The organism is Achromobacter animicus, from assembly GCF_902859585.1.
Lineage (GTDB): Bacteria > Pseudomonadota > Gammaproteobacteria > Burkholderiales > Burkholderiaceae_B > Achromobacter > Achromobacter animicus.
The window spans coordinates 111,304-341,989 of the sequence record NZ_CADIJM010000004.1 but is presented as its reverse complement, the minus strand read 5'-3'; the positions used below and the strand labels follow the sequence as shown (position 1 = coordinate 341,989).

Annotated in this window: 199 protein-coding genes and 4 pseudogenes (2 of these 203 running past the window's edge); 115 read left to right on the top strand and 88 right to left on the bottom strand. The window is 66.1% G+C overall.

What is annotated here, in order from left to right:
* The 10 genes from HV681_RS13940 to HV681_RS13895 form a co-directional block, all read left to right on the top strand.
* Positions 1-347 carry the final stretch of an efflux RND transporter periplasmic adaptor subunit gene (locus tag HV681_RS13940; protein ID WP_175123628.1) on the top strand. 964 nt of this gene lie to the left of the window's left edge, so 347 of the gene's 1,311 nt are visible here — the last part of the coding sequence; its start codon lies off the left edge, out of view; its stop codon occupies positions 345-347.
* A 65-nt stretch (positions 348-412) separates the two neighbouring features.
* Positions 413-3,643: a multidrug efflux RND transporter permease subunit gene (locus HV681_RS13935; RefSeq protein ID WP_175123627.1), complete on the top strand. Its 3,231-nt coding sequence runs from the start codon at positions 413-415 to the stop codon at positions 3,641-3,643.
* A complete protein-coding gene (locus tag HV681_RS13930) occupies positions 3,640-5,133 on the top strand; it encodes an efflux transporter outer membrane subunit (RefSeq protein WP_175123626.1) in 1,494 nt (497 codons plus the stop codon). Before HV681_RS13935 ends, HV681_RS13930 begins: the two co-directional genes overlap by 4 nt.
* Positions 5,130-5,870, top strand: a complete 741-nt coding sequence (gene pdxJ / locus HV681_RS13925) for a pyridoxine 5'-phosphate synthase (protein WP_175123625.1) — start codon at positions 5,130-5,132, stop codon at positions 5,868-5,870. The genes HV681_RS13930 and pdxJ overlap by 4 nt, the downstream gene beginning before the upstream one ends.
* A gap of 38 nt (positions 5,871-5,908) precedes the next feature.
* Positions 5,909-6,343: a holo-ACP synthase gene (gene acpS, locus HV681_RS13920; RefSeq protein WP_370633063.1), complete on the top strand. Its 435-nt coding sequence runs from the start codon at positions 5,909-5,911 to the stop codon at positions 6,341-6,343.
* Positions 6,344-6,402: 59 nt separating this feature from the next.
* A complete protein-coding gene (nagZ, locus tag HV681_RS13915; RefSeq protein WP_175123623.1) occupies positions 6,403-7,461 on the top strand; it encodes a beta-N-acetylhexosaminidase in 1,059 nt (352 codons plus the stop codon).
* Positions 7,424-9,250, top strand: a complete 1,827-nt coding sequence (gene uvrC / locus HV681_RS13910; protein ID WP_175123622.1) for an excinuclease ABC subunit UvrC — start codon at positions 7,424-7,426, stop codon at positions 9,248-9,250. Before nagZ ends, uvrC begins: the two co-directional genes overlap by 38 nt.
* A gap of 282 nt (positions 9,251-9,532) precedes the next feature.
* Entirely contained in the window at positions 9,533-10,105 is a 573-nt protein-coding gene (gene pgsA / locus HV681_RS13905; RefSeq protein WP_175123621.1) for a CDP-diacylglycerol--glycerol-3-phosphate 3-phosphatidyltransferase, read from the top strand.
* A 245-nt stretch (positions 10,106-10,350) separates the two neighbouring features.
* Positions 10,351-11,658, top strand: coding sequence for an MFS transporter (locus tag HV681_RS13900; RefSeq protein WP_175123620.1), 1,308 nt, complete (start codon positions 10,351-10,353; stop codon positions 11,656-11,658).
* 173 nt (positions 11,659-11,831) lie between these two features.
* Positions 11,832-12,833 (top strand): cytochrome-c peroxidase, encoded by a 1,002-nt coding sequence (locus HV681_RS13895; protein WP_175123619.1) that lies wholly within the window; start codon positions 11,832-11,834, stop codon positions 12,831-12,833.
* Positions 12,834-12,974: 141 nt separating this feature from the next.
* On the opposite strand, the gene queF is transcribed toward HV681_RS13895, so the two are convergent.
* Positions 12,975-13,799 (bottom strand): NADPH-dependent 7-cyano-7-deazaguanine reductase QueF, encoded by an 825-nt coding sequence (queF, locus tag HV681_RS13890; protein ID WP_175123618.1) that lies wholly within the window; start codon positions 13,797-13,799, stop codon positions 12,975-12,977.
* A 320-nt stretch (positions 13,800-14,119) separates the two neighbouring features.
* Here queF and aceA point away from each other — a divergent pair, with 320 nt between their 5' ends.
* Positions 14,120-15,439 (top strand): isocitrate lyase, encoded by a 1,320-nt coding sequence (gene aceA, locus HV681_RS13885; RefSeq protein ID WP_175123617.1) that lies wholly within the window; start codon positions 14,120-14,122, stop codon positions 15,437-15,439.
* A 178-nt stretch (positions 15,440-15,617) separates the two neighbouring features.
* Here aceA and HV681_RS13880 read toward each other — a convergent pair whose 3' ends face one another.
* From HV681_RS13880 to HV681_RS13865, 3 genes are all read right to left on the bottom strand, one after another.
* Positions 15,618-20,243 (bottom strand): hypothetical protein, encoded by a 4,626-nt coding sequence (locus HV681_RS13880; protein WP_175123616.1) that lies wholly within the window; start codon positions 20,241-20,243, stop codon positions 15,618-15,620.
* 9 nt (positions 20,244-20,252) lie between these two features.
* Positions 20,253-24,599 carry a YML083C domain-containing protein gene (locus HV681_RS13875; protein ID WP_254594961.1) on the bottom strand — a complete coding sequence of 1,449 codons (4,347 nt, stop codon included), beginning with the start codon at positions 24,597-24,599 and terminating at the stop codon, positions 20,253-20,255.
* 477 nt (positions 24,600-25,076) lie between these two features.
* Positions 25,077-26,141 carry an NAD(P)-dependent alcohol dehydrogenase gene (locus HV681_RS13865; protein WP_175123615.1) on the bottom strand — a complete coding sequence of 355 codons (1,065 nt, stop codon included), beginning with the start codon at positions 26,139-26,141 and terminating at the stop codon, positions 25,077-25,079.
* 106 nt (positions 26,142-26,247) lie between these two features.
* Between HV681_RS13865 and HV681_RS13860 the strand changes: the two genes are divergently transcribed.
* The gene (locus HV681_RS13860; RefSeq protein WP_175123614.1) at positions 26,248-27,132 is read left to right on the top strand and encodes a LysR family transcriptional regulator; all 885 of its coding nucleotides are present in this window, start codon (positions 26,248-26,250) and stop codon (positions 27,130-27,132) included.
* A gap of 28 nt (positions 27,133-27,160) precedes the next feature.
* Here the strand turns inward: HV681_RS13860 and bioD are convergent.
* A pseudogene (bioD, locus tag HV681_RS13855) lies at positions 27,161-27,937 on the bottom strand (dethiobiotin synthase); the annotation flags it as partial.
* 244 nt (positions 27,938-28,181) lie between these two features.
* On the opposite strand from bioD, the gene HV681_RS13850 reads away from it, so the two are divergent.
* The 11 genes from HV681_RS13850 to HV681_RS13800 all read left to right on the top strand — a co-directional run bounded on the left by HV681_RS13850 (position 28,182) and on the right by HV681_RS13800 (position 36,838).
* Positions 28,182-29,159, top strand: coding sequence for a P-type ATPase actuator domain-containing protein (locus HV681_RS13850; RefSeq protein WP_175123612.1), 978 nt, complete (start codon positions 28,182-28,184; stop codon positions 29,157-29,159).
* The gene (ccoS, locus tag HV681_RS13845) at positions 29,156-29,317 is read left to right on the top strand and encodes a cbb3-type cytochrome oxidase assembly protein CcoS (RefSeq protein ID WP_175123611.1); all 162 of its coding nucleotides are present in this window, start codon (positions 29,156-29,158) and stop codon (positions 29,315-29,317) included. Before HV681_RS13850 ends, ccoS begins: the two co-directional genes overlap by 4 nt.
* Before the next feature lie 215 nt (positions 29,318-29,532).
* Positions 29,533-31,020, top strand: coding sequence for a cytochrome-c oxidase, cbb3-type subunit I (gene ccoN, locus HV681_RS13840; RefSeq protein WP_175123610.1), 1,488 nt, complete (start codon positions 29,533-29,535; stop codon positions 31,018-31,020).
* Between the two features lie 10 nt (positions 31,021-31,030).
* The gene (ccoO, locus tag HV681_RS13835; RefSeq protein WP_175123609.1) at positions 31,031-31,768 is read left to right on the top strand and encodes a cytochrome-c oxidase, cbb3-type subunit II; all 738 of its coding nucleotides are present in this window, start codon (positions 31,031-31,033) and stop codon (positions 31,766-31,768) included.
* 2 nt (positions 31,769-31,770) lie between these two features.
* Complete coding sequence (locus HV681_RS13830; protein ID WP_056563017.1) at positions 31,771-31,947, top strand: cbb3-type cytochrome oxidase subunit 3; 177 nt, start codon at positions 31,771-31,773, stop codon at positions 31,945-31,947.
* The gene (gene ccoP / locus HV681_RS13825; RefSeq protein WP_175123608.1) at positions 31,944-32,909 is read left to right on the top strand and encodes a cytochrome-c oxidase, cbb3-type subunit III; all 966 of its coding nucleotides are present in this window, start codon (positions 31,944-31,946) and stop codon (positions 32,907-32,909) included. Before HV681_RS13830 ends, ccoP begins: the two co-directional genes overlap by 4 nt.
* Positions 32,910-32,980: 71 nt before the next feature.
* On the top strand, positions 32,981-34,471 hold the full coding sequence (gene ccoG, locus HV681_RS13820; protein ID WP_175123607.1) for a cytochrome c oxidase accessory protein CcoG: 1,491 nt from the start codon (positions 32,981-32,983) through the stop codon (positions 34,469-34,471).
* A gap of 35 nt (positions 34,472-34,506) precedes the next feature.
* Positions 34,507-34,779 carry a transmembrane 9 family protein gene (locus tag HV681_RS13815; RefSeq protein ID WP_175123606.1) on the top strand — a complete coding sequence of 91 codons (273 nt, stop codon included), beginning with the start codon at positions 34,507-34,509 and terminating at the stop codon, positions 34,777-34,779.
* A 16-nt stretch (positions 34,780-34,795) separates the two neighbouring features.
* Positions 34,796-35,032: a hypothetical protein gene (locus HV681_RS13810; protein ID WP_175123605.1), complete on the top strand. Its 237-nt coding sequence runs from the start codon at positions 34,796-34,798 to the stop codon at positions 35,030-35,032.
* 124 nt (positions 35,033-35,156) lie between these two features.
* Entirely contained in the window at positions 35,157-36,080 is a 924-nt protein-coding gene (locus HV681_RS13805; RefSeq protein ID WP_175123604.1) for an ABC transporter ATP-binding protein, read from the top strand.
* Complete coding sequence (locus HV681_RS13800) at positions 36,077-36,838, top strand: ABC transporter permease (RefSeq protein WP_175123603.1); 762 nt, start codon at positions 36,077-36,079, stop codon at positions 36,836-36,838. Before HV681_RS13805 ends, HV681_RS13800 begins: the two co-directional genes overlap by 4 nt.
* Before the next feature lie 128 nt (positions 36,839-36,966).
* Here the strand turns inward: HV681_RS13800 and HV681_RS13795 are convergent, their stop codons facing one another.
* Together HV681_RS13795 and trhA are read right to left on the bottom strand one after the other, a co-directional pair.
* Positions 36,967-37,365, bottom strand: coding sequence for a DUF4168 domain-containing protein (locus HV681_RS13795; RefSeq protein ID WP_175123602.1), 399 nt, complete (start codon positions 37,363-37,365; stop codon positions 36,967-36,969).
* A gap of 243 nt (positions 37,366-37,608) precedes the next feature.
* Positions 37,609-38,253 carry a PAQR family membrane homeostasis protein TrhA gene (gene trhA / locus HV681_RS13790; RefSeq protein ID WP_175123601.1) on the bottom strand — a complete coding sequence of 215 codons (645 nt, stop codon included), beginning with the start codon at positions 38,251-38,253 and terminating at the stop codon, positions 37,609-37,611.
* Positions 38,254-38,726: 473 nt separating this feature from the next.
* Between trhA and HV681_RS13785 the strand changes: the two genes are divergently transcribed.
* Both HV681_RS13785 and HV681_RS13780 read left to right on the top strand, forming a co-directional pair.
* The gene (locus tag HV681_RS13785; protein ID WP_254594960.1) at positions 38,727-39,788 is read left to right on the top strand and encodes an extracellular catalytic domain type 1 short-chain-length polyhydroxyalkanoate depolymerase; all 1,062 of its coding nucleotides are present in this window, start codon (positions 38,727-38,729) and stop codon (positions 39,786-39,788) included.
* Between the two features lie 215 nt (positions 39,789-40,003).
* Positions 40,004-40,525, top strand: a complete 522-nt coding sequence (locus HV681_RS13780) for a DUF1993 domain-containing protein (protein WP_175123599.1) — start codon at positions 40,004-40,006, stop codon at positions 40,523-40,525.
* 42 nt (positions 40,526-40,567) lie between these two features.
* On the opposite strand, the gene HV681_RS13775 is transcribed toward HV681_RS13780, so the two are convergent.
* Positions 40,568-41,065 (bottom strand): VOC family protein, encoded by a 498-nt coding sequence (locus HV681_RS13775; RefSeq protein ID WP_175123598.1) that lies wholly within the window; start codon positions 41,063-41,065, stop codon positions 40,568-40,570.
* A gap of 67 nt (positions 41,066-41,132) precedes the next feature.
* Positions 41,133-41,489 (bottom strand): DUF1428 domain-containing protein, encoded by a 357-nt coding sequence (locus HV681_RS13770; RefSeq protein ID WP_175123597.1) that lies wholly within the window; start codon positions 41,487-41,489, stop codon positions 41,133-41,135.
* A gap of 171 nt (positions 41,490-41,660) precedes the next feature.
* Between HV681_RS13770 and HV681_RS13765 the strand changes: the two genes are divergently transcribed.
* Together HV681_RS13765 and HV681_RS13760 are read left to right on the top strand one after the other, a co-directional pair.
* A complete protein-coding gene (locus HV681_RS13765) occupies positions 41,661-42,635 on the top strand; it encodes a GlxA family transcriptional regulator (RefSeq protein ID WP_175123596.1) in 975 nt (324 codons plus the stop codon).
* 188 nt (positions 42,636-42,823) lie between these two features.
* Positions 42,824-44,446: a methyl-accepting chemotaxis protein gene (locus HV681_RS13760; RefSeq protein ID WP_175123595.1), complete on the top strand. Its 1,623-nt coding sequence runs from the start codon at positions 42,824-42,826 to the stop codon at positions 44,444-44,446.
* Between the two features lie 5 nt (positions 44,447-44,451).
* On the opposite strand, the gene HV681_RS13755 is transcribed toward HV681_RS13760, so the two are convergent.
* On the bottom strand, positions 44,452-44,886 hold the full coding sequence (locus tag HV681_RS13755; protein WP_175123594.1) for a hypothetical protein: 435 nt from the start codon (positions 44,884-44,886) through the stop codon (positions 44,452-44,454).
* A 204-nt stretch (positions 44,887-45,090) separates the two neighbouring features.
* Here HV681_RS13755 and HV681_RS13750 point away from each other — a divergent pair, with 204 nt between their 5' ends.
* Both HV681_RS13750 and HV681_RS13745 read left to right on the top strand, forming a co-directional pair.
* The gene (locus HV681_RS13750) at positions 45,091-45,678 is read left to right on the top strand and encodes an SUKH-4 family immunity protein (RefSeq protein WP_175123593.1); all 588 of its coding nucleotides are present in this window, start codon (positions 45,091-45,093) and stop codon (positions 45,676-45,678) included.
* A gap of 16 nt (positions 45,679-45,694) precedes the next feature.
* Complete coding sequence (locus HV681_RS13745; RefSeq protein ID WP_175123592.1) at positions 45,695-46,375, top strand: SMI1/KNR4 family protein; 681 nt, start codon at positions 45,695-45,697, stop codon at positions 46,373-46,375.
* On the opposite strand, the gene HV681_RS13740 is transcribed toward HV681_RS13745, so the two are convergent.
* A complete protein-coding gene (locus tag HV681_RS13740; protein WP_175123591.1) occupies positions 46,376-47,230 on the bottom strand; it encodes a helix-turn-helix domain-containing protein in 855 nt (284 codons plus the stop codon).
* A 264-nt stretch (positions 47,231-47,494) separates the two neighbouring features.
* Between HV681_RS13740 and HV681_RS13735 the strand changes: the two genes are divergently transcribed.
* The 5 genes and pseudogenes from HV681_RS13735 to HV681_RS28115 all read left to right on the top strand — a co-directional run.
* Positions 47,495-48,373, top strand: a complete 879-nt coding sequence (locus tag HV681_RS13735; protein ID WP_175123590.1) for a fumarylacetoacetate hydrolase family protein — start codon at positions 47,495-47,497, stop codon at positions 48,371-48,373.
* Positions 48,370-49,155 (top strand): alpha/beta fold hydrolase, encoded by a 786-nt coding sequence (locus HV681_RS13730; protein WP_175123589.1) that lies wholly within the window; start codon positions 48,370-48,372, stop codon positions 49,153-49,155. Before HV681_RS13735 ends, HV681_RS13730 begins: the two co-directional genes overlap by 4 nt.
* Before the next feature lie 135 nt (positions 49,156-49,290).
* A complete protein-coding gene (locus HV681_RS13725; protein WP_175123588.1) occupies positions 49,291-50,607 on the top strand; it encodes a metal-dependent hydrolase family protein in 1,317 nt (438 codons plus the stop codon).
* Between the two features lie 155 nt (positions 50,608-50,762).
* On the top strand, positions 50,763-51,953 hold the full coding sequence (gene blaAMZ / locus HV681_RS13720; RefSeq protein ID WP_175123587.1) for an AMZ family class C beta-lactamase: 1,191 nt from the start codon (positions 50,763-50,765) through the stop codon (positions 51,951-51,953).
* A 302-nt stretch (positions 51,954-52,255) separates the two neighbouring features.
* Positions 52,256-52,762, top strand: a pseudogene (locus HV681_RS28115) (DUF2242 domain-containing protein); the annotation flags it as partial.
* 205 nt (positions 52,763-52,967) lie between these two features.
* Here the strand turns inward: HV681_RS28115 and HV681_RS28110 are convergent.
* Complete coding sequence (locus tag HV681_RS28110; RefSeq protein ID WP_367647238.1) at positions 52,968-53,273, bottom strand: pentapeptide repeat-containing protein; 306 nt, start codon at positions 53,271-53,273, stop codon at positions 52,968-52,970.
* Here HV681_RS28110 and HV681_RS13710 point away from each other — a divergent pair.
* From HV681_RS13710 to HV681_RS13695, 4 genes are all read left to right on the top strand, one after another.
* Positions 53,258-53,692 carry a CopD family protein gene (locus HV681_RS13710; protein ID WP_175123585.1) on the top strand — a complete coding sequence of 145 codons (435 nt, stop codon included), beginning with the start codon at positions 53,258-53,260 and terminating at the stop codon, positions 53,690-53,692. The two genes, HV681_RS28110 and HV681_RS13710, sit on opposite strands and share 16 nt — an antisense overlap.
* Positions 53,693-53,991: 299 nt before the next feature.
* On the top strand, positions 53,992-54,753 hold the full coding sequence (locus HV681_RS13705; RefSeq protein WP_254594966.1) for a MetQ/NlpA family ABC transporter substrate-binding protein: 762 nt from the start codon (positions 53,992-53,994) through the stop codon (positions 54,751-54,753).
* Between the two features lie 6 nt (positions 54,754-54,759).
* Complete coding sequence (locus tag HV681_RS13700; RefSeq protein WP_175123584.1) at positions 54,760-55,863, top strand: methionine ABC transporter ATP-binding protein; 1,104 nt, start codon at positions 54,760-54,762, stop codon at positions 55,861-55,863.
* On the top strand, positions 55,844-56,500 hold the full coding sequence (locus tag HV681_RS13695; RefSeq protein ID WP_175123583.1) for a methionine ABC transporter permease: 657 nt from the start codon (positions 55,844-55,846) through the stop codon (positions 56,498-56,500). Before HV681_RS13700 ends, HV681_RS13695 begins: the two co-directional genes overlap by 20 nt.
* Positions 56,501-56,533: 33 nt before the next feature.
* Here HV681_RS13695 and HV681_RS13690 read toward each other — a convergent pair whose 3' ends face one another.
* On the bottom strand, positions 56,534-57,556 hold the full coding sequence (locus HV681_RS13690; RefSeq protein ID WP_175123582.1) for a hypothetical protein: 1,023 nt from the start codon (positions 57,554-57,556) through the stop codon (positions 56,534-56,536).
* Between the two features lie 140 nt (positions 57,557-57,696).
* On the opposite strand from HV681_RS13690, the gene HV681_RS13685 reads away from it, so the two are divergent.
* Positions 57,697-58,887 (top strand): trans-sulfuration enzyme family protein, encoded by a 1,191-nt coding sequence (locus HV681_RS13685; protein ID WP_175123581.1) that lies wholly within the window; start codon positions 57,697-57,699, stop codon positions 58,885-58,887.
* An 84-nt stretch (positions 58,888-58,971) separates the two neighbouring features.
* Here the strand turns inward: HV681_RS13685 and HV681_RS13680 are convergent, their stop codons facing one another.
* Positions 58,972-59,436 (bottom strand): hypothetical protein, encoded by a 465-nt coding sequence (locus HV681_RS13680; protein WP_175123580.1) that lies wholly within the window; start codon positions 59,434-59,436, stop codon positions 58,972-58,974.
* A 142-nt stretch (positions 59,437-59,578) separates the two neighbouring features.
* Between HV681_RS13680 and ppk2 the strand changes: the two genes are divergently transcribed.
* Complete coding sequence (gene ppk2, locus HV681_RS13675) at positions 59,579-60,775, top strand: polyphosphate kinase 2 (protein WP_175123579.1); 1,197 nt, start codon at positions 59,579-59,581, stop codon at positions 60,773-60,775.
* A gap of 4 nt (positions 60,776-60,779) precedes the next feature.
* Here the strand turns inward: ppk2 and HV681_RS13670 are convergent, their stop codons facing one another.
* The 5 genes from HV681_RS13670 to HV681_RS13650 form a co-directional block, all read right to left on the bottom strand.
* Positions 60,780-61,130, bottom strand: a complete 351-nt coding sequence (locus HV681_RS13670; protein WP_175123578.1) for a DOPA 4,5-dioxygenase family protein — start codon at positions 61,128-61,130, stop codon at positions 60,780-60,782.
* Positions 61,131-61,156: 26 nt separating this feature from the next.
* Positions 61,157-61,519 carry a translation initiation factor Sui1 gene (locus HV681_RS13665; RefSeq protein ID WP_175123577.1) on the bottom strand — a complete coding sequence of 121 codons (363 nt, stop codon included), beginning with the start codon at positions 61,517-61,519 and terminating at the stop codon, positions 61,157-61,159.
* Positions 61,519-61,902 (bottom strand): RNA-binding S4 domain-containing protein, encoded by a 384-nt coding sequence (locus tag HV681_RS13660; protein ID WP_175123576.1) that lies wholly within the window; start codon positions 61,900-61,902, stop codon positions 61,519-61,521. The genes HV681_RS13665 and HV681_RS13660 overlap by 1 nt, the downstream gene beginning before the upstream one ends.
* 203 nt (positions 61,903-62,105) lie before the next feature.
* Positions 62,106-63,095 carry a tripartite tricarboxylate transporter substrate binding protein gene (locus HV681_RS13655; protein ID WP_175123575.1) on the bottom strand — a complete coding sequence of 330 codons (990 nt, stop codon included), beginning with the start codon at positions 63,093-63,095 and terminating at the stop codon, positions 62,106-62,108.
* On the bottom strand, positions 63,092-63,928 hold the full coding sequence (locus tag HV681_RS13650) for an amidohydrolase family protein (RefSeq protein WP_175123574.1): 837 nt from the start codon (positions 63,926-63,928) through the stop codon (positions 63,092-63,094). The genes HV681_RS13655 and HV681_RS13650 overlap by 4 nt, the downstream gene beginning before the upstream one ends.
* A gap of 133 nt (positions 63,929-64,061) precedes the next feature.
* On the opposite strand from HV681_RS13650, the gene HV681_RS13645 reads away from it, so the two are divergent.
* Positions 64,062-64,949, top strand: coding sequence for a LysR family transcriptional regulator (locus HV681_RS13645; protein ID WP_175123573.1), 888 nt, complete (start codon positions 64,062-64,064; stop codon positions 64,947-64,949).
* A 132-nt stretch (positions 64,950-65,081) separates the two neighbouring features.
* Entirely contained in the window at positions 65,082-66,917 is a 1,836-nt protein-coding gene (locus HV681_RS13640; protein ID WP_175123572.1) for an ABC transporter ATP-binding protein/permease, read from the top strand.
* 61 nt (positions 66,918-66,978) lie between these two features.
* Here HV681_RS13640 and HV681_RS13635 read toward each other — a convergent pair whose 3' ends face one another.
* The 8 genes from HV681_RS13635 to HV681_RS13600 all read right to left on the bottom strand — a co-directional run bounded on the left by HV681_RS13635 (position 66,979) and on the right by HV681_RS13600 (position 76,062).
* Positions 66,979-67,782 carry an aspartate dehydrogenase gene (locus tag HV681_RS13635; protein ID WP_175123571.1) on the bottom strand — a complete coding sequence of 268 codons (804 nt, stop codon included), beginning with the start codon at positions 67,780-67,782 and terminating at the stop codon, positions 66,979-66,981.
* A gap of 215 nt (positions 67,783-67,997) precedes the next feature.
* On the bottom strand, positions 67,998-68,969 hold the full coding sequence (locus HV681_RS13630) for a BMP family ABC transporter substrate-binding protein (RefSeq protein WP_175123570.1): 972 nt from the start codon (positions 68,967-68,969) through the stop codon (positions 67,998-68,000).
* Positions 68,966-69,943: a Bug family tripartite tricarboxylate transporter substrate binding protein gene (locus HV681_RS13625; protein WP_175123569.1), complete on the bottom strand. Its 978-nt coding sequence runs from the start codon at positions 69,941-69,943 to the stop codon at positions 68,966-68,968. Before HV681_RS13625 ends, HV681_RS13630 begins: the two co-directional genes overlap by 4 nt.
* Positions 69,944-70,148: 205 nt before the next feature.
* The gene (locus HV681_RS13620; RefSeq protein ID WP_175123568.1) at positions 70,149-71,537 is read right to left on the bottom strand and encodes an amidohydrolase; all 1,389 of its coding nucleotides are present in this window, start codon (positions 71,535-71,537) and stop codon (positions 70,149-70,151) included.
* Positions 71,538-71,652: 115 nt separating this feature from the next.
* Positions 71,653-72,600: a Bug family tripartite tricarboxylate transporter substrate binding protein gene (locus HV681_RS13615; protein ID WP_175123567.1), complete on the bottom strand. Its 948-nt coding sequence runs from the start codon at positions 72,598-72,600 to the stop codon at positions 71,653-71,655.
* 72 nt (positions 72,601-72,672) lie between these two features.
* Positions 72,673-73,941, bottom strand: coding sequence for a carboxylesterase/lipase family protein (locus HV681_RS13610; RefSeq protein WP_175123566.1), 1,269 nt, complete (start codon positions 73,939-73,941; stop codon positions 72,673-72,675).
* Positions 73,942-74,127: 186 nt separating this feature from the next.
* The gene (locus HV681_RS13605; RefSeq protein WP_175123565.1) at positions 74,128-75,078 is read right to left on the bottom strand and encodes an adenosine deaminase; all 951 of its coding nucleotides are present in this window, start codon (positions 75,076-75,078) and stop codon (positions 74,128-74,130) included.
* A gap of 48 nt (positions 75,079-75,126) precedes the next feature.
* Positions 75,127-76,062, bottom strand: a complete 936-nt coding sequence (locus HV681_RS13600) for a LysR family transcriptional regulator (RefSeq protein ID WP_175123564.1) — start codon at positions 76,060-76,062, stop codon at positions 75,127-75,129.
* Between the two features lie 124 nt (positions 76,063-76,186).
* Here HV681_RS13600 and HV681_RS13595 point away from each other — a divergent pair, with 124 nt between their 5' ends.
* The 6 genes from HV681_RS13595 (at position 76,187) to HV681_RS13570 (ending at position 81,452) form a co-directional block, all read left to right on the top strand.
* Complete coding sequence (locus HV681_RS13595) at positions 76,187-76,948, top strand: hypothetical protein (RefSeq protein ID WP_254594958.1); 762 nt, start codon at positions 76,187-76,189, stop codon at positions 76,946-76,948.
* 43 nt (positions 76,949-76,991) lie between these two features.
* On the top strand, positions 76,992-77,357 hold the full coding sequence (locus HV681_RS13590) for an SEL1-like repeat protein (protein WP_175123563.1): 366 nt from the start codon (positions 76,992-76,994) through the stop codon (positions 77,355-77,357).
* A 78-nt stretch (positions 77,358-77,435) separates the two neighbouring features.
* A complete protein-coding gene (locus HV681_RS13585) occupies positions 77,436-78,794 on the top strand; it encodes an MATE family efflux transporter (RefSeq protein WP_175123562.1) in 1,359 nt (452 codons plus the stop codon).
* Positions 78,795-78,867: 73 nt separating this feature from the next.
* Complete coding sequence (locus HV681_RS13580) at positions 78,868-80,424, top strand: lytic murein transglycosylase (protein ID WP_175123561.1); 1,557 nt, start codon at positions 78,868-78,870, stop codon at positions 80,422-80,424.
* A gap of 222 nt (positions 80,425-80,646) precedes the next feature.
* On the top strand, positions 80,647-81,192 hold the full coding sequence (locus HV681_RS13575) for a GNAT family N-acetyltransferase (protein WP_175123560.1): 546 nt from the start codon (positions 80,647-80,649) through the stop codon (positions 81,190-81,192).
* A 47-nt stretch (positions 81,193-81,239) separates the two neighbouring features.
* Positions 81,240-81,452, top strand: a complete 213-nt coding sequence (locus HV681_RS13570) for an oxidoreductase-like domain-containing protein (protein WP_175123559.1) — start codon at positions 81,240-81,242, stop codon at positions 81,450-81,452.
* Positions 81,453-81,462: 10 nt separating this feature from the next.
* Here the strand turns inward: HV681_RS13570 and HV681_RS13565 are convergent, their stop codons facing one another.
* The 7 genes from HV681_RS13565 to HV681_RS13535 form a co-directional block, all read right to left on the bottom strand.
* Positions 81,463-81,900 carry an acetyltransferase gene (locus tag HV681_RS13565; RefSeq protein ID WP_175123558.1) on the bottom strand — a complete coding sequence of 146 codons (438 nt, stop codon included), beginning with the start codon at positions 81,898-81,900 and terminating at the stop codon, positions 81,463-81,465.
* Positions 81,901-81,936: 36 nt separating this feature from the next.
* Complete coding sequence (locus HV681_RS13560; protein ID WP_175123557.1) at positions 81,937-83,676, bottom strand: M14 family metallopeptidase; 1,740 nt, start codon at positions 83,674-83,676, stop codon at positions 81,937-81,939.
* A 39-nt stretch (positions 83,677-83,715) separates the two neighbouring features.
* Positions 83,716-84,582 carry an ABC transporter permease gene (locus HV681_RS13555; RefSeq protein WP_175123556.1) on the bottom strand — a complete coding sequence of 289 codons (867 nt, stop codon included), beginning with the start codon at positions 84,580-84,582 and terminating at the stop codon, positions 83,716-83,718.
* Positions 84,583-84,587: 5 nt separating this feature from the next.
* The gene (locus tag HV681_RS13550; protein WP_175123555.1) at positions 84,588-85,511 is read right to left on the bottom strand and encodes an ABC transporter permease; all 924 of its coding nucleotides are present in this window, start codon (positions 85,509-85,511) and stop codon (positions 84,588-84,590) included.
* A 178-nt stretch (positions 85,512-85,689) separates the two neighbouring features.
* Complete coding sequence (locus HV681_RS13545; RefSeq protein WP_175123554.1) at positions 85,690-87,216, bottom strand: ABC transporter substrate-binding protein; 1,527 nt, start codon at positions 87,214-87,216, stop codon at positions 85,690-85,692.
* A 50-nt stretch (positions 87,217-87,266) separates the two neighbouring features.
* A complete protein-coding gene (locus HV681_RS13540) occupies positions 87,267-89,120 on the bottom strand; it encodes an ABC transporter ATP-binding protein (RefSeq protein ID WP_341767684.1) in 1,854 nt (617 codons plus the stop codon).
* A 9-nt stretch (positions 89,121-89,129) separates the two neighbouring features.
* On the bottom strand, positions 89,130-89,642 hold the full coding sequence (locus tag HV681_RS13535) for a winged helix DNA-binding protein (RefSeq protein ID WP_054415947.1): 513 nt from the start codon (positions 89,640-89,642) through the stop codon (positions 89,130-89,132).
* A gap of 382 nt (positions 89,643-90,024) precedes the next feature.
* Between HV681_RS13535 and HV681_RS13530 the strand changes: the two genes are divergently transcribed.
* The 5 genes from HV681_RS13530 (at position 90,025) to HV681_RS13510 (ending at position 107,150) form a co-directional block, all read left to right on the top strand.
* A complete protein-coding gene (locus tag HV681_RS13530) occupies positions 90,025-91,695 on the top strand; it encodes a ShlB/FhaC/HecB family hemolysin secretion/activation protein (RefSeq protein ID WP_254594957.1) in 1,671 nt (556 codons plus the stop codon).
* Between the two features lie 25 nt (positions 91,696-91,720).
* Entirely contained in the window at positions 91,721-102,091 is a 10,371-nt protein-coding gene (locus HV681_RS13525; protein WP_175123552.1) for a hemagglutinin repeat-containing protein, read from the top strand.
* Positions 102,092-102,539: 448 nt separating this feature from the next.
* Complete coding sequence (locus tag HV681_RS13520; RefSeq protein WP_175123551.1) at positions 102,540-103,259, top strand: hypothetical protein; 720 nt, start codon at positions 102,540-102,542, stop codon at positions 103,257-103,259.
* Positions 103,260-103,284: 25 nt separating this feature from the next.
* Positions 103,285-103,491 (top strand): hypothetical protein, encoded by a 207-nt coding sequence (locus tag HV681_RS13515; RefSeq protein WP_175123550.1) that lies wholly within the window; start codon positions 103,285-103,287, stop codon positions 103,489-103,491.
* Positions 103,488-107,150, top strand: coding sequence for a hemagglutinin repeat-containing protein (locus HV681_RS13510; protein WP_217467849.1), 3,663 nt, complete (start codon positions 103,488-103,490; stop codon positions 107,148-107,150). The genes HV681_RS13515 and HV681_RS13510 overlap by 4 nt, the downstream gene beginning before the upstream one ends.
* 582 nt (positions 107,151-107,732) lie before the next feature.
* On the opposite strand, the pseudogene HV681_RS13505 reads toward HV681_RS13510, so the two are convergent.
* Positions 107,733-107,974, bottom strand: a pseudogene (locus tag HV681_RS13505) (DDE-type integrase/transposase/recombinase); the annotation flags it as partial.
* Positions 107,975-107,994: 20 nt separating this feature from the next.
* Here HV681_RS13505 and HV681_RS13500 point away from each other — a divergent pair.
* Positions 107,995-108,291 (top strand): hypothetical protein, encoded by a 297-nt coding sequence (locus HV681_RS13500; RefSeq protein WP_175123363.1) that lies wholly within the window; start codon positions 107,995-107,997, stop codon positions 108,289-108,291.
* A gap of 82 nt (positions 108,292-108,373) precedes the next feature.
* On the opposite strand, the gene HV681_RS13495 is transcribed toward HV681_RS13500, so the two are convergent.
* Both HV681_RS13495 and HV681_RS13490 read right to left on the bottom strand, forming a co-directional pair.
* Positions 108,374-110,050 carry an ABC-F family ATP-binding cassette domain-containing protein gene (locus HV681_RS13495; RefSeq protein ID WP_175123549.1) on the bottom strand — a complete coding sequence of 559 codons (1,677 nt, stop codon included), beginning with the start codon at positions 110,048-110,050 and terminating at the stop codon, positions 108,374-108,376.
* A 363-nt stretch (positions 110,051-110,413) separates the two neighbouring features.
* The gene (locus HV681_RS13490) at positions 110,414-110,899 is read right to left on the bottom strand and encodes an Lrp/AsnC family transcriptional regulator (RefSeq protein ID WP_175123698.1); all 486 of its coding nucleotides are present in this window, start codon (positions 110,897-110,899) and stop codon (positions 110,414-110,416) included.
* A gap of 144 nt (positions 110,900-111,043) precedes the next feature.
* Between HV681_RS13490 and HV681_RS13485 the strand changes: the two genes are divergently transcribed.
* Positions 111,044-112,486, top strand: a complete 1,443-nt coding sequence (locus HV681_RS13485) for an aminotransferase class V-fold PLP-dependent enzyme (protein ID WP_254594955.1) — start codon at positions 111,044-111,046, stop codon at positions 112,484-112,486.
* 158 nt (positions 112,487-112,644) lie between these two features.
* On the opposite strand, the gene HV681_RS13480 is transcribed toward HV681_RS13485, so the two are convergent.
* Positions 112,645-113,013, bottom strand: a complete 369-nt coding sequence (locus tag HV681_RS13480) for a hypothetical protein (RefSeq protein WP_175123548.1) — start codon at positions 113,011-113,013, stop codon at positions 112,645-112,647.
* Positions 113,014-113,133: 120 nt separating this feature from the next.
* On the opposite strand from HV681_RS13480, the gene HV681_RS13475 reads away from it, so the two are divergent.
* Complete coding sequence (locus HV681_RS13475; protein ID WP_175123547.1) at positions 113,134-113,583, top strand: hypothetical protein; 450 nt, start codon at positions 113,134-113,136, stop codon at positions 113,581-113,583.
* A 405-nt stretch (positions 113,584-113,988) separates the two neighbouring features.
* Here HV681_RS13475 and HV681_RS13470 read toward each other — a convergent pair whose 3' ends face one another.
* From HV681_RS13470 to HV681_RS13460, 3 genes are all read right to left on the bottom strand, one after another.
* Positions 113,989-114,720 (bottom strand): N-acetyltransferase, encoded by a 732-nt coding sequence (locus tag HV681_RS13470; RefSeq protein ID WP_175123546.1) that lies wholly within the window; start codon positions 114,718-114,720, stop codon positions 113,989-113,991.
* 168 nt (positions 114,721-114,888) lie between these two features.
* Positions 114,889-115,644, bottom strand: a complete 756-nt coding sequence (locus HV681_RS13465) for an ABC transporter substrate-binding protein (RefSeq protein ID WP_175123545.1) — start codon at positions 115,642-115,644, stop codon at positions 114,889-114,891.
* Positions 115,645-115,725: 81 nt separating this feature from the next.
* The gene (locus tag HV681_RS13460) at positions 115,726-116,151 is read right to left on the bottom strand and encodes a copper resistance protein NlpE (protein ID WP_175123544.1); all 426 of its coding nucleotides are present in this window, start codon (positions 116,149-116,151) and stop codon (positions 115,726-115,728) included.
* 304 nt (positions 116,152-116,455) lie between these two features.
* Here HV681_RS13460 and HV681_RS13455 point away from each other — a divergent pair, with 304 nt between their 5' ends.
* The 7 genes from HV681_RS13455 to HV681_RS13425 all read left to right on the top strand — a co-directional run bounded on the left by HV681_RS13455 (position 116,456) and on the right by HV681_RS13425 (position 120,251).
* On the top strand, positions 116,456-116,935 hold the full coding sequence (locus HV681_RS13455; protein ID WP_175123543.1) for an OsmC family protein: 480 nt from the start codon (positions 116,456-116,458) through the stop codon (positions 116,933-116,935).
* Positions 116,936-116,945: 10 nt separating this feature from the next.
* Positions 116,946-117,197 carry an isochorismatase family protein gene (locus HV681_RS13450; RefSeq protein ID WP_175123542.1) on the top strand — a complete coding sequence of 84 codons (252 nt, stop codon included), beginning with the start codon at positions 116,946-116,948 and terminating at the stop codon, positions 117,195-117,197.
* Between the two features lie 5 nt (positions 117,198-117,202).
* Complete coding sequence (locus tag HV681_RS13445; protein ID WP_175123696.1) at positions 117,203-117,427, top strand: DUF3820 family protein; 225 nt, start codon at positions 117,203-117,205, stop codon at positions 117,425-117,427.
* 140 nt (positions 117,428-117,567) lie between these two features.
* On the top strand, positions 117,568-117,891 hold the full coding sequence (locus HV681_RS13440) for a hypothetical protein (RefSeq protein WP_175123541.1): 324 nt from the start codon (positions 117,568-117,570) through the stop codon (positions 117,889-117,891).
* Between the two features lie 76 nt (positions 117,892-117,967).
* The gene (locus HV681_RS13435) at positions 117,968-119,221 is read left to right on the top strand and encodes an Hsp70 family protein (RefSeq protein WP_175123540.1); all 1,254 of its coding nucleotides are present in this window, start codon (positions 117,968-117,970) and stop codon (positions 119,219-119,221) included.
* An 85-nt stretch (positions 119,222-119,306) separates the two neighbouring features.
* The gene (locus HV681_RS13430; RefSeq protein WP_175123539.1) at positions 119,307-119,894 is read left to right on the top strand and encodes an NUDIX domain-containing protein; all 588 of its coding nucleotides are present in this window, start codon (positions 119,307-119,309) and stop codon (positions 119,892-119,894) included.
* 24 nt (positions 119,895-119,918) lie between these two features.
* Entirely contained in the window at positions 119,919-120,251 is a 333-nt protein-coding gene (locus tag HV681_RS13425) for a 2Fe-2S iron-sulfur cluster-binding protein (RefSeq protein ID WP_175123538.1), read from the top strand.
* Here HV681_RS13425 and HV681_RS13420 read toward each other — a convergent pair.
* The 7 genes from HV681_RS13420 to HV681_RS13390 form a co-directional block, all read right to left on the bottom strand.
* A complete protein-coding gene (locus HV681_RS13420; protein ID WP_175123537.1) occupies positions 120,232-120,720 on the bottom strand; it encodes a hypothetical protein in 489 nt (162 codons plus the stop codon). The two genes, HV681_RS13425 and HV681_RS13420, sit on opposite strands and share 20 nt — an antisense overlap.
* Before the next feature lie 19 nt (positions 120,721-120,739).
* The gene (locus HV681_RS13415; protein WP_175123536.1) at positions 120,740-121,441 is read right to left on the bottom strand and encodes a DUF899 domain-containing protein; all 702 of its coding nucleotides are present in this window, start codon (positions 121,439-121,441) and stop codon (positions 120,740-120,742) included.
* Between the two features lie 79 nt (positions 121,442-121,520).
* The gene (locus HV681_RS13410; RefSeq protein ID WP_175123535.1) at positions 121,521-121,970 is read right to left on the bottom strand and encodes an SRPBCC family protein; all 450 of its coding nucleotides are present in this window, start codon (positions 121,968-121,970) and stop codon (positions 121,521-121,523) included.
* The gene (locus tag HV681_RS13405) at positions 121,871-122,308 is read right to left on the bottom strand and encodes an ArsR/SmtB family transcription factor (RefSeq protein ID WP_175123534.1); all 438 of its coding nucleotides are present in this window, start codon (positions 122,306-122,308) and stop codon (positions 121,871-121,873) included. The genes HV681_RS13410 and HV681_RS13405 overlap by 100 nt, the downstream gene beginning before the upstream one ends.
* A 75-nt stretch (positions 122,309-122,383) precedes the next feature.
* Positions 122,384-123,553 (bottom strand): hypothetical protein, encoded by a 1,170-nt coding sequence (locus tag HV681_RS13400; protein ID WP_175123533.1) that lies wholly within the window; start codon positions 123,551-123,553, stop codon positions 122,384-122,386.
* Between the two features lie 14 nt (positions 123,554-123,567).
* On the bottom strand, positions 123,568-124,296 hold the full coding sequence (gene fnr, locus HV681_RS13395; RefSeq protein ID WP_175123532.1) for a fumarate/nitrate reduction transcriptional regulator Fnr: 729 nt from the start codon (positions 124,294-124,296) through the stop codon (positions 123,568-123,570).
* A 97-nt stretch (positions 124,297-124,393) separates the two neighbouring features.
* A complete protein-coding gene (locus HV681_RS13390) occupies positions 124,394-124,828 on the bottom strand; it encodes a gamma-glutamylcyclotransferase family protein (protein WP_175123531.1) in 435 nt (144 codons plus the stop codon).
* 138 nt (positions 124,829-124,966) lie between these two features.
* Between HV681_RS13390 and clpB the strand changes: the two genes are divergently transcribed.
* Positions 124,967-127,573 (top strand): ATP-dependent chaperone ClpB, encoded by a 2,607-nt coding sequence (gene clpB, locus HV681_RS13385; protein WP_175123530.1) that lies wholly within the window; start codon positions 124,967-124,969, stop codon positions 127,571-127,573.
* Between the two features lie 112 nt (positions 127,574-127,685).
* Here clpB and HV681_RS13380 read toward each other — a convergent pair whose 3' ends face one another.
* The gene (locus tag HV681_RS13380) at positions 127,686-129,350 is read right to left on the bottom strand and encodes a CehA/McbA family metallohydrolase domain-containing protein (protein ID WP_175123529.1); all 1,665 of its coding nucleotides are present in this window, start codon (positions 129,348-129,350) and stop codon (positions 127,686-127,688) included.
* Between the two features lie 136 nt (positions 129,351-129,486).
* Positions 129,487-130,134, bottom strand: a complete 648-nt coding sequence (locus HV681_RS13375; protein WP_175123695.1) for a TetR/AcrR family transcriptional regulator — start codon at positions 130,132-130,134, stop codon at positions 129,487-129,489.
* A 161-nt stretch (positions 130,135-130,295) separates the two neighbouring features.
* On the opposite strand from HV681_RS13375, the gene HV681_RS13370 reads away from it, so the two are divergent.
* From HV681_RS13370 to HV681_RS13360, 3 genes are read left to right on the top strand one after another with little or no spacing between them, the layout of a single operon-like run.
* Positions 130,296-131,507, top strand: coding sequence for a Tm-1-like ATP-binding domain-containing protein (locus tag HV681_RS13370; RefSeq protein ID WP_175123528.1), 1,212 nt, complete (start codon positions 130,296-130,298; stop codon positions 131,505-131,507).
* Between the two features lie 12 nt (positions 131,508-131,519).
* A complete protein-coding gene (locus HV681_RS13365; protein ID WP_175123527.1) occupies positions 131,520-132,350 on the top strand; it encodes a phosphoenolpyruvate hydrolase family protein in 831 nt (276 codons plus the stop codon).
* A gap of 57 nt (positions 132,351-132,407) precedes the next feature.
* On the top strand, positions 132,408-132,854 hold the full coding sequence (locus HV681_RS13360; protein ID WP_175123526.1) for an SRPBCC family protein: 447 nt from the start codon (positions 132,408-132,410) through the stop codon (positions 132,852-132,854).
* Between the two features lie 52 nt (positions 132,855-132,906).
* Here the strand turns inward: HV681_RS13360 and HV681_RS13355 are convergent, their stop codons facing one another.
* A complete protein-coding gene (locus tag HV681_RS13355; protein WP_175123525.1) occupies positions 132,907-133,872 on the bottom strand; it encodes a LysR family transcriptional regulator in 966 nt (321 codons plus the stop codon).
* A gap of 89 nt (positions 133,873-133,961) precedes the next feature.
* On the opposite strand from HV681_RS13355, the gene HV681_RS13350 reads away from it, so the two are divergent.
* Entirely contained in the window at positions 133,962-135,419 is a 1,458-nt protein-coding gene (locus HV681_RS13350) for an N-acyl-D-amino-acid deacylase family protein (protein WP_175123524.1), read from the top strand.
* A 28-nt stretch (positions 135,420-135,447) separates the two neighbouring features.
* On the top strand, positions 135,448-136,407 hold the full coding sequence (locus HV681_RS13345) for a tripartite tricarboxylate transporter substrate binding protein BugE (protein ID WP_175123523.1): 960 nt from the start codon (positions 135,448-135,450) through the stop codon (positions 136,405-136,407).
* A gap of 30 nt (positions 136,408-136,437) precedes the next feature.
* Here HV681_RS13345 and HV681_RS13340 read toward each other — a convergent pair whose 3' ends face one another.
* The 5 genes from HV681_RS13340 to HV681_RS13320 form a co-directional block, all read right to left on the bottom strand.
* Positions 136,438-137,814, bottom strand: coding sequence for a sulfite reductase subunit alpha (locus HV681_RS13340; protein ID WP_414631945.1), 1,377 nt, complete (start codon positions 137,812-137,814; stop codon positions 136,438-136,440).
* Positions 137,815-137,820: 6 nt separating this feature from the next.
* A complete protein-coding gene (locus tag HV681_RS13335; RefSeq protein ID WP_175123694.1) occupies positions 137,821-138,768 on the bottom strand; it encodes an FAD:protein FMN transferase in 948 nt (315 codons plus the stop codon).
* Between the two features lie 84 nt (positions 138,769-138,852).
* Positions 138,853-139,653, bottom strand: a complete 801-nt coding sequence (locus HV681_RS13330) for a DUF4198 domain-containing protein (protein WP_175123521.1) — start codon at positions 139,651-139,653, stop codon at positions 138,853-138,855.
* Positions 139,654-139,724: 71 nt separating this feature from the next.
* A complete protein-coding gene (locus tag HV681_RS13325; protein ID WP_056562769.1) occupies positions 139,725-140,240 on the bottom strand; it encodes a DUF2271 domain-containing protein in 516 nt (171 codons plus the stop codon).
* A gap of 27 nt (positions 140,241-140,267) precedes the next feature.
* The gene (locus HV681_RS13320) at positions 140,268-140,894 is read right to left on the bottom strand and encodes a PepSY-associated TM helix domain-containing protein (RefSeq protein WP_175123520.1); all 627 of its coding nucleotides are present in this window, start codon (positions 140,892-140,894) and stop codon (positions 140,268-140,270) included.
* Between the two features lie 202 nt (positions 140,895-141,096).
* Between HV681_RS13320 and HV681_RS13315 the strand changes: the two genes are divergently transcribed.
* Together HV681_RS13315 and HV681_RS13310 are read left to right on the top strand one after the other, a co-directional pair.
* Positions 141,097-141,651 carry an HdeD family acid-resistance protein gene (locus HV681_RS13315; RefSeq protein ID WP_175123519.1) on the top strand — a complete coding sequence of 185 codons (555 nt, stop codon included), beginning with the start codon at positions 141,097-141,099 and terminating at the stop codon, positions 141,649-141,651.
* Between the two features lie 5 nt (positions 141,652-141,656).
* The gene (locus tag HV681_RS13310; RefSeq protein WP_175123518.1) at positions 141,657-142,049 is read left to right on the top strand and encodes a fluoride efflux transporter CrcB; all 393 of its coding nucleotides are present in this window, start codon (positions 141,657-141,659) and stop codon (positions 142,047-142,049) included.
* An 81-nt stretch (positions 142,050-142,130) separates the two neighbouring features.
* Here the strand turns inward: HV681_RS13310 and HV681_RS13305 are convergent, their stop codons facing one another.
* The 3 genes from HV681_RS13305 to HV681_RS13295 all read right to left on the bottom strand — a co-directional run bounded on the left by HV681_RS13305 (position 142,131) and on the right by HV681_RS13295 (position 144,889).
* Positions 142,131-142,919 (bottom strand): GntR family transcriptional regulator, encoded by a 789-nt coding sequence (locus HV681_RS13305; RefSeq protein WP_175123517.1) that lies wholly within the window; start codon positions 142,917-142,919, stop codon positions 142,131-142,133.
* A gap of 21 nt (positions 142,920-142,940) precedes the next feature.
* The gene (locus HV681_RS13300; RefSeq protein ID WP_175123516.1) at positions 142,941-143,906 is read right to left on the bottom strand and encodes a Bug family tripartite tricarboxylate transporter substrate binding protein; all 966 of its coding nucleotides are present in this window, start codon (positions 143,904-143,906) and stop codon (positions 142,941-142,943) included.
* 89 nt (positions 143,907-143,995) lie between these two features.
* Positions 143,996-144,889 (bottom strand): LysR family transcriptional regulator, encoded by an 894-nt coding sequence (locus tag HV681_RS13295; protein ID WP_175123515.1) that lies wholly within the window; start codon positions 144,887-144,889, stop codon positions 143,996-143,998.
* An 85-nt stretch (positions 144,890-144,974) separates the two neighbouring features.
* On the opposite strand from HV681_RS13295, the gene HV681_RS13290 reads away from it, so the two are divergent.
* The 5 genes from HV681_RS13290 to HV681_RS13270 all read left to right on the top strand — a co-directional run bounded on the left by HV681_RS13290 (position 144,975) and on the right by HV681_RS13270 (position 149,714).
* Positions 144,975-145,820: an HpcH/HpaI aldolase/citrate lyase family protein gene (locus tag HV681_RS13290; RefSeq protein ID WP_175123514.1), complete on the top strand. Its 846-nt coding sequence runs from the start codon at positions 144,975-144,977 to the stop codon at positions 145,818-145,820.
* A gap of 49 nt (positions 145,821-145,869) precedes the next feature.
* Entirely contained in the window at positions 145,870-147,078 is a 1,209-nt protein-coding gene (locus tag HV681_RS13285; protein ID WP_175123693.1) for a CaiB/BaiF CoA transferase family protein, read from the top strand.
* Positions 147,079-147,132: 54 nt separating this feature from the next.
* Positions 147,133-148,137, top strand: coding sequence for a cyclase family protein (locus HV681_RS13280; RefSeq protein WP_175123513.1), 1,005 nt, complete (start codon positions 147,133-147,135; stop codon positions 148,135-148,137).
* Positions 148,138-148,202: 65 nt separating this feature from the next.
* On the top strand, positions 148,203-149,189 hold the full coding sequence (locus HV681_RS13275) for a Bug family tripartite tricarboxylate transporter substrate binding protein (RefSeq protein WP_175123512.1): 987 nt from the start codon (positions 148,203-148,205) through the stop codon (positions 149,187-149,189).
* Positions 149,190-149,255: 66 nt separating this feature from the next.
* A complete protein-coding gene (locus HV681_RS13270; RefSeq protein WP_175123511.1) occupies positions 149,256-149,714 on the top strand; it encodes a carboxymuconolactone decarboxylase family protein in 459 nt (152 codons plus the stop codon).
* Positions 149,715-149,755: 41 nt separating this feature from the next.
* Here the strand turns inward: HV681_RS13270 and hpnE are convergent, their stop codons facing one another.
* From hpnE to hpnC, 3 genes are read right to left on the bottom strand one after another with little or no spacing between them, the layout of a single operon-like run.
* A complete protein-coding gene (hpnE, locus tag HV681_RS13265; protein WP_175123510.1) occupies positions 149,756-151,078 on the bottom strand; it encodes a hydroxysqualene dehydroxylase HpnE in 1,323 nt (440 codons plus the stop codon).
* Entirely contained in the window at positions 151,075-151,938 is an 864-nt protein-coding gene (gene hpnD, locus HV681_RS13260; RefSeq protein WP_175123509.1) for a presqualene diphosphate synthase HpnD, read from the bottom strand. Before hpnD ends, hpnE begins: the two co-directional genes overlap by 4 nt.
* A gap of 13 nt (positions 151,939-151,951) precedes the next feature.
* Positions 151,952-152,782 (bottom strand): squalene synthase HpnC, encoded by an 831-nt coding sequence (gene hpnC / locus HV681_RS13255; RefSeq protein ID WP_175123508.1) that lies wholly within the window; start codon positions 152,780-152,782, stop codon positions 151,952-151,954.
* Between the two features lie 149 nt (positions 152,783-152,931).
* On the opposite strand from hpnC, the gene alr reads away from it, so the two are divergent.
* Together alr and HV681_RS13245 are read left to right on the top strand one after the other, a co-directional pair.
* Positions 152,932-154,059 carry an alanine racemase gene (gene alr, locus HV681_RS13250; protein ID WP_175123507.1) on the top strand — a complete coding sequence of 376 codons (1,128 nt, stop codon included), beginning with the start codon at positions 152,932-152,934 and terminating at the stop codon, positions 154,057-154,059.
* Positions 154,060-154,202: 143 nt separating this feature from the next.
* Positions 154,203-154,922 carry an SDR family oxidoreductase gene (locus HV681_RS13245; RefSeq protein ID WP_175123506.1) on the top strand — a complete coding sequence of 240 codons (720 nt, stop codon included), beginning with the start codon at positions 154,203-154,205 and terminating at the stop codon, positions 154,920-154,922.
* Positions 154,923-154,992: 70 nt separating this feature from the next.
* Here the strand turns inward: HV681_RS13245 and HV681_RS13240 are convergent, their stop codons facing one another.
* Positions 154,993-155,964, bottom strand: coding sequence for a LysR family transcriptional regulator (locus HV681_RS13240; protein ID WP_175123505.1), 972 nt, complete (start codon positions 155,962-155,964; stop codon positions 154,993-154,995).
* Between the two features lie 120 nt (positions 155,965-156,084).
* On the opposite strand from HV681_RS13240, the gene HV681_RS13235 reads away from it, so the two are divergent.
* The 6 genes and pseudogenes from HV681_RS13235 to HV681_RS27830 form a co-directional block, all read left to right on the top strand.
* Entirely contained in the window at positions 156,085-156,978 is an 894-nt protein-coding gene (locus tag HV681_RS13235) for an MBL fold metallo-hydrolase (protein WP_175123504.1), read from the top strand.
* A gap of 63 nt (positions 156,979-157,041) precedes the next feature.
* Positions 157,042-158,016: a Bug family tripartite tricarboxylate transporter substrate binding protein gene (locus HV681_RS13230; RefSeq protein WP_175123503.1), complete on the top strand. Its 975-nt coding sequence runs from the start codon at positions 157,042-157,044 to the stop codon at positions 158,014-158,016.
* Between the two features lie 112 nt (positions 158,017-158,128).
* A complete protein-coding gene (locus tag HV681_RS13225; protein WP_254594137.1) occupies positions 158,129-158,677 on the top strand; it encodes a sigma-70 family RNA polymerase sigma factor in 549 nt (182 codons plus the stop codon).
* Positions 158,677-159,660, top strand: coding sequence for a FecR domain-containing protein (locus HV681_RS13220; RefSeq protein WP_175123501.1), 984 nt, complete (start codon positions 158,677-158,679; stop codon positions 159,658-159,660). The genes HV681_RS13225 and HV681_RS13220 overlap by 1 nt, the downstream gene beginning before the upstream one ends.
* Before the next feature lie 87 nt (positions 159,661-159,747).
* Entirely contained in the window at positions 159,748-162,174 is a 2,427-nt protein-coding gene (locus tag HV681_RS13215; protein ID WP_254594954.1) for a TonB-dependent siderophore receptor, read from the top strand.
* A pseudogene (locus tag HV681_RS27830) lies at positions 162,120-163,322 on the top strand (PepSY-associated TM helix domain-containing protein); the annotation flags it as partial. The gene HV681_RS13215 and the pseudogene HV681_RS27830, both read left to right, overlap by 55 nt.
* 23 nt (positions 163,323-163,345) lie before the next feature.
* Here the strand turns inward: HV681_RS27830 and hpaI are convergent.
* The 3 genes from hpaI to HV681_RS13200 all read right to left on the bottom strand — a co-directional run bounded on the left by hpaI (position 163,346) and on the right by HV681_RS13200 (position 165,537).
* Positions 163,346-164,146 carry a 4-hydroxy-2-oxoheptanedioate aldolase gene (gene hpaI / locus HV681_RS13210; protein ID WP_175123500.1) on the bottom strand — a complete coding sequence of 267 codons (801 nt, stop codon included), beginning with the start codon at positions 164,144-164,146 and terminating at the stop codon, positions 163,346-163,348.
* Positions 164,147-164,186: 40 nt separating this feature from the next.
* Positions 164,187-164,648 (bottom strand): homoprotocatechuate degradation operon regulator HpaR, encoded by a 462-nt coding sequence (gene hpaR, locus HV681_RS13205; protein WP_105239511.1) that lies wholly within the window; start codon positions 164,646-164,648, stop codon positions 164,187-164,189.
* A 187-nt stretch (positions 164,649-164,835) separates the two neighbouring features.
* Complete coding sequence (locus HV681_RS13200) at positions 164,836-165,537, bottom strand: hypothetical protein (protein WP_175123499.1); 702 nt, start codon at positions 165,535-165,537, stop codon at positions 164,836-164,838.
* A 418-nt stretch (positions 165,538-165,955) separates the two neighbouring features.
* Between HV681_RS13200 and radA the strand changes: the two genes are divergently transcribed.
* From radA to HV681_RS13185, 3 genes are all read left to right on the top strand, one after another.
* A complete protein-coding gene (gene radA, locus HV681_RS13195; RefSeq protein WP_175123498.1) occupies positions 165,956-167,317 on the top strand; it encodes a DNA repair protein RadA in 1,362 nt (453 codons plus the stop codon).
* A gap of 28 nt (positions 167,318-167,345) precedes the next feature.
* Entirely contained in the window at positions 167,346-168,125 is a 780-nt protein-coding gene (locus HV681_RS13190) for a sulfite exporter TauE/SafE family protein (RefSeq protein WP_175123497.1), read from the top strand.
* Between the two features lie 145 nt (positions 168,126-168,270).
* Positions 168,271-168,489 (top strand): hypothetical protein, encoded by a 219-nt coding sequence (locus tag HV681_RS13185; RefSeq protein WP_175123496.1) that lies wholly within the window; start codon positions 168,271-168,273, stop codon positions 168,487-168,489.
* 154 nt (positions 168,490-168,643) lie between these two features.
* Here HV681_RS13185 and HV681_RS13180 read toward each other — a convergent pair whose 3' ends face one another.
* The 3 genes from HV681_RS13180 to HV681_RS13170 all read right to left on the bottom strand — a co-directional run bounded on the left by HV681_RS13180 (position 168,644) and on the right by HV681_RS13170 (position 171,780).
* Positions 168,644-169,600, bottom strand: coding sequence for a 2-hydroxyacid dehydrogenase (locus HV681_RS13180; protein ID WP_175123495.1), 957 nt, complete (start codon positions 169,598-169,600; stop codon positions 168,644-168,646).
* 131 nt (positions 169,601-169,731) lie between these two features.
* Positions 169,732-170,703 (bottom strand): Bug family tripartite tricarboxylate transporter substrate binding protein, encoded by a 972-nt coding sequence (locus HV681_RS13175; RefSeq protein WP_175123494.1) that lies wholly within the window; start codon positions 170,701-170,703, stop codon positions 169,732-169,734.
* 75 nt (positions 170,704-170,778) lie between these two features.
* Positions 170,779-171,780 carry a Bug family tripartite tricarboxylate transporter substrate binding protein gene (locus HV681_RS13170; protein WP_175123493.1) on the bottom strand — a complete coding sequence of 334 codons (1,002 nt, stop codon included), beginning with the start codon at positions 171,778-171,780 and terminating at the stop codon, positions 170,779-170,781.
* A gap of 235 nt (positions 171,781-172,015) precedes the next feature.
* On the opposite strand from HV681_RS13170, the gene HV681_RS13165 reads away from it, so the two are divergent.
* The 4 genes from HV681_RS13165 (at position 172,016) to garL (ending at position 175,854) form a co-directional block, all read left to right on the top strand.
* Positions 172,016-172,945, top strand: coding sequence for a dihydrodipicolinate synthase family protein (locus HV681_RS13165; protein WP_175123492.1), 930 nt, complete (start codon positions 172,016-172,018; stop codon positions 172,943-172,945).
* 114 nt (positions 172,946-173,059) lie between these two features.
* Positions 173,060-173,833 carry a FadR/GntR family transcriptional regulator gene (locus HV681_RS13160; protein WP_437340382.1) on the top strand — a complete coding sequence of 258 codons (774 nt, stop codon included), beginning with the start codon at positions 173,060-173,062 and terminating at the stop codon, positions 173,831-173,833.
* A 48-nt stretch (positions 173,834-173,881) separates the two neighbouring features.
* Complete coding sequence (locus tag HV681_RS13155; RefSeq protein ID WP_175123491.1) at positions 173,882-174,994, top strand: Ldh family oxidoreductase; 1,113 nt, start codon at positions 173,882-173,884, stop codon at positions 174,992-174,994.
* Between the two features lie 92 nt (positions 174,995-175,086).
* The gene (gene garL / locus HV681_RS13150) at positions 175,087-175,854 is read left to right on the top strand and encodes a 2-dehydro-3-deoxyglucarate aldolase (protein WP_056562673.1); all 768 of its coding nucleotides are present in this window, start codon (positions 175,087-175,089) and stop codon (positions 175,852-175,854) included.
* A gap of 108 nt (positions 175,855-175,962) precedes the next feature.
* Here garL and lysA read toward each other — a convergent pair whose 3' ends face one another.
* Positions 175,963-177,195, bottom strand: a complete 1,233-nt coding sequence (gene lysA, locus HV681_RS13145; protein WP_175123490.1) for a diaminopimelate decarboxylase — start codon at positions 177,193-177,195, stop codon at positions 175,963-175,965.
* A gap of 113 nt (positions 177,196-177,308) precedes the next feature.
* On the opposite strand from lysA, the gene HV681_RS13140 reads away from it, so the two are divergent.
* Positions 177,309-178,226, top strand: a complete 918-nt coding sequence (locus HV681_RS13140) for a LysR family transcriptional regulator (protein WP_175123489.1) — start codon at positions 177,309-177,311, stop codon at positions 178,224-178,226.
* A gap of 184 nt (positions 178,227-178,410) precedes the next feature.
* Here the strand turns inward: HV681_RS13140 and rpsT are convergent, their stop codons facing one another.
* The 10 genes from rpsT to HV681_RS13090 all read right to left on the bottom strand — a co-directional run bounded on the left by rpsT (position 178,411) and on the right by HV681_RS13090 (position 186,665).
* Positions 178,411-178,674 carry a 30S ribosomal protein S20 gene (rpsT, locus tag HV681_RS13135; protein WP_043542310.1) on the bottom strand — a complete coding sequence of 88 codons (264 nt, stop codon included), beginning with the start codon at positions 178,672-178,674 and terminating at the stop codon, positions 178,411-178,413.
* A gap of 288 nt (positions 178,675-178,962) precedes the next feature.
* Positions 178,963-179,931, bottom strand: coding sequence for a FecR domain-containing protein (locus tag HV681_RS13130; protein WP_175123488.1), 969 nt, complete (start codon positions 179,929-179,931; stop codon positions 178,963-178,965).
* Between the two features lie 196 nt (positions 179,932-180,127).
* Complete coding sequence (gene murJ, locus HV681_RS13125) at positions 180,128-181,687, bottom strand: murein biosynthesis integral membrane protein MurJ (RefSeq protein ID WP_175123487.1); 1,560 nt, start codon at positions 181,685-181,687, stop codon at positions 180,128-180,130.
* 132 nt (positions 181,688-181,819) lie between these two features.
* Entirely contained in the window at positions 181,820-182,578 is a 759-nt protein-coding gene (locus HV681_RS13120) for a 3-hydroxyacyl-CoA dehydrogenase (RefSeq protein WP_175123486.1), read from the bottom strand.
* A gap of 134 nt (positions 182,579-182,712) precedes the next feature.
* Positions 182,713-183,369 carry an adenylate kinase gene (gene adk, locus HV681_RS13115; protein ID WP_175123485.1) on the bottom strand — a complete coding sequence of 219 codons (657 nt, stop codon included), beginning with the start codon at positions 183,367-183,369 and terminating at the stop codon, positions 182,713-182,715.
* Between the two features lie 91 nt (positions 183,370-183,460).
* Complete coding sequence (kdsB, locus tag HV681_RS13110) at positions 183,461-184,225, bottom strand: 3-deoxy-manno-octulosonate cytidylyltransferase (RefSeq protein ID WP_175123484.1); 765 nt, start codon at positions 184,223-184,225, stop codon at positions 183,461-183,463.
* Between the two features lie 10 nt (positions 184,226-184,235).
* The gene (locus tag HV681_RS13105) at positions 184,236-184,418 is read right to left on the bottom strand and encodes a Trm112 family protein (RefSeq protein ID WP_175123483.1); all 183 of its coding nucleotides are present in this window, start codon (positions 184,416-184,418) and stop codon (positions 184,236-184,238) included.
* A gap of 68 nt (positions 184,419-184,486) precedes the next feature.
* On the bottom strand, positions 184,487-185,635 hold the full coding sequence (lpxK, locus tag HV681_RS13100; RefSeq protein WP_175123482.1) for a tetraacyldisaccharide 4'-kinase: 1,149 nt from the start codon (positions 185,633-185,635) through the stop codon (positions 184,487-184,489).
* Positions 185,632-186,045, bottom strand: a complete 414-nt coding sequence (locus tag HV681_RS13095) for an ExbD/TolR family protein (protein ID WP_175123481.1) — start codon at positions 186,043-186,045, stop codon at positions 185,632-185,634. Before HV681_RS13095 ends, lpxK begins: the two co-directional genes overlap by 4 nt.
* Complete coding sequence (locus HV681_RS13090) at positions 186,042-186,665, bottom strand: MotA/TolQ/ExbB proton channel family protein (RefSeq protein WP_175123480.1); 624 nt, start codon at positions 186,663-186,665, stop codon at positions 186,042-186,044. Before HV681_RS13090 ends, HV681_RS13095 begins: the two co-directional genes overlap by 4 nt.
* A gap of 352 nt (positions 186,666-187,017) precedes the next feature.
* On the opposite strand from HV681_RS13090, the gene xseA reads away from it, so the two are divergent.
* The 6 genes from xseA to pcaF all read left to right on the top strand — a co-directional run bounded on the left by xseA (position 187,018) and on the right by pcaF (position 197,392).
* Entirely contained in the window at positions 187,018-188,385 is a 1,368-nt protein-coding gene (xseA, locus tag HV681_RS13085; RefSeq protein WP_175123479.1) for an exodeoxyribonuclease VII large subunit, read from the top strand.
* Positions 188,386-188,464: 79 nt separating this feature from the next.
* On the top strand, positions 188,465-191,725 hold the full coding sequence (locus tag HV681_RS13080; RefSeq protein ID WP_175123478.1) for an ankyrin repeat domain-containing protein: 3,261 nt from the start codon (positions 188,465-188,467) through the stop codon (positions 191,723-191,725).
* A 192-nt stretch (positions 191,726-191,917) separates the two neighbouring features.
* A complete protein-coding gene (gene sodB, locus HV681_RS13075) occupies positions 191,918-192,496 on the top strand; it encodes a superoxide dismutase [Fe] (protein ID WP_056324270.1) in 579 nt (192 codons plus the stop codon).
* A 279-nt stretch (positions 192,497-192,775) separates the two neighbouring features.
* Positions 192,776-194,482 (top strand): methyl-accepting chemotaxis protein, encoded by a 1,707-nt coding sequence (locus HV681_RS13070; RefSeq protein WP_175123477.1) that lies wholly within the window; start codon positions 192,776-192,778, stop codon positions 194,480-194,482.
* 142 nt (positions 194,483-194,624) lie between these two features.
* Positions 194,625-196,019 carry a chloride channel protein gene (locus tag HV681_RS13065; RefSeq protein ID WP_175123476.1) on the top strand — a complete coding sequence of 465 codons (1,395 nt, stop codon included), beginning with the start codon at positions 194,625-194,627 and terminating at the stop codon, positions 196,017-196,019.
* Positions 196,020-196,186: 167 nt separating this feature from the next.
* The gene (gene pcaF / locus HV681_RS13060; protein WP_175123475.1) at positions 196,187-197,392 is read left to right on the top strand and encodes a 3-oxoadipyl-CoA thiolase; all 1,206 of its coding nucleotides are present in this window, start codon (positions 196,187-196,189) and stop codon (positions 197,390-197,392) included.
* A 105-nt stretch (positions 197,393-197,497) separates the two neighbouring features.
* Here the strand turns inward: pcaF and HV681_RS13055 are convergent, their stop codons facing one another.
* Together HV681_RS13055 and HV681_RS13050 are read right to left on the bottom strand one after the other, a co-directional pair.
* Positions 197,498-198,040, bottom strand: coding sequence for a DUF192 domain-containing protein (locus tag HV681_RS13055; RefSeq protein ID WP_175123474.1), 543 nt, complete (start codon positions 198,038-198,040; stop codon positions 197,498-197,500).
* 94 nt (positions 198,041-198,134) lie between these two features.
* Complete coding sequence (locus tag HV681_RS13050; RefSeq protein ID WP_006220277.1) at positions 198,135-198,380, bottom strand: cold-shock protein; 246 nt, start codon at positions 198,378-198,380, stop codon at positions 198,135-198,137.
* 226 nt (positions 198,381-198,606) lie between these two features.
* Here HV681_RS13050 and clpS point away from each other — a divergent pair, with 226 nt between their 5' ends.
* From clpS to HV681_RS12985, 13 genes are all read left to right on the top strand, one after another.
* Positions 198,607-198,921, top strand: coding sequence for an ATP-dependent Clp protease adapter ClpS (gene clpS, locus HV681_RS13045; protein WP_175123473.1), 315 nt, complete (start codon positions 198,607-198,609; stop codon positions 198,919-198,921).
* Between the two features lie 170 nt (positions 198,922-199,091).
* A complete protein-coding gene (locus HV681_RS13040) occupies positions 199,092-204,314 on the top strand; it encodes an alpha-2-macroglobulin family protein (RefSeq protein ID WP_175123472.1) in 5,223 nt (1,740 codons plus the stop codon).
* Positions 204,311-206,521: a penicillin-binding protein 1C gene (gene pbpC, locus HV681_RS13035; RefSeq protein ID WP_175123471.1), complete on the top strand. Its 2,211-nt coding sequence runs from the start codon at positions 204,311-204,313 to the stop codon at positions 206,519-206,521. Before HV681_RS13040 ends, pbpC begins: the two co-directional genes overlap by 4 nt.
* Before the next feature lie 55 nt (positions 206,522-206,576).
* Positions 206,577-208,889: an ATP-dependent Clp protease ATP-binding subunit ClpA gene (gene clpA, locus HV681_RS13030; protein ID WP_175123470.1), complete on the top strand. Its 2,313-nt coding sequence runs from the start codon at positions 206,577-206,579 to the stop codon at positions 208,887-208,889.
* Complete coding sequence (locus HV681_RS13025) at positions 208,889-210,205, top strand: paraquat-inducible protein A (RefSeq protein ID WP_175123469.1); 1,317 nt, start codon at positions 208,889-208,891, stop codon at positions 210,203-210,205. Before clpA ends, HV681_RS13025 begins: the two co-directional genes overlap by 1 nt.
* 46 nt (positions 210,206-210,251) lie before the next feature.
* Entirely contained in the window at positions 210,252-211,916 is a 1,665-nt protein-coding gene (locus HV681_RS13020) for a PqiB family protein (protein ID WP_175123468.1), read from the top strand.
* Between the two features lie 6 nt (positions 211,917-211,922).
* Positions 211,923-212,606, top strand: a complete 684-nt coding sequence (locus HV681_RS13015) for a PqiC family protein (RefSeq protein ID WP_175123467.1) — start codon at positions 211,923-211,925, stop codon at positions 212,604-212,606.
* 172 nt (positions 212,607-212,778) lie between these two features.
* Positions 212,779-216,600, top strand: a complete 3,822-nt coding sequence (gene putA, locus HV681_RS13010; RefSeq protein ID WP_175123466.1) for a trifunctional transcriptional regulator/proline dehydrogenase/L-glutamate gamma-semialdehyde dehydrogenase — start codon at positions 212,779-212,781, stop codon at positions 216,598-216,600.
* 239 nt (positions 216,601-216,839) lie between these two features.
* Positions 216,840-217,985, top strand: a complete 1,146-nt coding sequence (locus tag HV681_RS13005; protein ID WP_175123465.1) for a branched-chain amino acid ABC transporter substrate-binding protein — start codon at positions 216,840-216,842, stop codon at positions 217,983-217,985.
* A 167-nt stretch (positions 217,986-218,152) separates the two neighbouring features.
* Complete coding sequence (locus HV681_RS13000; RefSeq protein WP_175123464.1) at positions 218,153-219,082, top strand: branched-chain amino acid ABC transporter permease; 930 nt, start codon at positions 218,153-218,155, stop codon at positions 219,080-219,082.
* The gene (locus HV681_RS12995) at positions 219,079-220,167 is read left to right on the top strand and encodes an ABC transporter permease subunit (RefSeq protein WP_175123463.1); all 1,089 of its coding nucleotides are present in this window, start codon (positions 219,079-219,081) and stop codon (positions 220,165-220,167) included. Before HV681_RS13000 ends, HV681_RS12995 begins: the two co-directional genes overlap by 4 nt.
* Entirely contained in the window at positions 220,164-220,967 is an 804-nt protein-coding gene (locus HV681_RS12990) for an ABC transporter ATP-binding protein (RefSeq protein ID WP_056324304.1), read from the top strand. Before HV681_RS12995 ends, HV681_RS12990 begins: the two co-directional genes overlap by 4 nt.
* The gene (locus HV681_RS12985; protein ID WP_175123462.1) at positions 220,964-221,692 is read left to right on the top strand and encodes an ABC transporter ATP-binding protein; all 729 of its coding nucleotides are present in this window, start codon (positions 220,964-220,966) and stop codon (positions 221,690-221,692) included. Before HV681_RS12990 ends, HV681_RS12985 begins: the two co-directional genes overlap by 4 nt.
* Before the next feature lie 45 nt (positions 221,693-221,737).
* Here HV681_RS12985 and HV681_RS12980 read toward each other — a convergent pair whose 3' ends face one another.
* The 3 genes from HV681_RS12980 to HV681_RS12970 all read right to left on the bottom strand — a co-directional run bounded on the left by HV681_RS12980 (position 221,738) and on the right by HV681_RS12970 (position 224,876).
* On the bottom strand, positions 221,738-223,009 hold the full coding sequence (locus tag HV681_RS12980; protein ID WP_175123461.1) for a CaiB/BaiF CoA transferase family protein: 1,272 nt from the start codon (positions 223,007-223,009) through the stop codon (positions 221,738-221,740).
* Between the two features lie 21 nt (positions 223,010-223,030).
* Positions 223,031-223,819, bottom strand: a complete 789-nt coding sequence (locus HV681_RS12975; protein ID WP_175123460.1) for an enoyl-CoA hydratase/isomerase family protein — start codon at positions 223,817-223,819, stop codon at positions 223,031-223,033.
* A 61-nt stretch (positions 223,820-223,880) separates the two neighbouring features.
* Entirely contained in the window at positions 223,881-224,876 is a 996-nt protein-coding gene (locus HV681_RS12970) for a Bug family tripartite tricarboxylate transporter substrate binding protein (RefSeq protein WP_175123459.1), read from the bottom strand.
* Between the two features lie 128 nt (positions 224,877-225,004).
* Between HV681_RS12970 and HV681_RS12965 the strand changes: the two genes are divergently transcribed.
* Complete coding sequence (locus HV681_RS12965; RefSeq protein ID WP_175123458.1) at positions 225,005-225,709, top strand: GntR family transcriptional regulator; 705 nt, start codon at positions 225,005-225,007, stop codon at positions 225,707-225,709.
* 35 nt (positions 225,710-225,744) lie between these two features.
* Here the strand turns inward: HV681_RS12965 and HV681_RS12960 are convergent, their stop codons facing one another.
* Entirely contained in the window at positions 225,745-227,028 is a 1,284-nt protein-coding gene (locus HV681_RS12960) for an MFS transporter (protein ID WP_175123457.1), read from the bottom strand.
* A gap of 127 nt (positions 227,029-227,155) precedes the next feature.
* Here HV681_RS12960 and HV681_RS12955 point away from each other — a divergent pair, with 127 nt between their 5' ends.
* A complete protein-coding gene (locus HV681_RS12955; protein WP_254594134.1) occupies positions 227,156-227,788 on the top strand; it encodes a TetR/AcrR family transcriptional regulator in 633 nt (210 codons plus the stop codon).
* Positions 227,789-227,959: 171 nt separating this feature from the next.
* Positions 227,960-228,181, top strand: a complete 222-nt coding sequence (locus tag HV681_RS12950) for an XRE family transcriptional regulator (RefSeq protein ID WP_105239468.1) — start codon at positions 227,960-227,962, stop codon at positions 228,179-228,181.
* 78 nt (positions 228,182-228,259) lie between these two features.
* Here the strand turns inward: HV681_RS12950 and HV681_RS12945 are convergent, their stop codons facing one another.
* Both HV681_RS12945 and HV681_RS12940 read right to left on the bottom strand, forming a co-directional pair.
* Complete coding sequence (locus HV681_RS12945) at positions 228,260-229,549, bottom strand: Nramp family divalent metal transporter (RefSeq protein WP_175123456.1); 1,290 nt, start codon at positions 229,547-229,549, stop codon at positions 228,260-228,262.
* Between the two features lie 129 nt (positions 229,550-229,678).
* Complete coding sequence (locus tag HV681_RS12940) at positions 229,679-230,104, bottom strand: OsmC family protein (RefSeq protein ID WP_056562575.1); 426 nt, start codon at positions 230,102-230,104, stop codon at positions 229,679-229,681.
* 294 nt (positions 230,105-230,398) lie between these two features.
* Between HV681_RS12940 and HV681_RS12935 the strand changes: the two genes are divergently transcribed.
* Positions 230,399-230,686 carry the 5' end (the start) of an ABC transporter substrate-binding protein gene (locus HV681_RS12935; RefSeq protein ID WP_175123455.1) on the top strand. The gene runs 867 nt beyond the window's last position, so the window shows 288 of its 1,155 coding nt (coding positions 1-288); it begins with the start codon at positions 230,399-230,401; its stop codon lies off the right edge, out of view.

Sequence of the window (230,686 nt, the reverse complement as noted above, 5' to 3'; positions counted from 1 at the left end):
TGATGCTGGTGCGCGACAACAAGATTGCGCAGTCGCCGGTCACCACCGGTGGCGCCTTTCAGAACAACTGGCTGATCACCAGCGGCCTGAAGGCCGGCGACGTGGTGGTGGTCGAGGGCTTCCAGAAGATCCGCCCCGGCGCGCCGGTGCAGGTCAGCCAATGGAAACAGGGCGGGGCGCCCGCACAGGGCGGCGCGCCAGCCGCGCAGCCTGGCGCCAAGCCGGCTGAGGGTGCCGCAGCCCCCGGTGCAGCCCCCGCCGCCAAGCCCGCCGAATCCGCCCCGCAGCCCGGCGCCAAGCCGGCCGAACCTGCCCAGCAGGACAAGGCCGCAGGCCAGAAATCGTAAGCGGCACGCGGCGCAGCAAGCGCCGCGTTCCTCTTTGGTGAGCATCGCTTTCAGAGTCAGCCCACATGCCGCAATTTTTTATCGATCGACCAATCTTCGCCTGGGTAGTCGCCCTTTTCATTCTGCTGGCAGGGGTGTTGGCCATCCCGAACATGCCGGTCGCGCAGTACCCCGATGTGGCGCCGCCCGCCATCACGATCACGGCCACCTACCCGGGCGCGTCGGCCCCGGAAGTGGCCGAGTCGGTCACCAGCATCATCGAAGACCAGCTCAACGGCGCCAAGGGCCTGATCTATTACGAGTCGGTCAGCGATTCCTACGGCACCTCGACCATCACTGCCACGTTTGCGCCCGGCACCAATCCCGACCTGGCGCAGGTGGACGTGCAGAACCGCGTGTCCAACGTGATCGCCCAGTTGCCCGCCGCCGTGCAGCAGCAGGGCCTGCAGTATGAGCAGACCAGCACCGGCTTTCTGATGATCGTGACGCTGTCGTCCACGGACGGCACGCTGGACCAGACGGCCCTGGCCGACTACATCACCCGCAACGTGAAGAACCCGGTGTCCCGGGTGCCGGGCGTGGGCCAGTTCCAGCTCTTTGCCGCGCCGCGCGCGATGCGCATCTGGGTGGACCCGGCAAAGCTCGTGGGTTTCAACCTCAGCATGTCAGAGGTCAACAACGCCATCGCCGGCCAGAACGTGCTGATCTCCGGCGGCAGCATCGGCGCGCCGCCCAATCCGGATTCGCAGCGCATCACGGCCACGGTCACGGCCAACGGCCAGCTCAGCACGGTCGACGGCTTCGGCCGGATCGTCCTGCGCGCCAATACCGACGGCTCCAAGGTGCTGCTGCGCGACGTCGCCCGCATCGAGGTCGGCGCCGACAACTACCAGTTCGGCGCCCGCCTGAACGGCAAGCCGACGGCGGCTTTTGCCATCGTGCTGTCGCCCAACGCCAACGCGCTGGCCACGGCGCAAGGCGTGCGCAACCAGATGCAGGAGCTGTCCAAGTACTTCCCGGACAACATCCAGTACTCGGTGCCGTACGACACCGCGCCCTACGTCAAGGTGTCCATCGAACAGGTGCTGCACACGCTGGCTGAAGCCATGGTGCTGGTGTTCCTGGTCATGTATCTGTTCCTGCAGAACGTGCGCTACACGCTGATCCCGGCGCTGGTCGTTCCGGTGGCCATGCTGGGGGCGTTCGCGGTGATGCTGGCGCTTGGATTTTCGATCAACGTGCTGACCATGTTCGCGATGGTGCTTGCCATCGGGATTCTGGTGGACGATGCCATCGTGGTCGTCGAGAACGTTGAACGGATCATGGCGACCGAGGGTTTGCCGCCCAAAGAGGCCACCAAGAAGGCCATGCCGCAGATCAGCGGCGCCATCATCGGGATCACGCTGGTGCTGGTGACAGTGTTCCTGCCGCTGGCCTTCATGAGCGGGTCGGTAGGCGTGATCTACCGTCAGTTCTCGGTGGCCATGGCCGTGTCCATCTTCTTCTCGGCACTGCTGGCGCTGACCTTCACGCCGGCGCTGTGCGCCACCATCCTCAAGCCGGTGGCCAAGGGCCATCACGAGGACAAGAAGGGTTTCTTCGGCTGGTTCAACCGCAAGTTCGACGCCACGACCCACGGCTACCAGAACTGGGTGTCGCGCATCCTGCACAAGGGCGGCCGGATGATGCTGGTGTTCCTGGTGCTGGTCCTCTTGCTGGGCTGGCTGTACCTGCGTCTGCCGTCGTCGTTCCTGCCCGAGGAAGACCAGGGTTACGTGGTCAGCAACATCGAGCTGCCCACCGGCGCCAGCGCCAATCGCACGGTCGAGGTCATCGAGCAGGTCGAAAAATACTTCCAGGGCATTCCGGCCGTCGAGAACATCATCGCCGTGCAGGGCTACAGCTTCAACGGCAACGGCCTGAACGCCGCCATTGCGTTCACCACCCTCAAGGACTTCAAGGACCGCAAGGAGCGCCAGGATTCCGCCGGCGCCATTGCGTTCACCGCTTTCGAAAAGCAGCTCATGGGCATCCATGACGCGCAGGTGTTCACGCTGGTGCCGCCGGCCATTTCGTCGCTGGGCAACGCCACGGGCTTCGACCTGCGCCTGCAGGACCGCGGCGCGGCCGGCACCGAGGCGCTTGCCGCGGCCACCGCCCAGCTGATGGGCGAGGCCATGAAGAGCCCGATCCTGTCGCAGGTCCGCATCACGGGCCTGTCGGCGGGCACGCAGCTCACGCTGAACATCGACCGCGACAAGGCGGCCGCGTTGGGCGTGGACTTCAATGAAGCCGCCTCGCTCATTTCCACCGCCGTCGGCTCGGCGTATCTCAGCAAGTTCCCCAACATGGGCCGGATGCAGAACATCTGGGTCCAGGCCGATGCGCCGTACCGCATGCAGTTGTCCGACGTGCTCAAGCTGAACGCGCGAAACGGGCAGGGCGGGATGGTGCCGCTGTCGACGTTCGTGTCGGCGGAATGGGTTCAGGGGCCGGTGCAGGTGGTGCGCTACAACAGCTACGAGTCCATGCGTATCGGCGGCGCCTCGGCGCCGGGCTACTCCACCGGCCAGGCCATGGAAGAAATGCAGCGTCTGGTCGCCCAGTTGCCGCAAGGCTTCGGCTACGAGTGGACCGGGCTGTCCTACCAGGAATTGCAGGCCGGCAACCAGGCCCCGATCCTGATGGGCTTGTCGCTGCTGGTCGTGTTCCTGGTGCTGGCCGCGCTGTACGAAAGCTGGGCCATCCCCATTTCCGTCATGCTGGTGGTGCCGCTGGGCATGCTGGGCGCGGTGGCGCTGGTCAGCGCGCTGGGCATGTCCAACGACGTGTACTTCCAGGTCGGGATGGTGACCGTGATCGGCTTGGCGGCCAAGAACGCCATTCTTATCGTGGAGTTCGCCAAGGACCAGTACGCCCGTGGCATGGGTCTTTATGAATCCGCGGTCGAGGCTGCGCGATTGCGTTTCCGTCCGATTCTGATGACGTCGCTGGCGTTCATCCTGGGCGTGATCCCGCTGGCGATGGCCACCGGCGCCGGTGCGGCCAGCCAGCGCGCAGTGGGCCTGGGCGTGCTGGGTGGCATGCTGGCCGCCACGCCGTTCGCCGTGATTTTCGTGCCGACGTTCTTCGTGGTGGTGCTGGGTCTCTTCAAGACCCGCCCGCGCCTGTTGGGCGCCGAAAAGCGTCTCTTCGAGGAAGAACAGGCTGCCAAGAAGGCGGAGGCCGAAAAGGCGTCCTTGCCCGGAACGCCGCAGCCCGCACAACCCACTGGTGGCCAGGAGGGCAAGGAATGAAAGCCCTGATGTTCAGACAGACCGCCTTGTCCGCCTTTGTGGCGGTGGCGTTGGCCGGCTGCTCGCTGGCTCCCGATTACAAGCGTCCCGACGCGCCGGTCAGCCCGGCGTGGCCCGACCAGCCCAAGGTGCAGTACGGCGCGTACACGCGCGCCACCACGCTGGGCTCGCAGCCCGCCGCCGACGTGATGCCGCAAGCCGGCACGCCTGCCGCGGACCTGGGCTGGCGCGAATTTTTCCGCGACCCGCGCCTGCAGGCGTTGATCGAACTGTCGCTGGTCAACAACCGCGACCTGCGCGTTGCGGTCCAGCGTGTCGAAGAGGCCAGGGCGCAGTACGGCATCCAGCGCGGCGCGCAGTGGCCCAGCATCGGCGCCGGCATCCAGGGCCAGCGTCAGCATCTGCCGGCCAACATGCGGGCCGGCGGTCCCGATTCCAGTTCCATCAGCAGTTCGTACCAGGCCGGGATCGGTCTGACGACCTTCGAGATCGACCTGTTCGGCCGCCTGCGCAACCTGTCCGAAGCCGCGTACCAGCAGTACCTGTCGACGGAACAGGCACAAAAAAGCGTGCACATCACGCTGGTCGGATCCGTCGCGCAGTCGTATTTCAATCTGCGCGCGGCCGAGGTCCAGCTGGAACTGACGCAGCGCACGCTGGCCTCGCGCCAGGAATCGTATGACCTGGTCAAGCGCCGTTTCGATGGCGGCGTCGCGTCCGAACTGGACCTGAACCAATCCAAATCGCTGCTGGACACGGCCTCCGCCGACCTGGCGCAACTGGCCCGCGCCCGGTCGCAAGCCATGAACGCGCTGGTGCTGGTGGTGGGCACGCCGCTGCCCGACACGCTGCCCCCGCCGGCCACGTTCGGCCGCGACCAGTTGCTGGCCACGGTGCCGTCCGGCCTGCCGTCCGACCTGCTGGAACGTCGTCCCGACATCGCGGCCGCCGAAAACCAGCTGCTGTCCGCCAATGCCAACATCGGCGCGGCGCGCGCGGCGTTTTTCCCGACCATCTCGCTGACCGGCCTGTTGGGCGTGGCCAGTCCGTCGCTGGGCGACCTCTTCAAGGGCGGGCAGGGCTACTGGAGCTTCTCGCCGTCGATCACGACGCCGCTATTTGCCGGCGGCAGCATCCGCGAGGGACTGAGCCTGGCCAAGGCACGCGACAATATCGCCGTCGCGCAGTACGAACAGACCATCCAGCAGGCGTTCCGCGAAGTGTCGGACGCGCTGGCGGGCGAGGCCACCTACGGGGCGCAGCTCGACGCCCAGCGCGCGCTGCAGGATTCGTCGGCGCGGACGCTGGAATTGTCGAATTTGCGTTATACCAACGGTATCGACAGCTACCTGCAGGTGCAGACCGCGCAGGTGGACTTTTTCAACGCCCAGCTGTCGCTCGTGCAAACCGGCCTGGCCGCGCTGATCAACCGCGTGGAGCTGTACAAGGCGCTGGGCGGCGGCTGGGAAGAAACAACGAAAGTGCAATGATAGAACTCGGTGTAAATATTGATCACGTCGCCACGCTGCGGCAGCAGCGCCATACGGCTTATCCCGACCCGATCGCCGCGGCGCTGCGCGCCGAAGATGCTGGCGCCGACCTGATCACGCTGCATCTGCGCGAAGACCGGCGCCACATCCAGGACGCCGACGTCTACGCGATCCGCCCGCAACTGCGCACCCGCATGAACCTGGAATGCGCGGTCACGCCGGAAATGCTGGAGATCGCCTGCGCGGTCAAGCCCAGCGACGTCTGCCTGGTGCCCGAAAAGCGCACCGAGCTCACGACCGAAGGCGGGCTGGAAGTGGCCGGCGCGTTTGGCCCCGTATCTGACGCCGTGGCGCTGCTGGCCGAAGCCGGCATCCGCGTGTCGCTGTTCATCGATCCGGACCCGGTCCAGATCGCCGCTGCCGCCAAGGCCGGCGCACCCGTCATCGAACTGCACACCGGCGCCTACGCCGAAGCCGAGGGCGAAGCCGCGGAAGCGGAACTGCAACGCATCCGCGTGGCCGTGGCCGAAGGGCTGCGCCACGGACTGCGCGTGAACGCCGGCCATGGCCTGCACTATGGCAACGTCAAGCCGGTGGCCGCGCTGGACGGCATTTCCGAACTCAACATCGGCCACGCCATCGTCGCGCAGGCTATCTTCGACGGCTGGGAAAAGGCCGTGCGCGACATGAAGGCGCTGATGGTGCAGGCGCGCCTGCACGCGCTGCGCGGGCTTTGAACGCGGGCCGATGACGCGTTTTGACCGCTAGCCAGGCGATGCCGATGTCCGACTCTTCTTCCGCCACGCCCGCCGGCGCCATTGCCGGCATCGGCATGGACCTCCTGCGCATCGACCGCATCGAGCGCGCGCTCGCCCGCCACGGCGACCGGTTTGCCGAAAAGATCCTCGGCCCCGAGGAACTCCTGAAATTCCACGCCCGCCGCGCCCGCGACCCGGTGCGCGGGCTGCGCTTTCTGGCCACCCGCTTTGCCGCCAAGGAAGCGTTTTCCAAGGCGATCGGGCTGGGCATGCGCATGCCAATGACGTGGCGGCGCGTGCAGACGCTGAACGCGCCGGGCGGCCGCCCCGTGCTGGTGATCGCTCCCGAACTGCTGAGCTGGTACGCTGACCGGTTTGGCGCGGCCCACGTTTCCATTACCGATGAATCCGACATGGCCGCCGCGTATGTGGTGGTCGAGCGCAAGCCCTAAGCCCTGCACTCGGGGCCATCCCCGCCGGCTTGCCGCACCCAGTTACAAGGACAGCCTCCATGGCCAAGAAAAAATCCAAGGCGGTCCTGCCCCCCGGCCCCGTGATGGTCGATGTGGCGGGATATTCGCTCACCAAGGCGGAAAAGAAGCGCCTGCGCCACCCGCTGGTGGGCGGCGTCATCCTTTTTGCCCGCAATTTCGAGAACCGCGCCCAGCTCACCGCGCTGACGCGCCAGATCCACAAGGCCCGCAAGGAGCCGCTGCTGATCCTGGTGGATCACGAAGGCGGCCGCGTGCAGCGCTTCCGCGAGGACGGCTTCACGCCCTTGCCCCCGATGCGCGCGCTGGGCGAATTGTGGGACACCGATCCCCTGCAGGCCATGCGCCTGGCGACCGAGGCCGGTTACGTCCTGGCCGCCGAGCTGCGCGCCTGCGGCGTGGACATGAGCTTCACCCCGGTGCTGGACCTGGACTACGGCGTTAGCAAGGTGATCGGCAACCGCGCCTTCCACCACGATCCCCGCGTGGTGACGATGCTGTCGCGCGCGCTGGTGCAGGGCCTGGCGCTGGCCGGCATGTCGTCCTGCGGCAAGCACTTCCCCGGCCACGGTTACGTGGGCGCCGACTCGCACCACGAGATCCCGGTCGATCCGCGCACGCTCGATGAAATCCTGAAGGACGACGCCGCGCCCTATGCATGGCTGGGCGACGCCGTGCTGCCGTCCGTCATGCCCGCGCACGTCATCTACCCCAAGGTGGACAAGCATCCCGCCGGTTTTTCCAAGCGCTGGGTGCAGGACATCCTGCGCAAGCGCCTGGGCTACGATGGCGTCGTGTTCTCGGACGACCTGACGATGGAAGGCGCCTCGGTCGCGGGCGACATCCTGGACCGCGCCAACGCCGCGCTGCGCGCCGGCTGCGACATGGTGCTGGTGTGCAACCGCCCGGACCTGGCCGACGACCTGCTGGCGCGCCTGGAATTCGACCATGCGCCCGAGTCCGTGGCGCGCATCCGGCGCCTGATGCCGCGTTTCGATGCGCCCGATTGGGACACCCTGCAAGCCGAAAGCCGTTACCAGAATGCCCGACGACTTCAATCTCAAATCGTTCCTGTCTGACCTGCCGCATCTGCCGGGTGTCTACCGGCACCTGGATGCGGCCGGCGAGGTCATGTATGTCGGCAAGGCGCGCGACCTGAAGAAGCGCGTCTCGTCGTATTTCCAGAAGACGCTGTCCAGCCCGCGCATCGCCCAGATGGTGGCGAAGGTGGCGCGGCTTGAGGTCACGGTGACGCGCTCGGAAGCCGAAGCGCTGATCCTGGAAAATAACCTCATCAAGAGCTTGAAGCCGCGCTACAACATCCTGTTTCGCGACGACAAGTCCTATCCGTACCTGCACATCACCGGGCATGAATGGCCGCGCATCGCGTATTACCGCGGCGCCACCAACAAGCGCGGACAGTTCTTCGGCCCGTTCCCCAACGCCTGGGCGGTGCGCGAAACCATCCAGATCCTGCAGAAGGTGTTTCGCCTGCGCACCTGCGAAGACAGCGTCTTTGCGAACCGCTCGCGCCCCTGTCTGCTGCATCAGATCGGGCGCTGCTCCGCGCCGTGCGTCGGCGCGATCGAAGCGGCCGAATACGAGCGCGACGTGCACCGGGCCGTGCGCTTTCTGAACGGCGAGGCCAAGGACGTCATGGGCGAGATCGAGGCCCGCATGCTGCAGGCCTCCATGGAACTGCGCTTCGAGGAAGCCGCGGCGCTGCGCGACCAGATGGGGTCGCTGGCGCGCGTGCTGCACCAGCAGACCATGGAAAACGTCAGCGGCGAGGACACCGACATCATTGCGGTGGCCATCGCCGGCGGCAAGGTCTGCGTGAACCTGGCCATGGTCCGCGGCGGCCGCCATCTGGGCGACAAACCGTTCTTTCCGTCGCACGCCGAGGGCGAGGCCGCGCCGCAGGTGCTGGAGGCCTTTGTGGCCCAGCATTACACCGACAACGCGATGCCCCCCATCCTGGTCTGTTCGCATACCTTGCCCGATCCCGAGCTGATCGCGCTGCTGGTCGAGCAATCCGGCGGCCGGCCGTCCCGCGTGCTGACGCGCCCGCAGGGCACGCGCCGGTCCTGGCTGGAACAGGCCTCCAAGAACGCCGAGATGGCGCTCGCCCGCGCGCTGACCGAATCCGGCGCCCGCGCCGCCCGAACGCTGGCGCTGGCCGAAGCCCTGGATCTGGACACGGACGAAGCCGCGCTGGACGCCCTGCGCATCGAATGCTTCGACATCAGCCACACTGCCGGCGAAGCCACCCAGGCGTCCTGTGTGGTGTTTGAACACCACGACATGCAGCCCTCGCTGTACCGCCGCTACAACATCGCCGGCATCACGCCCGGCGACGACTACGCCGCGATGCGCCAGGTGCTGACCCGCCGCTTTGCCAAGGTCGCCGACGGCGACGCGCAGATGCCGGGCCTCGTCCTCATCGACGGCGGCAAGGGCCAGGTCGAGGTCGCACGCAAGGTCTTCGCGGAACTGGGCCTGGACATCCAGACCCTGGTCGGCGTGGCAAAGGGAGAAGGGCGCAAGGTCGGCCTGGAAACCCTGGTCTTCGCCGACGGCCGCCCGCCCGTCGCGCTAGGCGGCGAATCCGCCGCCCTGATGCTGATCGCCCAGGTCCGCGACGAAGCCCACCGCTTCGCAATCACCGGCATGCGCGCCCGCCGCGCCAAGACGCGCAACGTCTCGCGCCTGGAAGAAATAGAAGGTGTAGGCGCCCGCCGCCGCCAACGCCTCCTGGCCCGCTTCGGCGGCTTCTCCGGCGTCGCCCGCGCCAGCATCGAGGACCTGGCATCGGTGGACGGCATTTCGCAAGACCTGGCAATCCGCATCTACGAGGCGCTGCGCTGACGCCCAGGGAATCGCCCAGATGTCACGAACCTGTGTCACCCTCGCCGCCGGCCAACAAGACGCCAGAGCGTTCTGCCTCGCCGATAAGCTCGACGACGTTCCAGAGCGAACGCTTCAATTCAAGCCCAACTCATCAACCCGCCCCCAAATTTCAACCACCCGCCCCGACGAGCAATCCGGGCCGCGCGGATCCGGCTCCGCCGGTCCGCAGAGGCGCCCCCTTGAGGGGGAGGCGCCGAAGGCGCGTCGGGGGTGGGCTCTAGCTGTTAGGATACGGACACTATGCCAATTAACGTTCCCATTATTCTGACGTGGCTGCGTATCGCCATGATTCCGCTGGTGGTCGGGCTGTTTTATCTGCCCGAAAGCTGGATGTCTGTTCCCATGCGCGACACGCTGGCGGCATGGGCATTCATCATTGCCGCGCTGACCGACTGGTTTGACGGCTGGCTCGCCCGGCGCTGGAACCAGACATCGGCATTTGGCGCCTTCCTGGATCCCGTCGCCGACAAGCTGATGGTCTGCGCCGCCCTCATCGTGCTGCTCGACCTGAGCCGCGTCGATGCCTTCATCTCCCTCATCATCATCGGCCGCGAAATCACCATTTCCGCACTGCGCGAATGGATGGCCAAGATCGGCGCCAGCGCCAGCGTGGCCGTGCACCGCTTGGGCAAGTTCAAGACCGCCGCGCAGATGATCGCAATTCCGTGCCTGCTGTATAACCAGTCCATCTACGGCATCAACACCAAGCTGCTGGGTGACATCCTGATCATCGTGGCCGCGGTGCTGACGGTCTGGTCGATGCTGTATTACCTGCAGCGCGCCTGGCCCGCGATTCGCGAAAAGGCCATGTGACCGATTTGCCGGGCCGGCTGCGCAACAGCCGGCCCGGTGCAGTTGCAACACCGCACGGCGGCCCGGCTCGCGCAAGACGGCCGCCGTGTCACTTCAAGAGCGATACGCCGGCTCGATCCGGCACGGCACGCGCGCCGCAATCGCCATGAATACGTCGCCCGGACACAAGTCTGCGCGACGCCGGAGACAACCCGCGAGCCGCCCAAGGCGGCCCGCAACCTGCCGCCCATGCGCGGCCTTGTGCAATGAACACCGCTACCGCCGCCACCCCCTTGCTCTCGGACGCCGACGTACGCCGTCGCGACTGGAAAATCATCCTGCTCATCGGCGTGGCGCATGCCTCGTCCCACTTCTTCCAGCTGGTCCTGCCGTCGCTCTATGGCGCGCTCGGCCTGGAATTCGGGCTGGATTTCGCGCGGCTGGGCCTCCTGGTGTCCACCTTCTATGTGGTGTCCGGCATCGGCCAGGCGTCGTCGGGCTTCGTCGTGGACCGCATCGGGGCGCGTCCCGTGCTGTGGTTCGGGCTGGCGTGCTTTGTGCTGTCGGGTGTGCTGATCGGCTCGGCGAACGGCTACGTCATGCTGATGGCTGCGGCGGTCGTGGGGGGCATCGGCAATTCGGTGTTCCATCCGGCGGACTATTCCATCATCAATCACCGCATTACCGCGCCGCGGCTGGGCCACGCCTTCTCGACGCATGGTTTGACCGGTAACCTGGGCTGGGCGCTGACGCCCGTGTTCATCACCACCATCACGCTGCTCGCCAATTGGCGCGTTGCGGCTTACAGCGCCGCCGGTCTGGTGGCGCTGGTGCTGTTGCTGACGGTGCTGGGACGCGATCTGCTGGGCGGCCCGTCACCGGTGGAGGCGGGCGGCGACGCCAAGGACGCCGGCAATGCGCCCAAGCCTGCCGCCAAGCCGCAGGAAGGCGTGCTCGCGACCCTGTCCGCGCTGCTTGCCAAGCCCGCGCTGTGGGGCGCATTCCTGTTCTTTGCCTGCACGTCCATTGCGCTGTCCTCGGTGCAGAACTACACGATTCCGCTGCTGGGTCAGCTGTACGACCTGTCCAAGGTCACGGCCAGCTCGGCGTTGTCCGGTTACATGGTCGCCTCGGCCGTCGGCATGGCGGCGGGCGGCTTCCTGGTGTCGGCCAATCCGCGTACCGAGCGCACCGTCATGGTCGCGCTCATCCTGGCCGGTCTGACGCTGGTCGTGCTGGCGCTGGGCCTTGTGCCCGCCGTGCTGGCCGCGCCGGTCGTGGGGCTGGCGGGCTTCTGCTCGGGCGTGGCCGCGCCGTCGCGCGACATGCTGATCCGCCGCGTGACGCCCAAAGGCTCGACGGGGTCGGTGTACGGCCTGGTGTATTCGGGGATGGACGTCGGCTCGGCCCTGGGGCCGCTGGCCTTCGGTCTGCTGCTGGACGCCGGCTTGCGGCAGGGGCCATGGGTGGGCGCGGGCGTGGCGTTCGCCGTGGCCGCTTTCCTGGCGCAGTGGATCGCGGTGCAGGCGCGCCGCGCCGAACCGCCCGCCGCGGTGGCCGCCGCGCGCCCCTGACCGCTGGACACCCTTGATCCGCCTTGACGGCGCCGACGCCACGTTGCGCGCCGTCAAGCTTCGGTTTCGGTCTCTGGCGCCGGCCGGCGCCGATTGACGCCTCGCAAGGTCACTGCATGGCTTCCTCGCTGTAATAACCACATGGTTGGTCTGGTTATTCACAGGAGAAGCAAATGAGAAAGAAAACAACGTTGCTGGCTGCGGGGCTGGTACTCGGACTGTGGGCAGGGCAGGTCTGGAGCGCATCGCAAGAGCCCATCCAGCCCGTCGAACCGGCGGTTATCAAAGAGCCGGCCAAGGTCGAACTGGGCAAGAAACTCTTCTTCGATCCCCGACTGTCGCGCTCCGGCGCAATCTCCTGTAATTCGTGCCACAACCTGGCCATGGGCGGTTCGGACAACCTGAAGGCCTCCATCGGACACAAGTGGCAGCAGGGCGGCATCAACTCGCCCACCGTGCTCAATTCCAGCCTGAACATTGCCCAATTCTGGGACGGCCGCGCGAAGGACCTGCGCGAGCAAGCCGGCGGCCCGATCGAAAACCCGATGGAAATGGCCTCCACGCACGAGCTGGCGGTACAGGTGCTCAATTCCATCCCCGGTTACCGAGCCGAATTCAAACAAGTCTTCGGCAAGGACAAGATCACCATTGACGAGGTCACCAGCGCGCTGGCCGCGTTTGAAGAAACGCTGGTCACGCCGAATTCGCGCTTCGACCAATGGCTCAAGGGCGACAAGAACGCGCTGACGGTGCGCGAGCTGGCGGGCTATGAGCTCTTCAAGAACAGCGGCTGCGTGGCCTGCCACAACGGCGTGGCGGTGGGCGGCAACTCGTTCCAGAAGATGGGTCTGGTCACGCCCTACGTCACCGAGAACAAGGCCGAAGGCCGCGCCGCGGTCACGGGCAAGGACGCGGACCGCTTCAACTTCAAGGTGCCGACGTTGCGCAATGTGGCGCTGACCTATCCGTACTTCCACGACGGCGAAGCGGCGACGCTGACGCAGGCCGTCGACGTGATGGGCCGCCTCCAACTGGGCCGCACGTTCACGGCCGAGGAAAACGGCCAGATCGTCGCGTTCCTGAAGACGCTGACGGGCGACCAGCCGGTCATTCAGTACCCGTTCCTGCCGCCGTCCGAAGACGATACGCCGCGGCCCGAACCGTTCGTGAAGTGATGCGAAAACGGTGAAGGAAAAGCGGTGAAGCAACAGCGGTAAAACAAAACGGCCTTCCCGGGTCAGTTCCCGGGAAGGCCGTTTGCGGTAAGCGCCGGCTATCGATAACCGATATCGGCGCGTATCTGCTTGCTGGAATGCTTACTGCCGAACCGTGCGCACGTCCGCGGGCGGCGCCGCTTCAAAGTTGCTGCGCCACGGATTGATGTCCAGCCCGCCGCGCCGGGTATACCGCGCATACACCGTCAACTGCTCCGGCCCGCAGGCCTGCATGATGTCGCTGAAGATGCGCTCGACGCAGTGCTCGTGGAATTCCGCGTGCTGGCGGAACGACACCACATAACGCAGCAGGGATTCGCGATCGATCGGCTTGCCCCGGTAGCGGATCTGCACCGTCGCCCAATCGGGCTGGCCTGTCACCGGGCAGTTCGACTTCAACAGGCGCGACGCCAGCGTCTCTTCGACCACATCGCCCGCCCGGGTACGCAGCAGCTCGGGCGCGGGCTCGTAGGTGTCGATCTCGATATCGAGCTTGTCTATATAGATGCCGTCGAGCTCGCCCATCTGCAGCTCGGAAAACCGCTGCGGCAGGAAGAAGTCCAGGCCGACCGGCGCGCCCGCGGCTGCGCTCAGGTCGCGTTCCAGCCGGCCGCGCAGGGCTGCCGAATTGACCAGGCGGGTCTGGTTGAACGAATTCAGGTACAGCTTGAACGACTTGGATTCGATGATGTTGGGGCTGTCGGCCGGCACCGAAAACGTCGCCATCGCCACCCGCGGCTTGCCCTTGGCATCCAGCCACGACAGCTCATAGGCGTTCCACAGGTCCACGCCCGTGAACGGTAGGTTGCCGGCGGTCAGATTGAGCGCTGCGCGGTTGTGCGAACGCGCAATGGGAAACAGCAGCGAGGGATCGTATTGCGAGGCGTAGGCCACGCTCTGCCCAAGCGGGCCGTGAGACAGGGTCATAGCAGAGACAAATAGAACGGGAATGGCGGCATTGTAGGCGCTTAAAAAGCGGCCGATTTTCCGCAATGTGAAACGTAATTCTCGGCATGTGAAAGTCCGTGCTGCGCAGCAGCGGGACGGCATTTCACAAACGACAATGGCGTTTCATTATACAAAATCCCGTCTGTAACCCATTGATTTAACGGGCTAAGATTTTTCCTCTTGTATAAGACCCGGCGTCACATTGCTCCGCAGCACAGGCATAGACTTTCTCCCATCGATTCACGCAAAGCCAGACGCGAATCTTTTGAAGTTTCTTATCACTGACCAGGAGCATCACAATGAGCAATCGCGAAACCGAAATCCGCAACCTCCAGAAAGATTGGGCCGAAAACAGCCGCTGGCAGGGCATCAAGCGCGACTACAGCGCCGAAGACGTCATCCGCCTGCGTGGCTCGATCAGCGTCGAACACACGCTTGCCCGGCGCGGCGCCACGCGTCTTTGGGAGCTCCTGCACAGCGAACCGTTCGTCAATTCGCTGGGCGCCCTGACCGGCAACCAGGCCATGCAGCAGGTCAAGGCCGGCCTGAAGGCCATCTATCTGTCGGGCTGGCAGGTCGCCGGCGACGCCAACCTGGCCGGTGAAATGTATCCCGACCAGTCGCTTTACCCCGCCAACTCCGTGCCGCAAGTGGTTCGCCGCATCAACAATTCGTTGACGCGCTGCGACCAGATTCAGTGGATGGAAGGCAAGAACCCCGGCGACGAGGGCTACATCGACTTCTTCGCGCCCATCGTGGCGGACGCCGAGGCCGGTTTTGGCGGCGTGCTCAACGCGTATGAACTGATGAAGGCCATGATCGAGGCCGGCGCGTCGGGCGTTCACTTCGAAGACCAGCTCGCTTCTGTCAAGAAGTGCGGCCACATGGGCGGCAAGGTGCTGGTGCCGACCCGCGAAGCCGTGGCCAAGCTGGTGTCGGCCCGCCTGGCCGCCGACACGATGGGCACGCCCACGCTGCTGCTGGCGCGCACCGACGCCGACGCCGCCGACCTGGTGACCAGCGACGTCGACGAAAACGACCGTCCCTTCATCACGGGCGATCGCACGGTGGAAGGCTTCTTCCGCACCCGCGCCGGCATCGATCAGGCCATTTCGCGCGGCCTGGCCTACGCGCCGTACGCCGACCTGATCTGGTGCGAAACGTCCACGCCCAATCTCGAATACGCCCGTAAGTTCGCGGACGCCATCCATCGCCAATTCCCGGGCAAGCTGCTGGCCTACAACTGCTCGCCGTCCTTCAACTGGAAGAAGAACCTGGACGACGGCACCATCGCCAAGTTCCAGCGCGAACTGGGCGCCATGGGCTACAAGTTCCAGTTCATCACGCTGGCCGGCTTCCACGCGCTGAACTACGGCATGTTCGAGCTGGCCCACGGCTACGCCCGCCGCCAGATGAGCGCCTTCGTGGAACTGCAGCAGAAGGAATTCGCCGCTGCCGAAATGGGCTTCACCGCCGTGAAGCACCAGCGCGAAGTGGGTACGGGCTACTTCGACGCCGTGACGCAGACGATCGAGGGCGGCAAGTCGTCCACTACCGCGCTGACCGGCTCGACCGAAGAAGCGCAGTTCGAACACGGCAAGACGCAGAAGGCCGCATAACGCGGCGGTGTCGACCGGCGGCGCCCGGTTCCCACATGGGATGCCGGACGCCGCGCGCAGGTGTGTAGTTGCAGGTGCTGTTGTAGGGTGGATTCAAGGGTGCCTGCGGGCACCCTCTTTTTTTGCCCGCACCACCCGTCCGCGCCGCCGCATTACAGATCGAACTCACAGATCGAACTCACAGATCGAACACGGCCGAATACACCAGCCGCTCCTCCACCACGCGCCGCTGCCGGACGGCGCCCGCGCGCTGCTCGGGCACGGTGCTGTCGGTGTAATAGCGCTCGTACTCGCGCACCGCGACGCGTGCCGGCTTGCCGCCAAGATCGGGCAGGGGGACGCCCGCGCTCCAGATGACAGGGTCCAGCAGCTCGCCCAGCACGGGGCCTTCGAACACCGGCGGAAAACGCACCACCGGACCGGCAACGATCTCGCCGAGCCGGGCCGGCGCCTCGTGCAACGACACGTCGCGCGGGGTCAACCGGCGCGCCACGTCGGTGACCGCCGGACTGATCGTCTGCGCGATGCCGCCGCTGGCCGGACTGAGCAGGCTGGAGGCCAGCACGCTGGCATCGGTCCACGCCAGGTCGGTGTCCAACGCCGGGTCGCGGGTCTGCAGCACCAGCTCGACCCGGTTGCGGCCGGTTTCGCCGGTCTGGCCGGGGCCGGGGATGAACGAGATGTCCAGATACTCGGACTCCATCGGGAACTGCATCGGCCCGTGCGCCGGAACCACGCCGCGCAGCGTGAACGCCAGCCGGCCGCGCTGGCGGGTGAAGACGGCACGGCGGCGCGGCAGCACCTGCGAGAACTCGGCCAGCACGACGCGCGAGAGCTTGGCGCTGTCGATCGCGTTGGGTTGATACCGCGCCAGCGCCAGCCGCGCAAACGGCATATAGCTGCGGCCCGGGTCCAGCTCGATGTCGCAGTACCAGCGCGCACGCTCGTCGTCCCATCGCACGCGGTGACCGACCACGCGCACGCGCTGGCCGGGCATTTCCTGCAACGGCACGTCCTCGTCGATGACGCGCGCCGGAAAGTCGGCGGCTCGGGTGCGGTGCTTGGGCAGCGGCGCGTCCCACAGCGGATCCATGCCCCACTGCGTGACCAGCGGCGTCAAGGCGTCGGGCACGTCGGTGAAGTTCTTGTTTTCACCGTAGATCACCACGCCCAATAGTTCGCCGTCGCCCGACGAGAACCACGGGCGCTCCAGCCACACGCGCAGCCCGTTGCCCAGGCGCGTGATGTCCAGCGTGCCGTCGCCCGCGGTCTGCTGCCAGCGGAAGGTGGGGAGCACGTACATGAGGCGCGGCGCATCGGGCGGTGCGCTGGCCGGCACGATGGTGTTGGGCGCTTCGCCGGCCTGCGCCAGCACGGGCGCGCCGGGGTCGTCCGGGGCGCCTTCCTGCACCAGCGGCCCCTGCGCGACGGGCCCCAACACGGTCACCTTATCCGTCTGGTCGTACAGCGCGGGCGGCAGGTACTCGCGGAACCGCGTGGTGGCGCGCAGCCGGTACCGGATCAGCCGGAAGCGCGTATCGCCGAATTCGTGGCGGTTGCCCGGCGCGCGCTGGCGTGTGCCGTTGAACGACTGTTCCGCGATGATGTGGCTCAGGCTGAAGAGGTTGGGATAGTTCTCGGCCAGCGGCATTTCGGCCAGCACGCCGTGACCATCGAGCCGTCTTGGACGCGGCCGCGCCGGATCGTCTTCCCATTCGTGCCAGTCGGCCTCGATCTCGATCTTCCCGGTCGTCGGCCCGTGCAGCCGCACGCGCGCTTCCAGATCGACATGCGCCGCGCCGGACTCGCGCTGCGGTTGGCCGGGCAGCAGCAGGAGCGGGTCGCAGACGGGCTGCTGGGTGGCATGCACCAGCACGAGCGGGCGGTACGGCGTCAGCATCCAGCAGTTGCCCAGGATGGCGGCGGTCTGCAAGGTCTTGCGGCCAGCGTCGGTGCCGGTCCATTCCGGCAGGCCGAACGCGTTGAGCAGTCCGTGGTGCACGAAGCTGGAGTAGCGCAGCCGCGCAATCATGCCCTTGGGCAGGAAGAACGTCAGGATACGGTTGTCCTTGTCCCACTTGGGCATGCCGTCGTCCGGATAGCTTTCGGAGCAGGGCGGATCGGTCAGGGTCGCGGGGCGTTCGGCCAGCGCAATGCGCAAGCCCTGCGTGTCGGGCCATTGGCCCGCATAGGTGACCAGCAGCACCAGTTCACCGGCGGACGGCGTGGCCAGCACGGCGACGCCTTCACCCAGTAATGCCGGTCCCGTGACGCCCGGCAGGCTGTAGCCGGGTTGCGCGCGCAGGCAGATGCCCCAGGCGGCCGCGTCGGGCAGATAGGGCGTGCGGACCTGCGCCTCGCCGTGGATCACGTATTGGCCCGCGGCCAGGCGCTGGCCCGTGGGTTCCTCGGCGCTGGGCTGCTGCGGCGGCACCTGGTCCGTCCGGGCGACCTCGGCAAGCGCTTGCGGGGTGATCAGCTCCACCTGCGAACCGGGCAGCTTGTCGAACAGCGTGCCGATGTCGCGTGCCGAAATCTCGTACGCCTTCTTGATGCCGTCAGCGGTGCCGAACATGCTGTCGAACAGCCCATGCGTTTCGCATTGCAGCTGGGCGGCTTTCGGCGGCACCACATGCCGTTCGTTGACCGGACTGTAGGTGAAATCGGTGGTGGTCACCGACGCCAGGAAATCCGGGCTGGACAGATAGGCCTGCGGATCCTGGCCGCGGTTGCTGCGGATCACCAGGCGTTCCAGCGACTCGCCTTCGCTGGTGCGCGTGCGATGCACCAGCGCGGGCGGGTCCACGGGTTCGAAGCGCCAGTAGGTCACCGGCTGCGTGACATTGTCGTCCTTCTCCAGCGACGGATCATCCGGCGCCAGGCTGTTGCCCGCCAGGTCGACCAGACGCGCGCGCAGCCGGTAAGGCATGCCGTAGCGCAGCCGCGGCAGGCTGCCCTTGATCGCGCTGAACGTCACCGCCAGGCCGTTGCCCTTGTCCGTGACCGTGTCCTGCACGTCCTCGGGCCGTTCGCCCTGCACGCCGCTTGCCGGGGCCGTCTGGTCGCGCAGCGTGCGCCCGGGGCGCGGGGCGACAAGGCTCCAGCCCGTCCATCGGAACAGCGATTCGTGCAGGTAGTGATCGTCGGGCTGCCCGCCGCCCGTGGCGGACGCGCCTTTGACGTAGCCTTCGTCGTCCGGCAGATCCAGGTCCGGGCCGCCGTCGGTGCAGCGGTACACGCCGTGGCGATGACAGAGCGATTGCCACTTTTGCGGGTCATTGGCCGGGTAGGGCTGTACGTCGATACGGTAGCCGCGCAGCAGGTCTTCCGTGTAGAGCAGCATGCTGCCGGGGGCGCCCTCCAGCGCCGCATTCTTGAGCGCCGCCGAGGCCGCATTCTGCGCGACTTCGCGCGCACGGTCGCGGCGCGAAATGCCCAGGCCGCCGGAACGCAGCGCCGCCACGGGCTGCTTGTCTCCGGTGCTGTAGGTCACCTCACCGTCGGCGCCGTGCTTCAGGCTGCGGCCGATCAGGTTCTGTGCCGTCAAAACGAAGTCGACCGTCTTGAGCGCGGCGCCGTCCGGATCCAGCTGGTAGACGTCGAACAGCGGATTGCGCGGCTCAGTAAGATTCCACCGGTCGTCGGCGCTGCGCAGCCGCAGCATGCCGCGCTCGTGGTCGGGGCTGCGCGGCCGCGTCGTGAAGCGCTCCGCATCGCCCCGCCAGGCCGTCGCGGGAAAGGCGCCACCCTCGGGCTGCCCGCCGTCCCAGCGCGGCACCAAAAAGATTCGGCCCTGGGTTTGCTGCCCGGCGGCAATCCGCTTGTCCAGCGGCGAATCGGCAGGCAGCACGCAGTCGATCACCAGCCCCAGCCGCCGCATCAGCGCCGGGTAATCGCCATACGAGGCCACGATGGCGTGGAAATCCATCTCGGGCTGCTTGGGCGGAGGCGGTACGTTCTTGCCGTCGGGCCGCCGGATCGCGCGCTGGGCGGCAGTGGGCGGATCGCGGCGATAGAAGCGGTTGGCCATGAAGAGCGTGTACTCGCCCTGCGAGCGCCAGCTCGCCATCAGGCTCTGGTCCACACCTTGATGCGCCGGGTCCTGCCACCGGCCCGGCATGGCGCGCAGCGCAAACGTGGGGCCGGCCTGCGGCTTGCCATCGGCCTCGCCGCCGGGGGCAGTGGTCTTGCCGGGATACACGCTGTGCTCGCCATAGACCTGTCCGCGCAGCGCGCGGTCGATGCCGCCTTCGCGATCGCCGAAGAACCGGTCCAGGCCCGGCACCAGCTGTTCGACGCGCTCGCGGCCGTCGCCGCGCACGTGTTCGGTCCGGGTGCCGCAGGCTTCCAGCAGGCCGCGCAACCCGGGATGCGCGTTGCGCCATGGCAGCAGCGTCGGGTGCGTGGTGGTGGCGTTGAGCGCCAGGTTTCCATAATGCTCGCGCGTCAGGCTCAGTACGCTGGCGACGGAAAACGAAAACAGGTTCACGCGGCTCATGTCGCGGAACACAAAGCCCGCCACGGGCGTCGCGGGCGGCAGGAGCCGCGTCCAGAGCTGCGAATCGGCCTGCGGCAGCGTTTCCAGCGGGATCTCCTCGCCATCGGCGTCAAGTGCGAAGCGCGCGCGGGCAAGCGTGGCGGGCCAGTCGACCCAGTCCGCGTAGGCATCCAGCAGCTGCTCGTCGGCGGCCTGCGGCGTGAGCCGGGGCGACGCCACGATGGACACGCGCAGACGGCCGGCGAATTCACCGTCCGGCACGCGGCCGTTGGGAATGACGGTCCACAGGATGGTTTGCTTGGGCATGGGCAGTCCTCAGGCAAAGGCTTCGGCGTATTCGCGCCAGGCGTAGCGGCTGTCGTCGTCGATGAGCGCCAGTTCCTCGTCCAGCGGCAGGTCGGGACGCGGGCCCATCAGGTCGCGGAATCCCGGGTCGCCGTTGGCGCCCGCGAACTTGCGCTCGCAACTGATCTCCACGGTCTTGGAAAACATGAAGATCTCGATCTCGATCGTCAGCGTGGCGCGTCCGGCGCACTTGCCGCTTTCGAACTCGTAGCGCATCTCCAGGTACAGCTCGATCGACACGCTGATCAGGCCCAGCACGCTGACGTACCCGCCCATGCGGAAGTACCCGGTCAGCGAGCACGCGGTCTGCTCCATGCGGAAGTAGATGCCGGCCATGACGTGCACACCGCCCGAGGCCACGCCCAGGTTCACGGACACGCTGGCGCCGAACTCGAACGCCGCCTCCATGATCTGCACGCCCTTCGGATCCAGCGTGATGCCGAAAAAGCCCCCGCCGCCGAACATGCAGACGGACAGGTTGAAGGGTTGCTCGCGCGTGCAGAAGTTGAAGCGCACCGACAGCGGCTGGCCGATGAAAGGCACCGTGAAGCCCGCGCCCAGGCTCAGGTTGGACAGGTTGAACACGCCGATGGCGATGGCCGGCAGCGCCACGTTGTAGCCCGCGTCGATGCCTTGCGGCGTGATGTCCAGATGCGGCGGATCGGAGAAGCCGTCCAGCGGAATCAGGTCGCGCAGCGTTTCCACGAACGACAGCGGCCCGACGAACTTGATGCCCGTCAGCAGCACGTCCACGTTCATCTTGGACGCGGTGTTCACGCGAAACTCGATCTTCTCGAAATTCAGTTCCAGAAAGCTGGCCGGCGCGATCAGCACCAGGTCAAAGCTCTTGAGCGAACACGTCACCGACAGCTTGGGCGCGCTCTGGCCGTTCTTGCGCACCTTGGCTTCCACGGCCACGCGAAAGCCCTGCGGGTCATTGACGCGAAAGAGCGGCGGTTCGCCCGCGACCAGCGACCAGCTCTTGATCGCGGGGTTCCAGTCAAAGCGCAGTGTCAATTCGTCGCCGGTCAGCATCTCCAGCAGCTCGGCGCTGGCCAGCACCGCGTCCATGGCGGTTTTCACGGCGCGCAGCGCGGTGGTCAGCAATTGGCGCGGCGCGCCGTCCAGCAGTACGGAAGCGGCAATCGTGTCGGCCAGCGGTTGCACCGCCGCGGAGACGGCCTGCAGCCGGGGCTTGAGCACCGTGGGGTCCGAGAAGATCGCGCCCAGTTGATCGGGCTGCCCGACCAGTGCATCCAGCGCGTCGTACAGCGTCTTGCCTTGCGTCAGCAGCACGGGCACGACGCCCAGGCCGTTGACCAGGATCTCGGCTGTCCGTGCCGCCTCCAGGAGCGACTGGCGCAGACCCGACGGCAGCGAGACGCCGCCGACTTTGGCGTCCGCCGCGCCCCGCAAGTTGGTGATGGCGCCTTGCGCCGTGGTCAACGCTGCTGGCAGGCCGGGCAGGGCGGGCGCCGTGTCGAAGGACATGCCGGCCAGCTGCGCCACCTGCGCGCTGATCGCCGTGGCAGCCGCCGCCAGCGCGTCCACCTGGTCGCGCGCGTTCTGCACCAGGGGTTGCGCGTACGCCTCGGCCTGCGCCTGCAGGTCGTCCAGCGTGTCGTCCAGCGCGGTGAGGGCGCCTTGCGCGATGCGGCCCGGTTCCTGCACCATGCCCGCCACCAGCCCGTACAGCCGGCCCGCGTCGTTCACCAGGCTTTCGAGCTGCGAGCAGGCCTCGGCCACGAAGCGCGGCACCTTGTCCGCCTGCCCGGCCACGTCCTCCACGACCTGGATCACGTCGCCCAGCGGAATGCAGCCAAACAACAGCGGCAACGGCAGCCCGCCGCCCGACGCGGGGAACACGTCGGCGCCGATCATGCGCCCGGCGATGAAGTCGTCGGCCTTGCCGCTGATCGGGCCCGCCAGCCGCGACAGCGCCGTGGGCCGCAGATTCGGCTGCACGAAGCCGCCCGAGCGGTCGCCCTGCGCCGAGAAGTCCAGGGACGCGCCGCCCTGGTAGCCGGGCTCCGCATCGATGTCGCCGAACACCTGTCCGGCATTGCCGTCAAAGCCGTGCGCCAGGTAGTACGGATTCCATGCCAGCGTGCTGTTCTTTGCGCTGCCGGTCAGCTTGGCCAGCGCGGCGATGCGGATGGCGGCGCGCCGGATGTACGGATAGAAGACGGGGCCGGTCAGGTCGTCGCTGTAGGCCCGCAACTGCACATTGCCCTTGTCGACGACCGCGTCGAATTCCAGCGAGTCGGCCTGCGCAGCGGTGTCGCCCGCCTTCTGGCTGGGCGCCAGCGTTACCTGCTGCTGGTTCATGGGTGCGCTGCGCTGCGACAGCGGGGCGTTTCGCCACGCGGTCCGGGCGGTTTCGGCAAAGTCCTCCGCCTTGTCGAACATGGGCGTCAGCCATTGCCCGGATTGCTTGCGCGGGCAGGCCTCGCCGCCGTCCATGAAGATCATGGGCAGGTCGAACTGCATGACGCGCCCGTCGATGTCCGTGGCCGCGCACGCGAAGCGGAAGGGCGCGCCGCCCACGTAGGGCCAGAACAACAGTTGGCCCAAGATGCCGCCGGGCGATGCCAGCGGCGAATCCAGGTTGGGCGTGGACGAGGTCAGGATGCGCACGCTGGTCAACGGCATCTGACGGTGCAGGAACACGGTGTTGCCCGCCGGATCGCGCGTCACGTAGTCGGGATGCGCAAAGACCTTTTCGCGCTCGCGCACGACGATGAAAAGACGTTGGCGCAGGTACGCCGGATTCCCGCTGCGGTCGCGATGGAACTTGCGTTCGCTGACCTTGATGAGCGAGACGCGATGGCCGAACGGAAACAGCAGGCCTTTGTAGACCACGCGCACATAGTGGTCGCGGCCCATCGTGCCGCGATGCGTCCATTCTTCCAGCGACAGCCCGGGCGCATCCCAGTTGCCGCGAGAATCCAGCCATGCGCCCAGCGCGGACAACATCAGCAGGTTTGTGCCGATGGCCTGCGGCGCGTAATTGGCCACCGAGAAATTGGAAGACAGATGCGCGATCTGGAACCGGTCGAAGTCGTCCATCGGCATGCGGAAGGGACTGATGCCGGGGGCGGGCAGATACGTGCTGGCCGGCACGGGAAAGGCCGATTGCATGGGCTTCGTGGTGCCTTCGCCGCCCAATGCCCAGACCGCGCGCACGGTGCGCTGGGCGTCGGCCTGCGGCGGTTCGACGTCGGGATCGGCCGACGCGGGCGCCAGCAGCCGCGAATGCCATAGCTCCGTATGCAGCGTGGCTGCTGACGTGGCGGGGGATTTGGCGTGGCGCCAGCGCTCCTGTGCATATGGGCTGAGGATCAGCCGCCACGGCAGTTCGATCGCCGTCTGCTGCGCCGTTGGCGGCGCGGGGCGCGGCCCCCGCGGCACGGGGATGGCGATGTCGCCGGCGCGCAGCGGCGGTACGTCGGTCCGGACGGCCGGCAGGCGGTAGGCCCGCAGTCCCGGACTGCCGCTTGCCTGCCGCAGCAGCAGATTGGCGCCGGGGGCGTCGGGCTGCATGGCGATGCGCGCGTTGCGCAAGGCAAAGCTCGACAGCGCCGCGCGCTGCGCCGGGGGCAGCTTGGCCACGCGCTTGTCAAAACCGATCTCCAGCAGGTCGTGCCAGCGAAGCGGGGGGCGCGGCGCCTTGGCCGTGGGCGGCCGTGCGTTGGCGGGCACGGCTAACGGCAGCGACTCGACGGCCTGCAGCACCCCTTCCAGCGTGTACGGCACGTCAAAGCCGTCCGGCACGGTAAAGGCCAGCCGGGACTCGTTGGCGATGCGGGCGCGCACCGGCGGGCCGGTCGGCGGTTCGGCGCCGCCGCCGGACGGCTCGGGCTTGGCGGGCGTGCCGGGACGCGGCGGGTCGGGGTTCTTCGTGCCGGCGGCCGCAGTCTCGAAGAACGTTTCCTCGGCGATGGACTGCGGCGGAAAGTGCAGGATCAACGTCGCGGCGCCGCTGGCGGTTTTTTGCAGCCGCGGCGGCTGTCCCGGCGTGATGGTCAGGTTGCGCAGTTCGATGCGCAAGGCCAGCAGATCGTCGGCGCGCAATACCGGATGGCCGGGACGCGAGCCGTCGAAAAAGTTGCGGTTGTGATCGGGCGGAAAGAGGGGAAGGATGGGCGGGATGCGGACAACGCCGCCATCGATCACCACCCTTGGTCCGCCTGCGGCGAGTCCGCCAGCCGCAGGTTCGCCAGCCGCAGGTTCGCCTGCCGCAGGTTCGCCTGCCGCAGGTTCGCGGCGTTTCACGGTGTCGGTCTTCGCAGCCGGACGAGGCTTTTTCGTGGCCATGCCAGTTCTCCAAACAAGGAACCCGGGAAACAAATCCCTGCCCATGCCCGTGTACGGGCGATGGTCCAGCTACCTGCGAATCGAACTGCGCACAGCGAACTGCTTGAATGTCGGACTGCTTGATTTGCCCGATCTGAATCGAACGGTGCAAGTGGCGAAAATCTATCCGCCCGCCGCGTCTGCCGTCAATGTCGTGACGGGAGGCCGCGCGTGCCCCGGCTGCGGCCGCACACGATTCCACGAGCGACCGCAGCAACGTCCGGAAAAGCCGGATGGATGTAAACGAAGGTTGTAGGAAGGATGACGCCAGAGGAACGGTTGAAGTGAAATCTCAACCTTTTGTTCTAAGCGATGCGGCGTAGGTCTGCGGCGCGCAGGTCGGCCGCCATCCCGATTGACGACGTGAATCCGGGTCCGCTTTTTTTTGTTTGCGTCCGTAACGAACCCGGCCCCGCTTTGCCTTGCGTGTGTGTTGACCTACGCGGCGGCGCGTTCTTCCTTCAGCGAAGCCATGTCGATCACGAAGCGATATTTGACGTCGTTCTTCACCAGCCGCTCGTAGGCCTCGTTGACGGCCTGGATCGGCACCATTTCGACATCGCTGACGATGTTGTGTTCGGCGCAGAAGTCCATCATCTCCTGGGTCTCTTCCATGCCGCCGATCGCCGAGCCCGCCAGGGACTTGCGGCCCATGATGAGGTTGGCGCCGGGGATCGGATCCAACGGCGTCAATGCGCCCACCAGCGCCATGGTGCCGTCCAGCGCCAGCAGCGCCATGTAGGGATTGACGTCGTGGCTGACGGGAACGGTGTTCAACAGAAAGTCGAACGTGCCGGCGTGCGCCGCCATGGCGTCGGCATCGCGCGACACCAGCACTTCATCCGCGCCCAGACGCTTGGCGTCGCGCGCCTTGTCGGCAGACGTCGTGATCATCACCACGTGAGCGCCCATCGCGTGTGCAAACTTGACGCCCATGTGGCCCAGGCCGCCCAGACCGATGACGCCCACCTTCTTGCCGGGGCCGACCTTCCAGTGGCGCAGCGGAGAGTAGGTGGTGATGCCGGCGCACAGCAGCGGCGCGACGGCCTTCAGGTCGAGCTTGTCGGACACCTTCACGACAAAATGCTCGCGGACCACGATGCGATCGGAATACCCGCCAAACGTCAGCTGGTCGCTGCCGCGTTCCTTGTCGTTGTAGGTCAGCGTGGCGTTTTCCTCGCAGTACTGTTCGAGGTTCAGTTGGCATGCCTTGCAATGGCGGCACGAGTCCACCATGCAACCCACGCCGGCGTAATCGCCCACCTTGAACTTCGACACGTTCTTGCCCACTTGCGCGACGCGGCCGATGATCTCGTGGCCGGGCACCATGGGGTACATGGAATTGCCCCAGTCGCCGCGCGCCTGGTGCAGGTCGGAGTGGCAGATGCCGCTATACAGGATGTCGATCAGCACATCGTCATCGCCGGGTTCACGGCGCGTGAAGCTGAAGGGGACGAGCGGGGTGTCGGCGCTGTGGGCGGCGTAGCCTTGGGCTTGGATCATGACGGCCTCTTGGGGTATTTGTTGAGCAGGCGTTCACAATATTCCGGGTAAGGACCCCATTCAAGCTAGAATTTCGGCATGATTTATTGAATGAATTTGCATAATCATGCCGCTCGACAACCTGTCCCATCTTGCCGCGTTCTCAGCAGTGGCCCGCCTGGGCAGTTTCCGCAAGGCGGGCGAAGAGCTCAGCCTGTCCACATCGGCGGTCAGCTACGCGATCCGCAAACTGGAAGAGCGGCTGGGCGTGAATCTCTTTAACCGCACGACGCGCAGCGTGGCACTGACCGACGCGGGCCAGCGCCTGGCCGAGCGTTTGCAGCCGGTGCTGCACGGGCTGGACGACGCGCTGGACGAAATGAACCACTTTCGCGGCTCCGCCGCCGGCACGCTGCGCATCAATACGTCGCGCGCGGCGTCGTACCTGCTGCTGATGCCGATGGCGGCTCAGTTCCTGGCCGCCTACCCGGACATCCGCCTGGAGATCGGCGAAGACGACAGCTTTGTCGACATCGTGAAGTCCGGCTTCGACGCAGGTGTGCGTCTGCTCGAAGCGGTGCCCGAGGACATGGTGGCCGTTCCCATCGGCCCGGCGCTGCGCTCCGTGGTGGTGGCCTCGCCGGATTACCTGCGGGAGCGCGAGCCGCCACGGCATCCGGCTGACCTGATGAGGCACGAATGCGTCCGCTATCGTTTCCCCAGTGGCCGGTACTTCAAGTGGGTATTCAAGCGGGACGGCGAGGTGCTGGAGTTCGACGTGCCGGGGCGTCTGGCCCTGAGCGACGTGCACGCCGAGGTGCGGGCGGCCGCCGACGGCATCGGCATCGGCTACGTGCCGGAAAACTACGTTGCCGGACTGTTGGCATCCGGCAAGCTGGTGCGGCTGCTTGAGGACTGGTGCCCGACGATCCCCGGATTCATGTTGTATTACCCCCGCCAGCGCCGTGTGTCATCGGCGCTGCGGGCGTTCATCGACATGGCGCGGCAGTGACGCGCCGCGCACGAAGCCGCTGGCCCGGCTAGTCCGCTTCGGCCTCGGCGCCGTACAGCGACGCCAGACATTCGGTCAGCGGCGCAATGCCCTTGGCTAGTTCGTCGACCGCGGCAGCGTCCACACGCGGCAGCGGCGGTATCTCGGCCAGCACCCGCACGCCGCCAAAGCGTTCGATGGCTTCCTTGTTGCCCGCGGAGGGCGGTCCGCTCATGACCACGCCAAGCACCGGAATGCCGTGCCGCTGCAGCGCCGCGAGGCTGAGCAAGGTGTGGTTGATGGTGCCCAGTCCGCTGCGCGCCGCCAACACCACCGGCATGCCCAGGCGCGCGATCAGGTCGATCATCATGTGCGTATCGTCGATCGGCATATACAGGCCGCCCGCGCCTTCCACGATCAGCGGCGCGCGTGTCGGGGGCGGCACGATGCTGGTGGCATCGACCACGGTCTCTTCCAGCGTGGCTGCCGCCCATGGCGATAGCGGCGCCTGGAGGACGTAGGCAGGTAAATGCAGGCGGTGGGGCGGCAACTGCGCCAGCTGCGCCACGGTGTCGGTATCGCCCGGATCCTCGGCGACACCCGTCTGCACGGGTTTCCAGTAGTCGGCGTTCCAGGCGCGGGCGAGGATGGCCGACACCAGCGTCTTGCCGATACCGGTATCGGTGCCGGTTACAAAAACCCCGACGGGGCGCCGCGTCGATGTCTTCTGCATACCGCAAGCCAGGTGAATGGTCACCACGGCCCCATGTTGGTCGAGCGCGGCCGGACAGCGCCGGAACCTGCGGACGTGCCGCGGGCGTAGGGGAGGCGGCTGCGGCAGCGCAATGGACAACCGCAGCGGCCAGAGCACCGTTTTATCAGTTGCCCCGTCCGCGCGCCACCCGTCACATAGATCAGTGCCGGAGGATGGGCGGGCGGCATGATGGCGAGGCGGGGAGGCGAGGCGGGGAGGCGGCAGGGCGGCGGGGCGGCGGGGCAGTGGCAAATCGTCTTTGGCGTCTTGATTCAGATCAAGGCGGTCGGGGACAGGCCTGACTACCATCGGCAACATGCGTGCCAAATCGATTTTCGCCGTCCCGGCCAGCCTGCCCGATGCCGACCGCCAGCAACGCCGCCATGCGCTGGTGCGTCTGTCGCTCGCCTGGCTGGCAATGATGCAGGTCATGATGTTCGCCTGGCCCGGCTATCTGCGCCATGAATCCATGCCCGCCGACGCGCTGGAAACCCTGGACTGGGCCATCGTCCTCATGAACTGGGCCAGCTTCGCGCTGACCGTGCCTGTCGTCCTGTATTCGGCATGGCCCATCTGGCGCCACGCGGGCGCCAATCTGCGGCAGGGCCGCGCCGGCATGGATGTGCCGGTGGCGCTAGGCATCATTGCCGCCTTCATCCCCAGCGTCCACGCCACGTGTACGGGGCGGGGCGAAGTCTATTTCGACTCGGTCACGATGTTCGTCGCGTTTCTGCTAACCGCACGTTATCTGGAACTGTGCGCCCGACAATCCTTCGGCGGCGCGGGTTCCGCCGGCCGCCGCCATGCCCGCGTCGAAGACCAGCGCCTGTTGCTCGGCACACGCGCCGACCGCGTGGCGTCGCGTTTCGTCATGGTGCAGGTCGCGCTGGCATTGGCCGCCGCGGCGGGCTGGGCCTACATCGATCCCGCCCACAGCATTCCCGTCATGGTGGCGCTGCTGGTCATGAGCTGTCCCTGTGCCATGTCCATGGCCGTCCCCACCGCCATGGCTTCCGCGCACAGCGCGCTCGCGGCGCACCCCGACATGCCCGAGGCCGCGCTTGACGCGCTGCTTGCCGAAGCCCGGCGCAAGGCGCGGCAGAATCTTTACGGCTCGCTCGTCTGGCATCTGCTGATGACGCCGCTGGCCCTGGTGGGCTGGGTCACGCCCTGGCTTGCCGCCATCACCATGCTGGTGTCGTCGCTGGCCGTAGCCTACAACTCCTGGCGCCTGTGCCGCCGCGACTGGTCGGGCCGTCTGGCCGCTGGCGCCGCACTGGGAGCCGCGCCATGACCATCCTCTACCTGCTACTGCCGCTGTCGCTGCTTTTCGTGCTGGCGATCGGCGTATCGCTGTGGTGGGCCGTCTTCAACGGTCAGTACGACGACACCGACAGCGCCGGCACGGCCATCCTGCGCGACGACGACAGCGGCCCCGCCGGCCGCCGCTGATCGCCGGGGCGCAAATTACCGCCGCCGATGCGCCTCTGCGGACCCCGCCGCAGCGCATCGGCCAGGTCTTTTCACGGCCCGATACCCCTAATAGCGTTGCGGTTATGCAGCGATGTCCAAGGCGTCGCAACCCGGTTGATCCAAATCAACGCCTCCTCGAGTGACTAGTCCCATCATCGAAGCCTGGAAGTTCTTGTTACTTTAGGGGATGGGTGATGAACGATTGCCCCGCAATCGCAAGCAAGTCCGATACCTTCAACTACAAGGTCGTGCGGCAGTTCGCCATCATGACCGTGGTCTGGGGCATTGTCGGCATGGCTGTCGGTGTTTTTCTGGCCGCTCAGCTAATTTGGCCTCAATTGAATTTCGACACCGCATGGCTCAGCTACGGCCGCCTGCGCCCGCTGCACACCAACGCCGTGATCTTCGCCTTCGGCGGCAGCGCACTTTTCGCGACGTCCTATTACGTCGTCCAGCGCACCTGTCAGGCGCGCCTCTTCTGCGACAAGCTTGCCGCCTTCACGTTCTGGGGCTGGCAGGTCGTCATCGTCGCAGCCGCCATCACCTTGCCCATGGGTTTTACCAGCAGCAAGGAATACGCCGAACTCGAATGGCCCATCGACATCCTGATCACGCTGGTCTGGGTCGCCTACGCCATCGTGTTCTTCGGCACCATCATCAAGCGCCGGTCCAAGCACATCTACGTGGCCAACTGGTTCTTCGGCTCGTACATCCTCACCATCGCCATCCTGCACATTTTCAACAACATTGAAATGCCGGTGTCGATGTGGAAGTCCTACTCCGCCTATGCGGGCGTGCAGGACGCCATGGTGCAGTGGTGGTACGGCCATAACGCTGTGGGCTTCTTCCTGACCACCAGCTTCCTGGGCATGATGTATTACTTCGTGCCCAAGCAGGCCGGCCGTCCCATCTACTCGTACCGCCTGTCCATCGTCCACTTCTGGGCGCTGGCCTTCACGTACATGTGGGCGGGCCCGCACCATCTGCTGTACACCTCGCTGCCCGACTGGACCCAGTCGCTGGGCATGACCTTCTCGCTGATCCTGCTGGCGCCTTCCTGGGGCGGCATGATCAACGGCATCATGACCCTGCAGGGCGCCTGGTACAAGCTGCGCACCGACCCGATCCTGAAGTTCATGGTCACCGCGCTGTCGTTCTACGGCATGTCCACGTTCGAAGGCTCGATGATGTCGATCCGCACCGTGAACGCGCTGTCGCACTACACGGACTGGACCATCGGCCACGTGCACTCCGGCGCGCTGGGCTGGGTCGCCATGATTTCGTTCGGCTCGCTCTACTACCTGATCCCGCGCCTCTATGGCCGCGAAAAGATGTACAGCGTCAAGGCCATCGAACTGCACTTCTGGATCGCGACCATCGGCGTGGTGCTGTACATCGCCGCCATGTGGATCGCCGGCGTGCAGCAGGGCCTGATGTGGCGTGACACGGCGCCGGACGGCACCCTGGTCTACAGCTTCGTCGAAGAACTGAAGACGCGCGTTCCGTACTACCTGATCCGTTTGCTGGGTGGAACCCTGTTCTTGTGCGGTGTGTTCGTCATGGCCTGGAACGTATGGAAGACGGTGAGCGGCGCGACGGCGGTCAATCCCGCCATTCCGCAAGACGATCCCCATGCCGCCCGTCCGTCGGTCCCCGCGACCGCCGTGCCGGCCACTGTTTGACGAGGACATCATGGCCAACAAGAATCACGGCTTCTTTTCTCATCAGACCCTCGAGAAGAACATCGGCTGGATGATCATCGCCAGCATCCTGGTGGTCTCCTTCGCAGGCCTGGTGCAAATCATCCCGCTGTTCTTCCAGCACAGCACCACCCAGCCCGTGGCGGGCGTCGAGCCCTACAGCCCGCTGCGGCTGATGGGCCGCGACGTCTACATCCGCGAAGGCTGCGTGGGCTGCCACTCGCAGCAGGTGCGCGTGCTCGCCGCTGAAGTCCAGCGCTACGGGTCGTACTCGCTGGCGTCCGAATCGGTGTTCGATCACCCGTTCCTGTGGGGCTCCAAGCGCACGGGTCCGGACCTGGCGCGCGTCGGCGAGCGCTACTCCGACGACTGGCACCGCATCCACTTGCGTGATCCGCGCAAGGTCGTGCCGGAATCCAACATGCCGGCGTATCCGTGGCTGGAAAAGACGGTCATCACCGGCCAGAACGTCGACCAGCGCATGCGTGCCCTGCGTGCCCTGGGCGTGCCTTACACCGACGAGGAAATCGCCGCCGCGCCCAAGGCAATCGAAGGCAAGACGGAAGAAGACGCGCTGGTGGCCTATCTGCAAGGCCTGGGTGTCGGCGTGCGCAAGGCGCAGCTTGCCAAGCAGGCCGAAGAGGCCAAGGCGGAAGCGGCCAAGAAGGCTCAGCAACCTGCCGCCCAATCGGCCGTGCAACCCGCCGCGCAAGCGGCCACAGGAGGCTGATCATGGTCGGCTACCTGAGCGCAATCGTCACCGCCATCTCGATGGCAACCTTTTTCGGCATCGTCTGGTGGGCCTGCTCGCGCGGCCGCCAGGGCGCCAACCGCGAATCGGCCATGCTGCCGTTCGCACTGCCCGATGAATTCGGGCAGGCACAACAAGATGGAGCGAATCGGTCATGAGCGATTTCGTCAATGGCTTCTGGGGGTATTTCATCTCGATCGTCGCCGTGGGCGGGGTGGTGTGGTGCGTGTGGCTGCTGTACACGCAACGCCGCTGGCTCACCGCCAAGCCGGCCAGCGGCCAGGTCGAGGACACCGGGCACGTCTGGGACGGCGACCTGACCGAACTCAACAACCCGGTCCCCACCTGGTGGACGTGGATGTACCTGCTGGCCTGCGCCTTTGCACTGGGATACCTCTTCCTGATGCCGGGCCTGGGCGAATACAAGGGCAAGCTGGGCTACAGCAGCGCAGACGAAGTGGCGCAGCAGCAGGCCAAGATGGCTGAAGCCGTGCGTCCCATCTATGCGCGCTTCGAGACCATGACGGTGCCGCAGATTGCGCAGGATCCGGGCGCCCGTGAAATCGGCCAGCGTCTCTTCCTGAACACCTGCGCGCAGTGCCACGGCTCCGACGCCAAGGGTGCGCCCAGCTTTCCCAACCTGACGGACGGCGACTGGCTGCACGGCGGTTCGCCCGAAGCCATCATGCAGACCATCAAAGAAGGCCGCCACGGCATCATGCCGCCCTGGAAGGCTTCGATCGATCCCAAGATGGCCGGCGACATCGCGCAGTACGTGCGTTCGCTGTCGGGCCTGACCGCCGATCCGGTCCGCGTGTTCCGCGGCAAGCGCGAGTTCGCCAACTTCTGCGTCGCCTGTCACGGTGTCGATGGCAAGGGCAACCAGCTTGTCGGTGCGCCGAACCTGACGGACGACGTGTGGCTCTACGGCAGTTCGGAAGCCAGCATCGTCAAGACCATTCTTGATGGCCGCGACAACCGCATGCCGGCGCACGAACACATCCTGAGTCCCGAGCAGATCAAGATCCTGACTGCGTGGGTCTGGGGACTGTCCAACAAGCCCGACGCGTCTACGCAGACCGCTGCCGCGCCGGCCGAGGCCAGCACTGCCAAGCAGTGAACCGGCAGCACGTAAATGGGAGGCCGCGCGGCCTCCCATATCACTAAGCACTTACAAGCACGGAGCAGCAAATGGAAGATGGGTCAACCGCAAGCGTCAGCAGTTCGCCTGGCGGTGACCCGCCGCCCTGGCGGCCGCATACGCGGCCGCCGCGTCCTGGCCAGGAGACCCTGGAGCAGACGTTGGCGGGGGTGCGCAGCAAGATCTATCCGCGATCCGTCAGTGGCATCTTTGCCCGCTGGCGTATCGCGTTCGTCTTTATCACGCAGATCATCTTCTATGGCTTGCCCTGGCTCGAATGGAACGGCCGCCAGGCGGTGCTGTTCGACCTGGGCGCGCGCAAGTTCTACATCTTCGGCCTGGTGCTGTGGCCGCAGGACGTCGTGTACCTTGCCGTGCTGCTGGTCATTTCGGCATTGGCGCTGTTTCTCTTCACCGCGGTGGCCGGGCGCCTGTTCTGCGGCTACGCCTGTCCCCAGACCGTCTACACCGAAATCTTCATGTGGATCGAGCGCAAGGTCGAAGGCGACCGCATCGCGCGCATCCGGCTGGACGAGTCTCCCTGGAGCTGGCGCAAGTTCCGCCTGAAGTTCACCAAGCACTTCCTGTGGATCGCCTTGGCCTGGTGGACCGGCTCTACGTTCATCGGCTACTTCGCGCCCATCCGCGAACTCGGCCACGAACTCTTCGCGCTGCAGCTCGGACCCTGGCAGTGGTTCTGGATGCTGTTCTACGGTTTCGCCACCTGGGGCAACGCCGGCTTCATGCGCGAATCGGTGTGCAAGTACATGTGCCCGTACGCCCGCTTCCAGAGCGTGATGGTCGACCCGGACACCTTCGTCGTCACCTACGACAAGCGCCGCGGCGATCCGCGTGGCGGCCGCTCGCGCAAGGTGGACCACAAGGCGAAGGGGCTGGGCGACTGCGTCGACTGCAGCCTTTGCGTGCAGGTCTGCCCGACCGGCATCGACATCCGTGACGGCCTGCAGTACATGTGCATCGGGTGCGGCGCCTGCATCGACGCCTGTGACCAGGTGATGGACAAGATGCAGTACGAGCCGGGCCTTATCCGCTACACGTCCGAGCGCGCCATGCTGGATGGCCTGTCCACGAAGAGCGCGCGGTCGCATCTGCTGCGGCCCCGCGTTCTGATCTACGGCACGTTGATCCTGTTGCTGGCGATCGCCTTCGTCGTCTCGCTGGTGGTCCGAAATCCGCTGCGCGTCGATGTGATCCGCGACCGCGGCGTGCTGGGCCGCGAGGTGGCAGGGGGCATGATCGAAAACGTGTATCGCCTGCAGATCATCAACACGTCGGACGCGCCCATGCGGCTGCGCCTGACGGCCGAAGGCATGCCCGACCTGGCGGTGCTGGCGGGCCAACAGGGATCGGACGTGGTCGAGGTCGAACCCGCCGCCAACAAACTGGTGCCGATGGTCATTCGCGCCCCGGCGGGCGCAGCGCCCGGCGCCCATCCCATCACGCTGCGCGCCAAGGGGCAGGATGGCGAGAACCGGCAGGTTGAAACCGACGAGGCTGCCAGTTTCTACGTGCCCGAGTAGGGCAGACACCGCCCTGGTCACCAAAAGGAATCTTCATGAACGCTGCACAAATCACCGTTGACGCCGCCGACGCGGCGCATCCCGCCAAGCCCTGGTACCGCGAGCCCTGGCCGTGGATCCTGATGGCGGGTCCGTTCGCCGCCATGGTCGGCTGCTTCATCACGATCTACTTCGCGATGACCCAATTCGCCAGCCAGCCCATCCAGGAGGGTGTGGTCAAACGCGGTCTGGTCATCGAACAGACCGCGACCGGCGCGACCGCGAGCCCGGCATCGACGCCCGCCGGCTCTGCAGCCGCCAAACCTTGATCGGGGGAGTTCACGCATGGGATTGCGATCTTTGATGTGGATCCTGTGGCCGTCGTTCATGGCGGCGGCTGCGGGTAGCGCACTGATCTTCGCCCTGATCGACCCGCTGGACGTGGCCATTTTCGGCTACGTCCCAACCGGCAGAATGGGCTTCTACACGGTGTCGTTCTTTGTCTTGTGGGTGATGGCCGGCCTGTCCAGCACGCTGACGGCATACCTGATGCCCAAGGTTGAAGAGGACGACGACTTCTAGTTCCAGTGTTCCAAAAACTAGTTCCAGTGTTCCCAAAAAGAAAACACACCGTTCCGCCAGGTTGAACAAGCGCGGGCCGCGCGACGGGTAAAATCCTCCGGCTATGGTCAAGTTGGGGGCTCGCGTGCAGCCAGTCATTTCAGTACAAGGCTTATCCAAGCAATATGCGTCGGGATTCCAGGCGCTCAAGAATGTCAGCCTGGACATCCAGCGCGGCGAAATCTTCGCGTTGCTCGGGCCGAACGGCGCGGGCAAGACGACGCTGATCAGCATCATCTGCGGCATCGTCAATCCCACCCACGGCACGGTGCTGGCTGACGGCCACGACATCGTGTCCGATTTCCGCGCCGCCCGGTCCAAGATCGGTTTGGTGCCGCAGGAAATTTCCACGGACGCCTTCGAAAGCGTCTGGAACACGGTCACCTTCAGCCGCGGCCTGTTCGGCAAGCCGGCGGACCCCGCCTACATCGAAAAGGTCTTGCGCGAATTGTCGCTGTGGGACAAGAAGGACAGCCGCATCATGGCGCTGTCCGGCGGCATGAAGCGACGCGTCATGATCGCCAAGGCGCTGTCGCACGAACCGGCCATCCTGTTCCTGGACGAACCCACCGCGGGTGTCGACGTCGAATTGCGGCGCGGCATGTGGGAAATGGTGCGACGGCTGCGCGAAAGCGGCGTCACCATCATCCTCACCACGCACTACATCGAAGAAGCCCAGGAAATGGCGGACCGCATCGGCGTGATCCGCAAGGGCGAGATCATCCTGGTCGAGGAAAAGAATGCGCTGATGGCCAAGCTGGGCAAACGCCAGCTTGCGCTGACACTGAAGGCGCCGCTGCCGGGCATTCCGACAGCGCTGGACGCCTACCAGCTTGAGCTTTCGCCCGACGGCTACAAGCTCGTCTATACCTACGACAACGAGCGCGGCGGCGATATTTCGCGTCTGCTGCAGGACCTGAGCCGCCTGCAGATCGAATTTGCAGACCTGAACACCTCGGAAAGCTCGCTCGAGGACATCTTTGTCAGCCTGGTGCACGGTCAATCATGAACTTCTACGCCATCCGCGCCATCTACCTTTTCGAAATGGCCCGCGCCTGGCGCACGCTGATGCAAAGCGTGCTGTCGCCGGTGATTTCAACGTCTCTTTACTTCGTCGTGTTCGGCTCCGCCATCGGTTCGCACATGGTCGAGATTGACGGCGTGAGCTACGGCGCGTTCATCGTGCCCGGCATGATCATGCTGTCGCTGCTGACGCAGAGCGTGGCCAACGCCTCGTTCGGCATCTACATGCCGCGCTTTTCAGGCACGATCTACGAAATCCATTCGGCGCCCATTTCGTATGTGGAAATCCTGATGGGCTACGTCGGCGCGGCCGCCAGCAAGTCCATCATCCTGGGTCTCATCATGCTGGCCACCGCGCGCCTGTTCGTGACGTTCGACGTGGCGCATCCGTTCTGGATGCTCTCGTTCCTGGTGCTGACCGCCGTCACGTTCAGCCTGTTCGGTTTCATCATCGGGATCTGGGCCGACGGGTTTGAAAAGCTGCAGATCATTCCGTTGATGATCATCACGCCGCTGACCTTTCTGGGCGGCACGTTCTATTCGATCAACATGCTGCCGCCGTTCTGGCAGACCGTCACGCTGTTCAATCCGGTGGTCTACCTGGTCAGCGGTTTCCGCTGGGCGTTCTTTGGTGTGGCGGACGTCAGCATCGGCGTCAGCGTGGGCATGACGATGGCCTTCCTGGTTGCATGCCTGATCGGCGTGCGGTGGATTTTCAAGACGGGCTACCGCCTGAAGACCTGACACAAGAGCAGCGTCAGGCCTCGCACAATGCGAAAGGCGCCGCATGTCCCGTTCAGGGCATGCGGCGCCTTGTTTTTCCGAGGCGGCCGTCGTGGGCGGCGTGATTGCGTGCCCGTCAACGCCCGGGCTTACCGCGCCGGCTGCATCTTCATCAGGCGATCACGAAGCTGGGGATCCTGCTGCACGGCCTGGCCGATGCCGTTGAATTCCTCGACCGACAGCCCGTCCGCGCGGACCAGCTTGACCATTTTTTCGTCCGCTTCCTTGACGACCTTCTGCTTGGCGTCGTCGGTCTTGGCGGCTTCGACCTTCGGACGGTATTCGTCAACGACGCCAGAGATCTTCTGCGACGCCGAAGCGAACTTCTGCAATTGCTGATCCGTCGGCTTCTGCACGGCGGGCGCCATGCCCGGCTGAGCTTGCGTCTGCGCCGGAGCCTGGGCGGCCTGTTGAGCCAGGGCAGGGGCACCGGACAGCGCCGTCGTCAGAATGGCGGCGGATAGGAATGCATATTTGGAACGCTGCATCAAAACTCCTTGTTCCGGTTGAAAGTCCGACCATGATGACCAGCCGGACCGCCGTGGGACAAGTTTCGCGATGTGTTTTCCTGTGTCGGCAGACCACGAGATCCCCGACGCGCGGTGCGGGGGCAGCCCCGGGGGACGCCGGCCCCGTGCGCTCGAAACGTTTTGCGCGGTTTCGTAGTCGCTGCTGGCCGCGATGTGTCCTTAGGTTTGTCCTTCGGAAGCGGATCGGGCGCCTTTGCGGGCTTACGCCGCGTACCAGAACACCGCGAAGAAATGGCAGACGGTGCCGGCCAACACGAACAGATGCCAGATGAAATGGCTGTAGCGCCAGCGGGTGTCGAACACAAAGAAGACCACACCGCCGGTGTAGGCGAGGCCGCCAGCCACCAGCCACCACAGGCCGCCGGTCGGCACCAGTTCAAGCAAGGGTTTGACCGCGATAACGACGATCCAGCCCATCGCCAGATACAGGCCGGTGGATAGCGAGGGCCGGTTGAGCCGCTTGCTGGCCTTCAGGCCCACGCCCAGCAGCGCCAGGCCCCACACCAGTCCGAAGAGGGTCCACCCCCAAGGGCCACGCAGCGCGCCCAGCGCGAACGGGGTGTAGGTGCCCGCGATGAGCAGGTAGATGGCCGAGTGGTCCAGCACATTGAAGATCTGCTTGGCGCGGCAGCGGGGCAGGGCGTGATAGATGGCGGACGCGAGGTACAGCAGGCACATTGACGCGGCAAACACGGCGGCGCCAGCGATGAAGGCGGCATCGCCCTGGCGCACGGCGGCGGCAATCAGGAGCGGCGTGCCGGCCAGCGCGCCCACGGCGCCCAGGCCGTGGCTGATGCTGTTGGCGATTTCTTCGCCCAGGGTCTGGGGTCGGTCGTTGGGAAACATGGGGAGCCTGTTGATGACAAGTTTTCCACCTTAGGCTTTTTGGCATGCGCGCTCAAGGCGCGCGTCGGGTAGGCTTGACCGATCGCAACGTCGTTACGCTGTGATACATTCGTCCCGCGAACAAACCGCCCAATAGAGGCGTCGCATGTTCTTCACTCCGGGCTTGCACGTCGGCCGCGCCAGGCGCTGCCGTGATTGACACTCTTAGGGGAAGCACTCAATGAATCCGGCACCAGGTCTTTCGGTTGGGGCGACCTCTCCGCCCATCCACGCATGCGCACCAGACGACAGGCATCCGCCTTGCGGAGCGGCGTAGCCGCGGCGACCGCCGTCCGGCGCTGCCAACCCCGGCACCCCGGGCGGCGCGGCAAACAGGAACCTCCGAACAGGCCCTAACAATGGCGCGCAGTTTCAGCAGTCTGTTTTTCAAAGCGGCAAAAAAGATCACCCGCCTCCAGCGCACGGCAATGCGCATGGCGGCCCCCAAACCAGCCCGCAAGCGCGCCACGTCGGCGCGCAAGACGACCGCCAGCTCCGCGGCGGGGCGTGCGGTCAAGACGGCGCGGCCCGCCGGGACAACGGGCGCGGGCAGGGCAGCGGCGCCCGAGGCGGCGTCGCTTGGCGCCGGCCGCTGGGAGGCCTCCCGCCAGTTCACGGACAAGACCGGCCGCCGGCTGGCCTTTGCCCGTTACACCCCCGCTTCCGCAACTGCCACAGCCGCCGGCATGCCGCTGGTCGTGATGCTGCACGGATGCCGGCAGACAGCCGAGGCTTTCGCGCGTGGATCGCGCATGAACCAGTGGGCGGACGCCGGGGATTTCATGGTGCTGTATCCGCAGCAATCGCTGGCGCGTCAGGTGCAGCGCTGCTGGCGCTGGTTTCAGCCGGATGACGATCATGGCGGGGCCGAGGCTGATCTGATCGCGGCCCTGATCCGGTCGGAAGTCGTGCGCCACGGTCTGGACCCTGAACGCGTCTACGTGGCGGGCCTGTCGGCAGGGGCGGGGATGGCGGCGCTGGTCGCGTTGCGCCATCCGAGCCTGATCGCTGCGGTGGCCATGCACTCGGGGCCGGTCGTGGGCGACGCGCATAACGCCGGCAATGGCCTGAGCACGATGCGGCGCGGCAGTATCAAGCCGTTGGCGCCGCTGGTGCAAGCCGTGGCGGACCCCGCCGTTTTCGACCTGGGCATGCCGGCACTGATCCTGCACGGCCAGCTTGATCCGGCCGTGGCGCCGCGCAATGCCAGGCAGTTGTTCGAACAGTTCCGCAACCTGAATGCCGCCGATCCGCACGCGTTGCCGATCGAGCGCGTGCTGGGGTTGGGCACCGAAAAAGCGTACCGCCGGGTGGATGTGCTGCGCGGCCGCAAGACGGTGCTGCGGCTGTGCGAGATCACGCGGCTTGAACATGCCTGGAGTGGCGGGGATCCTGCCATCCGGTATCACGCGCGCAGCGGTCCCGATGCCTCCGCGCTGGTCTGGCGGTTCTTTCAGAGTCAGCGGCGTACGGGCGCGATTGCCGTTGCGCAATGACAGACACCGGCGTCAAAAAGGACTGGCCGGTGGCTGGCGGTGGGCAGCAGGCAGGTGGGCGGCTGCGGTGCGCCATTGTCCGGGCATCCAGAATGATGTTGTCGCCGGCACCGGCGTCCGGGCGACCCCGTGGCGGCGTAACATCGCTGCATCCCAAAGCGCCCGGCGCCCGTTGATACCCTTCGCCAACCCCCATTTTTACGGAAATTGTCGATATGCCCCTGTCCATGTACCAGGCGTCCGTGCCTGTCTTCATCCGCGGCCTGAACGTGCTGGCCGCGCTGCTGGAAAAGGCTGCCGCGCATGCGCAAGCCACCGGCATCGACCCTGCGGAACTCGTTAACGCGCGCCTCGCGCCCGACATGTATCCGCTGTCGGGCCAAGTGCAACGTGCCAGCGATGCGTCCAAGTTCGCGGCACAGCGGCTGTCGCAAGGCGACGCCCCGAAATTCGCCGACACCGAGACCACGCTTGCGCAATTGCAGCAGCGCGTCGCGGACACGATCGCATATCTGGAAAGCGTCAAGCCCGAGCAGGTCGACGGCGCCGAAGGCCGCCGCATCACGCTTAGCTTTGGCAACTTCAAGCCTGAATTCCAGGGCGACGAGTATCTGCTGACGTTCGCGCTGCCCAACTTCTACTTCCACGTGACCACCGCCTACGGCATCCTGCGCCAGGCCGGCGTGCCGATCGGCAAGCTGGATTTTCTGGGACCGTACCCGCAACTGGCCCCCTGATGAAACCAGGCGACGCGGTGTCGCCCGCGTCGCGCCACAGCCTCATTTTTTTGACGGGTCCCCGCAGCCATCCATCGGCCCCATCTTCGCCATGTTCTGCTGGATCTCTTCGGGCGTGAGGTCCTGCATGTGCGTGGCGATGGACCAGCGGTGGCCGAATGGGTCCACCACCTGCCCGTAGCGGTCGCCCCAGAACATGTCGGCAGCGGGCATCGTGACTTGCGCGCCCGCCGCGACCGCCTGCTGGATCGCGGCGTCTGCGTCGGTCACATACAAATGCAGCACCGCGGGCGTGCCCTTGAGCGCCTTCGGTCCCAGGCTGCCCCATTCCGGAAAATCATCCATCAGCATCAGGACCGAATCGCCGATCCGGATGGCCGCGTGCATGATCTTGCCGTTGGGTCCGGGCAGCCGCATCAGCTCCTCGGCATTGAAGGCTTTCTTGTAGAAGGCGAGGGCGTCGGAGGCGCCCTCGCAAATGATATGCGGCGTCAGCGTGTGCATGCCGTCGGGAATGGGCTTGGCTGCTTTGGTGGCCATGATGTGTCTCCAGGTTTATTGAACGGCTGCGGGTTGAATGGTTGCGCTCGGGGCGTGGCCTCGCGCGCTAGTTGCCGACCAGCGTGGCAAAGCCGCCCCAGCACATGCGCTTGACGTCGAACACGCCCTCGCAGCACATTTCCGCCAGGCGCGGATCGGACATCACCTTGGCGTTGATGCTGTTGCGCGCTTCCTTGCTGGGGTACAGGATCCACGCAAAGACCACGACTTCGCCTTCGCGCGCGCCGGCTGCCGCGCTGAACGACGCGAAGCCTTCTCCGTCGATGTCGTCGGCCACGCCTTCGCGGTAGTCCAGCGCGCCGTGCTCGCGCCAGATGCCTTCGGCGTGCGTGGCCATTTTCTTGTACGTCTCCAGGTTGGCCTTGGGTACGCACAGCAGGAAACCGTCTATGTACTTGTCCATCGATCACTCCTCACGTCCGTGTTGTTCTGGTTCGGGCCGGCACGTCCGCAATCCGTTCCGGCCGCCGTCCGGATTCCTGGATCGGCAGGAACCACTTTATCGGGATCCGCGCGGCTTTCAGATAGGCAATTGCGACAATCTTGCGGGTGGATTGCGTCAGCCTGCAGGCGTATGCTTGGCAACATGAAAAACGTCGCGTTCCTGCTGCCCAAGGGGACCAATATTGCGTCCCTGGAATCCGCGCGCCACGGCTTCATGGTGGCCAACGAATACCTGCGCGCGCACGGCCGCGAGCCGCGGTTCCATGTGCGCACGCTTGCGCTGACGCGCGAGGTCAGCCTGGACGACGGACGCATCAAGGTGCAGGCCGACATGGTGCTGGCCGACGCCACCGACATCCATATCTGCATTGCGCCGCCGCTTCTGGGTTCGGTATCGGACGCGGTCCTGTCCAACCGCGAACTCATCGAATGGCTGTCGCGCCATCACCGCGAAGGCGGCGAGGTCGCCAGCCTGTGCATGGGCGCCGCGCTGCTCGCCGCGGGCGGCGTGCTCGACGGGCAGCAGGCGGTGGTGCACTGGGTTGCGCAAAACCTGTACGCCAGCCTTTTTCCGACGGTGCGATGGACCAGCGATCGCGTCGTCATGGCAGAAAACGGCGTTTATACGAGCGGCGGCGCATTTTCGGCCGCGCATCTCGTGCTGCACCTGATCGAAAAGTACACCGACCGCGACACCGCGATCTGGTGCGCCAAGTATTTCCAGCTGGACTGGAGCCGCCAGAGCCAGTTGCCTTTTTCGGTCTTCATGGGGCAGAAGTCGCACGCGGACGAGATCGTGCGGGCGGTGCAGGAATACATTGAAGGCCGCTACCAGGAAAAGATCACCGTCGAGGAACTGGCCGGCCGCCACGCGCTGGGCCGCCGCACGCTGGAGCGGCGCTTCCGCCAGGCCACCGGCAACAGCATCGTCGAATACGTGCAGCGTGTTCGCGTTGAAGCCGCCAAACAGCGGCTGGAAAGCTCGCGCAAGAGCGTCGCCGAAGTCATGTACGAAGTCGGCTACAACGACACCAAGGCCTTCCGCGACATCTTCAACAAATACTGCGGCATGTCGCCCGTGGGATATCGCGAGCGGTATCAATAGCACGGCGATTGCGCGGCAAACACCGCCTGAACGCTGCCGCACGCGGGCCGACGTCAAGCTTGTTTCAGCAGTGTTGCTGCGCCATGCCTTATCTTCGTTGTCTTTGTGGAATCGCAAACAACGCCGCGCGCAAATGTTTGCGAAATGTGTCGGGAAACATAGACTGGGGTTTTCCCTGAGGCCCCCCTATGAAGCTCCGCACCCATTTCGGCAATCTCTCCATCGGCACCAAACTGGGCCTGGGCTTCGGCGTCGTGCTGGCCCTGCTGCTGGCCCTGGCCGGCGTGTCGCATTTCGAACTGACACGCATCGGCAGCATCAACCGCGCCATCACGCAGGAAACCTGGGTGAAGGCCAACGCGATCTCGGTGGTCGACGTCACGACGCGCGCCAACGCCCGCGTCAATCTGGAACTGATCGTCAACGCCGACCCGGCCGCGATGGACAAGCTGTTCCAGCAGATCGAGGCCAACCGTAAACGCATCGACGACGCCTTGGCCACCCTGCGGCCATTGATGGCGACGGCCGATGCCAGCGCCCGGCTGCGCACGCTGGAAGAGGCTCGGGGCCGTTACGTGAAGTCCTTCCAGTCAGTGGGCGCCCTGCTCAGAAGCGCTGATCGCGACGGCGCCCGCCAGCGCATGCTGCAAGAGACGTTGCCCATTCTGGACAGCCTGCAGGATCACATCATCGCGTTGTCCCGGGAACAGTCGGCCGACATGGACGAGGCAGGCATTGCAAGCCAGGCCGTCATCCAGGAAGCCGAGCGCCTGAACGTGGGCCTGGCCGGCCTGGCGCTCGCCTTGGGCGCGTTGCTCGCTTGGCAGGTCAGCCGGTCGATCACCCGTCCGCTGGCGCGTGCGGTCAAGGCCGCCGAAACCGTGGCGGGCGGCGACCTGGGCCAGCGGATCGAAGCGGGCTCCCGCGATGAGACCGGGCGCCTGCTTCACGCTTTGCAGGACATGCAGGAGCGGCTGGCGGGCGCCGTCCGTGCGATCCGGCACGGGTCGGAAACGATTTCCAGCGCCTCGGGCCAGATTGCAGCGGGCAACGCCGATCTCTCCAGCCGCACCGAAGAACAGGCGGCATCGCTTGAGGAAACCGCGGCATCAATGGAGGAGCTGGCCTCGACCGTGAAGCAGAACGCGGACAACGCGCGCCAGGCCAACCACCTTGCAGCCAGCGCATCGGAAATCGCGCTGCGCGGCGGCGCGGCGGTGTCCGCGGTGGTCGGCACCATGCAGGAGATCTCGGCCAGCTCGCACAAGATTTCCGACATCGTGTCGGTGATCGACGGCATCGCGTTCCAGACCAACATCCTTGCGCTCAACGCGGCCGTTGAAGCGGCCCGTGCGGGCGAGGAGGGCAAGGGCTTTGCCGTGGTGGCGGGCGAAGTCCGCTCGCTGGCGCAGCGCAGCGCGCAGGCCGCGCGCGAGATCAAGGCCTTGATCGAGGATTCCGCCGGCAAGGTGGGCGCGGGCGCGCGTCAGGCCGAGGGCGCGGGCGCCACCATGCAAGAGATCGTCACCGCCGTGCAGCAAGTGACGGACATCATGGGCGAGATCGCCGCCGCGTCGCACGAGCAGGCCAGCGGTATCGATCAGGTGAACCTTGCCGTGGCGCAGATGGACGAGGTGACGCAGCAGAACGCGGCGCTGGTCGAGGAAGCCGCCGCGGCCGCCGGCTCGATGCAGGACCAGGCACGCGAGCTGGTGCGGGCGGTGGGCGTGTTCCGCTTGTCCGAAGACGCCACGCGGCGCGGACCGGAGCAAGATCCCACTCGCGCCCCGGGCACGTTGATGCTTGCTTAGCGCCGCTATTTTCCGCAGGCGGCCTGCAACGCCTTCATCTGCGGGCTGCCTGGCGCAAAGCGCACGAACTGTACCTGGCTTTCGTCCAGTGTCTCGTCCTTGATGGTGGTGACCAGGGTGTCGTTCAGGAAGTAGCTGGTGGCCGGCAAGAAGCCGACCTGCGACCGGCGGCAATCGAACAGCACCTCGGTCACCGAACGGTCATAGCGCACGGGCTGTTTGTCCGCGCCCGGAATGGTCTGCGCAGCGGTGTAGCGCAGTTCCATCCTGCCCCGGGCGTTGCCCGACGCTTGCTGTGTGTTGGGCAGGCTCCCGATCCGGATGGAGACGTTGGGGTGATCGGGACGCGGCGGCACGTCGAACCATTGCTGCGCGTGAGCGCCGGAGCCGGCGAGGAGTGCGGCAAAGGTTAAGGCGGAAACTGCAAACGGTAGGCGCATGGATTGTCCGTGGTCGAAAGCGGTTTTCTTCTGCCACCGCCCTGTGGCGCTTCAATCGTGCGTCGCCTCGGAGCAGGGCGTTCAAATGTAGCAAAATGCGGTCTGGCGCCGCGTGCGAAGTTCAGTTGCTACCACCCGCGCTACCGTCCGCGCTGACGGCGCGGCAAGATTTATCGCTAATACGTTGTCCAGATACGCATCAACATGAATTCCTTTGAATCCCTCCGGGCGCAGTTCGCCCGGTTTGGCGAACTGCGCCCGCAGCCGCGCGACGCGTGGCAGGGCGACATTGCGCTGCCACAGGTGCTCGCCGACTTCTACGAACAGGTGGGGCCGTGGGGCGCCACCTATCACCAGAACGTGGGACCGGTCGGCATCACGCTTTCCGAAACCAACATCAGCTTTCCGCCGCTCTACAAACTGTGGGAACGGCAGGCCGGCTATCGCTGGGACGCGTCGAACGGCGAACGCGTTGCCGAATGGCAGGACAACTGGCTGGTGATTGCCGACCAGAACGCGGACCCCTTCATCCTGGACACGGGGAACGGCGAGATTCTCTACGCCATGCACGGCACGGGCGCATGGGACGCCGCCGTGGTGGCGCCCGATCTGCCGACGTTCGCGGCCGCGGTGGCCGCGGTCGGCGTCGTCTGCCTGGAGGCCGACGAAGACCTGCGCAACGATGACTGGGAAATCAGGCCCGAGCATCGGGCGCGTGCGTTGCAGGCGCTGACCATTGTGCTGGGCGACCGCGTCGAGGCCGAGTGCTTTCTGGATGTGCTTGAGTTCTGACGAAGGAAAAAGACGAATGGCAACGTTTGCCGAACTGGCCGAGGATTGCGGCGTGGCATTGCCCGGGATGCTGGCCCGGCTGATCGACGCCGGGCGCACCGGCTATGGCGAGGACAGCGCAGTGTGGCGCGCCGACTGGAAGGGCAACACGCTGGCCGCGCGGCCCGTGCTGTCCTGCATGGATGACCTGGAGTGGATCGATGCGCATCAGGCGCGGGAAACCGCCGAGGAATGGCTCAATCCCGGCTATCAGCACGGCAGGCGCTTTCTGCCGTTTGCAGAGTCCGGCGCGGGCGATGCCTATTGCCTGACGCCAACGGCGGGCGGCGGCGTGGGCGTTGCGTTCGTCTGGCATGACAGCGGCGATGCGCGCGTGGAGTGGGCATCGTTCGAGGCGTTTGTGTTCGACGCGCTGGTGCGTAGCGCGGCGGACGTGGGGCATCTTGTCGAGGATGGCTTCACGCCGGCCGAGGCGGTGGCTTGTGTCGCGGCGAACATCAACGCATTGAAGGAATACCTGCCGCCGGTGATGCAGGCGGAACTGGACCGGTTGATGGCGGATGCCCCGTCTGTCCCGGCGGATGGGGCAACGGCTTGGATCGATGAAGCGTCCGCGAGCGCGGCGTTGGCGCTGTTGCCGGTGGCAGAAGATGCGCCTTTTGAGGTGGTTCCGCGTTGGGAGTGCGGAGAAGCGTAGTCAGGGAATCCCCGTCAGCAGATGCGGCGCAGACCCGGAGGCCGCGCGCCGGAAGCGCGACGGCGACACGCCCATGTGATCGCGAAAGAACCGCGAGAAGTTGCCGGGCGTCGAAAACCCCAGGTCCATCGCCACCGAGGTCAGCGGCTGTTCCTGCTGGACCAGCCTGCGCACGGCTTCCTCCACGCGCACCGCGCTCCAGAACACCTGCGGCGTGGTGTTGAGCTGGTCCCGGAAGAGCGCAAAGAAGTGGCCTCGCGACAGCCCCACCTTGCTGGCGATATCTTCCACGGCAACCGGTTCGTGGACGTTTTCGCGCATGTACAGGATGGCAGTGCGAAGCCGCCGGTCCAGCGTCTGCGGGCGGGAGGCCGCGCCGGGCGGGCGCCTGGCCTGGGAGGACGATTCGATCGCCGCCTGCAGCAGCGCTTCGACCTCGGCGTCGATGTCGGCGCGCGGATGGTCCTGCGGCGCGACGATCTTGTCCAGCAGGCTCCAACAGCCCTGGCGCACGGCCGGATCGATTGGCACGCCGGGCGCGGTGAAATGAAACGGGCGGCCGGTGGCGGCGCGGCGCTCGTCCAGCCAGGGCTTGGCGATGTACAGGACAAGGAAGACGGCCGGACCCGAGCGGTCGAGCAGGCGGGCGTCATGGGATTCGTAGGTGTTGGTGCCCAACGCCAGGTGTTCGCTGTAAGGCACCAGTTTCGAGCCGACGTGCGCCTCGGCTCTTGCGCCGCCCAGCCACAGGGCAAGCTGCACTTCCGCATGCGCATGCGCAATCAAATCCCCGCGCAGCTCCAGCACGACCGCGCGGCCGAACGCGCCTTCGTGCAAGGCGTAAGTCTCTTGCATGATCTGTCTCCCAGTTTCTGATCGGGCGATGAGCGCGCGCTCGCCTCGCCGGGGCCACCTGTCCGCCGGGGCCTTCTGCGGGAATTTTATGGGCGTGGTTTCGGGCATTGCCGGGCTCTAGGTGTATACACCTATCACGCCATCTGACTCTGCGATAAGTTCCCGCACCGAACGATAAGCGCGGCCACGCCGGCGCTCCTAAAGTCGTGCTGACGGCGAGGCATGAACCGCTCGCCGATTTTCCGAAGCACGAAGGAGACTGCGGTGCGCATTGCAAGTTACTTGATGAATGGAGAGCCCGGCGTCGGCCTGGTCTCGGACGACGGCCTGACGGTCGCGCCGCTGGCGCTTGACGACGCGGGCAGGCAGCTCGGCGCGCAGGCCGTGATCGACCTGTTGACGGCGGGCCACCCGCTGCCCGGCACGTTGGCGCCGCTGCGCCTGTCCGACGTCGACCTGCGGGCGCCGCTGCCCCGGCCTCGGCGCAACGTCTGGTGCGTGGGGCGCAACTACCACGCGCATGCAAAGGAGTTGTCTGCGTCCGTCTTCAAGGACAACGACGCCAATCCGGAATCGTGGCCCCTCGTCTTCACCAAGGTGCCGGAATGCGTGGTGGGGCCGCGTGCGCAGGTCCTGCTGCCGGTCGGCGTGTCCGCGCAGATCGACTACGAGGCCGAGCTGGGCGTGGTCATCGGCAAGACGGGCAAGAACATCGCGCGCGGCGCCGCCATGGATCACGTCTTCGGCTACACCGTCATCAACGACGTCACCGCCCGCGACGTGCAGATGCGGCACCAGCAATGGGACATGGGCAAGTCGTTCGATACCTTCTGTCCGATGGGGCCGTGGATCGTCACCGCGGATGCGTTCGATGGGACGAGAACGCGCGTGCGCTGCTGGGTCAACGGCGAACTCCGGCAGGACGGTCCCACGGAAAACATGATCTTCGACATCCCGGCTTTGATCGAAACGATCTCGCGCGGCATCACGCTGTACCCGGGCGACGTGATTGCCACCGGGACGCCGGCGGGTGTCGGCATGGGCACGACGCCGCCCCGGTATCTGGCAACCGGCGACGTGGTGCGCGTGGAGGTGGAAGGGCTGGGCAGCATCGAGAACGAATTCGTGGAGAAGGCGTCATGACGACAACGACGATCAATGGCCTGACGGTGGAAGTCGACGGCGACGGGCCCGCATTGCTGTGCATCCACGGGCTGGGCGGCTCGTCCAACACGTGGACGCCGCTGATGGGCGCGTTGACGGGGTATCGCGTCATCCGCCCGGATCTGCCCGGCAGCGCCAGGTCGCCTTTGCCGGATGGCGAACTGTCCATCGCGGGCTATGTCGATGCGCTGGTCGCGGTGCTGAAAGCGCTGGACTGCGGCGCGGTGCACGTTGCGGCGCATTCGTTGGGGACCATCGTCGCGCAGCATCTGGCGTTGAAGGAACCGGCCCGGGTCCGGTCGCTGGTGCTGTTCGGGCCGCTGGCCGAACCGCCGGAGGCGGGGAGGCCGGGCATCCGGGCACGCGCGGCGCTGGCCCGGCAGGGCGCGCCTGCCATGCAGGAGATCGCCGATGCCATCGTCAAAGGCGCCACCAGCCGCCGCACCAAGGCGGATCTGCCGGCGGTGCTGGCCCTGGTCCGCGAAAGCGTGATGCGGCAGCCGCCGGACGGGTATGCGCAAAGCTGCGAAGCGCTGGCCGACGCGAAGTCTGCCGATCTTGAACGCCTGGACGTGCCGGTGCTGCTGGTGACGGGGGACGAGGACGGCGTGGCGCCGCCAGCGAACGTGCAGGGGATGGCAGGGCGTATCCCGGGCAGCCGCTGCACCATCGTGCCGGACTGCGGGCACTGGACCACGTTTGAGCAGCCGGGTGCCTGCATCGAAGCGTTCCAGGCGTTTCATTCGGGCCTGGGCCGGTGAGGCGCGGCTGACTGCCAGGCTCGCCGTACCTGGTCCGCAGCACCGGCTTCGCAGCATCGATCCGCAGCACCGATTTCGCATCAACACTTTTCATAAAAAAATTCCGGCCCTGCGCGGGCCAGGAGGAGACTACGCATGTCCAAAATCGCAATTACCAATGCCGTCATCTTTGACGGAAGCGGCGACGACGTCTTTGACGGAGAGATACTCATCGACGGCGGCCGCATCGCCGAGGTGGCGCGCCTGCCCGAACGCGTCAACCGGGACGGCGCCCGCGTCATCGATGGCAAAGGCCGGTTCCTGATGCCGGGCATGACCGAGGCGCACACGCATTTCTCGTGGAATGACCAGCCCACGCTGGCGGCGATTCAGTTCATGCCGCCCGAGGAGCACATCCTCTGGTGTGTCCGCGTGGCCAAGCGCTATCTGGAAATGGGGTGGACGTCCGCCATTGGCGCGGCGGCGGCCAAGCCGCGGCTGGACGTGGTGCTGCGCAACGCGATCGAGGCCGGCGAGTGCCCGGGGCCGCGCTACCTGGCTGGCAGCCAGGAGATCACGACCATCGGCGCGCTGGGCGACAACACCTTGCCGCACATGCACTTCGAGGAGCTGAGCTTTGGCAGCGTCTGCAGCGGTCCCGAAGAGATTCGCCGCTCGGTCCGGACGTTCATCAAGTACGGCGTCGACCATCTGAAGATCAATCTGTCGGGCGAATACATCGCCGGCCTGCCGGCCGAAATGTCGCCCTTCGCGGAAGACGAGATCGCCATGCTGGCGTCGGAGGCCAAGCGGTACGGCAAGCGGATCGCGGCCCACGCGCGGTCCAGCGAATCGGTCAAGCAATGCGTGCGCCACGGCATCGAAATGGTCTATCACGCCAGCTTCGCGGACGACGAAGCGCTGGACATGCTGGAGGCCAACAAGGACAAGCATTTCGTCGCGCCGGGCATCGGCTGGCTGGTCCGTACCGCTTATCATGCGTCCGACTACGGCATCACGCCCGCCATAGCCGAAAGCATGGGCTACAAGCGCGAGCTGGAAATCGCCGCGGAGAGCCTGCGCAAGATGCACAAGCGCGGCATACGCATCCTGCCGGGCGGCGACTACGGATTCGCCTGGATGCCGCACGGCACGAATGCCAACGACCTCCAATACTTCGTTGACTACATCGGCATGACGCCGGTCGAGGCGCTGGTCGCGGCCACGCGGCTGGGCGGGCAAATCATGCAGCGGCCTGACGAGCTGGGGATGCTGCGGGCGGGGTATCTGGCCGACGTCGTCATGGTGGACGGCAACCCGCTGCACGATCTGTCGCTGCTGGTAGATCCCGCGCGGATCGTTCTGGTGATGAAGGAGGGGAAAGTCTGCAAAGACATAGTCGGCACGGTGCAGGACGGCACGGGGATCGGGAATGCGGCTCAGCCGCTGCGCGCGGAGCCGGCCTTAGCCTGACGCAGGGCGCAGGGCGAAGGCGCGCCTGCGCCAGGCCCTGAGGCCACGGCAGGGAGGGAAAAATGCGCCTGGATGGACGCGCGTCGCGGTACGATTCAGCATCGCCGCGCCGCCCATCCCGCCGGTTTGTCCGTCCCCCTCCCTGAGAACGTTGCATGACCACCCGTAGGCACCTCTGCGCCGGCCTCTTTTGCGCCGGCCTTCTTAGCGCCGTGTCCGGTCCCGCCTTTGGCCGCTCTGAATTGCCTTACATCGACAGCGTCGTGAACGAAGCGGCCCGCGCGGTCATGCGGCGGCACGACGTCGCGGGCATGGTGATCGCCGTCACGCATCAGGGCCGCCAGCGCTTCTACACCTACGGCGTCGAGTCGCTGGAAACGCGGCGCGCGGTCAATCGGGACACGCTCTTCGAGCTGGGGTCGATCAGCAAGACCTTCACCGCGACGCTTGCCGCCTATGCGCAGGCCAAGGGCCTTTTGACGCTGACCGACAGTCCGGCGCGGTTCGTGCCCGAGCTTGCCGGCACCGAGTTCGCCAAGCTCACGCTGGTGAACCTTGCCACGCACACCACGGGCGGCTTCCCGTTGCAGGTGCCCGACGAGGTGCGCGACAACGCGCAGTTGATGCAATACCTGAAGGCATGGAAGCCCGAGCACGCGCCGGGCACGTATCGCTCGTATGCCAATCCCAGTATCGGCATGCTGGGCGTCGTGGCCGCCGCCAGCATGAAGCAGCCGTTTTCGCAGGCGATGGAAAAGGACCTGTTTCCGAAGCTGGGCCTGTCCAGCACGTATATCAATGTGCCCGCCGCCAAGATGTCGCGCTACGCGCAGGGCTACAACAAGCAGGGCGCTCCGGTGCGCGTGAATCCCGGCGTGCTCGCGGCCGAGGCCTACGGCGTCAAGTCCAGCGCGCGCGACATGCTGCGCTACGTTGAAGCCAGCATGGACATGGATGTGCTGGACAAGGACATCCGCCGCGCGCTCGCCGACACCCACGTCGGCTATTACCAGGTGGGCGGCATGACGCAGGACATGGCGTGGGAACAGTTTCCGTATCCGGTGGCGCTGGACACGCTGCTGACGGCCAACGCCGGCACGCTGAACAGCCAGAGCCATCCGGCCCAGGCGCTGCAACCGCCGTTGGCGCCGCTGGCCGAGAGTTGGATCAACAAGACGGGCTCGACCAACGGCTTTGGCGCCTATGTGGCGTTTGTGCCCGCGCGCAAGTTGGGCATCGTCATTCTGGCCAATCGCAACTATCCGAACGAAGCGCGTGTGCGCTTGGCGGCGGAAATCCTGGGCGAGCTGGACGAGCAGCCGTCCTCGGCCCGCGCCGCGCGTTGATTGCGGGTTTGCGCCGCACGCCGGCAGCAGGCCCGCGGCGCATCGGCATGGTTCAGGAACGTGTGCACTGACGCGTTGCGAAGGGTGTTGCGCGCGGGCCATGGAATGGCGCGCCGATTTCGATACGAATTACGACGTGTGCCGGTACGGGATGCGCCCGCCGGCACGCAGGGGGAACCGCTTTGGCGGTCATGACGGACCGCTCGAACCTGTTTCAACATATCTCCGGCGTATCCTGTCCCCAATAAATAAACGGATTTCTTGTCCGATAATGCAGGTCGTCGCCCCACGCCGGACCTCTCATGCCTCGCGTTTCCCGCCGTATCACTTTTCCGTTGTTTGCCACCCTGACGGCCGTCCTGGCCGGATGCTCTTCCCCCAAGCCCGTCTACGAACGCGAGGACTTCGCGCAAACGGATACGTATTCGCGCAGCGTTCCGGCGGCCAGCAGCGCCGCGTGCGATGCGGGCCGGCGCGCCTTGCTCAGCCAGGGCTATCTCATCGACAAGTACGAGCCGTCTCGCGTCACGGGCCACAAGAACTTCGAGGGCGAGGACGGGCAGCATACGCAGATCAGCTTCAACGTCGAATGTGCATCGGACGGCGGTGCGAGCGACCGCACCACCGTATTTGCGAACGCCGTGCAGGACCGCTATTCAATCAAACGCACCGGCAACTCGGCCAGCGTGGGCGTCAGCGTGTTGGGCCAGGTGTCCATGCCGTTTGGGGGCAGCGACGATTCGCTGGTCAAGACCGCCAGCCAGACGGTGACGCGGCCCAAGTTCTATGACGGGTTCTTCCAGTTGCTGCAGCGGTTCCTGCCGGATGCGCAGGCGGCTGCCGCGCCGCATGAGCCGCCCGTGCGGACGAAGGGCGCCGCGCCCAAGTCCGCCCCGGCGCCCGCGCCCGCAGACCCGGTGGTGGCGCCGAATGCGCCGGCGGATACGTTGAATCCGACGGAGGCTGGCGGTGACAAGCCGGCCCCGGCTGGCGATGCAGCGCCTGCGAAGACGCCTACGGGGGGAGCGCCTGCCGCAGGTTCGCCTGCCGCAGGGTCGCCTGCCGCAGGATCGCCTGCCGCAGGTTCGCCTGTCCAAGGGGCGCCGGCTGCCGGATCGGCCACGGAAAAAGCGCCCGCGGCAGCGACGCCCGATACGGGTTCGCCCGCCGCACCCGCCACGCCGCCCGCGCCGCAGTCCGGCAACTAACGCCCCACACCCTGGCGCATCGACCGCCGCCCGGTTTGCCGTATCGCAAACTGCCTGCGCGCACGCGCCGCACGGGTCTTCCAGCGAGCGGCGATAATGCCGCGCATGACATATCAACTCCTCAAAATGGCCCACGTCGCAGCCGCGGTCGCTTGGCTTTGCGGCTCGCTCTTCGTTGCCCTGTTTCTTCTGACCTCGCAGCCGCAGGAAGGCGAAGATGCGCCGAAGGAACGCAAAATGCTCCACGCGCTACGCCGCTGGACGCTCTACGTCACCACGCCCGCCATGGTCATCACCTGGCTCATCGGCCTGCATCTGGCCATGACGTTCGGGTGGTTCGCGATGAACTGGATCTGGATCAAGGTGGCCTTTGCGCTGAGCCTGTCGGGGTTGCTCGGCATGCAAAGCGCATCGCTGCGGCGCATGGCCGGCGGCAGCGGCAAGCGGCCGCCCCTGATCGATCTGCAGGCGCCTTATGTCGTGCTGGCGGCGACGGCCATCGTGACGCTGGCCGTGGTCAAGCCGTTCTGATGGACCCGGCCTGACTGCACGTTCGGCACCGCGCCGGCGCGCCATATGCCAACGCGCCATATCCAAAAAACCCCGTAATAACGACTCAACCAACTATTCGTTCGCGCGCATAAGCCCCATCCCTAGAATCGTCTCTCTCATAACTGCGTTGACTTAGAGGCGATTCCATCATGACTATCCGTATTCTTGCCGCCGGGGCTTCCGCGGATGCAGGCGTTTCCCAAGGCGCGCAGCAATCGCGCATGGCATGGACGCCGCTGTTCAAGCGCATCTTGGGCGCCGTGCTGGCCTCGGCCGCCATGTTCCACGGCCCGGCGTTCTCGACAGACCCCAAGCCGCTCAAGGTGGGTGTGCGCGGCGGCGTGGACGAGCAGATCTGGGAAGTGGTGACGCAGGTGGCCAAGAAAAACGGACTGGCCGTCGAGCCCGTCGTCATCACCGGCACCGCGAGCCCGAACGAAGCGCTGAACAACGGCGACCTGGAAGCCAACGCCTTCCAGCATATTCCCTTCCTGAACGACCAGATCAAACAGCGCGGCTACAAGCTGGTGCCGGTCGCCAATACGCTGATCTCGCCCATCGCGTTCTATTCGAAGAAATACAAGTCGCTCAAGGACTTGCCGGAGGGCGCGAAGGTCGGCATTCCCAATGACCCCAGCAACCAGACGCGCGCGCTGGTCATCCTGCGCGACCAGGGCCTGATCACGCTGAAAGACGGTTTCGACCCGGCCACCGGCACCGCCACGCTGGCCGACGTGACGTCCAATCCCAAGAAGCTCAACTTCGTGGAAAGCGCATCGGTCGTGCTGGCGCGTTCGCTGCCCGACGTGGACACCGCGGCCATCGTCAACAGCTTTGCGTACCAGGCCGGGCTGATCGCCACGCGCGACGGCATCGCGGTCGAGAAGAAAGAAAACAATCCGTACGTGAACATCATCGTCGTGCGCGAGAAGGACAAGGACGCGCCGTGGGTGCCCGCGCTGGTCAAGGCGTATCACTCGGAAGAGGTTCGCCAGTTCATCCTGACCAAGTTCGAAGGTTCGGTGATTCCGGTCTTCTAAGCCAAGATGCAACGCGAACTTTCCCTGGCCGCGGACGCGGCCGGCGCAGCGCCATCGCCGGGGCGCGACGCGCACATCGTGTTCGAGGGCCTGCAAAAGCAATATCAAGGGCCCGCGGGCCCCGTCGTGGCGCTGTCGGACGTGTCGTTCTCGATCGCGCGCGGCGAGGTCTTCGGCATCATCGGCCGCAGCGGCGCGGGCAAGTCGACGCTGCTGCGCTCGATCAACATGCTGGAACGTCCCAGCGCCGGCCGCGTGCGGGTGGACGGCGTGGACGTGGGCAGCCTGGACGAGGATGCGCTCGTCGGCCTGCGCCGCCGGATCGGCATGATCTTCCAGCACTTCAATCTGTTGTCCGCCAAGACGGTGGCCGAGAACGTCGCGCTGCCGCTACGCGTGGCCGGCGTGGAGCCCGCCGCGGCGCGGGCGCGGGTCGAAGCGCTGCTTGAGATGGTGGGCCTGCGGGACAAGGCCGACGTGTATCCGTCAAAGCTGTCCGGCGGCCAGAAGCAGCGCGTGGGCATTGCGCGGGCGCTGGTCCACGAGCCCGAGATCCTGCTGTGCGACGAGGCGACCTCCGCGCTCGATCCCGAAACCACGCAGTCGATCCTGGGCCTGCTGCTGGACATCAACCGCAAGCTGGGCCTGACTGTCGTGCTGATCACGCACGACATGGCCGTCATCCGCGAGGTCTGCCACAACGTGCTGGTGCTGGACGGCGGCCGCAACGTCGAACTGGGCGAAGTGTGGCGCGTGTTCGGCAACCCCCAGGCCGACGCCACGCGCGCGCTGCTGCGGCCGTTGCAACACGACCTGCCAGCGGACCTGGCGGCCAAGCTGGTGCCCGACCTGCAAGGACGCCCCGGCGTCGCGGTGCTGCGCCTGCGCTTCACTGGACAGGATCGGCCGGAGGGCGTGTCGCTGCAGGCGCTGGCGGCAATGGGGACGGGGGCCACGCTGCTGCACGGCGGACTGGACCGGCTGCGCGGCCATGCGCAGGGCAGTCTGCTGGTGTCCGTGCCCGCGCACGCGCTACAGGAAGAGGCCGCGCGCGCCGCGCTGGTGGCCGATCAGATCAAGGTGCTGGGCTATGTCGCTACCGATGCTTGACAAGTACCTGCAGGCATTCCTGCAGACCCTGACGATGGTAAGCATTTCCGCCGCCATCGCCATCGCGACCGGCCTGGCGCTGGCCGTGGTGCTGACCATCACGGCGCCCGGCAATCTCTACCCGCGTCCGCGGTTCAACAAGGCGCTGTCGATCACGGTGAACACGTTCCGCGCCATCCCGTTCATCATCCTGCTGGTGGCGATGCTGCCGTTCACGCGCTTTCTGGTCGGCACGACGCTGGGCACATGGGCCGCGATCGTGCCGCTGTCGGCCAACCTGATTCCGTTCTTTGCGCGCATTGCGCAGGTCAGCCTGAACGACGTGGACCCCGGTCTGGTCGAGGCGGCGCGCGCCATGGGCTGCCGGCGCTGGCACATCGTGCGGCACGTGCTGCTGCCCGAGGCGCTGCCGGGCATCATCGGCGGCATGACGGTCAGCGTCATCGCCATGATCAACGCGTCGGCGATGGCGGGCGCGGTGGGGGCGGGCGGCCTGGGCGACCTCGCGATCCGCTATGGCTACGAGCGCTACGAGACCCGGGTGATGTTCGAGGTGATCGTCATCCTGATCGCGCTGGTGTCGATCGTGCAGTTCACCGGCGAGTGGCTGTCGCGCCGCGCCGACCACAAGCGGTGAACGATGCGAGCCGCGCGCGTGACATCATCCGGTTCAGCGCAAGGGCGCTTGCGGCATGGCGGCCAGGGACTGCGTCGCCAGGTTCTCCTGCTCGCCGGCCAGCCGGTTGACGGCGTCCTGGTGCTGATGAAAGCGCGCCAGGTCGGCGTCGCGGCCGAACATCAGCTCGTCGCGGTCCGCGTACCAGAACTGCCGGTTGTCATCGAGCAGCGTGATCATCATCCCGAACTCGTGCAGGATCTGCGTTTCCAGGTCCCAGACGCGCGCCAGCTTCTCGGTGCTGGCCGCCCGCGAGTCCTGCAGCGCCTTCAGGATCTTGTCCTTTTCCGGCTCGGCGATGGTCATCGAACGCACCAGCGCCGGCATGCCGTCCAGCACTTCCATGCTTTGTTCGCGGTACCCCGGCACGAGCTTTTCGGCCTGTTCCAGGATCAGGCGGCTTTCGATCAGGCCCGAGTCGCGCGCCAGCCGCCGGGCGTCGAACAGCTTGGGCAGGCCGATTTCCTTAAGTTCCTGCAGGTAGGCGCGATGCTGCGCCAGCCGTTTGCCCGCGATGGTCTTCATGGCCCGTTCCATTTCGCCGTACGGGCCGGTGGCTTTGGGCGAGGGGTCGATGGCGGGTACGTCCTCGGGCGCGCCACTGCCGCCACCGGCCTGCAGGCGCAGCGCGTCGATGGCTTTGCGGATTTCGGTGTTGGCAATGTCGCGCTGGCGGTTGTCGTGGTTGCGTTCGGCAAGCGGCCCGGCCACGGCGGCCAGCAGAAATACCCCCGTGCCCAGCATGATGCGCAGGCGGTTGCGCGGCGTGCGAAAGCGGGTCCAGATCGAAAAGACCCCCAGGACGACAAACAGCACGAGGCCCAGAAGAATGGCGCCGCCGAAAGCCAGCTTGGCGACGTCCAGCATGGTGGCGGGCCGGCTGCTGTAGACCGCCCACGCCAGCACCCCGGAATAGACCAGACAGGTGGCGGCCTTGAGCAGCCAGCCGGGTTGGGGCGGTGTCGCGGGGGGAACCGCCGGGCCGGCGGCCGTGGCGGGCGCTTGCGGGTCGTTCATGTCGCGCACGAAAACGGGGATACGGCGTTTGACTGTAAAGACTCGCTTCGGCCCCGTCAATGCCGCGGGCTGGCGGCAATTTCCGATTTCCAGGCAGGCGCGATGCGCCCCTGCATCCACCCATGACAGGAGTGAACACCATGACCGACCACGCGCAGCAGGGATTTGCGACCCGCGCCATCCACCTGGGCTACGACCCGCTGGACGAACAGGGCGCGCTGTCGCCGCCGCTGTATCTGACGTCCACCTACACGCAGGACAGCATCGAGGCCTTCGACCGGATCCGGCTCGGCGAGGCCCAAGGCTATGTCTACGGCCGGACGCGGAATCCGACGCAGGCGCTGCTGGAAGAGCGGCTGGCATCGCTGGAAGGCGCCGAGGCCGGCCTGGTCACGGCGTCGGGCATGGCGGCCATTTCGGCCACCCTGTTCTCGCTGCTGCAAAGCGGGGACGAGATCGTGGTCGACCAGATCGTCTACGGCACGGCTTTCACGCTGTTCACGCAGGGGCTGTCCCGATTCGGCGTGCGCGCCGTATTCGCGGATTTCACCCAGCCGCAGTCCGTGGCCGCGGCCATCGGCCCCAAGACCCGGGCGGTGTACTTCGAGACCCCCGCCAACCCGAATCTGCGCCTGGTGGACATTGCGGCCATCTCGGCCATGGCGCGTGGCAAGGGGCTGCTGACCATCGTCGACAACACCTTCGCCACGCCGGTGCTGCAGCGGCCGCTTGAGCACGGTGCGGACATCGTGCTGCATTCGGCCACCAAGTACCTGGGCGGGCACGGCGACCTGTTGGCCGGCGCGGTGGTGGGTCGCAAGCAGCACATCGACGCCATCCGGCTGCAAGGCCTGCGGTATTTCACGGGCGCGACGCTGTCGCCGTTCACGGCGTTTCTGGTGCTGCGAGGGATCAAGACGCTGGAGCTGCGGGTGCAGCGCCATAGCGAGTCCGCGCTGAAGGTGGCCAAGCTGCTGCGCGAGCATCCGGCGGTGGCCGACGTGTTCTATCCGGGCCTGTCCGGCACGGCGGGCGCCGACATTGCGCAGCGCCAGCAGGCGGCGGGCGGCGGGTTGGTGGCTTTTGAGCTGAAGGGCGGCCTTGCGGCGGGAAAGACGCTGCTGAACAGCCTGAAGCTGGCGCGCATCGCGGTCAGCCTGGGCGATCCCGAGACGCTGATCCAGCATCCGGCGTCGATGACGCACGCCAGCTACTCGGCCGAGGACCGCGAACGCTATGGGCTGTCGGAAGGCCTGCTGCGGCTGTCGGTCGGGCTGGAAACGCCGGCGGACATTCTGGCGGATCTCAAGCAGGGGCTGGATCGCGTGTAGCCGGGCCGGGCATCGGTTCTGCTGTCGAGGACAGCAATCAACGAGACGCAAAGGGCGGCAATCACGACGTCGTTGGGGCGGCGATCAGGCCGGCGATGACGGCTGTTCCTCGGAAACGTCGCGCCGCCATGCCACCCATTCGCCTTCGCCTTCGTAATGGCGCAGACCGCGCGCGGCGGTCGCCAGCCCCGCCCGCAGCACGTCCATGTCGAGTCCCGGCATGTTGCGAAGCAGGGCGGGCGGCAGGTCGTTGATATCCAGCACGCGCTCGTCGACCTCCATCCGCATCAGCCCGCCGTCTTCGTTGGTCACGCGAACGAACCACAGGCTTTCCATGTAGTCGCCAAACCAGGGATCCGGATAGATCGCCTGGGTGAACGCGAAGCCGAACTCGTGCACGTCGCGCCAGGGCCAGAACTGCTGCAGTCCCATGGCGCGTGCCAGCTCGCCCGACCGCGTGAGGCCGGCGTCATCAAAGCGCACGATTTCCTGCAAGGGATCTTCGGCCGGTGGCGGACCGGCAAACCATCGCTTGATGCGTGACCACATGGCGTCGCGAATGAGGGGATGAGGGACGTGCAGTGTAATGGGGCCGGGTTCGTGAAAAAATGTTACAACCGTTGATCCCCATCAATCCCGCGTGCCGTGGCGCACGTTAGGGTTTGACGTTTGCGCAGCAAGGACAGGACCAATGACCGACAAGACATCGCCAGCCCCCGATCAAGACGCCCCGCCGGCGCCCGCCAAGCGGTCCAGCAGCGGCCAAGGCGCCGCCAAGCGTACGGCAAGCACGCGCCGCGCGCCCGTCACGCCCGCCGCCAAGGGTGTAGCGAAGCCGGCCAGCGTTGCAGGGGCCGCCATCGACCCCGCCGTTGAACCGGTCCTTGAATTGCGCAAGCGCGTGGCCGCGCGGCAGGACGCGGCGCGGCAGGAGACCGCGGCGGTGCTGGCCGATATCGCCAGCCGCTACACCATCGGCAATCCCGGCGAGGCGCACGCGGCGCTGCGCACCGTCATCGACGCGCTGTCGCCCGACGACGCGCAGGCGGTGCATCGTGCGCTGCTGGAGGCCAACCGTCAGACCCCGGGCGCGCGCCGCAATCCCGACGACGAGCTGGCCGGAGATTGGCGCGAGGGCGTCTATCCGTATCGTCACCGCATGCTGCGGCGCAATTACGAAAAGCAGAAGTACAAGCTGCAGGTCGAACTGCTGAAGCTGCAGGCGTGGGTCAAGGCCACCGGCCAGCGCGTCGTGATCCTGTTCGAGGGGCGCGACGCCGCGGGCAAGGGCGGCACGATCAAGCGCATGATGGAACACCTGAATCCGCGCGGCGCGCGCGTGGTCGCACTGGAAAAGCCGTCCGATACCGAAAAGGGCCAGTGGTACTTCCAGCGTTACGTGCAACACCTGCCGACCGCCGGCGAGATCGTCATGTTCGATCGCTCCTGGTACAACCGCGCCGGCGTCGAACGCGTGATGGGCTTTTGCTCGCAGGACGAATACCTGGCGTTCCTGCGCCAGACGCCAGATTTCGAGCGCCATCTGGTCAGCAGCGGCATCACGCTGATCAAGCTGTGGTTTTCGGTCAGCCAGGAAGAACAGCGCAGCCGCTTCCAGCAACGCAAGGTGCATCCGCTCAAGCAATGGAAGCTGAGCCCGGTCGATCTGGCGTCGCTGGACAAGTGGGACGACTACACGCGCGCCAAGGAAGCCATGTTTGCCCACACCGACACCGCCGACGCACCGTGGATCGTGGTCAAGTCCGACTGCAAGAAGCGCGCCCGTCTGAACGCCATGCGTTATGTGCTGAGCCGCCTGCCTTACGAGGGCAAGAGCGACGACCCGCATATGGCGATCGACTCGCTGATCGTGGGCCGGGCGCTGTAAGGCTTCAGCCGCCCAGCGCAGCCAGGTTCAATACGTGGCTGCGTCCGATCCACACCGCGCAGTCGCGGTGGTCGCGCAGCGAATGGCCGGTGTTCGGGTGCATGAAAACATCCAGCGCGCCGTGGTTCAGCGTAAGCCACGTTGCGATCTCGGCCAGGTGCTGCGGGTCAAAGGCAATCTGGTAGCTCCATTGCGGATGCGGGCCCACGGGGCGCTCATGGAAGCGCCCCATGTCCATCTTGCCGTCAAACGTCGCGACAATCCGTTCGCGCAGGGCGAACGCGGTGTCGCGGCTTGCCGCGTCGAAGTACACATGGGCATGCCAGCTCGCGACGTCCGTCACGGAAATTTCCATTGTTCTGTCCTGATACCTGATACGGTTCAGCCGCCCGCGCGCTTGGCGCGGTGGCCCTGCTTCGTCAGCGCCTCGAGGATGCGGTCGCAGTGGTCGCCCTGCACCTCGATCACGCCGTCCTTGACGGTGCCGCCCGAACCGCACGCGGTCCGCAGCTGCTTGCCCAGCGCGTTCAAGGCGTCGGGCGCCAGCGCCAGTCCGCGCACCAGCGTCACGCTCTTGCCGCCGCGCCCCTTGGTTTCACGCGAGACGCGCGCCACGCCGTCACCTGCCGGGACTTTCGCGGCCGCCGCCTTGCATTGACATTGCGCGACGGGCTGACGGCATTGCGGGCACATGCGCCCGGTTTCGGTGGAATAGACCAGCCCGCCGGTTGCGGCGCGCTTCATCAGGATTTGCCCCGTATCTGGTCGATGAGACGGCGGTCACGCTTGGTGGGGCGCCCCGCTTCGATGCCCAGTGCCGGCTCCGGCGCGAGTCGGCGCATTTCGGCGGCGCGTTCGCGGGCGGCCACGCTTTCGGGCGTCTCTTCGTACAGTTGGCGCGCAACCGGGGCAGGCCCGCGCACGCCGCTGACGGCCACGACGCGCACCTGCACGGCGGGGTCTTCCTTGCGTACCGTGATCACGTCGCCCGCGCCGACCTCGCGCGCGGGCTTGGCGGGCTGTCCGTTCACGAACACGCGGCCCTTGCCGATTTCATCCGAAGCCAGGCTGCGCGTCTTGTAGAAGCGCGCCGCCCAAAGCCATTTGTCGAGCCGGATCTTGTCCATCCTGCGGGTTCCTGCGGTGAAGCTGGTCAAGGCGTCATGATAGCGCCGCCCGGAGACCGGAAGCGCCGGCGGGCATGGCATGCACCCGCGCGCGCGTCGCCAACCGTTGCCCAATTGCGACCGCGCAGGGCAAAAAAAAGCGGCGCCCCGAAGAGCGCCGCAAACCGGCTACGCGGTGTCCGGGCCGTGGGGCCCGGCAGTACTCAATCCAGCTTCAATCCAGCTTCCTTCACGACGCGCTGCCACTTCTCGATTTCGGCGCGGCGGAACGTGTCCAGTTCGGCGGGCGTGGAGCCGATGGGCTCGGCGCCGATGCCGGCAAGCTGCTCAGCAATCGTAGGATCCTTCAGCACCTTGGCCAGCGCCTGCGAGACCTGCTCGACGATGGCGGGCGGCGTGCCGGCCGGGGCGAACACGGCGTTCCATTCGTAGGTCTCGTAGCCCGGCACGCCCGACTCGGCGATGGTGGGCAATTCGGGCGCGGTCTTGGAGCGTTCCAGCCCGCCAACGGCCACGGCGCGCAGCTTGCCGTTTTTCACGTGCTGCCAGGCCGAGCCCATGCTTGCGAACATGACGGGGACCTGGCCCGACATCACGTCGATCATGGCCGGGCCGCCGCCCTTGTACGCGACGTGCTGCAACTGCGTCTTGGCCAGCAGGTTGAACAGTTCACCCGCCAGGTGCTGGGCGGAGCCGGGGCCGGCCGACGCGAAGTACACCGGCTCCTTGGCATCGGGCTGGCCGAGCTTGATCAGGTCGCCGACCGACTTCACTTCATACGACGGCGTCACGACCAGCACGTTGGGCACGCGCAGCAGCAGCGACACGGGCGCGAAGGCCGACAGCGTGTCGAACTGCATCTTGCTGTGCAGCGCGGGGTTCTGCGCGTGGTTGGAAGCGTCCAGCATCAGCGTGTAGCCGTCGGGCTGGGCCTTGGCGACGACCGCGCCGCCGATCATGCCGCCGGCGCCGCCGCGGTTTTCAATGACGACGGGCTGGCCGAGTTCAGCCGCGAGCTTCGGGCCGATCAGGCGGGCGACCACGTCCACGGTGCCGCCGGGCGGGTAGGTCACGACCAGCGTGACGGCGCGTTCGGGGTAGGCGGCGTGCGCGGCGCCAGCAGCGCCAGCCAGCAGGCCGGCGGCGGCGAACAGCGCGCTACGGTGCGCCAGGCGTTTGAACAGAGGGGTCATGGAGCGTCTCCTTGGAATTGGAATAGCCGCAACGGCGTGTCGGCGAGTACGGTGCGCCGTTGCGCGGGGTCGTCGATCCAGGCGTCCAGCCACTGCGTCGCGGCGGGATAGGACGCCAGGTGGCGATGTTCGGTATGGGGCCAGTCGCTGCCCCACATCAGGCGTTCAGGGGTGTAGGCGTCCAGCAATTGCTGCGTGGCCAGACGGCCGGCCGCGGCGCAGGCCGGCGCCGCCCAGTTTCGGTACGGCGCGGCCAGCTTGACCCAGATCCGGCCGCTGTCCGCCTGGCGCAGCAGGTATTGGAAGCCTGCGTCCAGGACGCCGAGCGCGGGATCCGGGCGGCCGAAATGGTCGACCACGATGCGGCAGCCGGCCGCCAGCAAGGCCGGCAACACGCCGTCCAGGCGCGCGGCTTGCAAGTGCACTTCAACGTGCCAGTTCAGGGCATTGACGCGGGCCAGCAGCGCCTGCCACGCCGGCGTCTGCAGCGCGGGCGTGTCCAGGCCGAAAAGGTTCAGACGGATGCCGACCACGCCGGCGTCGGCCAGGGCCTGCAGTTCGGATTCGCTGGCATCCTGCGCCACGACGGCCACGCCGCGCAGGCGGGCGGGGGCGGCACGCAGCGCCTCGACCAGATGGCTGTTGTCCGTGCCCAGGAAACTGGGCTGCACCAGGACGCCGTGGGTCAAGCCGTGCGCGTCCAGCAGCCCCAGGTACTCGGCCAGCGTGGCGTCGTAGTCGGGCGTGTGACGGCGCGTGTTGGCCAAGGCGAGGCCTTGGTGAAACACGTGGGCGTGGGTGTCGACGGCGGCGCCTGGAATCGGCGAGGGCAAAGCGGTCTCCTCATGCGGCGCACCGCTCTCTCGGAACGGCGACGCGCTATGTAGTGTTCTGTAAGTCGGGATTCTAGGAAGTCGGGGTATAGTTTTCCATTCTGGAAAGGCGCATTAAATATATTGGAACGATATGGAAACCCGGCATCTGCGGTACTTCCTGGCAGTGGTTGACCACGGCAGCGTGAGCCGCGCCTCGGACTGGCTGGGCATCGCGCAGCCGGCGCTGAGCCAGGCGTTGACGCGCATGGAGAAAGACCTGGGCGTGCGCCTGTTCGAGCGGTCGCGGCAGGGCACGACGCCCACGCCCGCCGCGCAGGCCATCCTGGAGGACGTGCGCGCCAGCGTCGCCCGCATTGATGCGGCGGCCCGGCGCGCCAGGGAGATCGGGCGGGGCAGCGCGGGCCAGTTGACGGTCGGGCTGGTTTCCTCGGCGCTCTTTGACACCTTGCCCCGCGCGCTGCGACAGATGCGCAAGCAGGCGCCCGGCGTGCGCATCATCCTGCGTGAAATGAGCAACGCCCAACAGGCCGAGGCTTTGCAGACCGGCGACATCGACATCGGCCTGATGCATACGCCCGTCGCCGTCGGCGGCCGCATGCGCGAGCGCCAGCTGTTGCGCGACCGGCTGGTGGCCGCCGTGCCCGACGAATTCGAGGTCGATGCCGACGGCCAGGTGTCGATGGCGCAGATCGCGCAGGCCGGCCTGGTGATGTACCCGCAGACGCAACTGCCGGCATTTTATGCGGCCATCCTGGATGCCATGCGCAAGGGCGGTCACGATGCGCACGTGAACCAGGAGGCGAGCCTCACGCTGACGGTGCTGTCGTGCGTGGCGGGCGGCTGCGGTGTTGCGTTGCTGCCCAGCTGGATCCGGTCCATGGGATTTCGGGGCGTGCGCTTTTGCGAAGTGCGCGATGGCGAGCGTCTGCCCAGCTTCGACTTGAGCGCGATCTGGCCGGCGCGCAGCGTGCCGACGCTGGCGGATCTGTTCGCCAATCTGGATCTCAGATCCGAATAAGTGCGTCACGGCTTTCAACGGCCCTTCAACGTCCTTCAATCAGGCTTAAGCGAGGCTTAAAACCGCGTTTTTGCCGGAACTGCGGTCGATCCCGCCGTCTAACCAGGAACGTCTTTGCGAGGTTCCGGGCTCATGGATCTGAATTGGCAGCAGCAACTCGCGGAAAGCGCCCTGTGGCTCGTGCGCGCATTCGGCATCTCCGCCGTCGCGCTGGCGCTGGTCACGCTCGTCCTGACCCGCACCACAGTCTGGGGCCGCAAATTCTGGCGGCTGGCCTGGCCGTATCTCACGCCGCGCCGCAGTTGGCGTCCGATGCTGACGCTGGCTCTGCTGCTGTTCCTGGCGATGTTCGCAGTGCGCATGACGGTGCTGTTCTCGTTTTGGTACAACGGGTTCTATAGCGCCCTGCAGGCGCTGGATCAGGCCGTCTTCTGGCACTTTCTGGGCATTTTCGCCGTGCTGGCCACGGTGCATGTGGTGCGCAGCCTGGCCGACAGCTATGTGGGGCAGGCCTTCGACGTCCATTGGCGCGTCTGGCTGAATGATCGGCTGACGCGCGACTGGCTGGGCGCGGGCGCCTACTACCGCGGACACTTCCTGGCCGAACCCGTCGACAACCCCGACCAGCGGATCGAGCAGGACATCGCGCAGTTCGTGACGGGCTCGCGCACGCTGGCCATCGGCGCGCTGAGCGCGATCGTGTCGCTGGTGGCCTTCACGACGATCCTGTGGGGGTTGTCAGGGCCGTTGACACTCGGCGGCGTTGAAATCCCGCGCGCCATGGTGTTCGTGGTGTACCTGTACGTCATCGTCGCCACGTGGCTGGCCTTCAAGATCGGGCGTCCGCTGATCAAGCTGAACTTCCTGTCCGAGCGTCTGACCGCCAACTTCCGATATGCGCTGGTGCGCCTGCGCGAAAACGCGGAGAACGTCGCGTTCTACCAGGGCGAGGAAGTCGAGCGCGCGACCCTGTGGACCCGCTTCACGTCCTACATCGCCAATCTCTGGCAGCGCGTGTACCGGGGCTTGAAGTTCGACGGCTTCAACCTGTCGGTCAGCCAGATCGCGGTGGTGTTTCCGTTCATCCTGCAGGCGCCGCGTTTCTTCAGCGGGGCAATCAAACTGGGCGATGTCATGCAGACGTCGCAGGCGTTCGGGCAGGTCCAGGAATCGCTGTCGTTCTTTCGCAGTTCGTACGACACCTTCGCGCAGTACCGCGCCACGTTGGATCGTCTGAACGGATTCCTGGATGCCAACGAGGCCGCGCGCGCGCTGCCGCAGGTGCAGACGCAAGCCCTGCCGGATGGGCTGCAGATCGAAGGCCTGAACGTGTCGCGCCCGGATGGCGCGCGTCTTCTGGAAAACCTGAACCTGCGCCTGCATCCCGGTCAGGCCCTGCTGATCAAGGGGCCGTCGGGTAGCGGCAAGACGACCTTGCTGCGCGCGCTGGCGGGCCTGTGGCCGTATGCCAGCGGCGAGGTGCGGCGGCCGCAAGGCGAGTCCGCGTTGTTCCTGTCGCAGCGGCCTTATCTGCCGCTGGGCGACCTGCGCGGCGCGGTGGCGTATCCGGGACTGGCGCAGCCGGCCGACGACGCGCGCCTGGCCGACGCGCTCAGGCAGGTCAACCTGGGGCATCTGGCCAGCCGGCTCGACGAGGTGCACGACTGGTCGCGCGTGTTGTCGCTGGGCGAGCAGCAGCGCATCGCGTTTGCGCGCGTGCTGTACAACCGGCCGGCGCTGGTCTTTCTGGACGAGGCCACCTCGGCCACGGACGAAGGACTGGAACACATGCTGTACAGCCTGCTGCGCGACGCGTTGCCGGACAGCATGCTGGTCAGCGTGGGCCATCGCAGCACGCTGGATGCTTTCCATACGCAGCGGCTGGATCTGGATGGTGCGGGCGGGTGGAAGGCCGGCCCGATGCCGGCGTCGCGCCACGGCGATGCGCTGCGCAGAGCGGCGGCCTGACGGACTGCGCTGCACATGCAAAAGACCGCACGCAGCGGCCTTTTGCACGTCTTGCCGAAAATCAGGTCCCTACGCGCAGCGGTCCGGTCACCTTGCGCAGCGCGGCAATCACGCTTTGCGCGGTGATGCGGCCGGTCTTGGGATTGGCGGAGGGAATGTTCTGGATTTCCACCGAGAACGAGGCGGAATCCGACACGACCTCGACGCGATGCACGTTGCGTTCGAGTGAGGGATCTGCCCAGATTTCCAGCGTGGTGCGGTCCGGGCCGATGCCCGCCAGCGACACGCTGACGGCCACGTTGAGGTTGGCCGGAAAGCCCACGGCGGCCTCGCGCGGCGAGCCGCGGAAGATCAGGCGCGGTTCGGTGATGCCTTCGATGTCGATGTCGTTTTCGGTAAGGTAGGGCGCGCCGAGCAGGCCGCGCACCGGTTTGCGGGTGATCATCGTGACCGAATGGATCACGCCTTCCGCGGCGGCGGTGATGGCGTCCAGCCCGAGAATGGCGCCCGACGGCACGATGACCTGGCCACCATGCTGGCCCGCGATGCCGATCAGGTCTTCGTGACGCAGCAACGCGCCCGAACTGAGCACCACCATCTTCTTGCCGGCACGCAGCACGGGTTCGGCGATGTCGCGGAACACGGCAGCGGGCGCGCATTCCACCACCACATCGCAGTGTTCGGCGAGCCCGCCGATGGTGGTGAACGTGGGCGCGCCGTTCTTCCAGTCGAAGGCGGGCGGGGCGTTGGGATCTCGCACCGCGACGGCGGCGAGCGTCAGGCCGGGCAGGCCCGCATCCAGGGATTGCGCCACGGCCTGGCCGATGGCGCCGAAGCCGGCGATGCCGACGCGGAAGCTGTTCATGGGTATCCGGAGTGTTGGGCCAACGGCGGGACCGCGGGCGGTTCGAAAATGCGGCGCAAAAGCCTTGCCGCAAGACTGCCGGCCACTGTAGCCAGGGCATCGCGACGCGTCAATGCGGGATGCCCGCAAGGCTCGCGAGACGTGTGCGCAGGGCCGTGGGTCACGTCGCCCGCAACGCGCCACATGTTGCCGGCGCGGTGTCGCTGCGAGGGCATCTACGACAGCGCGAATTCCTCGCCGTCGTAGTGGCTGGCAATCTCGATCTCGCCGGACGCCAGGCGCCCAGACCACGCGTCCAGCTCGCGCCGCTCGTAGGCGGTGACGTCTGCGCCCAGCACCAGCCGCAACGAGGCCGCAGCCTCCAGGCCGAAACGCGTGATGCGTCCCACGGCCAGCGCGCCCGCGGCGTGGTCCGCGGCCGCGCGCTCCACGCACAGGCCGGAGTCCGCGAGCGCCGATGCCAGATAGACCTCCGGATCGCGGGCCACCCAATCCAGCACGTTGCCGATCTGCCGGATGCCGGCCTCGCGGCAGGCGCGCGTGACGCCGTCGCGGCCGCCATCCATCATCGCGAACACCACGCGGGCGCGTTGTGCGGCGAGCGCACGTGTCCACGCCTCACCGAGGTCGGGGTCGTGCTGATTGCCGCAAAATCCCGTAAGCGGATCCCGGCCCGTCACGCGGCGCACGCCGTCGGCAAAGGCGGCGCGGCCCTTCAGACCGGGCCGGACGCGCTCGCCGGAGAGGTGCGCGGGGCGGCCACCCGCGGGGCGGCCATCCGCAGGGCGTCCCCCCGCGACCAGGCCGCCCGCGCCATCTCCCTCCGCCCGCAAGCCGGCCAGAATCCCGGCAAGAAACGCGGAATGCTCCTGCAGAATCTCATAGCTCGCGACGTTGGCCGCCGTATGACTGCCTTGTGTGATCGCGAACTGCGTACGCGGAAAATGCGGCGCCACCTCGGCCACGGGCACGTCGCCCTGGCCGCCGTGCACGATCACCAGATCCGGGTTGCCGTTGCACAACTGCGCAAGGCGCTCGGCACGCGCGGCCGGATCAGTGGCCGCGACCCATTCCTCGTGCAGCGCATGGCCCGCACGCGCCGCGCGCTCGGCGCCCTGCAATGCCGCCTCGTTGAAGCCGCCCCGGCCGGGAAAGCCGAACAGCACGAGCAGACGGCGGGCGCTCACAGGCTGGCTCCCGTCGCGCGCACCACCGGCCCCCAGCTATCGGCCTGCCGGCGCACGAAATCGGTGAACTCCGCCGGCGTCTTCTGCGCCAGCACGAAGCCCTGGCCCTCGAGCTTGGCCCGAATGTCCGGATTGCCAAGCACGTATCCGACCTCCGTGTGCAGCCGCACGGCCACCGCGTCTGGCAGGCCCGCGGGGGCGGAGAGCCCGATGAAGTTTTCCGCGACCAGGCCCGGATAGCCCAGTTCGCCCACCGAAGCGATGCTGGGCACCTGCGGCACGCGGTCCTGCGTGGTGACGGCCAACAGACGCAGTTGCCCTGAACGCAGGAAGGGCAGGTTCTGCGGCAGGGCATCCACCGCCACGCGGATCTGTCCGCCCAGCAGATCGTTGCGCATGGCGCCGGAGCCCTTGTACGGGATGTGCTGCAGCGGCGCGCCCGTCTGCCGCGAATACAGCTCGCCCACGATCTGCCCTACGGACGCCAGCCCGCCGCTGCCGTATTGCACCGGCTGGTCCTGCGCCTTGATCCAGGCGGTCAGCTCGGCAAGGCTGGACACCGGCACGGACGGGTGCACGACAAACACCGTGGGCACTGCGCCCAGGTAGGCGACATGGCAGAAGCTTGCCAGCGCGTCGTACCCGCCTTGCGGCATCAGCGCCGGCGAGATCGACAGGGGCGCCGAGTTCGACATCAGCAACGTGTAGCCGTCGGCGGGCGACTGTGCGACAAGGTTTGCGCCGATGGTCGAGCCCGCGCCCGGCTTGTTTTCGATGACGATGGACTGACCCAGCCGTTCGGCCAGCACGGGCGCAATGATGCGCGCGGCGATGTCGCTGGCGCCACCGGGCGGAAACGTGACGACAAGACGGATGGGACGCGCGGGCCAGTCTGACGCGCGCACCGGGCGAGGCCGAGCCAGCGGCAGCGCCAGCGTGCTGGCAAGCAGGAATTTGCGTCGGGAGATCGGCATGGCGAAAGCTTCTGTCGTGCGGCCGCATGGCGGCAAAGGCGCACACTGTAAGAAGCGGGGCGGCGGCTGACAAAGAATTTGTAGCCGTTTGCTTATGCCGTCCTGGTAGCCGAAGCGATAGCAGGCGTGAAGCCTGTCGCCACCGTTGCCGATGCACGTTCCGCGATGGACGCGGCGCGTGCATCGGCGATCCGGGTAAGAACGATCAACTGCCCTTGTGCGCGCTCGCCATGTAGTCGACCGTCAGGTTCGACAGCGCGCGCACGCCGTTGATGAGCCCCGACTCGTCAACGTGAAAGCGCGGCGAATGGTTCGGTGCGGCCTTGTCGACATCCGTTCCCTTGGGCGTTACGCCCAGGTAGAAGAACATGCCGGGCACCTTCTCCTGATAGAACGAAAAGTCCTCGGACGCCGTCGACTTGGGTTGCAAGCCATAGTTGCCTTCGCCCGCCACGCGCCGCAGCGTGGGACCCATCTGCTCGGCCAGCGCCGGCGGATTGACGGTGGCGTTGTAAAGCTCGACGACTCGCACGTCCGCCTTGGCGCCCGCGCTTTGCGCGATCATGTCCGCGGTGCGCGCGATGCGTTGATGGATGTCCTTCTTCATGCCTTCGTCGTATGTCCGGATGGTGCCGGTCATCGCAACGCTGTCGGGCACGATGTTCATGCGGTTGCCGCCGTGGATGGCGCCTACCGTGATCACCGCCGGTTCCAGCATGCTGTTGATCTGTCGGCTGGGAATGGTCTGCAAACCCAGGATGATCTGCGAGCTGACCACGATGGGGTCGATGCCGGACCACGGGCGCGCGCCGTGCGTCTGCTTTCCGGTCACGTCGATCCAGAACTGGTCGGCGGCGGCCATTGCGGGACCTGCGCGCCATGCCAGCCAGCCGGCCGGGTACGCGCTGGAAACGTGCAGACCAAAGATCGCGTCGACCTTGGGATTGTCCAGCACGCCTTCCTGCACCATCATCTTCGCGCCCCAGACCTTCTTGCCGTCGGGCTCGAAGTCCGCGGGGCTTTCCTCGGCGGGCTGGAAGATGAACTTGACCGTGCCGGGCAGCTCGTCCTTCATGCCGGCCAGCACTTCGGCGGCCGCCATCAGGATCGCCGTGTGCGCATCGTGGCCGCACGCGTGCATGACGTCGACTTCCTTGCCGAGGTACGTGCCCTTGGCCTTGGACGCGAACGGCACGTCTACCTGTTCTTTGACGGGCAGGGCGTCCATGTCCGCGCGCAGCGCCACCACGGGCCCCGGCTTGCCGCCCTTGAGGACCGCGACCACGCCGGTGCCCGCAACGCCGGTCTTCACGTCCATGCCCAGCGCGCGCAGATGATCGGCGACCAGTTTGGACGTGCGGTGTTCCTGGTTGCCGAGCTCCGGATGCTGATGGATGTCGCGGCGCCACGCGATAAGCTTGTCTTCGATGGCCTTGGCGCGTTCGTCAATCTGCGCGGCCAGCGCGGGGTTGGCGGCGGGTTGCACCGTGCCTTGCGTGCCGGGCGCGCCTTGCGCGGCCGCCGGGCCGGAAAAGATCAGGTGGGCGGCCAGCGCCAAGGGCGCCAGACGGAACAGGGAATTGCGTTGCGGCATGCTCTCCTCCTCGGGGTAGTTAACTTGTTATTGACAAGGATCTTACCCGAGGGCCCCAGCGCAAGGGGCCCTGTTTCCAGTGCTTATGTTGCGCGGAATTTACCGCGCGCCGGCGCTACTGCAGCTTGATGCCCAGTTCCTTGATCAGCGGTCCCATTTCGGCGCGATCGGCCTCGATGGTGGCTGCCAGTTCCTCGGGCGAACTGCCGATCGGAATCATGCCCAGCGTTTCCATCTGCGCTTTCATCGCAGGGTCTTTCAGGATGTCGGTCACCGCCTTCTGGATCTGCGCGACGCGGTCCTTGGGGATGCCGGCCGGTCCCATCAGGCCGATCCACGGCTGCGGTGCGTAGTCCAGTCCCGACTCCTTCAACGTGGGCGTGTCGGGCAGGCCGCCAAAGCGTTGCGGACTGGTGATTGCCAGCGCCCGCAGCCGTCCGCTGTCGATCAGGCCTTTCGAGCTGGACGGCGCGTCCAGGCCCACGTCGAGCTGCCCGCCGATCAGGTCATTCTGCGTTTTGCCCGACGAGGATGACGGCACGTACAGCGCCTTGATGCCGGCGCGCCGCGCCGTCTGTTCCCAGACCAGGTGAAACGCGGTGCCGATCGAGAACGAGCCCACGCTCAAGTTTCGCGTCTTGCTTTCGCGCACGAAGTCTTCCCAGGTCTTGAGGGGACTGTCCTTGGGCACGATGAAGATGAACGGCGTGCGCGCCACCAGCGAGATGGGCTGCAAGTCCTTTTGCGTGTCGAACGGCAGGCTGTCCACCGCAAACGGCACGATGGTCACCGACGACGCGACGACCATGCCGAGCGTGTAGCCGTCTGGCGCCGACTTGACCAGTGCGCCGGTGCTGATGATGCCCGAGGCGCCCGGCTTGTTTTCCACGACCACGGGCTGGCCCCAGGCCGCGCCGAGTTTGCTGGCGAGGACGCGCAGCATGACGTCGACGGGACCGCCGGGCGGATTGGACACGATGATCTTGACCGGCTTGTCGGGATAGGCGGCGGTGGCGGCAAGCGGCAGGGCGAGCGCCAGCGCGAGGAAGGTTTGCTTGAACATGGAATTCCCCTTGTGTTGTTGGTATGCGGGGCGCGGCGGCAAGGCCGGCGCCTGTCGTGTGGCGTAGCGGGCTCAGGCCAGGATCTGCATGTGTGGCGCTTGCGGCCAATCCGGCGCATCGCCGCGGATGAACGCCAGCCATGCGGTCTGCGTCTGGCGCGCCAATTGCTCGCCCTGCGCGGCAGGTAGTCCTGCCAGCATCGGGGCGTCGGCAAATGCCTGCAGCGTGTCGAACACGAACGGCAATTCAATGCAGTGGCAGGCGCCGAAGCGGTCCGTCGGCGCGACATCAAAGCGCGCCAGCCAGGCGTTGCGGCCTTGGGCCACGGCCTGCCGGGCCCAAAGCCGGGAGGGCGCGCCGAACACGGCGTCGCCCATCTCCTGGCTGGCGGCGTCGGTGCCGTGGTCCGGGAACGCGGCCATTTCGTCGCGCGTGTAGCAGACCAGTACGTCCGCGCGGCCCGCGGCGGTCAAGAGCGCCGGGGCGATCTCTTTCGGCAGCACCTGGCCGTCCAGCACCGGCGAGAACAGGCTGCGGCTGCTGCCTTCGGCCCGCAGGGCCTGCACGACCTCGGGCGCCTGCTGCGCCGCCAGTAACGCGGACACCGGCAGCTCGCGCGCCGCCGAAAGCGAATCGGCGCCGGCCGCGCGCAGATAGACCTGTCCCAGCGCGTCGGCCTGCTGCGCGCTGCGAAAGCCGCGGCCCAGCGCGGCGCTTTGCAGGATGGCGCGGGAGAAGCGCGGCTGGCGCGTCAGCATGGCGCAGATCGACGAGGCGCCCGCCGATTGGCCCATGACCGTGATACGCGCCGGATCGCCGCCCAGATCCTGGATGTGGTCCAGCACCCAGTCGATCGCCAGTTCCTGATCCAGCAAGCCGACGTTGGCCGTTTGCCCGGGCACGTACAGCCAGCCCAGCGCGGCCAGCCGGTAGTTGACGGCCACGACCACTACGTTGCCGCGTTCGGCCAGGCGGGCGCCGTCGTACCAGTCCAGCGCGCCGCCGCCGCTTTGCCAGGCGCCGCCGTGCAGCCACACGACGACGGGGCGGCGCTTGCCGTCCGCCGCCGGCGTCCAGATCGTCAGGTGCAGGCAGTCTTCGGATTGTTCGGCGTCGAAATCGCCCATGGCGCCGCGCAGGCGCGAGGGCAACTGCGGCGGGACGGGGCCGGTACCCGTAGCGTCGAATTCGCCGCGAATGTCCGCCGGTTGCGGCGGTGCAAAGCGAAGTTCGCCCACGGGCGCCTGCGCATACGGAATGGCGCCATAGCGGCACACGCCGCCGTCGCGCACGCCAACCAGCGTGCCAGTGCGCAGCGCCGCCTTCACGCGTTCACTCATATTCCTGCCCCTTGTATCGTTGTTCATCGTCCAGCGGCGGCAATCTGTGCTGCCGCCGGACTAATGGTAGGGAGGAAAGTGCCGCGCCGGGCATTCCGGTTTTGAACATAGCCATGCGCAACACGCATGGCTGGATGGGGGCTGTCCGGACCGTGGCGACCCGGATCCCGCCATCGGAACCTTCCGCTATTTGGCGATGCGTGCGTCCAGGCTGTTGTCCGCCAGCGCCTGCGCCTGCTCGCGCGTCATGCCCAGGTGTTCGTGGAGCGCGTGGAAATTCTCGGTGACATAGCCGCCGAAGTAGGCGGGATCGTCGGAGTTGACCGTGACCTTCACCCCGGCATCCAGCAGCGACAGGATGTTGTGCTCGCGCATGTGATCGAACACGCGCAGCCGGGTGTTGGACAGCGGACAGACGGTCAGCGGAATCTGCTCGTCGATCAGGCGCGCGATCAACTTGGGATCTTCGGCGGCGCGCACGCCGTGGTCGATACGCAGCACCTTCAGCAGATCCAGCGCCTCCCAGATGTATTCGGGCGGACCTTCCTCGCCCGCATGCGCCACGGCCGGCAGGCCTTCGGCGCGCGCACGGTCGAACACCCGCTGGAAGAGGCGCGGCGGAAAGCCTTGTTCGCTGCTGTCCAGGCCCACGGCGATGAAGGCGTCGCGATACGGCAATGCCTGCTCCAACGTACGCATGGCCTGTTCTTCGGGCAGGTGGCGCAGAAAGCTTAGGATCAGCCCGCTGGTCACGCCCAGTTGCTTGCGGCCGTCAGCCAGCGCCTGGCTGATGCCGTTCAGCACGGTTTCGAACGGCACGCCGCGGTCGGTGTGGGTCTGCGGATCGAAGAAGGGTTCGGTGTGCACCACGTTCTGCTCGTGGCATTTGAGCAGGTAGGCCCACGTCAGGTCGTAGAAGTCCTGCTCGGTGCGCAGGACGTCCGCGCCCATGTAGTACAGGTCCAGGAATTCCTGCAGGTTGTTGTAGTTGTAGGCGCCGCGCAGGGCGTCGATATCGGGCCAGGGCAGCGCCACGCCGTTGCGCTGCGCCAGCTTGAAGAGCAGCTCGGGTTCGAGCGTGCCCTCCAGATGCAGGTGCAATTCCGCCTTGGGCAATGCGTTGAGCCAGTCGTACATGGGTGCTCCGGTATGAATGAGGTGCGTGTTCGGGATGCGGCGCGCGGTTCATGCGGCCAGCGCGATGCCATCGGCCTGGATGGTGCGTTCGAGCTGGGCGGCGAAGGCGCGCGCCTGACGGGTGCTGGGGCGGTCGCGGCGCCAGATGGCGGCAAGGGGCGACCTGCGCAGGGCGGGACGGGCCGGCAGCACGGCGAGTTCGCCGCGCGCCTGCCGGACGGCTGCGACGCTGCCGGGCAGCATCCACAGGTAGTGTCCGTCCACGAGTAATTCGCGGCCGAATTCCAGCGACAGGACGCCGATCATATCCGGAATCGCCAGACCGGCCTGGCGCAGGGACAATTCCAGCTCGCCGCGGATGCGGCTGCCGGGCAGGGCGGTGATCCACGGATAGGCCACATAATCGGCCAGCGTGGCCTGCGGCAGACGCGTCAGCGGATGGTGGGTGGCGCAGGCCAGCACCACCGGATCCTCCAGCAGGGTGGTCGACCGGTAGATCTCAGGATTCACGGTGGACGAGAAGCGGCTGATCAATACGTCCAGCGCGCCGGCGTCCAGGTCCTCGATCAGCCGTTCGTGCGTGCCGATCTCGATGGTGAGCGTGATGCGCGGATGCGCCTCGCGGTAGTCGCGCGCGGCCTGCGCCACCGGCCAGCCCGCAAACATGGAAAAGCAGCCCACGGTCAGGCTGCCTTCTTCACCGCGCGAGACGGCGGCCAGGTCGACCTCGGCCTTGCGAAAACCGGTCAGCAACTGCCGCGCGTGGCGGCACATGGCGTCGCCCAGCGGCGTGCAGGTCGTGCCCTTTGCCGTGCGCTCGAACAGCCGCGCACCCACCAGCTCCTCGATCTCGGCGATCGCGCGGGACAGGCCCGATTGCGTGCTGTGCAACTGCGCCGCCGCCTTGGACAGGTTGCCCAATTCGGAGACGGTCAGCACGATCTCCAGGTGCCGGATGCGAAGTTTGCCTCGGAACGGTGTCATGGCGCAGGGGAGCGGAAGCGATTTGCCGATTATTCTCCCGTGCCGGGCGCTTGGCAACGCAGTGCGGGATTCGGGATATAGTTCGACGCCTGCATGGGCTTCGGCTTGCAACGGGAGAGCGGCATTGACTTTGAAGGAGCGGGGCGGCTGGTGTGCCGCGCAATGCGTCACCCAGCGTGAAGGCTGGCCTAACGCTAAACGCGCCGGCGTCCTCGCAACGATCACCTTGCTGGCCGCGGCGCTGGCCGGCTGCACCGCGTCGCGCGTGGACGAGGTCGCCGTGAGGTGGCCGTCCTTCAAAGACAACACGCCAGTCCTGTTGCCGTCGGATCCGGCGCAATGTCCCGACCTGACCGGCACTTATCGCGCCCAGGGCGAACGCCGCGCGGGCGATGCCGACGCTGTCCTGCTCGAAGACCTGCGTGGATTTTTGCTTTACCCCTTGGACCTGCCGGGCATGCGCGATGCGCCGCTTCCGGCGTGGAAGCCGTCATCCCGCTCAACCGTTTCGTTCGTGGCTGATGCGCGCGGTTGGCAGATCGAGACGCGTGATGGGCAAGGTGCGCACGAGGCCGCGCTACTTGCCGTCCACGACGACGGCGCCAGCTCCATGGCCTCGGGCGGCGAGCCCATGCGCCCCGGCAACACGATCTGGCGCGCTGCCGGTTGCACGCAGGGCCGGCTATGGATCAGCGTGCGGCATGATTGGCGCCAGCATGAATCCATGGGTGTGCGGCGTCATGTTGCCGTTCTGCGCAAGGACGCAGGCGGGCTGCTGCTGACGGTGCAACGCGAGTCCGACAGCATCGGAATGCTGCTGCCCTGGTACACCAATCGCGGCGATTTGTTCCAATACTGGTTTGCGCCCGCCACCAATCATCCCTGAATTCCGCGGGCGCGAGCCTGCCTTCACCGAGACCGAGAAAAACATGACCGCCAAACGGCTTTTCACCTGGACCTTCTTTTTTGCGCTATCCGTGGTGCTGGTCGCGATGTTCTGGCGCCAGCTGTTCATACAGACCCCGCCGTCGCTGCGCGAGCTGGGCGGCACCATCGAGGGCGGCAACGCCCACATCTATGGCGAATCGCCGCGCCAGGACGGCATGGCCGAACGGGCGGTGCTGGCCGCGGCGCAGCGCGGCGAGCCGGGCGCCCAATACATGCAGGGCCTCGTCATGGAGCACTTCGACATGAAGGAAGCGCTGCGCTGGTACGAGGCCGCCGCGGCCCAGGGTTATGAACTGGCGGTGCAGCGCCTGGCGCAATTGCGCGACGCGCCGCAGGCTGCGCAATAACGGCACGCAGACAACGCCGCGCAATGGCCCCGCGCCAGTAATGCCGCTCACGCCTCGTCGCGCAATGGCAGACTTGCCTTGAACGCACCCGCATCCCACGCCCGCTTCGTGACCGGCCCGCTCGGCGGGCACGTGCTCGAGATGATTCTGACCGGCTGGGCCAGCATGCTGGCCGTCTTCGCCGTGGAGTTCCTGTCGCTGCTTTACCTGGGCACGCTCGAGGACGAAGCCGTATTGGGCGCGGTGGGCTTCGGGTCCATGACGCAATTCACCATCACGTCCGTCTGCATCGGCGTCACGGTGGGCGGCGCGGCGCTGGTCTCGCGTGCGCTTGGCGCCCAGGACGCCGGCCGGGCGCGCACACTTGCGGGCGCGTCGCTGATCCTGATGGCCGCCGCCGCGGTGGCGGCGGGCGCGGTGTTTCTGGCGGCGATCGGCCCGTTCACCGCCGCCATTGGCCTGGCCGAAGACGTGCGCGACCATTTGCTGTCGTATGTGCTCATCACCACGCCGTTCGCGGTGGTCATGGGCATCGGAATGATGCTGTCGAATCTGCTGCGCGCGGCCGGCCAGGGGCGGCAGTCGATGTGGGTGCTGCTGGCCGGCACCGGCACGGTCGCCGTGCTAGACCCCATCGTCATCTTCGTGCTGGACGGCGGCATGGAGGGCATTGCCTGGGCCGGCGGGGTGGGGCGCGTCGCCACCGTGGTGCTGGGCGCCTGGCTGGTGTTCGGCAAGCACCGGCTGGTGACCTGGCCGCCCGCGCGGGAACTAGGAGAGCACCTGGGCGCCATCGGCAATATCGCCTTGCCTGCGGCGCTGACCACCCTGGCCACGCCGGCGGCGGTCATCTTTACCGTCTCTACCTATTCCAGCTTCGGTCCGAGCGTGCTGGCGGGCGCCACGGTGGTCGACCGGCTGCTGCAACTGGCCTATTCGCTGTTCTTCGTGCTGCCCGGCGCCATCGGCCCGATCCTCGGGCAGAACCTGGGGGCCGGCCACTGGGACCGCGTGAAGGCCACCGTGGCGCTTACGACGCGCTGGGCGTTGCTGTATGGGTTCTCGGCGGCTGTCGCGCTGGCGGTGCTGGCGCCGTGGATGCCGGATGTCTTCCGGGTCACGGGGCCCGGGCGCGACCTGATCGTCTTCTTCTGCCGCGTCGGCAGCTTTGCGTGGGCGCTGAACAGCCTGTTCTTCGTCGCGATCTCGGTGTTCAACAACCTGGGATACGCCACGTATTCCACCGCTATCGGCTGGCTGCGCGCCACGGTGGGCACCATACCCTTCGTGTGGCTGGGCGCGCACCTGGGCGGGCCCGAGGGCGTGATGCTGGGGCAGATGGGCGGCTTTGCGATTTTCAGCCTGATTGCGATGTGGCTGTGCCGGCGCGTGCTGCGCGCGCCACCGGCGGGATTCCAGCACGGCGCGGCGGCCTAGCAGGGGGGGCGCGTTCGATTTCGGCGGCTGGTCGCGGTACGATCCCGGCTGACTTCGATTTTTCAGGAAAGCCATGCGCCAGAGTTTCTCCCGTCCTCGAATCGACAGCCTTTCCCGCGTGCTGCTGGCCGCGGCACTGACCGCCGCTGCCGCCAGCGCCGCGCAGGCGCAGTCGCCCGGATCGGCCACAGGATCGCGTGTCCAGACGCCCGCGCCGGAACAGCAACAGCCCGTGCTCAAACCCAAACGCAGCTTTGACGACACGCCGGCGCCGGCCGCGCATGCCGCGCCCGCTGCGGCACCCGCCGCTTCTGTGGCCCCCGCCGCCGCGCCGGCTCCGTCTGCCGCGCCTGCTGCTGCCGCTGCTCCGGCTGCACCTGCTGCGTCTGCCGCGCCCGCCGCCGCTGCCGCCGCGCCGACCGTCACCGTCCCGACCGAGCTCGACACCAAGGCCTGCATCGACAAGCTGCGCAAGGGCGCCACGGCCAACGGCCTGACCGTCGCCGACTGGGACAAGTACACGGCCAACGCCACGCTGCTGCCCACGACCGTCGCGTCGGCCAAGGGTCAGCCCGAGGGCCGCGAAAGCTGGTGGGACTACATCGCCAAGACGGTCGACGACGAGCGCGTGCAGGACGGCAAGGCCGTGCTCTCCAAATACGGCAAGGAGCTTGGCGCCATCAGCCAGCAATACCAGGTTGACCCCGCGACGCTGGTCGCCATCTTCGGCATCGAAACCAACTACGGCCGCCAGGTCGGCAAGACCGACGTGCTCAATGCCTGGCTGACGCGCGCCTGCACCGAGAACAAGCCGCTCTGGGAAAAGAACGCCTACGCGTCCGTGCGCCTCTTGCGCGACGGCACTGTGCCCGCCGACAAGTTCGTCGGATCCTGGAGCGGCGCGTTCGGCATGACCCAATTCATTCCGACTTCGTTCTACGAACTGGCTGCCGACGGCGATGGCGACGGCCGCATCGACCTCTACAACTCGCTGCCCGACGCGCTAGCCTCCACGGCAAACCATCTGCGCAAGCGCCGCGCCCAATGGACGCATGGGTTGCCCGCCGTCGTGGAAGTGCGCGTGCCGGTCGAGCTGGCCGCCGCGATCCCGCCCGAGCCCGACGCCGAGTACGTGGGATCCAAGGACCGCCGCACGATCGCCCAATGGGCGCAGGCCGGCGTCAAGCAAGGAGACGGCTCGGTGTTGAAGCTGCCTTCGGGCAACGACCAGCAGGCGTACCTGTTTGCGCCGACCGGCGCGCGCGGACCGGTGTTCCTGGCCACGGTCAATTTCGACGCCATCCTGCACTACAACCAGTCGCGCCGCTATGGCCTGGCCGTGTCGCTGTTGCTGAACCGCCTGCAAGGCGGCCCGGCGCTGGTGACCGCATGGCCGACCGACGATCCCGGCCTGTCCCGCGCGCAGATCAAGGAACTGCAGAAGCAGCTTTATGGCCGCGGCCATGACATCGGGGTGGCCGACGGCATCCCGGGCGGCAAGACGCGCGATGCCGTGCGGGCAGAGCAGGCGCGCCTGAACCTGCCGCAGGACGGCCGCGTGGGCAAGCGCATCCTGGACGCGCTGGTGGCGGAACAGCCCGCCGCCATGCGTGCGTATCCCGAGCAATAAGCGAGGCGCCGATGGCGCAGCGGCGGGCCGCGGCGAATCCGCTGCGGCCCTGGCCGCCTCTGCGAGCGCATTGCGATTTTTCTTTGGAGTCTCGTGGGGCTGCAGCGCGGGTGAGGGTTAGGCGCAAGTGTGCAAGACCGTGCCGGCCGGTATGATCGGCGGGTCCGCCATCCGGACGGCCAGCCCGTCCCCGAACTTCGTCCGCCATCGCCTCCGACTCCCATGCCGTCCGCCGAGTTTCCCGACGATTTCCAGACCCTGCGCCTGTCCGCCAGCCGGATGTCCCAGGCGCATTTGCCGTTCATGATCGAAATGCACGCCAATGCCGACCTGATGCAGTCCATGGGAGGCACGCGCGACGCGGCGGCCAGCCGGCGCTATGTGGCGCAGAACATCGTCCACTGGACCGAGCATGGCTATGGCATGTATGTGCTGCAAGACCGCGACACCGGTCGGCCCGCGGGCCGCGCGGGGTTGAAGGTGTCCACTGCGCCGGGGCGGGCCAGTGTTGAACTGGCCTATGCCTTGCATCCCGACTGCTGGGGCAAGGGTTTCGCGCCGGAGATTTCGCGTGCGCTGATCGGGCTGGGGTTTCGCCTGCTGCCCGTCGACGTGCTGGGCGCCGTGGCGCTGCGTTCAAACCTGGCGTCGCAACGCGTCATGGAAAAGACCGGGTTGCGTTATGTCGGCATGACCGGCGACGCGCCGGAGCCCAAGGTCTGCTACGAAATCCGCCGGGCGGACTGGCGCAAGCGGGAAGGCGTGTGAAGGCGCGCGACGTGCCCGAGCTGGGTGCGCGGCGCTAACATGACGCGATGAGCACGAAGAAACCGACTGGCGGCAAGTCGAGCCCCGCCGCAACATCCAACGACGACCCGCCGCCTGTTCCGCCCGAGCGTCCCGCGCCTGACGAATGCTGCAACAGCGGGTGCATTCCCTGCGTCTATGACCTTTACGACGAAGCGATGGACCGCTACCGCGAAGCGCTGAAGGCGTGGCGCGCGCGGCACGAGGCGCACGGCAACTGAAGCGGATGCTTCAGCCGGCAAGCTTCATGTGGATGATGGGAAAGGGACGGCCCGAGTCGTCGTAGGCCGAGCGGCCCACGTCCTGAAATCCGTAGTGCTTGTAGAAGCCATGCGCCTGCGGATTCTGCTCGTTCACGTCCACCAGCAGCGTGCCGTGCAGCGATCGCGCAAAATTCAGCAGGCGGCGGCCAGCGCCTTTGCCTCGCTTGTTGGCATCCACGAACAGCATCTCGACCTTGTTGCCGGTCAGACCCATGAAGCCGGCCACTTCGCCGGCATCGTCCTCACAGACCCAGACCCTGACGGACGGCAGGTACGTGTTCAGCACCTGCGGGTACATGGCCTGGATTTCCTTTTCAGTCAGAAAAGTGTGGGTGGCGCGCACCGAACGGAGCCAGATGTCCACCAGGGCCAGATCGTCGCCGTGGTTGCGTTCTCGGATTTTCATTTTCTTGTTGCTTGGGTGTCAGACACCGGTAAGCCGCTAAAGCCCGGCGCGATACAGGTCCGTGGCTGCCAGGACGGTTTCCATCTGCACAGTATGCGCGAAAACGAATCGGTCTCCGTAGACCGTTTCATCCGGAAACTCCGAAATCAGCGCCATGGGTAGTTCCTCGCGGTCGGTCTCCGTGACCTGCACGGGGATGCCGTTAAGCACGTCAAAACCCTTTTCGAGCGCATGGGCATGAAAGAGTTCCAACTGCCGCGCGTTGAACTCCACCAGTCCCGGCACGTTGCGCGCCAGCCGCGCGGTGACGCCTTCGATCAACCGTTGAGCGCGGTCGGCCCATCCCGGATGATGGCGCAGGACCAGGAAGAATCCCTTGGGAATGGTCCACAGCTCGAAGTGGCGCGGCAGGTAACCCGACAGCGGACGCGTCCATTCGTGCGCGGGATAGCCATGCAGGTTGATATGCAACTGCGCGCCGCTGATCGCATGCGCCTGGTGACGGCCGTCCCGTTCGAAAAACGGCGCGCGTTCGCGGTAGGCGATGTCGTCGCCCAGCGCGCTGTAGCGCGAAGCGTGCAGCATGTGGCGCGGGTGGTGCTCGCGCAGCCGGTTAAAGAGCGCATAGCCGTCCGGGTTCTCGGAGGCGATCAATGCGAAATGCGCGTCGCCGCGTGCGGCCAACGCCTCGGCCGCACGCAAGGCGCCCACGACACCAGAGGTTTCGTTGGCATGCTGCGCGCCGGAAATGAAGACGGCCGGGCCAGACCCGCGCACATAGGTGCCCAACACGGGTCGGCCTTGGCGTGACACGGCTTGGAAGGTGTCGCCGCCAAAGGCCGCCATGCAGCCGGCGATCTGCGCGGCCGACAACGGCTCTCGGGCTTGCGCCAGCGGACCGGGAAGCGCGGCCGGCGTCACAGGAGCGACCGGGGCGAAGGGCTCCACCGAGATCTGCACGCGCGGCGCGCCGTCGTGGCGGCGGATGTCGGGAATGATCTGGCCGGGTTGCAAGCCGCGGTCGCCGGAGGGGCGGCCGGAATGCTGCTGGAAGTGCTCCAGCAGCGAGAAGTAGATGTCCTCGTGCAGCGCTTCGAACGTGCTGACGATTTCCTCGTCCACCGGCAGCGCGAAGTCGATGCCGGGCAGATCCACGCGGATTTCCAGCCGGTCGAAATACGGCTCGTGCGCACCCCACGTGTGGTTGCGAACCGTGTCCAGGATGCTGCGAAAGAGCAACTGGTACTCGGTGGCCTGCGCGGCATCGGTCTGCACGGCGCCGCTGGCGTCCTGCACGCGCAGCCAGCCGGTAGGCGACAGCTCCGGCGTGCCGTCCGGCGCATGCCCAAGCTGGTTCGGCGCAAACACGCGGGTGTCGAGCGTGCGGCCATCGGCATAGGACAGGCGCACGTCGTAGTGGAGGTCGTCGGCGCCGGGCAGCATCGTCACGCGCACGTCTTTCAGCAACGCCACAAGCGGATAGGCCTCCAGCGTGAAGCGCTTGGCCTGCGCGTGTTCGTGCAGCGGATAGCGGATCTCGGCCGAGACCAGGCCCTCGCGCTCCACCTCTTCAAGGAAATAGTGCACGAGCGGCTTGTAGGCGCTGCGAAAGCGCGCCGTCACGCCCGCCTGCTCAAGCTTGGCCTGCGCGGCGCGCCGGGCGTCCACGCCTTCGAACACCCAGCCTTCCACGACCGCGCCACGCCATGCCGGCGCCATGTAGGCGTGTGTCCAGGCGTCCAGCGTGCGATCGAAACTCTTGTCCAGCAACGACATACTCAACATTCCTTCCGGCCCGTGGCGCGGATCGATTCTTCAGACCTTGCCGGTCGGGTCCAGGCGGTCGCGCAGCCAGTCGCCCAGCAGGTTCAGGCCCAGCACCGTCAGCATGATGGCCAGCCCGGGAAACACGCTGACCCACCAGGCCGTCTGCATGTACGTGCGGCCGTCGGCAAGCATACCGCCCCAGCTCGGGATCATGGGATCCACGCCCAGGCCCAGGAAGGTCAGGCTGCTTTCCAGCAGGATGTTGTTGGCCACGTTCAGCGTCATCAGGATCACCAGCGGACCCAGCAGGTTGGGCACGATGTGGTGGCGGATCATCGCCAGGTCGCGCACCCCGAAGGCGCGCGCGGCCAGCACGAACTCGCGCTCGCGCAACGCCAGCACCTGCGCCCGCACCAGGCGAGCGTACTGCACCCATTGCGACACGATCATGAAGAAGATGACGTTGAACAGCCCGCCGCCCAGGATGGCGATGAACGTGATCGCCACCAGGATGAAGGGCAGCGCCAGCTGCACGTCGGCAAAGCGCATCACGATCATGTCCCAGAAGCCGCGGTAGTACCCGGCGATGAGACCCATCACGATGCCCAGCAGCGCGCCGCCCAGCACCGAGGCAAAGCCCACCAGCAGCGAAATCTTGCCGCCGACGATCACGCGGGCCAGTACATCGCGGCCCAGCGGATCGGTGCCGAAGGGATGGGCGGCCGACGAGAACGGGGCCATCAGGCGGGCGGCCAGGTCCATCGATTCGCCGCCGTCCGGAAACAGCCAGCCGGATGCCAGCACCAGCAGGACCATGACGCCGGTCAGAAGCGCGCCCAGCACGAATTCGAGCGAGCGGTAGCGGCTGCGCGGCTTCATGGCCTTGGGGGCGGCGGGGGAAGTGGTTGTCTGCATGATGCTCAGCGCGTGCGAATACGGGGATCGACAATGCCGTAGGCGATGTCGACGATCAGGTTGACCAGGACGATAACGGTGGCCAGCACGGTGACCGTGCCTTGCAGAACGGGATAGTCGCGGCCGGAAATGGCGTCGAAGGCCAGCGTGCCCAGCCCGGGCCAGTTGAAGACCATCTCGATCACCACGATGCCGCCGATCAGGCCACCGAATTGCAGGCCCAGATACGTGATCAGCGGAATGGCGCAATTGCGCAGCGCATGCTTGTACAGCACGATGCGCTCTTTCAGGCCCTTGCTGCGCGCCACCATGATGTATTGCGCCGACAGCGTTTCCAGCATCGTCGTGCGCACCAGCCGGATATTGGTGGCGCTGAGAATGATCGCCATGGTCAGCGACGGCAGCACCAGGCTGGCCGGCCCGCTCCAGCCGGACGGCGGCAGCAGCGGGAAAGTGATCGACAGCAGCAGCACCAGCATCAGCGCCAGCCAGAAATTGGGGAAGGACAGGCCCACCAGCGACAAGATGCGGATGGCCTGGTCGGTCGCCTTGCCGCGCTTGATCGCCGCCTGGATGCCCAGCGGCAGCGAAATCAGGATGGACACGAGGAGCGACGTGAACGCCAGCATCAGCGTCGCGGGCAGCGCATCGCCGATCAGCTTGGCGACCGGCGTGCCGCCCATGAAGCTGCGCCCGAAATCGCCATGCAGCAGCCCCTGCATATACGACAGATATTGTTCGTGGAACGGCCGGTTCAACCCGAGCGCCTGCCGGATGTTGGCCAGGTCCTGTTCGGTCACGCTGCCCGACCCCTGGCTCAGCATCAGAGCAGGGTCGCCGGTCAGGCGCACGGCATAAGAAACAAGCAGCGTCACAGCCACGATCACGAAGACGGCCTGCAACACGCGTTTGACGAGAAATCCGGTCATAAGGCGCCGCCCCGGCTTGCACCGGTGCGGGAAAAGGGTGTTAACGCGGCATCGATTCGCACCGATGCCTCAACGGAGCACATCCCAGCGGGATGCCGCGGATCCGGGCTCCGCCGGTCCGCAGGCATGCCCCTGGGGGAAGCGCGAAGCGCTCGGGGGGGACTTACTATTCGGGGACTTACTCAATGGCGGTTTCGACGAAACGGAAGCGGATGTCGCCGGGGACTTCCAGGTTCTTCACGCGCTTGTTCACGCCCACGATCGTGTTCAGGCTGTACAGCGGCAATTCCAGCGCCTGATCGGCCACGTAGGCGGCGATCTCCTGCAGCATGCCTTCGCGCTTCTTCACGTCATAGACCGTGCGCTGCGCTTCCAGCATGGCGTTCAGCTTGGGGTCGTTGTCGTACGGATTCCACTTCTGGCCCGAGTGGTACATCAGGTACGCGGTGTTGTCGTAGTCGTACGTCCAGCCGCCCCATTGGTTCTGCCACATTTCGCCGGTCTTGCCGCCGGGGATGATGTCGTTGAGCAGCACACCGGTTTCATACGGCTTGATGGTGGCGCGCACGCCCACGCCCTGCAGGTAGCCCGACACGGCCTGCGCGACTTCGCGGAAGTTCGAATCGCTGCCGCGCACGTCGATCTGCACCGTGGCGCCCGGCTTCACGCCGGCGGCGGCCAGCAGCTTCTTGGCTTCGGCGGGATTGAAGGGCAGGGGCTTTTGCTCGGGGTTGAAGCCAAACGACTGCGGGCCCTGGAAGCTGGCGATCGTCTTGGCCTGGCCCAGCAGCAGCTGCTTGACGATGGCGTCGCGATCGACCGCCATGATCAGCGCACGGCGCACGTCGCGGTGCTGCGTGATGCCGTTCTTGGTGTTGTAGCGCAGCGCGAAGGCCACCGGACCGCCGGTGGAAATCACGTCGGCATTGCCCGACTTCTTCACCGTTTCGATCAGGCCCAGCGGGATCAGCGTGGCGATGTCGATGCGGCCGGCCTGCAGCTCGGCGACCTGCGTGCCGGGTTCGCCGATGAAGCGGTACACGACCTTGTCCAGCTTCGGCTTGCCGCCCCAGTAGTCATCGTTACGCGCCAGCGTCACGTTGACCTTGGGCTGGTAGCTGTCGAACTTGAACGGGCCCGTGCCGACCGGATGCGTGTTGAAGTTGTCCTCGCCCTTCTCAGTGATGTACTTGGGCGGCACGATCATCGCGCCGTAGCCTGCCAGCTTGGTCAGCAGCACCGGATCCGGCTGCTTCAGGATGAAGTCGACCGTGTACTCGTCCACCACCTTGACCTCGCCGATCGAGTCGTAGTTTGACTTCTGCGGGCCCTTGGCGCCTTCCGCGCCCAGCAGGCGCTCGAAGGTGAACTTGACGGCTTCGGCGTTGAAGGGCTCGCCGTTGTGGAACTTGACGCCTTCACGCAGCTTGAAGCGCAGACGCTTGTTGTCGTCCAGGTATTCCCAGCTGGTGGCAAGGCCCGGCTGCAGCTTCAGGTCGGCGCCGCGCATGGTCAGACCGTCGTACAGATTGCTGCCGACCGATCCCCAGAACGTCACGAAGGTGTCGATCGGATCCCAGCTGCCCGGATCCTGGTTGATGGCCACGTTCAGCGTGCCGGCGGCCTGCGCCGTCGAAACGGGCAGCGCGGCGGCGAGGGCCAGGGTCAGCGCGGTGGCGGAGAGGGTGGTGCGAAGGAATTGCATGGTCGCCTCCAGGGACGGGAAATCGGGTCGGACCGACGGATGAAAGAGGTTCAGGCGGCGCGGGCGACCTGATGGCCGGGCGCGAACTCGAAGAGGGGAACGATGGCAGGCTCATCGCCAACCCGGCGCACCGGGCTGGGGATCTCGCCTTCGATCAGGGACGTGTCGATGTGGCGGCCGGGCTCGGCCACCGGGACCGCAGCCAGCAGCTTGCGCGTGTAGGCATGTTGCGGCGATTCAAAGATCTGGCGGCGCGTGCCCAGCTCGACGATCTGGCCCAGGTACAGCACCGCGACCCGGTGGCTGACCTTTTCCACCACCGCCATGTCGTGCGTGATGAACAGATACGACAGCCCGCGATCCTTTTGCAGATCCATCAACAGGTTCAGGATCTGCGCCTGGATCGACACGTCCAGCGCCGACACCGATTCGTCCGCGATGATCAATTTGGGATTGCTGGCCAGCGCGCGCGCGATGCACACCCGCTGGCGCTGGCCGCCCGAGAATTCATGGGGATAGCGCGTGGCGTGTTCGGGCTTCAGTCCCACCTGTTCCAGCAGTTCGCCCACGCGGCGGGCGATGGCGTCTTCACCGGTCAGCAGGCCGTGCGTGCGAATCGGTTCGGCGATGCTGAAGGCCACGGTCTTGCGCGGATCCAGCGACGCATACGGATCCTGGAAGATGTACTGGATTTCCTGGCGCAGGCGCTGCCGGCCGGCACTGTCCATCGAGAAAATATCCTGCCCGTTGTAGCGCACGGCGCCGGACGTCGGCGCCACCAGCTGCTGCAAGGTCTTGCCGATGGTGGACTTGCCGCTGCCGGATTCGCCCACCAGCGCCAGGGTCTCGCCGGGATAGACGTCAAAGCTGACCTGCTCCACCGCATGCACGCGGTGCGTCACGCGGCCGAACAGGTTGTGGCCCACGTCAAAACGCGTGGTCAGCTTGTCCACGCGCAGCACGGGTTCATCGTAGGAAGCGGTGTCCTGCTCGCGGGTCTCGCCCACCTCGCGCAGCGTGTCGCCTTCCAGCACGGTTTGCGGCGTGCGCAGCGGCAGGTCGCGGCCAGTCAGGCTGCCCAGACGCGGCACAGCCGCCAGCAGCGCGCGCGTGTACGGATGCTTGGGCGCGTTGAAGATGTCTTGAACGGTGCCTTGCTCGACCTTCTTGCCGCGCAGCATCACGACCACATCGTCCGCCATCTCGGCCACCACGCCCATGTCGTGGGTGATGAAGATGACGGCCGTGCCCAGGTCGCGTTGCAACTCGCGGATGGTGTTCAGGATCTGCGCCTGGATGGTGACGTCCAGCGCCGTCGTCGGCTCGTCGGCGATCAACAGACGCGGCTGGCACGACAGCGCCATCGCAATCATCACGCGCTGGCGCATGCCGCCGGACAACTGGTGCGGATAACGGTCCAGCAGTTGTTCGGCGTCGGGCAGGCGCACCTTTTCCAGCAACTTGCGTGCGGACTGGCGCGCCGCGGAGCGTGACAGCTGCTGGTGCAGCATGATGGCTTCGACGATCTGGTCGCCGATCGTGAACACCGGGTTCAGCGACGTCATCGGCTCCTGGAAGATCATCGCGATGTCGTTGCCGCGAATCGCCCGCATCTGTTCGTCGCTGGCCTGGGTCAGATCGACCTCGCGATCGTCGCCGTCACGGAACAGGATCTGGCCGGTGGAAATGCGTCCGCCGTTGTAGTCGGTCAGGCGCATGATCGCCATCGACGTGACGGACTTGCCCGAACCGGACTCGCCCACGATCGCCAGCGTGCGGCCGGGCCGCACGTCGAAATCCAGGTTGTCGACGGCGCGAAAGCCGCCGGTGTCGGTATTGAAGTCGACCGAGACGCCGCGCACGGACAGCAGCGGAGCGGAAGAAGAGGCGGTGGTGCTAGACAACGTGGATTCTCACAGCGAGGTGGCGGCGCGGGCAGCCTGGTCGTACAGGCCCGAGAGGGCGCGCAGGGTGTTGGCCAACTGATGGCTGGCGTCGTCTGCGGCGGGGGAGTCGATGAATGGCTTGACGAGGCACTGCTCGCGCACTTCGGCGTAGCGCTGGATCGCGGCTGCGCCGGCGTCGGTCGTGGTGTAGATCACTTCCTTGCCGGTCTTGGCGCTTTGAACGACGCCCAGACGCTCCAGCTTCTTGAGCGAATAGTTCACCAGATGGGTGTCTTCGACATTCAGGGTGAAGCAGATGTCCGCCAGTTTCTTTCCCCGGCCCCGATGGAACACGTGGTTGAGCACCAGGATGTCCAGCGACGTGAGTTCGGGCAGTCCCGCACAGGCCATGCAACGCACCATCCAGCGATTGAACGCATGCGACGCGATGATCAGGCCGAATTCGACCTCGGACAGCTCAGGAGCGGACGACGCGAGGTGGGAAGACGAAACGATGGCGTCCCGGACGGATACAGGCATGGGTGAGTCAGGCAAGGGGACGGATCGGCGACAGAACGTTGGTGAATTATTGACGATTTGTCGATATGGGTGCATTCGGGTTAACCCGGTCTGAGCTTTCGGATTTCTCTGATTCCGGGGTGCCAGGGCGGCGATTTACAAATGCGTTCCTCGCGAAGGCTGTTCGGACGAATGTCAACAGAGACACGGTCCTGAGGCCTGCGCACTCCCCACATCGCCTATCCCACCTAAGCAAAAAATGCCCGAAAACCATGCTGGTCAACGCTCGGACGCGGCCGTTCCGACGCGGCGGTGCGTACACCAACGCCGCCTGGCGGCTGTCCACACTTGGCCCGGCAGACGATCACGGCAGTGCTGGCTGGCAAAGGGGATCTGGGCGGCAGTGTTCGCGGCTGCAAGCGCCGGCCCCGTCCTGGGCCAGCCGGCATCGCAAACCGCTCAGCCGGCAACGGAAATCCAGCGCCGGCAGGAACAGGAGATCGACGCGCACCGCGCCCTCGCGGCGGAGCGGCCCGACATCCTGTCGGCGCCGTCCGTGGACGTCGCGCGCGAGTTGGCGCTACCGGAGGAAAGCCCGTGCTTTGCCGTGCGGGAAGTCATCTGGGAGGGCGCTGAACCGCCGGCACGCCTGACCAGCGCCATGGTGGCTGTGCTTGGCGAATGCGTCGGCGGCCGCGGGCTGCGCGCGCTGCAGGAACACCTGATCGGCTTGCTGCTCGATGACGGCCTGATCACCGCGCGGGTCGTCGTGCCCGAACAATCGCTGGCGGCCGGCTCGTTGACGCTGCGGTATCTGCCGGGCCGCATCTCCGCTGTGCAAAGCCTGGGCGCCATCGGCTGGTGGCGCACGGCGCTGCCCACGGGCCCGGGCGGCGAACTGAACCAGCGAGACCTGGACCAGGCGCTCGAGAACATCCGCCGTCTTGGCAGCCAGACCGACGCCGCCATCGACATCGCGCCAGGCCCCGACGCGGGCGACTCCGACATCGTCATCAAGCCCGGCACGGGCAAGCGCTGGCATGGCTATCTGGGCGGCGACAACGGCGGCATGGACACCGTCGGCAAATACCAGATCAATGCCGGCCTGACGCTGGATTCCCCGCTGTTCCTATACGACCAGCTGTCGGTCTCGTGGAACAGCAATGCGCACTGGCGCGACGCCGACTCCAACACACGCGCGGCCTCCGTCAACTACAGCCTGCCGTTTGGCTACTGGACCGTCTTCGCGGGCGCCAGCAAATCCACCTATCGCCAGACGGTGGCCGGCTTTGAAGAACCCATCGTCTATGGCGGCACCACCAAGCAGATCCAGGCGGGCGTGTCGGTCGTGCCGTACCGCGGCACCGCCTACAAGGGCAATCTGTCGCTCACCATGCTGCGCAAGCGCACGGATAGCACCCTGAATGACGTAGCCATCGACGTCCAGCGCCGCGACGTCACCGGCTACGAGATCGCCTACGGGCATCGCCATTACGTCGGCCGCGCGGTGCTCGACATCGGCGGCGGCGTGCGCGGCACGTTGCCGCAGTTCTCCGACGCACCCGGCTACGTCTACGGCGATCCTGACTGGAATGGGCGCAGCACCATCCTCACCGCCAACGCAGGGCTGCATCTGCCGTTCCAGATCGCCGAGCAATCCCTGGCCTATCAGGCCAACTGGCAGATCCAGCACGCCAAAACAGCCGTCGTGCCCGCCGACTATTTCACGATCGGCAACCGTTACGCCGTGCGCGGCTTTGACGGCCAGATGACGCTCGCTGCCGAAGACGGCTGGACGCTGCGCAACGACCTGTCGTTCAACCTTGACGCGCTCACTGGGTTACCCGGACAGCAGCTCTATGCCGGCATCGACGTCGGCCGAGTGGGCGGCCCCTCCGCCGCCTATCTGTCGGGCCGAACGCTGGTCGGCGCCGTCGCCGGTCTGCGCGGACAGTTCTCCATCCCGACCGTCAACGCCAGCTACGACCTATCCGCGGGCTGGCCGCTCAAGAAACCCGAATCTCTCGACACCGCATCGACCGTCATCGCGATGGTCTTGATGCTCGAGTTCTGAATCCGCTGTTCCCCGTCAGGTACGCATGATGTCCAAGCTTCGTTCGTTGATCGTCTGGTCCATCGTCTTCACGCAAGTCTGGATGCCCGTGCTTGCGCAGACGCTGCCGATTTCGGTGGACAAGCGCGTGCCCGGGCAGAAGCCGATCGTTGGCGTCAGCAACGGCGTGCCCGTTGTGAACATCGCGCCGCCGTCCGCCGGCGGGGTCTCCAACAACCGCTACACGCAATTCAACGTGGGACCGTCGGGCGTGGTGCTGAACAACAGTGGCGGCGCCAGCCAGACGCAATTGGCCGGCCAGGTGGCCGGCAACGTCATGCTGGGCAACAAGCGCGCCACCACCATCCTGAACCAGGTCACCGCGCCCAACCCGTCGCAACTGATGGGCACGCTGGAAGTCGCCGGCAACCGCGCCAACGTCATCGTCGCCAACCCGGCAGGCATCACCTGCGACGGCTGCGGCTTCCTGAACGCGGACCGCGCCACGCTGACCACGGGCCGCCCGCACGTCGGCCCTGACGGCAACATCGCGCTGGACGTTGCCGGTGGCAAGCTGCGCGTCGAAGGCGAGGGGCTGAACGGCACCGCCGCCAGCCAGGTCGACCTCATCGCCCGCACGCTGGAGATCAACGCCGGCGTGTGGGCCGACCGGCTCAACGCCACGGCGGGCGCGGCGCGCGTGGATTATGCGACGGGTAACGCGACGGCCCGCGCGGGCGAAGGCCCGGCGCCCGTCGTGGCGCTGGACACCGCGGCGCTCGGCGGCATGTACGCCAACAGCATCCGGTTGATCGGCACCGAAGCCGGCGTCGGCGTGAACGTGGGCGGCGACCTGATCGCGCTGACCGGCGACCTGGAGGTCAGCGCATCCGGCGACGTCCGCATTGCACCCAGCGCCGCCATGCAGGCGGGACGTGATCTGCGGCTGGCGTCGGGGCGCGATGTGGCGGTCGACGGCGCGGTGCAGGCCGCGGGCAACGTGGCGCTGGTGGGTGGGCGTGATGTTGGGATCACCGGCGTGGTGGGCGCGGGCGGCTCGGTTGATGTGAATGCGGCGGGCGATGTGAAGGTGGCCGCGCAAGGGGCGTTGCAGACTCAAGGTGCGCTGCGTGTCGCGGCGGGGCAGGATTTGGCGCTGGGCGGGTCGCTGGTGATCGGTGGGGAGGATGTCCGGGTTGAATCCGGGCGCGATCTGCGGATCGGGGGGGATACGCCGCCTGCGGGTGAGTCTGGTTCGGAAGGCGTGGGCAATTCGGGCGGCGCTGGTTCGGGCGGTTCGATTGGCGGTGGCTCGAATTCGGGCGGTTCGAATTCAGGCGGTTCGAATTCGGACGGTTCCAATGCCGGCGCTGGCAACAGCGCGGGTGCGGAAGGCGGCACTTCTAACGCCGCCAGCGGCGCGGCGCAGGCCGGCACGGACGCCAGCGGTCTGGTCACGGCCAAAGGCGCCATTGCATTGAAGGCCGGACGTGACGTCGTGCTGCCCGGACAGCTCACCGCAGTCGGCGCACTGCATGCGCGGGCTGCCGGTGATCTGACCGCAGGTGCGACCGCGCAACTGCAATCGGGCGGACCCGCCCAGATCCGAGCCGGCGCGGATCTCAGTCTTGGCGGCCTGGTTGGCGCGCGCGGCGACATCACGCTGATGGCGGGGCGCGACGCGAGCATGACGGGCAAGGGATCGTCCACCGGCAGCGTCGCCCTCGACGCCACGCGCAACCTGCGCATCGACGCGCCCACGCAGTGGGACGCCGAAGGCGCGGTGGTGGTGAAGGCAGGCGGGGCTCTGGCGCAGGCCGGCACGCTTCGCGCCAACGGCGACACCACGCTCACGGCAGGCGAAACATTGGCGGTCGACGGCACGGTCTCGGCCGCGTCCGGCAACATGAATATCTCGGCAGGAGGCGACGTCTCCATCGGTTCGAAAGCCCAGGTGGCGGCGGCCGGTAACGTTGCCCTAAACGCCGGCGGCGATCTGCAAAGCGCGGGCGAAGTCACCTCCCTGAAAGACCTGTCGCTGCAGGGCGCGCGCAACGTCCAGCTCGACGGCGCAACGCTTGCCACCGGCAATCTGCGGCTGCAGGCGGGCAAGACCCTGACGGCCTCGTCCGCATCGCGCATTCAAGCGGACGGCTCGGCCACAATCGCGGCTGGCGAGGCGTCGCTCGCGGGCGCATTGATCGCAGGGCATTCCGCGCAGCTCAACACACAAGGCATTCTGCGCGTGGACGGCACGGTGCTGGCCGACGCCGGCACGTTGAAAGCCGTCAGCGGCGGCGACATGATGCTCGGCAAGGACAGCGTCCTGCAGTCCGCGCAGCAATTGACTGGTCAGGCTGGCGGCAAGCTGATCGCAAACGGCACCATCTCTGGTGAAACCGACATCCGGCTCTCCGCTGGAATCGACGCCCAACTGAACGGCATGACGGTCGCCAACGGCACGCTTCGCGCCGACGCGGGCGGTGATCTGACGGTGGGCCAGGACGGACTCGCGCAGGGCAGCGCGAATCTGCATCTGGGCGCGGGCCAGGACCTGCGCGTCGCAGGCACGGCCGGTACCGCGCAATCGGCGGCAGGTGCAGGCATCTCGCGATCGGCGACAGGCTTCGGCAGCGCGCACTCGGCGGTGGGCGCAGGCGCGCAATCGGCGACAGGTGCAGGTACCGCGCAATCGGCGGCAGGCGTCGGCACTGCCCAATCGGCGGCGGGCCCAGGCGGTGTGCTGCGGGCCGAGGCGGGCCGCGATCTCTTCGTGACCGGCCTCGTCACAGCGGGCACGCCCGCGAGCCTCTCAGCCGCGCGGAATGTCGGCATTGACGGCACGGTCGCGGCGCTTGTGGGCGACCTGACGGCCGGCGCGGGCGGACAATTGCGAGTCGGCGCCACCGGACGCATGCAAGCCGCACAGAACCTGACTGCGGCATCCGGCGGCGACCTGGCGTCCGACGGCGCCATCGTCGCGGGCGGCGGCCTGACACTCGCGGCCATCGGTGATGCCCGTTTTGGCGGCACCGCCGCCGCACTCGGCGAGGCGGGCACGGGCAACCTGCTGCTCACCGGCCGCGACGTGTCCGTCGAGCAAGGCGGCCAGGTGCAGGCCGCAGGCACGTTCACCGCACAAGCCCAACGCGACCTCGCCGCTGCCGGCGCACTGGCGTCGGTCGGCGACATGATGCTGGCCGCCGCGCGCGATGCACGCGTGGACGGCACGGCCGCCAGCGACGCGAACCTCACGCTCACCGGCCGCAACGTCGCCGTCGGCGCAGCAGGCTTGACGCAGGCCGCCGGCGCGCTCACGTCCACCGCGCAAGGCACGTTGATTGCCGCCGGCAGCATGCTGGCCGGCATCGCACAGACGCTCACTGCCGGTGATGGCATGACCATCAACGGCACCGTCGCCGCATTGCAGGGCGACCTGGCGTTCATCACGCTGCGCGGCGACCTCCTGATGGGCGCCGCGTCGACCCAACAGGCCGGCGCGGCATTGACCGCCTCCGCAGGCGGCGCTCTGAAAGCAATCGGTTCCGCTGCCGCCGGCCAAGGGATGACGCTGCGCGCTGGCACCGATGCCACGCTCGGCGGCATCGCCGCCTCCCAGGCCGGCAATGTCACCGTCGACGCCAAGGGTGCGTTGACCACAACGGCCGATGGCCGCATCCAATCCGCTGCCAATATCGACTTGCAATCCGGTGGTCTGCTGCACAACGCAGGCGTCATTTCCGCGGTCGGCGTCGCCAATCTGGTGTCAGACACCGGTCTGAACAACACCGGCTCCGTGCTTGCGGGCGGCGACGTCAACGCCACGTCGCTTGGCGCGCTGACTAACAGCGGCCGCTTAATCGCCGGCGTCGGCGATGATGGCACGCTCAGCCTGCCCGGCAGCGCCAAACTCACCGCAGCCTTCATCACCCACCCCGGCATCAGCGCGGCCGGCAAGAACATGACGCTGACGGCAGGCGGCATGGACCTGTCCGACGGCAACCTGTCGTCCATCGGCAAGCTCGCGCTGACATCGCCGGGAGACATCGCCACGCTCGCGCTTACCTCGCCCGGAGACATCACCACGCGCAACGCAGTGCTGCACGGCGGCAGCCTCGACATCGACGCCGTCAACCTGCGCAACCAAGGCGGCAAGCTGATGTCCGCGGGCGACGCCACGCTGAAACTGGGCGGTGAACTTGACAACACCAACGGCCTGATCGCCGCCGCGGGCGACACCCGCATCGACGCCGCGCGCATCGGCAATGCCGGCGGCACGCTGGCGGGCTTGGACTTGACGCTGGTCGCGGCCGGCGCCGTCATCAATCAAGGCGGCCTGATCCAGGCCGACGACACCCTGTCCCTGAGCGCAGTCAGCCTGGACAACCGCGCCACGCTGACTGAAGCCGGGTCGCCGCTTAAAGGCGTGCTCGCCAAAACGGCCACCATCGTGGCCGGCGGCATCAACAACCTGGCCGGCTCCATCAGCACTAACCAGGATCTGACCCTCGACAGTGAAGACCTCGACAACACCGGCGGCGAAATCGCGGCCGGGCGCTATGCGACGGTCAAAGCGGCGGTGCTGAAGAACGCTCAGGGCAAGGTGCTGGCGGGCGAACGACTCACTGTCACGATCCAGGCGCTGCAAGGCCTGGGCCTGCTGCAATCCACGCAGGATCTCGCGTTCACCTACACCGGTTCGCTCAACCAGACCGGCGACATCGCCGCGGGCCGCGACCTGACGCTGTCGGTGGGCGGCAACATGGACAACAGCGCCACCGTCAGCGCCGGCCGCGACCTGTCCATCACGGCCGAATCGCTCAACAACGAGGCCGGCGGCGAACTGCTGGCCGGACGCAACAACGCCATCGACGTCACGAGCGGCCTGACCAACTCGGGCCTCATCGATGGTGACGCCACCCACATCAACGCAGGCCGCGTCGACAACTTCGGCCGCATCTACGGCAACACCATCGCCATCCGCGCGGGAGAACTGGTCAATGGATCGGGCCCCGGCGGCGGTGCGGTGGTTGCGTCGCGTGGTGATCTGGATATTGGCGTCGGGTCGCTCGTGAACCAAGAGCACGGCCTGATCTACGCCGGCGCAGATCTGCGCATCGGCGGCGCGCTGGATGCGATGGGCAAGGCGGACGGGCAGGCTGGGTCGCTCGTCAATGCGGGGGCGACGATCGAGGCGGCGGGGAGCGCGGTGATTTCCACGGTGTCGCTGCAGAACATCAATACGAACTACGCGAGCGAAGAGGTGCTGGTTCAGCAGGTTCCCAAACTGTACGTGACGCCGGCGGGCTCGACCGACATGTACGACATGGCAACCAACTGGTTCTGCGATCAAGTGACGCCCGCTTGCGGAAAAGCGCCGGCGTGGCTGGATGACGATCCGGAACGCAGGTTCCTGTTGCCTTCGACAAAGTACCCGCCATCCCAATATGGTCCTCCGTTCGACTATGCGCCCGCGTACCGGGGGAAAGCAGGAGTGGACGCGCCTATTGCGCCGGCGCGTGCCGCCGATCTGCGTGAATGTCTCATGGGCGGGTTCGCCTCCGAAGACTGCGTGGGGACCACACGTTACGAGGCAGGCGATCGAATCTGGTCTGTTTTTGGCGTGCCCCCACCCGAGGGACATATCCCTCCAATGATCGAGGTCTGCCGAGGCGCCCTGTGCGAGATGGTGTCTCCGCCGGAGCGTGACGCCGCTATTGCGCGAGACGAGGGCAGGCATGACCTGCTGGACGCTCGCATCCGGGAGTTCAACGCAGACTTCAATAGCCGTTTGGTCGGCACCTTCACCTACTACGAAGTCGAAGAGACCATCACCGAGACCCGCACCGTATCTTCCGATCCCGGCAAGATCCTCTCCGGCGGCGCGATGACGCTTGTTGGTACCGTCACCAACGATAAGAGCCAGATCGCGTCGGGCGGCACGCTGTCGGTCAGCGGCCCTGCCATCGACAATATCGGTGCCAGCGGCCAGCGTGTGATCACACGCATCGGCACGGCAACTGTCACTCAGGCTCGAGACAGCGACCGCAAGGAATACTCCGAGCCGTACAACCGCACCCTGACCGCCGAATCCATCGAGCTGCCCGTGGGGACCTCCGGCGGAAACTTGTCGGTCTCCCTCAGCGGCGCGGCGCCCGGCCCCAACGGCGCCACCGCAACCGGCCCGGTCCTGATCGCCAGCCTCGGTCTGCCCAGCGGCAACGTCGTGCGCACCGTTTCCAACCCGGCCACGATCCCCGACAGTCAACTGTTCGCCGTCATCGGCACGCCCGACGCACCGTACGTCGTGGCCACCGACCCGCGCTTCATCGGCAACCGCGAGTCCGTCTCCAGCGATTACCTGTTTGGTCTTCTCCAGCAACCCGGCGCGCCCGTCGGAAACGCCGGTGCATCCGGCGCCATCAATACCGGTTTGGGCAATACCCCCGGCGGCCTAAACGCCCTGATCCCCGCAGGCGCCAAATTCCTGACACCGTCCGGACAGCCGCGCCGCCTGGGCGACGGCTTCTACGAACAAAAGCTCGTCGCCGACCAAATCCTGGCCACTACCGGCCAGCGCTTCCTGAAAGGCTTTGGCGACAACGACAGCCAGTACAAGCAACTGCTCACCAACGGCGCGCAGTTCGCACTGAACAACGGCATCAAACTCGGCGCCACACTGACCGAAGCGCAACAACGCCAACTCACCACTGATCTCGTCTGGCTCGTCGAACAGACCGTCACGCTGCCCGACGGCACCACCGAGACCGTGCTGGTCCCGCAGGTCTACCTGCTGGTGCGCGAAGGCGACCTGCAGGGCGACGGCACCCTCATGGCCGGCCGCGACGTCAAACTCGCCGCCGACGGCGACATCACCAACAGCGGCACCATCGGGGCTCGCGACGCCACCGTCATGACCGCGGCCAACATCGTCAACCAGACTGGCGGTCTGATCCAGGGCGCCATCGTAGACCTCGCCGCGCGCGAAGACCTGATCAATCTGGTCTCGCTCATCAAGGGCGACAACGTTGCGTTGTCAGCCGGCCGCGACATCGCGCTGACGTCCACGTCGGCGTCCGAAAACAACGGCGCCACCTCGGGTTCCTACGTCTCGGGCGTAGCCCGCGTGGACGCCGGCAACCTCAGCCTGCAAGCAGGGCGCGATATCAACCTGACGGCGGCGCAGGTCACCGCGACCGAAGACGCGCGCCTGCAGGCAGGCCGCGACATCAACTTGGCCACGCTGCAGGAAAGCCACGGCGAATCGCTGGTCCGCAACAAGAAGAATCGCCACGACCTGAGCACCAGCTCGGAAGTCGGTTCTTCCATCGCGGCGGACGGAAACCTTACGCTGATTGCAGGGCAGGACGTCAATGCCCGCGCCGCGGATGTCACGGCAGGCGAACAGCTTGCACTCGGCGCCGGCCGGGATATCAACCTGACGGCGGGCGTGCAGACTGGCTCGGCGTATGACGAGACCCATTACAAGACCAAAGGGTTCATGTCGTCGAAGACGACGCATACCAAGACGGCCAGCGATTTTGAACTCGCTCAGGGTTCCAACTTCATGGGCGACACAGTTGCGTTGATGGCGGGACGGGACCTGACCGTCCAAGGCTCCAACGTCGTAGGAGATAACGATGTTCTGCTAGCGGCCAATCGGGACGTCACAATCGTGGCCGCCTCGGAGTCATACAAAGACTACCAATACGAAAAGGTCACCAAATCGGGCCTTGGCGGTGGTGGCGGCTTCAACATCGGATACAGCAAGCAAGCCAGAACTGATTGGATGAAGGGCGAGAGCGGCGGTTTCTCCGCCAGTACGGTAGGCAGCGTTGGCGGAAACGTCACCATCGACGCGGGACGTGACGTCGGCGTGTTCGCCAGCAACGTGCTGGCGCAGGACGGCGATATTTCGATTGCTGGCCGCAATGTGGCCATTGTTGCGGGCGTAGGTGAAGCTCGCCAGCACGAGTATCACGAGTTCAAGCAATCGGGGATCACCATCGGCGTGGCGGGCGGCGTGATCGGTGCAGCACAACAGATCCATGGAACGCTTCAACAGGCTGGAGAAGCGAAGAGCGGACGTCTCGCGGCGGTCAAGGTCGGGCAGGCCGCGTACCAGGCGGTGCAGGCCAACCGAATGATGGACGCGGCGAAGGGCGAAAAGGCCACGACCGCACAGAAGGAAGCTGCCAGCGCACAGATCCAGATCAGCGTGGGCTCCAGTAAATCCGTTAGTGAGACCAAACGCACGCAAGACACCGCGTTTGGGTCGTCCATCATGGCCGGCGGCAATGTCTCCATAGTTGCCTTGGGCGAGAAGGATGTCGCGGGTTCCGGCAATCTGTCGATCGTTGGAAGCGATGTCACCGGCAAGAACGTCCTGCTGGCCGCGACCAACGACCTGCACCTTCTCAGCCAGGCGCAGACCTCGACCGAAACCTCAACCAACAAGAACAGTGGGTGGAAAGTCGGCATCGGCATCGGCGTGTCCGATAGCGGCAGCGGTGGTGGCATCAACATCTTTGCCAGCGGCTACGCAGGCAAGGGCAACGCCAAAGGTAATGGCACGACCTATCAAGAGTCCCAGATCAGCGCGCGCGACAATCTGACGCTGATCTCAGGTGGAGACACGGTGCTGATGGGCGCCCAGGCACGCGCGGACAGCATCCGCGCGGACATCGGCCGCAACCTGACCATTGCGAGCCAGCAGGACACCGACCGCTACAACGCCAAGCAAAGCCAGGTCAACGCGGGCAGCAGCTTCAGCTTCGGCTCAATGACCGGCAGCGCATACATCGGCGCCAGCATCGGCAAGACCAAGTCCAATTACGACAGCGTAATCGAGCAGTCAGGCCTGTATGCGGGCAGCGGCGGCTTCGATATCTACGTCGGCAAGCACACGCAATTGGACGGCGCGGTAATCGCCAGCAACGCGGAGGCAGCCAAGAACAAGCTGTCCACGGAAACCTTCGGCTTCACCAACTTGGAGAACCAGGCCGCATACAAGTCCGCGACCGTCGGCGTGAATTTGGGCATGTCAGGGGCGTTCGACATTGCCAACAAGGGTGGCGCAAACGGCTTTGGACCGTCGGGCTTGAGCTTTGCCCAAACGAGCGGCAGCGATTCGGGCACCACCTACGCCGCGGTCGCCCCGGGCCTGGTCGAAGTGCGTTCGGATAAGGACACTGGCCGCGATAGCGCGGCCGGCCTAAGCCGCGACACAGCGGGCGCGAACGGTAGCATCGGACAGATCTTCGACAAGGACAAGGTCCGCGAGCAACTGGAGTTCCAGCAGGCGTTTGGCCAGTTGGGGATGCAGATTGCGGGGGATGTGCTGAAGGATCTGAGGCGCAAGGATGAGGAACTCTGGGGCGAAGACAAGCCCGGTGCCATAGCACTGCACGCGGCGATTGCGGGTATCGGAGCAGCGTTAGGCGGAGGAAACGTCGCCGGTGCAATTGCGGGCACTGTTGCAGGCGATTTAGCCACGAACGTAGTGCGTGACCAGGTCGAACTCGCAGTTGCGGGCTTGTCGGGGGAAGCGCGAGACCAAGCCACGAAGATAATATTGAACGTAATTGCTAGTGCCGCCGGCGGGGCCGTTGGCGGGATTGGAGGGGCTGGAGGGGCGGCTGTCGCGAATATGTATAACCGGCAATTGCATCCGGACGAAAGAGAACTGGCGAAAAAAATCGCGGCGGAGGTTCGAGCTAGGGGATGGGATATTTCCGTGGAATATATAGAAGACCAAATGCGCCAGATGAGCGTTATACGAGGCAGAACTGAGAGTCCAGGAATTCCCGATGTTCAGATTGGAGGAGTTGTGCAGACAGACTCGGGATCGAGTTGGTTCAGTGAAGCGGGATCGGCTGTGTACGTGCAGAATACAACCAAGCCGGACTATGGGATTCAGAGTCTCATTCTAGAGATTACCAATAATAGTTCGGTTCCGAATCTCATCCACTATCTGCCATCACCAGCAATGCGCGAGCCATTTTTCAGTTTTGGTTACACGCCCGTTGACGCTAGTTTGAATGGGAGTTGCGCTACTGCAGAATGTGCGGCGGGTATGGCTCCCAATAGGACGCATCTAGGTCATATTTATCAAGCCAATAAGGCGGCGGATGCCGCAGCCGTCATATCTACAATTTCTGGTGATGTCGCAGCGTGGTCCACGATGGCTGGTAATCCTATCGCCGCAGGTGCGGCAACCGCGATAGGCGGAGGCAGTAGCATATTCGAGCAATTGGTGCGGCCAAATTGGAGGAAGGCCGCAGGAGATTCGATAGTTGATATGTCAACCAGCATCGCGTCTGACAGATATCCAATCTTTAGTCCGCTCTTCACTGAGCTTGGCAAACTCGTGAAAGAAAGTGGTGTGTTGATAAATACGGCAAAGGGTGGAAAGTGAAATTGAAATTTATAAGGGATGGAAATCTTACTCGTCCTGTTCGAGGGTTGCTTTCTATTTTTGGAATAGCGATGTGTGCTATTGGCTTGTGGTCGGACATTTATTTGTTCGCTTTCGTTGGAATGGTGGTCGGTGCGGTTGGAATGTATGCCTCTAAAGCGGCGGCCGTGGGGATAAAGCCTTTCGGGCGTGAGCGGTGAGGGCTAAATAGTATGATTTATTCATCCAAGGGTGCGTGGATGGCCTCGCAGTTCTTAACGCTCGTTAATCCAGGCCCAATCCAGTATGGCCGGAAATAGACTGTGTTTAAGTGATTGCCGAAGGTGCGAGGGCGTTTTTTGGTCTGAGTTTTCATACTCTTGAAGGCTGACAGTGATCAACTGCTTTTCAGAAACGATCTAATAGAAATACAGTGAAAATTTTGTGGTGCGTTTAGTCAGGTGATTTGATGGAATTAGATCTTTGCACTATGGATGATGGGAATGCAATGATTGGTACATCGAAGACCTTTGCAGTAGTTGCTCTATTCGCTCTTTCTGGTTGCTCATTCATCGTGGGTTCGCCTCCTGCAGCTCTAACCTCGAATCCGGCGCCGGAAGAGGAAATCAGCCCAGTGTTGATTTATACATCTGACTGCGATTTCAAAAAAAAAATCGATGGGGTCGGCATACTCGGGGCGAGAACAGCCTATCCAGCTGCTTATGCAGGCGAGGCGGTATGCACAGTGTTGAACAACGAGCTTCCAAGCGCAATGGATGCCGCGGGAATCGTGGCGACGATTAGGACCCGCAAGTCGGACCCGAAAACAGCCAGGCCGAGCACACTGAAAGAAGACGCTGCGACCATCGGTGCAAAGTATGTTGTGGCCGTTGGGGAACCCTACGGATTTGCCGGATATCAACAGTACCCGCCCAGCGTTGGCGTCAACATTCGACTGTACGACGCAGAGTCCGGGGGGTATCGGGGCGTTGCCGAAGACACATACCCGATATCGCTGCGCGAATTTTCCAATCGAGGTCCTTCCAAGGCAGCGCAGAACATTGCAGCAAGCATTGCGAACAAGTTGGCGCGAACCATGCTGAAGCGGTGTACTGAAAAGTACCCGTATCAGTGCGAGAAGTTTGGGGAGATGCGTTTTGCAGAGCCCAGGGATGCGTATGGTAAGTAATGCGAGATTCTAGTGCCGTTTGGCCGTGAAGAATGCCTACAACGCGGTGGCGAAAGACCCATCCAAAGGCGGCGGCGTCAATATCAACATCAACGATGGCGTCAGCAGTTCCAGCCAGACCAGCCGTGGCCAAAGCAGCACCGTCAGCGGTGCCGCCGTCTCTGCCGGCCGCCCGCCGACGGCGACATCACCAACAGCGGCACCATCGGGGCTCGCGACGCCACCGTCATGACTGCCGCCAACATCGTCAACCAGGCCGGCGGTCTAATCCAGGGCGCCATCGTCGACCTCGCAGCGCGCGAAGACCTGACCAATCTGGTATCGCTCATCAAGGGCAACAACGTTGCGTTGTCGGCCGGCCGCGACGTCGCGCTGACCTCCACGTCCGCGTCCGAGAACAACGGCGCCACCTGGGGTTCCTACGTCTCGGGCGTGTCCCGCGTGGACGCCGGCAACCTCAGCCTGCAAGCCGGCCGCGACATCAACCTGACGGCGGCGCAGGTCACCGCGACCGAAGACGCGCGCCTGCAGGCAGGCCGCGACATCAACTTGACCACGCTGCAGGAAAGCCACGGCGAATCGCTGGTCCGCAACAAGAAGAACCGGCACGACCTGAGCACCAGCTCGGAAGTCGGTTCATCCATCGCGGCAGACGGCAACCTCACGCTGATCGCAGGGGAGGACGTCAATGCCCGCGCCGCGGATGTCACGGCGGGCGATCAGCTGGCTGTCGGCGCCGGCCGGGATATCAACTTGATGGCGGGCGTGCAGACCGGCTCGGCGTACGACGAGACCCATTACAAGACCACAGGGTTCATGTCGTCGAAGACGACGCACACCAAGACAGCCCGCGACTGGGAGCAATCCCTGGCCACCACCTTCACTGGCGACACCGCCGTGCTGATGGCAGGCCGCGACTTGAACGTATCGGGCTCGAATGTCGGCGCGCAGAAAGATCTGGTGATGTCCGCCGAGCGCGACGTCAACATCCTGCCCGGCCAGAACGCCCAGGACGGCTACGACTACAAGATGGTCAAGAAATCCGGCTTTGGCGCCATGGGCGGGTTCAGCTTTGGCACCAGCAAACAGACGGACTCGCTCGACAGCAAGAAGGTCTTCCACAATGTCAGCACCGTGGGCAGCGTCGAAGGTGATGTCCTGATCAATGCCGGCAACGCGCTGAACATCACCGGCAGCAACGTCATCGCCCGCCAAGGCGACATCACGCTGATCGGCAAGGAAGTCAACATCGGCGCCGCGCTGGACACTACCCAGGAGCGCGAATTCCATGAGATCAAGCAGACGGGGCTGACGCTCACGGCGAGCAACCCTGTCGTCAGCTCCGTGCAAACGGGGGTGCGCATGGCCGATGCGGCGAGCAAGTCAGATAACGCCGTCATGCAGGGCCTGGCGGGAGTCACCACAGGATTAGCGGCAGTCAATGCCTACGACGCGGTGCAAGCGTCATCCAAGGCAGCCGCTGCGGCCGAAGCAGCCAAGCCGGGCTCCTCCAACGAAATCGACAAGCTCGGCGGCGTCAGCATCAAGCTCAGCCTGGGTAGCAGCAAGAGCAGCAGCACGACCGATCGCAACGCATCAAATGCTTTCGGGTCGACCGTCGCCGCAGGCAAGGACCTGACCATCGTTGCGCAAGGCGCGGGCAAGGACTCGGACATCACCGTCACGGGTTCGACGCTGTCGGTCGGCAACAACGCGGTGCTCAAAGCCGAAGGTGACATCGTGCTGGAGGCTGCGCGCAACGCCTTCGAGCAAAAGACCACCAGCAAGAGCAGCAGCGCCAGCATCGGTATCGGCTACTCCACTGGCGGCCAGCAAAACGGGTGGACGCTCGAACTGGGTGCGTCCGTGGGTCGAGGCAACGCCAACGGTAAGGACGAAAGCTGGACCAACACCAACGTCACTGCGGGCAATGTCCTGGCGATCCAGTCCGGCGGCGACACCACGCTTAAAGGCGCTTCGGGCAAAGCCGACCAGATCATCGCATCGGTCGGCGGCAATCTGTTGCTGGAGAGCTTGCAGGACAGCAGCGAATACGACTCCAAGAACAAAAGCGCGGGCTTCGGCCTGACGCTGTGCATCCCTCCGTACTGCGCGGGCTCGAGCAGTGTCTCGGCCAACGCCAGCACCGGCAAGATGAACAGCAACTTCAAGACCGTGACGGAGCAGACGGGTTTGTGGGCAGGCGACGGCGGCTTCCTGATCGACGTCAAGAACAACACCACGCTCATCGGCAGCGTCATCGCCAGCAGCGACAAGGCGGTCGCCGACGGTCTCAACAAACTTACGACTGGGACGCTGGTCACTGAAGATCTAAAGAACACGGCGCGCTACAGCGGCAGCCAGGTGTCGATCGGAGGCGGGTTCGGGTTTGGCGGCGCTAAAGCGGGCGATTCAGGCCTGGGCACAACCAAGGGCGGCGAGGTCGCCGGCGGCGCGAGTAAAGATGCGGGGACGTCCATTTCCACGGGCAGTAGCGGCTTTGGAATGGGTACACCGATCGTGGTCGCAGCCAGCGGCAACAGCAGTTCAACGACGCAAAGCGGCATCAGCGGCGGCACGATCGTTATTCGTGATGAGGCGGGGCAGTTAGCGCTGACCGGCAAGACGGCTGCGGAGGCGATTGCTTCATTGAACCGGGATACGTCGGATACGTTGAATGCGCTTAAGCCGATCTTTGATAAGGAGAAGATCGAAGCGGGGTTTGAGATTGCGTCGGAAGCCCAGCGGCAGGCAGGGCAGTTCTTGACGAATCGGGCGAAGGAAATTGACGCGCTGAAGGCGAGGGCAAAGGACCAGACGCTGTCACAGGCTGAACGGGATCAGGCTGCTGTGGCGGCGGACAAGCTTAATGGAGAGTGGGGGCCGTCTGGTACCTATCGCCGCATTTTGGGCGCGATCTCCGCGGAGGCAAGCGGTAACGTGACAGGTGGCGGTGCTGGCTTCGTGCAAGCGGCAGCTGTGAATTATCTCCAGAGTTTGGGCGTGTCGCAGGTGAAGAAGCTCGCCGATTCCATGGGCTCTGGGGCAGACTCGGATGCGGCGCGCGCCCTTCTGCATGGGGTTGTGGCGTGCGCGGGAGCCTCGGCAAGCAGCGGAAATTGTGCCGCTGGTGCCATGGGGGCTGCGGCAAGTTCAGTGCTGGCCAAACTGATAAGCGTGGCTTCGGGAGATGAACTGTCGTCGGAGGAACGAGAAGCACGGGGAAACTTGATTGCCAGTATTGTGGCTGGTATGTCCGAAGCAATTTCTGTGGACACCTCCACGAGCACTATTGCTGCGGTGACTGAGTTGACGAATAACGCTCTAACTCTGTCCCAGATTAAGCAATTTGAAGCAGAAGCGACTGCCTGCGAAGCGATCGGCAATTGTGATCAGGTACAGCAAAAGTTTCGCGAGCTAAGTATAGAGACTCGGGAAGTCATGATAGCTGTATGTGCCGACGATCCAAACGCCTGCAGGGAACGTTTTGGCGAGTTTGTTGAGCAGTCTGCCGAGTACCGAAAGCAGTTAGACAGGTTGCTCGGCATGGATCTTCCAGATGCTCTCAAAGATGACTTGGGCGTTTATTTCATACAGAACGCCGAAGCGGCTAGCGTCGTTATTCACACTGAAATTGCCGTTGATCTGCAAAACCGATATGGTGTGAGTCCGGAGGTGGCCGAAAGGGCTATCCTGGTGGGTAGTGCGGTTGCTGGCGCGATAAAGGGTGCAAAAGCGTCAGGTGGTGCAGTAAAGCTAACGTTTGACGAGGGTACCCCGGACTTGGACAACGCCAGCTGGCCTAGATTATGGACAAGGGTCGGTTCAAGGAAACAGAGTTTTGCATGTTTTAGAGCATGCGAAGCCGAACCCAGCCAAGACAACGCATAGCGTCTTTAGTATGGATAGAAGAGAAATATTAAGAGTTGTCGATGAGGCATGGCTTAAGAAAGGTAGTCCCGTCGTCGGTGATCCGGGTGCATATGTTGTCCCGATGGGCCGACCCATCGGCACTTTGGGGGAAACGAATATTAAAATTATTGTTCGGCCTGGGACCAATCAAGTGATTACCGCCTATCCTGTTAAGTAGAAGGATTTATATGTTGTGTCCTAGGTGTGAGCAGGGAGATATTGTCAAGGCCAGGATCATAGCTGGCGATACTTGCTTGTTCGTGTGTCAAGAGTGTGAGGCATCATGGTTTTTATACGAAGATATCGGAGTCAAGGACTTTGTCGATTTTGGGACCTATATGGAGAGTTTAGGGCTGCAACCACTATGGAGTGAGATCAAAATCATTCCGGAGTAGGTGCAAGAGGGACTGGTGCAGGCGAGTGAATCGCTACGGTTTTCGCGCACGCCGTTTGGTCAAAGTGGAATAGCCTCGTCGGCCGGTTTGCCGAGTCGGTTGTAATGGTTTGCCGCAGCGTCAGCAGGGGAAATCTAGCCGTCCGATAAGTGCAGGCGCTCGGTATAGCATAGCGGATGCTGACGTATCGCGATCCCCTATCGCAGTCGTGGATCAGAGATGCCATGCTGTCGGGCATATAGCCCCTGCTCCAGCGCATCGAACACGAAGTTTTTCGTCATGGATTTGCTTACTCGCCAGCCGAGGTGTGCCGAGCGTAAACGTCGATGACGAAGGCCACGTACAGCCAACCCTTCATGTTGAGACGTAGGTGAAGACCGAGGCCCACAACTGAGTCGGCTGTTCGGCTGGAACTGCCTGTTGGGTACATGCAGCCGTTGCTGCGCCTGGGCACCGGATATGGCGCGGCGTCCGCGACAGACACGTACAAGCCAATGACCATCATCGAGTATGCGTTGAAGGACGCTGATGTAAATGCGCTGATGTCGCGCAGTTTTTCTCGGGTCTACGGGAAATCCGACCAGACTTTCCTTGCGTATCCTGGCCTGCTTGAAGACTATGAAGAGGCGTACAGGGAGCTTGGCACGAGACACCATTCCTGGAGCGAACCGGTGTACTCCGAGATATTCTTGTTTCCCGATTCCAATTCCGCTTCCGCGGAGTAACCAAGAAGTTTCGCTGCCGACAACCACCCTCGTCGTTAGCACCGCCAATGCCTAGGCGATCCGGCCGGTGGGACGGCTTGTGTCACGTCGGCACGCCCGGCGACTCATCAAACTGCCATCCCGCCGGCCGCCACGCCAATTCATGTGTAGGCGCAATTCCCTCCAAAAGCGCCTCATCATGCGAGACCACCACCATCGCACCGGGATACTCCCGGAGCGCGTCCATCAGCGTCTCCGCCGACTGAATATCCAGATGATTGGTCGGCTCATCCAGCATTAGCAATTGCGCGGGCGTCTTCCGCCACAACGCGCACGCCAGCGCAGCCTTGAGGCGTTCCCCTTCACTCAATGTCGCTGCGGGCGCACTGACCAGCTCAGGCCCTAGGCCCAGCAATGCCAATCGACTGCGAAGCTCGCCTTCCGCTAACGTGGCGCCCAGCACCTGCAGCGTCTCCAGCAGCGATTTGTCTTCCTTCATAACGGACGCCCGCTGATCCAGCATGGCGGTCGGCACGCGGACGTCGCATACGCCTGCGTGCGGCGCCAATTCCCCAGCCAGCATGGACAGCAACGTACTCTTGCCGCATCCGTTCGGCCCGCGAATGGCCAACCGGAACGGGCCAGACAGCGTCACCGTTAACGCACATGCTTCCACTGGATAGGGCGGTTTCGCATGCTCCAGATGCAGCACGCGGCGACCTTGTGGCACGGCGGTTTCGGGCAAGGCCAGTGCGATGCCTGCCGATTGATCGATTTGCGCAGCGGCCTGCCTTACCGCATCGTCCAACGCGGCAACGGTCTCTTGCCGCCGGATGTTCTCTCGGCCGGCATGAGCTTGGGCGTTGGCCTTCTTCATCCCCAGCAGGATCGGCGCCTGGTTTGCATCCCGGGCCTTGCGGGCGTCGCGGGCGGTGCGTTGTTGTTGGGCATCGTGCTGTTGGCGCAGCGCGCGCAGGCTCGCAGTGCGTTCGTTGCGTGCGTGAGCCAGGGACGCTTCGAGCGCGGCGGCTACGCAGTCCCGGTGGGCGCGGTAAGCGGCGTAGTTACCGGCATATGTGGTGAGTGTGCCGCGATCCAGTTCGACAATGCAGGACATGGCGTCCAGCAGCGTCCTGTCATGACTGACGGCGATCAAGCCGCCGCGCCAGGCGGCGATCTGGTCCATGAGCCAGCAGCGTGCGCCTGCGTCCAGATGGTTGCTGGGTTCGTCCAGCAGCAGGGCGTCGGGGTTCTGCATCAGGGCGCCTGCGAGTGCGACGCGCGTGAGCTCGCCGCCGCTGGCAATCGAGGCGGGGTGCTCGGGCTGCCACGCGGGCAAGCCGGCGTCGGCCAGCATGCGGGTCCATTCATCACGGATGCGCCAATGGCCTTCGGCCAGATCGAAGTCTGACTGGCGAGTACTGCCGGCTTCGATGTGGGACAAGGCCTGCAAGATCGGCGCAATGCCGGCGACGTCCGCCAATGTGGTGGCGGCGGTTCGCGGTTGTTCCTGAGGTACGTACGCGATGCGGCCGCGGCGGATAATGCGGCCGGTTTGCAAGCCCATGGCGCCGTGCGCCAATTGCAGCAACATGGACTTGCCCGCACCGTTGCGGCCGATAAGGCCATAGCGGGTGCTGCCGTCAAAGTCGTGGCTGACGTCATTGAGCAGAATGCGTCCATCGGGCAGCGCATGGCTGACGTGACGCAGGCTGAGGAAAGGCGCCGAGGATTGCGGCTGGGAATGCGCCGGTGCGGGCGCGCGGGAAGACTGGGCCATAAGAAGCTCTCCGGATTCGATAAGACGCGTTGCGCGCAGCGCAAGCGGTGATCTGGGGGAGGGCTTAGAGGGTCATGGCCGGACGGGTCTCCACGATGTGGGAATGAGGGGAATTCGAACAACGCGCGGCGGGAAAGTTCCTGGGCGCATTGTGCGCAGTTTATTTCAAATGCGGGCCGATGACTGGCCTACGTGACTGCCACCAGCGGGCTGCCGGCGCCCGAAGCACGAGGCGAATATCAATGCGTGGTTGGCAACCGATACACCGCGCCGCGCTTCAACGAGTGACCGGCAACCATTACACCGCGCCGCCTTGTCGGCGGGCAACCGCCGAAAGCGCCATCGCTTCTACCGCGTACCCCTTCAATCTTCCAGCATCCGCAGATCCGGCGGCCGGTTCTCGATGATCGCTTCCATGCTGAAGAATCCCGTCACCGTCGACAACTCGAAGTCCGTGATCAGCTTCTGATAGAACCGGTCGTATCCCACCATGCCGCGGCACACGACTTTGATCAGGTAGTCCCAATCGCCGCCAATGCGATAGAACTCCGTCACCTCCGGCAGGCGCTCGACGTGCTTTCGGAAGCCATCAGCCCAGGCCTTCGCGTGGTGGCTGGTGCGGATCATGACGAAGACGGTGAGGTCCAGGCCCAGCGCAACCAGGCTGACTTCGGCCCGCGTGCCGCGGATGATGCCGCAGGCATTCAATCGTTGAAGCCGTCGCCAGCAGGCGTTCTGCGACAAGCCGACCTGATCAGCAAGCTCGCGCTGCGACAGGGCGCCGTCTTTTTGCAGGCAGGAGATGATGCTCAGATCAAGTTTGTCTATTTTTTCCATAAATTCGATCATATGACCCGTTTTCATGAACTTATGGCAAAAAAACGGTGATGTTTCATCAAGGCATCCATCGTATGATATTTGCGTACTTTTCGGATCCATCCCGCCATGAATATGCCTTTTGCCGAGGCGCCTGTACGCGTCCCGGCTTCGCCGTTGCAGCAGTTTCAAGACAGCCTGAAGTCTTCCGATATCGCGGCAGCGCTTGCCGACGGGCTTATCGGCAAGGACGCCTTCATTGACGGGCCCTTCGGGTCCAAGCCTTTGGTTTACGCGGATTACGTCGCATCGGGCAGGGCGCTGATGCAGGTCGAACGCTTTGTGCTTGAACAGGTGCTGCCGTATTACGCCAATTCGCACACCGAGGCTTCGTTCTGCGGCGGCTTCATCACCCGGCTGCGGCGCGAGGCCCGCGCCGTCATCGCGCGGTGCTGCGGCGCCGGCGATGAGCATGCGGTGATTTTCTCGGGGTCGGGCGCAACGTCGGGTATCAACCGGCTGGTGAATCTGTTCGGCGTGAACGCGGCGGTGGCTGCCGGCCGGAAGGTTCGGGTCATCATCGGACCGTACGAGCATCATTCGAATATCCTGCCGTGGCGCGAATGCGGCGCCGAGATCGTTGAACTGGCAGAAAGCCCCGAAGGCGGCCCGGATCTGGCGCAGTTGGCGCGGGCGCTGGACGCGCCGAAAGATGCGCTGGTGGTCTGCGCGCTGTCGGCGGCGTCGAACGTGACGGGCATCGTGGCGGACGTCGCGGGCATCACGCGACGTGTGAAGGCTGCCGGCGCGAAGATGTTGTGGGACTATGCGGGCGGCGCGCCGTACCTGCCCATCCGGATGTCGCCGGCGCCGGATGCGCAGATCGACGCTATCGTGTTTTCACCTCATAAGTTCATCGGCGGTCCTGGGGCCTCGGGCGTGTTGATCGTGCGCCGCGACGCAGTGCTCGACACGACGCCGACCTGGCCGGGAGGCGGCACGGTGAAGTTCGTTTCGCCTGTGGGACATGATTACAGCGGCAGTCTGGAATCTCGGGAAGAAGCGGGTACGCCGAATGTGGTGGGGGACATCCGCGCTGCACTGGTAGTGCTGGTGAAGGAAGCGCTGGGCGCGGAATTCATGCAGGAGCGCCATGCGCACTTCGTGCAGCGCGCGCTTGCCGCCTGGAAGGGCTCGGAGCGTCTGGAGCTGCTGGGGTCGTTGACGGCGAACCGTTTGCCGATCTTCTCTTTCCGGGTGCGCAACGGCAAGGGCGGGTTTGTGCATCAGCAACTGGTGACGCGCATGTTGAGCGATCGCTTCGGCATTCAGGCGCGCGGCGGATGCGCTTGCGCGGGACCCTACGTGCATCGTCTGCTGGATATCGACGACGCGCAGTCGCTGCAGATGCGGCAGGCCATCATGGACGGCCGCGAGATCGAGAAGCCCGGCTTTGTGCGGTTGAATTTCAGCGCGCTGCTGTCTGACGCTAAGGCGGACTTCATTCTGGAATCGGTGCTTGCGTTGGCGGCCGATGCGCCGGAGTACGAATCCCTGTATGGCTTTGATCCCAGCCGCGCGATTTTCTTTCCGCGCGATGCCGCCAAGCAGGCGGCGTAAGAGCCAAGAAGATGATGGCCGCGATTGTGACCGCTTGAGCGGTTGCGGTCGCGGTGTCTTTTCAGGACTTGGCGCCATCAAGGGCGCAAGCTGCACCGGTATTCGCCGACGGTAATGAAAACCTTGCGCAATGCCCGGCCGGTATTTCAGTACCGTTATCAGTCTTTCATGTGCAGGCCGCAGGTCCGGATCCACGAGGCCTTCATACCGCTCAGATCATCAGACGCGCCCGTAAGGTTGCGCGTCACCTGATCCGAAAACTGCACGCCGTTGCGGCGGCACGCTTCGAAGTCGTCGCTCAAGGCAAAACGCGCGTCCAGCAGGTCCAGCCGGCCTTGGCATAGCTCCCGATTCAGTTCCAGATTATTGGCAGCCTCGCGCGTGCGTTGGACGTCCTGAGCCTGTTTGATGCGGGCCAGTTCTGCATCGACGCGCGCGACACAGCCGTCGTCGGCAAATGCGGACGTGCTGGCGCACGCGGCGATGATGAGAAGAATGGCGAGGGACGGGCGGGGCGAGACGGCCATGCGGAAGAACCTTCGTGGTGCGCGATGAATGGCTTGCATCATAACTGCTGGCTAAAGTTCTTCGCCTTTGCGGCCGTTAACGCCGGTACAGCGTTTATCGGCCATCAGGGGGCCAGCTCCATGTTCAATATCATCTCCATCGTGCTGACGATCGTCGCGTTGATCGCCTGGGCCGTGCATCGTCAGCAGAAGCGGCACAAGGCTTTGTTGGCGAAGTTTCGCGAGCACAATCAGCGGTCGGGTACGGCGTTTCCGGAAGACAGCGTCGACAGCGAGTTGATTCTGAGCGACAAAGCTAAGAAGGTGGTCATTGCGTTCGACCCGCAGAGCCAGAAACTGTGCATGGTCGATGGCGCAAAGGACCCGGGCGAAGTCCTGGACTTTTCCTATATCCGCAAGTGGCAGCTCAAATGGACGGAGAAGTCAGGCAATGGAAACCTGTCGTTCCTGAACGTTCACTTCGACTTTTCCACCAATGACCTGAAACGGCCATTGATCCATATTCCGGTCGCTGGCAAGGCTTACGGCGACACGTGGAATAGCCGGTTGGGAATTCTTCTGCAGGCGTGACGCACCATTCAGTGTTGAAGCGGTAACGCAGCGGACCAGCACCAATTTTCTGCGCTTTTCACGCGGGTAAATTTCGGTCGTCCTTCGGTCTGAATGGCCGGCCAGAGCCATCGGGCCTGCCCCTTGTTCGTTCGCATGCTTGCCAGACATCGCCGGATGTCGCCAAGCGTTGCATCCTCGACCTTGGCCGGCTAATAGGTGAGAAGTGACAAGCCAGTTCGCGCGCCCGTACCTGTGGGCAAACGCGTCCATCACCTGGCTTGGGCATGAACTTTGTCCGGCAGGGCGCCGACGTTGCGGCTGCCCTCGTCGTTCATGTGATCAAAGGCCTGCTCGAAAAAGATAAAAAGTGGCGGCTATTGATGGCTGGACATCCAGATCCCAGTATTGACTTGGGCGAAGTACTCAGTCGGGGCTTCCGGTGCGACGCATCGGGCGTGCTGGGACCCCGGCAACGGTGCCCTCAGCTTCAACAGACTTCGTGACAACAGCACCCGAGGCGACGGTGGCCTTCGCGCCGATGGTCACCCCAGGTAGCAAAGTCACGCCCGCGCCGACGAACGCTCCAGCTTCGATAACGGGGCCGGAGATATGATCCCCAAACCCTGCGCGGATGAGGTTGTCATTTGTGGTGCCCACCATAACGCTGACGAACACGTCCTCACCAATTTCGGCGTTGCCAGTGATATGAGTGTTGTCCATGATTTTGGAGCGATCGCCAATCGTCGTCTCGTAGTTGATGGTGACGTATCTGCTGACGATGCATCGCTCGCCGATGATGCATTTTTCGCGGATCGACGCTCCGTCGCCCAGAAGTGTATTGCGGCCGATTTTTACGTCGTAGAAGACCACCGCGTGGGGGCCGATCGAGCATTCGTCGCCGATCTCGATCTTGCGGGCGAACTCTGGCTGTCGGGCGATGGCTCCAGCGCCCTTGGGCTCCTTACCCAGAAATGCCCCTGGGAAAACTTCGACGTTTTTGCCAAGCCGTACACCATCGGCGATTACGACGTGAGGGTGGATGATCGAACCCGCGCCTATCTCAGCGTCCCCAATGACAGCATAGGGACCAATTTCGACACCGTCTTCAATGATCGCGTTGTCCGAAATAATCGCAGTGGCATGAATTTTTTTCATTTGGCTTCCAGACTCGTGGTTGGTGATCACCTGCAATAACCCAGATTCTATCCGTCCCGTTCCGCGTGCGCCTATGATGGTCGGACGCACATTATTGCTGCGCTGCGGCCCGGGCGCCTCTGCATGAAAGCGCCCGGCGTGCGGTGCGGCAGGTTGTCGCGAGGCAGCCTAGGCCTGCGCCTGCGCCGCCGGTTCCAGCGGCGCCACGGCGGCGCCCTGGATCTTGTGGCGTGCGAGCGCTTCGGCGACGAAGCCGGATTTCTTCATGGCTTCCACGTAGGCGGCCAGGTAGGCGCTGGCCTTGGCGCCGCGGCTCTTGGGCACGCCCATGGCCTGGCGGATCAGCATGAAGTGACCGTCCAGAAGGCGCAGCCCGCCCAGACGCTGCGCGTCGGCTTCGAGCTGTTGCTTGACGCCCGCGGCGACCTCCATGTTTTCCTGCACGAAGGTGTCGACGACGGCGGGCGAGGTCGGGGCGCGAAAGATCTCGGCCTGTTTGAGTTCGCGCGTCAGGTACAGGTCATAGGCGCTGCCCTTGCCGACCACGACGCGCAGGCCGGCGCGGTCGACCTCGTCCTTGTTGACGATGGGCGAGTCCTGGCGCACCAGGTAAGCGCCTTCGATAACGACATACGGGGCGGTGAAGGCGATCTGTTCGCCGCGCAGCGGGTCGATCGCGAAAAAGCCTACGTCGGCCTGTTCGGCGGCGACGGCATTAACGGATTCGCCGGCGGACTTGAAGACCACCAGTTCCAGCTTCACGTCGAGCCGGCGCGCGAGTTCAGTGGCCAGGTCCACCGACACGCCACCAGGCTGGCCGGTGGCGGGATCGGTGTTGGCGAGGATGGGATTGCCCAGGTTGATGGACGCGCGCAGCACGCCTGTCGGGGCGAAGGCAGACAGCATTTCGTGATCGGTCTTCATGGCTTCCTTGCTGGATGAAACGCGCCGCCGGGCGCGGTCGATGCCAGAGGATAGCCCCAAAGCCGGCGGCGGCGCGATGGCTTATTGCACGCGGCGCAGCACGTAGTGCGCCGCGAGCGGGCCGGTGGGGCGCGTGCCGTCGCGGTAGAGCATCGTTACCTGGTTCTCGCCGACGAAGTAACGCTGGCTATCGCCTGCGGCGTCCAGCCGGATCGTGCTGCCGTCAGACTCCCAACTGAAGGTGCCCGTCACGATCTCGGGCTGCGGCTGGCGGTCCAGGTACTGGGTCAGCTTTTCGTAGCGGCCATCCTTCATCAGCGTCAGGCGGGCGCGGATGCCGGGGCAGTCGGCGCAGGGCAGGGTGCCTTCGTAGCTGCCGGGCCAGTCCAGGGAGTCGCGGGAGGTGTGGTGGTCTACCGGCACCGATCGGGCGGTGATGGGCTTTGACGGGGCGCAGCCGGCGAGCAGCGCAAGACTCAGGGTGCAGGTCAGGGTGGTTTTCATCATGGCGAGCTCCTGTGTGACGGACTGGCTTATTGGCTGATCTCAGATGGCCAGACGCGTCTTCACGATACGGACAGTAACGGGCCCATGCTGAAACGGGATGTAAGGCCGATGCGTGTCATAAACATCCAACCGGCACGGGCAGGCGTGCGCTAAGCTCGGCCTTCCTTGCGCGTGCGTTGGCATCACAGGCTGCCGGCGCAGCGATAGCGGCACAAGGCGACAGGGCCACGAGGCGACAAGGCAACAGGACCACAAGGCAACAGAACCACAAGGCAACAAAACCACAAGGCAACAGGACTACAGCATGAAAGGCGAACATCACTACAGCGTCACCGTCGAATGGACCGGCAACACCGGCGCCGGTACGGCCGGCTACGCGGCCTATTCCCGCGACCACGTCATCCAGGCCGCCGGCAAGCCCGACGTGCCGGGATCGTCGGACCCCGCCTTTCGCGGCGATGCCTCGCGCTGGAATCCCGAAGATATGCTGGTGGCCTCGCTATCGGCGTGCCACAAGCTCTGGTATCTGCACCTGTGCGCGGTGGAAGGAGTGACCGTGCAGGCCTATCGGGACGAGGCCGAAGGCGTCATGCAGGAAGATCCGGAACGCGGCGGCGCGTTTGCATCGGTCACGTTGCGGCCCCAGGTCACCATCGGCGCGGGCGACGACGCCGCGCTCGCGGAACAGCTGCACGAACGCGCGCATCACTTCTGCTTCATTGCCAATTCGGTGAATTTTCCGGTACGGTGCGAGCCGCGCATTGTGATCCAGTCCTCCCCCTGACGCCCTTCCCATGACATCCGCCCTGATCGTGATCGACGTGCAACGCGCGTTGTTCGAAACCTCACCGCCGCCCTTCGAGGCCGCGCAGGTGCTGGCCCGCATCAATGCGTTGGCCGAACGCGCCCGTGTGGCCGGTGCGCCGGTCGTTTACGTCCAGCATGAAAGTCCCGGGTCCGAACTGGCGCATGGTGAGCCGGGATGGGACCTGGATACGCGCCTCGCGCCGGCCGCTGATCTCTTTACCGGCGGTGCGTCGCGATGAATGTGATGGATCCCGAACTGCTGGCGCTGCTGGTGACGCGCGACATGCCGTTTGGCAAGTACAAGGGCAGGTTGATCGCCGACCTGCCCGGACCGTATCTGGCGTGGTTCGCGCGCAAGGGCTTTCCGCCGGGAGAGCTGGGCCGCTTGCTGGCCTTGATGCACGAACTGGATCACAACGGTTTGTCATCGCTGCTGGATTCGCTGCGCAAGACCCGGCGCGCATCCTGAGACCCGCCGCGGAAACCGCAGGAAACAACTGGCGGGGATGATGTTGCGTCTTGGCACGACGCCTGCCATCCACCGGGGATACGATTAGGCGGTGCGCCCGGCCCTCGGCCCGGGCGCTGACTCATCTAACCGAGGTCGCCATGAACAAAAAACACGTATCCGCTTTCCTGTTTGCCGCCTTGTGCGCGGCGGGCGCTGCCCAGGCCCAGAACGTCGCGCCCGGCGCCACGCAGGAGATGCAGTTTCCCTCGGCCCAGGGCAGCCTGTCGCCACCCTCGACGCTGCGCATGACCGTAACGCCCGAAGCCCCGCCGCCCGCACCGATCCGCGACACGCCCCAAAGCCAGGCCGAGTTCCAGCGCTGCCGTACGGTGTCGGACCGCGCAGCCACGTCGAATGCGCAGATGCAGGCCGGCGTCGAGCAATGTCTGCGCGAACTGGAGCAGCGCCGCCAGCAGCAATAAGCCCCCAGGGGAATCCAGGGCCGGAGCCAGAGCGGGTACACTTGTGCGCCGTTTTGCTCTAAGCGCCTGAATTCCCATGATTTCCACCGCCTGCGGCGTCGACTTCGGCACCTCCAATTCCACCGTCGGCTGGAGCCGTCCCGACCAACATGCGCTCCTCGCGCTGGAGGACGGCAAGACCACTTTGCCGTCGGCCATCTTCTTTCACGACGAGGACGCCGAGGTCAGCTATGGCCGCGCGGCCATCTCCGACTACCTGGCGGGCTACGACGGGCGCCTGATGCGCTCGATGAAAAGCCTTTTGGGCAGCTCGCTCATCGACGGCTCGACGGAAGTGCAGGGCCGTTCCATCCCTTTCCGTGTCCTGCTGACGCGCTTCATCGCTGAATTGAAGGCGCGCGCCGAGACCGCCGCCGGGCGCGGCTTTACCCGTGCCGTGCTGGGCCGTCCGGTGTTTTTCGTGGACGATCATCCCGCGTCCGACAAGACGGCGCAGGACACGCTGGAAGAGATCGCGCGCAACGTCGGGTTTACCGACATCGAATTCCAGTTCGAGCCGATGGCCGCCGCTTTCCACTATGAGTCGCAGATCAGCCGCGAGGAACTGGTGCTGGTGATCGACATCGGCGGGGGGACGTCTGACTTTTCGCTGATCCGGCTGGGGCCGGACCGCGCGGCCAAGCCGGACCGCCGCGACGACATCCTGGCCTACGGCGGCGTGCATATCGGCGGGGTGGATTTTGACAAGCAATTGAGCCTGGCGCACGTGATGCCGCTGCTGGGTCTGGGCAGCCAGTTGCGCAGCGGCAAGGACGTGCCGTCGACGCAATACGGCAACCTGGCCTGCTGGCACACCATCAACCAGGCCTACACGCGCAAGGCGGCCGAGCATTTTGCCTATATCCGCGCCGAGGCCGGCGACCGCCAGAAGATCGATCTGCTGCTGAACTTGGTGAAGGAGCGTGCGGGCCACTGGGTGGCGGTGCAGGTGGAAGAAGCCAAGATCGCGCTGTCCGAGGCGCCCGCCGCGCGCATCGACTTGTCGCGCGTGGCGCCGGATCTGGGTGTCGAGGTGACGCGCCCGTCGTTCGACGCCAGCGTGGGACGCTTGATCGACAAGGTCGAGACCACCGTGGGCCAGTTGCTGCGCGATGCGGGCGTGTCGACGGCGGACGTGGATACCGTGTTCTTCACGGGCGGCTCAAGCCGTGTGCCGCGCCTGCGCGAAAGCGTGTCCCGGCTGGTGCCCGAGGCGCGCAGCGTGGAAGGTGACCTGTTCGGCAGCATCGGCGCGGGTCTTGCGCTGGATGCCGCGCGCAAGTTCGGCTGACCGGCCGCCGGCGGGGCGGTGGTAAGCTGCCAGGCGTGCCGGCAACGGCTCGCCGCTCCTCCCAGTTTCCGATCCAGACGTCCTCATGACCCGACCCGCCGATACCCATCTCGTCGAAACGCTCCTCGAAAGCGAGGCCCCGTATGACGGCAGCTTCCTGAAGATCCGCCGCGATACCGTCAGCCTGCCCAACGGCCATACCGGTATCCGCGAGTACGTGGTGCACCCGGGGGCGGTGGTGGTGATTCCGCTGCTCGACGACGGCCGGGTGCTGCTCGAGCGGCAGTTCCGATATCCCGTCGGCCGCGTGATGACGGAATTTCCCGCGGGCAAGCTGGATCCGGGCGAGGATCCGCTGGTATGCGCCAAGCGGGAACTGCTGGAGGAGACGGGCTATACCGCCGGCCAGTGGGCCCATGCGGGCGCCTTGCACCTGGCCATCGCCTATTCCACTGAAATCATTCACATCTTCTTTGCGCGCGGCCTGCGGGCAGGCGAGCGCCAGCTCGACCAGGACGAATTTCTGGACGTCATCAGCAAGCACCCCGAGGAGCTGCTGGCGGCGTGCAGCCAAGGCGAGGTCACCGACGCCAAGACGCTGACCTGCGTACTGTGGATGCAGAACGTGCTGTCCGGCGCCTGGAAGCTGGACTGGCAGGACAACGTCGCCTGAGCGGCGGCGGGCAGCCTGACGACGATGTGCTCGCACCCGGTTCTCGTCCAGCCCTCGGGCCTGCGCTTTGACGCGCCGGCCGGCACGTCCGTGCTGTTGGCGGCGCAGGCTGCGGGCATCAAGCTGCCCAGTTCGTGCCGCAATGGCACCTGCCGCGCCTGCATGTGCCTGATGCTGGACGGATCGATCGTGTACGGCATCGAATGGCCCGGCCTGTCGCGCGACGAAAAGGAAGAGGGCTGGATCCTGCCGTGCGTGGCCCAGGCGACGTCGGCGCTGGAAATCCAGGCGCCCGGCGCCGCGTTGATCGAGACCGCGCCGCCCGCGGTTCGCCCGCTTACCGGCGCCAGGCGCTGACCGCGGCGACCGGCAACAGGGTCGCAGCCATGCCTGCGGCCATTCCTGCCGCCATGCCCAGCACCATTCCCCAAAACGGCGCAGCGCCCAGCGCCTGCGCCGTCTGAACGCCCAGGCGCGCGCCCAGCACCATTCCGAACATCATGAGGACCAGGCAGAGCACCCGGCTTGCCAGCGGCGGTTCGCCGGCTTGCAGCCGCAGCCAGGGCCATCGGGTCTGAGGCACGCGGGACCAAAGCAATTGAACCCAGGGCCATCGAGTCCCGGCCAGCTGGGACCAGGGCAGCAGCGCCGCCAGCGCCATCGCGGCCGAGCTGGCCGGCATCAGCACGACGTGCCGCCATGCCAGTTGCGCCAGCGTTCCCGGCGCACCGCACTCGCTGGCCAACAGCGCGGCGGGGGTGCGCCACGTGTCCACAATCAGTCCGGCGCCCATGGCCGCCAGGCACACCAGCCACAGGCCAGCCATGCCGGCTGTGGCCCGCGGCCTAGCGGTGGTCGTGGCAGGCTTGGCGCGGGGTGTCGCCGTATCGGTCATGGTGGCGCACCCAGTCGCGAACATCGAAATACGGGCCGTTTTCGTTGCGGCCCAGCGGCGCGATGTCGAGGTAGTTGTAGGCCCCCGCCAGGCGCTCCACGCCGCGTTCGAAGGCCGAGTAGGTGTGAAAGATTTCGCCGTCGGGATCACGGAAGAACGCGCTGGCCCCTGGACGTTCCTCGACGGCGCCATCCGCCTGCGGCACGGAGGCTTCGAAGTCGAAATTGAAATCGCTGCCCGCTGACGAGTACCAGTCAAACTGCCAGCCCATGCGGGCCTGGAAGGCGGCCAGCCGGGCATACGGCGCGCGCGAGACGGCCACCACCGTCACGTCGTGGTGCCGCAGGTGCATGAGCGCGCTGTCCAGATGATCGGCCAGCAGCGAGCAGCCCACGCACCCGTCCTCCCAGTCCGGACTGAACATGAAGTGGTAGACGATGAGCTGGCGCCTGCCGTGGAACAGGGCATCCAGTCCTTGCATGCCGTGCGCGCCTTCAAAGGTGTACGGCTTTTCCACTCGCACCCACGGCAGCGCCATGCGGTCGCGGGCCAGGGCGTCCGAGGCGTGGGTCAGTTCCTTTTCGCGCCGCAACAGCGCCTCGCGGGCAACGGTCCATTGGGGGCGGGATACGACGGGATGATCGGTTTGCATCGTGCGTCTCCTTTGCGTGCCGGGCGCTTGGACCCGGGGGTCAAGTTCGGATCCGGCGTACGGATCCGGGGCGCCAGGTTCAGGCCCTGCCGGCCAGGTGGTCCGCCAGCCGGTCCATGGCGCCGGACCAGCCATTCTCGTGGCCGTCGCGGGTGGGCTCGTCGACGAACGGTGCCTGCAGGAAGGCAAGCTCGGTGCCCCCGTCTGCCGAGGTGAAGTCCAGCGTAATCAGTGAGGTTTCCTGCGGTGTGTCGCGCCACGCCCAGGTGAACACCAGACGGCGATGCAGCGCGACTTCCTGGTAGCGGCCGCTGGCGTAGTGTTCCCCGCCGTCTGCGGTGATGAAGCCGACTTCATAAGCGCCGCCCACGCGCACGTCGGTTTCGGCCAGCAACACGCGTTGCGTGCCTGCCGGGCCGAACCAGCGCATCAGCGCTTGCGGGTCGGTCCAGGCTCGCCAGACGCGTTCGACGGGGGCGTCGAAGCGGCGCTGGAGCCGCAGCTCGAGGGGGGAGATTCGGTTTTCCATGGGTGGATTTCCTCTTCGTGATAGAGATATCGCGCCAGCGAATCCAGTTGGCCGGTCCAGAACCTTTCGTAACGTGCCAGCCAGCCGGCGGCGGCGCGCATGGGTTCGGGAGACAACGTGCAGCGCACGACCCGCCCGTCCTTGGCGCGCGCGATGAGGCCGGCCTCTTCCAGCACCCGCAGGTGTTTCATAAAGGCGGGCAGGGACATGGCGTGGGGTCGGGCCAGCGTGCTGACCGAGGCCGAGCCCTGTTCCAGGTCCGCCAGCACCCGGCGGCGCGTGCCATCCGCCAGCGCGGAGAAGATGGCATCGAGAGCATCATCATTTAACTTAACCATAAGGTTAAGTTTTAGGTCTGCCACAAGCGCGTGTCAAGCTCGATGGCTTCGGACTTTCCCTAGGGGTGAAGCGCGTTACTTGCCGCGCGGCTTGATGATGTCGCAGGCCGCGGCGGTGTTGCTGGCCGGGGCGTCGCCGCCCAGCAGCGCTCGCACGCCGCAGACCGAGCCGAACATGCGCTTGCCGTCGTGGCCCACGCCGCCGACTTCGAAGGCGCTGTGACGCAGGGGGACGGGCTTGGAGCCTCGGGCGGCCAGCACGTGCTCGTACTGGACGTAGCCCGTGCCGCGCGCCAGCCGGGTGGCGCCCTGGGCTTCGGCGCCGCAGGCTTTGTCCAGCAGCCGGTGCTCGGGGTTGTTGTCCGCGCCGCCCAGCAGGTAGACCACATCGCGCGCCGCGTAGCGCACGAAGAGGCGGGAATCGTCGGATTCGCCGGCGTAGGCGGGCAGCTTGTCCGTGCCGTACTTGTACTGGTTGTAAGTGGGGCAGATGCCGCGCTCGTAGGGCGCGTAGCCCTTGCCGTCGGCGCGTGGCCGTTCGTTGGTCAGGTACAGATAGGAAGAGGGGTTGGCGACTACGTACCGCAGGGCCAGGCCGTCGCGTCGCAACACCCCGTCCACGTTGTTCAGCACCGCATACCGGTGCACCAACTGCGCGCCGGCCGAATGGCCGGCAAGCACCAGGCCGGCGAGCGACGGCAGGCGCTTGCGGTCGTCCAGGCTGCGCAGCAGGTCGTCCAGAACCTGGAACGAGGTGACGGGGGCGGGCCGGCCCGTGGCCTGGACGCTTTCCTGGCCGTCTTCCCAGCTGGCCTTGCGCCAGGCGGCCATGCCCGCGAAGCCCGAGTCGATCGAGCCGGAAAACCGCGGGGCCAGCACCAGCGTGTCGCCCGCGCGCGCCGGGTCGGCGGCGACCAGCGCGGCGGCGGTTTCGTAGTAGTTGTCGGCGTCGCGCTTGACGCCGTGGATGACGATGAGCACCTGCTTGATGCCGCGCAGGTCGTCCTTGGCCAGATCCCGGTTGGCGTAGACCGGCATCTTGTACCGGTTTCCGGGGCGGCCCAGTTCAACGGCCTGCCAGCGCAGCGGCGCCGCGCGCTTGGGCACGGGCGTGGCTTCGTCGTAGTCGTAGGGGTCGGGCAGCGGCGTCTGCGCATGCGCAGCGCCGCAAGCCAGCAGGGTGGCCAGGGCGAGCGAGGCCGCCAGCGCCGTGCGGGTCAGGGAAGTGGCAGGCGCGCGGCGCATGGCGCGGCGACCGCTCAGCAGCTTTCGAGTCCCAGCAGTTGCTTGAGCGCGGGCAGGTCCAGGATGCGGACTTCGCGCTGGTTGATCTTGATGAGGCCGTCGCGGGCAAAACGCGAGAACAGACGGCTGACCGTTTCCAGCGTCAGGCCCAGATAGTTGCCGATTTCTTCGCGGCTCATGCGCAGCACGAACTCGGTGGACGAGTAGCCCAGCGACGCATAGCGCTGCGAGAGGTTCAAGAGGAATGCGGCCAGGCGCTGTTCCGACCGCATGGAGCCCAGCGACGCCAGCATCTGGTGCGAGCGGGTGATCTCGCGGCTCATGAGGCGGCGGAATTGCTGTTGCAGCGACGGCAGGTGCGACGCGACGCGATCGACTTCGTTCAGGCGGATGACGCAGACCTCGGAATCTTCGAGGGCCACGGCGGCCGACACGTGCTTGCCATCCAGCATGCCGTCCATGCCGACGATCTCGCCGGGCAGATGGAAGCCGGTGATCTGGATCTGGCCGGTGGCGTCTTCAAGTTGTGTTTTCAAGCTGCCGAAGCGCACGCCGTAGACGGCGTCGAGCGGATGATCCAGCGAAAAGAGCGTCTTGCCTTTTTCCACGCGGACGCGCTCTTTGACCAGTTCGTCCAGCTTTTCGACTTCGGCGGCTGCCATGCCCACGGGAACGCAGACGTGACCCAGCATGCACGTGGAACAGTGGGCGGCATCAGGGGCAATGGGGACCCGTTTTTGCATACGATGACCTTTAGAGTGCCCATTGCACGGCGGGCGCCGGAACGGGTGTGAAGCACGAGACAGGCGTCTATTGTAGTCCGTTGTTACTACGGGTGTCTTACCGGGCGTCCTGCTTTGTTCTGGAAAGGCGATGAGCAATCCAGTCTTCCCCGGCGATATCGACCGCCGCGGCCCGAAACGCGGGGTTGATCGGATAGTACTCGCAGGGCAGCAGACTGGTCGGGCCGGCGCCTTCCAGACTGGCGGAAACCGTGCGGCGCACGAAGCAGCAGGGCTTGCCGGGCTGGTATTCCTCGATCTCGTCCATCAGGGCGATCAACGCCGGTTCCACCTGGAAAACGTCGCCGCGCACGCGCCGGCCGTCCTGCACGGGGATGAGCCCGGGCCAGTCGCCAAAATCGACCAGCATGCCGGGCACGCTGGCCGCGCCGACGTGGCTTGCGGCCGGCAAACCGCGCGCTGCGGCCGCCCGGGCGAGGTCGTTGATTTCGCCGGCCCGTAGGGTGCCGTACACAAAAACGTATATGCTCATTGCTCTGTTTGCTGGTGCACGTCGAAGAAGACCATGAGAGGCGCCGGGTGTTGAAATTGTCTCACCCGGCCACATATTCAGGTTATCGAGCCAGCCGGCACGGATCGGTCAGGCTCCCCACAAGCCAATACGACCATTATGCGATTCGACAAACTGACGACCAAGTTTCAACAAGCGTTGGCAGACGCCCAAAGTCTGGCCGCCCGCAACGACCATCCCTATATCGAACCTGTCCACGTGCTGTCCGCCCTGTTGTCGGATTCCGACAGTGGCGCGGGCAGTTTGCTGGCGCGTGCCGGTGTGGCGGTCAACCGACTGGGCCCGGCCCTGGAGTCCGCCCTGAAGGGCTTGCCGCAGGTGCAGGGCGAAGACAACGTGCAGGTGGGCCGCGACCTGCAGGGCGTGCTGACCCGTACCGACAAGGAAGCCTCCCGGCGCGGTGACACCTATATCGCCAGCGAACTCTTCCTGCTTGCGCTGGCCGACGACAAGGGTGAGGCCGGCCGCATCCTGCGCGACGCGGGCCTGCAGAAAAAGGCCCTGGAAGCGGCGATCGACGCCGTGCGTGGCGGCGAGAACGTGTCGGGCGCGGAAGGCGAGGCCAACCGCGAGGCCCTTTCCAAGTACACGCTGGACCTGACCGAGCGCGCCCGCCAGGGCAAGCTGGATCCGGTCATCGGCCGCGACGACGAAATCCGCCGCACCATCCAGATCCTGCAGCGCCGGACCAAGAACAACCCCGTGCTGATCGGCGAACCCGGCGTCGGCAAGACCGCCATCGTCGAAGGCCTGGCGCAGCGCATCGTCAACGACGAAGTGCCCGAGACCCTGCGCGGCAAGCGCGTGCTGTCGCTGGACCTGGCGGCGCTGCTGGCGGGCGCCAAGTTCCGCGGCGAGTTCGAAGAGCGCCTGAAGGCCGTGCTGAAAGAGCTGGGCCAGGACGACGGCCGCAACATCGTGTTCATCGACGAGCTGCACACCATGGTGGGTGCGGGCAAGGCCGAGGGCGCGATGGATGCGGGCAACATGCTCAAGCCGGCGCTCGCGCGCGGCGAGCTGCACTGCATCGGCGCCACCACGCTGGACGAATACCGCAAGTACATCGAGAAGGACGCGGCGCTTGAGCGGCGCTTCCAGAAGGTGCTGGTCGACGAGCCCGACGTGGAATCCACCATCGCCATCCTGCGCGGCCTGCAAGAGCGCTACGAAATCCACCACGGCGTCGAGATCACCGACCCGGCCATCGTCGCGGCCGCCGAGCTGTCGCATCGCTACATCACCGACCGCTTCCTGCCCGACAAGGCCATCGACCTGATCGACGAGGCCGGTGCGCGCATCCGCATGGAGATCGACTCCAAGCCGGAAGTGATGGACAAGCTGGACCGCCGCATCATCCAGCTCAAGATCGAGCGCGAGGCCGTCAAGAAGGAAACGGACGACGCCTCCAAGCGCCGCCTGGGCGTCATCGAGGACGAGCTGCAAAAGCTGCAGCGCGAGTACAACGACTTCGAGGAAATCTGGAAGGCCGAGAAGGCCGCGGTGCAAGGCACGCAAGCCATCAAGGAAGAGATCGACAGCGTCCGCGCCGAAATGGCGGAACTGCAGCGCAAGGGCCAATTCGACAAGCTGGCCGAGCTGCAATACGGCAAGCTGCCGGATCTTGAGGCACGTCTGAAGGCCGCCGAGGTGGGCGCTGCCGAGGCCGCCGAAAACGCCGAAGGCGACGAATCGCGTCCGCGCCTCTTGCGCACGCGTGTCGGCGCCGAGGAAATCGCCGAAGTCGTGTCGCGCGCCACCGGCATTCCGGTGTCGAAGATGATGCAGGGCGAACGCGAAAAGCTGCTGCACATGGAAGAGTTCCTGCACAAGCGCGTGGTGGGTCAGGACGAGGCCGTGCGCCTCGTGTCCGACGCCATCCGCCGTTCGCGTGCGGGGCTGGCGGATCCGGCGCGGCCGTATGGCTCGTTCCTGTTCCTGGGCCCCACCGGCGTCGGCAAGACCGAGCTGACGCGTGCGCTGGCTGAGTTCCTGTTCGACTCTGAAGAGCACATGATCCGCATCGACATGAGCGAGTTCATGGAGAAGCATTCGGTGGCGCGGCTGATCGGCGCGCCGCCGGGATACGTGGGCTACGAAGAGGGCGGCTACCTGACCGAGGCCGTGCGGCGCAAGCCCTACAGCGTGGTGCTGCTGGACGAAGTCGAAAAGGCGCACCCGGACGTTTTCAACGTGCTGCTGCAAGTGCTGGACGACGGCCGCCTGACCGATGGCCAGGGCCGCACCGTCGATTTCCGCAACACGGTGATCGTCATGACGTCGAACCTGGGTTCGCACCATATCCAGACGCTGGCTGGCCAGCCGTACGACGTGGTCAAGGAAGTGGTGTGGGATGAACTGAAGCAGACGCTGCGGCCTGAATTCCTGAACCGCATCGACGAAGTGGTGGTGTTCCATGGCCTGGAAGCGCAGCACATCGAGTCCATCGCCCGCATCCAGCTTCGCCGTCTGGGCGAGCGCCTGGAAAAGCAGGAGATGCGGCTGGAGGTGACGGAACCGGCCCTGGCCGAACTGGCCCGCTCTGGCTTCGATCCGGTGTTTGGCGCGCGCCCCTTGAAGCGTGCGATCCAGCAGCAGATCGAGAACCCGGTGGCGCGCCTGATCCTGGAAGGCAGGTTCGGTCCGCGCGACGTGGTCCCAGTGGACTGGCAGGATGGCCAGTTCGTCTTCACCCGCACGTTGCAGTGATCGCGCTGCAATAAGCAAAATGCCCGGCGCGTAGCCGGGCATTTTTTTGTCTGCGCCGCCGCGCCGCAGCGCCGCCGCGCCGAACAGATCGGCGCGGCGCTGGGCAATCACATCACTTCGCGACCGTCACGAACACCGGGTTCGAATAGAACCAAAGGTCGTTGTAGTTGCGGGCATTGATGGCGTTGAAGCGCGCCGCGTTGTCGGCAAAATCGACCTTGGCGTCCGGCAGCGGTTCGCCCGCTGCGGTTTCGCCTGCCACGTCCACGCCAAGATTGGTGCCGCGCAGGCGCAGGTACTGGCTCTTGTCGGCTTTGATCGTGGTCGTGATGACGTTGTAGCCATCTTCGTCGACCTTCCAGTCGGCCTTGGTGAAGCGGGCCAGCACGCGCGTCGTGGGGTTGGTGTCGGCGTCGTATTCCGGGGTGCCGGGTGCGGCGCGTTCGGTCACGTCGCCGACGATCAGGTCCACGTGGTTGACGGTGGGCTTGACGTAGGTGGGGTTGCCGCTTTCGATCGGGTACTCGTAGTTGTTGCGCTCGGGGCTGCGGAAGCGGATCGTGACCTCGACGGTTTCACCCTTGGCCGCCTGCAGTTCGCCGCCCATGTGCACCGCGCCGGCCGCGCCCTTGGCCTGGAAGTCCAGCGCGTCGATCAGGTCGCCGAAGACGCCGAACATGCGGCCGCTCTTCAGGCCCGTGACCACGGCCGCCATGTTGTCGCCGTCCTTCCAGACGTACGTCTTCGAGTATTCGCCGGGCGCGTAGCCGCTGCTGTACAGACCCTGGCTCGTGCGGAAGTGGTAGTCCGAATCGGCCACGTTCCAGATGCGGCGGCCTTCGCCCAGCAGCGCGTCCCACGTGCCGCCCAGGTGCGCGACCAGGTAATCGGCGCCGCCATAGGTGCGGTTGGGCAGGAAGGCATTGGTGTAGGCGGTGGCGTAGCCGCCACGGTCCGGTTCCATCTGGTTGCCGACCATGCCCTCGATCGCGAAGAAGACGCCCGGGGCCAGGTCGTTCATCTCGCGTAGCTGGGCGATCGTGTACTTGCCCGCGTAGCGCGACGGGTGGTTCAGCAGCATGTAGCTGTCGGGGTACTTGTCGCGCAGCCACTTCAGCGCGGCCAGCGAGTCGGCGTGCGTGGTGAACGCGCGCGTTTCGCCGGACAGGCGCGAGACCAGCAGCGGGTCGAACAGGTTGGGATCACGGTTGGTGAACAGGTACTCGAACTCGGCCACGGCCTCCAGCGACTTGGGCGACTGCGGATCGTTGTAGCCGATGCCGATGTTCACGTGGTCATGCGTCGGCATGTCCCATTCGAACGACGAGAAGATGATCTTGCCGGCGTAGCGGCCCGCGGCCTGCGCCTGCTTGATGTAGGGCACTTCGTACTGCGCCATGCCTTGCGAGAACGGGATCGATCCGCCGGGCAGGTTGACGCCGGTATGGTCGCGGGCGGACAGGCGCAGATGGTTCGAGATGGCGGCCCAGTCCAGCTTGTAGCGGTCGAACGCCTGATCCAGCGCGCTTTCCAGGCTGACCTGCGCGTCGTCCGACTGGAACGTGTGCACGTGCAGATCGCCCGTGGACCACGCACCCGTTTCGACCGGCTTGGGTTGCTCTGCGGGCGGCGTCGGGTCGGTCACGACGGGCGGCGTCGGCTCAGGGGTGACCACCTCGTCATCGTCATCGCTGCCACCGCAAGCGCTCAGCAGGGTCACGCAAGCCAGCGACAAGGGCATGAGGGCTCGCCGCAGGCGGGATACTTCGAACTGCATCTACAACACTCCAACGTCATGTCGGCATGCAACGCGCATGCCGCAAAGCGCGCAACTATGCGGGCGGGGAATGACGTGGGAATGACAGTGGCGCGCCGGATGTCGTTTTCCGTGCGCCTGGCGTTGCCTTCAGCAGCTATTTTTTTGCGGCTCGGGCTTCGGCCAGCGCCTGCGTGATGATGGCGTTCGCGGTCCAGCGCACCACATCGGTGACCTCGGGCAGGTCGAGCTTCCAGATGTCCTTGAGCACCAGGAACACCTCGGTGCCGTACACCAGCGACAGCGCCTGCGCGACGCGGTCCTGCTGCGCCGGTGTCAGGTCGGCGGCCAGGGGTGCGATGGCGCGCCTGAGGATGTCGACGCGGTGGCCGCGCACCAGTTGGGGCTCGGCGCCGGCCTTGCCGGCGCTGGCCTGCGCATGCTGTTGCAGTGACACCTGAATGGCAGCGCGCAGCGGCGCCTCGTGCGCCGCCAGCCGCGGATACGCGAAGCGCAACAACTCGTCGACGCGGGCCGCCGCGTCGGGCGCATCGGAATTCCACGCGAGGATGGGGCCCAGGCTTTCGTCCACCACGGCGGCGATCAGCGCGCTCTGACTGGGAAAGTAGCGGTAGGCGGTGGCGCGCGAGACTTGCGCGTGTTCGGCCAGCTCGGCGACCGAGGGCGTGACGCCTTGCGCCATCAATTGCTGGGCGGCGTCGAGCAGGGTCTTGCGCATCCGTGCGCGCGGCCCGTGCGGGGGTTCGCCGCTGGCGGCTGCCTGCGGGCTGGCGGGGGCGATCAGCTTCGTGCCGGCCGCTGCCGAGGACGCCTTGCGGGCGGGGGATTCGGATTGACGTGAGACAGGTGTCTCAGTATGATTCTTTCGTCTCATTTCTGGATTCTACGGGCCTTTGGCCTCACATATCGAGGCGCGCACGCAGTGTAGCCGCCCGCGGAGGAGTCATGACGCATACCAAGCAGCGGGTCTTTGTCGCCGCGACCTACGACACCAAGGGCCACGAGGCCGACTACGTGGCGGATCTGCTCCGGCGCGAGGGGCTGGACGTGGTGTCGGTGGATGTCTCGACCTCGGGTGCGCCCAGCGCCGCGCAGGTCTCGGCGCAAGAGGTCGCGCGCAGCCACCCGGACGGCGCCGCGGCCGTCTTCACGGGCGACCGGGGCACAGCGATTGCGGCCATGGCTCTTGCGTTCGAGCGCTACGCCGCCGGTAACGCGGAAATCGGCGCGCTGCTGGGCCTGGGCGGCTCGGGTGGCACGGCGCTCATCACGCCGGCCATGCGCGCGCTGCCCATCGGCACGCCCAAGGTGATGGTGTCCACGATGGCGTCCGGCAATGTCGCGCCGTATGTGGGGCCGTCGGACATCGCGATGATGTATTCCGTGACCGACGTGGCGGGCCTGAACCGCATCTCGCGCCGCGTGCTGGCCAATGCGGCCGGCGCGATCGGCGGCGCGTTCCGCCAGGCGTCGGCCGCGGCGGCTGACGATGGCCGGCCGGCGGTGGGCATCACCATGTTCGGCGTCACCACGGCCTGCGTGCAGCAAGTCACGCCGCTCCTGGAGTCGCAGTTTGATTGCCTGGTGTTCCATGCCACTGGCACGGGCGGGCAGTCGATGGAAAAGCTGCTGGACAGCCGCCTGCTTGCCGGTGTGCTGGACCTGACCACGACTGAGGTCTGCGACCTGCTGTTCGGCGGCGTGCTGGCCTGCACCGATGACCGCTTTGGCGCGGTGGCGCGCACGGGCGCGCCGTATGTCGGGTCGTGCGGCGCGCTGGACATGGTGAACTTCGGCGCGATGGACACCGTGCCCGAACGCTACCGCGCCCGACGCTTCTATCCCCACAACCCGCAAGTCACGCTGATGCGCACGACCGCAGAGGAAAACACGCGGCAGGGCGAATGGATCGCCGACCGGCTGAATCGTTGCGACGGCCCGGTGCGCTTTCTGATCCCCGAAGGCGGCGTGTCCGCCCTGGATGCGCCGGGCCAGGCGTTCTGGGACCCCGAGGCCGACGCGGCGCTGTTTGCCGCGCTGAAGGCCAACCTGCGGCAGACGGCGGACCGCCGCCTGATCCGCGTGCCTTGCCACATCAACGATCCGCTGTTCGCCAGGACGGCGGTCGACCACTTTCTTGAAATTGCCGCACATTGAAGGATTGCCGCCATGCCGCGTTTTGACCGTAACGAACTGCTGGACAAGTTTCGCGCCATGGTGCGCGCGCGCACGCCCATCGTGGGCGGGGGCGCGGGCACCGGGCTGTCGGCCAAGTGCGAGGAAGCGGGCGGCATCGACCTCATCGTGATCTACAACTCGGGCCGCTACCGCATGGCGGGCCGCGGCTCGCTCGCGGGCCTGCTGGCCTACGGCAACGCGAACGAGATCGTCGTGGACATGGGCCGCGAAGTGCTGCCGGTGGTCAAGAAGACGCCGGTGCTGGCCGGCGTGAACGGCACCGACCCGTTCTGCGACTTCGACGTGTTCCTGGACGACCTGAAACGGCAGGGCTTTGCCGGCGTGCAGAACTTTCCCACTGTCGGCCTCATCGACGGCAACTTCCGCGCCAATCTTGAAGAGACCGGCATGGGCTATGCGCTGGAAGTCGACATGATCCGTCTGGCGCATCAAAAGGGCATGCTGACGACGCCGTACGTCTTCAACGAGGACGACGCCGTCGCCATGGCCCGCGCAGGCGCGGACATCATCGTGGCGCACATGGGGCTGACCACCGGCGGGTCCATTGGCGCGGAAACGGCGCTGACGCTGGATGATTGCGTGGGCGCCATCGACCGTATTGCCGAGGCTGCGCTGGCGGTGCGCCCGGATATCATCGTGCTGTGCCACGGCGGCCCGATCGCGACGCCCGACGACGCGGCCCACGTGCTGCGGGCGTGCAAGCATTGCCACGGCTTCTATGGCGCCAGCTCGATGGAACGCCTGCCGACCGAACAGGCCCTGACGGCCGCCACGCGTGAATTCAAGAACCTGACCTTCTGATCCCCATCGCCGCAGTTTTCGGCTTATTCGACACGCATTGCGTATAACGGAGCCCGTATGCCGCATACCGTACACATCACCGCTGTCGTCCACGCACCTTTGAACAAGGTCTGGCCGCTGTTCCGGGATTTCAACGGCCTGGCAGGCTGGCATCCCGGCGTCGCGGAGAGCCGCCTGGAAGCGGGCGGCCGCCATGACGCCGTGGGCTCGGTGCGGCATCTGACCCTCAAGCCTTCCGGCTTCGTGCGGGAGCAGCTTTTGATGCTGGACGATCCCAATACCGAGCTGCGGTATTCGATCATCGAGACGGATCTTCCGATGCGCGATTATGTCGCGGGCGTGTCGCTGCATCCGGTCACCGAAGGCGGCGGCACGCTGGTGCAATGGTGGGCCGATTTCCGCGTCGAGGGTGCAGCGTTGAGCGATGTGGCTGCGGCGGTCGGGCAGAACGTGTTCGCGGCGGGATTGGCCGCGTTGGACGAGAAGCTGCGCGCGGGTGTCTGACACCCGATTTCCATGGGCGGCGCCGGTCAGCACGTGGGTGACACCCGCGCCCCTAGTGTTTCCGCCGTGTGGCGGACAGGCGGCGGCAGCCTGCGGGCAGTTGGGCCGTGCGCAGGTACTCGTGGATCGATGCGATCAACGCCTGCGCGGCCGGGCTCAGCGGGTATTCCTTGTTGCGGATGATGCATAGCGTGCGCACCACCGTGGGCCGGGCCAGCAGCGCGTAGGCCAGCCCCGGCTCCATCACGCGTTGCGCGGCCAGCGCCGGCAGCAGCGCCACGCCCATGCCTGCCTTGACCAGCGCGGCCTGCGACGTGGTGCTCGATGCTTCATAGAACGGCGCCGCCGCCTCGATGGGCAGGTCGGCGCGGGCGCGCAACAGGGCCATGATGCCCGTTTCATCCACCACCCCAACCAGCTTGCGGCCGGTCAGGTCGGACCAGCGCATGGCGCCGTCGCGCCCCGGGCGCAGCGTGGCGTCGTCCTGGCGGTAGAGCACACCGAAGCGGTCTTCGAGCAAGGCGTCGAATTGCAGGCCGGGGGCGTCGGCCCAGCGGCTGGTCAGCCCGAAATCGACCTCGCGCGCGGCCACTTTGCGTTGGATGCGGCCGGAGTTGTCGTCGCTGAGATAAAGCCGCACCGCCGGATACTGCGCCGCGAACACGGCGGCGGCGGGCGCGATGAGCTGCGTGATGGCCGACGGCGCCGCCGCCACGCCGACGCGTCCGCGTTCCAGCGCGCCAAAACGCACCACGTCCTCGATCACGCCGTCAAAGTCCGCCAGCAGCCGCATGACGCGCGGCAGGAATTCCTCGCCGGCCGGCGTCAGCAGCACGCGCCGGCTGGTGCGCGCAAAGAGCTGGGTGCCCAGCGCGTCTTCAAGCTGGCGCACCAGGCTGGTGACGGACGACTGCGTCTGGAACAGGCGTTTGGCGGCATGCGTGAAGCTGGACTCCTGGGCTACCGCCACAAAGGCGGTCAGGTGCTTCAAGGTGACGTGCTTGGGCAGGCGATGCATTTCAAAACGCGATAGATGGATCAATAAAAACAATTTTTCCAGATTGATCGCGCGGACGATACTAGGTCCTTCACCAAGGCAGGAACACCATGCAGGAGACTTTGGATCTGATCATCGAAGGCGGCTGGCTCATCGACGGGCTGGGCGGTCCGCGCAGGCGCGCCGATGTGGGCGTGGCGGGCGAACGCATTGCGGCGATCGGGGACCTGTCGAAGGTGCCCGCGGCCACGCGCGTGAACGTCGCGGGCAAGATCGTGGCGCCCGGCTTCATCGATGTGCACGGTCACGACGACCTGATGTTCGTGGAAAAGCCCGATCTGGCGTGGAAGACGAGCCAGGGCATCACCTCGGTTGTCGTGGGCAATTGCGGCGTCAGCGGTGCGCCCGCACCGCTGCCGGGCAACACCGCGGCGGCGCTGGCGCTGTTGGGCGAGACGCCGCTCTTTGCCAGCATGACGCATTATTTCGACGAGCTGCGCGAGCGTCAGCCGGTCATCAATGTGGCCGCGCTGGTGGGCCACGCCAACCTGCGTCTTGCCGCAATGCGCGATCCGACTGCTCAGCCCACGACCGGCGAGCAAACCGCCATGCAGCAGACGCTGGCCGACGCGCTGGACGCGGGCGCCGTGGGCTTCAGCACGGGTCTGGCCTATCAGCCGGGCGGGCTCGCGCAGCCTCCCGAACTGGAAGGGCTGGCCCGCGTGGCGGCGGCGCGCGGCGCGATGCATACCAGCCACATCCGCAATGAGGGCGACGCGGTCGAGGCGGCCGTCGACGAGGTGCTGGCCATCGGCCGCAACACCGGCTGCGCGACCGTGCTGTCGCATCACAAGTGCATGATGCCGCGCAACTGGGGCAAAAGCGCCGCCACGCTGGCCAACATCGACCGTGCCCGCGCCGAGGGCGTGGACGTGGCGCTGGACATCTATCCGTATCCCGGCAGTTCCACCATTCTGATCCCGGAGCGCGCCGACACCATCGACGACATCCGCATCACGTGGTCGACGCCGCACCCCGAATGCAACGGCGAGTACCTGAGCGACATCGCGGCACGCTGGGGCTGCGACAAGACCACGGCGGCCGAACGCCTGTGCCCGGCCGGGGCGATCTATTTTGCGATGGACGAGAACGAGGTCCGCCGCATCTTTCAGCACGAATGCTGCATGGTCGGGTCCGATGGCCTGCCCAATGACGCGCATCCGCATCCCCGCCTGTGGGGCAGTTTCACGCGCGTGCTGGGGCGCTACGTGCGCGAGGCGCAGCTTGTCACGCTGGAGGCGGCGGTGGCCAAGATGACCGCGCTGCCGGCCCGCGTCTTCGGGCTGGCGGACCGTGGCCGGATTGCCGTGGGCGCGTGGGCGGACATTGTGGTGTTCGATGCCGATACGGTGATCGATCGCGCCACCTGGGAAGCGCCGACGCTCGCGTCTGCCGGCGTGGAGCACGTGCTGGTCAATGGCACGCCGGTTTTTCCGGCCACGGCAGACACCCCGCGGCCCGGTCGCATTCTTCGCCGCGATCAGGCCGCGGCCCAACCCCTTCCATAACAACAGCCGTACCAGGAGACCCAACATCATGATCCGCAAGACTTGCGCCGCCCTGGCGCTGGCCGCCGCGCTGCCGGCCGCTCACGCCGCCTTTCCCGACCGCCCCATCACGCTGATCGTGCCGTTCCCGGCGGGCGGTCCCACGGACATCGTCGGCCGCGTGGCCGCGGCCAAGGCAGGCGAGATCCTGGGCCAGCAGATCGTCGTAGAGAACCGCACGGGCGCGTCGGGCACCATCGGCATGACGGCCACCGCGCGGGCCAAGCCGGACGGCTACACCGTGGGCCTGGCCACCGTCAGCACGCACGGCACGGCGCCGCACCTGTTTCCCAACCTGGCCTATGACCCGGTCAAGGACTTCACGCCCATCAGCAACCTGGTGACCAGCCCCAACATCCTCAGCGTGAATCCGAACTTTCCGGCCAAGACGCTGGCCGAGTTCGTGACCCACGTGCGCGCCAATCCGGGCAAGGACGGCTACGCGAACGCGGGTGCAGGCGGCGTGAACGACCTGGGCATGATCTGGTTCCTGCAGATCATCGGCGGCAAGATGAACAGCATTTCCTATCGTGGTTCGGCGCCGGCGCTGACCGACACGGTGGGCGGCGTGGTGCCGGTGATCTTCGACAACTTTCCGTCGTCGCTGCCGTACGTCAAGAGCAATCACCTGAAACCCCTGGCGATTACCGGAACGGCGCGCAATCCGCGACTGCCCGACGTGCCGACCTTTGCCGAGCAGGGCTACAAGGATTACGACGTGACGGCCTGGTACGGCGTGGTGGGGCCGGCCAACATGCCGGCCGACGTGCGCGACAAGCTGGCGGATGCCTTTGCGCGCGCGGTGCGCGATCCGGCGACCGCGGCAAAGATGGAAGAGACCGGCGCGTTCCCGCTGGGCAACACGCCGGCGCAGTTTGGTGAGCAGATCAGCACCGAACGCGATCGCTGGAAGACGGTGATCGAGCGGGCGCAGATCAAGCTGCAGTAGGGACTCGGGAAACGCGGGCCGCGTGCGTCGTCAATACACGTCGCGCCGGTAGCGGCCCGCATGCTGCAGGGCCTGCAGGCGGTCCGCGCCCAGGATGTCCTGCAGCGCGGCATCCACGCCGCCCGCCATGCCTTGCAGGCTGCCGCAGACATACACGGCGGCGCCGGCGTCCACCCAGGCACGCACGGCGTCCGCCTGGTCGCGCAGGCAGTGCTGCACATAGCGGCGCTCGGGCTGGTCGCGCGAAAACACCGCATCCACGCGTTCCAATGTGCCGTCTTGCCGCCAGGCGTCGATCTCATCGCGGCAGAACCCGTCGCAAGCGGCGTTGCGCTCGCCGAAGATCAGCCAGTTGCGGCGGTGGCCGGCAGCGCGGCGCGCTTTGATCAGCGCGCGCAGGCCCGCAAGGCCGGTGCCGTTGCCGATCAGAATCAGCGGTCGGTCGTCAGCCGGCGGGTGGAAATTTCGGTTCGTGCGTACACGCAAGGCGATCTCGTCGCCGGTCTGCGCAATGTGCGTGAGCCAGCCGCTGCCCAGACCCAACGCGCCATCGGCGCCTTGCATCTGGCGCACCAGCAGCTGGATGGCGCCGTCAGCGGGCAGCGAAGCGATGGAGTATTCACGATGCGCCTCCAGCGCGCCGCCGTGTTCGCGCCGGGGGCCGATTTCGGCGATGTCGCCCGCCTGCCATGCTGCCGTGCTCTCGGGCGGCGGCGACAACGTCAGCAGATAGCATGGGCCGCCCTGGCTGCCGGGATTCAGCAGTGTCCGGCCCGCCAGGCGCCAAGTGTCGTAGACGGGCGCTTCCCAATCGGGCAAATCGCTGCGGCCGGCCAGCAGGCCCAGATGATGCTGCCAGTGGCGCAGCGCGGCCGCGTCGTCGTTGTCGACCTCGACCAGATCGAACAACGGCGTCGCGCCTTGCGCGTGCAGCCAGTCGTTCAACCGGTGGCCAAAGCCGCAGAACTGCGCGTACTCGCTGTCGCCGAGCGCCAGGACGGCATATTGCGCGCCGGCCAGCTCGGCGCCCTGTGGCGTCTGCTGCATCTGGCCGGCAAACGCCGCGGCCGCATCGGGCGGATCGCCCTCGCCGTAGGTGCTGACGACAAACAGCATGCGCCGGTAGGCGGCCAGGCGTTGAAGGTCCAGTTGGTCCAGCGAGGCGACGCGCACGGTCAGACCGCCGGCGCGCAGAGATTCCGCAGTCTGCATGGCCAGCGACTCGGCATAGCCGGTCTGGCTGGCGTAGGCCACCAGCACCGCGTCTTCGGGCGCGGGTGCGCTCAGCGCCTGCAGCGCCAGCGCGTGTTGCGCATGCTGGCGGCGGGCGCGTTGCCAGGCCCACAGGCACAGCAGCAGCCAGGTCAGCACCACGCACGTTGCCGCGATGAATCGGGTGTGCAACATGGGCATTCAGGTGGCCAGGGCCAGGGCTTCAAACTGCGGGGTGGCGACGACGCGCCAGGCGTCTTCGCTGCGCACGATGAACAGCGCGGCGAGGGCATGGCGGCGCGCATAGGCCAGCCCCTCGGCTTCGCCCAGCACCGTCAGCACGGTGGCCAGCGCGTCGGCCTGCATGCAGACGGGGTGCAGCACGGTTACCGAGGCGACCGCGTTGCGTACCGGGTGGCCGGTGCGCGGGTCGATCGTGTGGGCGTAGCGCGCATCGCCGTCGCCGGCGTGGCGCCGGTAGTCGCCCGACGTGGCGATGCTGCAGTTGTGCAGCGGCAAGGCCAGCGCATGGTCGTCGCTGGCGTCGGGGACTTCGATGGCGACGCGCCAGGATTGTCCGTCGGGACGCTTGCCGCGGGCGCGCAACTCGCCGCCGACTTCGACCAGGTAATCGGTGATGCCCAAGGCATCGAGCGCCATCGCCGCGCGGTCCACGCCGTACCCCTTGGCGATGGACGACAGGTCCAGATAGACGCCGCCGGGCTGCCAGGCCGCGCGGCGGTCTTGGTCTAGCGGCACGCGCCGCCAGCCGCAACGATCAAGCGCGGTCTGGATGGCGGCCGGAGAGGGCGGTTCAAAGGCGCGCTGGTGCGGCCCGAAACCCCAGGCGTTGACCAGCGGCCCCACGGTGGGATCGTAAGCGCCGCCGCTGTCCTCGGCCAGCATCAGCGCATGATGCAGCACATGGAAAAACTCGGGCGGCAGCGTCTGCCACCCGGACTCGGCGCGGTTGTAGCGGGTGATGTCCGAGTCTGCTTCCCAGGTGCTCATTTGCGCGACGACCTGGTCCAGCGCGGCCTGGATGCCTTGCCGCGCTGACGCTTCGGTTACGCCCGCCGGCAGCGCCAGGCGCGCGGACCAGGTGGTGCCCATGGTGGCGCCGGCCAACGCGGCCGGGCGCGCCGGCATTGCGCCATAGGCGACGCGAACGGCCGGGGCCGCCGCGTTGCGCGGTGCGAAGGAAGCAGAGGTCGCCACGCGCGCGCCTTTGCCTTACGGTTGCAGCACTTCGACGGTGCCGGCGTACGACAGGCGGCGCTTCTTGGCCTGCGGCACGGTGACCTTGGCGTCTTCCATGCCGGCTTCGATCCAGTACAGACCGGGCTGCGGCCACTTCACCGAGAACTTGCCGTCCTTGTCGGTCTTGATCTGGATTTCGCCGACCTTGTCTCGATAACGGCTGCCGCCCGGCACGACGTTCACGTCCAGGTCGGCGGCGGGCTTGCCGTCCAGCAGCATCTGGAACGTGGCCGCTTCGTCCGTGAATAGGTCGTTCGGGTGCGTCACGGGCGCCAGCTCCAGGCCGCGGCCCACGGGCTTGACGGCCGAGGGCTTGCCGGCGGTGACGAAGGTCTCGACCCGGCCCAGGCTTTGCGAGACTTCAAGCTCGTCGGCCTTGGCCGGCACAGCCTGCGCCATGCCTTCCACCTTGCCGAAGTAGCGCTTGTTCTTGCCGTCTTCCTTCCAGCGCGCGAACACGCCGTCGTTGACCACGGCAACGCGGTAGGTGCCGGCTTGTTTCAACTGCAGGTCGAACGTGCTGCGCAGCTTGCCGCGGTTGATGTTCTCGGCTTCGGCGGCATTGCCGTCCGGCGCGGTGACGGTCAGGCCGTCCAGGCGCAGCGGCGCGTGGTTGAAGTAGAACTTGTCGTTGCCGACCGCGGCGTCCACGGTGATCCAGCTGTCGGTGCCCGACAGCACCGTCGAGGACGGCACGATCCAGACGTCATGGGCGTGAGCGGCAAAGGGCAGGCACAGCGCCAGGGCGGCGGCCAGTTTGGCGGCGGATTTCATCGTTGCGTTCCTTGCGTTCCTTGCGTTTCTTGCGTTGCTTGCGTTGCTAAAGGGGCTGGTCACGAGGCCGGTCAGGGTTTGAGGTCAAGCGCGATGGCGCCCAGTTCGTGTTCGCCGCGCGCGCTCAGTTGCTCGGCCTTTTGCGGCGGCCATTGGAAGGGGATGCGCACCAGTTCGCGGCCGCCCACTTCGCGCGCGGCCTCGACCACCACCGCGTACTGGCCGGGCTTGAGCTGCGCGAGCGGCTTGCTGGCCGCGTCAAACGACAGCGCGTGCTTGCCCACGGGCTTGGTGGCGCCGCTGACGCCGTCCACCGGGAACTGCTGGTTGCGGCCGCTGCGGCGCCACCACTGGCGCATGTCCTTGAGCCATTCGGTGCCTTCGTTGTTCTTCTTGGCCACGTCGTACCAGACGGCCAGGTCGGTGGCCACGCTCTGGTCGGGGTTCTCGATCCAGATCGCCACGTATGGGCGGTGGTATTCGGCCACGTCCAGACGCGGCACCTCGATGGACAGGCCGATGTCTGCGGCGTGGGCCGTTCGTGCGATCAGGCCGGCGAGCAGCGCCGGCAACAGCAACTTGCGCATGGAAATCTCCAGGGCGTATCGATGGAATCAGTGGATGAAAAGCAGCGCCAGCACCAGCGGAATCACAACGCCCAGCCCCACCATGGGCCAGGTTGCGCTGCGGTTGCCGGCGTGCATCTTGAGCAGCACCAGTCCGGTCAGCGAGAACACCAGACAGGCGACGGCGAAGATGTCCAGGAACCAGCTCCAGGCCAGACCCGTGTTGCGGCCCTTGTGCAGGTCGTTCAGGTACGAGATCCAGCCGCGGTCGGTACGTTCGTATTCGATATCGCCGCTGGCGCGGTCGATGGACAGCCAGGCATCGCCGCCCGCGCGGGGCAGCGACAGGTAGACCTCGTCGGGGGACCACTCGGCCGTCTTGCCGGCCGTCGAGGCGTCCAGCGTCTCGTCCAGCCAGGCGGCGACCGAGGCGGGCAGGGGCGCCTTTTTTGCCGCGGGCGCGGCGGCAAGCTGCTGGAGTTGGGCTTCGGGCAGATGGGCCTCGCGGCTGGTCACCACGGCCTTGGATTCGATGTGTGACGCGTTGTTCAGCGTCAGCCCCGTCACCGCGAACAACAGCATGCCCAGCAGGCAAAGCGCAGAACTGATCCAGTGCCACTGATGCAGTGTCTTGAGCCAGTAGGCGCGGCGGCGGGGAGCGGGTTGGGTGTCCATGGAATGTCGGGCAGGAAGCGGCCGGATTCTAGCATTTAATGAGAATTACTCTTAAAAAAGCGAAGCCTTTTCGCGCACGGAAATTTCAATCGATTTCGGCCGAAAGCGCCTTGTGTGCCGAAGCTGAATGCAGGCTGAACGGGTGCGCCGGCCGACCAGCGGGACTAAGATAGGCCACCCTTTGCAAACACCGGAGGTCGTCATGCTGCAACTGCAAGTCGTGGATCAAATCGGTCGTCATTGGGGATGGGTGGCGCTTCGCGGCGTCGTCGCCATCCTGTTCGGGTTCATGGCCATGTTCATGCCGGCCATCACCTTGTCGGCGCTGGTGCTGGTGTGGGGCGCTTTCGCGCTGGTGGACGGGGTGCTGGCGCTGATCGCCGGATTCCGCATCCGCGACAACGGCAAACCGCTATGGGCGCTGATCATCGTGGGCCTGCTGGGCGTGGCGGCGGGTATCGTCACCTTTCTCTGGCCGGGGCTGACCGCGCTGATCCTGCTCTACATCATCGCGATCTGGGCGATCGTGGCGGGCGTGTTCCAGATCATCGCCGCCGTGCGCTTTCGCAAGGCCATCCGCAACGAATGGCTGCTGGGCCTTTCCGGGCTGGTGTCGGTGGCCTTCGGCGCCATGCTGGTCATGCAGCCGGGCGCAGGCGCCTTGGCGCTGGTGTGGGTGATCGGCATCTACGCCGTGTTCTTCGGCATACTGCTGCTGGTCTTTTCCCTGCGTCTCAAACAACACGGCACCGTCTGACCTCCATGTCCGCCTATCAAACGCTGGTTCCCCTGAATTTCCTGGCCGTGGGCCTGGGCGCTATCCTTGGCGCGTGGTCCCGCTGGCTGGTCGGTCTGTGGCTGAATGCGGGCTCGTGGCCGTGGGGCACGCTGGCGGTCAATCTGGCGGGCGGGTATCTGGTAGGCGTGGTGCTGGCGCTGGTGGCCGGGCATCCCGAGTGGCCCGCCTGGGTGCGGCTTGGGGCCATCACCGGTTTCATGGGCGGGCTGACCACGTTCTCGACCTTCTCGGCCGAGACCGTCGCGATGCTGGAGCGTGGCGCGTATGTCAGCGCGCTGGGCTATGCCGGTTTCAGTCTGGCCGGGTCGCTGGCGCTGACGGCGGCGGGGCTGGCCACGGTCAGTCTGCTGCGCTAGGCACGTTGACGCATGTGCTTTAGCGGCGATTGAAGCTGCGGGCGTGCCGCCGCCATTGACGCCTTGCGCGTGCCGCGCCGATCAGCCTCCGTCCGCCCGCGTGGCGACCGCCGCGGGCAGCCACGTCGGCTGGCCGGGCATGTCGTGCGCCTGCATGTTCATGCGGTATTCGTAGCGGTCTGGCCGGTAGCGGGCATGCAGCCACTCTACCGGCCGCCCGGACTCGTCGCGCACCACCCGGTGCAAGCTGAGCAGGGCCGACCCCACCGGCACCTCCAGCAATTCGGCGATGCCGGGCTCGGCCAGCACGGCTGAAATCGACTGTTCGGCCCGCGCCACGCGCACGCCCAGGTCGCGGAAGATGGCCAAGAGCGGTTTGGCGTCCAGATCCTGACGGCGGATGCGCTGGCCGATGTCATCCGGCACAAACGTGGTCAAGTAGGAAAACGGCTGGCCTTCGTGGCTGCGCACGCGCACGGCGCGCTGCACGGGTGCGCCGGGCGGCAGTTCCAGGCGCGCCGCCACCGGCGGCGGGGCGGGCGCGGTTTCCAGTTCCAGCAAGCGCACCTGCGTGTGCATGCCCATGCGGGCCAGGTGCGCCATCAGCGCGTCGATACCCGCACCGTGCTGCGGGCCCGGAAACTGCGCCGGCGGGGCCGCGAACGTGCCGCGCCCCTGCCGCCGCTCGATGAGGCCATCAGCCGCCAGCGCATCTAGCGAGCGCCGTATCGTCAGGCGGGACACGCCGTATTCGGCGGCCAGCGCGTTTTCGCCGGGCATCGCCCTGTCCGTGGCGAACCCGCCGGCTTCGAGCCGTTGCTTCAGCAGCAGATAGACCTTGTGATAAAGCGGCAGCGGGCTGTCGGGCACGGTGGGGCTCCTGGTTGACGTTCAGTCGACGGTCGCGCCGGTGAACTTGACGATCTCGGCATAGCGCGCGATGTCCTCGCGCACGAAGACGCCCAGTTCCTCGGGGCTGCTGCTGACCGCGCTGGCGGCCTCGCCTTCGAGCAGCTTGCGGAACGATGGCGTGTCGACCGCCTTGCGCGCCGCGGCGTTCAGGGCCGCCAGCTTGTCGGCCGGCATCTTGGCCGGACCAAACAGCGCGAACCACGCGTTCGATTCGAAACCCTTGATGGTATCGCCGATGGGCGGCACGCCGGGAAACTGCGGCAGCGCCTGCGGACTGGTGACCCCCAGCGCCCGCAGCGCGCCGCTCTTGATGTGCGGCAGCGCGTTCAGCGAACTGGCGAACATCATGTCCACCTGACCGCCCAGCAGGTCGGTGATGGCCGGTGCCGTGCCCTTGTACGGCACGTTCAGGATGTCCAGGCCTGCCATCATCTTCATGCGTTCACCCGCCATGTGCAGCGACGACCCGATCGCGCCCAGCGCCATCGTGTGCTTGCCGGGGCTGGCTTTGACCAGCGAGACGAACTCCGGCATGGTGTGCGCCGGGAAATCCTTGCGCACGACCAGCACGCTGGGCACGTTGGCCAGCATGCTGATCGGCGTGAAATCGGCCACGGGGTCGAAGGGCAGGTTCCGGTACAGCGTGGCGTTGATGGAAAAGCTGGTGAAGGTGACCAGCAAGGTATTGCCGTCGGGATTGCTCTTGGCGACATAGTCGGCGGCGATGTTGCCGCCCGCGCCCGGCTTGTTCTCGACCACGACGGGGCGTTTCAAGTCCACCGTCATGTGCTGGGCGATGCTGCGCGCCACGGTGTCGGTGGTGCCGCCCGGCGGTGCGCCGACGACCAGCCTGATGGCGTCCGCCTGCGCGAGGGCGGGGGCGGTTGGCATGGCGAACGCCGCCAGCAGCGCGCAGCCCGCGGCGATCCGATGAAGTCCCGGCATGAGTTGTCTCCTGATATGTTGTATTGAGGACAATACAAGTATAGGAAGACGCTCCCGGGCACGCCAGATCGTTTCCCCGTAGAAAGGCGTCAATTGTCCGGCGCACCTGCCGCCTTCGCGTACTCCACGATGGCGATGTCCCGGAACGCCTGGATCAACGCCAGGCGCGGCGACACGCGCGACCAGATCAGTCCGAAGCGGCGCGGTTCGCAGTGCGCGGGCAGCGGCAGGGCGAGCAGACCCAGCCGTTCGATCGTGCCGTTGGTGGACCGGGGCAGGATCGCCACGCCCAGATCCCGGCTCACCATGACCGCAATCGATTCGATCGCGTTCAGCTCGAACCGGTCCCGCGGCGTGATGCCGACGCGGCGCAGATACTCGTCGACATGCCGCCCGCTCCAGTCGTTGCGCTGGTAGCGGATGAACGGCTCCGCGGTGAGCAGGCTGTGCGGATGACGGCCGGCGTGGCGCGGGGCCGCCGCCAGCACATAAGGTTCTTCGCGCAGCAACTGCCAGCCCAGGCTTTTGGACAGCGGATAGGGCGCTTCCAGCGCGATCGCCGCATCGAGTTCGCCGCTTTCAATGGCCGGATAGAAGCGGGCGCTGTGGCCGGGCTGGATCTCCACGCTGATCAGCGGATGGCGTCCGACCAGATGTTCAAGAATGGCCGGCACCATGGAGTTCAGCGCGGTGTTGCCGGCGCCCAGCCGAAGCTCGCCCATCATCTCGCCCGACCGCGCCAGGTAGCGGATCTTTTCGATCCGCTCCAGGACCTCGCGCATCGGTCCGATCAGTTCGATTGCCTTGGCCGTGAGGTGCACGGTGCGGCCGGCGCGCGCGACCAGTGGCACGCCCAGCTCCTGTTCCAGCTTGCGTAGCTGCTGGGCGACGGCGCCGTGTGTCAGTCCCAGGCGGCGGGCGGCCTCGGCCATGGAGCCGTGCTGCGCTACGGCGGACAGCGTGTGGAGAAAGTCGGTGTTCATGATGATAGGGATTCTATCTTCTTATCGTATGGCGGCTTTCCCCTGGCGGCGTGCAGCGCGGTCACAATGCGGCCAGGAGACCACAATGAGAAGCAAGCTTTTCGTGCCGGCGTCACGCCCGGAACTATTCGACAAAGCCATGGCCAGCGCTGCCGATGCGCTGTCCTTCGATCTGGAGGACGCGGTCGCGCCGCCTCGCAAGGCGGCCGCGCGTGCCGAGCTGGCCAGCTGGCTCGGGTCGCCCGCCTTTCAAACGGCGCAGGCTCAACATCCCAAGAAAATTATCGTTCGCGTCAATGCGTCGGACACCCCCTATTTCGCCGACGACCTGGACGCGCTGGGACGATCGCCGATCGACATGCTGAATCTGCCCAAGGTCGAGTCCGCCGACGCGCTGCGCGAGGCCGCGGATCGCGCCGGCCAGGCCGGTTTCGAAGGCGAGCTGCTGGTCACCGTTGAAACGCCGCTGGCGCTGGCCCGCGCGGCCGAGCTGGCGGCGGCGCACCCCCGCGTGGCGGGCCTGCAATTGGGCCTGGCCGACCTGTTCGAACCCCTGGGCATCGACCGTTACCAGCCCGAGACCCTGCGCGCGGTGATGCTGGCGTTGCGGCTGGGCGCCGGTTCCGCGGGCAAGTACGCCATGGACGCCGCCTATGCCCGCGTGCGCGACGGCGAGGGCTTCCAGGCCGAGGCGCAACTGGCGCGCGCGCTGGGTTTCCTGGGCAAATCCTGCGTGCATCCCAGCCAGATCGCCATCGCCAACGAGGTCTTTGGATTCAGTGCCGAAGAGATCGATGCGGCGGAACGGATCGTCGCGGCAAGCAAGGCGCAGGAAGGGGTGGGCGCTTTTCTGCTGGACGGCAAGATGATCGACGCGCCCTTCGTGCGGCGCGCCCGCGACGTCCTGCTGGCCGCAGGACGCGCCGCCTGAAACGGCCTGCGCGAATCGCGGCCGAGCTTTTTATCGGATGAATTGCATGATGGAAATTGAAACCTCCGCTCAGTTGCCGCTGGTCGGCGTCAAGGTGCTGGACCTCAGCGCCTACATCGCGGGTCCGTACGGCTGCGCCTTGCTGGGCGACATGGGCGCCGACGTGATCAAGGTCGAGCCGCCCGAAGGCGACAACCTGCGCAAGTACCCGTCGACGCTGCCGGCCGAGAGCCGCGCCTTTCTGGGCATCAACCGCAACAAGCGAGGCCTGTGCCTCAATCTGAAAGACGAAGCGGGTTACGAGGTGCTGGTCAGGCTGGTGCGCGAGGCCGATGTGCTGGTTCACAATTTCCGCCCCGGCGTGCCGGAGCGCCTGCGCATCGACTTCGCCACGCTGGCCGCCATCAACCCGCGCCTGATCTATTGCGCGATGACGGGTTACGGCGCGGCCGGTCCGATGGCGCGCCACGCGGGCTACGACCAGGTGCTGCAGTCCATGACCGGCATGTGCGCGGCGCAGGCCAAGCCCGACGGCCCGCCCGAGGTGCTGTACGGATCGGTGGTCGACTACTACGGCGCCGCGCTGATCTCCAACAGCGTGTCCGCCGCGCTCTATCAGCGCGAGAAGACCGGGCGCGGGCAGGCCATCGAAGTGTCGCTGCTGGGCAGCGCGCTGGCCATGCAGTCCGCCCGCCTGGTCTGGGCCGAAGGCGAGCCGCGCCGCATCGAACGCGACATGCGCTCGGGCGGCATCACGGGCATCCATCCCACGCGCGAAGGCCATCTCTACATTTCGGCCAACACGCCGCATTTCTGGCGTGCGCTGTGCGATCACCTGGACCTGCAGGATCTGGCGGACCATCCCGACTACGACACCGTGAAAAAGCGCGCGGCGCAGGCGGCCGTGCTGATCCCGCTGGTGCGCGAGGCGCTGGCGCGGGCGTCGGCCCGTGAATGGGCCGAGCGCTTCGGCCAGAGCGTGCCTTGCGCGGAGGTGCGGCCGGTCGAGGACATGTTCGACCACCCGCAGGTGGAGGCGATGGGATTCATGCGCCCGTATCACAGCGAGAAGGCGGGCAATTACCTCGGTCTGGCGCAATGGGCGCAGTTTGGCGGAGCCGCAGCGCAAGACGAAGCCAGTGCCGGCGCCGTGCGCGCCGCGCCGGGTCTGGGTGAACACAGTCGCACCATTCTGTCCGCCCTGGGATACACAACGAGCGAAATCGACCAATTGCTGCACACCTCCGTGGTGCAATAAGCAGTAACAACCAAGATAAGCATCGTCCGGCAAAAGGGCGAGGAGACAGGAATCATGAATCAAGCGCAACGCTATGTGCGCCGCCCGGACGGATCGAACTGGGGCGATTTCGGACACGATGACCAGTTGGGCACCCTCAACCACCTGGACGCCCAGGCGCGGCTGGCCGCGGTTGCCGAAATCCGCACCGGAATCTCGTTTTCGCTGAGCCTGCCCCTGACCGTGCCGCGCGCGCCGGTGCTGAATCCGCGCCGCAAGGGCCCGGTGATCCAGCCCGCCGAAAAAAACGGGGTGCCGGTCTACCGCTATCCGCTGGACCGCGACGTACCGGGCGCCACCGATGTCATCAGCGACGACCGCGTCACGCTGTCGCCGCAATATTCCACGCAATGGGACGCGCTGGGGCACGTGGGTTCGATGTACGACGCCCACGGCACCGGCCAGCCGCAGCCCACCGGCTACAACGGCTTCACCGTCAGCGAGCCCGCCACTGAGGGCTTTACAGGCACCCGCGACCTGTCCATCGCGCCGATGGCGCGCCACGGCATCCAGGGGCGCGGCGTCTTGGTGGATCTGCGCGCCCATTTCGGTGATGCGCAGCGCAAGGTGTCCCACCGCGAGCTGATGGACGTGATGCGCGCCGATGGCGTGGAAGTCCGGCCGGGCGACGTGCTGTGCCTGCACACTGGGCTGGCCGACCTGGCGCTGACGCTCGGCGACGACGAGCAGGAGCGGCTCAAAACGAGCTGCTGCGTGCTGGATGGCGGCGACGCGGACCTGCTGGCCTGGATCAAGGACAGCCGGATCGCGGCCATCGCCGCCGATAACCACGCGGTCGAACTGCGCAACCATCACCTGGACTCGGGCAAGGGCGCGCTGTTGCCCCTGCACGAGCAATGTCTGTTCAAGCTGGGCCTGCCCTTGGGCGAGCTCTGGCACCTGACCCCGCTGGCGCAATGGTTGCGCCAGCACGGCCGGCATGCCTTTTTCCTGACCGCGGCGCCCATGTACGTGCCCGGTCTGGTCGGCGCGCCGGTCAACCCCATCGCGACCGTCTGACGACGGCTCGCGCCACGACCCTTGACCGATCGAACATCCCCGCAGGGGAGACCCGAGGAGCACACATGAAGAAAACCCGTCGCACGGCCTTGGCCGCAATTCGTCCGCTGGCCGCCGCCATCGGTCTGGCCACCGCCTTTGGCGCCGCGCACGCAGCCGGCTACCCCGAGCAGCCCATCACCGTGGTGGTGCCGTATTCCGCCGGCGGCGGCGCGGACAACGCCGCGCGCATCATCGCGCAAGGCATGGGCGAAGTCGCCGGCCAGAGCGTCGTGATCGAGAACAAGGGCGGCGCCAGCGGTTCCATCGGCGCGGCGTTCGTGGCGCGGGCCAAGCCCGACGGCTACACGGTGCTGTACGACGCGTCGTCCTTCTCGATCAATCCGGTGCTGCGCAAGCTGCCCTATGACGCCAAGAAGGACTTCGTTCCGGTCTCGCAGGCCGTCAGCGTACCCAACATCCTGGTGGCCGCGCCCGGTTCCAGCTTCAACAACCTGCAGGACTTCATCGATGCCGCGCGCGCCAAGCCCGGCCGCCTGACGTTCGCGTCGTATGGACCGGGTAGCCTGGCGCAGATGGCCGCCGAGCTGCTCAAGAAGGATGCGAACCTGGATATGGTGCACGTGCCCTACAAGGGCGGCGCGCCGGCCATCGTGGACGTCATGGGCGGTCAGGTCGACGTCTACTTTGCCAACGCCGCGTCCAGCCTGAACTACGTCACCGGCGGCAAGCTGAAGGCGCTGGCGGTCTCGTCGTCGCAGCGCATGCCCGAACTGCCCAATGTGGCGACCGTGGGCGAAGCCGGCATCAAGAACTTCAACGTGGTCGAGTGGAACGGCTTCTTCCTGCCGGCCGGCGCCAGCCCTGAAGTGGTGGCCAAGCTGCAGGACCTGGTGCAAAAGGCGCTGGCGCGTCCCGATACCCGCGAGAAGCTCGCCAAGCTGGGCCTGACGCCGGTCGGCAGCAGCGCCGAGGACTTCGCCAAGTTTGTCGACGCGGAACAGACCCGCTGGGCCGAGGTCGTGAAAACCAATAACATCCAGGTGAATTGATCATCCGGGGGCGGGCGCGGCAACGTTTGCACGCGCCAGCCCCCGATCCGAATGGAGATTGACCAGATGAGCCGGGAAGACGATTTCGAGCGCGGCCTGGAAAACCGCCGCGCCGTGCTGGGCGATGAATGGGTGCAGCGTTCGCTGGATCGCGCCACCACGTTCACCGCCGACTACCAGAACATGATCACGCGGTATGCCTGGCACGATATCTGGAGCCGCCCCGGACTGCCGCACAAGGCGCGCCGCATGATGGTGCTGGCGGTGACGTTGTCGCTGGGCCGCTGGGAAGAATTTGAACTGCACGTGCGCGCCGCGTTGACGGCACAGGATGCCTCGCGCCTGACGCCCGATGAACTCAAGGAAGTGCTGCTGCAGAACGCGATCTACGCGGGCGTGCCGGCGGCCAACACGGCCTTCAATCTTGCGCAGAACATCCTGCGCGAGGTTGCGGAGCAGATCGGCTATGAGCTCGCCGCGGCAGACCCGCGCCAGGCCGACCTGTTCGGGACAAAGCCGGCCTGACCGGTCTGCGTCAGGCGGGCGGCTCGCCCGCCTGATGCTGTTCAGTCCGCGCGGGGATTCAGCACGCGAGCCGCCTGCAGGCCGCTGCGCACCGCGCCTTCCAGCACGCCGGGATAGCCGGTATCGGTCCAGTCACCCGCCAAGGCCAGCGTGGGCCACGGCGTCGTATTCAGCGGGCGGGTCAGGCCCGGCACGGCGGCAAACGTCGCGCGCTTTTCAATGAACAGTTCAGCCGCTGCCACCTCGGGCATCGGCGGCAGCCGCAGCGGATGCGCCGCGGCCTGTTCGGCCACCTGATCGATCAGGGCTTCAATGGTTTGCCGCCGGTTGCGTTCGCTCATGCCGATGGCAGCGCTGGCCACCACGGCCAGTTCCCCGGCCTTGGTGTCGCCCGCGAGCTGGGCGCGGTCGAACAGCCACTGGCCGGCATGGCCGCGGGCCGCATCCTCGCGCAGCATCATCATTGGCTCGGGCAGCCGCCACGGCCCAGCCAGCCGTATGTTCAGCGTGGCGATGGGCAGATAGTCGAAGGCCTTGAGTGCATCGAGCAGCCCCGTGGCGCCGGCCTCACGCAGCGGGCCGTCCAAGAGACGCGCGGCGAAGGTGGGCGGCACGGCCAGCACGGCAGCGTCAAAACGTTCCTGGTTGATGTCGATGCCGTCGGCGGACGGATGCAGCTGGCGCACCGTGCTGCCATAGCGCATGGTGACCTGTCGCGCGGCGGCGTCCGGCCATAGCGCCGACAGGTCCGTGCAGGGCAGCAGCAGATCGCTGTCTTCACGCGCGCCGGCCAGGCTGTCGCGCAGCACGCGGGCGAACAGCACCGCGCTGGCGGTGGCGATTGGCGTGTTCAACGCGGCCAGGCAAAGCGGTTCCCACATCTGCCGGATCAGCACGTCGGATTGCGCGTGATAGTGCAGCAACTGCAGCACGGTCCAGTCGCGCGGCGGCGACCAGGACATGGTCTTCAAGCCGCGCATCAGGCGCAGCATCGCAAGCCGGTCGGACCAAGACAGGCCACGTGCGCGCAGGACGGCCATGGCAATGTGCAGCGGCGCCGGCAGGCGCGGGGCGGACAGGTTGAAGCGGCCGTCCAGGCTTGCCAGCCGCAAGGGGCGCCGCATCAGCAGGGCGTCGGGGTTGCGGCCCACGCGGCGCATCAGCGCCAGGGTCTCCTTGTAGGCGCCGCACAAGAGATGCTGGCCGTTGTCGAGCGGTGCTTCAAAATCGCCGTGGAACACGCGCCGCGCGCGGCCGCCGGGGGTGTGCCCGGCCTCGAACACCGTGACCTTGGCGCCGGCTTCACGCAGGGCGACGCTGGCCGCCAAGCCGGCCCAGCCTGCACCAATGACTGCCGCCTTCACCGGGCCAACCGGCGGACCAGGCCGCGTCCGCCGCCCACCCAGGTTTTCCAGGCGAGCCAGAGTTTGCGCAAGGGGGTGAGCGAAATGCGCTGGTGCAGCACCTGCCAGTTGTCGCGCTCGATCTCGTCGAGCAGCGCATGGTAGATGGCGGCCATCATGAGTCCCGGACGCTGCGCGCGGCGGTCGGCCTCGGGCAGGTTGCTCATCGCCTCGCGGTAGAGTTCGCGGGCGCGGTCGGCCTGGAACTTCATCAGCGCGCTGAAGCGGTCGGAATACTCGCCATTCAGGATGTCCGAGGCCTTGACCTCGAACTGCTGCATGTCGTTGACCGGGATATAGATGCGGCCGCGACGGGCGTCGTCGCCCACGTCGCGGATGATGTTGGTCATCTGGAACGCCAGGCCCAGCTTTTCGGCGTAGACCAGCGTCTTGGGATCGGAATAGCCGAACACGCCGGCGGACAGCTCGCCCACGACGCCGGCCGCGTGCCAGCAATACTTGCGCAGGCCGGGCCAGTCCAGATAGCGGGTCTGGTCCAGGTCCATTTCCATGCCGTCGATCACGGCCAGCAGACGGGCGCGGGTGATCGAACAGCTTTCCAGGTGCGGCTGCAACGCGCGCGTGACGGGATGGTCGGGCTTGCCGTCGAACATCTGGTCGATCTGCGTGCGCCACCAGGCGAGCTTGATGCGCGCGAGCGACGGATCGGTGCATTCGTCGACCACGTCGTCCACTTCGCGGCAGTACGCATACAGGGCCGTGATGGCGCGCCGGCGCTCGGGAGGCAGGAACAGGAAGGAGTAGTAGAAGCTGGAGCCGCTTTTGGCGGCTTTTTCCTGGCAATACTCGTCAGGGGTCATTAGGCACGGCCTGTTACTTGATGGAGCGCCACAACATGATGGCCCAGTCTTTGGCGCCCAATTCGGGGCGATTCATGAATACATCGTAGCCGCTCGCCTCGATCCGCTCCAGGACGCGCAGCCCGCCTTGCACCACCAGGCGCAACTCCAGGCCGATGCGGCCCGGAAGGCGGCGCGCCAGCGGAGCGCCGAAGTGTAGCAGCGCGCGTGTGCGGTCAACCTGGAAGGCCATCAGCTCGCGCCACGCCGGCGTAAGCCGGCAGGCGGCCAGGTCTTCATCCGACACGCCGTGGCGGCGCAGGTCTTCCTGCGGGAGGTAGACGCGGTGCTTGTGCCAGTCCACCCGCACGTCCTGCCAGAAGTTCACCTGCTGCAGGCCGGTGCAGATGGCGTCGGACTCGGTGATGTTCTGCGGCGTGCTGGCATCGAAGAGGTGCAGCATCAGTCGCCCGACCGGGTTGGCCGAGCGGCTGCAGTAATCCATGAGGGTGGTGTAGTCCTCGTAGCGCTTGACCGTCAGATCCTGCTCGAAGGCGGAAAGGAGGTCGTAGAACGGCGTGATCGGCAACTGGTGCCGGGCGATCGTCTGCGCCAGCGGCCCGAAGATGTCGGACAGGGGCGGCAGGCCCGGCGCCGGGGGCGTGCCGGGTTCGGCGCCGATGCGGTGCAGCTCGGTGCGGAACGTGGCGAGCTGGGCCAGGCGCTCCTCGTCGGTCGCGCTGCCTTCGTCGGCAATGTCGTCCGCGGCGCGGGCGAACCGGTAGATATCGGTCACGGCGCCGCGCAGCCTGCGCGGCAACAGCAGCGAGGCAACGGGAAAGTTCTCGTAGTGATCGATGGACATAAAAAGAGGCCAGTGGGCAGGAATGGACCTGCAAAGACGGCGTAAAGCGGAAAACGGTCTCATTTTAGAGTAGTCGCCCGCGCTTGATCCGGCGCGCCGCCGCCGGGGGCGGCGATCAGTTAGACTTGGACGCCACAGGATCCCACACCATGCCGCGCCCAATATCCGCCACCGTTTCCGTTTCCGCCCTTGCGCACAATCTGGCCACCGTGCGCCGCCACCTGGACCAGACCGCCGCCGCGGCCGCCGGGCTGCCGCCGTCGATCTGGGCCGTCATCAAGGCCAACGCCTACGGCCACGGTATCGAGCAGGCGGTGGCGGGCTTTTCCAAGGCGCAGGGCCTGGCCATGCTGGACCTCGAAGAAGCCGTGCGTTGCCGCGAGGCCGGCTGGGGCGGGCCGATCCTGCTGCTGGAAGGCTTCTTCAACCCGTCCGACCTCGACATCGTCGACCGCTACCATCTCAGCAGCACGGTCCACCACCGCGACCAGCTCGACATGCTGGCCCGGGCCCGCCTTTCCCGGCGCGTGGACATCATGCTCAAGCTCAACAGCGGCATGAACCGGCTGGGTTTCAGCCCGGCGGCGTTTCCCGCCGCCTACGAGCGCGCCGCGCTGCTGCAACAGCAGGGCACGCTGGGCTCGGTCGGCAAAATGACCCACTTCGCCTGCGCGGATGGTCCGCAAGGCGTGAACGAACAGCTCAGCGTCTTCAATTCGGTGACGCATAAGCTGCCCGGCGCGATCAGCGTGTGCAACTCGGCCGCCGCCCTGCGCTTTGCCGACATCGCCGTCGGCTCCGAAAGCCAGACGCACTGGGTGCGGCCGGGCATCTGCCTCTATGGCGCGTCGCCCTTTGCGGATGCCGACGCCTCCTCGTTCGGCCTGAAGCCCGCCATGTCGCTCAGCTCCGAAATCATTGCGGTGCAGGAAATCAAGGCCGGCGACTCCGTCGGCTACGGCGCGCTGTTCCGCGCCGAACGCGCCATGCGCATCGGCATCGTGGCCTGCGGCTACGCCGACGGCTATCCGCGTCACGCCTCCACCGGCACCCCGGTCGTGGTGGCGGGTATCCGGACCCAGCTGCTGGGACGGGTGTCCATGGACATGCTGGTCGTGGATCTGGGGCCCGTGCCGTCCGCCGGGGTCGGTTCGCCCGTGTCGCTATGGGGCGAAGACGGCCCCTCGGTGGACGAAGTCGCCAGCGCGGCCGGCACCATCGGCTATGAACTGCTGTGCGCCCTGGCGCCGCGCGTGCCGGTCACCCGGGACGTCTGATCCCCCCCCGCGCTACGGCGTCCAGGGGGCAAGAATTGCTACGCAAATTACAAGACACGCGGCGCCGGATGGTGTCTACTTTGGAAACGGGGCGCTCAGGCGCCCGTTTTTGACCAAGAAAACAGACTGCGAGGTTTCAATCCATGAAGGACAAATGCGTGCTCATTACGGGCGCCACCAAAGGCATAGGCTGGGCGCTTACTCAGCGGTTGTCCGACATGGGCTGTCACGTGGTTGGCATCGCGCGCAACACGACCGACGTCGATTTCCCGGGCTACCTGTACGCCTGTGATCTGGCCGACGCCGGCCGCACCGAAGAGGTCCTGCGCGAAATCCGCGAAAAATTCCCGGTCGACGCCGTCGTCAATAATGTGGGCATCGTGTCGCCCCAGCCGCTGGGCGAAATCGATCTGGCCACCCTGTATAACGTGCTGGACCTGAACGTGCGCGTGGCGGTGCAGGTCACGCAGGCCTTCATCGAATCCATGAAGGTGCGCCGCGCCGGCCGCATCGTCAACGTGGTCAGCCGCTCCATCCACGGCGCGCTGGACCGCACCGCGTATTCGGCCGCCAAGAGCGCGCTGGTGGGCTGCACCCGCACCTGGGCGCTGGAACTGGCCGAATACGGCGTAACGGCCAATGCGGTGGCGCCGGGCCCCATCGAAACCGAAATGTTCCGCGCCACCCGGCCCGCCGGCAGCGACAACGAAAAGCGCGCGCTGGCTTCCGTGCCCATGAAGCGCCTGGGCACCCCGGCCGAAGTGGCCGCGGCCATCGCCTTCCTGCTGTCGGACGACGCGGGTTTCATTACCGGACAGGTGCTGGGCGTGGACGGTGGTGGCAGCCTGGCTGGCCGCTCCTGAACTTTGCCGCTGCATGGATCAGCAACGCACCTTCGGGTGCGTTTTTTGTGCCTGGCGGGCGCGCCGTTCTTCAATCGCGCGTCGCCGGCGCGTCCTGCAAGGCGCCGGCTTCGTGGCGCAAGGCGTCCAGGAAATGCGTCAGCGCCGCGGTCGGTTCCACGTGCGCCCGCTGCACGACGCCCACCGCCGGCAGGCTCCAGTCCGGTTTGAACTTCAGGATCGCCAGCACGCCCAGGTCCGCGTAATGATGCGCGACGGCGCGCGGCATGGCGGCCAGCATATCCGCGCCGCGCAGCAGCACTTCATTGGCCAGCAGCGACACCGATTCGGCGACGGGGGCGGGCAGCGCCATGCCCTGTTGCGCGAAATAGGCGTCGATCCGCTGGCGCAACGGCGCATCGGGCGGCGGCAGAATCCAGTCCTGGCGCACAAGCGTGGATGCAGTGATGCGGGTCGACCGCGCCAGCGGATGCCCCTTGCGCGCCACCACGCATATCGGCTCCTCGTACAGCACTTCGGTGCGGAACACTGCCTGGGCGGCATCGAGCATCAAGCGGCCCAGCACGCAGTCCAGTTCACCGCGGGTCAGACTGTCCAGCAGCGCGTCGTGCGCGCCCTCGTGCAGCATGACGGTGACGCCTGGATGATGTTCGCGCAATCGCTGAATGGCGCGCGGCACGAGCACGGGCAGGGCCACCGGCTGCACCCCGACCCGGATGCGGCCGCGCGCGCCGGCTGCCAAGGCGGCGATCTCGTTGCGCGCGCCCGCCAGGTCGGCCAGCAGCACATCCGTCTTGCCCGCAAGCGCCTGGCCGAAGGCGGTCGGCGTGATGCCCCGCCGCGAACGCACGAACAACGGGACGCCGAACATGTCCTCCAGTTCCAGCAGTAGCTTGCTGGCGGCGGGCTGGGTCATGCCCAGCCGCGCCGCGGCCTTGTGGACGCTGCCCAGCGCGTGTAGCGCGTGCAGCAGGTCAAGGTGGCGAAGGCGCAGGCGTCCGCTGATGTGGCGCAGGTCGGGAATGCGGGGGCTGGCGGGCATGGCGCAGTGATTCCTAGCGGTTTTCACAGCATTCTAATAATTGATCGTTCGGTATGCACCCCGTTCCTATACTGGTTTCGTGCTCACGCGAGCCCATGCTTCTGACCAGAGAGGATGCCGATGAAGATCACCATGCTGGGGACGGGCGCGGCGTTGCCCGATCCTGACCGGGCGCAGTCCGCCATTCTGCTGACGCTGGACGATGACCGGCACTACCTGTTTGACTGCGGCGAGGGTGCGACGCGGCAGATGGTGCGCGCCAACGTCGATCCTGCCAAGGTGGGGTTTGTTTTCCTGACCCACCTGCACCACGACCACATCTGCGACTACCCGTATTTCGTCATCTCAAGCTGGATTCTGAACAAGGAAGGCTCTCCGCTGGTGCTGGGCCCGAAAGGCACAAAGCATTTCGTGGACCACTTGTTCGAGAACGGCGCGTACCACACCGATTTTCAGGCGCGCGCCGCTTATCCCGTGCGCCAGCGCAACCTGGAGGCGATGCGGCCCCAGGTGCGCGAGGTGAGTCCCGGCGTGGTGTTCGAGGACGACAAAGTGCGCATTTCGGTGGATTGGGTGGAGCACATCCCGCGCGACGTCTGCGAGTGCTTCGGCGTGCGCGTCGAGGCCGAAGGCAAGGTCATCGCCTTCAGCGGGGATACCGCACCCTGTGAGGCGATGGTGCGCCTGGCCAAGGATGCGGACCTGCTCATCCACGAATGCACCTTTCCCGAGTCTTTCATCGCGCACCGCGCCAAGACCGGTGTCGGCACCTACGCGCACACCAGCCCGACCGACCTGGGCAAAATCGCACGCGAGGCCAATGTGAAGAGCCTGGTGGCCACCCATTTCGGTCACTTCGATTCGACCAGCCCGGTCCTCAAGCGCGCGGCGGCCAAGCATCTGCCCGTGGAACTCATGGGGCCGCACCTGATGGACGAGATCGTGGCGGACATCCGCAAGCACTACCCGGGGCCGCTGCGTCTGGCCCACGATCTGATGCGTATCGACCTGTAGCACCCGCAACGTTGCAAGGCCGGCCGCCCGGGCAGCGCCGCCGGGACGGCCAGGGAGATCACGATGCCGTACCGAGCTTGTGCCGTATCCATCCTGGCAGCGCTTGCCCCGGCCCTCATGCCGCCCGCTGCAAGCGCGCAATATCCCGAGCATCCCATCCGCGTGGTGCTGCCATACGCGCCGGGCGCGGCGGGCGACATCGCCTTGCGGCAGATCCAACCGCTGCTCGAAAAGCGGTTTGGCCAGCCCGTGGTGGTCGACTACAAGACCGGCGCGGGCGGCAACATCGGCATGCAGGACGTGGCGCGCGCCAAGCCCGACGGATACACGCTGGTGCTGGGCGCCGCCAACAATTTCGTTATCAATCAGTTCCTGTATCGCAAGCTGGGCTTTGATCCGCTGACGGATCTGGAACCGGTGGGCAAGCTGGCGGACGTGCCGGCCTTCGTCTATGTCAGCGCCCAGGCGCCGGGCACCGACTGGCGGCAATTCCAGCAGTACGCGCGCGCGCATGCAGGCAAGCTCAATTACGGCTCGCCCGGCATGGGCACGACGCCGCATTTGTCGGCGTACCGCCTGTCGAAAGCCATGGGCGCGGACATGACGCACATTGCCTATCGGGGAGCGGCACCCGGTGTACAGGCGCTCCTGGCCAACGAGGTGCAGCTCTACATCGGCGGCTACAGCGTCGCGGCCGCCTACGTGCCGCAGGGCAAGGTCCGGGCACTGGCTGTAGCATCGCCCGAACGGTTTGCCGCCTTGCCCGACGTGCCCACGGCGAAAGAGGCCGGCATGCCGGACGCGGTGCAGGGCAACTGGTGGGGCTTTGCCGCGCCGAAGGGCACGCCGGCCGACCGCGTCGCGCGGATTGCTGCCGTCTTGCACGAGGTGCTGGGTTTGCCCGAGGTGCGGCAGGCCTTTCTCGCGGGCGGCTTCGTCCCTGGTCTCGACACGCCGGCGTCGTTCGGTGCGGTGTGGCGTGACGAGGCCCGGCAATGGGAAACCGTGGTGCGCGAGTCGGGCGTGGTGCTGGACTGACGCCGCGCGGTGCCGACGTTCGGGTGGCGCGTGTTGCAACGTCCATCGCCGGAGTGGCCACCCCGCCGGGCTTGTATAATAATAACTATCATTTCCATTTTGGATGCTCGCCGTGTCGGACCGAGAGCACGCAGTTGGCGCATCGCTTTCCGCCCTGTACACCGCGCATTGCGGCTGGTTGCAGAATTGGCTGAATCGCCGTCTTCAGGACAATCACCAGGCCGCCGACCTGACGCAGGACACCTTCCTGACCTTGCTGGTGCGCCGGCACGCCATCGCGGATGTGCGTGAGCCTCGGGCATTCCTGACCACCATCGCGCGCGGCCTGCTGATCGATTTCTGGCGGCGCCGGGACATTGAACTGGCCTGGGCCGAAACGCTGGCCGCGCGTCCCGAGATCACCCACCCATCCCCCGAAGTGCAAGTCCAGGCGCTCCAGGCGCTGGTCGAGATCGACCGCAAACTGCATCGCCTGGGCGTGCGCGCGCGCGCCGCTTTCCTGATGCACCGCATCCACGGCATGACGCATCCCGCCATTGCAGCAGAGCTGCGCGTGTCCGAGCGGACGGTGCGCAACGACATCGCGCAGGCCATGCTGTGCTTTTTGCTCGATACGGACCTGCAACCCGCTGGTGTGCATGGCGAAGAGGCAGGACGTTGATGGGCGCCGTCGCCGTCGATCCGCGCATTCTTGAGGCTGCCGCGCAGTGGTATGCCCTGCTGAGCTCGGGGGCGGCCAGCGAGCAGGAGCGCGCACGCTGGCAAGCGTGGATGGACGCGGACAATGCGCATCGCCGGGCGTGGCAACGCGTCGAGGATGTGGGCGCTCAGTTCGATGCGCTGGTCGCCCAGCCGATGGGACGTGAGGCCAGCCTGGCCAGCCTTAATGCCGCCGCGCAGGGCCGGCGCGAGCGCCGCCGGCTGCTGACGGTTGCGCTGATTGCAGGCGCGACGGGATTGCTGGGCCTGGGCATTGCGCAGTCGCCAGCCGGCCGTCGAACCTGGGCGGTCTGGCAGGCGGACCTGGTTACACCGGTGGGCGGATCGAAAGAAATCCGGCTTGCCGACGGCACGCTGATCCAACTCAATACCGATACCGCAGTGAAGGTCGACTACACCCGCGACCAGCGCCGCCTGGTGCTGCTGCGCGGCGAGATCATGATCGCTACCGCGGCCGACCCCGGGCGCACCTTCGTGGTGGACACGCCAGAAGGGCGGTTGCAGGCGCTGGGTACGCGGTTCAACGTGCGCAGCCTTGACGGCGAAACCACGCTCGCCGTGCTGGAGGGCGCGGTGCAGGCGCATTTTGCGGGGGCGCCGCCCGCCGGGATTCGAGTCGATGCCGGCATGCGGATGCGTGGCGGATCGCAAGGCATGGACGCGCCGGCAGCGCTGCGGGCCGACGATCACAACTGGACACGCGGCATCGTGCAGTTCGAGGAGGCGCCGTTGGCGCGGGTGATCGCGGAACTGGCGCGTTACCGCCGCGGGCATCTCGGCTGTGCCGATGACGTGGCGGCGCTGCCCGTGACGGGCACGTTTCCCCTGCATGACAGCGATCGCGCGCTGCGCCTGCTGAGCCAGGCACTGCCCGTGCGCATCAGCCAGCCGCTGCCGTGGTGGACGACCCTCCAAGCTCGCTGAACCCTCGCAGTTACAAATTAGTTTGCCGCTTTTGCCGCGCTCATCCGGCCTATGGGCAATTCAACACCCATATCGCGGATTCGTGGCATGACCAACCCCCTCACTGTTTTCCCCAACCTTCCGCGCCGCCGCGCGCGCATCGCCCCGCTGGCGCTTGCCATCGGCGTGATGCTGAGCGGCGGGGCGCCCCTGGGCGTCGTGCACGCGCAGTCCATCCAGACGCAGGTCCGCGACTACGACATCCCGGCCGGACCGTTGAGCCAGGTGCTCAATCTGTTTTCCGCCGAAGCCGGCCTCTTCGTCAGCGGCCACGGCGATCTGAGCAGCGGCCGGCAGAGCCCCGGCGTACGCGGCCGGTATACGCCCGAGGCCGGGATGGCCGCGTTGCTGACCGGCACTGGTCTCGTGGCGGAACGTCTGCCCGATGGCGGCTTCGTCCTGCGGCAAGGCCGCCAGGACGTGACGCTGCTGGAGCCGATTGCGGTGACCGCCCAGATCGAACGCCCGGATGGCCCGGTGCTGGGCATCGCCGCCACGAACAGCGCCACGGCCACCAAGACCGATACGCCGATCATCGAAACGCCGCAGTCGATCTCGGTGGTGAGCGCCGCGCAGATCAGTGATCAGAAGGCGCAGAACCTGCAGCAGGCGCTGGGCTATACGCCCGGCATCATGCCCGGCATCGTCGCCAAGAGCTCGATGTTCGAAGACACGATGAGCATCCGCGGCTTCGAAGCCAACCCGCAGACCGGCAGCTATTACCGCGACGGCATGCGCTACATGATCAATCAGTACAACGGTAAGCAGGAGCCGTACGGACTGGAGCGGGTGGAGGTGCTGCGCGGGCCGTCATCCGTGCTGTATGGCGCCGCCGCGCCGGGTGGCATCGTCAACACCGTGACGAAGCGTCCGCCCGGCGAAACGATGGGCGAGATCAATCTGGACGGCGGCAGTTTCGACCGCCGTCAGGTGTCGGCGGACATCGGCGGTCCGATCGATGAGGCCGGCGTGTGGTCCTATCGCCTGACCGGCCTGTTCCGCGAGAGTAAGCAGTTCATCGACTACAGCGCCGACGATCGCACCTACATCGCGCCCGCGTTGACGTGGCGCCCGTCAGCGGCCACCTCGGTCACGCTGCTGGCCAACTATCAGCGCAGCAAGACGATCAATCCGACGGAGGTGCCGGTCACCGGCTCGCTCTGGACCAACCCGAACGGACAGGTTCCGCGTTCGCGCTTTCTGGGCGAGCCCAACAACAACCGCTTCGATGTCGAATCGACGTCGTTGGCCGTGCTGATCGAACATGCGTTCAATGACACGCTGAAGTTCCGCCAGTCGATGCGCTACTACGACGCGGACCTGACGATGCGCTACGTGCTGCTGCAAGGCGACGTGGACGCCGCGACGCAGCGCAGGGTGGCGCGTTCGGCACGCGGTTTCGATGACCGCACTACGGTGCAGACGATCGATACCAACATCGAAAAGCGATTTGAAACGGGGCCCGTGACGCAGACGATTCTTGCGGGCTTCGATTACACGCGCTCCACCTACAACAGCGACCGCCTGCGCGGCAATCTGCGGCCCATCGACGTCTTCGATCCGGTGTATATGCCCGGCGATGTCGTGGTCCTGCCCTGGCAGCAGCGCCGCAACACCGAGCATCGCCTTGGCATCTACCTTCAGGATCAGTTGAAGATCGCGGACAAGGTGGTGGTGCTGCTGGGTGGACGGTATGACAACGTGCGCGCCGAGAACCGCGCCTTGCACGCGCCGTCCACCAATTCGAACGACAAGGACACCGCCTTCACCGGCCGCGCCGGCGTGGTGTATCTGGCGGACAATGGTCTGGCGCCGTACGTCAGCTTCAGCCAGTCGTTCGAACCCACCAGCGGACGCGACCGCACCGAGGGCGCCTTCGAGCCCAGCCGCGGGACGCAGTACGAAGTCGGCATCCGATATCAGCCCGCCGGACAAGACATCATGCTGAGCGCGGCGCTGTTCAACCTGGAGCGCAAGAACGTGCTCACGCCGGATCCGGTGGATCCGACCTTTCTGGTGCAGACCGGCAAGGTGCGCTCGCGCGGCCTGGAGCTCGAGGCGCGCGCACGCGTCACGCCGCAAATCGATGTGATTGCCGCCTACACCTACACCGACGCCCGCGTGGTCAAGAGCAATCTGCCGGGCGAAGAGGGCGAGCGCTTCAACACGCCTCTGCACGCTGCTTCTCTGTGGACCGACGTGAACCTGTCGGAGTGGGTGCTGATGGGACTCAAGGCCGGCGCCGGCGTGCGCTATGTCTCGGCGCGTCCCGACCGGCCGTCCAGCGGTTCGCTCGGCGGCGCCGGCTACACGCTGATCGATGCGCGCGTCAGTTATGAAAGCGGCCCGTGGCTCTACGCGCTCAACGTCACCAACCTGACGGACAAGACCTACATTCCGTCGATCTGCTACGGCGGCGTGTGCGACTACGGCGAGCCGCGCCGCATCATCGGCACGGTGAGCTACCGCTGGTGAACGTGCGCGCCGCGCTGCTGCGGCTGCATCGCTGGACCGGCCTGGTGCTGGCCGGCTTTCTATGCCTGGTGGCGCTGACCGGCATCCCGCTGGCGTGGTACGACACGCTGGACGCCGCCACCGCGCCGGCCTTGCATCGCGTGGCGCCGCCTTCGGCGGATGCCGCGCGGCTGGACGCGTTGACCCTGCGGGAACACGTCGCCCGGCTCGCGCCAGCCGCGGCGATGCCCGCCACGCCGCTCGGCGGACAGGACGGCCGCAGCGTGCCGTTCCCGGTCTGGCTGCACGAGGAAGGCGCGGGCGCGCCGGTGCTGCACGAGGTCTTCGTCCACCCGTACTCCGGCGCCATTCTGGGCCAGCGCCGCTGGGGCGATCTGCGGGAAGGGCTGCGCAACCTGATGCCGTTCCTGCATCGGATCCACACGGCCCTGCTGTTCGAGGGTATCGGCGAGCTGTTGCTCGGCATCGTCGCCTTGGCGTGGACGCTGGATGGATTTGTGGGCGCGTGGCTCACGCTGCCTGCCCGGCCCCGAGCGCGCAAGCCGGCGTCCTCCGCGTGGCAGCGCTGGGCACCCGCCTGGCGCATCCGCTGGCGGGGCGGTCCGCATAAGCGCAACTACGATCTGCATCGTGCCGGCGGGCTGTGGCTGTGGGCAGCGCTGACGCTGATGGCATGGAGCAGCGTCGCGCTGAACCTGCCCTCCATTTACGATCCGGTGATGCGTGCCGGTCTGAGCTATCAGGCCGATCCCCGGCGCGGCGCGGCCGTGGCGGCCGGTGACCCGATGCCGCCCGCGCAGGCCCGCGACGCCGGGCGGCGGCTGATGGCGGAACTGGCTGCCCGCGAAGGCTTCGTCGTGCTCGGCGAACACTGGCTGGCGCTGGATGCGCGCCGCAAGCTGTATCGGTACAGCGTGCGCAGCAGCCGGGATCTGCGCACGCGCAGCGGCGCGACGTCGGTCGTGTTCAATGCGGTGAATGGGCAGCTCGTGGGCAGCCATCTTCCAACGGGCAGGGCCGCCGGCGATACCGCCAAGCATTGGCTGACCAGCCTGCACATGGCGGCGTTCTGGGGCTGGCCGTTGCAACTGATGGTGGCGCTGGTCGGCGTGGTTACGCTGGCGCTAAGCGTGACCGGGGTCTGGCTGTGGTGGACGCGCCGCCGCGCACGTCAGTACGGACCCTTGCTTGCGCCGACGGCGGCCAGTTCCTTGAACTCGCCGGCCAGCGCCTCGGCCGCGCGCGCCAGCAGTACGGCGTCCACGCCCACCGCCACGAAGGTCGCGCCCAAGGACAGGTAATGCTTGGCCTGCGTCACGCCGCTGTGCAGGATGCCTGCCGCCTTGCCGGACCGCACGATGCGCGCGATGGCATCGTCGATGGTCTTCTCGACCACGGGATGCTCCGGCTGGCCCAGGTAGCCCATGCTGGCCGACAGGTCGGCGGGTCCGATAAAGACACCATCCACGCCGTCCACGGCCAGGATCTCGTCAAGCGCCGCGATGCCGTCCGGGGTTTCGATCTGCACCAGCACGCACATCTGGTCGTTGGCGCGTTCAAGGTAGTTGGGAATGCGATTCCAGCGCGACGCGCGCGCCAGCGCACTGCCCACCCCGCGGATGCCCTGCGGCGGATAGCGCACGGCAGCAACCGCGGCGGCCGCTTCCTGCGCCGATTGGATCATGGGCACCAGCACCGTCTGCGCGCCGGTGTCCAGGATCTGCTTGATCTGGACGGGGTCATTCCAGGCCGGACGCACCACGGGGGCAACCGGATACGCCGCCACGGACTGCAATTGGGCGAGGGTGGAGTCGAGCGTATTGGGCGCGTGCTCGCCGTCGATCAGCAGCCAGTCGAACCCGGCGCCCGCAAGGATTTCCGAGGTGTAGGCGCTGGCCAGGCCGGCCCACAGGCCGATCTGGGGTTTTCCGTCGCGCAGGGCTTGCTTGAACGTATTGGTCAGGAGGTCCATGGACTGGGGATCGCGTGGAGGGAGGAGGGGGGATTGACGTTCAGGGCGTACCGGCATCGCGGGTGGGGCCGTCGCGCTTGATGAGGTCGACCATGGCGTCCACATCGGTGTACAGGCGCTCCAGCAATTCCTTGCCGATCCTTTCTTCGATTTCCTGGTACTTCGCGTCGACCTGGGGCCGCATGCGGTCGATGAGCTTGTTGCTTTTGGCGGTCAGGGAGATTTCCTGGCGGCGCTGGTCGGCGCTGGACCGCGTGCGCTTGATGAGCCCTTGCTCTTCCATGCCGGCCAGCATGCGCGTGAGGCTGGGGCTCAGGATCTGACAGGCCCGGGCGATCTGATTGGGTTCCAGCGAGCCTACCTCGCTCAGCGTGCGCAAGACCCGCCATTGCTGTTCGGTGACGCCGGCTGCGTGCAGGATGGGGCGGAAATGCGCCATCAGCGTTTCGCGCGCGTAGAGCAGCAAATGGGGAAGATTGCGGTGGTGGAAGCTCGGACTCATGGCGGCTATGTTAGCAAGAAGCCGCCCAAAAAATGCTCAATTATTCAGGCCTGAACGCGGCCTGCCCCGGCGCGGCGGCGGGCCGGGGCAGGGGCAGGTCAGGGGGGCGGACCAGCGGCGCAGTCAGGCCGCAGTCAGGAGGCAAAGCCAAGGCCGCATTGGGACTGGCGAGGGCCAGTCCCGGACGTCACGCCGGGTTCTGGCGGGACAGTTCCTGCAGGTCGTCGGGCAGCGCAAAATCGGGCGCGCCCCGCTGCAGCTCGCGCAACGCCTGCACGGCGTCTTCTTCGCGGTCGTCCACGATCAGGCCGCGGATCTGGGCCACGCGCGCCTCGATGTCCTGTTCGGTAAAGGCTGCAACCTGCTGTGCTTCTGCCGGGGCCTCCTGCGCGGCTGCCTGCGCGGATTCCTGCGCAGCCGTTTCAGGGGCCGCGGGCTCGGCGGGTGCTGCGGCCGCGGCGGATTGCGCCGCTGCAGGATGGGTCGAGACGGGTTGGGTCGATGCAGGTTGCGACACCGCCGGCTGTGCCGGGACGGCTGGTTCCTGTTGCAGCGCGACGACGCGGCGCAGGGGCGACGGATCGCTGGCCGGCGCGGCGGACGCGGAAGGCGCAGTCTGCGCGGCGTCGCTTTCCTGTACAGCCACCAGTTGCATCTGAGGCTCGGTGTCCTCGATGGCCTCGCGCATGTCGGTCCATGCAAACAGGCCTGCGACCATCACGGCGCAGGCGGCGGCGCCCCAACCGGGATGCCAGCTATGGCCGGGGTGCCATCTGCGTCGTACCGCGGCATCCAGTTCCGGATTGGCGCCGGGACCCGGCTTGCGGTACAGGGCGCGCAGATCCCGTTCATCGTCTTCGTCAAAAGGGGGGCGATAAGTAATGCTCATGCGCGTACTCCTCGCACATACGCCGGGTGGCACAGCGTATCCGCGTTCGACCTTTGCGAGCGCCGCGCCGGTGGTCCGGCGTCTGGTCGTGCTGGGGTCATGTTCCGGTTTGAGCGGTCTCGTGAAAGGCCGCGAGTGATTGCGCCGCGATTCCCCACGCAGTGCGTCGCAAGGACGTCCGTCGTGGAGTATGCCGTCCGGTCGGGACGGTTCGACAATATGCGCTGCACCTGGCGATTATGCGCGATTTGAAACGGATCGGGCAGGAAATTTCTTCTGTTTGCATCATGTAACCACTGCGCTGCGTGGTTTGTGAAAGCTGTCTGAAAGAAATGCCTTTCGCCCGTGCGCAATCGGTGTGCCAAAACGATCTCGGTACTGGCGCAGCGCCCGCAGGTTGCCGGGTACACTTTCGCGCATGGCAAAAACCCGAACCGTATATGTGTGCGCCGATTGCGGCGGCACCACCCCCAAGTGGCAGGGAAAATGCCCGCACTGCAACGCGTGGAACACGCTTGAAGAAACGGTGGAATCGTCCGCGCCCGCGGCCGCTGCCCATCGTTATGCGCCGCTGGCCTCGTCCAGCCCGGTGCGCAGCCTGTCCGAAATCGAGGCCCGCGAAACTCCGCGCACGCCCACCGGCCTGGACGAATTCGACCGCGTGCTCGGTGGCGGGCTGGTGGCCGGCGCGGTGGTGCTGATCGGCGGCGACCCCGGCATCGGCAAGTCGACGCTGCTATTGCAGGCGCTGGCTTCGCTATCAGAATCCACCAACGTGCTGTACGTCACGGGCGAAGAATCCGCCGAACAGGTCGCGCTGCGCGCGCGCCGGCTTGGCCTGCAAACCGGCAACGTCAATTTGCTGGCCGAAATCCGTCTCGAAGCCATCCAGGCCGCGGTGTCGGAACAGAAGCCGTCGGTTGCCGTCATCGATTCGATCCAGACGCTGTACAGCGGCGAACTCACCGCGGCGCCGGGCTCGGTCTCGCAGGTGCGCGAATGTGCCGCGCAGCTGACGCGGCTGGCCAAGCAGACGGGCATCGCGATCGTCATGATCGGCCACGTCACCAAAGACGGCGCGCTGGCCGGCCCGCGCGTGCTGGAACACATCGTGGATACCGTGCTGTATTTCGAGGGCGACACGCATTCGTCGTTCCGCCTGGTGCGCGCGTTCAAGAACCGCTTTGGCGCCGTCAACGAACTGGGCGTGTTCGCCATGACCGACCGCGGCTTGCGCGGCGTGGCCAATCCGTCCGCCTTGTTCCTGTCTCAACACGAACAGCAGGTCGCGGGCTCGTGCGTCATGGCCACGCAGGAAGGCACACGCCCGTTGCTGGTCGAAATCCAGGCGCTCGTCGACAGTTCCCATGCGCCCAATCCGCGCCGCCTGACGGTCGGCCTGGAAGGCAACCGGCTTGCCATGCTGCTGGCCGTGCTGCACCGGCATGCGGGCGTGTCCACCTTCGACCAGGACGTGTTCGTCAACGCGGTGGGCGGCGTGCGCATCACCGAACCCGCGGCCGACCTGCCGGTACTGCTGGCCATCATGTCTTCGCTGCGCGACCGGCCGCTGCCGCGCGGTCTGATCGCGTTCGGCGAAGTCGGTCTGGCCGGCGAGATCCGTCCCGCCCCGCGCGGGCAGGAGCGCCTGCGCGAAGCCGCCAAGCTCGGCTTTTCGGTGGCCCTCATCCCCAAGGCCAACGCGCCGCGCCAGCCCATCGAGGGCCTGGAGATCTGGGCGGTGGACCGGCTGGACGCGGCACTGGAAAAGCTGCGCTGATGCGTGGCGTCGTTGGTTGGAGCAATACGTGAGTCTGTTCGTCATCGCCGCATGCCTGGCCGCCGGCTGCATGATCGGTTTCATGGGCGGCGTGCTGGGCATCGGGGGCGGGCTGATCGCCATTCCGGCCCTGGTCCTGCTGATGGGCATGTCGCAGCAGCTCGCGCAGGGCACGGCGCTCATCATGGTCTTGCCGACCATCATGATGGCCGTGCGCAAATACAACCAGCAGACGCGCATCGACAAGCGCGTCGCGTTGGCCGGTGCGGCGGGCGCCGTGGTGTTCACATGGGTGGGCGCGCAGATGGCGCTGGGCATCGACTCGACCTTGCTGCGTCAGAGCTTCGCGGTGTTCCTGTTCTTCATAGCGCTGTTCTACGTCTGGCAGACGTGGCGCGCCTCGCGCCCGGCGGCCCACCACGCACCGCGGCCGACACGCGCCACGCCCGTCTTCACGCCGCGGCGCGCCAGCGTGCTGGGCATGCTGTGCGGCACGCTTGGCGGGTTCTTCGGCGTGGGCGGCGCGGTGCTGGCCGTTCCCATCATCACATCGGTCTTCCGCCTGCCGCAGACCGCCGCGCAAGCGCTCGCGCTCAGCATGGTGATTCCGGGCTCGATGATCGCGCTCGTCACCTACACATGGGCAGGGCAGGCCAACTGGATGGTCGGCGCGCCGCTCGCGATCGGCAGCCTCATCTTCGTGCCCATCGGCGTGCGGCTTGCGTACCGACTTCCTGAACGCAAGCTGAGAGCTTGCTTTGCGCTGATGTTGTTTGCGACGGTGGCGTTGTTGGCGTTTGAGGGCTAGCAACAAATCTTGAGAGACCGAAAAATTGTGGTTCGGCGTTGAACCTTCTGGATGGGCAAGCTTCCAACCGCATACGGGCCTAGCGGCATCGTGCCGCCCCGTAACGGAAAAGGGCATATGCCCTTCACCAACCAGGAGTACTTACATGACGACTCACTCCCGCATTGCTGCGTTTCTTTCCACTTCGGCCCTGTGCCTTGGCCTCGCTGCCGCGCCGTCGGCGTTCGCGGCTGGCGCCAGCAAGACCGGCGACACCAAGACCCAGGCGCATCACAAGCATCACAAGGCTGACAAGTCATCCGCCAAGCATTCAGCAGGCGCAGCGACCAACCACAAGTCCGGCGCCACGACGCCGACCAAGTAACCGCGCCGGGCGGCGACGCCCACGTTCCTTTGCGCGACAAAGACTGACCGGACACGCGGGGGCCGGAAAGTCGAAAGCCTCTCGGTATGGGCGCCGAGAGGCTTTTTCATTTCTGCTTCAAGCCGCGCGCCATGCCGGCGGCGGCCGCATTCGCTTATTCCACTGGCGTGATCACGCGGCCGTTCTCGAAGAACGACTGCAGGTTCTCCAGCATCATGTCTTCCATTGCCAGACGCGTTTCCTCGGTGGCGCTGCCGATGTGCGGCAGCAGCACGGCCTTGTCGCTCTTGATCAGCGCTTCCGGCACCTTGGGCTCGTGCTCGAAGACGTCGAGCGCGGCGCAGCCCAGCTTGCCGGCTTCAAGCGCGGCGACCAGCGCCGTCTCGTCGATGACCGGCCCGCGTGCAATGTTGACGATGATGCCCTTGGGTCCCAACGCCTCGAGCACCTCGCGGTTCACCAGGTGGCGCGTGCTCGGTCCGCCGACGGTTGCCACGATCAGGAAATCGGCCCACTTGGCCAGGTCCGTCAGCGAGGCCTCGTAGCCATAGTCGACGTCGTCGCGCTTTCTGCGGTTGTGATAGCGCACGTCCATGTCAAAGCCCGTACCGCGCTTGGCGATGGCTTCGCCGATGCGGCCCAGACCCACGATGCCCAGTTTCTTGCCGCTGACGCGCAGCCCCAGCGGAATGCTGCCGTGCACCTGACCCCATTGGCCGGCGCGCACGAAGCGTTCGCCCTGGCCCATGCGGCGCGCGCCTGCGATCAACAGGCCCCAGGCCAGATCGGCCACGCAATCCGTCAACACGTCCGGCGTATTGCTGACCAGCACGCCACGCTTGCGCGCGGCGTCGACATCGATCGTCTCGTAGCCCACGCCCCAGCTGCAGATGGCCTTCAGGTCGGGCAGCGCGTTGATGAGTTCGGCGTTGGCGCCGAAATTCGCGGACGTGACGACGGCGGTGACGCCTTTGCCATGTTCGGCCAGCGCGGCCTTGCGATCCGGGTACTTCCACAATTCGATGACGTCATAGCCGTCGGCCAGGCGCTTGTTGGCGGAGGGAGAGCCGGCCAGCGAGCCGACCTGGATGATGCGTTGCTTGGTGGTCATGTTGTCGTACGGTTGGGTGGCGAAGGGTTCATGCTACTTGATTCATGCAGAAGACCGCGGGCCCGCCCCGCATCCGCGGGATCGGGACGGGCCGCGGACGAAAGATGCCCGGCTTCGGGCATCCCGCCGCTTTACTCGAGCTGGATGTTGGCTTTCTGGATCACGTCCTTCCAGCGCTTGACCTCGGCCTGCTGGAATTCCGCGAACTGCTGCGGCGTGTTGGCGACCACTTCAAAGCCCAGGCCTTGCAGCGTCTTCTGCGTCTGCGGTTCGCGCAGCGCGGTGCGCAAGGCCTCGGCCAGCTTGTCGACGACCGGCTGCGGCGTACCCTTGGGCACGGCAAAGCCCTGCCAGGAATACACGACCATATCTTTGATGCCGGCCTCGGCCAGCGTCGGCACGTCGGGCAGGTCGGTCGCGCGCGTGTCGCCCGTGATGGCCAGCGCCTTCAGCTTGCCCGCCTTGATGTGGTTCTGCACCGCGCCCAGATTCTGGAAGGACACGTTGACCTGGCCGCCGATCAGGTCCGCGATGGCGGCGCCGCCGCCCTTGTACGGCACGTCGACGCCGGTGCTTTGCGTGCGCTGGCGGAACAGCACGGCCGACAGGTGATCCGACGAGCCTGTGCCCGACGAGGCGTACGACACGCGGTTCGGATTCTTCTTGGCGTAGTCCACCAGCTCGGCCACGGTGCTGGCCGGAAAGGACGTGGCCGCGACCAGCACGTTGGGATTGCGCACTGCCTGCGTCAGGTAGGTGAAGTCCTTGCTGGGGTTGTACGACAGATTCTTGTACAGCGCTTCGTTGATGGCGAAGGTACCGATGGAACCGACCATCATGGTGTAGCCGTCGGGCGTGGAGCGGGCCAGCGCCTGCGCCCCGATCGCGCTGTTCGCGCCCGGCTTGTTCTCGACGACGAAGGTCTGCCCCAGGATCTTCGCCAGCGCCGGCGTGACCGAGCGCCCGGTGATGTCGGAAGAACCGCCTGGCACGAAGGGCACGATCATGGTGACGGGCTTTTCCGGGTAACCGGCGGCAAGGGCCGCCGGCGACCCAAGCACAACGGCGCCCGCCGCGAGTACGGCGCTGATCAGTTTGTTCATGGTGTCTCCTGGTTCGCGTGATGATGAAGAGCCCGCCGCTCACGCGTTGCGGACGGGCCCCGGATCGGCGCAGGGTCAGTCGACCTTGGCGCCGGATTTCTTCACAACGTCGGCCCACTTGACGGTTTCCTGGGCCATGAACTGCTTGAACTGGGCGGGCGTGTTGCCGGATGGGGTCGCGCCTTGCGCCTGAAGCTGTGCGCGCACGGGCTCCTGCTGCAAGGCCGCCGCCACGTCGCGCTGGACCTTTTCCACGATGGCGGGCGGCGTGCCGGCCGGCGCCAGCAGACCGAACCAGCTCGAGGCCTCGTAGCCCTTGACGCCGGCCTCAGCCATCGTGGGCACGTCGGGCAGGGCGGGCGAGCGGTTGGCGGTCGTCACGGCCAGCGGGCGCAGTTTGCCGGCCTTGATGAAGCCCATGGACGAGGGGAGATTGTCGAAGATCAGGTCCGCCTGCCCGGCCATCACGTCGGTGAGGGCGGGGCTGCTGCCCTTGTAGGGCACGTGCGTCATGCGCGTGCCGGTCATGCTCTGGAAGAGTTCGCCCGACAGATGCGTGGAAGTGCCGTTGCCCGTGGACGCCATGTTGACGCTGTCGGGATTGGCCTTCAGGTATTTGATCAGGTCCGCCACGTTGCGGATGCCGTGCTTGTCGGCGAACTTGGGGTTGACCTCCAGGATGTTGGGCACCGGGATCACCAGCGTCACCGGCACGAAGTCCTTGACCGGGTCATAGGGCAGCTTGGCGTACACGGACTGATTGATGGCGTGGGTGCTGACCGTGCCCATCAGGAAGGTATAGCCGTCGGGCGTGGCGCGCGCGGCTTCGGCCGAGCCGACATTGCCGCCGGCGCCCGCCTTGTTGTCGACCACCACGGGCTTGTTCCAGCTCTTGCCCAGTTCGGCCGCCACGACGCGCGCGGCGATGTCGGCAGTGCCGCCGGCGGGGAAGGGCACGATGATCTTGACTTCGCGTTCGGGGTAGTCCGCGAAGGCCGGCGAGGCCGGCAGGGCAAAAGCGGTGGCCGTCAGCAGGGCGGCCGCAATAAACCGGCCTCGCACAGGGGCTGCATGCATGGAATTCGTCTCCTCGGTGTGCGCGTGGCCGCGCATCGTTTCTGGGGGTATTCCGCTCCCGGCGCGCCGGGAGCTCAAAGCCGCATGCGGCCCGCGCCTCATGCGACTTGTGTGCTGCCGAACTACTTGTAAAACAAATATAGGTATTGAGCTATAGCTTGTCAACCAAGTATACTTTTTTCACCTTACTTATCTGACAACCGCACTGACAACCCACCCGCCAGGAGCCCCTTCCATGAAAACCACCCCGGTCACCGCCCAGGATCTGCAGCGCTCGGTCATCGCCGTGCCGCCGCTGGCCCGCAACGCCGATCTGTCGCTGAACGAAGCGGCCAACAAGACGCTGCTCGGCCACCTGGAAGCGGGCGGCGTGCGCAACGTCATGTATGGCGGCAACGCCAACTTCTACAACGTGGGTGTGAGCGAATATGCACGCATCGTGGACATGCTGGCAAGCCTGGCGGGTCCGGACACCTGGATCCTGCCCTCGGTGGGGCCCGACTACGGCAAGATGATGGACCAGGCCGCCATCCTGCGATCGCGCGCCTTTCCGACCGCGATGCTGCTGCCCATGTCCTTCCCCTATACCGACGCCGGGCTGGCCGACGGCGTGCGCCGCTTCACGGATGCGCTGGGCAAGCCTGCGGTGGTCTACATCAAGTCGGCCGACTACCTGGCCCCGGAAACCGCGGCACGTCTGATCGAGGAAGGGCGTCTCGTCGCCTTCAAGTACGCCGTCGTGCGCGACAACCCGTCCGAGGACGCCTACCTGTCCGCGCTGCTGCAAGCCGTGGATTCGCGCTGGGTCGTCAGCGGCATCGGCGAGCGCCCGGCCATCGTCCACTACCGCGAATTCGGCCTGAAGAGCTTCACGTCGGGATCCGTCTGCGTGGCGCCGCGCGGTTCGATGCGCCTTCTGCATCTCTTGCAGGAAGGCCGCTTCGACGAAGCTGAAGCCGTGCGTGAGCAATACATGGGCCTGGAAGACTGCCGCGACGGCATCAGCCCCATTCGCGTGCTGCACGATGCCGTGACGCTGTCGGGCGTGGCGGACATGGGCCCGATGCTGCCGCTTCTGACTGGCATCTCCAGCACCGAACGCGAACGCGTGGCGCCCGTGGCGCGCGCGCTGGCCGCCTGGGACCGCGAAACCGCCACGGCATGACCGCGTGCGGCGCAGCGGACGCAATGCGGGTACGATGAGCGCCGTCCGCGCATCGCAGCAGTCTTTCAGGGCCTGTCCTCCGCGCGAGGGCAGGCCCTACTACCAGGAGTTTCCGTGGCTCGACCCAAAGCATCCCCCTCATCCACGCCGCACGCGCCCGACGAGGCGCAAGCGCCCGCCGCGCCGGTGCTGGAACGCGGGCACCGGGTGCGGCTGGCGGACCAGCTTTACGGGCAGATCTTCGAACAGATCGTGTCCGGCGGACTGAACGTCGGCGACAAGCTGCCGTCCGAAAACGAAATCTCCGAACGCTTCGGCGTGTCGCGGCCCGTCGTGCGCGAAGCCTTGCTTCGCCTGCGCGCCGACGGCCTCATCACCGCGCACCAGGGCCTGGGCACTTTTGTCAGCCACCAGCCTGCGCCGCGCCTGAAAGCCTTCAACGATGTGCAGAATGTCAGCGCCTATCTGCGCGCCCAGGAAGTGCGTGTGGCGCTGGAGGGCGATGCCGCGCGCCTGGCCGCGCTGCGGCGCACCGACGATCAGCTTGGAAAGATTGCCGACGCTCACGCCGCGTTTGCCGACTCGCTGGCAAAGGGACAAGTGTCCGCCGAAGCGGATCTGGCCTTTCATGCCAGCATTGCCGAGGCCAGCGGCAACGACTTCTATCTGGGCGTGCTGGAAAGCATCCATGAGTCCATCAGCGGCTTCATGCGACTGACGCTCAACCTGACGCGCACCGGCTCGCGCCAGCGCGCGCAGCGCGTTGTGGACGAACATGCCACCATCCTGGACGCCATCCGCGAACAGGACGGCGAACGCGCGCGCGTCGCCATGCAATTCCATCTGGGTCAGGCGCGGCACAGACTGGTCGACCGCGACCGGGACTGACACCGCTGCCGACGCCCGCCTCACCTACAAGACGACAGGAGACAGACAGTGTCAGGGAACGGAGCAAACGCCACGGCCGTGCCGGTGGAGCAGGTGCGAGAACAGATCCTGCAGGTGCTGATGGCATGGGGCATGGCCGAAGACCTTGCCCACATCACCGCGGGCCTGATGGCGCGCACGGACCTGCTGGGCATCGATTCGCATGGCATCTCCATGCTGCCCGCCTATGAGGACAAATGGCGCGCCGGCACGCTGCGGCTGGACGCACGGGCCCGCGTGGTGCGTGACGGCGGCGCCAGTGCGCTGATCGACGGCATGGGTGGCCTGGGCTATCCGGTCGCCGCGCAGGCCATGAACCTGGCCGTGGACAAGGCGCTGGAACACGGCGTGGGCGCTGTCTCGGTCTGCAACTCGCACCACTTCGGCGCGGCCGGCGTCTATGCGCGCATCGCCGTCGAGCGCGGCGTGGTGGGACTGGTCACCAGCAGCGCCAACGGCGTCATCATGGTGCCCACGCGCGGCGCGATGCCGATGCTGGGCACCAATCCCATCGCGTTCGGTGCGCCCGCCGCCTACAACGAACCCTTCGTGCTCGACATGGCGACGACGACCGTCGCGGCCAACAAGGTCAAGGTCTACGACTTCCTGGACAAGCCGCTGCCGCCGGGCTGGGCGGTGGACGGGCAGGGCGCGCCGGTCACGGACGCGGATGCGGCCATGCAGTACATCTTCAAGCGCCCCGAGGGCGGCCTCACGCCGTTGGGCGGCACCACCGCCATGAGCAGCCACAAAGGCTATGGCCTGGCGATGATGGCGCAGATCCTGGGCGGCACGCTCAGCGGCAGCGCGTTCGCTGCGCGGCGTGCGGGCACGCGCCGCCCCGGCGAGCCCGACGACGTCGGACATTTCTTTTTGGCGCTCAACCCCGACGCCTTCCGCGCGGCCGGGTCGTTCGAAACCGACATGGACGACATGATCGACGCCATGCACGACACGCCGCCCGCCGATCCCGCCGAACCCGTGTTGGTGGCGGGCGAGCCCGAAGCGGCCGAGCGCATGCGCCGGCTGCGCGAGGGCATCCCGATTCCCGCAGCGCTGGCCGAACGCCTGCGCGGCATCTGCGAGCGCGCTGGCACGCCGTATCTGCTGGATCCCGCCTGACCGGTCGTGGCCCGCGCGCAAGAAGCCCGGGGCGCTTTGCGTTCCCGTGGCCATCGGATTCCAAGTTCACTTTTCAAGACATGAGGTCAGCAATGAATTCACCTCTTCCCAATCGTTTCCGGCAACGCATCCTGGCCCGCGAGCGGCTCATCGGATTCTGGATGTGCATGTCCAGCCACATCACCGCCGAACTCGTCGGCCTGGCGGATTTCGACTGGCTGCTTCTGGATGGCGAACACTCGCCCAACGAGGTGCCGATGTTCCTGCAGCAGCTCCAGGCCCTGCAGGGCAGCGCCAGCGCGGCCGTGGGGCGTCCGTCCTGGAATGATCCGGTCGAGATCAAGCGCCTGCTGGATATCGGTTTCTACAACCTGCTGATTCCCTTCATCGAATCCGAAGAAGATGCGCGCCGCGCGGTGGCCGCCACGCGCTACCCGCCGCAAGGCATTCGCGGCGTGGCGGGCGCGATGCGCAGCAACCGCTACGGCACGGTGCCGGATTATCTGCACACCATCAACGACAACATCTGCGTGCTGCTGCAGATCGAAAGTCGTCCCGGCATCGAGGCGGTGGACGAGATCGCCGCCGTCGAAGGCGTGGACGGCGTGTTCATTGGCCCGTCGGACCTTGCTGCGGCATTGGGTCATATTGGCAACCCCGGCCACCCCGAGGTGCAGGAGGCGATCCGCCACCTGCATCAGCGCGTGACCGCGCAAGGCAAGGCGGTGGGCATTCTGGCGCCCGTGCATGCCGACGCGCGCCGTTATCTGGACATGGGGATGCACTTCGTGGCCGTGGGGACCGACCTGGGCGTATTCAAGCAGGCGACCTTCGCGTTGCGCGAGGCGTTCCCGACCTGATGTCTTGATGCGCCAGGCCCCCGTGGGGGCGCTGGCCGTTGCGAGCGAAACCGCGACGCCGGCGCCGGACAGGCAAACTGTCCGGCGCCGTTTGCATTTACAGGCGGCTTACTCTTCCAGCGCGAGCAGCTCGGCCACGGTCTGGCGGCGCCGGATCAGGCGTGCCTCGCCCTGGTCCAGCAGGACCTCCGGTGCGAGCGGTCGGCTGTTGTAGTTCGAGGACATCGACGAACCGTAAGCACCTGCGTTGTGAAAGACCATGAAGTCGCCGATGCGCGGACGCGGCAGCAACTGGTCGGTCATGACGCCGCCTTCGTTCTGCGTGAATACGTCGCCCGATTCGCACAGCGGGCCGGCCACCGCGATGCGCGTCTGCGGCGCGTCCTGCGGGTCGCTGCCGTCCGGCGCATGCACCGAGATCCGGTGATAGCTGCCATACATGGCCGGGCGCATCAGATCGTTGAAGCCCGCGTCAACCAGCGCAAAGTCGCGCTCGGGACGCCGGTTGATCGAATGCACTTCGGCGACCAGCACGCCGGACTCGGCGATCAGGAAGCGGCCGGGTTCGATCTCCAGGCGGATCTCATGACCCAGATACTGGGCAATGCGCTGACGCGCGGCATCCCATTGCTCGAAGTAGTGATCGCAGTCGATGCGCGGCTCGCCGTCGCGGTAGGGGATCGACAGCCCGCCGCCCGCCGAAATGGCTTCGATGTCGTGATCCAGCGACTTCACCACGTCCACCATGGCGTCGCACACGCTGGAAAGATGGCCGTAGTCCACGCCCGAACCGATGTGCATGTGCACGCCCACCAGCTTCAGGCCGTGGCGGCGCACGATGGAGATCGCCTCGGCCACATCGTCGATCCAGATGCCGTGCTTGCTTTGCGGGCCGCCGGTGTTGGTCTTGTTGCTATGGCCGTGGCCAAAGCCCGGGTTGATGCGCAACCAGACGCGATGGCCCGGCGACGCCTGGCCCACACGCGACAGCATGTCCAGCGACCCGGCGTTGACCGAGATGCCGTGCTTGAGCGCGGTGGCCAGCGTGGCGTGGTCGATCAGGTCGGCCGTGAAGACGATGCCTTCCGGTTCGCTGCGCGGGTCGAAGCCGGCGGCCAGGCTGCGTTCGATCTCGCCCAGGGATACCGCATCCACCACCACACCTTGCGCGCGCATCAGGCGCAGGATGTGCAGGTTCGAGCACGCCTTCTGCGCGTAGCGGATCGTGTCGAAGCGGCGCAGTTGGGCGATGCGTTCGCGGATGACGGCGGCGTCGTACACCCAGAGCGGCGTGCCGTGTTCGGCGGCAAGTTGGGTGAGCTGGCGCGGATCGAAGGTCATGATGAAAGGAACCCTGTGGGAAGTGAAGCGAAGGCGGCATGATGCCTGCGTTGGTCCATCCAGTAAAATGCTTTGATTTTCGACACCGATTCATTCCTGATATGGGAGGCGCGATGCTCACGCATCGGCATATCGAAGTCTTCCGCGCGGTGATGATCGCGGGCAGCGTGACGAAGGCCGCCGATCTGCTCAACACGTCGCAGCCCACCGTCAGCCGCGAACTGGCTCGGATGGAGCAAACGATCGGTTTTGCCCTCTTCGAACGGATTGCGGGGCGCCTGCGGGCCACGATGCCGGCGTTGGCGCTCTTTGAAGAGGTGCGGCAGTCCTACGCCGGCCTTGAGCGCGTGGCGTCCGCCGCGGCCCGTCTGCGGGCGTTTCGCGAAGGGCAGCTGTCGGTGATCACCCTGCCGGCGTTTTCGCATTCGATACTGCCTGATGCGTTTCAGCGTTTTCATGGCCAACACCCCGGTGTGAGCCTGTCCGTCGAAACCCAGGAGTCTCCGCTGCTCGAAGAGTGGCTGACGGCGCAGCGCTACGACCTGGGCCTGACCGAACACGATGCCGCGCCAGCCGGCACCCGGCTGGAGTTGCTGGTGCAGGTTGACGAGGTCTGCGTGCTGCCTGACGGCCATCCGCTGCTGGCGCGCGCGGCGGTCGAGCTGGCGGATTTTGAAGGGCATTCCTTCGTCAGTCTGTCCGCCAGCGATCCCTACCGCGTCCAGATCGACGAAGCGTTCGCCCAGGCGGGCGTGTTGCCCCGCTCCGTTGTGGAAACGCCTACTGCGGTGTCGGTTTGCACATTCGTGCGACAAGGACTGGGCCTGGCGATCGTCAATCCGCTGACCGCGCTGGACTTCGTGGGGCGAGGGCTGCACATCCGGCCGCTGACACGGTCGTTTCCGTTCCGCGTGAATGTGGTGTTTCCGGAACACCGTCCCGGTAATCCGCTGGTCGGCGCGTTCATGGGATCGCTGCGCGACGCCGCGGCAGCTATCAAGGGCAGGCTGGCGGCAGCAGAATCCGCATGAAGCGGGGCAGGGCACGCCCGAGAGGGTTGGCCCGGTAGGCCGGCTGAGACGCAGGTGCTGGGCCTTGGGGCGCGCAGCGAACCGCTCAGACAAACGGTGCAGACAACAAAAAAGGATGCCCGTGGGCATCCTTCTTTATTTGCCGTATTCGTGTCGCCCCGGAAGACCGGGGCGGCAGAATGGCTTAGGCCAGCGCCTTGATGGCGGCAGCCAGGCGGCTCTTGTGGCGAGCGGCCTTGTTCTTGTGGATGATGTTCTTGTCAGCCACGCGATCGATCACGCTGGTGGCCTTCTGGAACACTTCGCCAGCCGCAGCCTTGTCGCCAGCGGCGATGGATTGGCGAACGCGCTTGATGGCGGTGCGCAGCATCGAGCGCAGGCTGGAATTGTGCTTGTTGCGCTCAACGGATTGGCGAGCGCGCTTGCGGGCTTGGGCGGTATTGGCCATGTTGCTTTGTAAGTTGAATTCGGCAAAGTCGAACATTGTAGCAAGTCCCGTGGGGAATGCAAGCTTTTAATGTCGCTTTAACCGATGGAGCGCCCGTCAACCGGGCGGGAGGGCGCTGCTGGGAAGAATTCCCGGGTTGGAGAACCCTTGCGTCAGATCCTCTTGAAAACATGAGGAAAATTCGCGGCGCCTATCGATAAAACCAATGGACAAACCACTGGATAAAAACTAGGTGTCGAGTATACAACGGAAACCGCGCCGCCCGGCATACCTTCGGGGCGGACGTTGTCAGGCGGCGACGTTGATGGAAACGAACCAGGGCGTGAAACGGCGCACCTGGATGGGCATCTGGTCTTGCAGGCTGTCCAGCGCGGCGTCGGTGTCGTCCAACGGGAAATGGCCGGACACGGGCAAGCCGCCTGCGGCCATGGACACGCGCAAGGTGCCGCTGCGATAGGGGCGCAGCGCCGCAATGACTTCGCCCAGGGGACGGCCACGGGCCTCAACCCAGCCCGATTCCCAAGCGGCTTCGGCCATGAGCTCGGCGCGCGGCGTGTCCATGCGGGCATTGTCGAAGCGGGCGCCGGTGCCGGCGCGAATGGTGCCGTGCGCCCCGGACATGGTCTCGACCTCGACTTCGTGTTCGTGCACCACGACGACCGTACGCTGCGCCTGCTGGCGCACCATGTAGCGGGTGCCGAGCGCGCGGACCGTGCCCTGGGCAGTCTGCACCAGGAAAGGACGGCGGGAATCGGGTGCGACCGACACGGTCACGGCGCCATCCAGCAGACGGACCTGACGATACGCAGGCGTGAAGTCCAGGTTGACGCGGCTGCGCGCGTCGAGCAAAAGCTGGCTGCCGTCCGACAGCAGGTAGCGGCGGCGCTCGCCCGTTGCGGTGGCCGCGTCGGCGGCAACGTTGTTCAGCGGGTAGAACGCATTGCCGACATAGGCAGCGGCCGCGCCGGTGCTGGCGAGCGCAAGCGCGCCAGTCAGAAAACGGCGGCGGGGCGGCACGATGGCGGCGGGTGGGGGCGGGATCAGCGACTGGGCAGCGGCCGCGGCGTCGCCACTGCCGGTGGCATAGGCGTCGCCAAGCCGGCCAAACGACGATCCTGCCAGGGTGCCCGTCAGTTGCTGCCAGGCGTTTTCATGGACAGGGTCAGCCGCTCGCCAAGCCAGGAAGTCGTTGTAGTCTTGGGCCGTTGCCTTGCCGGAGCGCAGCAGCAGCAGCCAATTGATCACCTGGTCCGCCATGGGTTGTCCTTGGGCGTACTTCAATTCATGCTTCCCGCAGGCAGGGGCCTACAGGGGGTCCTCTCAGTGGCAATTTTTAAATCATAAAGGTTTTTTACCAAAGATTACGGTGTGGTTGTCAATTCTTGACGAAATTAATGCGAAAAGCCGGCGTTTGGCCGGCTTTTTGAAGGCAATGTAGCCCGAACAGGCGGAATTACTGCTTCGGGCGTCGTCCGAAGTCCCTGGGGCGAAATCCAAACAGTAACAACATTCCGAAGTACACCACGCCGCTTGCCGCCAGCACGCCGGCCAGCAAGAGGACACGCTGGCCGGAGTGGGTTTGCAGCGCGATCCAGTCGATCCGTGTGTCCGCATACCAGAGCAGCGCCGCCAGCCCGGCCAGCGCGGGCATCAGGCGCAGGGCAAACGCAGTCCAGCCGGCGCCCGGCATGTACACGCCCCGCCGCCGCAGCCCGATCAGGAGCGCCAGCGCGTTCAGGCAGGCGCCCAGGCCAATGGCCAAGGCGAGCCCCGCGTGGGCCAGCGTCGGCACCAGCATCACGTTCAGCAGCTGCGTCACCACCAGCACGGCGATGGCAATCTTCACGGGCGTGCGGATGTCCTGCTTGGCATAGAAGCCGGGGGCCAGGATCTTGACCGCCAGCAGGCCAATCAGCCCGGCAGAGTAGGAGATGACGGCCAGGCGCGTCTGCAACACGTCCAGCGCGCTGAAGGCGCCGTAATGAAACAGCGTGGCGACAAGGCCGTCCGACAGCATTGCCATGCCCACCGCCGCGGGCAGCCCCAGCAGCAGTACCAGGCGCAGGCCCCAGTCGAGCAGCGCGCTGTAGCCGCCGTGGTCGTCGCGGGCATGCGCCGCGGACAAGCTGGGCAGCAGGACGGTGCCCAGCGCCACGCCCAGCAGCGCCGTGGGAAATTCCATGAGGCGGTCGGCGAACGACAGCCACGTCACGCTGCCCGGCGTGAGCCACGTCGCGATATTGGTGTTGATCAAGAGCGAGATCTGCGCCACCGACACGCCCAGCGTGGCGGGCGCCATCTGCTTGAGGATGCGCTGCACGGTCGGATCGGCCCAGGCCTGCCCAAAGCGCAGCGAAAAACGTGGCGTCAGGCCCAGGCGCGCCAGGGCCACCCATTGCACGGCCAATTGCAGCACCCCGCCGATCATGACGCCGACGGCCAGCGCGTAGACCGGGACGTCCATGCGCGGCGCAAGCCAGATGCAGGCGCCGATCATGGACAGGTTCAGCAGCACGGGCGTGAAGGCGGGCACTGCAAAGCGCCGCCACGTATTGAGCACGCCGGACGCGAAGGCGATCAGCGACATGCAGAGGATGTACGGGAACATCATCCGCGTCATCCAGACCGCCGCGCCGAATTCGGTGTCGCGCGCCGCACCCCGCAGGCCGCTGGCCATGGCGGACACCACCCAGGGCGCCGCGACGATGCCGATCAGCGTGACCAGCATCAAGGCGGCGGTCAACAGCAGGGCCACGCGGTCCAGCAGTGTGCGGACTTCTTCTTCGGAGCGGTTGTTGCGCGCGGCGCCCAGGATGGGGACGAAGGCCTGGGCGAAGGCGCCCTCGGCGAACAGGCGGCGCAGCAGATTGGGAATGCGGAAAGCGACCCAGAAGGCGTCGGTAATGGGGCCGGCGCCAAACGCGCGGGCCACCAGGATGTCGCGGATCAGGCCGGAAATGCGGGACAGCAAGGTGAAACTGCTGACCGTGGCCGCCGAACGGAACAGGCTCATGGGTAGACTACTGAAGTGAAAAGCGGGCCGGATCGCCGCGTTGATGGGGACGGAATGCCGGCCATCTGCAGGGCCGGCATTGCAAGGCCGGCCCCTTTGGACCGGCCCGTACGGACCGGCCATGAAGCTGAGTTACTTCGGCGGCATGCGGATGGCGCCGTCGAGACGGATGGTTTCGCCGTTCAGCATGTCGTTGGTGATGATGCTGTGGACCAGCTTGGCGTAGTCTTCCGGGCGGCCCAGTCGCGCGGGGAAGGGGATGCTGGCGGCCAGCGAGTCCTGCACTTCCTGCGGCATGCCGAAGATCATCGGGGTGCCGAAGATGCCCGGGGCGATGGTCATGCAGCGGATGCCGGTCTTGGACAGGTCGCGCGCGATCGGCAGCGTCATGCCCGCAACGCCTGCCTTGGACGCGGCATAGGCCGCCTGGCCGATCTGGCCGTCAAAGGCAGCGACGGATGCCGTGTTGATCATCACGCCGCGTTCGCCGGTGGGCTCGGGCGTATTGGCGCTCATGGCCTCGGCGGCCAAACGCATCATGTTGAAGCTGCCGATCAGGTTGATCGACACGACTTTCTGAAAGAGTTCCAGCGGGTGCGCGCCATTCTTGCCGACGATCTTGGCGGCGGGGGCCACACCCGCGCAGTTGACCAGACCAAACAGCGAGCCCAGTTCCAGCGCGGCGGCCACGACCTTCTTGCCGTCGGCTTCCTGCGTCACGTCGCAGTGCACGTAGCGCTGGCCGAGTTCCTTGGCGAGGGCTTCGCCCGGCTCGTCCTGCAGGTCGGCAATGACGACCTTGGCGCCATGTTCGACCAGCATGCGGGCGGTGCCGGCGCCCAGGCCGGATGCGCCGCCGGTAACGATGAATACCTTGTTCGCGATTTCCATGTGTGTACCACCAGATCAGTTCAAGGGAAGGAAGGCGGCGCGCCGGGCGCCGGATGCAACAAGGCCTTCGGGCCTGGGCCGGAACGCGCTGCGTCCGGCCGGCGCCGAAGGCCTTTGGGCCATCGAGACGCCGATCAGCTTTGAACGGCTTCGAACAGGCGCGACTTGATTTCGTCGACGGCGCCCACGCCCGAGATCTTGCGGTACTTCGGGGCAGCGGCGGAATCTTGCTGCGCCCAGGCCGAGTAGTAGTCGACCAGCGGACGCGTCTGCTCGCGGTACACCGACAAGCGATGGCGCACGGTTTCCTCGCGGTCGTCGTCGCGCTGGACCAGGTCCTCGCCGGTGACGTCGTCCTTGCCTTCGATCTTGGGCGGGTTGAAGCGCACGTGATAGCTGCGACCGCTGGGCTGGTGCACGCGGCGTCCGCTCATGCGTTCGATGATGTCTTCTTCGGGCACGGCGATTTCCACGACGTAGTCCAGCTTGACGCCGGCGCTCTTGAGCGCGTCGGCCTGCGGGATGGTGCGGGGAAAGCCGTCGAACAGGTAACCGTTGGCGCAGTCGGGCTGCGTCAGGCGGTCTTGCACGAGGCCGATGATGATCTCGTCGGAAACCAGGCCGCCGGCGTCCATGACCTTCTTGGCTTCAATACCCAGCGGGGTGCCCGCTTTCACCGCGGCGCGCAGCATGTCGCCGGTGGAGATCTGGGGAATGCCGAAGTGCTGCGTTAGAAACGCGGCCTGGGTGCCTTTGCCGGCGCCGGGGGGTCCGAGCAAGATGAGACGCATGAGTGCTCCTGAAGGGGTTTATTTTTTGTGATCCGGGGGATTATGCCGCAACGCAGCAGCCAATGCGGGGCTGCGCCATGGGAAATAACCCTTATATCTGATTGCTGTAGATCAAGCGGACGCGCTCGAGATCGGCCGGGGTATCTACCCCACCCGCAGGAGGCGTCGACGCCCGATGGACGACGATGACGTGGCCGTGTTCCATGGCCCGCAATTGCTCCAGCGATTCGAAGCGTTCCAGCGCGCCTTGCGGCAGGGTCGGGAAGCGGCGCAGGAACGACGCGCGGTAGGCGTACAGGCCGATGTGATGCCAGGCGGGCAGTCCCTGCGCCAGCACGCGTTCGCCGCCGGCCAGCGCGTCCCGCGCCCAGGGAATGGGGGCGCGCGAAAAATACAGCGCGCGGTCGTCGGCGGCGCAGACCAGCTTGACGACGTTGGGATTGAACAGCGCCTCGGCATCGGCCAGAGGGCAGGCACAGGTGGCGATGTCAGCCTGCGGATACGCTTGCAGCTTGGCCGCCACCGCGTCGATGAGTTCGGGTTCGATCAGGGGCTCGTCGCCCTGCACGTTCACCACGATGGCGTCGTCGGGCAGGCCAAGCTGCTCGACCGCTTCGGCCAACCGGTCGGTGCCGGTGGGGTGATCGCCACGGGTCATCAGGGCGCGCAAGCCGTGCGCCTGCGCCGCCTGCTGCACGCGCCCGTCATCGGTGGCGATGAAGATCTGCGAGGCGCGGGACAGGGCAGCACGGTCGGCGGTGCGCACGACCATCGGCTTGCCGGCGATGTCGGCCAGCGGCTTGTCAGGCAACCGGGTCGACGCGGTGCGTGCCGGGATGATGGCGATGAAGCTCACGATGCGGCGTTCAGCGAGGGGCGGCGGTGTCGTCCAGCGCGCGGGCCTCGGATTCCAGCATGACCGGAATGCCGTCGCGCAGCGGGAAGGCCAGCCGGTCCGCACGGCAGACCAGTTCGGCCTGCTGCCGGTCGTGTTCGAGGCGGCCCTTGCACAAGGGGCAAACGAGGATGTCGAGAAGGCGGGATTCCATGACCGCGATTCTAAAACAGTTTTGCCGCCGGACAGCGCGCGGCGCGTCGGGTTGCGGCAAGCGCCCTGTTACCCCGTTGGGTTGCGGCCCCGGTTTACGCCGCCACCGTTCTGCCCACGACCCGGGCGCTCTTTGAGAGCGCGCAGCGCGTCGGCCAGCCAGTCAAAGAGCCTCGGGTCAGAGAACGCGGCTTGCACCGGCACTTCCCACAAGCGGGGATCGTTCAAGGCGCCGCATTTGATGGCGTCCTTGGCGGTCACCAGGATGACGTCGGCGTCCAGCGCCTGGAAGGGTGACGTAGCGTAGTCGTGGTGATCGGGCAGGGGAAGCGTCGCGGATAGCGTGATGCCGGCTGCCCGCAGCGTGGCAAAAAAGCGCTCCGGATTGCCGATGCCGGCCGCGGCCGCGATGCGCGTCTGCCCGGCAAAGGCCGATAGCGGCTGCGTGGCGTGTCCCCCGATATGGCGCGCCAGGCCGGGTTCGAGCCACATCTGGACATGGCGGGGCCGGCTGCTTGCGGTGTCTGACACCCTGGGGAGACGGCCGTCATGCTGCGACGGTGCATCAAGGGTGTCAGACACCGCAAGCGAATTGCCCGGCGTACCGATATTCGTGACCACGGCGTCCACGTCGGCCAGACGGCTGGCGGGCTCGCGCAGCGGGCCGGCGGGCAGCAGGCGCCGGTTGCCCACGCCGCGCTGGTCCTGCACGACGATTTCGATGTCCCGAGCTAGGGCCAGATGTTGCAGGCCGTCGTCCGAGACGATGACATCGACCTTCGGATGCGCCTGCAGCAACACCTGGGCGGCGAGGGCGCGCTTGGGGTGGATGCACACGGGGGCGCCGGTGGCGCGCGCGATCAGCGCGGGTTCGTCGCCGAATCGAGCGGCTTCCAGGTCGCCCAGTCCCACCCGCGGATGGGGACCGACCTTGACGCCATAACCCCGGCTGACCACGCCCGGCGTGTAGCCGCGGGCCCGCAGGTTTTCGACGGTGGCGATCACCATGGGCGTCTTGCCCGTGCCGCCCACGAAGATATTGCCGATCACAACCACGGGCACGGGCGGCCGGTAGGACACCTTGGCGCCGCTGGCGTAGCGCGCGCGCTTGCGCTCGACCGCCCAGGCGGTCAGCGCGGACAGCGGGCGCAGGGCGGTGGACAGCCAGCCGCCGCGCTGCCATTGGCGGGCCAGCAGTGATGCGCGACGGGTTTTCAACGGTTGGTCTGGGCGGCGAAATTGACGCGGCCGATGCCGGCAAGGCGCGCAGCTTCCATGATGTTGATCACGGACTGGTGGGTGGCCTGGGCGTCGGCATTGATGATGACGAGCGGCTCGGTCTTGCCGGCCGCGGCCTGGCGCAGGGCGTCGGCGATTTCGGGCGGCGTGGAGACGTCGATCAGGGTCCCGTTCAGGGCGTAGCGGCCATCCTGGCTGACCGCGACTTCCAGCGCGGGCGGCGTGTCCTGTTCGGACGATGCCTGGGGCAACGTCACCTTCAACTGCGTGAACCGGGTGAACGACGTGGTGGCCGCCAGGAAGATGAGGATGACCAGCAGGACGTCGATGAGCGGAATCAGGTTGATGTCCAGCTCATCGCGGTCGCCCCGGGAACCGCGGAAATTCATGGGCGGGCCTCGCGGGAGGCGCGCGCCGGCGCAAGGGCACGGATCAGGCGCGATGCAGCCTGTTCCATGGCGTTGATGTAGCCATCCACGCGGCCGCGCAGATAGCGGTGCGCGATCATGGCAGGAATGGCGATCAGAATGCCGAAGCCGGTGTTGTAGAGCGCGATCGAAATGCCGCGCGCCAGTTGGGCGGGGTCGCCGCCGCCGGGCGTGTAGGAGCCGAAGATTTCGATCATGCCGACGACCGTGCCGAACAGGCCCATCAGCGGGGCGACGACGGCGATGGTGCCGATGGCGGAAATGTAGCGGCTGAGATCATGCGCGACGGCGCGGCCAGTGTCTTCGACCACGTTGCGCAATTCTTCGCGCGGCAAGTGGCGGTGGCGCATCACTTCGGCCAGCACGCGGCCCAGCGGCGAATTGCGTTCCAGCCGGTGGATCGAGTCTGGCGTGTCCTGGTGATTGCGCAGCATTTCGGCGACCTGCTCGTTCAGGCCGCGCGGCATCACCAGGTTTCGGCGCAGGGACAAAAAGCGCTCGAAGATCAGCGCCAGGCCCAGCACGGATGTCGCCAGCAGGGGCCAGATGGGCCAGCCGGCCTCGCGCAGAATGGAAAGCAAAGCGGTCAACTCCTGAGGAGCCGAAGGCGCCGCAAGCGGCGCACAGTGGCATCTGAACAAGCCGAAACTGTAACGGTGCGGCGCGTATGTGGCAAGGCAGGGGAAGACCCGAATTATCCACAGAATCTGTGGATAATTCTGTGTAGAACTCAGCCGGAAGGCTTATGGGCACGGGGCTTGCGCTTGTTTGCTTCAAATGCGCGCACTGCCGTGTCCTATATAAGTCCTTATAAATCAATGATTTGCACCGAATTTGCTGGCTTTCTGGGCAGTTCGTGCAAATTTCTGCGAACGCGGTATCATTGCGCCCCGCTCCGCCTGCCCTGTGGACAGGTTCGCATCGGAAAGCCCCATGACAATTGAGCTCCCAGTCACAAACAACGCATTTGCGCGGGAAATCCTTACAGTTGCCCAGCTAAACCAAGCAGTGGGGCAGTTGCTGGAACGCAGCATCCCGGCGCTGTGGGTTCGCGGCGAGATTTCCAACTTCACGCAGGCAGCGTCCGGGCATTGGTACTTCACGCTCAAGGACAGCCGGGCCTCCGTGCGGGCCGTCATGTTCCGCAGCCGCGCCAGCGCAGTGGGCTTCGTGCCCCGGGCGGGCGACCAGGTCGAGATCCGGGCGCGCGTTTCCCTGTACGAACCGCGGGGCGACTATCAGCTCCAGGCTGACGCCATGCGGCGGGCAGGATTAGGGAATCTGTACGAGGCTTTTTTGCGCCTCAAAGAGCAACTGGCCTCCGAGGGGCTGTTCGATCCGGCCCGCAAGCGCGAGCCCGTCCGTCTGCCCCGTGCGATCGGGGTGATCACCTCGCTGCATGCGGCAGCGCTGCGCGACGTGCTGTCGGCCCTGGCCCGGCGGGCGCCGCAGGTGCCGGTCATCATCTATCCGGCCCCGGTTCAGGGGGCGGATGCCGCCAACAAGCTAGCCGCGCAGTTGCGTCTGGCCAACGAGCGGGCCGAGGTCGATACGCTCCTGCTGGTGCGGGGCGGCGGCAGCATCGAAGACCTCTGGAGCTTCAACGACGAAGACCTGGCGCGCCAGGTGGCGGTCAGTGAGATTCCCGTCATCAGCGGCGTGGGTCACGAAACCGACTTCACCATCGTGGACTTCGTGTCCGACCTGCGGGCGCCCACGCCCACCGCCGCGGCCGAACTGGCCTGCGCGCCGCGCGCCGAATTGCTGGGCCGCGTCATGCAGACGCTGCAAACCATGGTGCGCGGCCAGCAGCGCCGGCTGGAGCGGGCAGCGCAACGCCTGGACCGCGCCACCGCGCAGTTGGTGTCCCCGGCACAACGCCTGCAACACCAGCGCGAGCGCTTGAACAGCCTGCAATACCGACTGGCGTCGGCCTGGTCCGCGCCGCAAGGCCGGCGCGCCGCGCGCGTCAATCTGCTGGCGCAGCGCCTTAGCCATCGCGTGCCGGATACGGGCAGGGCCGCCGAACGTCTGGCGGGCGCCGTGCGTCAACTGGGGCAGGCCCATGCCCGCCTGCTGGTGCAGCGGCGTAATCGCCTTGCCGCCGCCTCGGCGCAACTGCGCGCCCTGGATCCGGGCAATACGCTGGCGCGCGGTTACGCGATCGCCCGCGACGCGGAGGGCCGCATTGTTCGTGACGCGGCCGCGCTGTCGGCGGGCCAGCCGCTCGACCTGAGCTTCGCGCAGGGCGGGGCGCAGGTCCAGGTGCAATCCACGCGTTCCACGCGCGACCCAAGCTAGTTTTTCCGCGAGCCCCGACAGGGGACGGCGCGCGGCGCGATCGCACGCAAATCCTCTCCACCCGAATCATGGCGGCAGGATGTTCCACGACAGAAATCTGAAATGGGCGGCCACCGGACTGGCCGCGGCGATCTGGGCGACCGGGGTGGGCTCCGTGGCCTACGCGGAAAACGCAGCCGTTTCCCCCGCAGCGGCATCAGCCACCGCACCCTCAGTCACACCACCCTCAGCCGCAGCCGCCGATTGCAACTGCACGTCGCCGTACCGCGAATACAAAAGCGCCGATACGCCGGAGACTGAGGCCCTGTTTACAGCAGCCGGGCGCAACGACGAGGCGGCATTCCTGGGCGCGCTGGCGCAGGTCGAACGGCCCGGCGACTATGCCCGTGACGGCGTCCCCTTGCTGCACGCCTTGGTGATGACGCCACGTGATCTGCGGTCGCAGTACGTGTATTGGGACATGACGCCGGAAGACGCGGCGCGGTTGCGCCAGGCGCACGAGGCCGGCCTGCCGGCCCGCGCGCGCATGCTGGCCGCGCTGCTGGCCACCAAGCCGGACCTGAACGACATCACGTACGAATCGCGCCGGCCACCGCTCCACCTGGCGCTGTTGTACGGCACGCCGGCCATCATGGAGGCGTTGCTGGCCGCGGGCGCCAACCCCGACCAGCGGGGTGACCAGAACAACACCCCGCTGGAATTCCTGCTGCACCGCGATTTCGAATTCGCAGTGCGCCAGACCTACCTGCCGCGCCTCGTCGACCGCAAGAGCCTGACGCGCATGGTGGTGGCCTTGTTCGGTGCCGGCGCCAGCCGCCCGTATGCGGCGCTCGACGCCGATACCGCCGCGTCAAGTGTCTTGAAGGACGGACAGGGCAAGACGCGGCCCGCGGCGGACTTCCTTGCGTGGTTGCCCCTGGTGGAACTGACGGAAGGTGCAGAGGCGCTGCGAGCGCTGGCCGCCACGGGCAGCCGGCCTGCCTATGAAGAGGAACTGACCGCCCTGGCGTTCGCCGCCTACGAAGGCGATGCGCAGGCCGTGTCGTACCTGATGGAGGTGGGCCCTCGCACGATCCCGGCCACGGCGTACGGAGAAACCGGCGACCGTGACGTGTGGCTGGATGCGGCGCAAGCAGCGGTCGAAGGCGGACACCCCGCAATCGCCGAACAATTGCTGCGCGCGGGCATGCCCTTCGCGCAACGCGGCCCGCAAGTGGGCTCGGGCGGCCTGATATTCGCCAAGCCCCAGATGGGCAATCGGCCGATCCTGAACTTGGCGGCCCAGCGCGGCGACACGCAGACCGTGCAGCGCCTCCTGGCCCTCGGCGCGCCGGTCGACGGCGATCCCGCAGAACCGCATGGCAACACGCCGCTGGCCGATGCCGTCGAAGCCGGCAATTCCGGCGTCGTGAAGGCGCTGCTGGCCGGGGGCGCCGATCCGGGCTTGCGGCGCGAAGGCTATGACCGCCGGTCGGCGCTGGAGGTTGCGGTGCGGGCCGGAGACACCGCGCTGCTGCGCACCCTGTTGGCGGCGATGAAGCCCGACGCGCTGCACGCGGCGCTGCAGAACGCCGCCGACTCGCCTGTCGCGCAACTGCTGCGGCAGCCGGGCGGGCAGGGCGCGGCAGTGCTGCGCATGTTCGCGGACGCGGGATTCGACATGAAGACGCTGGACGCAAGCGCCATTCGCCAGGCGCTCGAAAGCCGCGATACGGCGCTGGCCTTGATGCTGATAGAGGCGGGCGTGCCGGTGAATCCGTACGTGGACCCCGCGGTAAAGACGGCCGATAAAGCAGCCGGGGATGGGGCCGGCCGCGATGCCTGGCCGCTAAGCCTGGACGATCCGCGCGGCACGCCGCCGCTACTCCTGGCGGCGACCTCGGGCCAGGTGGCGGTCGTCGATGCATTGCTGGCCAAGGGCGCGGACCCCGCCGCCATCGCGCCGGACGGCGAGAGCGCTTTGTATTGGCTGATCGGTCGTCAGGACACCGCCATGCTGGATCGGCTGCTGCGCGCCGGCGCGCGGTTGGACGACCCGCGGCTGCCGGTCGCGCCCAACCCGTACGCACTGCTCAACGCGGCCGTGGCGTCCAGCGACATGGAAACGGTGCGTCGCGTGAGCGCGTTGAACCGCCAGCCGGTTGCGCAAGCGTGCATGCCAGACAACGGGGAGTTCGTGCTGATCGACAAGCCTGGCTACTTTGCAGCACTGCATGCGGCCGGTTTCACCGGTCAGCCATCGTCATGCGCGCGGGATGGACGTACCTTGCCCGATCGCATCGTGTCGATGCTGCTGCATAGCCGGGAGCTGGTCACCGCGCGGCATGACACTGTGGTGCAGGTATTGCGTCTGTTGAAGGCGTCGGGCACCGATCTGGATGCGCCGCTGCCCGACGGCGATACGCCCCTGAACGCCGCCATCCGGCTGGGACGCCGGGACCTCGCCCAAGCGTTGCTCGACGCCGGCGCCAGCCCTGATGCCGGCGACGGCTCGGGTCGCGGTCCTGCGTGGATCGCACTTGAAACCGGCCAGCCCGCCATGCTGGTCTTGCTGGCGCAGCACCACGCGCGCTTCGACGCGGCGGTGGCGCCGCCGGGCCAGTCGTTCCGCACGGCGCTTGCCTGCCAATCCGATCCGGCTTTTGCGCGCGTCCTGCAGGATGCGGGCATCACGCTGCAGGCGGACTGCGCGCCGCCGCCCGCGCAAGGCCGGCGCGTGGGATCCAAAGCCGCCAGCAAGTCTTCGGAAGCCATGCGCATTCCGGGGCATTACTACCTGCGCGGCGTGCGGGAAGTCGGCAGCGAATTGCTGCTTCTGGAAGACGGCAGCTTCGAGTACTTCCTGAGTTATGGCGCTGTCGACATCAACGCGCGGGGCGTCTGGCGCAGCGACGGCAAACAGGTGTTCCTGGACACGCCGCCGCTGCGGCCGTACTCCGCCATCGCGAACGTGCGCGCGGACACCAGGCCGGCCGAGGCCGGCATGCTGACGGTGCGCGTGTATCACCGCGGCCGTCCGGTCAATATCGACGTGGCGGTGTCATCGGCCGATCAGGACTACGGCGGCGGTCCGCGCCAATCGGAAGGGGCGGACGGCGTCTCCGTGCCCATCGCGGCGGGCGCGTTGAAGGCGCTGGCCGTCTTCGTGCCGGCGCCGTCTGGTGGACGTTGGCACGAGGTGGACGTCTCCCGCATCGACGCCGCTACCCGGGCCGTGCGCATCGACGTCGACGTGCCCGACGACGCGGCCAGCGCGCCGCTGCACAAGGTCCTGGCCATGGATAAGGACGGCGCGCTGGTCGAAACCGGTAGCGGGCAGGAGCTGCGTTACGTGAAGTGACGCCATGCGGTGGCGCCATGTGGTGAGGCCATGCGGTGACGACATGCGCGCCGCCGCGCGCGGGCGCAACAACGTGCAGTCATAAGCATGTGCCCGTTAACCCCGCGCCAGCGCGGGGTTAACACGGTATCCTCAGGAGTTGCCGATACAATTGACCGGCTTGATCGTGCTCTCAACAGAAGGAACCATCACATGGCACATACTCTTCCCCCCCTGCCTTACGAACTCGACGCTCTGGCGCCGCACATCTCCAAGGAAACGCTGGAGTTCCACTACGGCAAGCATCACCAGACGTACGTCACGAATCTGAACAACCTGATCCCGGGTACGGAATTCGAAACGCTGTCGCTGGAAGACATCGTGAAGAAGTCCTCGGGCGGCATCTTCAACAACGCTGCTCAGGTCTGGAACCACACGTTCTACTGGAACAGCCTGGCTCCCAAGGCCGGCGGCGCACCGACGGGCGCGCTGGCTGACGCCATCAACGCCAAGTGGGGCAGCTTCGACGCCTTCAAGGAAGCCTTCAACAAGTCGGCTGCCGGCAACTTCGGTTCGGGCTGGACCTGGCTGGTCAAAAAGGCCGACGGTTCGGTCGACATCGTCAACACCAGCAACGCCGCCACCCCGCTCACGACGGCTGACAAGCCGCTGCTCACCTGTGATGTCTGGGAACACGCGTACTACATCGACTACCGTAACGCGCGTCCCAAGTACCTGGAAAACTTCTGGGCCCTGGCGAACTGGGATTTCGCTGCCAAGAACTTCGCCTGATCGGCGGTTCCGGCACGCATGCGGTCTTAGCGCCGCATGCCTGGAAACACGACCCCTCGCCCCGGCGAGGGGTTTTCTTTTGTTCAGCAAAAAGTCAGTTTAGAAAACCCTGTCGACAGTCGCGTTCATTACACGGAACTGACGCCTGAACTGGCTTTTTCTCAGGGTAAGCCCTAGCCCAAACGTCGATATCGTTCCTCCCCGGTCAGCGCTTGCACCCCGAAGCGCATGGCTGCGGCAAAGCCGCCACAAGCCGGGGCACACACAGGGAAGGGAAGCATGTTGCGGTTATTTTCGGGGATGCGCATCGGCGCTCGCCTGACAGGGGCGTTTTTGCTGGTGGCGGTGATAGGCGGTGCGATCGGGGCCTTCGGCGTATGGGGGCTGTCGCGTATCAATGAAATGAATGACAGGCTTTACGACACCGAATTGCGCGGCATTTCGGATCTGAAGGAAGCCAACATCAATCTGATCTACGCAGGTCGTGCGCGCAATGCGTATCTGGGGGCGTCGACCGACCAGGAGCGTCTGGCGCTGCGCAAGCAGTTTGACGACGCGGTCAAGAACATGGACGTGCTGCGCGAGAAGGCAGCCGCCAATTTCTACGAAGAACAGACCAAGCACCTGCTCGCGCAGTTCGGCGAAACCGAACAGGTGTGGAAGCGCGAGGCGGCCGCATTCTTCGATGCGGCCAAGTCGCAGCCCATGACGCAGACCGATCCGCGCGTGGCCGAGGCCGAAAAGCGCGTCATCGCCTCGTCGCAGAAGCTCGATGACCTGATGACCAATCTGGCCATCAGCAAGGAAAAGGCCGCCGAGCGCTCGGTGGCGGAAGGCACGGCGCTCTACAACACGGTTCGCGCCATCATGATCGCCCTGGCGATCGCGGGCGTGGCGGTTGGCATGCTGTTGGGATGGCTGGTGACGCGCGGCATCGTGCGTCCGCTGGGCGAAGCCGTATCGGCCGCACGCCAGGTGGCCGCGGGCGACCTGACCACCGATATCCGCGTGGTCACGCGCGACGAGACCGGCGATCTGATGGGCGCGCTCAAGGCCATGAATGAAAGCCTGGCCCGCATCGTCAAGGACGTGCGCGACGGCTGTGAAAACATTGCGTCGGCGTCGTCGCAGATCGCGCAGGGCAACGCCGATCTGTCGCAACGCACGGAAGAGCAGGCATCTTCGCTCGAGGAAACCGCGGCCTCGATGGAAGAGCTGACCAGCACGGTGCAGCAGAACGCCAACAACGCCAGCGAGGCCGACCGCCTGGTCAGCCAGGCGTCGAACGTCGCCGTGCGCGGCGGCGAGGTGGTCGAGGGTGTCGTGCAGACCATGAGCGCGATCTCGGACAGTTCGCGCCGCATTGCCGACATCACGGGCGTGATCGACGGCATCGCGTTCCAGACCAACATCCTGGCGCTCAATGCCGCCGTGGAAGCGGCGCGCGCGGGCGAGCAGGGCCGCGGCTTCGCGGTCGTGGCGGGCGAGGTGCGCACGCTGGCCCAGCGTTCCGCTGTGGCTGCAAAGGAAATCAAGGCCCTGATCGACGAATCCGTGACGCGCGTCGAAGGCGGCTCGCGTCAGGTCGACGAGGCCGGACGCACGATGCGCGAAGTCGTGGACAGCGTGCGCCAGGTCGCGACGCTGGTGCGCGAGATCTCGGGCGCATCGGAAGAGCAATCGACCGGCATCGGGCAGGTGAACCAGGCCGTCTCGCAGATGGACACGGTGACTCAGCAGAACGCCGCCCTGGTCGAGGAAGCCGCGGCCGCCGCGGCCAGCATGCAGGAGCAGGCCACACGTCTGGCGCAGGAAGTGCGCCGCTTCAAGGTGGATGCAGGCAGTGGATCTGCGGTTCAGGCGCAAGCCCGGCTGCTGCCGGCCGAACGCGTGGCGGTGCGCAAGCCCGCCGCGCCGGCAGCCCGTGCGGCGCAGGCCCGGCCCGCGCTGGCAGGCGCTTCGCAGGACGAGTGGTCGTCGTTCTGAAGCCTTGCCGCGTCGTGAAGGACGGCCATTGACCGGCCGTTCCCGTCCGCGCTTGCGCGTGCGCAACGCTGCATTCTTTCGGCTACGGGTCAGGATGGGATGGTAAGGTTGGCAACCTCCCCACGCCGCCCTGTCCCCGTCCATGAGTCTGCCCGACCCCGTCCGTCGCGTCATCGCCCGAACACGCCGGCTGGCGCGCCGCAAGGTGCGCCAGATCAACCGTCTGTCCAGGAAGAGCGTGCAGCTCGGGCTGTTGCTCGGCGGCGCCGCGTTGGTGGCGCTCATGTCGCTGGGCTTTACCTATCTGGCCGACAAGGCGCTGGCCTGGAACCGCCAGTGGGTCGTCTACAACGGCTGGCTGGCGTTGCTGGTCATGCCGTTTGGGCTGGCCGCGCTGCGCTGGCTCACGCTGCGTTTCGCGCCCAACGCTTCCGGCAGCGGCATTCCGCAAGTCATCGGCGCCTTGTCGCTGCCGCCGGGCCCCAGCCAGAACAGCCTGGTGTCGCTGGCCCAAAGCCTTTGGAAGATACCGCTGGCGTTCTTCGGCATGCTGTGCGGCGCGTCGATCGGCCGCGAGGGGCCTTCCGTGCAGGTCGGCGCGGCGCTGATGCTGGCGTGGGGCGATTTCTGGAAACGCCGCGGCTTGCAGTTGCGCGGCTTTCACGCCAACGAGCTGATCGCAGCGGGCGCCGCCGGCGGCCTGGCGGCGGCCTTCAACGCGCCGCTGGCCGGCGTGATCTTCGCCATCGAGGAACTGGGGCGCGGCACCGTGCTGCGCTGGCAGCGGCTGGTGCTGATCGGCGTGCTGGCCGCCGGGTTCCTGGTGGTGGCGGTGGAAGGCAACAATCCTTATTTCGGCGTCTTTGCCGGCGCGCCCCTGTCGCAGAACATGGTGATGTGGATCGTTATCTGCGGCGCCCTCAACGGCGCGCTGGGCGGCATCTTCGCCCGCCTGCTGGGCAAGGGGCCGATCGGCGCGGCGCCGCAGTCGTGGCGCGCGTGGATCCGGACGCATCCGATCTGGACGGCGTTCATCATGGGTCTGGCGCTGGCGGTGATCGGCCTGTGCACCGCGGGCAGCGTGTACGGCACCGGCTACGCCGTCGCGGCTGACCTGCTCAACGGCAAGGACGCGGTGCCGGACGGCTTTGGCTTGGCCAAGCTGGCGGCCACCGTCGCGTCCTATTGGGCGGGCATTCCCGGCGGCATCTTCACGCCGGCGCTCACCACGGGCGCGGGCATCGGCCATCACATCTGGGAGTTGGCAGGCGAGGGCGTCGACCAGCGCGTGCTGGTGCTGCTGTCCATGGCGGCCTTTCTGGCGGCCGCTACCCAGGCGCCCTTGACGGCGAGCGTCGTGGTGATGGAAATGACGGGCAGCCAGCCGATGCTGTTCTGGTTGCTGGTCGGGTCGTTGCTGGCGTCGGGCGTGTCGCGCCAGTTCTGCCCGCAACCGTTCTACCATCTGGCGGCCGGCCGTTTCCGCCGTCAGGCCATCGTCGACGCGGGCCGCGCGGCCAAGGCCGGCGCGCACTGATCCCGGGCATGGCTGCCCGGTTCCGTGCACGCCCGAGCCGGTCCAATGTGAACGTCTACTGGACACTGTCCGTTCTGCGGACATCCGGGTAACGCACCAACTTGGCGCGAAACCGCTGCGTTAACATCGTCCGATCCCGAGTTCTTTCACTTCACTTCGAGCTTCCCATGACCGTGAATGCCTTTATCTGTGATGCGATTCGTACCCCCTTCGGCCGCTACGGCGGTGCGCTGGCTTCCGTGCGGCCCGACGATCTGGCTGCCGTAGCCATCAAGGCGCTGGCGGCGCGCAATCCTGGCGTGCGCTGGGAAGAACTCGACGACGCCATCATGGGTTGCGCCAACCAGGCGGGCGAAGACAACCGCAACGTGGCCCGCATGGCCACGCTGTTGGCCGGCCTGCCGGTCGAAGTGCCCGGCGCCACGGTCAACCGCTTGTGCGGCTCGGGTCTGGACGCCATCGGCACCGCCGCGCGCGCCATCCGCGCCGGAGAAGCCGGCCTGATGCTGGCCGGCGGCGTGGAAAGCATGAGCCGCGCCCCGTTCGTCATGGGCAAGGCCGACAGCGCCTTCTCGCGCAGCGCCGCCATTTATGACACCACCATCGGCTGGCGTTTCATCAACAAGCTGATGAAGGCGCAGTACGGCGTGGACTCGATGCCCGAGACCGCCGAAAACGTCGCCGACGATTTCAACATCAGCCGCGCCGACCAGGATCTGTTCGCGCTGGCCAGCCAGGAAAAGACCGCGCGCGCCCAGAAGGAAGGATTCTTCGACGCCGAGATCGTGCCCGTGTCGATCGCCCAGAAAAAGGGTGACCCGATCATCGTCTCCAAGGACGAGCACCCGCGTGAAACGTCGCTGGAATCGCTGGCCAAGCTCAAGGGCGTGGTCCGCGAAGGCGGCAGCGTCACGGCCGGCAACGCGTCGGGCGTGAACGACGGCGCCGCCGCGCTGCTGCTGGCCGATGAAAAGGCTGCCGCCCGCCATGGCCTGACCCCGCGTGCCCGCGTCGTCGGCATGGCAACCGCTGGCGTCGCGCCGCGCATCATGGGCATCGGTCCAGCGCCCGCCACGCAGAAGGTGCTGGCTCAGACCGGCCTGACGCTGGATCAGATGGACGTGATCGAACTGAACGAAGCGTTCGCCGCGCAAGGTCTGGCTGTGCTGCGCCAGCTTGGCATCGCCGACAACGACCCGCGCGTGAACCCCAACGGCGGCGCGATCGCCCTGGGCCACCCGCTGGGCGCCAGCGGCGCGCGTCTGGCCACCACGGCCATCAACCAGCTGCATCGCACCGGCGGCCGCTACGCGCTGTGCACGATGTGCATCGGCGTCGGCCAAGGCATCGCGCTGATCATCGAACGCGTGTAAGGCGCGTGGTACGGCCGGCGGCGCGCGTCGCGCTGTCCGGCAAACAACAAGGGAGCCCTCGGGCTCCCTTTGTCATTACCTGCTGGGGAGGTCTGCCGGAAGGCGTCAGGGCAGGCCGTCGAGCTTTTTCCCGGCAGTGATGCCGTGCTTGCCGAACCACCCTTGCGCCATTTCCAGCGCGTAGCGCACCGGCTTCTTTGCGCAATGCGGGTCTTCGGTCTGCGGCGCCATGTCTTCAATGTTGACGATCGTGCCGTCGTCGGCGATAAAGGCAATCGACAGGGGCAGCAGCGTGTTGCGCATCCAGAAGCACTGCACGTCCGGCTGGTCGAAGACGAACAGCATGCCGTCGTTGCCCGGCAGCTCCCTGCGGAACATCAGACCGTCGCGCCGCGTGGCGTCCGTGTTTGCAACTTCTGCGCGGATAATATGGATTCCGGCCGACAATTGCGTCGTGGGCAGACGCGGCTGCGGGCCGGTCTGTTGCTGGGCGCTGGCGGGCAGGGGCAGGGCGGCTGCGATCGCGATGGCGGCGGCGGCGATCACCGGCGCCTTGCGGCCGCCCGCGTTTGCCGCTGACGATGCCTTGGTGAAGGTTGTTTTGAACAGCGTACGAACAATGGGAAACAAAACGGCAATCTTCAGCATGGCCCGGCGGAGTATTAAGAAAAATAACAAGGCGGGGCCCGAAAGCCCCGCCTGGATAATGGCGCAACCTTACCGTTGCGCTTTAAAGGGTAACTCAGGCAGCCGTAATATTGAGCGCCTGTTTTCCTTTAGGCCCCTGGATAATCTCGAAGGCCACTTTCTGGCCTTCTTTCAGGGTTTTAAAACCATTCATCTGGATGGACGAGAAGTGGGCGAACAGATCTTCACCGCCATCGTCGGGCGTAATGAAGCCAAACCCCTTTGCATCGTTGAACCATTTGACGGTGCCCGTCGATTTGGGATTGTCCCCTTGGACGGCGGTTGCGGTCGTATCAGACATGCGGCCTGCCTCATTGAATCGTATGTTGACAGAAGGGCATTGTGGTCTAGACCCCTGTCCCCCCTCCGGCTTCCTGGCAGATTTTCGGTAAATTGAAAACCCCAGAATGCGTGGATAATGCGCCGCTTTTCTTGACCTAGTCAAGTATGGATACTACGTATTTCTGCGTGTAATTTTCAGTAAGTTGAGTGGTTGCCGTCCCCAGTTTAAATAGAATACCCGCCCTATGAGTTCTACCTTGGATTCCCAGCATGACTTGGTCGTCGAGAAGGCGCCGGCACGTACTGCGCCGCCGCCGATGTACCAGGTGTTGCTGCTTAATGACGACTACACCCCGATGGAGTTCGTCGTGAAAGTGCTGCAGAAATTCTTCAATAAAAACGAGGAAGAGGCGACGCGCATCATGCTGCAAGTGCATCACGAAGGCCGAGGCGTCTGCGGGGTTTACCCCCGTGACCTCGCCGCCACACGGATCGCGCAGGTCGGTCAGTATGCGCGGGCGCGTCAACACCCGCTGCAATGCGTGATGGAACCGGTTTGATCTCGACAAAACACAATGGCGCCGCCAGCAATGGCGGCGTTGTGCTGCCGGTTGCATCCCGGGCACAGGGATGAACGGTTTTGCCGCGTAACGGGAAGCGCGCGGCACATGCGGGTCGGCAGCTCCGCCGCTAAGGAGCGTTGCGTTCTAGTGGGCGGGGAGGTTTCGCCGTGAGTGGAAAGTTCAACAAGACCTGGCTGGCTGTAGCCGGGATCGCGGTGGTGGCCGGCGCGATTGGCGCGGGCTGGTGGATGGGCAAGGGGCAGCAGCCGGCAAGTCCGGCAGCGGTTCCGGCGGCGCAGACAGCGACAGCCGAGGCTCCGCAGGCGGCGAACAACGCGGCGCCAGCACTGCCTGCCACCGCAACCGTGGGTGCTGCGGATCCCTTCGCGGCCTTGAATTGCCAACCCCGCCAATACAACGATGCCTTGTCGCTGGCCGTGACCTTCACGCAACCGGTGGATGCCAAGAGCAATCTGGACGCTTTCCTTCAGGTGACCGATACGGGTTCGACGGCCGGCAAGGCCGACGAGGACAGCGAATCGGCCGCCGCGCCGGGCCAGCAGCCGGCCTCGGTGCGTCCTGGCGATTCCGCGCCCAAGGGCAAGATCCTCAAGGGCAACTGGGTCGTCGGCGACAACCCGCGCGTGGTGTACTTCCCGTATGTGCAGCCGCAGCGCTCCTACGCGATCACGGTCCGCTCGGGCCTGCCCGGCGCGGGCGAAAAGGTCGCGCTGACCGAGGCTTCGCATTGCGAAGTCAGCACGCAGGCCATGCCGCCGTCGTTTTACTTCGCCAGCCGCGGCGTCGTGCTGCCCGCCGGCCAGAACGGCGGCCTGCCGGTTGCCACGGTCAATGTGCCCGAGGTTGACGTGCAGTTCCTGCGCGTGTCCCCCGACCGCGTGCCCGAACTGTTCGACACCGTGCTGGGCGTGGGCCGCACGCCGGCCGCCTCGGCAGACGAGGACGACGGCAACTATGACGAGAACGACTGGCGCTACGCCGGTAACCGCAGCCTGAAGGGCTCGGTCAGCAACTGGGACCTGGACCGGCTGAATTCGCTGACGACCAGCGTCTATCAGGGCCGCTTCGTCACCGACGACAAGCCGAACCGCCGTCACGTCACGTTCCTGCCCGTCGAGGGCATCAAGGAACTGCAGGAGCCGGGCATCTACGTTGCGGTCATGAGCCAACCTGGCCGTTTCCGCTATGAGTACCAGGTCACCTATTTCTACGTCAGCGACATCGGGCTGCACGCCCGCCGCTACAGCGACCGCATCGAAGCGTATTCGGTGTCGCTGAAGTCCGGCCAGGCCATTTCCGGCGCGGTGTTTGAACTGGTGGACGGCGCCGGCAAGCCGCTGGCCAAGGCGGCCGCCGATGCGCAGGGCCATGTCCGCTTTGACGGCAGCTTTGCCAATGCACGCGTCATCCGCGCCTCGCGCGACAAGGAAATGACCGTGCTGGCGCTGGGCGAACCGGCGTTGGATCTGTCCGAATTCGATACGGGCGGCCATGCGTCGCGCGCCAACAATCTGTTCGTCTACGCCGGCCGCAACCTGTATCGCCCCGGCGAAACCTTCCACGTATCGGTGCTGCCGCGCGACCTCGACGGCCGCGTGCTGACGCCGTCGCCGCTGACTGCCACCATCAAGCGTCCGGATGGCCGCACGATGCAGACCGCGCTGTGGCAACCGCAGAAGGATCTGCCCGGTTACGTCGAACGCGCGATTGATCTGCCGCTGGATGCCCAGACCGGCACGTGGCTGCTGGAACTGCGCGTCGATCCGTCCTCGCGCGCGCCGGATGCCTCGTGGAAGTTCCAGGTCGAGGAATTCCTGCCCGAACGCATGAAGATGGCGCTGACCTCGGATCAGGACGTGTTGTCCCCCGACGAGGAGCTGACCGTCGACGTGCAGGGCGACTACCTGTATGGCGCGCCGGCTGCCGGCAACCGTCTGCTGGCCACCTTCCAGGTCAAACGTGATCGTTTTGCGCTGGCCCAGCAATGGCCGGGCTTCATCTTTGGTGACGTGGCCGACGATACGCGCCGCAGCTTCGGTGAACTGCCGGAATCCGCGCTGGACGACAAGGGCCGCGCGCAGCTCGACGTGAACCCGAACGCCGCCGGCACGCATTCGCCGATGAAGGTCCGTGTGTCCGCCAGCCTGCTGGAATCCGGCGGCCGCCCGGTGGTCCGCTCCATCGAACGCACCGTCTGGCCCGCCGACAAGCTGATCGCCGTCCGTCCGCAGTTCGACAGCGACGTGGCCCGCGAGAACGCGCCGGCCGGTTTCGAAGTCATTCGCGCCAACGCGCAAGGCAAGATCGAACCGCTCGCGCAGGCGCAGATGCGTCTGTTCCGCGAAGAGCGTCAGTACTACTGGCGATTCGACGACCAGCGCGGCTGGAACAGCGGCTATACCGAAACCGAAGAACTGGTCGACTCACGCGAAATTGCGCTGAACGATCGCACCCAGCTGACCGTGCCGGTCAAGTGGGGCCGCTACCGTCTGGAAATCACGGATCCGGAAACCGGCGAAACGATGCGCTATCGCTTCTATGCCGGCTGGAACGCGCAGGACGCCGATGCCATGGGCAACCGTCCCGACCGCGTGCAGATGAAGCTGGAAGGCGTGCCCGCCAAGCCGGGCGACACCGTCAAGCTGACGCTGACGCCGCCGCATGATGGCCAGGCGCTCATCACCGTCGAAGGCGACCGCATGCTGTGGTCCAAGTGGGTGGCCGTGAAGGCCACGGGCACCGAGGTCGAGATTCCGGTCGACAAGGAATGGAAGCGCCACGACCTGTACGTGGCCGCGGCGGTGTTCCGCCCCGGCAGCGAAGGCGACCGCGTCACGCCGGCCCGCGCGCTGGGCCTGGCGTTCCTGCCGATCGCCAGTGCCGACCGCAAGCTGGACGTCAAGCTCACCGCCGCGCCCAAGGCCGTGCCGGAGACCAAGACGACCGTGCGCGTCAAGGTCGACGGCGCGCAGGGCAAGCAGGCGATGGTGACGCTGTCCGCGGTCGACGTGGGGATTCTCAACATCAACCAGTACGCCACGCCCGATCCGCTGGATTACTTCTTCGGCAAGCACCGCTACGCGCCCGAGTTGCTGGACATGTACGGCAAGCTCATCGAGAAGATGGACGGCACGAAGGGCAAGCTGAAGTGGGGCGGCGACGCCGCGATGCGCGGCGACAGCAAGAGCCTGCCCAAGAAGGTCAAGCTGGTGGATCTGTTCTCGGGTCCCGTTGCGCTCAATGCGCAGGGCGAAGCGGACATCCCGCTGGACCTGCCGGACTTCAATGGCACGCTGCGCCTGATGGCCGTCGCGTTTACGCCCGACAACTACGGCAGCACCGACGCCGAAATGGTCGTGGCAGCGCCCATCGTGGCGGAACTGAACACCCCGCGTTTCATCACGCCGGGCGACCAGGCCGCCATTGCGCTGGACGTTACCAACATGAGCGGCGCCGAACAGAAGATCTCGGTCAAGCTCGAAGCCCTGGATCCGCTGGCCATCGTCGACGGCGTGCGCACTGTCACGTTGAAAGACAAGCAGCGCACGACGCTGCGGTTCACGGCGACCACCACCGGTTCGTACGGCCTGGGCCTGATGCGTCTGACCGTGGACGGGCAGGGCGGCGCCAAGCCGATCCGCATCGTGCGCGAGTCCGTGCTGCAGGTGCAGCCCGCGCATGCGCCGGAGCGCCAGGTGCGGCGTCTGCGCCTGAATCCGGGCGAGTCGCAACCGGCGCAGGCGTCGTGGGTCGCTTCCTATTACCCGGACTCGACGACCGTCAGCCTGACCGTATCCAATCGTCCGCCGTTCAACGTCAACCGTCTGGTCGAGGACCTGCTCAACTATCCGTATGGATGCACCGAGCAGACCATCAGCGCGGCCATGCCGTGGGTGATGCTGGATGAAGACGCCGCCAAGCAGTTCGGCCTGAAGCCGCGCACCGAGGCCGAACGCGCCGCCAAGGTCGCCGGCGCCATCAGCCGCCTGTCGGGCATGCGCAACTCGGTCGGTTCGTACAACCTCTGGAGCGGCGCGTCCTCGCGCGACGTGTGGCTGACGGCCTACGCCGTGGGCTTCATGCAGGACGCACGCGATCGTGGCTTCGATGTGCCCGAGGCGTCGCTGGATCGTTCGCGCACGTGGCTGCTGGAACAGGTGCAGCAGAGCGCCGGCGCATTCGGCACGTGGTCGGCCAATCTGCGCCGCAACGTCGAGGCCAACCGCATCGACAGCAGCGACGCCAACGTGCTGCGCGAAGACCATCGCCGCTTTGCCGGCCTGGCCACCGCCGCGCTGGTGCTGGCGCGCGACAAGAAAGCGCCGTTGTCGACCGTGCGTCAGCTGTTCGACAACTATCAGGAGCGCGCGCGCTCGCCGCTGCCGCTGGTGCAACTGGCCGCCGCCTTCAAGCTGATGGGTGACGAAGGGCGCATGAAGCAGGCGCTTGACCTGGCCATGACGCGCACCTATGGCATCAACATCAACAACCGCAGCAGCGCCTACTACGACGAATGGATGGGCGACTACGGCAGCAGCGTGCGCGACTACGCGTTGTCCTACGCGCTGGTCTCGCAATACGAGCTGCGACACGAACGCAGCGAGAACCTGCTGAATCAGCTCTCCAGCCGCCTGGGCAACCGTTCGTACCTGTCCACGCAGGAGCAGATGGCTTTGCTGCTGGCCGCGCGCGCCGCGGGCGGCAACAAGAACACGCCGTGGGAAGCGGTGCTGACCGTCAATGGCGAGCGCAAGCCGCTGACGGGCGGCAAGAGCGACCAGACGGTCTCGCTGTCGGCCGCGGATCTGGCGGGCACGCAGTTGCAGAACACGGGCAGCCAATCGCTGTTCGTCGAATACGACATCCAGGGCAGCCCGACTGCGACCCCCGCGCCGCGCAACGACATCATCCAGCTCAAGCGTGGCTGGTACCGTCCGGACGGCCGCCCGTGGGACGGCGGCACCCTGCAAACCGGCGACATGCTGGTGGTGTGGGTCCAGGCCAGCGCCAACCAGAACATCCCCGATGGTCTGCTGGTTGACCGCGTGCCGGCGGGCTTCGAGGTCGAAAACCTCAACCTGTCGCAGAGCCCGGAAATGCAGGACTGGAAGATCGGCGGGCGCCGCGTGGCCGACGCCATGTCGGATTCCAACATCAAGCATCGCGAGTTCCGCGACGACCGCTACGTCGCCGCAGTGTCGCTGGGCCGTGGCAAGGTGGACGTGTTCTATCTGGTGCGCGTCGTGACGCCGGGCCGCTACGCGGTGCCGTCGACGGTGGCCGAGGATATGTACCGCCCCGAAATCCGCGGCGTGGGTGAGCAATGGAGCACGGTCGAAATCCGCGATCGCGGCGCCAAGCGTCCTTGAACGCCGCCGCCGCTTGCCAGGCGGGCGCATCGCGCGCCCGCCGCTGGCGGCGGCGCGGCATCTTCGCGGCCAGCGCGTTGTCAGCGCTGGCCGCGTTGTTATTCGCGCTCGACCGTCTGTATCCGCTGCCTCCCATCGATTCGGGCGGGGCGGCGGTTGTCGTCGCCGCCGATGGCACGCCGCTGCGCAACTATCCCAGCCGCGACGGCATCTGGCGCTACCCGGTCCAGCCCGATCAGGTTTCGCCCCGCTACCTGGAGACGCTGCTCACCTACGAGGACCGCTGGTTCTACTGGCACCCCGGGGTGAACCCCGTGGCGCTCGCGCGTGCGGGCTGGCAGTGGGCCACCAACCGCCGCATCGTGTCCGGCGGCTCCACGCTGACCATGCAGGTGGCGCGGCTGATCGATCCGCAACTGGCGGGCAAGCCGTCGCGCACGATGTCGGCCAAGCTGCGGCAGGCGTGGCGCGCCGTGCAGCTGGAAATGCACTACAGCAAGGACGAGATCCTTTCCCTGTACCTGACCCACGCGCCGATGGGCGGCATCGTCGAGGGCGTCGAGATGGGCTCACGGCTGTGGCTGGGCAAGCCGGCCCGCGACCTGGGCCCGGCAGAAGCGGCGATGCTGACCGCCTTGCCGCAGGCCCCGTCACGGCTGCGTCCCGACCGTCACCCCGAGGCCGCGCAGGCCGCCCGCGACAAGGTGCTGGACCGCATGGCCGAACTCGGCCGCTGGACTCCGGCCGAGGTGGCTGACGCCAAGATAGAAACCGTCATCGCGCCGCCGTTGCGGGCGCGCTGGCTGGCGCCCCTGGCGGCGCAGCGCCTGCTGCTGGAAGCGGGCGGCGCGCGCCGCGCGGGCGGCCGGCCACCGCTGGTCACCTCCACGCTGGATGCGGATATGCAGGCGTCGGTGGAACAAATGTTGCTGGACCGGGTCGATAACCTTCCGCCCAAGGTGTCGATGGCCGTGCTTGTGATGGACAACGATTCCCTGGAGGTCAAGGCTTACGCCGGGTCGGCAGATTTTTCCGACGATTCCCGGTACTCGCATGTGGACATGGTGCGCGGCGTGCGATCGCCGGGGTCGACGCTCAAGCCGTTTCTGTATGCCCAGGCCCTGGACGAGGGACTGATCCATTCTGAAAGCCTGCTGATCGACGCGCCCATGTCGTTCGGCGGCTACGCACCCGGGAATTTCCAGGCGGCCTTCGCCGGGCCGATCAGCGTGGCGCAGGCGTTGCAGCGGTCGCTCAATGTGCCTGCGGTGGACCTGCTGGACCGGGTCGGACCGGCCAGTTTTGCCTCGGTTATGCTGACGGGCGGCGTGAAGTTACGAATGCCCGCGGGCGCCGAGCCAAATCTGAGCTTGATTTTGGGCGGGGGTGGCACCACATTGGAAGAACTGGTCGGCGCGTATCGTGCGCTGGCCCGGGACGGCATCTCGGGGCGGCCCCGCTTGACGGCGGAGCAGCCGGTTGTCGAGTCCCGTATGATGAGTCCTGGCGCGGCCTGGATCGTCCGGGACATCCTCGAAGGCGGTGGACACCCGGACCGGCCGTTTTACCAGTCGGGCAACCCCGGCCGGCAACTGGCCTGGAAAACCGGGACCAGTTTCGGATTCCGGGATGCCTGGGCGGTCGGCGTGACCGACAGATGGACGATCGGCGTATGGGTCGGCAGGCCCGACGGTACGCCGAATCCAGGATTTTTTGGGGCGAATGTGGCGGCGCCGCTACTGCAGGATATCGTGGCGGCATTGCCGGAAGGCGCCCAGCAGGTCCGCGTCAGGCCCGAAACGGTGCAGGCGGTGGTGACATGCTGGCCCTTGGGTTACAGGCTGGGTAGCGAGCCCTCGGGCGCGTGTCCCGAACAGCGGGCGGCCTGGATGCTCAATGAAACGGCGCCGCCCTCGTTTGCCGGCTATGCCGATGCCACCCAGGGACCGCTTCGGCTCGGGGGTGTGGCCAACGGCTCGGTGCTGCGGCCCGTGCCCGGCATGCGGCAAGTTGCGCTGGACGTCGACGTCCAGGGCGCTGAAGGCGAAGTCTGGTGGATGCTCGATGGTCGTGTCGCAAGTCATGGCGCCGCGGGTCATCCGTTTAATTTGGTGCTGGCGCACGACGGCCGGTATACGCTAACCGTCATGGATACACATGGCCGGCACGACAGCGTGGTTTTTGAAATCGCTGGCGTTACGCCATGATCGGCATAGAATATGAATCGTGTATTAGCCCGCTTCGATGCGTTACGGAGGAAGCGTGATTTCTCAAGAGCTTGAAGTCAGCCTGCATATGGCTTTCGTCGAGGCCCGTTCGGCCCGGCACGAATTTATTACCGTCGAGCACCTGCTGTTGGCGTTGCTCGACAACGCTTCGGCGGTCGAGGTCCTGCGCGCCTGCGCGGCCAACCTGGACGACCTGCGTCGCAACCTGCGCCAGTTCGTATCGGAAAACACCCCGGTGATCCCCAGCGGCGCCGAAGTCGACACGCAACCCACGTTGGGTTTCCAGCGCGTCATTCAGCGCGCGATCATGCACGTTTCCGCCGGTGGCACGGGCAAGAAGCCTGTGACGGGTGCGAACGTGCTGGTGGCCATTTTTGGCGAAAAGGACTCGCACGCCGTGTACTACCTGCAACAGCAGGGCGTCACACGCCTGGACGTGGTCAATTTCCTGTCCCATGGCATTACCAAACAGCCGCAGGTGGAGTCCGCCGCCGTGCAGAAAGAGCAACAGCCCAATGGTGAAGAGCAGGGCGACTCGCGTCAGTCGCCGCTGGATCAGTACGCCACCGACCTGAACGCCGCCGCGCTGGCCGGCCGCATCGATCCCCTGATCGGCCGCGAGCACGAAGTCGAGCGCGTCATCCAGGTGCTGTGCCGCCGCCGCAAGAACAACCCGCTGCTGGTGGGCGAGGCCGGCGTTGGCAAGACCGCCATCGCGGAAGGCCTGGCCTGGCGCATTACGCGCGGCGAAGTGCCCGAAGTCCTGCAGGCCGCTCAGGTCTATTCGCTGGACATGGGCGCGCTGCTGGCCGGCACCAAGTACCGCGGCGATTTCGAACAGCGTCTGAAAGGCGTGCTCAAGCAGATCCGCGGCAACCCCGACGCGATCCTGTTCATCGACGAAATCCACACGCTGATCGGCGCCGGTTCGGCGTCGGGCGGTACGCTGGATGCCTCCAACCTGCTCAAGCCGGCGTTGTCGTCGGGGCAGCTTAAGTGCATCGGCGCCACCACCTACACCGAATACCGCGGCGTCTTCGAAAAAGATCACGCGCTGTCGCGCCGGTTCCAGAAGATCGACGTGCCCGAGCCCAGCATCGAACAGACCGTGCAGATCCTGCGCGGCCTGAAAAGCCGCTTCGAAGAGCACCACAGCGTGCGCTATTCGGCCGCGGCGCTGTCGGCTGCCGCCGAGCTGTCGGCGCGCTTCATCAATGATCGTCACCTGCCCGATAAGGCCATCGACGTGATCGACGAGGCCGGCGCCGCGCAACGCCTGTTGCCGCGTTCGCGCCAGAAGAAGGTGATCGGCAAGGTCGATATCGAAAACATCGTTTCCAAGATCGCGCGCATTCCGCCGCAGTCCGTTTCCAACGACGACCGCAGCAAGCTCGCCACGCTGGACCGCGACTTGAAGACGGTGGTGTTCGGCCAGGACGGCGCCATCGACGCGCTGTCGGCCGCCATCAAGATGGCGCGCTCGGGCCTGGGCAAGCCGGAAAAGCCGATCGGCGCTTTCCTGTTGTCCGGCCCCACGGGCGTCGGCAAGACCGAAGTCGCACGCCAGCTGGCGTTCACGCTGGGTGTCGAACTGCTGCGCTTCGACATGTCCGAATACATGGAGCGCCACGCGGTATCGCGCCTGATCGGCGCGCCGCCCGGATACGTGGGTTTCGACCAGGGCGGCCTGCTTACCGAGGCGATCACCAAGCAGCCGCATTGCGTGCTGCTGCTCGACGAAATCGAAAAGGCGCACCCGGATGTGTTCAACATCCTGCTGCAGGTCATGGACCACGGCACGCTGACCGACAACAACGGCCGCAAGGCAGACTTCCGCAACGTCATCCTCATCATGACGACCAACGCGGGCGCCGAGACCTTGAACCGTCCGTCGATCGGTTTTGCGAACTCGCGGATGGTGGGCGACGAAATGGCGGAAATCCGCCGCATGTTCACGCCCGAATTCCGCAACCGCCTGGACGCGATCATTCCCTTTGCCGCGCTGGACCACGAGGTCATCATGCGCGTGGTGGACAAGTTCCTCATGCAGCTTGAAGACCAGTTGCACGAGCGCCGCGTGGAAGCCGTATTCACCACGCGCCTGCGTGAACACCTTGCCAAGGAGGGGTTCGATCCGCTCATGGGCGCGCGTCCCATGCAACGTCTTATCCAGGACACCATCCGGCGCGCGCTGGCCGACGAGCTGCTGTTTGGCAAGCTGGTCGACGGCGGTTCGGTCACGGTGGATCTGGACGAGTCGGGCAAGGTCACGCTGGAGTTTGACGATAGCGGCAAGCCGCCTTCGTCGGACGCGCCGGACAAGCAGGAAGTCGAACTCGTCGACTGATGACCGCGGACCGCCAGCCGCTGATCGAATGCGAACATTGCGCAAGCATCTATCGCCGACATCAGCTTGAACCTGGCGAGACCGCCAATTGTGCCCGCTGCGGCGCCGTGCTCTGGCGCTACAGCGGGCTTACTTTGTCCAATTGGCTGGCGCTCGCCATCACTGCCCTGATCGTCTTCGGGGTGGCCAACGCCTACCCGGTCGCTTCGATGTCCGTGCAGGGCATGGTCCAAGAAGCTTCCCTGCTGGATTCCATCTCCATTACCTGGCGTCAGGGCCATTGGGTCGTTTCCATCATGACCGGCCTGGCGGGCTTCGCGCTGCCTCTGTTGCAACTGATCGTGCTGCTGTGGGTGCTGGGTCCGCTGTCGCGGGGCCGCGAGCCCGCGGATTTCCACGCAGCCATGCGTCTTTTGGGTGTGCTGCGGCCGTGGTGCATGGTGCCGGTTTTCCTGCTTGGCGTGCTGGTTGCGGTCGTGAAACTGGCCGGGATGGCCGCGGTGGCGCCTGGCATCGGTCTGGCAGCGTTTGGCATCCTGACTGTGCTGCTGACGATGCTCGGCAAACTGTCGCCCCATGTGCTGTGGCGGTATGCCGAATCCGTCGGCGTGGTGCCCGTGCATGTGCCCGAAGCCGGGCCCGACGTCGTGTTGACCGGGTGCCACGTCTGCGGGCAGGTGCAGGCGCTGCCGAAGGACGCTGATCCCGAGGCGCATCATCACTGCGTGCGCTGCGACGCGGTGGTGCATTACCGCAAGCCCGACCATGTGGCGCGCACCTGGGCGCTGCTGCTTGCGGCCGTTGTCTTCTACATCCCTGCTAATGTGCTGCCGGTCATGAACGTCAGTTCGCTGCTGGGCGACAGCGCGCACACCATTCTGGGTGGCGTGGTGGAACTCTGGCAGATGGGCTCGTGGGACATTGCGCTGATCGTGTTCATCGCCAGTGTGGCGGTGCCGCTGACCAAGCTGCTGGCACTTATCTTGCTGCTGCTGACTGAGCAATGGCGTAGCACAACCAATCTGGGGGCGCGTACGCGGTTGTATCAGATGGTTGAATTCATTGGCCAGTGGTCCATGCTGGATGTATTTGTCGTTATATTGCTGGCGGCCCTGGCCGACTTTCAGGGCTTGATGGAAATCAGCGCCGGTGCCGGCGCCGCCGCGTTCGGCGTGGTTGTCATCCTGACCATGCTGGCTGCCATGAGCTTCGACCTGCGTCGTAGCTGGGACCTTGAAGGTCAGACCGAAATCGAATCAGCGCCGGTGGAGGGCCGGCATGCGCCGGCGTCCGTCTCCGGCAAGCAAGTGGGCTAGGAAAGGCCTCCCGCCGTTGTTTTCCGCTCAGAAAAGGAAAAAGTAGATGTCCGAGCAAGCCCCCGGATCTGGTGAAGAAAAATTCGCGTCGCCCGCGATCTCGCGCAAGAAGAAGAGCCGGATCTCCTGGATCTGGCTGGTCCCTGTCGTGGCCGCGTTAATGGGCCTGTCGCTGGTCGTGCGAACCTGGATGCAGGCCGGACCCGACATTTCCATCTCTTTCAATACTGCCGAAGGCCTGGAAGTGGGCAAGACCCAGCTTCGCTACAAGGACGTGAACATCGGCACGGTCAAGTCCATCGGCTTCAATGCCGACCGCAGCAAGGTGGTCGTGAAAGCCGAACTCTCCAAGCAGGTTTCCGACCTGGCGCGCGAAGGCACGAACTTCTGGGTGGTGCGGCCGCGGCTGGACGTAAGTGGCGTGTCGGGCCTGGGCACTCTGCTGTCGGGCGCCTATATCGGCGTGGACGCGGAAGAGGGCAAGGACAACGGCAACCGCGCCACGAAGCTGTCTTTTGAAGGTCTGGAAACCCCGCCCGCCGTGACCCACGACCGGGCGGGCAAGCGCTTCATGCTCAAGGCGTCGGACCTGGGCTCTCTGGATATCGGCTCGCCCGTCTACTACCGCCGCATCAACGTGGGCCGCGTGATCGGCTATGCCCTGGACGAGAACGGCAGCGCCGTGAACGTCGAGGTGTTCGTCGATGCGCCCAACGACAAATTCGTCACCAACGGCACCCGCTTCTGGAACGCCAGCGGCGTGGACTTCAGCGTCAATGCCGATGGCCTGAAGGTGCGCACGCAGTCGCTCGTCTCGATGGCGGTGGGCGGTGTGGCGTTCGCAACCGTGCAGAACGCCCGCGATGGCGATGCGGCGGCCAAGGCCGACACCGAGTTCGACCTGTACGCCACCGAGGCCGCAGCCAAGGCCAATCCGGACGGCGAGGCCTTCCCGATCCGCATGCGCTTTGACCAGTCGATCCGCGGGCTGACTGTGGGGGCGCCGATCGACTTCAACGGGATCACGCTGGGCGACGTCACGCAGATCACGCTGGACTTCGATCCCTCCACCAAGCGCTTCTATTCGCTGGTGGACGCCACCCTGTATCCGGAACGGCTGGGCCGCGTCTACGAAGAAGTCCGCGAACGAGCGATCAAGGAAGGCGACGTGGCAGGCGGCCGCTTGCTGGGCGTGATGATCAAGCATGGCCTGCGCGCGCAACTGCGCACGGCCAACCTGCTGACCGGCCAGCTCTACGTGGTGCTGGACAACGTGCCGAACGCCAAACCGGTTGAATTCGAGATGTCGGAACCGGCGATCATTCCGACGGTGCCGGGCAACCTGGATCAGCTCCAGCAGCAGGTCACCAACATCGTCACCAAGATCGAGAAGATTCCGTTCGACAAGATCGGCGAGGACCTGCGCGCCACGCTGGCCAGCACGTCCAAGCTGATGAATCGTCTGGACAAGCAGGTGGCGCCCGAAGCCCAGAAGGCGCTCAAGGCAGCCAAGGACTCGATGGCGAACATCAACTCCCTGCTGGCCTCTGATGCCTCGCTGCCGGTTAATACCGAACGGGCGATGCAGGAACTGAGCCGCGCGGCGCGTTCGCTGCGCGCGCTGGCCGACTTCCTGCAATCGAATCCCGAAGCCCTGCTGCGCGGCAGAGGCGAAGATCCCATCCCGGGCGCCGGCCCAGTCAGGAACTAGACGCTCATGAAAAGCCGACTCTCTTGCTCCGCAACCCCGTCCCGCAGCAAACGCGGCCGCGCCGCGCTGGCCGTGCTGGCGCTGTCCGGCGCGCTGGCCGCGTGCGGGTCGTCGCCGCCCGTCCACTACTACACGCTGCAGACGCCCGAGCGGTCGGGTGCGCCCGCCGCGGCGCCGGGTTCCGCCTCGTTCCTGATCGAGGTGCAGCCCGTCACGCTGTCCACGCAAGCCGACCAGCCGCAGTTGATGGTCCGCACCGGCGACGGCAGCATTTCCGCCTTGTATTCCGAGCGCTGGAGCTCGCCGCTGGGCGACGAGTTGCGCAATGCCTTGTCCGATGCGCTCAAGCGTGACCTTGGCGCACTCGACGTGCAGATGGTCAAGCCGGGTCCGGGGGCGCCGATCTGGCGCGTCCAGACCGACGTGCAACGCTTCGAGATGGTGTCCGGCAGCATGGCGCAACTGGACGCCACCTGGCGGGTACGCCCCGTCGACACCAAGGGCAGGGGCCTCTTGTGCCGCAGCGTCGTCACCGAAAACGTGCCGGACGAGGCCGTCGGCAGCCTGATCGCGGCGCAGCAGCGCGCGGTGGTGAGCCTGGCGGGCGTCATGGCGGCTGCCATTCGCGGCCAGAATCCGGCTGGTTCCGGGTCGGTCCAGATGATGGGATGTTCCGCGCTGAAGGAATGATCCGCCCCGGGTTCCCGGATAAACCTCGCGATCTCAAGCGGTTAACTGGGTTCAACCTAGGGTTAACCTTAATACAAACGCGGTTGCAACCTGTCTAGCATACGGTCCTACCCATACTGGGTCCCGTCCGGGCCCAGTTACACCTTTGCCATGCGACAGGAAGCAATCTCTTATGGCCAGCACGACCCTCGGCGTCAAAGTCGACGACGCACTCCGCGACCGCCTGAAAGCCGCCGCCACCAAGCTCAACTGCACGCCGCACTGGCTGCATAAGCAGGCGATCCTGTCCTATCTGGACAAGATCGAGCGCGGCCATCTGCCCGCCGAGATGTCCCACCTGAGCGCGGATGCCGCGGGCGAAGAGGATGCGGCCGAATCCCATGCCGCACCCACGCCGCCGTTCTACGAATTCGGCCAGGACGTGCAGCCGCAATCCGTGCTGCGCGCCGCCATCACGGCGGCCTATCGCCGGCCGGAACCCGAGTGCGTGCCGCTGCTGTTGGGCCAGGCCCGAGTGCCCAACCTGGAAAAGGTGCACGCGATGGCGGCCGGCCTGGTCAAGAAGCTGCGCGGCAAGCGCACCGGTGGCGGGGTCGAAGGCCTGATCCAGGAATTCTCCCTGTCCAGCCAGGAAGGCGTGGCGCTGATGTGCCTGGCCGAAGCGCTGCTGCGCATTCCCGACCGCGCCACGCGCGACGCGCTGATCCGAGACAAGGTCGCCCGCGGCGACTGGAAGTCGCATATGGGCGGTTCGCAATCGCTGTTCGTCAACGCGGCCACCTGGGGTCTGATGATCACGGGCAAGCTGGTGGCCGTGAGCAGCGAGCAGTCGCTGTCCAAGGCGCTGACGCGCCTGATCGGCAAGGGCGGCGAGCCGCTGGTGCGCAAGGGCGTGAACATGGCCATGCGCATGATGGGCGAACAGTTCGTCTCCGGCCAGACGATTTCCGAAGCCCTGGCCAACAACCGCAAGATGGAATCGCGCGGTTTCCGCTATTCGTATGACATGCTCGGCGAAGCGGCGACTACGGCGGAAGATGCCGAACGCTACTACGCCTCGTATGAGCAGGCCATCCACGCGATCGGCAAGGCCGCCGCGGGCCGCGGTATCTACGAAGGCCCCGGGATCTCGATCAAGCTGTCCGCCCTGCATCCGCGTTATTCGCGTGCCCAGCGCGAGCGCGTCATGGCGGAACTGCTGCCGCGCGTGAAGGCGCTGACCATCCTGGCGCGCAGCTACGACATCGGCCTGAACATCGACGCCGAAGAAGCCGATCGCCTGGAGATCTCGCTGGACCTGCTGGAAGCGCTGTGCTTCACGCCTGAACTCGAAGGCTGGAGCGGCATCGGCTTCGTCATCCAGGCTTACCAGAAGCGCGCGCCGTTCGTCATCGATTACGTGATCGACCTGGCCCGCCGCAGCCGCCATCGCGTGATGGTGCGACTGGTGAAGGGCGCGTACTGGGATAGCGAAATCAAGCGTGCCCAGGTCGACGGCCTGGAAGGCTACCCGGTCTACACCCGCAAGCTGTACACGGACGTGGCGTACATTGCCTGCGCCCGCAAGCTGCTGGCCGCGCCCGAAGCCGTGTATCCGCAATTCGCCACGCACAACGCCTACACGCTGGCAGCGATCTACCAGCTTGCCGGCCAGAACTACTACCCCGGTCAATACGAGTTCCAGTGCCTGCACGGCATGGGCGAGCCGCTGTACGAAGAAGTGGTCGGCCCGCTGACCCAGGGCAAGCTCAACCGTCCGTGCCGCATCTACGCGCCGGTCGGCACGCACGAAACCCTGCTGGCGTACCTGGTGCGCCGCTTGCTGGAAAACGGCGCCAACACCTCGTTCGTGAACCTGATCGGCGATGAAACCATCCCGGTCGAAACGCTGGTTGCCGACCCGGTGGAAGCCGCCTCGCGCATCACGCCGCTGGGCGCCCCGCACGAGAAGATTCCGCTGCCGCGCGAGCTTTACGGCAATCCGCAGGACGGCGCCCGCGCCAACTCGGCGGGCCTGGACCTCAGCAACGAACATCGCCTGGGCTCGCTGTCGGCGGCCCTCTTGGCCAGCGCCGGCACGCCGTGGCGCGCCGGTCCCATGCTGGGTGAAGGCGGTGAACAATGGGATGCCGCCAAGGCAATCGAAGTGCGCAACCCCGCCAATCTGCGCGACGTGGTCGGCCATGTCATCGAAGCCGATTCGGCCGACGCCGAAGTCGCCCTGCGCGCCGCCGCCAATGCCGCGCCGATCTGGCAGTCCACGCCGGTCGCCGAGCGCGCCCAGTGCCTGCGCCGCGCGGCGCAATTGCTGGAAGAACAGATGCAGACCCTGCTGGGTCTCATCGTGCGCGAAGCCGGCAAATCGCTGCCGAACGCCATCGCGGAAGTGCGCGAGGCCGTGGACTTCCTGCGCTACTACGCCGACCAGGCCGAGCAGGAATTCAGCAACGACACGCACCGTCCGCTGGGCACCGTGCTGTGCATCAGCCCGTGGAACTTCCCGCTGGCGATCTTCACCGGTCAAGTGGCGGCCGCGCTGGCGGCGGGCAACACCGTGCTGGCCAAGCCGGCCGAGCAAACCCCGCTGATCGCGGCGCAAGCCGTGGCCATCCTGCGCGCGGCCGGCGTGCCTGCCGGCGCCGTGCAGCTGCTGCCGGGCCGCGGCGAAACCATCGGCGCGCAACTGGTGGCCAATCCGGGCGTGCGCGGCGTGATGTTCACGGGCTCGACCGATGTGGCGCGCATCATCGCTCGCACCCTGGCCGACCGCCTGGACGATAACGGCCACACCATCCCGCTGATCGCGGAAACCGGTGGCCAGAACGCCATGGTGGTGGACTCGTCGGCCCTGTCGGAGCAAGTCGTATTCGACGTGCTCAGTTCGGCCTTCGATTCGGCCGGCCAGCGCTGCTCGGCGCTGCGCGTGCTGTGCGTGCAGGAAGACAACGCGGATCACGTGCTGACGATGCTGCGCGGCGCGATGCGCGAGCTGGCCGTCGGCAATCCGGATCGCCTGTCGGTTGACGTGGGTCCCGTGATCGACACCGAGGCCCGCAACGGCATCCAGCGTCACATCGAGTCCATGCGCACGGCCGGTCATCGCGTCGACCAGGTCGAACTGAACGGCGAATGCCGCCACGGCACCTTCGTGCCGCCGACCATCATCGAAATCGACAACGTCAGCGAGCTGACCCGTGAAGTCTTCGGGCCGGTGCTGCACGTGGTGCGCTACAAGCGCGACGAACTCGACGCGCTGCTCGACGCCGTCAACGGCACGGGTTACGGACTGACGTTTGGCGTGCACACGCGTATCGACGAGACCATCGCGCACGTGACGGGCCAGGTCCACGCCGGCAACGTCTACGTCAACCGCAACATCGTGGGCGCCGTGGTGGGCGTGCAGCCGTTCGGCGGGGAAGCGCTGTCGGGTACGGGTCCGAAGGCGGGCGGTCCGTTGTACATGTACCGCCTGCTGGGCACGCGCCCCGCAGGCCTGCCGCCGGCGCTGGACGCCGCGGCGCCGCTGCCGCAGCGCATCGCGCTGCCCGGCCCGACGGGCGAGACCAACACCTATATGGTCGAGCCGCGAGGCGCCGTGTACTGCGTGGCCGCCACCGAGGCTGGCGCGCGGGCGCAGTGGTCCGTGGCCCGCCTGACCGGCAACCACGCGTGGTTTGCGGACACGCCGGCCGCGCAGGCGCTGCTGGCGACGCTGGATGCCGATCAGCAGGGGCAGGCCGGTATCCTTTCGGATGCTGACGTGGACGAGGCCGACTACCAGGCCGTGCTGTTCGAAGGCGACGGCGACGCGCTCAAGGCGCTGAACCAGCGCATCGCGCGGCGCCCGGGTCCCATCCTGGCGGTGCACGGCCTGACCTCCGACGCCTTGGCGGCGGGCGCCAGCTACGTGCCGGAACGCCTCCTGACCGAGCGTTCCGTCAGCGTCAACACGGCGGCCGCGGGCGGCAACGCCAGCCTCATGACCATCGGTTAAGCGTGACCAGGGGTAACCCTCAGGAAACTGAGGGTTATCTCCAATATCGGGCTAGGTTGCACTGGAACGAAAATCCGGTCGCACCTCTGGCTTGGCTGCCGCAATCCGGCATTCAGGCTCTGCAGAAAATGCATGCGCGGGACCCGGATATCACTGGGCCCGCGGTAGTAAAAAACCAAAAGCCTGGCTAAAAGCTCAGGTATAACAAGGCCTTAGTCCGATATTTCGGAGGATTCCCCATGAAGTTCCGCACCACTTTGAAGCTTCTCGCTGCAAGCATCGCCGCCGCCGGCATGACGGCCGCCGTGCAGGCCGCCGACGTCAAGTTCGGCTTCGCAGCCCCGCTGACCGGTCCGCAATCGCACTACGGCGAGGACATGCAGAATGGCCTGAACCTGGCCCTCGAAGAAGCGAACAAGAAGGGCATCAAGATCGACGGCGAGACGGCCAAGTTCGTGCTGGTTTCGCGCGACGACCAGGCTGATCCGCGCGTGGGCGTGCAGGTCGCCCAGCAACTCGTCGACCAGGACGTTGTGGGCATCCTGGGTCACTTCAACTCGGGCACCACGATTCCCGCGTCGCGCGTCTACCACGAAGCCGGCCTGCCGCAGATCGCCATGGCGACCTCGCCCGAATACACCAAGCAGGGCTACGAAACCACGTTCCGCATGATGACCAGCGACACCCAGCAGGGCGCCGCGGTCGGCAAGTTCATCGTGCAGAACCTGAAGGCCAAGAAGGTCGCGATCATCGACGATCGCACCGCCTACGGCCAGGGTCTGGCGGACGAAGTCGAGAAGGCCGTCAAGGCCGCCGGCGGCCAGGTCGTGCGCCGCGAATACACCACCGACAAGGCCAACGACTTCACGGCCATCCTGACCAACATCAAGGGTTCCGCGCCCGACGCCATCTTCTACGGCGGCCTGGACGCCCAGTCCGGCCCGATGAAGCGCCAGCTCGCCACGCTGGGCCTGGAGGCCCCGCTGGTGTCCGGCGAAATGACGCGTAGCGACACCTTCATCAAGCTGGCCGGCGATGCCGCCGACGGCACCTATGCCTCGCTGGCCGGCGTGCCGCTGGACAAGATGGCCGCGGGCAAGGACTTCGATCAGAAATACCAGGCCCGCTTCAAGAAGGCGCCCGGCGTGTACGCGCCGTACGCCTACGACGGCGCCTGGAACATGATCACGGCCATCGAAGAGGCCGGTTCCGCCGACCCCGAAAAGTACCTGCCCAAGCTGGCCAAGCTGAACCGCAAGGGCGCGACGAGCGAGCACATTTCCTACGACGACAAGGGCGATCTGAAGGAAATCTCGGTCACCATCTACGAAGTCAAGAACGGCAAGTGGGAGATGGTTGAAACGATGGTCAGCCAGGCTAACTAAGCCGGCTTGAAACCAGGGCGGAGCTAGCCGCGCGCCGCTAGCCGCGCGCCACGTTCCGCCCCCTCTTTTCCGCACGCGCCGTCCGGCGCAGCGGCGCGCGACGCGCGGCCAGGCCTTTGCGCCCTGGCCGCCCCGCGCGATTCTTCCAGGCTTATTCAGCGGCCCCTATGGATATCTTCATTCAACAACTGATTAACGGCGTCACGCTCGGCAGCGTGTACGCCCTGGTCGCCCTTGGCTACACCATGGTGTACGGCATCATCGGGCTGATCAACTTCGCGCATGGCGACGTCGTCATGATTGGCGCAATGGCTGCCACCACGGTCGCCATCACGCTGGTGGGCGGCGATCCCGGCGCCTCGGCCTTCATGGTGCTGGGCGTCGGCCTGCTGGTCTCCGTCCCGCTGTGCATGGCGGTGGGCTGGACGGCCGAACGCGTGGCCTACCGGCCGCTGCGCCGCGCGCCGCGTCTGGCAGCGCTGATCACCGCGATCGGCGTGTCCATCATCCTGCAGAACGTCGCCATGATGGCCTGGGGCCGCAACTACCTGAACTTCCCGCAGGTGCTGTCGCCGCAAGTGTTCGAGTTTGGCGGCGCGCGCATGAGTTCGCTGCAGATCGCCATCGTGGTGATTGCGGCGCTGATCATGGGCGGACTGCTGGCGGTCGTGCACAAGACCCGCCTCGGCACCGCGATGCGCGCCACCGCGCAGAACCGCGAGGTTGCGGGTCTGATGGGCGTGAACATCAATACTGTGATCTCGGCCGCCTTCCTGATCGGCTCGGCGCTCGCCGCCGTGGCCGGCATGATGGTCGCCACGTATTACGGCGTGTCGCAATACACGATGGGCTTCATGCTGGGCCTGAAGGCCTTCACCGCCGCGGTGCTGGGCGGCATCGGCAATCTGGTGGGCGCGATGGCCGGCGGTCTGCTGCTGGGCATCATCGAGTCGCTGGGCGCGGGCTACATCGGCGACCTGACGGGCGGCTTCCTGGGCAGCCATTACCAGGACGTGTTCGCGTTCTTCGTGCTGGTGCTGGTCCTGATCTTCCGTCCCTCGGGTCTGCTGGGTGAACGGGTGGGGGATCGCGCATGAGCACGCATCTGAAGAAAAGCGGGTTTTCCACCCGCACGCTGATCGGCATCGCGCTGATCGGCGTCGTGCTGGCGGTGCTGCCGTTCGTGATCGGCATGGCCGGGCAAAGCTGGGTTCGCATCCTGAACTTTGCGCTGCTGTACGTGATGCTGGCGTTGGGCCTGAACATCGTGGTCGGCTTTGCGGGTCTGCTGGACCTGGGCTACATCGCGTTTTACGCGGTTGGCGCCTACACCTGGGCATTGCTTGCGTCGCCGCATTTCGGGCTGCACCTGCCGTTCTGGGCAATCCTGCCGATCGCGCTGGCGGTGGCATGCCTGTTCGGCGTGCTGTTGGGGGCGCCGACATTGAAGTTGCGAGGCGACTACCTGGCCATCGTCACGCTGGGGTTCGGCGAGATCATCCGCATCTTCCTGAACAACCTGAACGCGCCCATCAACATCACCAACGGGCCACAGGGCATCAACCGCATCGACACGTTCAAGGTTGGCGAGTTTGCGTTCGGGCGTACCCAGAACCTGCTGGGCATCCGCTTCACCGGGCCGGAAAAGTACTACTACCTGCTGCTCGCGCTGACGCTCATCATCATCGTGGTCTGCGTGCGCCTGCAGAATTCCCGCATCGGCCGTGCGTGGGAAGCCATTCGCGAAGATGAAATCGCCGCCAAGGCGATGGGCATCAACACCCGCAACATCAAGCTGCTGGCCTTCGCGATGGGCGCGTCGTTCGGTGGCGTGGCCGGCGCGCTGTTCGCGTCGATGCAGGGCTTCGTCAGCCCCGAGAGCTTCTCGCTGATGGAGTCCATTTCGATCCTGTGCATGGTGGTGCTGGGCGGCATGGGCCACATTCCGGGCGTCATCCTGGGCGCGCTGATCCTGGCTGCGTTGCCGGAGTTCCTGCGCGCCGTCGTGGAGCCCGTGCAGCACATGCTGTTCGGCGCCGTGGTGCTGGATCCGGAAGGCATCCGCATGCTTCTGTTCGGCCTGGCCATGGTGTGCGTGATGCTGTTCCGTCCGGCGGGCCTGTGGCCGTCAGCGGTACGCAAGCGCGAACTGGCGACCAAGACGCAAGGAGGCGCGGCATGAGCAAACTGCTGCAAGCCCAGGGACTGGGCAAGCGCTTCGGCGGCCTGCAGGCCTTGTCGGGCGTCAGTTTCGATATCGAACAGGGCGAGATCTACGGCCTGATCGGCCCGAACGGCGCGGGCAAGACCACGCTGTTCAACGTGCTGACCGGCCTCTACATCCCCGAGGAAGGCACCTGCACGTTCAACGGCGAATCCATGTCGGGCAAGAAGCCGCACGAGGTCGCCTACGCGGGCCTGGCGCGCACCTTCCAGAACATCCGCCTGTTCGCCAACCTGAGCGCGATCGAGAACGTGATGATCGGCCGCCACATGCGCACCCGCGCCGGCGTGCTGGGCGCGGTGCTGCGCACGCGAGCAACGCGTGCCGAAGAGGCCGCCATCGAGGCGCGCGCTCAGGAACTGCTGGACTACGTCGGCATCGGCCATCGCGCCAACGACGTCGCGCGGTCGCTGCCGTATGGCGACCAGCGGCGCCTGGAGATCGCGCGTGCGCTGGCGACGGATCCCAAGTTGCTGGCGCTGGACGAACCGGCCGCGGGCATGAATGCCTCGGAAACGGTAGTGCTGCGCAAGCTGGTCGAAAAGATCCGCGCGGACGGTGTCACCGTGCTGCTGATCGAACACGACATGAAGCTCGTCATGGGCCTGTGCGATCGCGTGCTGGTGCTGGAGTACGGGAAAGTGCTGGCGATGGGCAAACCCGCCCAGGTGCAGCGCGATCCCAAGGTCATTGAAGCGTATCTGGGCGCGGGCGCCGCGCAGGATCCGCTCATTCACAACGAGGGCCAGGCAACATGACGGCATCCCAACCCCTGCTCGAGTTGCGGGGCCTGCAAGTGTCCTACGGCGGCATCCGTGCAGTGCGCGGCATCGACCTGCGCGTGGACGAAGGTGAACTGGTCTGCCTGATTGGCGCCAACGGCGCGGGCAAGAGCACGACGCTGCGCGCCGTCTGCGGACTGGTGCCACTTGCCGGCGGCGAAGTCGTCTACGGCGGACAATCCATCGGCGGCCAGAAGTCGCATGAACTGGTCCGCAAGGGCCTCGTCATGGTGCCCGAAGGCCGCGGCATCTTCGGGCAACTGACCATCGAAGAAAACCTGGCGATGGGCGGCTACATCCGCCGCGACGCGGCCCAGATCCGCCAGGACACGGATCGCGTCTTCACCTTGTTCCCCCGCCTGGCCGAACGCCGCAAGCAGGCCGCCGGCACGTTGTCTGGCGGCGAACAGCAGATGGTGGCGATGGGCCGCGCGATGATCGCGCGTCCCAAGCTGCTGCTGCTGGACGAGCCGTCGATGGGCTTGGCGCCCTTGATGGTGGAAAAGGTGTTCGAAGTGGTTCGCACCATCGCCAGCGAAGGCGTCACCATTCTGCTCATCGAGCAGAACGCGCGCCTGGCCCTGGAAAACAGCCATCGCGGCTACGTGATGGAGTCGGGCGAGATCACCTTGTCCGGTCCCGCGCGCGACATGCTGCACGATCCCAAGGTGCGCGCGGCGTATCTGGGCGAAGTGGAGTAATCGGGCGGACGCAAGGCGGTCTTGCCGCCTTGCGTTCTTGCTGCTTCAGGCCTGCACCGGCTCGCGGTCCACGGCCGCAACCACCCCGGCGCCGATCAGCGCGTCGATCTCTTCCTTGCCGTACCCGAATTCCCCCAGGATCGCGATGGAGTCCTCGCCCAGCCGCGGCGCGGCGCGATGGTAGCGGGCGGGCGTGGCCGACAGTTTCACGGGCATGCCGACGGTGCGTACCTTGCCGGCCACCGGATGATCCTGTTCCACCACCATTTCACGCGCCAGCGTCTGCGGGTGCGATAACGCCTGCGCGATCGAGTGCACGGGGCCCGCCGGAACACCCGCGTCGTCGAAGATGTTCAGCCATTCCTGCGCATCACGGGTCTTCAGGATGACGGAGATTTCCTCCACCAATTCATCGCGGTTCTGCATGCGGTCGCGGTTGCGGGCAAAGCGCGGATCTTCCGCCCACTCGGGCCGCCCCAGCGCCTGCGCGATGCGCTGCCAGTTCTTTTCGTTGGCGCCGCCGATGATGATCCAGTCCGTACGCGTGGGAAACGCCTGGTACGGCGCGCTCAGCACATGCGCTGATCCCGTGGGACCGGGCGAGACGCCGCTGCCGAAATAGATGGCGGCGTGCCAGTAGAGCTGCTGCAGGCTGGCTTCCAGCAGCGAAGTTTCCACGATTTGGCCTTCGCCGGTGCGTTGCTTGTGCTGGTACGCGGCCAGCACGCCGAAGGCCGCCAGCAGGCCGGCGTTGATGTCGGCCACCGAATTGCCGGTGCGCAGCGGCGGGCCGCCAGGCTCACCGGTGATGGCCATCAGGCCTGAGAACCCTTGCGCCACGAGATCGAAGCCGCCTTTATCCGCAAAGGGGCCGGTTGTGCCGTAGCCGGACACGGCGCAATAGATCAGGCCCGGGTTCTCCTTGCGCAGGGTCTCGTAGCCCAGGCCCAGCTTCTCCATCGTGCCCTTGCGGAAGTTCTCGGTCACCACGTCGGCGTCGCGGATCATGCGCAACAGGACCTTCTTGCCTTCCAGATGTTTGAGGTCCAGCGCGATGGCGCGCTTGTTGCGGTTGAGCATCAGGTAGGGCGCCGAGATGCCGTTGATCTGCGGGTCGCGGTACTGGCGCGAATCGTCGCCGCCGTCGATCTTTTCGACCTTGATGACGTCGGCCCCCAAGTCGGCCAGCATCATGCCGCAGGTGGGCCCAGCCATGATCTGGGACAGCTCGATGACGCGCATGCCGGCCAGCGCGCCGGCGGGGGCATCAGAACCAGGGAAGGGCGGGCGGCCGGAGCCGCGGGTGTCGTTGTGCATGCGTATTCCTCGATCTCTCGTTCAGCGGCCGGTAAATTGCGGCTTGGCCTTGGCCAGGAAGGCGCGATAGCCCGCGCGGAAGTCTTCGGTGTCGAAGCAGTCGAAAGCCTCGTCGCGGTCGGCGTCCGTCAGCGTCTTGCCCTGCACCAGATTGCGCACGAACTTCTTGTGCCAGCGGGCCACCAGCGGCGCGCCATCGGCGATCCGGCGTGCGGCCGCCTGCGCCTCGTCGGCCACCTTGTCGTCCGCGACCACGCGCGAGACGACGCCCAGGCGCAAGGCTTCGGCGGCGTCGAAGATGTTGCCTTCCAGCAAGACCTGCAGCGCGACGGTCGGACCGACCAGCCGAACCAGCGGGGCCAGCTCCGAGTACGACATCACGAGACCCAGATTCTTGATGGGCACGCCGAACCGCGAGCTTTCGCCGCAGATGCGCAGGTCGGCCAGGCTGGCGATCTCCAGCCCGCCGCCCACGCAGATGCCGTGGATCTGCGCGACCACGGGGTGACGGCAGCCGCCGATCGCCTCGATCGTGCGGCGCATGACGGCGCCGTATTCCACCGCCTGGCGCTTGTTGCTGCGCGCGGTCTCGAATTCGCCGATGTCGTTGCCGGGCGAAAACGCCTTCTCGCCCGCGCCGCGCAGCAGCACGCAGCGCACGCCGTCGTCGCGGTCCAGTTCGAGAAACATGTCGCCCAGCAGCCGCCAACTGTCGATCGTGAAGGCGTTGAGCTTTTCGGGCCGGTTCAGCACCACGGTCGCGATATCGCCGTTGCGCTCGAGCAGGATGGGGGTAGCGGTAGCAGTCATGAGGTTCCTTTTGCTTGCGCGGGGCGGTCCCCGCCGGATGGGTCGGGTTCAGCGTCGAGGCTTATTGCTTCTTCAGGCCCAGGCTCGCGGTGAGCTTGCCGTACTTGCTCCATTCATCCCGCACGTAGGACGCGAAGGCCGCGGGGGTTTGCGGGCCGCCGCCCAGGTCCATGCCCTGGTCGGCCAACTTGGCGGCGATCTCGGGGTCCGCGAGCGTCTGGGCGAGTGCCCGATCCAGCTTGTCCATGATCGGACGGGGCAGTTGGGCAGGCGCGAGGACGGCGTACCACTGCACGACGTCCAGACCCTTGATGCCGGATTCGGCCAGCGTCGGCACGTCGGGCAGCCGCTTGCTGCGTTCGGGGCTGGTCACGGCCAGCGGACGCAGCTTGCCCGCCTGGATCTGGTTGATTGCGCCGGGCAGCGTGTCGAAGTTCAGGTCGACGTTGCCGCCGAGCAGGTCGGTCATGGCCTGACCGCTGCCTTTGTAGGGCACGTGCTCCATGGACACGCCGGCAATCTGCGAAAACCGCGCGGCGCTCAGATGCTGCGGACTTCCCATGCCGGATGAGGCGTACAGCAGTTGCTTGGGCTTGGCCCGGGCGTCGTCCACCAGATTCTGCACGGTGGTGTAGGCATGCTTGGTGGGGTTTACGACCAGCACGTTGGGCACGGATCCGATGTACCGCACCGCTGTGAAATCCTTGTTGGGGTCGATGTTGGACTGCACGACATACGGGGCGGCGACGGTGGATTGCATGTTGGCCAGGAGCAGCGTGTAGCCGTCCGGGTCGGCCTTGACCACGTAATCGGCCGCGATCAGGCCGGAGGCGCCCGGCTTGTTCTCGACCACGACCTGCTGGCCAAGCAGGGAGGAGAGCCGTGCCGACAGAATCCGGGCCGACACGTCGGTGCCGCCGCCCGGAACGAAACCGACGACCAGGCGAATGGGACGTTCCGGCCATTTCGAGTAGTCCTGCGCCAGGGCGGGGGCGGCGGCCGACAGTCCGGCGGACAGCGTCAATACGCCGATCCAGGCGCGAGCATGCTTTTTCATAGGGTCTCCTTTGGTGGATGAATCCTGCCCAGGGGCTGCTTGCTCTATGATTTGGGTCAGGTTGGTATGCCGTTGGTGTTTGGTATACCAGATACAAAAATAGTCGAAGTCGCGAGCATGAACAACCCATGGCTAACCCTGAACCCCTGATTGCTGACGTGTCCGTCCCCGATTTGGCCATCCACCATCCCACCTTGCCGGCGGTCGTGGCCGAACGGCTACGCCAATTGATCATCGATGGCACCCTGAAGCCGGGCACCTGGCTGAACGAACGGGATCTGTGCGATCAACTCAAGATTTCCCGCACGCCGCTGCGCGAGGCGTACCGGATGCTGGCCTCAGATGGCCTCGTGACCCTGCAGCCCAAGCGCGGGGCGATGGTGATCGAGCTGTCAGCCGAAGACATCGAAAACATCTTCGACGTGTTGTCGGTGCTGGAGGGGCTGGCAGTGCGCAGCGCCGCCGAGCGCGCGTCCGAGGCGGAGCTTGCCCAGATCGCGCGTCTGCATGCGCAGATGCTTGAAAACTATGAGAAACGCGATATCCGCGCGTACTTCGCGGCCAGCATGGGCACGCACATCGCAATCAACCGCGCCGCGCACAATCCGGCGTTGTCGCATTCCTACGACCGGTTGAACCTGCAGGTGCAGGCGCTGCGCTACAAGTCCAATTTCGACCTGGATGAATGGACGACGGCGGTGGCCGACCACGAGGCCTTCGTGCAGGCGCTGTTGGCGCGTGATGGCGAACGCGCTGAAGCGCTGATTCGCAAGCACGTCGGCGGCAAGAAAGCCTACAACCTGCGCGGCCGGTCCGGGAACGGCGTGGTCTGACGGCATGGCGGCCTGCGCCGCCATGCGGTTGGGAATCAGGCGGGCTGCACGACCACGCGCTTTCGGCCGATCATCAAGGCAAGCACGGCGGCGATGATGCCCGTCGCGCCTGACACCACGAAAGCCATCAGGTAGTTGCCCTGTGCCTCGCGCAGCGCGCCCGCCATCCAGGCGGCGCTGGCCGCGCCCATCTGGTGACCCGCCACGATCCACCCGAAGACGATCGACGCGTCGCGTTCGCCGAACGCTTCCGTCGTCAGGCGCAGCGTCGGCGGCACCGTGGCGATCCAGTCAAGGCCGAAGAAGATCGCGAAGATCGACAGGCTGTAGAACGAGAAATCGGAGTAGGGCAGGTACATCAGCGACAGGCCGCGCAAGGCGTAGTAGACGAAGAGCAGCTTGCGCGGGTCGTAGCGGTCGGTCAGCCACCCGGATGCCGTGGTGCCGAGCAGGTCAAAGATGCCCATCATGGCCAGCAGTCCGGCCGCCTGCACCTCGGGCATGCCGTGGTCGCCGCAAAGCGCGATCAGGTGCGTGCCGACCAAGCCGTTCGTCGTGAAGCCGCACACGAAAAACGTGGCGAACAGATACCAGAACGTGCGGGTCTTGGCCGCCCGCGCCAGCGTGCCGAACGTGGCGGCCACCATGCCCGTGCGCGGCGCGGCGGGCGCGGGCGGTGCGTGCGGATCGCTGCCGAACGGCACGAGGCCCACGCTGGAAGGACGGTCGGGCACCAGCCACCAGGCCAATGGCACCAGCGCGGCTGCGGCGCCCGCCACCGTCCAGACCACGCGCGTCCAATCGCCGGACGAAGCCAGCGCGGCCAGGACCGGCAGAAATACGAGCGTGCCGGTGGCGGCGCTGGCGGTCAGCAGGCCCATCATCAGCCCGCGGTGCTTGACGAACCAGCGGTTGACCACGGTGGCGCCCATGACGATCGCCACGGCGCCCGAACTCAGGCCCGAGAACACGCCCCAGGTCATGATCAGATGCCAGGGCTCGGTCATATAGGCACTGACGGCGCTGGAGGCCGACATCAGGATCAGCGCGGTGATCAGCACGCGCCGCAGCCCAAAGCGTTCCATCGCGGCGGCCGCAAACGGCCCCACCAGTCCGTATAGAAAAATGCCCAGCGCCGCGGCAAACGAAATGGAGCTTCGGCTCCATCCGAACGTCTCTTCCAGCGGCACCAGCAGCACACTGGGCGAAGACCGCAAGCCGGCCGCGACCAGCAGTGACAGAAAGATCACGCCGACGACCACGAACGCATACTTTTGGCCGGCGCGGCGGAAGGGGAAGGGAGGCTGGGCTATACTCATGTTACTGACCGGTACGTATTAGGGTTCGCGCATAGTACGTACCGGTCAGTAACATCGTCAAGCGTTTTTTGGCGACCCTGTTTCCGGAGCGGCCGTGCGTGTCGTTCCGCAAAAAAGGAGCCCCTGTATGGCCAGCAAGACCCCTTCCGCCGCCGCCACCGGCAAGGCCGGCAAATCCGCGTCCAAGCCGCTTCTGGCGGCCGACCGCATCCGCAAGACCGCTCGCGAGATGTTCTACCGCGACGGCATCCGCGCGGTGGGTGTGGACGCCATCGTCACCCAGGCGGGCGTGACCAAGCCGAGTCTGTACCGCAGCTTTTCCTCGAAGGACGAACTGGCTGCTGCGTACCTGCGCGACTACGACGCCGAATTCTGGGCACGCTTCGACGCCGCCTGCGCCGCGCATCCGGGCGACCCGCGCGCCCAGTTGCTCGACTATCTGACCGGCATGGCCGGCCGCGCGGTGCAGAACGGCTATCGGGGTTGCGGGCTGACGAACGCGGCCGTCGAGTACCCGGAATCGGAGCATCCCGCCCGCGCCGTCGCCGTGGAGCACAAGCGCGAACTGCGCCGCCGGCTGAACGCCATGGCTGCCGGGATGGGGGCGGAGGACCCGGAAGCGTTGGCAGACGGATTGCTGCTGTTGATCGAGGGCGCGTTCGTCTCAAGCCAGCTTTTTGGTGAAGGCGGACCGGCGGGCAGGGTGGCGGCGATGGCCGACAAGCTGATCCAGGCGCATCTGCCCCGCCGGACGGGCTAGGTCATCGCACAAAAGCGGTGCGTAACCCTGTGCGGCGCGCACCGTTTTGGTGGTGTTTGTCCCCATTGCGCAACGCCGAAAAAAATGTTTGTGATTTTTATTGCAACGCAGCATACGTGGATCTAAGATGGCTTCACGTTGTTCCACATCGCTTTTCTCAAGGAGAGAATCATGAGCGATACCGCGTTGAAAAATGCCCGTATGTCGGATGCGCTGGAGCGGTCCCTGATCCGCGAGGCCATCAAGGCGGAAACCCTGTCCGGTCCCCACGCAGGCTCGCGCTGGTTGCGCCTGAAGCTGCGCATGGCCGCACTGGGCGGTGCCGTCGGCGAGGTCCTGCACAATATGGACGCCGGCCGTCGTCAGCACCCGGTAGTCTCCGCCTACCACTGAAGTACCCCGCCAGAAAAAACGCCAGCTTTGATCGCTGGCGTTTTTTTTGTGTCCGCCGCAGAGGGCGGTGTGGCCCTTTCAGGCGACGAGATCAAGCAGCAGGTAGCCGTCCAGCACGATGATGCCCACGGTTGCCCCGATCGCGGCCCAGGCCCAGGCGCCCCGCAGCACATAGGCGCCCATCAGACGTTTGCGGCATGCCAGCACCACCAGCGGTCCCAGGGCGAAGGGCAACGCCAGGCTCAGGATGACCTGGCTGAGCACCAGCAATCCGTCGGGATCCTTGCCACCCGTGAACGCAAGCAGACCCACGGCGGCGGCGCCTGCCACCACGCGCGTCATCAACGCACGGCGCCGGTCCGACCAGTTGCTGCCCACCTGGAATCCCTGCGACAGGATGCGGCCAGCCAGCACGCCCGTGATGGTGGAGCTTTGTCCGGCGGCATACAAGGCCACGGCGAACACCACCGCTGCGCCGATCCCTAACGTATGGCCGATCACCGCGTGGGCGTCGTCCAGGCTGGACACCACCATCCCGGAACCGGACAGCGACGCCGCAGCGACGATCATGATCGCCGCGTTGATCAGCATCGCCACACCCAAGGACACGATGGTGTCGTTGCGCGCCACGCGCATCGCCATGCCGCGCGCCTGCTGGGGCAAGCCTTGCGCCCGTTGCGCCAGCGTGCCGGAATGCAGGTAAAGGTTGTGCGGCATAAGGGTCGCGCCAAGAATCCCCAGCGCAATGAGGAAACCTTGCGGATCGCGCAGTGCCTTGCCGGTCTCGGTCACGCCTTGGGCCACTTCCGTCCAGGCCGGATTGGCCTTGAACAGCAAAAATATGAACGACAGCGCCACCACGGACAAGAGCAGGGCGATCACGCGTTCGTGCCGATCGGCATTGCCACGCGTCATGGCCAGCACGGCGAAGGTGCCGATGCCCGTGACGGCAACCCCTGCGATGAGCGGCAGATTGAACAGCAGCCGCAGTGCAATCGCGCCGCCAATCAGTTCGGCCAGCGCGGTGGCCAGGATGGCGGCCTCGCCGGCCAGCCAGGCGGCTTTGGCCAGACGGGGCGACAGATGGCGGGCGGTGAGGGTGGCCAGATCCTGGCCGGTTGCCAGCGCCAGACGCGACACCAGCACTTGAAAGCCCAGGGCCAGAAAGGCCGATGTGATGACGACCATCAGCAGCCCGTAGCCGAAGCCGCTGCCGCCAGCGATGTCGGTGGCCCAGTTGCCCGGGTCGATGTAGCCGACGGCCACGAGGATGCCGGACCCGACCATGCGGCGCAGGTTGGCGGAAGTCCGCGCGTCCTGCGCCAGGGCGGCATTGCCGCCCGAAATCGCGTAGATGAATCCGGTCATGCGTCGCTCCTGAGAATGGTTCTCATTGTCCGGAAGCGACTTTGCATCGTCCAATTGATTTTGGCCACGCCCGGAATAGGGCGCGCCAATGATCCGGCCCCGGTTCAGAGGCCGGATCGCCCGCGTTGATCAGGACTTGAGCTTGGCGTCCATCGAGATCTTGGCGTTCAGCACCTTGGAAACCGGGCAGCCCTTTTCGGCCTTGCGCGCGGCGTCCTCGAAGGCCTCGGCGGAGGCGCCCGGAATGACCGCCTCGACGGTCAGATGGACGGCGGTGATGGCAAACCCATCGTCGAGCTTGTCCAGCGTGACTTCGGCCTTGGTGTCCAGGCTGTCCGCGACCAGGCCGGCTTCGGAAAGAATGTTGGACAGCGCCATGGTGAAGCAGCCGGCGTGCGCCGCGCCCAGCAGTTCTTCGGGGTTGGTGCCCGGCGTGTCGCCGAAGCGGGTATTGAAACCGTAGGGTTGGCTCTTGAGCGCGCCGCTCTGCGTGGAAATCGTGCCTTTGCCAGTCTTCAGATCGCCCGACCAGGCGGCGGATGCGGTTTTCTTCATACAGGACTCCTGTGTGGGAACGCGGCCGTGCGCGGCGCGTCCGGGGTGGGTGAGAGGCGCCGTCTCGCGAACGGCGCGCCTTGCCTCAGGCGGCACCGTCGATGATACGGCCCGTCACCCCGCCCGTCGCGGAAAACGCCGGTACGCAACGGCAAGCCGATGTAACGGCAGGTCGGCCACGCGTGCCTGTCGCGCGCCCGGCCGATTGAGATGGGCCGGCTACATCAAAAGGCCGCGTGAGCGCATCAGGCAAAATAGCGGCATCTCCTTCACTCCTACCCAAGAGCCGTAGTCATGCCTCGCATCCTTGCCCGCTACGCCTGCGCTGTCGCGCTGGCTGTTCCTGTCCTGTCCGCTCAAGCCGAAATCGTGATCGGCGTGGACGTGTCCACCACGGGCCCCGCCGCCGCCATCGGCATCCAGACCAACAACGCGATCCGGCTGTGGCCCAACACGCTGGGCGGCGAGCCTGCTCGTTACGTGGTGCTGGACGACGGCACTGACGTGAGCCGCGCGGTCAAGAACATGCGCAAGCTGACGTCCGAAGACAAGGTAGACGCCATCGTCGGCCCCAACATTACG

Coding starts and splice junctions, on each gene's coding strand:
- hpaI (WP_175123500.1), bottom strand. CDS start 164,146: ATGGACCTCCTGACCAATACGTTCAAGCAAGCCCTGCGCGACGGAAAA.
- HV681_RS13275 (WP_175123512.1), top strand. CDS start 148,203: ATGAAGAAAACCCGTCGCACGGCCTTGGCCGCAATTCGTCCGCTGGCC.
- blaAMZ (WP_175123587.1), top strand. CDS start 50,763: ATGACCACCCGTAGGCACCTCTGCGCCGGCCTCTTTTGCGCCGGCCTT.
- HV681_RS13510 (WP_217467849.1), top strand. CDS start 103,488: ATGACTGCCGCCAACATCGTCAACCAGGCCGGCGGTCTAATCCAGGGC.
- HV681_RS13080 (WP_175123478.1), top strand. CDS start 188,465: ATGTTCCACGACAGAAATCTGAAATGGGCGGCCACCGGACTGGCCGCG.
- HV681_RS13095 (WP_175123481.1), bottom strand. CDS start 186,045: ATGAATTTCCGCGGTTCCCGGGGCGACCGCGATGAGCTGGACATCAAC.
- HV681_RS13315 (WP_175123519.1), top strand. CDS start 141,097: ATGCTGCAACTGCAAGTCGTGGATCAAATCGGTCGTCATTGGGGATGG.
- acpS (WP_370633063.1), top strand. CDS start 5,909: ATGCCGATGTCCGACTCTTCTTCCGCCACGCCCGCCGGCGCCATTGCC.
- pcaF (WP_175123475.1), top strand. CDS start 196,187: ATGACCGTGAATGCCTTTATCTGTGATGCGATTCGTACCCCCTTCGGC.
- HV681_RS13640 (WP_175123572.1), top strand. CDS start 65,082: ATGGATCTGAATTGGCAGCAGCAACTCGCGGAAAGCGCCCTGTGGCTC.
- HV681_RS12970 (WP_175123459.1), bottom strand. CDS start 224,876: ATGAAAAAGCATGCTCGCGCCTGGATCGGCGTATTGACGCTGTCCGCC.
- HV681_RS13860 (WP_175123614.1), top strand. CDS start 26,248: ATGCCGCTCGACAACCTGTCCCATCTTGCCGCGTTCTCAGCAGTGGCC.
- HV681_RS13245 (WP_175123506.1), top strand. CDS start 154,203: ATGAAGGACAAATGCGTGCTCATTACGGGCGCCACCAAAGGCATAGGC.
- radA (WP_175123498.1), top strand. CDS start 165,956: ATGGCAAAAACCCGAACCGTATATGTGTGCGCCGATTGCGGCGGCACC.
- HV681_RS13525 (WP_175123552.1), top strand. CDS start 91,721: ATGATGTCCAAGCTTCGTTCGTTGATCGTCTGGTCCATCGTCTTCACG.
- HV681_RS13670 (WP_175123578.1), bottom strand. CDS start 61,130: ATGGAAATTTCCGTGACGGACGTCGCGAGCTGGCATGCCCATGTGTAC.
- HV681_RS13770 (WP_175123597.1), bottom strand. CDS start 41,489: ATGGACAAGTACATAGACGGTTTCCTGCTGTGCGTACCCAAGGCCAAC.
- rpsT (WP_043542310.1), bottom strand. CDS start 178,674: ATGGCCAATACCGCCCAAGCCCGCAAGCGCGCTCGCCAATCCGTTGAG.
- HV681_RS13070 (WP_175123477.1), top strand. CDS start 192,776: ATGTTGCGGTTATTTTCGGGGATGCGCATCGGCGCTCGCCTGACAGGG.
- HV681_RS13475 (WP_175123547.1), top strand. CDS start 113,134: ATGTTCAATATCATCTCCATCGTGCTGACGATCGTCGCGTTGATCGCC.
- HV681_RS13445 (WP_175123696.1), top strand. CDS start 117,203: ATGGATCCCGAACTGCTGGCGCTGCTGGTGACGCGCGACATGCCGTTT.
- hpnC (WP_175123508.1), bottom strand. CDS start 152,782: ATGTCCATCGATCACTACGAGAACTTTCCCGTTGCCTCGCTGCTGTTG.
- HV681_RS13555 (WP_175123556.1), bottom strand. CDS start 84,582: ATGCAGACAACCACTTCCCCCGCCGCCCCCAAGGCCATGAAGCCGCGC.
- garL (WP_056562673.1), top strand. CDS start 175,087: ATGAATTCACCTCTTCCCAATCGTTTCCGGCAACGCATCCTGGCCCGC.
- HV681_RS13235 (WP_175123504.1), top strand. CDS start 156,085: ATGAAGATCACCATGCTGGGGACGGGCGCGGCGTTGCCCGATCCTGAC.
- HV681_RS13050 (WP_006220277.1), bottom strand. CDS start 198,380: ATGTCTGATACGACCGCAACCGCCGTCCAAGGGGACAATCCCAAATCG.
- HV681_RS13130 (WP_175123488.1), bottom strand. CDS start 179,931: ATGGCGGACCAGGTGATCAATTGGCTGCTGCTGCTGCGCTCCGGCAAG.
- ccoN (WP_175123610.1), top strand. CDS start 29,533: ATGAACGATTGCCCCGCAATCGCAAGCAAGTCCGATACCTTCAACTAC.
- HV681_RS13410 (WP_175123535.1), bottom strand. CDS start 121,970: ATGGAAAACCGAATCTCCCCCCTCGAGCTGCGGCTCCAGCGCCGCTTC.
- HV681_RS13580 (WP_175123561.1), top strand. CDS start 78,868: ATGCGCCAGAGTTTCTCCCGTCCTCGAATCGACAGCCTTTCCCGCGTG.
- HV681_RS13270 (WP_175123511.1), top strand. CDS start 149,256: ATGAGCCGGGAAGACGATTTCGAGCGCGGCCTGGAAAACCGCCGCGCC.
- clpB (WP_175123530.1), top strand. CDS start 124,967: ATGCGATTCGACAAACTGACGACCAAGTTTCAACAAGCGTTGGCAGAC.
- HV681_RS13755 (WP_175123594.1), bottom strand. CDS start 44,886: ATGCGCCTACCGTTTGCAGTTTCCGCCTTAACCTTTGCCGCACTCCTC.
- HV681_RS13560 (WP_175123557.1), bottom strand. CDS start 83,676: ATGTCGTTGCTGGACAAGAGTTTCGATCGCACGCTGGACGCCTGGACA.
- HV681_RS13495 (WP_175123549.1), bottom strand. CDS start 110,050: ATGGCCCAGTCTTCCCGCGCGCCCGCACCGGCGCATTCCCAGCCGCAA.
- HV681_RS13020 (WP_175123468.1), top strand. CDS start 210,252: ATGTCCGAGCAAGCCCCCGGATCTGGTGAAGAAAAATTCGCGTCGCCC.
- HV681_RS13025 (WP_175123469.1), top strand. CDS start 208,889: ATGACCGCGGACCGCCAGCCGCTGATCGAATGCGAACATTGCGCAAGC.
- HV681_RS13200 (WP_175123499.1), bottom strand. CDS start 165,537: ATGAGCATTACTTATCGCCCCCCTTTTGACGAAGACGATGAACGGGAT.
- HV681_RS13355 (WP_175123525.1), bottom strand. CDS start 133,872: ATGCATCGCCTGCCCAAGCACGTCACCTTGAAGCACCTGACCGCCTTT.
- HV681_RS13660 (WP_175123576.1), bottom strand. CDS start 61,902: ATGGACAAGATCCGGCTCGACAAATGGCTTTGGGCGGCGCGCTTCTAC.
- HV681_RS12940 (WP_056562575.1), bottom strand. CDS start 230,104: ATGAAGAAAACCGCATCCGCCGCCTGGTCGGGCGATCTGAAGACTGGC.
- HV681_RS12965 (WP_175123458.1), top strand. CDS start 225,005: ATGGCTAACCCTGAACCCCTGATTGCTGACGTGTCCGTCCCCGATTTG.
- HV681_RS13280 (WP_175123513.1), top strand. CDS start 147,133: ATGAATCAAGCGCAACGCTATGTGCGCCGCCCGGACGGATCGAACTGG.
- HV681_RS13830 (WP_056563017.1), top strand. CDS start 31,771: ATGGTCGGCTACCTGAGCGCAATCGTCACCGCCATCTCGATGGCAACC.
- HV681_RS13685 (WP_175123581.1), top strand. CDS start 57,697: ATGACCGACCACGCGCAGCAGGGATTTGCGACCCGCGCCATCCACCTG.
- HV681_RS13725 (WP_175123588.1), top strand. CDS start 49,291: ATGTCCAAAATCGCAATTACCAATGCCGTCATCTTTGACGGAAGCGGC.
- HV681_RS13220 (WP_175123501.1), top strand. CDS start 158,677: ATGGGCGCCGTCGCCGTCGATCCGCGCATTCTTGAGGCTGCCGCGCAG.
- HV681_RS13545 (WP_175123554.1), bottom strand. CDS start 87,216: ATGCAATTCCTTCGCACCACCCTCTCCGCCACCGCGCTGACCCTGGCC.
- HV681_RS13005 (WP_175123465.1), top strand. CDS start 216,840: ATGAAGTTCCGCACCACTTTGAAGCTTCTCGCTGCAAGCATCGCCGCC.
- HV681_RS13615 (WP_175123567.1), bottom strand. CDS start 72,600: ATGTTCAAGCAAACCTTCCTCGCGCTGGCGCTCGCCCTGCCGCTTGCC.
- HV681_RS12960 (WP_175123457.1), bottom strand. CDS start 227,028: ATGAGTATAGCCCAGCCTCCCTTCCCCTTCCGCCGCGCCGGCCAAAAG.
- HV681_RS13345 (WP_175123523.1), top strand. CDS start 135,448: ATGATCCGCAAGACTTGCGCCGCCCTGGCGCTGGCCGCCGCGCTGCCG.
- HV681_RS13680 (WP_175123580.1), bottom strand. CDS start 59,436: ATGTGGTCACGCATCAAGCGATGGTTTGCCGGTCCGCCACCGGCCGAA.
- ccoP (WP_175123608.1), top strand. CDS start 31,944: ATGAGCGATTTCGTCAATGGCTTCTGGGGGTATTTCATCTCGATCGTC.
- HV681_RS13215 (WP_254594954.1), top strand. CDS start 159,748: ATGACCAACCCCCTCACTGTTTTCCCCAACCTTCCGCGCCGCCGCGCG.
- HV681_RS12990 (WP_056324304.1), top strand. CDS start 220,164: ATGAGCAAACTGCTGCAAGCCCAGGGACTGGGCAAGCGCTTCGGCGGC.
- HV681_RS13340 (WP_414631945.1), bottom strand. CDS start 137,814: ATGTTGCACACCCGATTCATCGCGGCAACGTGCGTGGTGCTGACCTGG.
- HV681_RS13105 (WP_175123483.1), bottom strand. CDS start 184,418: ATGGAATCCCGCCTTCTCGACATCCTCGTTTGCCCCTTGTGCAAGGGC.
- HV681_RS13460 (WP_175123544.1), bottom strand. CDS start 116,151: ATGATGAAAACCACCCTGACCTGCACCCTGAGTCTTGCGCTGCTCGCC.
- HV681_RS13665 (WP_175123577.1), bottom strand. CDS start 61,519: ATGAAGCGCGCCGCAACCGGCGGGCTGGTCTATTCCACCGAAACCGGG.
- HV681_RS13140 (WP_175123489.1), top strand. CDS start 177,309: ATGCTCACGCATCGGCATATCGAAGTCTTCCGCGCGGTGATGATCGCG.
- HV681_RS13810 (WP_175123605.1), top strand. CDS start 34,796: ATGGGATTGCGATCTTTGATGTGGATCCTGTGGCCGTCGTTCATGGCG.
- xseA (WP_175123479.1), top strand. CDS start 187,018: ATGACAATTGAGCTCCCAGTCACAAACAACGCATTTGCGCGGGAAATC.
- HV681_RS13240 (WP_175123505.1), bottom strand. CDS start 155,964: ATGCCCGCCAGCCCCCGCATTCCCGACCTGCGCCACATCAGCGGACGC.
- HV681_RS13170 (WP_175123493.1), bottom strand. CDS start 171,780: ATGCATGCAGCCCCTGTGCGAGGCCGGTTTATTGCGGCCGCCCTGCTG.
- HV681_RS13865 (WP_175123615.1), bottom strand. CDS start 26,141: ATGATCCAAGCCCAAGGCTACGCCGCCCACAGCGCCGACACCCCGCTC.
- HV681_RS13780 (WP_175123599.1), top strand. CDS start 40,004: ATGCCCCTGTCCATGTACCAGGCGTCCGTGCCTGTCTTCATCCGCGGC.
- ccoG (WP_175123607.1), top strand. CDS start 32,981: ATGGAAGATGGGTCAACCGCAAGCGTCAGCAGTTCGCCTGGCGGTGAC.
- HV681_RS12955 (WP_254594134.1), top strand. CDS start 227,156: ATGGCCAGCAAGACCCCTTCCGCCGCCGCCACCGGCAAGGCCGGCAAA.
- HV681_RS13930 (WP_175123626.1), top strand. CDS start 3,640: ATGAAAGCCCTGATGTTCAGACAGACCGCCTTGTCCGCCTTTGTGGCG.
- HV681_RS13875 (WP_254594961.1), bottom strand. CDS start 24,599: ATGGCCACGAAAAAGCCTCGTCCGGCTGCGAAGACCGACACCGTGAAA.
- HV681_RS13425 (WP_175123538.1), top strand. CDS start 119,919: ATGTGCTCGCACCCGGTTCTCGTCCAGCCCTCGGGCCTGCGCTTTGAC.
- HV681_RS12945 (WP_175123456.1), bottom strand. CDS start 229,549: ATGACCGGATTCATCTACGCGATTTCGGGCGGCAATGCCGCCCTGGCG.
- HV681_RS13705 (WP_254594966.1), top strand. CDS start 53,992: ATGTTCCACGGCCCGGCGTTCTCGACAGACCCCAAGCCGCTCAAGGTG.
- HV681_RS13600 (WP_175123564.1), bottom strand. CDS start 76,062: ATGACACCGTTCCGAGGCAAACTTCGCATCCGGCACCTGGAGATCGTG.
- HV681_RS13350 (WP_175123524.1), top strand. CDS start 133,962: ATGCAGGAGACTTTGGATCTGATCATCGAAGGCGGCTGGCTCATCGAC.
- HV681_RS13710 (WP_175123585.1), top strand. CDS start 53,258: ATGCCGCGCATGACATATCAACTCCTCAAAATGGCCCACGTCGCAGCC.
- HV681_RS13850 (WP_175123612.1), top strand. CDS start 28,182: ATGCGTGCCAAATCGATTTTCGCCGTCCCGGCCAGCCTGCCCGATGCC.
- murJ (WP_175123487.1), bottom strand. CDS start 181,687: ATGAGCCTGTTCCGTTCGGCGGCCACGGTCAGCAGTTTCACCTTGCTG.
- HV681_RS13180 (WP_175123495.1), bottom strand. CDS start 169,600: ATGACCACCAAGCAACGCATCATCCAGGTCGGCTCGCTGGCCGGCTCT.
- HV681_RS13745 (WP_175123592.1), top strand. CDS start 45,695: ATGGCAACGTTTGCCGAACTGGCCGAGGATTGCGGCGTGGCATTGCCC.
- HV681_RS13785 (WP_254594960.1), top strand. CDS start 38,727: ATGGCGGCCCCCAAACCAGCCCGCAAGCGCGCCACGTCGGCGCGCAAG.
- HV681_RS13320 (WP_175123520.1), bottom strand. CDS start 140,894: ATGGACACCCAACCCGCTCCCCGCCGCCGCGCCTACTGGCTCAAGACA.
- HV681_RS13440 (WP_175123541.1), top strand. CDS start 117,568: ATGAACAAAAAACACGTATCCGCTTTCCTGTTTGCCGCCTTGTGCGCG.
- HV681_RS13700 (WP_175123584.1), top strand. CDS start 54,760: ATGCAACGCGAACTTTCCCTGGCCGCGGACGCGGCCGGCGCAGCGCCA.
- HV681_RS13690 (WP_175123582.1), bottom strand. CDS start 57,556: ATGAACGACCCGCAAGCGCCCGCCACGGCCGCCGGCCCGGCGGTTCCC.
- HV681_RS13490 (WP_175123698.1), bottom strand. CDS start 110,899: ATGATCGAATTTATGGAAAAAATAGACAAACTTGATCTGAGCATCATC.
- HV681_RS13815 (WP_175123606.1), top strand. CDS start 34,507: ATGAACGCTGCACAAATCACCGTTGACGCCGCCGACGCGGCGCATCCC.
- HV681_RS13695 (WP_175123583.1), top strand. CDS start 55,844: ATGTCGCTACCGATGCTTGACAAGTACCTGCAGGCATTCCTGCAGACC.
- ppk2 (WP_175123579.1), top strand. CDS start 59,579: ATGACCGACAAGACATCGCCAGCCCCCGATCAAGACGCCCCGCCGGCG.
- HV681_RS13435 (WP_175123540.1), top strand. CDS start 117,968: ATGATTTCCACCGCCTGCGGCGTCGACTTCGGCACCTCCAATTCCACC.
- adk (WP_175123485.1), bottom strand. CDS start 183,369: ATGCGTCTCATCTTGCTCGGACCCCCCGGCGCCGGCAAAGGCACCCAG.
- HV681_RS13730 (WP_175123589.1), top strand. CDS start 48,370: ATGACGACAACGACGATCAATGGCCTGACGGTGGAAGTCGACGGCGAC.
- alr (WP_175123507.1), top strand. CDS start 152,932: ATGCCGCGCCCAATATCCGCCACCGTTTCCGTTTCCGCCCTTGCGCAC.
- HV681_RS13360 (WP_175123526.1), top strand. CDS start 132,408: ATGCCGCATACCGTACACATCACCGCTGTCGTCCACGCACCTTTGAAC.
- HV681_RS13175 (WP_175123494.1), bottom strand. CDS start 170,703: ATGAACAAACTGATCAGCGCCGTACTCGCGGCGGGCGCCGTTGTGCTT.
- HV681_RS13120 (WP_175123486.1), bottom strand. CDS start 182,578: ATGGAAATCGCGAACAAGGTATTCATCGTTACCGGCGGCGCATCCGGC.
- HV681_RS13430 (WP_175123539.1), top strand. CDS start 119,307: ATGACCCGACCCGCCGATACCCATCTCGTCGAAACGCTCCTCGAAAGC.
- trhA (WP_175123601.1), bottom strand. CDS start 38,253: ATGTTTCCCAACGACCGACCCCAGACCCTGGGCGAAGAAATCGCCAAC.
- HV681_RS13330 (WP_175123521.1), bottom strand. CDS start 139,653: ATGAAATCCGCCGCCAAACTGGCCGCCGCCCTGGCGCTGTGCCTGCCC.
- uvrC (WP_175123622.1), top strand. CDS start 7,424: ATGCCCGACGACTTCAATCTCAAATCGTTCCTGTCTGACCTGCCGCAT.
- HV681_RS13740 (WP_175123591.1), bottom strand. CDS start 47,230: ATGCAAGAGACTTACGCCTTGCACGAAGGCGCGTTCGGCCGCGCGGTC.
- aceA (WP_175123617.1), top strand. CDS start 14,120: ATGAGCAATCGCGAAACCGAAATCCGCAACCTCCAGAAAGATTGGGCC.
- HV681_RS13800 (WP_175123603.1), top strand. CDS start 36,077: ATGAACTTCTACGCCATCCGCGCCATCTACCTTTTCGAAATGGCCCGC.
- HV681_RS13625 (WP_175123569.1), bottom strand. CDS start 69,943: ATGCCGATCTCCCGACGCAAATTCCTGCTTGCCAGCACGCTGGCGCTG.
- HV681_RS13520 (WP_175123551.1), top strand. CDS start 102,540: ATGGAATTAGATCTTTGCACTATGGATGATGGGAATGCAATGATTGGT.
- pdxJ (WP_175123625.1), top strand. CDS start 5,130: ATGATAGAACTCGGTGTAAATATTGATCACGTCGCCACGCTGCGGCAG.
- HV681_RS13500 (WP_175123363.1), top strand. CDS start 107,995: ATGCAGCCGTTGCTGCGCCTGGGCACCGGATATGGCGCGGCGTCCGCG.
- HV681_RS12985 (WP_175123462.1), top strand. CDS start 220,964: ATGACGGCATCCCAACCCCTGCTCGAGTTGCGGGGCCTGCAAGTGTCC.
- HV681_RS13550 (WP_175123555.1), bottom strand. CDS start 85,511: ATGACCGGATTTCTCGTCAAACGCGTGTTGCAGGCCGTCTTCGTGATC.
- HV681_RS13015 (WP_175123467.1), top strand. CDS start 211,923: ATGAAAAGCCGACTCTCTTGCTCCGCAACCCCGTCCCGCAGCAAACGC.
- HV681_RS13405 (WP_175123534.1), bottom strand. CDS start 122,308: ATGGTTAAGTTAAATGATGATGCTCTCGATGCCATCTTCTCCGCGCTG.
- HV681_RS13285 (WP_175123693.1), top strand. CDS start 145,870: ATGGAAATTGAAACCTCCGCTCAGTTGCCGCTGGTCGGCGTCAAGGTG.
- HV681_RS13300 (WP_175123516.1), bottom strand. CDS start 143,906: ATGCCGGGACTTCATCGGATCGCCGCGGGCTGCGCGCTGCTGGCGGCG.
- HV681_RS13325 (WP_056562769.1), bottom strand. CDS start 140,240: ATGCGCAAGTTGCTGTTGCCGGCGCTGCTCGCCGGCCTGATCGCACGA.
- HV681_RS13565 (WP_175123558.1), bottom strand. CDS start 81,900: ATGAAAATCCGAGAACGCAACCACGGCGACGATCTGGCCCTGGTGGAC.
- HV681_RS13450 (WP_175123542.1), top strand. CDS start 116,946: ATGACATCCGCCCTGATCGTGATCGACGTGCAACGCGCGTTGTTCGAA.
- HV681_RS13065 (WP_175123476.1), top strand. CDS start 194,625: ATGAGTCTGCCCGACCCCGTCCGTCGCGTCATCGCCCGAACACGCCGG.
- fnr (WP_175123532.1), bottom strand. CDS start 124,296: ATGCAAAAACGGGTCCCCATTGCCCCTGATGCCGCCCACTGTTCCACG.
- HV681_RS13760 (WP_175123595.1), top strand. CDS start 42,824: ATGAAGCTCCGCACCCATTTCGGCAATCTCTCCATCGGCACCAAACTG.
- sodB (WP_056324270.1), top strand. CDS start 191,918: ATGGCACATACTCTTCCCCCCCTGCCTTACGAACTCGACGCTCTGGCG.
- putA (WP_175123466.1), top strand. CDS start 212,779: ATGGCCAGCACGACCCTCGGCGTCAAAGTCGACGACGCACTCCGCGAC.
- HV681_RS13795 (WP_175123602.1), bottom strand. CDS start 37,365: ATGCAGCGTTCCAAATATGCATTCCTATCCGCCGCCATTCTGACGACG.
- HV681_RS13165 (WP_175123492.1), top strand. CDS start 172,016: ATGAAAACCACCCCGGTCACCGCCCAGGATCTGCAGCGCTCGGTCATC.
- ccoO (WP_175123609.1), top strand. CDS start 31,031: ATGGCCAACAAGAATCACGGCTTCTTTTCTCATCAGACCCTCGAGAAG.
- lysA (WP_175123490.1), bottom strand. CDS start 177,195: ATGACCTTCGATCCGCGCCAGCTCACCCAACTTGCCGCCGAACACGGC.
- nagZ (WP_175123623.1), top strand. CDS start 6,403: ATGGCCAAGAAAAAATCCAAGGCGGTCCTGCCCCCCGGCCCCGTGATG.
- HV681_RS13775 (WP_175123598.1), bottom strand. CDS start 41,065: ATGGCCACCAAAGCAGCCAAGCCCATTCCCGACGGCATGCACACGCTG.
- HV681_RS28110 (WP_367647238.1), bottom strand. CDS start 53,273: ATGTCATGCGCGGCATTATCGCCGCTCGCTGGAAGACCCGTGCGGCGC.
- HV681_RS13000 (WP_175123464.1), top strand. CDS start 218,153: ATGGATATCTTCATTCAACAACTGATTAACGGCGTCACGCTCGGCAGC.
- HV681_RS13655 (WP_175123575.1), bottom strand. CDS start 63,095: ATGACCCCTCTGTTCAAACGCCTGGCGCACCGTAGCGCGCTGTTCGCC.
- HV681_RS13535 (WP_054415947.1), bottom strand. CDS start 89,642: ATGCCTGTATCCGTCCGGGACGCCATCGTTTCGTCTTCCCACCTCGCG.
- clpS (WP_175123473.1), top strand. CDS start 198,607: ATGAGTTCTACCTTGGATTCCCAGCATGACTTGGTCGTCGAGAAGGCG.
- HV681_RS13635 (WP_175123571.1), bottom strand. CDS start 67,782: ATGAACAGCTTCCGCGTCGGCATCGCCGGCTTCGGCGCCATCGGCCAG.
- HV681_RS13480 (WP_175123548.1), bottom strand. CDS start 113,013: ATGGCCGTCTCGCCCCGCCCGTCCCTCGCCATTCTTCTCATCATCGCC.
- queF (WP_175123618.1), bottom strand. CDS start 13,799: ATGACCCTGTCTCACGGCCCGCTTGGGCAGAGCGTGGCCTACGCCTCG.
- HV681_RS13310 (WP_175123518.1), top strand. CDS start 141,657: ATGTCCGCCTATCAAACGCTGGTTCCCCTGAATTTCCTGGCCGTGGGC.
- HV681_RS13900 (WP_175123620.1), top strand. CDS start 10,351: ATGAACACCGCTACCGCCGCCACCCCCTTGCTCTCGGACGCCGACGTA.
- HV681_RS13750 (WP_175123593.1), top strand. CDS start 45,091: ATGAATTCCTTTGAATCCCTCCGGGCGCAGTTCGCCCGGTTTGGCGAA.
- HV681_RS13470 (WP_175123546.1), bottom strand. CDS start 114,720: ATGAAAAAAATTCATGCCACTGCGATTATTTCGGACAACGCGATCATT.
- HV681_RS13185 (WP_175123496.1), top strand. CDS start 168,271: ATGACGACTCACTCCCGCATTGCTGCGTTTCTTTCCACTTCGGCCCTG.
- HV681_RS13570 (WP_175123559.1), top strand. CDS start 81,240: ATGAGCACGAAGAAACCGACTGGCGGCAAGTCGAGCCCCGCCGCAACA.
- HV681_RS13465 (WP_175123545.1), bottom strand. CDS start 115,644: ATGAAGACCGATCACGAAATGCTGTCTGCCTTCGCCCCGACAGGCGTG.
- HV681_RS13400 (WP_175123533.1), bottom strand. CDS start 123,553: ATGCGCCGCGCGCCTGCCACTTCCCTGACCCGCACGGCGCTGGCGGCC.
- HV681_RS13765 (WP_175123596.1), top strand. CDS start 41,661: ATGCTTGGCAACATGAAAAACGTCGCGTTCCTGCTGCCCAAGGGGACC.
- hpaR (WP_105239511.1), bottom strand. CDS start 164,648: ATGAGTCCGAGCTTCCACCACCGCAATCTTCCCCATTTGCTGCTCTAC.
- HV681_RS13420 (WP_175123537.1), bottom strand. CDS start 120,720: ATGGCTGGCCTGTGGCTGGTGTGCCTGGCGGCCATGGGCGCCGGACTG.
- HV681_RS13335 (WP_175123694.1), bottom strand. CDS start 138,768: ATGCCGGCGCGCCCGGCCGCGTTGGCCGGCGCCACCATGGGCACCACC.
- HV681_RS12980 (WP_175123461.1), bottom strand. CDS start 223,009: ATGCACAACGACACCCGCGGCTCCGGCCGCCCGCCCTTCCCTGGTTCT.
- HV681_RS13610 (WP_175123566.1), bottom strand. CDS start 73,941: ATGAGTGAACGCGTGAAGGCGGCGCTGCGCACTGGCACGCTGGTTGGC.
- HV681_RS13935 (WP_175123627.1), top strand. CDS start 413: ATGCCGCAATTTTTTATCGATCGACCAATCTTCGCCTGGGTAGTCGCC.
- HV681_RS13295 (WP_175123515.1), bottom strand. CDS start 144,889: ATGAACACCGACTTTCTCCACACGCTGTCCGCCGTAGCGCAGCACGGC.
- HV681_RS12950 (WP_105239468.1), top strand. CDS start 227,960: ATGAGCGATACCGCGTTGAAAAATGCCCGTATGTCGGATGCGCTGGAG.
- HV681_RS13645 (WP_175123573.1), top strand. CDS start 64,062: ATGGAAACCCGGCATCTGCGGTACTTCCTGGCAGTGGTTGACCACGGC.
- HV681_RS13390 (WP_175123531.1), bottom strand. CDS start 124,828: ATGAGCATATACGTTTTTGTGTACGGCACCCTACGGGCCGGCGAAATC.
- HV681_RS13290 (WP_175123514.1), top strand. CDS start 144,975: ATGAGAAGCAAGCTTTTCGTGCCGGCGTCACGCCCGGAACTATTCGAC.
- HV681_RS13895 (WP_175123619.1), top strand. CDS start 11,832: ATGAGAAAGAAAACAACGTTGCTGGCTGCGGGGCTGGTACTCGGACTG.
- HV681_RS13380 (WP_175123529.1), bottom strand. CDS start 129,350: ATGCAGTTCGAAGTATCCCGCCTGCGGCGAGCCCTCATGCCCTTGTCG.
- HV681_RS13370 (WP_175123528.1), top strand. CDS start 130,296: ATGACGCATACCAAGCAGCGGGTCTTTGTCGCCGCGACCTACGACACC.
- HV681_RS13055 (WP_175123474.1), bottom strand. CDS start 198,040: ATGCTGAAGATTGCCGTTTTGTTTCCCATTGTTCGTACGCTGTTCAAA.
- pgsA (WP_175123621.1), top strand. CDS start 9,533: ATGCCAATTAACGTTCCCATTATTCTGACGTGGCTGCGTATCGCCATG.
- HV681_RS13880 (WP_175123616.1), bottom strand. CDS start 20,243: ATGCCCAAGCAAACCATCCTGTGGACCGTCATTCCCAACGGCCGCGTG.
- HV681_RS13620 (WP_175123568.1), bottom strand. CDS start 71,537: ATGCCGCAACGCAATTCCCTGTTCCGTCTGGCGCCCTTGGCGCTGGCC.
- HV681_RS13455 (WP_175123543.1), top strand. CDS start 116,456: ATGAAAGGCGAACATCACTACAGCGTCACCGTCGAATGGACCGGCAAC.
- HV681_RS13365 (WP_175123527.1), top strand. CDS start 131,520: ATGCCGCGTTTTGACCGTAACGAACTGCTGGACAAGTTTCGCGCCATG.
- HV681_RS13605 (WP_175123565.1), bottom strand. CDS start 75,078: ATGTACGACTGGCTCAACGCATTGCCCAAGGCGGAATTGCACCTGCAT.
- HV681_RS13415 (WP_175123536.1), bottom strand. CDS start 121,441: ATGCAAACCGATCATCCCGTCGTATCCCGCCCCCAATGGACCGTTGCC.
- ccoS (WP_175123611.1), top strand. CDS start 29,156: ATGACCATCCTCTACCTGCTACTGCCGCTGTCGCTGCTTTTCGTGCTG.
- HV681_RS13575 (WP_175123560.1), top strand. CDS start 80,647: ATGCCGTCCGCCGAGTTTCCCGACGATTTCCAGACCCTGCGCCTGTCC.
- HV681_RS13230 (WP_175123503.1), top strand. CDS start 157,042: ATGCCGTACCGAGCTTGTGCCGTATCCATCCTGGCAGCGCTTGCCCCG.
- HV681_RS12995 (WP_175123463.1), top strand. CDS start 219,079: ATGAGCACGCATCTGAAGAAAAGCGGGTTTTCCACCCGCACGCTGATC.
- hpnD (WP_175123509.1), bottom strand. CDS start 151,938: ATGACCCCTGACGAGTATTGCCAGGAAAAAGCCGCCAAAAGCGGCTCC.
- HV681_RS12975 (WP_175123460.1), bottom strand. CDS start 223,819: ATGACTGCTACCGCTACCCCCATCCTGCTCGAGCGCAACGGCGATATC.
- HV681_RS13590 (WP_175123563.1), top strand. CDS start 76,992: ATGACCGCCAAACGGCTTTTCACCTGGACCTTCTTTTTTGCGCTATCC.